Annotated in this window: 208 protein-coding genes and 7 pseudogenes (1 of these 215 running past the window's edge); 130 read left to right on the top strand and 85 right to left on the bottom strand. The window is 65.3% G+C overall.

The window, feature by feature from the left end:
* Together AC3G88_RS14420 and AC3G88_RS14415 are read left to right on the top strand one after the other, a co-directional pair.
* A protein-coding gene (locus AC3G88_RS14420; protein WP_488772067.1) for a flagellar hook-length control protein FliK crosses the window boundary here: on the top strand, window positions 1-1,129 show its 3' portion. 371 nt of this gene lie to the left of the window's left edge; 1,129 of the gene's 1,500 nt are visible here — the last part of the coding sequence; its start codon lies beyond the left edge, outside the window; the stop codon is at window positions 1,127-1,129.
* Window positions 1,130-1,299: 170 nt separating this feature from the next.
* Window positions 1,300-2,364 (top strand): alpha/beta fold hydrolase, encoded by a 1,065-nt coding sequence (locus AC3G88_RS14415; protein ID WP_488772068.1) that lies wholly within the window; start codon window positions 1,300-1,302, stop codon window positions 2,362-2,364.
* Window positions 2,365-2,513: 149 nt separating this feature from the next.
* Here AC3G88_RS14415 and AC3G88_RS14410 read toward each other — a convergent pair whose 3' ends face one another.
* The gene (locus tag AC3G88_RS14410; RefSeq protein ID WP_153945871.1) at window positions 2,514-2,978 is read right to left on the bottom strand and encodes a helix-turn-helix domain-containing protein; all 465 of its coding nucleotides are present in this window, start codon (window positions 2,976-2,978) and stop codon (window positions 2,514-2,516) included.
* A gap of 120 nt (window positions 2,979-3,098) precedes the next feature.
* Between AC3G88_RS14410 and alkB the strand changes: the two genes are divergently transcribed.
* Both alkB and AC3G88_RS14400 read left to right on the top strand, forming a co-directional pair.
* Entirely contained in the window at window positions 3,099-3,761 is a 663-nt protein-coding gene (gene alkB / locus AC3G88_RS14405) for a DNA oxidative demethylase AlkB (protein WP_488772069.1), read from the top strand.
* A 119-nt stretch (window positions 3,762-3,880) separates the two neighbouring features.
* Window positions 3,881-5,350 (top strand): SLC13 family permease, encoded by a 1,470-nt coding sequence (locus tag AC3G88_RS14400; RefSeq protein ID WP_488772070.1) that lies wholly within the window; start codon window positions 3,881-3,883, stop codon window positions 5,348-5,350.
* 34 nt (window positions 5,351-5,384) lie between these two features.
* Here the strand turns inward: AC3G88_RS14400 and AC3G88_RS14395 are convergent, their stop codons facing one another.
* Together AC3G88_RS14395 and AC3G88_RS14390 are read right to left on the bottom strand one after the other, a co-directional pair.
* Window positions 5,385-5,642, bottom strand: coding sequence for a helix-turn-helix domain-containing protein (locus tag AC3G88_RS14395; protein WP_092599362.1), 258 nt, complete (start codon window positions 5,640-5,642; stop codon window positions 5,385-5,387).
* 177 nt (window positions 5,643-5,819) lie between these two features.
* Entirely contained in the window at window positions 5,820-6,521 is a 702-nt protein-coding gene (locus tag AC3G88_RS14390; RefSeq protein WP_488772071.1) for a GntR family transcriptional regulator, read from the bottom strand.
* 152 nt (window positions 6,522-6,673) lie between these two features.
* Between AC3G88_RS14390 and araD the strand changes: the two genes are divergently transcribed.
* The 5 genes from araD (at window position 6,674) to AC3G88_RS14365 (ending at window position 13,259) form a co-directional block, all read left to right on the top strand.
* Window positions 6,674-8,413: an L-arabinonate dehydratase gene (gene araD / locus AC3G88_RS14385; RefSeq protein WP_488772073.1), complete on the top strand. Its 1,740-nt coding sequence runs from the start codon at window positions 6,674-6,676 to the stop codon at window positions 8,411-8,413.
* Between the two features lie 9 nt (window positions 8,414-8,422).
* Window positions 8,423-9,142, top strand: a complete 720-nt coding sequence (locus AC3G88_RS14380; protein ID WP_488772074.1) for a ribonuclease activity regulator RraA — start codon at window positions 8,423-8,425, stop codon at window positions 9,140-9,142.
* 48 nt (window positions 9,143-9,190) lie between these two features.
* Window positions 9,191-10,162 carry a Bug family tripartite tricarboxylate transporter substrate binding protein gene (locus AC3G88_RS14375; protein WP_488893458.1) on the top strand — a complete coding sequence of 324 codons (972 nt, stop codon included), beginning with the start codon at window positions 9,191-9,193 and terminating at the stop codon, window positions 10,160-10,162.
* 43 nt (window positions 10,163-10,205) lie between these two features.
* Entirely contained in the window at window positions 10,206-11,144 is a 939-nt protein-coding gene (locus AC3G88_RS14370; RefSeq protein ID WP_488772076.1) for a 2-hydroxyacid dehydrogenase, read from the top strand.
* A 525-nt stretch (window positions 11,145-11,669) separates the two neighbouring features.
* Window positions 11,670-13,259, top strand: a complete 1,590-nt coding sequence (locus AC3G88_RS14365; RefSeq protein WP_488772077.1) for an EAL domain-containing protein — start codon at window positions 11,670-11,672, stop codon at window positions 13,257-13,259.
* Between the two features lie 6 nt (window positions 13,260-13,265).
* Here the strand turns inward: AC3G88_RS14365 and AC3G88_RS14360 are convergent, their stop codons facing one another.
* Complete coding sequence (locus AC3G88_RS14360; protein ID WP_488772078.1) at window positions 13,266-14,267, bottom strand: tripartite tricarboxylate transporter substrate binding protein; 1,002 nt, start codon at window positions 14,265-14,267, stop codon at window positions 13,266-13,268.
* A 94-nt stretch (window positions 14,268-14,361) separates the two neighbouring features.
* Window positions 14,362-15,288 (bottom strand): LysR family transcriptional regulator, encoded by a 927-nt coding sequence (locus AC3G88_RS14355; protein ID WP_488772079.1) that lies wholly within the window; start codon window positions 15,286-15,288, stop codon window positions 14,362-14,364.
* A 335-nt stretch (window positions 15,289-15,623) separates the two neighbouring features.
* On the opposite strand from AC3G88_RS14355, the gene AC3G88_RS14350 reads away from it, so the two are divergent.
* Window positions 15,624-16,097 (top strand): polyhydroxyalkanoate granule-associated phasin, encoded by a 474-nt coding sequence (locus AC3G88_RS14350; RefSeq protein ID WP_488772080.1) that lies wholly within the window; start codon window positions 15,624-15,626, stop codon window positions 16,095-16,097.
* A gap of 169 nt (window positions 16,098-16,266) precedes the next feature.
* Entirely contained in the window at window positions 16,267-16,662 is a 396-nt protein-coding gene (locus tag AC3G88_RS14345; protein ID WP_488772081.1) for a hypothetical protein, read from the top strand.
* A 185-nt stretch (window positions 16,663-16,847) separates the two neighbouring features.
* Here AC3G88_RS14345 and acnB read toward each other — a convergent pair whose 3' ends face one another.
* Window positions 16,848-19,439, bottom strand: coding sequence for a bifunctional aconitate hydratase 2/2-methylisocitrate dehydratase (acnB, locus tag AC3G88_RS14340; protein ID WP_488772082.1), 2,592 nt, complete (start codon window positions 19,437-19,439; stop codon window positions 16,848-16,850).
* A 486-nt stretch (window positions 19,440-19,925) separates the two neighbouring features.
* Here acnB and fliL point away from each other — a divergent pair, with 486 nt between their 5' ends.
* The 7 genes from fliL to fliR all read left to right on the top strand — a co-directional run bounded on the left by fliL (window position 19,926) and on the right by fliR (window position 24,471).
* Entirely contained in the window at window positions 19,926-20,414 is a 489-nt protein-coding gene (gene fliL / locus AC3G88_RS14335) for a flagellar basal body-associated protein FliL (RefSeq protein ID WP_488772083.1), read from the top strand.
* Between the two features lie 149 nt (window positions 20,415-20,563).
* Window positions 20,564-21,574 carry a flagellar motor switch protein FliM gene (gene fliM, locus AC3G88_RS14330; protein ID WP_153945858.1) on the top strand — a complete coding sequence of 337 codons (1,011 nt, stop codon included), beginning with the start codon at window positions 20,564-20,566 and terminating at the stop codon, window positions 21,572-21,574.
* On the top strand, window positions 21,567-22,034 hold the full coding sequence (gene fliN / locus AC3G88_RS14325; RefSeq protein WP_488893457.1) for a flagellar motor switch protein FliN: 468 nt from the start codon (window positions 21,567-21,569) through the stop codon (window positions 22,032-22,034). Before fliM ends, fliN begins: the two co-directional genes overlap by 8 nt.
* A complete protein-coding gene (gene fliO, locus AC3G88_RS14320) occupies window positions 22,031-22,564 on the top strand; it encodes a flagellar biosynthetic protein FliO (protein ID WP_488772086.1) in 534 nt (177 codons plus the stop codon). Before fliN ends, fliO begins: the two co-directional genes overlap by 4 nt.
* Complete coding sequence (fliP, locus tag AC3G88_RS14315; RefSeq protein ID WP_488772087.1) at window positions 22,561-23,370, top strand: flagellar type III secretion system pore protein FliP; 810 nt, start codon at window positions 22,561-22,563, stop codon at window positions 23,368-23,370. Before fliO ends, fliP begins: the two co-directional genes overlap by 4 nt.
* A gap of 12 nt (window positions 23,371-23,382) precedes the next feature.
* Window positions 23,383-23,652 carry a flagellar biosynthesis protein FliQ gene (gene fliQ / locus AC3G88_RS14310; protein WP_061958832.1) on the top strand — a complete coding sequence of 90 codons (270 nt, stop codon included), beginning with the start codon at window positions 23,383-23,385 and terminating at the stop codon, window positions 23,650-23,652.
* A gap of 33 nt (window positions 23,653-23,685) precedes the next feature.
* On the top strand, window positions 23,686-24,471 hold the full coding sequence (gene fliR, locus AC3G88_RS14305) for a flagellar biosynthetic protein FliR (protein ID WP_488772088.1): 786 nt from the start codon (window positions 23,686-23,688) through the stop codon (window positions 24,469-24,471).
* A 21-nt stretch (window positions 24,472-24,492) separates the two neighbouring features.
* Here fliR and blaOXA read toward each other — a convergent pair whose 3' ends face one another.
* On the bottom strand, window positions 24,493-25,317 hold the full coding sequence (blaOXA, locus tag AC3G88_RS14300; protein WP_488772090.1) for an OXA-1206 family carbapenem-hydrolyzing class D beta-lactamase: 825 nt from the start codon (window positions 25,315-25,317) through the stop codon (window positions 24,493-24,495).
* A gap of 144 nt (window positions 25,318-25,461) precedes the next feature.
* Here blaOXA and AC3G88_RS14295 point away from each other — a divergent pair, with 144 nt between their 5' ends.
* The 3 genes from AC3G88_RS14295 (at window position 25,462) to AC3G88_RS14285 (ending at window position 30,057) form a co-directional block, all read left to right on the top strand.
* Window positions 25,462-27,147, top strand: coding sequence for a hypothetical protein (locus AC3G88_RS14295; RefSeq protein ID WP_488772091.1), 1,686 nt, complete (start codon window positions 25,462-25,464; stop codon window positions 27,145-27,147).
* 82 nt (window positions 27,148-27,229) lie between these two features.
* On the top strand, window positions 27,230-28,738 hold the full coding sequence (locus tag AC3G88_RS14290; protein WP_488772092.1) for a metallophosphoesterase family protein: 1,509 nt from the start codon (window positions 27,230-27,232) through the stop codon (window positions 28,736-28,738).
* A gap of 44 nt (window positions 28,739-28,782) precedes the next feature.
* Window positions 28,783-30,057 carry a cytochrome-c peroxidase gene (locus AC3G88_RS14285; protein ID WP_488772375.1) on the top strand — a complete coding sequence of 425 codons (1,275 nt, stop codon included), beginning with the start codon at window positions 28,783-28,785 and terminating at the stop codon, window positions 30,055-30,057.
* On the opposite strand, the gene AC3G88_RS14280 is transcribed toward AC3G88_RS14285, so the two are convergent.
* Window positions 30,018-31,652 carry a methyl-accepting chemotaxis protein gene (locus tag AC3G88_RS14280; protein ID WP_488772093.1) on the bottom strand — a complete coding sequence of 545 codons (1,635 nt, stop codon included), beginning with the start codon at window positions 31,650-31,652 and terminating at the stop codon, window positions 30,018-30,020. The two genes, AC3G88_RS14285 and AC3G88_RS14280, sit on opposite strands and share 40 nt — an antisense overlap.
* A gap of 355 nt (window positions 31,653-32,007) precedes the next feature.
* Between AC3G88_RS14280 and AC3G88_RS14275 the strand changes: the two genes are divergently transcribed.
* The 4 genes from AC3G88_RS14275 to AC3G88_RS14260 all read left to right on the top strand — a co-directional run bounded on the left by AC3G88_RS14275 (window position 32,008) and on the right by AC3G88_RS14260 (window position 35,905).
* Complete coding sequence (locus tag AC3G88_RS14275; protein ID WP_488772095.1) at window positions 32,008-33,210, top strand: NnrS family protein; 1,203 nt, start codon at window positions 32,008-32,010, stop codon at window positions 33,208-33,210.
* A gap of 139 nt (window positions 33,211-33,349) precedes the next feature.
* Window positions 33,350-33,790: a nuclear transport factor 2 family protein gene (locus AC3G88_RS14270; protein WP_488772096.1), complete on the top strand. Its 441-nt coding sequence runs from the start codon at window positions 33,350-33,352 to the stop codon at window positions 33,788-33,790.
* Window positions 33,791-34,051: 261 nt separating this feature from the next.
* Window positions 34,052-34,249, top strand: coding sequence for a hypothetical protein (locus AC3G88_RS14265; protein ID WP_488772097.1), 198 nt, complete (start codon window positions 34,052-34,054; stop codon window positions 34,247-34,249).
* A 15-nt stretch (window positions 34,250-34,264) separates the two neighbouring features.
* Complete coding sequence (locus AC3G88_RS14260; RefSeq protein WP_488772099.1) at window positions 34,265-35,905, top strand: sensor histidine kinase; 1,641 nt, start codon at window positions 34,265-34,267, stop codon at window positions 35,903-35,905.
* A gap of 11 nt (window positions 35,906-35,916) precedes the next feature.
* Here AC3G88_RS14260 and AC3G88_RS14255 read toward each other — a convergent pair whose 3' ends face one another.
* Together AC3G88_RS14255 and AC3G88_RS14250 are read right to left on the bottom strand one after the other, a co-directional pair.
* The gene (locus AC3G88_RS14255; RefSeq protein WP_400395617.1) at window positions 35,917-36,354 is read right to left on the bottom strand and encodes a response regulator; all 438 of its coding nucleotides are present in this window, start codon (window positions 36,352-36,354) and stop codon (window positions 35,917-35,919) included.
* Window positions 36,317-38,776, bottom strand: coding sequence for an ATP-binding protein (locus tag AC3G88_RS14250; RefSeq protein WP_488772100.1), 2,460 nt, complete (start codon window positions 38,774-38,776; stop codon window positions 36,317-36,319). Before AC3G88_RS14250 ends, AC3G88_RS14255 begins: the two co-directional genes overlap by 38 nt.
* A 295-nt stretch (window positions 38,777-39,071) precedes the next feature.
* Between AC3G88_RS14250 and AC3G88_RS14245 the strand changes: the two genes are divergently transcribed.
* The 9 genes from AC3G88_RS14245 (at window position 39,072) to AC3G88_RS14205 (ending at window position 48,939) form a co-directional block, all read left to right on the top strand.
* The gene (locus tag AC3G88_RS14245; RefSeq protein WP_488772102.1) at window positions 39,072-40,580 is read left to right on the top strand and encodes an NCS1 family nucleobase:cation symporter-1; all 1,509 of its coding nucleotides are present in this window, start codon (window positions 39,072-39,074) and stop codon (window positions 40,578-40,580) included.
* Window positions 40,581-40,599: 19 nt separating this feature from the next.
* Window positions 40,600-41,337 (top strand): aspartate/glutamate racemase family protein, encoded by a 738-nt coding sequence (locus AC3G88_RS14240; protein WP_488772103.1) that lies wholly within the window; start codon window positions 40,600-40,602, stop codon window positions 41,335-41,337.
* Window positions 41,338-41,449: 112 nt separating this feature from the next.
* Complete coding sequence (locus AC3G88_RS14235; protein WP_488772104.1) at window positions 41,450-42,205, top strand: GntR family transcriptional regulator; 756 nt, start codon at window positions 41,450-41,452, stop codon at window positions 42,203-42,205.
* Window positions 42,206-42,224: 19 nt separating this feature from the next.
* On the top strand, window positions 42,225-43,151 hold the full coding sequence (locus tag AC3G88_RS14230; protein ID WP_488772105.1) for a LysR family transcriptional regulator: 927 nt from the start codon (window positions 42,225-42,227) through the stop codon (window positions 43,149-43,151).
* 130 nt (window positions 43,152-43,281) lie between these two features.
* Entirely contained in the window at window positions 43,282-44,478 is a 1,197-nt protein-coding gene (locus AC3G88_RS14225; RefSeq protein WP_488772106.1) for an MFS transporter, read from the top strand.
* A 194-nt stretch (window positions 44,479-44,672) separates the two neighbouring features.
* The gene (locus tag AC3G88_RS14220) at window positions 44,673-45,416 is read left to right on the top strand and encodes a hypothetical protein (RefSeq protein ID WP_488772107.1); all 744 of its coding nucleotides are present in this window, start codon (window positions 44,673-44,675) and stop codon (window positions 45,414-45,416) included.
* Between the two features lie 266 nt (window positions 45,417-45,682).
* A complete protein-coding gene (locus AC3G88_RS14215) occupies window positions 45,683-47,005 on the top strand; it encodes an MFS transporter (protein WP_488772108.1) in 1,323 nt (440 codons plus the stop codon).
* Window positions 47,006-47,038: 33 nt separating this feature from the next.
* Entirely contained in the window at window positions 47,039-47,629 is a 591-nt protein-coding gene (locus AC3G88_RS14210) for an RBBP9/YdeN family alpha/beta hydrolase (RefSeq protein ID WP_488772109.1), read from the top strand.
* A gap of 119 nt (window positions 47,630-47,748) precedes the next feature.
* Window positions 47,749-48,939, top strand: coding sequence for a porin (locus AC3G88_RS14205; RefSeq protein WP_487522365.1), 1,191 nt, complete (start codon window positions 47,749-47,751; stop codon window positions 48,937-48,939).
* A gap of 106 nt (window positions 48,940-49,045) precedes the next feature.
* Here the strand turns inward: AC3G88_RS14205 and AC3G88_RS14200 are convergent, their stop codons facing one another.
* Complete coding sequence (locus tag AC3G88_RS14200; RefSeq protein WP_488772110.1) at window positions 49,046-50,068, bottom strand: AraC family transcriptional regulator; 1,023 nt, start codon at window positions 50,066-50,068, stop codon at window positions 49,046-49,048.
* Window positions 50,069-50,184: 116 nt separating this feature from the next.
* Here AC3G88_RS14200 and AC3G88_RS14195 point away from each other — a divergent pair, with 116 nt between their 5' ends.
* The 5 genes from AC3G88_RS14195 to AC3G88_RS14175 all read left to right on the top strand — a co-directional run bounded on the left by AC3G88_RS14195 (window position 50,185) and on the right by AC3G88_RS14175 (window position 53,496).
* The gene (locus tag AC3G88_RS14195; protein ID WP_092599243.1) at window positions 50,185-51,243 is read left to right on the top strand and encodes a beta-keto acid cleavage family enzyme; all 1,059 of its coding nucleotides are present in this window, start codon (window positions 50,185-50,187) and stop codon (window positions 51,241-51,243) included.
* Between the two features lie 24 nt (window positions 51,244-51,267).
* Window positions 51,268-51,468, top strand: coding sequence for a DUF1289 domain-containing protein (locus AC3G88_RS14190; protein WP_488772111.1), 201 nt, complete (start codon window positions 51,268-51,270; stop codon window positions 51,466-51,468).
* Window positions 51,469-51,628: 160 nt separating this feature from the next.
* Window positions 51,629-52,606: a Bug family tripartite tricarboxylate transporter substrate binding protein gene (locus AC3G88_RS14185; RefSeq protein ID WP_488772112.1), complete on the top strand. Its 978-nt coding sequence runs from the start codon at window positions 51,629-51,631 to the stop codon at window positions 52,604-52,606.
* Between the two features lie 73 nt (window positions 52,607-52,679).
* The gene (locus tag AC3G88_RS14180) at window positions 52,680-53,039 is read left to right on the top strand and encodes an ArsR/SmtB family transcription factor (RefSeq protein ID WP_488772113.1); all 360 of its coding nucleotides are present in this window, start codon (window positions 52,680-52,682) and stop codon (window positions 53,037-53,039) included.
* On the top strand, window positions 53,020-53,496 hold the full coding sequence (locus AC3G88_RS14175) for an SRPBCC family protein (RefSeq protein WP_488772114.1): 477 nt from the start codon (window positions 53,020-53,022) through the stop codon (window positions 53,494-53,496). The genes AC3G88_RS14180 and AC3G88_RS14175 overlap by 20 nt, the downstream gene beginning before the upstream one ends.
* Before the next feature lie 41 nt (window positions 53,497-53,537).
* Here AC3G88_RS14175 and AC3G88_RS14170 read toward each other — a convergent pair whose 3' ends face one another.
* Window positions 53,538-54,434, bottom strand: coding sequence for a LysR family transcriptional regulator ArgP (locus AC3G88_RS14170; protein ID WP_488772115.1), 897 nt, complete (start codon window positions 54,432-54,434; stop codon window positions 53,538-53,540).
* Between the two features lie 73 nt (window positions 54,435-54,507).
* Between AC3G88_RS14170 and AC3G88_RS14165 the strand changes: the two genes are divergently transcribed.
* A complete protein-coding gene (locus AC3G88_RS14165; protein ID WP_488772116.1) occupies window positions 54,508-55,206 on the top strand; it encodes a LysE/ArgO family amino acid transporter in 699 nt (232 codons plus the stop codon).
* Window positions 55,207-55,264: 58 nt separating this feature from the next.
* Here AC3G88_RS14165 and AC3G88_RS14160 read toward each other — a convergent pair whose 3' ends face one another.
* From AC3G88_RS14160 to AC3G88_RS14150, 3 genes are read right to left on the bottom strand one after another with little or no spacing between them, the layout of a single operon-like run.
* The gene (locus AC3G88_RS14160; RefSeq protein WP_488772376.1) at window positions 55,265-56,914 is read right to left on the bottom strand and encodes a fatty acid--CoA ligase; all 1,650 of its coding nucleotides are present in this window, start codon (window positions 56,912-56,914) and stop codon (window positions 55,265-55,267) included.
* Window positions 56,915-56,973: 59 nt separating this feature from the next.
* The gene (locus tag AC3G88_RS14155) at window positions 56,974-57,822 is read right to left on the bottom strand and encodes a TauD/TfdA dioxygenase family protein (RefSeq protein ID WP_153945833.1); all 849 of its coding nucleotides are present in this window, start codon (window positions 57,820-57,822) and stop codon (window positions 56,974-56,976) included.
* A 19-nt stretch (window positions 57,823-57,841) separates the two neighbouring features.
* Window positions 57,842-58,822: a quinone oxidoreductase family protein gene (locus AC3G88_RS14150; RefSeq protein ID WP_488772118.1), complete on the bottom strand. Its 981-nt coding sequence runs from the start codon at window positions 58,820-58,822 to the stop codon at window positions 57,842-57,844.
* Between the two features lie 192 nt (window positions 58,823-59,014).
* Between AC3G88_RS14150 and AC3G88_RS14145 the strand changes: the two genes are divergently transcribed.
* A complete protein-coding gene (locus AC3G88_RS14145; RefSeq protein WP_488772119.1) occupies window positions 59,015-60,016 on the top strand; it encodes an AraC family transcriptional regulator in 1,002 nt (333 codons plus the stop codon).
* Window positions 60,017-60,167: 151 nt separating this feature from the next.
* A complete protein-coding gene (locus AC3G88_RS14140) occupies window positions 60,168-60,533 on the top strand; it encodes a hypothetical protein (RefSeq protein WP_488772121.1) in 366 nt (121 codons plus the stop codon).
* Window positions 60,534-60,561: 28 nt separating this feature from the next.
* On the opposite strand, the gene AC3G88_RS14135 is transcribed toward AC3G88_RS14140, so the two are convergent.
* From AC3G88_RS14135 to AC3G88_RS14110, 6 genes are read right to left on the bottom strand one after another with little or no spacing between them, the layout of a single operon-like run.
* Window positions 60,562-61,011: an ion channel gene (locus AC3G88_RS14135; RefSeq protein WP_488772122.1), complete on the bottom strand. Its 450-nt coding sequence runs from the start codon at window positions 61,009-61,011 to the stop codon at window positions 60,562-60,564.
* A 16-nt stretch (window positions 61,012-61,027) separates the two neighbouring features.
* Window positions 61,028-62,062: a DUF2955 domain-containing protein gene (locus tag AC3G88_RS14130; RefSeq protein WP_488772124.1), complete on the bottom strand. Its 1,035-nt coding sequence runs from the start codon at window positions 62,060-62,062 to the stop codon at window positions 61,028-61,030.
* The gene (locus tag AC3G88_RS14125; RefSeq protein WP_488772125.1) at window positions 62,052-63,212 is read right to left on the bottom strand and encodes an HlyD family secretion protein; all 1,161 of its coding nucleotides are present in this window, start codon (window positions 63,210-63,212) and stop codon (window positions 62,052-62,054) included. Before AC3G88_RS14125 ends, AC3G88_RS14130 begins: the two co-directional genes overlap by 11 nt.
* Window positions 63,209-64,750, bottom strand: coding sequence for an efflux transporter outer membrane subunit (locus tag AC3G88_RS14120; protein ID WP_488772126.1), 1,542 nt, complete (start codon window positions 64,748-64,750; stop codon window positions 63,209-63,211). Before AC3G88_RS14120 ends, AC3G88_RS14125 begins: the two co-directional genes overlap by 4 nt.
* Window positions 64,751-64,753: 3 nt before the next feature.
* A complete protein-coding gene (locus AC3G88_RS14115; RefSeq protein ID WP_488772127.1) occupies window positions 64,754-65,896 on the bottom strand; it encodes an AI-2E family transporter in 1,143 nt (380 codons plus the stop codon).
* 51 nt (window positions 65,897-65,947) lie between these two features.
* Complete coding sequence (locus tag AC3G88_RS14110; RefSeq protein ID WP_488772128.1) at window positions 65,948-66,220, bottom strand: hypothetical protein; 273 nt, start codon at window positions 66,218-66,220, stop codon at window positions 65,948-65,950.
* Between the two features lie 163 nt (window positions 66,221-66,383).
* Here AC3G88_RS14110 and ppk2 point away from each other — a divergent pair, with 163 nt between their 5' ends.
* A complete protein-coding gene (gene ppk2, locus AC3G88_RS14105; protein ID WP_488772129.1) occupies window positions 66,384-67,202 on the top strand; it encodes a polyphosphate kinase 2 in 819 nt (272 codons plus the stop codon).
* A 47-nt stretch (window positions 67,203-67,249) separates the two neighbouring features.
* Here ppk2 and AC3G88_RS14100 read toward each other — a convergent pair whose 3' ends face one another.
* From AC3G88_RS14100 to AC3G88_RS14040, 13 genes are all read right to left on the bottom strand, one after another.
* Window positions 67,250-67,645: a hypothetical protein gene (locus AC3G88_RS14100; protein WP_488772131.1), complete on the bottom strand. Its 396-nt coding sequence runs from the start codon at window positions 67,643-67,645 to the stop codon at window positions 67,250-67,252.
* A 46-nt stretch (window positions 67,646-67,691) separates the two neighbouring features.
* Window positions 67,692-68,279 carry a hypothetical protein gene (locus tag AC3G88_RS14095; protein WP_488772132.1) on the bottom strand — a complete coding sequence of 196 codons (588 nt, stop codon included), beginning with the start codon at window positions 68,277-68,279 and terminating at the stop codon, window positions 67,692-67,694.
* Between the two features lie 16 nt (window positions 68,280-68,295).
* Entirely contained in the window at window positions 68,296-68,733 is a 438-nt protein-coding gene (locus AC3G88_RS14090) for a glycine zipper domain-containing protein (RefSeq protein WP_400396926.1), read from the bottom strand.
* A 48-nt stretch (window positions 68,734-68,781) separates the two neighbouring features.
* A complete protein-coding gene (locus tag AC3G88_RS14085; protein WP_488772134.1) occupies window positions 68,782-70,248 on the bottom strand; it encodes an efflux transporter outer membrane subunit in 1,467 nt (488 codons plus the stop codon).
* A complete protein-coding gene (locus AC3G88_RS14080) occupies window positions 70,245-73,418 on the bottom strand; it encodes an efflux RND transporter permease subunit (protein ID WP_488772135.1) in 3,174 nt (1,057 codons plus the stop codon). The genes AC3G88_RS14085 and AC3G88_RS14080 overlap by 4 nt, the downstream gene beginning before the upstream one ends.
* Window positions 73,415-74,665 carry an efflux RND transporter periplasmic adaptor subunit gene (locus AC3G88_RS14075; RefSeq protein ID WP_488772137.1) on the bottom strand — a complete coding sequence of 417 codons (1,251 nt, stop codon included), beginning with the start codon at window positions 74,663-74,665 and terminating at the stop codon, window positions 73,415-73,417. The genes AC3G88_RS14080 and AC3G88_RS14075 overlap by 4 nt, the downstream gene beginning before the upstream one ends.
* Before the next feature lie 50 nt (window positions 74,666-74,715).
* The gene (locus AC3G88_RS14070; RefSeq protein WP_488772138.1) at window positions 74,716-74,970 is read right to left on the bottom strand and encodes an RNA recognition motif domain-containing protein; all 255 of its coding nucleotides are present in this window, start codon (window positions 74,968-74,970) and stop codon (window positions 74,716-74,718) included.
* Between the two features lie 122 nt (window positions 74,971-75,092).
* Entirely contained in the window at window positions 75,093-75,464 is a 372-nt protein-coding gene (locus AC3G88_RS14065; RefSeq protein WP_487522382.1) for a response regulator transcription factor, read from the bottom strand.
* Between the two features lie 129 nt (window positions 75,465-75,593).
* Window positions 75,594-76,217, bottom strand: coding sequence for a response regulator transcription factor (locus tag AC3G88_RS14060; RefSeq protein ID WP_487522383.1), 624 nt, complete (start codon window positions 76,215-76,217; stop codon window positions 75,594-75,596).
* A 6-nt stretch (window positions 76,218-76,223) separates the two neighbouring features.
* Window positions 76,224-77,120, bottom strand: coding sequence for a sensor histidine kinase (locus AC3G88_RS14055; protein ID WP_488772140.1), 897 nt, complete (start codon window positions 77,118-77,120; stop codon window positions 76,224-76,226).
* Between the two features lie 16 nt (window positions 77,121-77,136).
* Window positions 77,137-77,703, bottom strand: coding sequence for a BPSL1445 family SYLF domain-containing lipoprotein (locus AC3G88_RS14050; protein WP_488772141.1), 567 nt, complete (start codon window positions 77,701-77,703; stop codon window positions 77,137-77,139).
* A 534-nt stretch (window positions 77,704-78,237) separates the two neighbouring features.
* Entirely contained in the window at window positions 78,238-79,185 is a 948-nt protein-coding gene (locus tag AC3G88_RS14045) for a DUF2950 domain-containing protein (protein WP_488772142.1), read from the bottom strand.
* A 35-nt stretch (window positions 79,186-79,220) separates the two neighbouring features.
* Complete coding sequence (locus tag AC3G88_RS14040) at window positions 79,221-80,720, bottom strand: DUF3300 domain-containing protein (protein WP_488772143.1); 1,500 nt, start codon at window positions 80,718-80,720, stop codon at window positions 79,221-79,223.
* Window positions 80,721-80,978: 258 nt separating this feature from the next.
* Here AC3G88_RS14040 and AC3G88_RS14035 point away from each other — a divergent pair, with 258 nt between their 5' ends.
* The 6 genes and pseudogenes from AC3G88_RS14035 to AC3G88_RS14010 all read left to right on the top strand — a co-directional run bounded on the left by AC3G88_RS14035 (window position 80,979) and on the right by AC3G88_RS14010 (window position 87,105).
* Window positions 80,979-81,977, top strand: a complete 999-nt coding sequence (locus AC3G88_RS14035; RefSeq protein ID WP_488772144.1) for a hypothetical protein — start codon at window positions 80,979-80,981, stop codon at window positions 81,975-81,977.
* A gap of 367 nt (window positions 81,978-82,344) precedes the next feature.
* A complete protein-coding gene (locus AC3G88_RS14030; RefSeq protein ID WP_488893456.1) occupies window positions 82,345-84,582 on the top strand; it encodes a TonB-dependent receptor in 2,238 nt (745 codons plus the stop codon).
* Between the two features lie 69 nt (window positions 84,583-84,651).
* Window positions 84,652-85,338 carry a Fe2+-dependent dioxygenase gene (locus tag AC3G88_RS14025; RefSeq protein ID WP_488772146.1) on the top strand — a complete coding sequence of 229 codons (687 nt, stop codon included), beginning with the start codon at window positions 84,652-84,654 and terminating at the stop codon, window positions 85,336-85,338.
* 2 nt (window positions 85,339-85,340) lie between these two features.
* A complete protein-coding gene (locus tag AC3G88_RS14020; RefSeq protein WP_488893455.1) occupies window positions 85,341-86,417 on the top strand; it encodes an alpha-hydroxy acid oxidase in 1,077 nt (358 codons plus the stop codon).
* Window positions 86,418-86,441: 24 nt separating this feature from the next.
* Window positions 86,442-86,528: pseudogene (locus tag AC3G88_RS14015) on the top strand (VOC family protein); the annotation flags it as partial.
* A 130-nt stretch (window positions 86,529-86,658) separates the two neighbouring features.
* Window positions 86,659-87,105, top strand: a complete 447-nt coding sequence (locus AC3G88_RS14010; protein WP_488772148.1) for a CBS domain-containing protein — start codon at window positions 86,659-86,661, stop codon at window positions 87,103-87,105.
* A 25-nt stretch (window positions 87,106-87,130) separates the two neighbouring features.
* Here the strand turns inward: AC3G88_RS14010 and AC3G88_RS14005 are convergent, their stop codons facing one another.
* On the bottom strand, window positions 87,131-88,024 hold the full coding sequence (locus AC3G88_RS14005; protein ID WP_488772149.1) for a sensor histidine kinase: 894 nt from the start codon (window positions 88,022-88,024) through the stop codon (window positions 87,131-87,133).
* A gap of 237 nt (window positions 88,025-88,261) precedes the next feature.
* A complete protein-coding gene (locus tag AC3G88_RS14000) occupies window positions 88,262-89,176 on the bottom strand; it encodes an AraC family transcriptional regulator (RefSeq protein WP_488772150.1) in 915 nt (304 codons plus the stop codon).
* A gap of 240 nt (window positions 89,177-89,416) precedes the next feature.
* Between AC3G88_RS14000 and mnmH the strand changes: the two genes are divergently transcribed.
* From mnmH to AC3G88_RS13975, 5 genes are all read left to right on the top strand, one after another.
* Complete coding sequence (gene mnmH, locus AC3G88_RS13995; protein ID WP_488772378.1) at window positions 89,417-90,478, top strand: tRNA 2-selenouridine(34) synthase MnmH; 1,062 nt, start codon at window positions 89,417-89,419, stop codon at window positions 90,476-90,478.
* Between the two features lie 89 nt (window positions 90,479-90,567).
* Complete coding sequence (locus AC3G88_RS13990; protein ID WP_488772151.1) at window positions 90,568-90,834, top strand: hypothetical protein; 267 nt, start codon at window positions 90,568-90,570, stop codon at window positions 90,832-90,834.
* Between the two features lie 182 nt (window positions 90,835-91,016).
* Window positions 91,017-92,090: an acyl-CoA dehydrogenase gene (locus tag AC3G88_RS13985; protein ID WP_488772152.1), complete on the top strand. Its 1,074-nt coding sequence runs from the start codon at window positions 91,017-91,019 to the stop codon at window positions 92,088-92,090.
* On the top strand, window positions 92,087-92,689 hold the full coding sequence (locus AC3G88_RS13980; protein ID WP_488772153.1) for a class I SAM-dependent methyltransferase: 603 nt from the start codon (window positions 92,087-92,089) through the stop codon (window positions 92,687-92,689). Before AC3G88_RS13985 ends, AC3G88_RS13980 begins: the two co-directional genes overlap by 4 nt.
* Window positions 92,686-93,372: a glycosyltransferase family 2 protein gene (locus tag AC3G88_RS13975; RefSeq protein WP_488772154.1), complete on the top strand. Its 687-nt coding sequence runs from the start codon at window positions 92,686-92,688 to the stop codon at window positions 93,370-93,372. Before AC3G88_RS13980 ends, AC3G88_RS13975 begins: the two co-directional genes overlap by 4 nt.
* Here the strand turns inward: AC3G88_RS13975 and AC3G88_RS13970 are convergent.
* The 8 genes from AC3G88_RS13970 to AC3G88_RS13935 all read right to left on the bottom strand — a co-directional run bounded on the left by AC3G88_RS13970 (window position 93,362) and on the right by AC3G88_RS13935 (window position 101,230).
* A complete protein-coding gene (locus tag AC3G88_RS13970) occupies window positions 93,362-94,309 on the bottom strand; it encodes a glycosyltransferase (RefSeq protein WP_488772155.1) in 948 nt (315 codons plus the stop codon). The two genes, AC3G88_RS13975 and AC3G88_RS13970, sit on opposite strands and share 11 nt — an antisense overlap.
* Window positions 94,302-95,357, bottom strand: coding sequence for a glycosyltransferase family 9 protein (locus AC3G88_RS13965; RefSeq protein WP_488772156.1), 1,056 nt, complete (start codon window positions 95,355-95,357; stop codon window positions 94,302-94,304). The genes AC3G88_RS13970 and AC3G88_RS13965 overlap by 8 nt, the downstream gene beginning before the upstream one ends.
* The gene (locus AC3G88_RS13960) at window positions 95,357-96,343 is read right to left on the bottom strand and encodes a glycosyltransferase family 2 protein (protein ID WP_488772158.1); all 987 of its coding nucleotides are present in this window, start codon (window positions 96,341-96,343) and stop codon (window positions 95,357-95,359) included. The genes AC3G88_RS13965 and AC3G88_RS13960 overlap by 1 nt, the downstream gene beginning before the upstream one ends.
* Window positions 96,330-98,117: a carbamoyltransferase family protein gene (locus AC3G88_RS13955; protein WP_488893454.1), complete on the bottom strand. Its 1,788-nt coding sequence runs from the start codon at window positions 98,115-98,117 to the stop codon at window positions 96,330-96,332. Before AC3G88_RS13955 ends, AC3G88_RS13960 begins: the two co-directional genes overlap by 14 nt.
* On the bottom strand, window positions 98,098-99,318 hold the full coding sequence (locus AC3G88_RS13950) for a glycosyltransferase family 9 protein (RefSeq protein WP_488772160.1): 1,221 nt from the start codon (window positions 99,316-99,318) through the stop codon (window positions 98,098-98,100). The genes AC3G88_RS13955 and AC3G88_RS13950 overlap by 20 nt, the downstream gene beginning before the upstream one ends.
* The gene (locus AC3G88_RS13945; protein WP_488772162.1) at window positions 99,312-99,926 is read right to left on the bottom strand and encodes a D-glycero-alpha-D-manno-heptose-1,7-bisphosphate 7-phosphatase; all 615 of its coding nucleotides are present in this window, start codon (window positions 99,924-99,926) and stop codon (window positions 99,312-99,314) included. The genes AC3G88_RS13950 and AC3G88_RS13945 overlap by 7 nt, the downstream gene beginning before the upstream one ends.
* Window positions 99,917-100,666: an SDR family oxidoreductase gene (locus AC3G88_RS13940; RefSeq protein WP_488772163.1), complete on the bottom strand. Its 750-nt coding sequence runs from the start codon at window positions 100,664-100,666 to the stop codon at window positions 99,917-99,919. Before AC3G88_RS13940 ends, AC3G88_RS13945 begins: the two co-directional genes overlap by 10 nt.
* Before the next feature lie 75 nt (window positions 100,667-100,741).
* Window positions 100,742-101,230, bottom strand: coding sequence for a hypothetical protein (locus AC3G88_RS13935; RefSeq protein WP_487522404.1), 489 nt, complete (start codon window positions 101,228-101,230; stop codon window positions 100,742-100,744).
* A gap of 317 nt (window positions 101,231-101,547) precedes the next feature.
* On the opposite strand from AC3G88_RS13935, the gene AC3G88_RS13930 reads away from it, so the two are divergent.
* The 4 genes from AC3G88_RS13930 to AC3G88_RS13915 are packed head-to-tail and all read left to right on the top strand — an operon-like array spanning window position 101,548 to window position 105,550.
* Window positions 101,548-102,807, top strand: a complete 1,260-nt coding sequence (locus AC3G88_RS13930) for a glycosyltransferase family 4 protein (RefSeq protein WP_488772164.1) — start codon at window positions 101,548-101,550, stop codon at window positions 102,805-102,807.
* Window positions 102,808-102,817: 10 nt separating this feature from the next.
* Entirely contained in the window at window positions 102,818-103,867 is a 1,050-nt protein-coding gene (locus tag AC3G88_RS13925) for a UDP-glucuronic acid decarboxylase family protein (protein WP_488772165.1), read from the top strand.
* Window positions 103,868-103,882: 15 nt separating this feature from the next.
* A complete protein-coding gene (locus AC3G88_RS13920; RefSeq protein WP_488772166.1) occupies window positions 103,883-104,623 on the top strand; it encodes a PIG-L deacetylase family protein in 741 nt (246 codons plus the stop codon).
* Window positions 104,624-104,665: 42 nt separating this feature from the next.
* Window positions 104,666-105,550: a glycosyltransferase family 2 protein gene (locus tag AC3G88_RS13915; RefSeq protein ID WP_488772167.1), complete on the top strand. Its 885-nt coding sequence runs from the start codon at window positions 104,666-104,668 to the stop codon at window positions 105,548-105,550.
* Between the two features lie 11 nt (window positions 105,551-105,561).
* Here AC3G88_RS13915 and AC3G88_RS13910 read toward each other — a convergent pair whose 3' ends face one another.
* The gene (locus AC3G88_RS13910; protein WP_488772168.1) at window positions 105,562-108,354 is read right to left on the bottom strand and encodes an ABC transporter transmembrane domain-containing protein; all 2,793 of its coding nucleotides are present in this window, start codon (window positions 108,352-108,354) and stop codon (window positions 105,562-105,564) included.
* A 157-nt stretch (window positions 108,355-108,511) separates the two neighbouring features.
* Window positions 108,512-109,090, bottom strand: coding sequence for a serine integrase family protein (locus AC3G88_RS13905; RefSeq protein ID WP_488772169.1), 579 nt, complete (start codon window positions 109,088-109,090; stop codon window positions 108,512-108,514).
* 157 nt (window positions 109,091-109,247) lie between these two features.
* Between AC3G88_RS13905 and AC3G88_RS13900 the strand changes: the two genes are divergently transcribed.
* Entirely contained in the window at window positions 109,248-109,802 is a 555-nt protein-coding gene (locus AC3G88_RS13900; protein WP_488893453.1) for a hypothetical protein, read from the top strand.
* On the opposite strand, the gene AC3G88_RS13895 is transcribed toward AC3G88_RS13900, so the two are convergent.
* On the bottom strand, window positions 109,780-113,841 hold the full coding sequence (locus AC3G88_RS13895) for a CheR family methyltransferase (RefSeq protein ID WP_488772171.1): 4,062 nt from the start codon (window positions 113,839-113,841) through the stop codon (window positions 109,780-109,782). The genes AC3G88_RS13900 and AC3G88_RS13895 overlap by 23 nt on opposite strands.
* Before the next feature lie 331 nt (window positions 113,842-114,172).
* Between AC3G88_RS13895 and AC3G88_RS13890 the strand changes: the two genes are divergently transcribed.
* Window positions 114,173-114,382: a hypothetical protein gene (locus AC3G88_RS13890; protein ID WP_488772172.1), complete on the top strand. Its 210-nt coding sequence runs from the start codon at window positions 114,173-114,175 to the stop codon at window positions 114,380-114,382.
* Window positions 114,383-114,431: 49 nt separating this feature from the next.
* On the opposite strand, the gene AC3G88_RS13885 is transcribed toward AC3G88_RS13890, so the two are convergent.
* Together AC3G88_RS13885 and AC3G88_RS13880 are read right to left on the bottom strand one after the other, a co-directional pair.
* A complete protein-coding gene (locus AC3G88_RS13885; protein ID WP_488772173.1) occupies window positions 114,432-114,965 on the bottom strand; it encodes a cytochrome P460 family protein in 534 nt (177 codons plus the stop codon).
* 178 nt (window positions 114,966-115,143) lie between these two features.
* Window positions 115,144-115,527, bottom strand: coding sequence for an EF-hand domain-containing protein (locus tag AC3G88_RS13880; RefSeq protein WP_488893452.1), 384 nt, complete (start codon window positions 115,525-115,527; stop codon window positions 115,144-115,146).
* A gap of 293 nt (window positions 115,528-115,820) precedes the next feature.
* On the opposite strand from AC3G88_RS13880, the gene AC3G88_RS13875 reads away from it, so the two are divergent.
* The 5 genes from AC3G88_RS13875 to AC3G88_RS13855 all read left to right on the top strand — a co-directional run bounded on the left by AC3G88_RS13875 (window position 115,821) and on the right by AC3G88_RS13855 (window position 119,532).
* Window positions 115,821-116,306, top strand: coding sequence for a hypothetical protein (locus tag AC3G88_RS13875; protein WP_488772174.1), 486 nt, complete (start codon window positions 115,821-115,823; stop codon window positions 116,304-116,306).
* Between the two features lie 215 nt (window positions 116,307-116,521).
* The gene (locus tag AC3G88_RS13870) at window positions 116,522-117,703 is read left to right on the top strand and encodes a porin (RefSeq protein ID WP_488772175.1); all 1,182 of its coding nucleotides are present in this window, start codon (window positions 116,522-116,524) and stop codon (window positions 117,701-117,703) included.
* Between the two features lie 102 nt (window positions 117,704-117,805).
* Complete coding sequence (locus tag AC3G88_RS13865) at window positions 117,806-118,186, top strand: hypothetical protein (RefSeq protein ID WP_194946441.1); 381 nt, start codon at window positions 117,806-117,808, stop codon at window positions 118,184-118,186.
* Window positions 118,187-118,195: 9 nt separating this feature from the next.
* Entirely contained in the window at window positions 118,196-118,426 is a 231-nt protein-coding gene (locus tag AC3G88_RS13860; RefSeq protein WP_153945784.1) for a YMGG-like glycine zipper-containing protein, read from the top strand.
* A 296-nt stretch (window positions 118,427-118,722) separates the two neighbouring features.
* Window positions 118,723-119,532, top strand: a complete 810-nt coding sequence (locus tag AC3G88_RS13855) for a hypothetical protein (RefSeq protein ID WP_488893451.1) — start codon at window positions 118,723-118,725, stop codon at window positions 119,530-119,532.
* A gap of 22 nt (window positions 119,533-119,554) precedes the next feature.
* On the opposite strand, the gene AC3G88_RS13850 is transcribed toward AC3G88_RS13855, so the two are convergent.
* Window positions 119,555-121,060: an aminotransferase class V-fold PLP-dependent enzyme gene (locus AC3G88_RS13850; protein WP_488772177.1), complete on the bottom strand. Its 1,506-nt coding sequence runs from the start codon at window positions 121,058-121,060 to the stop codon at window positions 119,555-119,557.
* Window positions 121,061-121,166: 106 nt separating this feature from the next.
* Between AC3G88_RS13850 and AC3G88_RS13845 the strand changes: the two genes are divergently transcribed.
* From AC3G88_RS13845 to AC3G88_RS13830, 4 genes are all read left to right on the top strand, one after another.
* Entirely contained in the window at window positions 121,167-121,367 is a 201-nt protein-coding gene (locus AC3G88_RS13845; protein WP_488893450.1) for a hypothetical protein, read from the top strand.
* A gap of 14 nt (window positions 121,368-121,381) precedes the next feature.
* A complete protein-coding gene (locus tag AC3G88_RS13840; RefSeq protein ID WP_488772178.1) occupies window positions 121,382-122,047 on the top strand; it encodes a response regulator transcription factor in 666 nt (221 codons plus the stop codon).
* A 224-nt stretch (window positions 122,048-122,271) separates the two neighbouring features.
* A complete protein-coding gene (locus AC3G88_RS13835; RefSeq protein ID WP_488893449.1) occupies window positions 122,272-122,568 on the top strand; it encodes a hypothetical protein in 297 nt (98 codons plus the stop codon).
* A 180-nt stretch (window positions 122,569-122,748) separates the two neighbouring features.
* Window positions 122,749-124,005, top strand: coding sequence for an acyl-CoA dehydrogenase family protein (locus AC3G88_RS13830; protein ID WP_488772180.1), 1,257 nt, complete (start codon window positions 122,749-122,751; stop codon window positions 124,003-124,005).
* A 38-nt stretch (window positions 124,006-124,043) separates the two neighbouring features.
* On the opposite strand, the gene AC3G88_RS13825 is transcribed toward AC3G88_RS13830, so the two are convergent.
* The 4 genes and pseudogenes from AC3G88_RS13825 to AC3G88_RS13810 all read right to left on the bottom strand — a co-directional run bounded on the left by AC3G88_RS13825 (window position 124,044) and on the right by AC3G88_RS13810 (window position 127,783).
* Window positions 124,044-124,688, bottom strand: coding sequence for a methionine ABC transporter permease (locus tag AC3G88_RS13825; RefSeq protein ID WP_153946078.1), 645 nt, complete (start codon window positions 124,686-124,688; stop codon window positions 124,044-124,046).
* Between the two features lie 31 nt (window positions 124,689-124,719).
* Window positions 124,720-125,505, bottom strand: a pseudogene (locus AC3G88_RS13820) (methionine ABC transporter ATP-binding protein); the annotation flags it as partial.
* 25 nt (window positions 125,506-125,530) lie between these two features.
* A complete protein-coding gene (locus AC3G88_RS13815) occupies window positions 125,531-126,355 on the bottom strand; it encodes a MetQ/NlpA family ABC transporter substrate-binding protein (RefSeq protein ID WP_400394969.1) in 825 nt (274 codons plus the stop codon).
* A gap of 87 nt (window positions 126,356-126,442) precedes the next feature.
* Window positions 126,443-127,783: an LLM class flavin-dependent oxidoreductase gene (locus tag AC3G88_RS13810; protein ID WP_488772181.1), complete on the bottom strand. Its 1,341-nt coding sequence runs from the start codon at window positions 127,781-127,783 to the stop codon at window positions 126,443-126,445.
* Window positions 127,784-127,999: 216 nt separating this feature from the next.
* On the opposite strand from AC3G88_RS13810, the gene tauA reads away from it, so the two are divergent.
* The 15 genes from tauA (at window position 128,000) to AC3G88_RS13735 (ending at window position 142,367) form a co-directional block, all read left to right on the top strand.
* Window positions 128,000-128,995 carry a taurine ABC transporter substrate-binding protein gene (gene tauA, locus AC3G88_RS13805; RefSeq protein ID WP_488893448.1) on the top strand — a complete coding sequence of 332 codons (996 nt, stop codon included), beginning with the start codon at window positions 128,000-128,002 and terminating at the stop codon, window positions 128,993-128,995.
* Window positions 128,971-129,798: a taurine ABC transporter ATP-binding protein gene (locus tag AC3G88_RS13800; protein WP_488772184.1), complete on the top strand. Its 828-nt coding sequence runs from the start codon at window positions 128,971-128,973 to the stop codon at window positions 129,796-129,798. Before tauA ends, AC3G88_RS13800 begins: the two co-directional genes overlap by 25 nt.
* Window positions 129,795-130,682, top strand: coding sequence for an ABC transporter permease subunit (locus AC3G88_RS13795; protein ID WP_488893447.1), 888 nt, complete (start codon window positions 129,795-129,797; stop codon window positions 130,680-130,682). Before AC3G88_RS13800 ends, AC3G88_RS13795 begins: the two co-directional genes overlap by 4 nt.
* Window positions 130,683-130,781: 99 nt before the next feature.
* Window positions 130,782-131,615, top strand: a complete 834-nt coding sequence (locus AC3G88_RS13790; RefSeq protein ID WP_488772186.1) for a class II aldolase/adducin family protein — start codon at window positions 130,782-130,784, stop codon at window positions 131,613-131,615.
* A gap of 322 nt (window positions 131,616-131,937) precedes the next feature.
* Window positions 131,938-132,663, top strand: coding sequence for a GntR family transcriptional regulator (locus AC3G88_RS13785; protein ID WP_488772187.1), 726 nt, complete (start codon window positions 131,938-131,940; stop codon window positions 132,661-132,663).
* The gene (locus AC3G88_RS13780; protein ID WP_488772188.1) at window positions 132,660-133,400 is read left to right on the top strand and encodes an ABC transporter ATP-binding protein; all 741 of its coding nucleotides are present in this window, start codon (window positions 132,660-132,662) and stop codon (window positions 133,398-133,400) included. Before AC3G88_RS13785 ends, AC3G88_RS13780 begins: the two co-directional genes overlap by 4 nt.
* A gap of 11 nt (window positions 133,401-133,411) precedes the next feature.
* Window positions 133,412-134,221 (top strand): ABC transporter permease, encoded by an 810-nt coding sequence (locus AC3G88_RS13775; RefSeq protein ID WP_488772190.1) that lies wholly within the window; start codon window positions 133,412-133,414, stop codon window positions 134,219-134,221.
* 10 nt (window positions 134,222-134,231) lie between these two features.
* On the top strand, window positions 134,232-135,251 hold the full coding sequence (locus tag AC3G88_RS13770) for an ABC transporter substrate-binding protein (RefSeq protein WP_488893446.1): 1,020 nt from the start codon (window positions 134,232-134,234) through the stop codon (window positions 135,249-135,251).
* A 72-nt stretch (window positions 135,252-135,323) separates the two neighbouring features.
* Complete coding sequence (locus AC3G88_RS13765; RefSeq protein ID WP_488772379.1) at window positions 135,324-136,331, top strand: zinc-binding dehydrogenase; 1,008 nt, start codon at window positions 135,324-135,326, stop codon at window positions 136,329-136,331.
* Window positions 136,332-136,396: 65 nt separating this feature from the next.
* Window positions 136,397-136,819, top strand: a complete 423-nt coding sequence (locus AC3G88_RS13760; protein ID WP_488772192.1) for a PaaI family thioesterase — start codon at window positions 136,397-136,399, stop codon at window positions 136,817-136,819.
* A 6-nt stretch (window positions 136,820-136,825) separates the two neighbouring features.
* Complete coding sequence (locus AC3G88_RS13755) at window positions 136,826-138,364, top strand: class I adenylate-forming enzyme family protein (RefSeq protein WP_488772193.1); 1,539 nt, start codon at window positions 136,826-136,828, stop codon at window positions 138,362-138,364.
* A gap of 44 nt (window positions 138,365-138,408) precedes the next feature.
* On the top strand, window positions 138,409-139,497 hold the full coding sequence (locus tag AC3G88_RS13750; protein WP_488772194.1) for an ABC transporter substrate-binding protein: 1,089 nt from the start codon (window positions 138,409-138,411) through the stop codon (window positions 139,495-139,497).
* Window positions 139,494-140,837 (top strand): acyl-CoA thioester hydrolase/BAAT C-terminal domain-containing protein, encoded by a 1,344-nt coding sequence (locus tag AC3G88_RS13745; protein ID WP_488772195.1) that lies wholly within the window; start codon window positions 139,494-139,496, stop codon window positions 140,835-140,837. Before AC3G88_RS13750 ends, AC3G88_RS13745 begins: the two co-directional genes overlap by 4 nt.
* The gene (locus AC3G88_RS13740) at window positions 140,834-141,592 is read left to right on the top strand and encodes an ABC transporter ATP-binding protein (protein ID WP_488772196.1); all 759 of its coding nucleotides are present in this window, start codon (window positions 140,834-140,836) and stop codon (window positions 141,590-141,592) included. The genes AC3G88_RS13745 and AC3G88_RS13740 overlap by 4 nt, the downstream gene beginning before the upstream one ends.
* Window positions 141,582-142,367 (top strand): ABC transporter permease, encoded by a 786-nt coding sequence (locus AC3G88_RS13735; RefSeq protein ID WP_488772197.1) that lies wholly within the window; start codon window positions 141,582-141,584, stop codon window positions 142,365-142,367. Before AC3G88_RS13740 ends, AC3G88_RS13735 begins: the two co-directional genes overlap by 11 nt.
* A gap of 37 nt (window positions 142,368-142,404) precedes the next feature.
* On the opposite strand, the gene AC3G88_RS13730 is transcribed toward AC3G88_RS13735, so the two are convergent.
* On the bottom strand, window positions 142,405-143,232 hold the full coding sequence (locus tag AC3G88_RS13730; RefSeq protein ID WP_488893445.1) for a phosphate/phosphite/phosphonate ABC transporter substrate-binding protein: 828 nt from the start codon (window positions 143,230-143,232) through the stop codon (window positions 142,405-142,407).
* The gene (locus AC3G88_RS13725) at window positions 143,219-144,208 is read right to left on the bottom strand and encodes a fatty acid desaturase (protein WP_488772200.1); all 990 of its coding nucleotides are present in this window, start codon (window positions 144,206-144,208) and stop codon (window positions 143,219-143,221) included. Before AC3G88_RS13725 ends, AC3G88_RS13730 begins: the two co-directional genes overlap by 14 nt.
* 225 nt (window positions 144,209-144,433) lie before the next feature.
* Between AC3G88_RS13725 and AC3G88_RS13720 the strand changes: the two genes are divergently transcribed.
* From AC3G88_RS13720 to AC3G88_RS13675, 10 genes are all read left to right on the top strand, one after another.
* Entirely contained in the window at window positions 144,434-144,559 is a 126-nt protein-coding gene (locus AC3G88_RS13720) for a hypothetical protein (protein WP_488772201.1), read from the top strand.
* A 147-nt stretch (window positions 144,560-144,706) separates the two neighbouring features.
* On the top strand, window positions 144,707-145,702 hold the full coding sequence (locus tag AC3G88_RS13715; RefSeq protein ID WP_488772202.1) for a tripartite tricarboxylate transporter substrate binding protein: 996 nt from the start codon (window positions 144,707-144,709) through the stop codon (window positions 145,700-145,702).
* A 103-nt stretch (window positions 145,703-145,805) separates the two neighbouring features.
* Complete coding sequence (locus AC3G88_RS13710; protein WP_488772203.1) at window positions 145,806-146,630, top strand: transporter substrate-binding domain-containing protein; 825 nt, start codon at window positions 145,806-145,808, stop codon at window positions 146,628-146,630.
* A gap of 13 nt (window positions 146,631-146,643) precedes the next feature.
* Window positions 146,644-147,522 carry a transporter substrate-binding domain-containing protein gene (locus AC3G88_RS13705; RefSeq protein WP_488772204.1) on the top strand — a complete coding sequence of 293 codons (879 nt, stop codon included), beginning with the start codon at window positions 146,644-146,646 and terminating at the stop codon, window positions 147,520-147,522.
* Window positions 147,519-148,757, top strand: coding sequence for an aminotransferase class I/II-fold pyridoxal phosphate-dependent enzyme (locus AC3G88_RS13700; protein ID WP_488893444.1), 1,239 nt, complete (start codon window positions 147,519-147,521; stop codon window positions 148,755-148,757). Before AC3G88_RS13705 ends, AC3G88_RS13700 begins: the two co-directional genes overlap by 4 nt.
* Window positions 148,754-149,500 (top strand): amino acid ABC transporter permease, encoded by a 747-nt coding sequence (locus AC3G88_RS13695; protein WP_488772207.1) that lies wholly within the window; start codon window positions 148,754-148,756, stop codon window positions 149,498-149,500. Before AC3G88_RS13700 ends, AC3G88_RS13695 begins: the two co-directional genes overlap by 4 nt.
* Window positions 149,490-150,302 carry an amino acid ABC transporter permease gene (locus AC3G88_RS13690; protein WP_488772208.1) on the top strand — a complete coding sequence of 271 codons (813 nt, stop codon included), beginning with the start codon at window positions 149,490-149,492 and terminating at the stop codon, window positions 150,300-150,302. The genes AC3G88_RS13695 and AC3G88_RS13690 overlap by 11 nt, the downstream gene beginning before the upstream one ends.
* Window positions 150,289-151,155, top strand: coding sequence for an amino acid ABC transporter ATP-binding protein (locus tag AC3G88_RS13685; RefSeq protein ID WP_488772209.1), 867 nt, complete (start codon window positions 150,289-150,291; stop codon window positions 151,153-151,155). The genes AC3G88_RS13690 and AC3G88_RS13685 overlap by 14 nt, the downstream gene beginning before the upstream one ends.
* Window positions 151,156-151,168: 13 nt before the next feature.
* Window positions 151,169-152,368: a cystathionine beta-lyase gene (gene metC, locus AC3G88_RS13680; RefSeq protein ID WP_488772211.1), complete on the top strand. Its 1,200-nt coding sequence runs from the start codon at window positions 151,169-151,171 to the stop codon at window positions 152,366-152,368.
* Between the two features lie 7 nt (window positions 152,369-152,375).
* A complete protein-coding gene (locus AC3G88_RS13675) occupies window positions 152,376-153,800 on the top strand; it encodes an FAD-dependent oxidoreductase (protein ID WP_488772212.1) in 1,425 nt (474 codons plus the stop codon).
* Between the two features lie 55 nt (window positions 153,801-153,855).
* Here AC3G88_RS13675 and AC3G88_RS13670 read toward each other — a convergent pair whose 3' ends face one another.
* Both AC3G88_RS13670 and AC3G88_RS13665 read right to left on the bottom strand, forming a co-directional pair.
* The gene (locus tag AC3G88_RS13670) at window positions 153,856-156,114 is read right to left on the bottom strand and encodes a rhodanese-like domain-containing protein (RefSeq protein ID WP_488893443.1); all 2,259 of its coding nucleotides are present in this window, start codon (window positions 156,112-156,114) and stop codon (window positions 153,856-153,858) included.
* A 190-nt stretch (window positions 156,115-156,304) separates the two neighbouring features.
* Window positions 156,305-158,083, bottom strand: coding sequence for a tannase/feruloyl esterase family alpha/beta hydrolase (locus AC3G88_RS13665; protein ID WP_488893442.1), 1,779 nt, complete (start codon window positions 158,081-158,083; stop codon window positions 156,305-156,307).
* A gap of 341 nt (window positions 158,084-158,424) precedes the next feature.
* On the opposite strand from AC3G88_RS13665, the gene AC3G88_RS13660 reads away from it, so the two are divergent.
* Complete coding sequence (locus AC3G88_RS13660; RefSeq protein ID WP_488772216.1) at window positions 158,425-158,937, top strand: MarR family winged helix-turn-helix transcriptional regulator; 513 nt, start codon at window positions 158,425-158,427, stop codon at window positions 158,935-158,937.
* 151 nt (window positions 158,938-159,088) lie between these two features.
* Here AC3G88_RS13660 and AC3G88_RS13655 read toward each other — a convergent pair whose 3' ends face one another.
* Window positions 159,089-159,313 carry a DUF2188 domain-containing protein gene (locus tag AC3G88_RS13655; protein WP_488772217.1) on the bottom strand — a complete coding sequence of 75 codons (225 nt, stop codon included), beginning with the start codon at window positions 159,311-159,313 and terminating at the stop codon, window positions 159,089-159,091.
* Window positions 159,314-160,317: 1,004 nt separating this feature from the next.
* Between AC3G88_RS13655 and wecB the strand changes: the two genes are divergently transcribed.
* The 8 genes from wecB (at window position 160,318) to AC3G88_RS13615 (ending at window position 169,390) form a co-directional block, all read left to right on the top strand.
* Window positions 160,318-161,625: a non-hydrolyzing UDP-N-acetylglucosamine 2-epimerase gene (wecB, locus tag AC3G88_RS13650; RefSeq protein WP_488772218.1), complete on the top strand. Its 1,308-nt coding sequence runs from the start codon at window positions 160,318-160,320 to the stop codon at window positions 161,623-161,625.
* A complete protein-coding gene (locus tag AC3G88_RS13645; protein WP_488772219.1) occupies window positions 161,622-161,966 on the top strand; it encodes a hypothetical protein in 345 nt (114 codons plus the stop codon). Before wecB ends, AC3G88_RS13645 begins: the two co-directional genes overlap by 4 nt.
* A gap of 165 nt (window positions 161,967-162,131) precedes the next feature.
* A complete protein-coding gene (locus tag AC3G88_RS13640) occupies window positions 162,132-163,907 on the top strand; it encodes a polysaccharide deacetylase family protein (protein WP_488893441.1) in 1,776 nt (591 codons plus the stop codon).
* A 123-nt stretch (window positions 163,908-164,030) separates the two neighbouring features.
* Complete coding sequence (locus AC3G88_RS13635) at window positions 164,031-165,590, top strand: glycosyltransferase family 2 protein (RefSeq protein WP_488772220.1); 1,560 nt, start codon at window positions 164,031-164,033, stop codon at window positions 165,588-165,590.
* Window positions 165,591-165,592: 2 nt separating this feature from the next.
* Complete coding sequence (locus AC3G88_RS13630; protein WP_488893440.1) at window positions 165,593-166,690, top strand: bactofilin family protein; 1,098 nt, start codon at window positions 165,593-165,595, stop codon at window positions 166,688-166,690.
* A 15-nt stretch (window positions 166,691-166,705) separates the two neighbouring features.
* Complete coding sequence (locus tag AC3G88_RS13625) at window positions 166,706-167,710, top strand: hypothetical protein (RefSeq protein WP_488772222.1); 1,005 nt, start codon at window positions 166,706-166,708, stop codon at window positions 167,708-167,710.
* Between the two features lie 21 nt (window positions 167,711-167,731).
* The gene (locus AC3G88_RS13620; RefSeq protein ID WP_488772223.1) at window positions 167,732-168,580 is read left to right on the top strand and encodes a YaiO family outer membrane beta-barrel protein; all 849 of its coding nucleotides are present in this window, start codon (window positions 167,732-167,734) and stop codon (window positions 168,578-168,580) included.
* 3 nt (window positions 168,581-168,583) lie between these two features.
* Window positions 168,584-169,390, top strand: coding sequence for a hypothetical protein (locus tag AC3G88_RS13615; RefSeq protein WP_488772225.1), 807 nt, complete (start codon window positions 168,584-168,586; stop codon window positions 169,388-169,390).
* Window positions 169,391-169,409: 19 nt separating this feature from the next.
* Here the strand turns inward: AC3G88_RS13615 and AC3G88_RS13610 are convergent, their stop codons facing one another.
* Genes AC3G88_RS13610 through AC3G88_RS13600 form a run of 3 tightly spaced genes read right to left on the bottom strand, consistent with a single transcriptional unit; the run spans window position 169,410 to window position 174,942 of the window.
* On the bottom strand, window positions 169,410-170,765 hold the full coding sequence (locus AC3G88_RS13610) for a TolC family outer membrane protein (protein WP_488772226.1): 1,356 nt from the start codon (window positions 170,763-170,765) through the stop codon (window positions 169,410-169,412).
* A gap of 29 nt (window positions 170,766-170,794) precedes the next feature.
* Complete coding sequence (locus AC3G88_RS13605) at window positions 170,795-173,848, bottom strand: efflux RND transporter permease subunit (RefSeq protein ID WP_488893439.1); 3,054 nt, start codon at window positions 173,846-173,848, stop codon at window positions 170,795-170,797.
* Complete coding sequence (locus tag AC3G88_RS13600; RefSeq protein ID WP_488772228.1) at window positions 173,845-174,942, bottom strand: efflux RND transporter periplasmic adaptor subunit; 1,098 nt, start codon at window positions 174,940-174,942, stop codon at window positions 173,845-173,847. Before AC3G88_RS13600 ends, AC3G88_RS13605 begins: the two co-directional genes overlap by 4 nt.
* A 304-nt stretch (window positions 174,943-175,246) precedes the next feature.
* Between AC3G88_RS13600 and AC3G88_RS13595 the strand changes: the two genes are divergently transcribed.
* Complete coding sequence (locus tag AC3G88_RS13595; protein ID WP_488772229.1) at window positions 175,247-175,975, top strand: TetR/AcrR family transcriptional regulator; 729 nt, start codon at window positions 175,247-175,249, stop codon at window positions 175,973-175,975.
* Here the strand turns inward: AC3G88_RS13595 and AC3G88_RS13590 are convergent.
* The gene (locus tag AC3G88_RS13590; protein WP_488772230.1) at window positions 175,972-176,742 is read right to left on the bottom strand and encodes a TetR/AcrR family transcriptional regulator; all 771 of its coding nucleotides are present in this window, start codon (window positions 176,740-176,742) and stop codon (window positions 175,972-175,974) included. The two genes, AC3G88_RS13595 and AC3G88_RS13590, sit on opposite strands and share 4 nt — an antisense overlap.
* Window positions 176,743-176,847: 105 nt before the next feature.
* Between AC3G88_RS13590 and AC3G88_RS13585 the strand changes: the two genes are divergently transcribed.
* From AC3G88_RS13585 to AC3G88_RS13570, 4 genes are read left to right on the top strand one after another with little or no spacing between them, the layout of a single operon-like run.
* Window positions 176,848-177,528: a paraquat-inducible protein A gene (locus AC3G88_RS13585; protein WP_488772231.1), complete on the top strand. Its 681-nt coding sequence runs from the start codon at window positions 176,848-176,850 to the stop codon at window positions 177,526-177,528.
* On the top strand, window positions 177,525-178,199 hold the full coding sequence (locus tag AC3G88_RS13580; RefSeq protein WP_488772232.1) for a paraquat-inducible protein A: 675 nt from the start codon (window positions 177,525-177,527) through the stop codon (window positions 178,197-178,199). The genes AC3G88_RS13585 and AC3G88_RS13580 overlap by 4 nt, the downstream gene beginning before the upstream one ends.
* Window positions 178,183-179,817: a PqiB family protein gene (locus AC3G88_RS13575; protein ID WP_488772233.1), complete on the top strand. Its 1,635-nt coding sequence runs from the start codon at window positions 178,183-178,185 to the stop codon at window positions 179,815-179,817. The genes AC3G88_RS13580 and AC3G88_RS13575 overlap by 17 nt, the downstream gene beginning before the upstream one ends.
* On the top strand, window positions 179,814-180,419 hold the full coding sequence (locus tag AC3G88_RS13570) for a PqiC family protein (RefSeq protein ID WP_488772234.1): 606 nt from the start codon (window positions 179,814-179,816) through the stop codon (window positions 180,417-180,419). Before AC3G88_RS13575 ends, AC3G88_RS13570 begins: the two co-directional genes overlap by 4 nt.
* Before the next feature lie 93 nt (window positions 180,420-180,512).
* Here the strand turns inward: AC3G88_RS13570 and AC3G88_RS13565 are convergent.
* From AC3G88_RS13565 to AC3G88_RS13555, 3 genes and pseudogenes are all read right to left on the bottom strand, one after another.
* Window positions 180,513-180,622, bottom strand: a pseudogene (locus tag AC3G88_RS13565) (ATP-binding protein); the annotation flags it as partial.
* Between the two features lie 72 nt (window positions 180,623-180,694).
* Window positions 180,695-182,395, bottom strand: coding sequence for an arylsulfatase (locus AC3G88_RS13560; RefSeq protein ID WP_488772235.1), 1,701 nt, complete (start codon window positions 182,393-182,395; stop codon window positions 180,695-180,697).
* A 449-nt stretch (window positions 182,396-182,844) separates the two neighbouring features.
* Window positions 182,845-183,138, bottom strand: coding sequence for a 3-phosphoglycerate dehydrogenase (locus AC3G88_RS13555; RefSeq protein ID WP_488772236.1), 294 nt, complete (start codon window positions 183,136-183,138; stop codon window positions 182,845-182,847).
* An 887-nt stretch (window positions 183,139-184,025) separates the two neighbouring features.
* Here AC3G88_RS13555 and AC3G88_RS13550 point away from each other — a divergent pair.
* Together AC3G88_RS13550 and AC3G88_RS13545 are read left to right on the top strand one after the other, a co-directional pair.
* Window positions 184,026-185,696 (top strand): MASE1 domain-containing protein, encoded by a 1,671-nt coding sequence (locus AC3G88_RS13550; protein ID WP_488772237.1) that lies wholly within the window; start codon window positions 184,026-184,028, stop codon window positions 185,694-185,696.
* A 28-nt stretch (window positions 185,697-185,724) separates the two neighbouring features.
* Window positions 185,725-186,342 (top strand): response regulator, encoded by a 618-nt coding sequence (locus AC3G88_RS13545; protein ID WP_488772238.1) that lies wholly within the window; start codon window positions 185,725-185,727, stop codon window positions 186,340-186,342.
* Here the strand turns inward: AC3G88_RS13545 and AC3G88_RS13540 are convergent.
* A complete protein-coding gene (locus tag AC3G88_RS13540) occupies window positions 186,321-187,337 on the bottom strand; it encodes an NAD-dependent epimerase/dehydratase family protein (protein WP_488772239.1) in 1,017 nt (338 codons plus the stop codon). The genes AC3G88_RS13545 and AC3G88_RS13540 overlap by 22 nt on opposite strands.
* 92 nt (window positions 187,338-187,429) lie before the next feature.
* Between AC3G88_RS13540 and AC3G88_RS13535 the strand changes: the two genes are divergently transcribed.
* Window positions 187,430-188,314, top strand: a complete 885-nt coding sequence (locus AC3G88_RS13535; protein WP_488772382.1) for a LysR family transcriptional regulator — start codon at window positions 187,430-187,432, stop codon at window positions 188,312-188,314.
* A gap of 18 nt (window positions 188,315-188,332) precedes the next feature.
* On the opposite strand, the gene AC3G88_RS13530 is transcribed toward AC3G88_RS13535, so the two are convergent.
* Window positions 188,333-189,259 carry a LysR family transcriptional regulator gene (locus AC3G88_RS13530; protein WP_488772240.1) on the bottom strand — a complete coding sequence of 309 codons (927 nt, stop codon included), beginning with the start codon at window positions 189,257-189,259 and terminating at the stop codon, window positions 188,333-188,335.
* Window positions 189,260-189,376: 117 nt separating this feature from the next.
* Between AC3G88_RS13530 and AC3G88_RS13525 the strand changes: the two genes are divergently transcribed.
* A complete protein-coding gene (locus tag AC3G88_RS13525) occupies window positions 189,377-190,045 on the top strand; it encodes an HAD family hydrolase (RefSeq protein WP_488772241.1) in 669 nt (222 codons plus the stop codon).
* Window positions 190,046-190,167: 122 nt separating this feature from the next.
* Entirely contained in the window at window positions 190,168-191,313 is a 1,146-nt protein-coding gene (locus AC3G88_RS13520; RefSeq protein ID WP_488772383.1) for a DSD1 family PLP-dependent enzyme, read from the top strand.
* Window positions 191,314-191,363: 50 nt separating this feature from the next.
* Here AC3G88_RS13520 and AC3G88_RS13515 read toward each other — a convergent pair whose 3' ends face one another.
* From AC3G88_RS13515 to AC3G88_RS13505, 3 genes are read right to left on the bottom strand one after another with little or no spacing between them, the layout of a single operon-like run.
* The gene (locus tag AC3G88_RS13515) at window positions 191,364-192,335 is read right to left on the bottom strand and encodes a tripartite tricarboxylate transporter substrate binding protein (protein ID WP_488893438.1); all 972 of its coding nucleotides are present in this window, start codon (window positions 192,333-192,335) and stop codon (window positions 191,364-191,366) included.
* A 54-nt stretch (window positions 192,336-192,389) separates the two neighbouring features.
* The gene (locus AC3G88_RS13510) at window positions 192,390-193,541 is read right to left on the bottom strand and encodes a CaiB/BaiF CoA transferase family protein (protein ID WP_488772243.1); all 1,152 of its coding nucleotides are present in this window, start codon (window positions 193,539-193,541) and stop codon (window positions 192,390-192,392) included.
* Between the two features lie 20 nt (window positions 193,542-193,561).
* Window positions 193,562-194,533, bottom strand: coding sequence for a hydroxymethylglutaryl-CoA lyase (locus AC3G88_RS13505; protein WP_488772244.1), 972 nt, complete (start codon window positions 194,531-194,533; stop codon window positions 193,562-193,564).
* Window positions 194,534-194,662: 129 nt separating this feature from the next.
* On the opposite strand from AC3G88_RS13505, the gene AC3G88_RS13500 reads away from it, so the two are divergent.
* Entirely contained in the window at window positions 194,663-195,595 is a 933-nt protein-coding gene (locus AC3G88_RS13500; RefSeq protein ID WP_488772245.1) for a LysR family transcriptional regulator, read from the top strand.
* 66 nt (window positions 195,596-195,661) lie between these two features.
* Here AC3G88_RS13500 and mqo read toward each other — a convergent pair whose 3' ends face one another.
* The 5 genes and pseudogenes from mqo to AC3G88_RS13475 form a co-directional block, all read right to left on the bottom strand.
* Window positions 195,662-197,377, bottom strand: a complete 1,716-nt coding sequence (mqo, locus tag AC3G88_RS13495; protein WP_488772246.1) for a malate dehydrogenase (quinone) — start codon at window positions 197,375-197,377, stop codon at window positions 195,662-195,664.
* 309 nt (window positions 197,378-197,686) lie between these two features.
* A pseudogene (locus AC3G88_RS13490) lies at window positions 197,687-197,917 on the bottom strand (transposase); the annotation flags it as partial.
* A gap of 255 nt (window positions 197,918-198,172) precedes the next feature.
* Window positions 198,173-199,264, bottom strand: coding sequence for a porin (locus tag AC3G88_RS13485; RefSeq protein ID WP_488772247.1), 1,092 nt, complete (start codon window positions 199,262-199,264; stop codon window positions 198,173-198,175).
* Window positions 199,265-199,319: 55 nt separating this feature from the next.
* Entirely contained in the window at window positions 199,320-200,345 is a 1,026-nt protein-coding gene (locus AC3G88_RS13480; protein WP_488772248.1) for an amidohydrolase family protein, read from the bottom strand.
* 11 nt (window positions 200,346-200,356) lie between these two features.
* Window positions 200,357-201,490, bottom strand: coding sequence for a 4-oxalomesaconate tautomerase (locus tag AC3G88_RS13475; protein WP_488772249.1), 1,134 nt, complete (start codon window positions 201,488-201,490; stop codon window positions 200,357-200,359).
* Window positions 201,491-201,641: 151 nt separating this feature from the next.
* Between AC3G88_RS13475 and AC3G88_RS13470 the strand changes: the two genes are divergently transcribed.
* The 3 genes from AC3G88_RS13470 to AC3G88_RS13460 all read left to right on the top strand — a co-directional run bounded on the left by AC3G88_RS13470 (window position 201,642) and on the right by AC3G88_RS13460 (window position 205,670).
* On the top strand, window positions 201,642-202,859 hold the full coding sequence (locus AC3G88_RS13470; protein WP_488772250.1) for a LysR family transcriptional regulator: 1,218 nt from the start codon (window positions 201,642-201,644) through the stop codon (window positions 202,857-202,859).
* A 172-nt stretch (window positions 202,860-203,031) separates the two neighbouring features.
* Window positions 203,032-204,360, top strand: coding sequence for an MFS transporter (locus tag AC3G88_RS13465; protein ID WP_488772251.1), 1,329 nt, complete (start codon window positions 203,032-203,034; stop codon window positions 204,358-204,360).
* A gap of 11 nt (window positions 204,361-204,371) precedes the next feature.
* Window positions 204,372-205,670, top strand: coding sequence for a gallate dioxygenase (locus AC3G88_RS13460; RefSeq protein WP_488772252.1), 1,299 nt, complete (start codon window positions 204,372-204,374; stop codon window positions 205,668-205,670).
* A gap of 84 nt (window positions 205,671-205,754) precedes the next feature.
* On the opposite strand, the gene AC3G88_RS13455 is transcribed toward AC3G88_RS13460, so the two are convergent.
* The gene (locus tag AC3G88_RS13455) at window positions 205,755-206,636 is read right to left on the bottom strand and encodes a LysR substrate-binding domain-containing protein (protein ID WP_488772253.1); all 882 of its coding nucleotides are present in this window, start codon (window positions 206,634-206,636) and stop codon (window positions 205,755-205,757) included.
* Between the two features lie 101 nt (window positions 206,637-206,737).
* Between AC3G88_RS13455 and AC3G88_RS13450 the strand changes: the two genes are divergently transcribed.
* The 3 genes from AC3G88_RS13450 to AC3G88_RS13440 are packed head-to-tail and all read left to right on the top strand — an operon-like array spanning window position 206,738 to window position 209,229.
* Window positions 206,738-207,754 (top strand): Bug family tripartite tricarboxylate transporter substrate binding protein, encoded by a 1,017-nt coding sequence (locus AC3G88_RS13450; protein ID WP_488772255.1) that lies wholly within the window; start codon window positions 206,738-206,740, stop codon window positions 207,752-207,754.
* Window positions 207,755-207,787: 33 nt separating this feature from the next.
* The gene (locus AC3G88_RS13445; RefSeq protein ID WP_488772256.1) at window positions 207,788-208,519 is read left to right on the top strand and encodes a PIG-L deacetylase family protein; all 732 of its coding nucleotides are present in this window, start codon (window positions 207,788-207,790) and stop codon (window positions 208,517-208,519) included.
* Window positions 208,516-209,229 (top strand): 4-carboxy-4-hydroxy-2-oxoadipate aldolase/oxaloacetate decarboxylase, encoded by a 714-nt coding sequence (locus AC3G88_RS13440; protein WP_488772257.1) that lies wholly within the window; start codon window positions 208,516-208,518, stop codon window positions 209,227-209,229. Before AC3G88_RS13445 ends, AC3G88_RS13440 begins: the two co-directional genes overlap by 4 nt.
* Before the next feature lie 145 nt (window positions 209,230-209,374).
* On the opposite strand, the gene AC3G88_RS13435 is transcribed toward AC3G88_RS13440, so the two are convergent.
* Window positions 209,375-209,863, bottom strand: coding sequence for a tannase/feruloyl esterase family alpha/beta hydrolase (locus AC3G88_RS13435; protein ID WP_488772258.1), 489 nt, complete (start codon window positions 209,861-209,863; stop codon window positions 209,375-209,377).
* 240 nt (window positions 209,864-210,103) lie between these two features.
* Here AC3G88_RS13435 and AC3G88_RS13430 point away from each other — a divergent pair, with 240 nt between their 5' ends.
* The 4 genes from AC3G88_RS13430 to AC3G88_RS13415 all read left to right on the top strand — a co-directional run bounded on the left by AC3G88_RS13430 (window position 210,104) and on the right by AC3G88_RS13415 (window position 215,756).
* Complete coding sequence (locus AC3G88_RS13430; protein WP_488772259.1) at window positions 210,104-211,828, top strand: response regulator; 1,725 nt, start codon at window positions 210,104-210,106, stop codon at window positions 211,826-211,828.
* A 159-nt stretch (window positions 211,829-211,987) separates the two neighbouring features.
* The gene (locus AC3G88_RS13425) at window positions 211,988-214,108 is read left to right on the top strand and encodes a YadA-like family protein (RefSeq protein ID WP_488772261.1); all 2,121 of its coding nucleotides are present in this window, start codon (window positions 211,988-211,990) and stop codon (window positions 214,106-214,108) included.
* 80 nt (window positions 214,109-214,188) lie between these two features.
* A complete protein-coding gene (locus AC3G88_RS13420; RefSeq protein ID WP_488772262.1) occupies window positions 214,189-214,860 on the top strand; it encodes an HD-GYP domain-containing protein in 672 nt (223 codons plus the stop codon).
* A gap of 539 nt (window positions 214,861-215,399) precedes the next feature.
* Window positions 215,400-215,756: a hypothetical protein gene (locus AC3G88_RS13415; protein WP_488893437.1), complete on the top strand. Its 357-nt coding sequence runs from the start codon at window positions 215,400-215,402 to the stop codon at window positions 215,754-215,756.
* Window positions 215,757-216,043: 287 nt separating this feature from the next.
* Here AC3G88_RS13415 and AC3G88_RS13410 read toward each other — a convergent pair whose 3' ends face one another.
* Window positions 216,044-216,226: a hypothetical protein gene (locus AC3G88_RS13410; RefSeq protein WP_488893436.1), complete on the bottom strand. Its 183-nt coding sequence runs from the start codon at window positions 216,224-216,226 to the stop codon at window positions 216,044-216,046.
* A gap of 334 nt (window positions 216,227-216,560) precedes the next feature.
* On the opposite strand from AC3G88_RS13410, the pseudogene AC3G88_RS13405 reads away from it, so the two are divergent.
* Window positions 216,561-217,040, top strand: a pseudogene (locus tag AC3G88_RS13405) (tyrosine-type recombinase/integrase); the annotation flags it as partial.
* An 879-nt stretch (window positions 217,041-217,919) separates the two neighbouring features.
* Here the strand turns inward: AC3G88_RS13405 and AC3G88_RS13400 are convergent.
* Window positions 217,920-218,123: a cold-shock protein gene (locus AC3G88_RS13400; protein ID WP_027693588.1), complete on the bottom strand. Its 204-nt coding sequence runs from the start codon at window positions 218,121-218,123 to the stop codon at window positions 217,920-217,922.
* A gap of 661 nt (window positions 218,124-218,784) precedes the next feature.
* Here AC3G88_RS13400 and AC3G88_RS13395 point away from each other — a divergent pair.
* On the top strand, window positions 218,785-219,048 hold the full coding sequence (locus AC3G88_RS13395; protein ID WP_488893435.1) for an isochorismatase: 264 nt from the start codon (window positions 218,785-218,787) through the stop codon (window positions 219,046-219,048).
* A 27-nt stretch (window positions 219,049-219,075) separates the two neighbouring features.
* Window positions 219,076-219,305: pseudogene (gene infA, locus AC3G88_RS13390) on the top strand (translation initiation factor IF-1).
* A gap of 918 nt (window positions 219,306-220,223) precedes the next feature.
* On the opposite strand, the gene AC3G88_RS13385 reads toward infA, so the two are convergent.
* Together AC3G88_RS13385 and AC3G88_RS13380 are read right to left on the bottom strand one after the other, a co-directional pair.
* On the bottom strand, window positions 220,224-220,508 hold the full coding sequence (locus AC3G88_RS13385) for a hypothetical protein (RefSeq protein ID WP_488893434.1): 285 nt from the start codon (window positions 220,506-220,508) through the stop codon (window positions 220,224-220,226).
* 73 nt (window positions 220,509-220,581) lie between these two features.
* Window positions 220,582-220,797 (bottom strand): annotated as a pseudogene (locus AC3G88_RS13380) (Tn3 family transposase); the annotation flags it as partial.
* A 40-nt stretch (window positions 220,798-220,837) separates the two neighbouring features.
* Between AC3G88_RS13380 and AC3G88_RS13375 the strand changes: the two are divergent.
* On the top strand, window positions 220,838-221,041 hold the full coding sequence (locus AC3G88_RS13375; protein ID WP_488893473.1) for a hypothetical protein: 204 nt from the start codon (window positions 220,838-220,840) through the stop codon (window positions 221,039-221,041).
* 592 nt (window positions 221,042-221,633) lie between these two features.
* Here the strand turns inward: AC3G88_RS13375 and AC3G88_RS13370 are convergent.
* Window positions 221,634-221,870, bottom strand: coding sequence for a hypothetical protein (locus AC3G88_RS13370; RefSeq protein WP_029051576.1), 237 nt, complete (start codon window positions 221,868-221,870; stop codon window positions 221,634-221,636).
* 456 nt (window positions 221,871-222,326) lie between these two features.
* On the opposite strand from AC3G88_RS13370, the gene AC3G88_RS13365 reads away from it, so the two are divergent.
* Window positions 222,327-223,184, top strand: coding sequence for a transglutaminase-like domain-containing protein (locus AC3G88_RS13365; protein ID WP_488893433.1), 858 nt, complete (start codon window positions 222,327-222,329; stop codon window positions 223,182-223,184).
* Between the two features lie 6 nt (window positions 223,185-223,190).
* On the opposite strand, the gene AC3G88_RS13360 is transcribed toward AC3G88_RS13365, so the two are convergent.
* Window positions 223,191-223,508 (bottom strand): hypothetical protein, encoded by a 318-nt coding sequence (locus tag AC3G88_RS13360; protein WP_029051574.1) that lies wholly within the window; start codon window positions 223,506-223,508, stop codon window positions 223,191-223,193.
* 2,026 nt (window positions 223,509-225,534) lie between these two features.
* Between AC3G88_RS13360 and AC3G88_RS13355 the strand changes: the two genes are divergently transcribed.
* Entirely contained in the window at window positions 225,535-225,939 is a 405-nt protein-coding gene (locus AC3G88_RS13355) for a hypothetical protein (RefSeq protein ID WP_488893432.1), read from the top strand.
* 103 nt (window positions 225,940-226,042) lie between these two features.
* Here the strand turns inward: AC3G88_RS13355 and AC3G88_RS13350 are convergent.
* Window positions 226,043-226,775: hemerythrin domain-containing protein (locus AC3G88_RS13350; RefSeq protein ID WP_488893431.1), on the bottom strand; the 733-nt coding region annotated here is incomplete at its 5' end.

The following is a 226,775-nucleotide window of genomic DNA, read 5'->3' as shown; positions in this document are numbered from 1 at the left end:
AGCCGCGCTGCTGACGCAGCCCCCGGTCCCGCAGGCCCCTGCCGCCGCCAGCACGGCCGGCGTCGACACCAGTGCGATCAATGGCCTGCCGACGCTGCCGTCGGCACAGGGCACGGCCCAGGGTGCCAGCGCATCCGCTGCCGCCGCCGCGGCCTCCGCATCCACCGCAGCCGCCGCCGCTGCCGATCCGGCCACCGATGCCGCGGCCTTGCAGGCAGAGGCCGAAGCCAGGCTGCCTGCCGCCACCGTGGACACGGCCGCCAAGGGCACCACCGCCAGTCCGGCCGATACGCTGGCGCTGATCGCCCAGCAACGCGCCACGCTGCAGAACACCGCACCGACGACTGCGGACAAGATCGCCGCCACCGCCACCGCGCCGGCCCAGGCCGCCGCCCAGGACGCCCGCGGCCAGGGCGCCGGCCAGCAGCATGCGAACCTGGGCCATCAGAACCAGCCGGCCCTGACGCCGGCCGGCGACGCCCCGGCCAGCCAGCCGGCGCAGGCACCGGTCACGCCGTTCGCCGTCGCACAGGCGAGCGCACGTATCGGTGAAGGCGTGGACACGGGCGCGACGAATGCCAGCAGCGCCGCCACCATCGCATCGGCCCTTGCCGCGCAGACGCCGGCCCAGGCCGCCCAGGCCAACGCCACCGCCGTTGCCGCGCGCCCGGTCATCGCCCCGAACGTCGGGGACAGCCAGTGGTCGCAGGCACTGGGCCAGCAGATGGTGCGCCTGTCCACCCAGGGCAACCAGACCGCCGAACTCGATCTGAACCCGCCCAACCTGGGCCCGCTGAAGGTGGTGCTGAACGTGGTCAACGACCAGGCCCAGGCGCAGTTCGTATCGCCGCACCAGACCGTGCGCGCCGCCGTGGAGGCCGCATTGCCGCACCTGCGCACGTCGATGGCCGAAGCGGGCATCCAGCTTGGCCAGACATCGGTGGGCGCCGACAGCTTTGCGCAAGCCAACTCGGGTGGTCAGCAACAGCAGCCGCAACGCCAGGCCGGCAACGGCGGCAGCTTCGGCCAGGCCATGGGCTTCGGCAACGACACGGCGGCGCCTGCCGCCCCCGCCACACCGCGCGCCCCGCGCACGCTGGCACGTGGCGAGGTCGATACGTTCGCCTGACGCACAGGGTCGTCCCGACCCCGCAAAGCCCGCCCTTTCCCCCGCCTTGCGGGAAGGAAGGCGGGCTTTTTTCATGCTGGCAACCCGGAACTTAAGCGCGCACGGGGCGGTCATTTGAGCGACCATATCCACACCCGTCCCCTCGCTCCCTCGCCCCCTGGCCAATGACCATGCCCAGCCTTCGCCCGCCCCTCGTTCGTCCGACCCAGCTTGCCGCGCTCGCGCTGGCGACCGCCTTCGCAACCCTCACCACCCTCGCCCCGCCCGTCCACGCGGCCGGCGCAACCGATGGCGGCCCCGCCTACGGCCCCGAGCTGGAAGGCTTCGACTACCCCTATCCGGTCCAACGCTACAAGTTCCCGTCGCAGGGACAGCCCCTGGAGATGGCGTTCATGGACGTCAAACCCGAAAAACCGAACGGCCGCGCAGTGGTGCTGCTGCACGGCAAGAACTTCTGCGGCGCCACGTGGCAGGAGACCATCCGCCAGCTCAGCAGCGCCGGCTACCGGGTGGTGGCACCCGATCAGGTGGGCTTCTGCAAGTCGACCAAACCGGCGCACTACCAGTACACGTTCCAGCAACTGGCGCGTAACACGCATGACCTGCTGGCATCGATCGGCATTCGCGACGTCACCGTGATCGGGCACTCCACGGGCGGCATGCTGGGCATGCGCTATGCGCTGATGTATCCGCAGGAAACGAAGCAGCTGGTGCTGGTGAACCCGATCGGGCTGGAGGACTGGAAGGCCAAAGGTGTGCCTTCGCTATCGGTGGACCAGTGGTACGCCCGCGAGCTGAACACCACGGCAGATCGCATCCGCAACTACGAGAAATCCACGTACTACGTGAACCAGTGGAAGCCGGAATACGAGCCGTGGGTGCAGATGCTGGCTGGCATGTATCGCGGCCCGGGCAAGCAGATCGTGGCATGGAACTCCGCCCTGCTCTACGACATGATCTACACCCAGCCCGTTGTCTACGAAATGGGCGCCATCCAGGCTCCCACGCTGCTGATGATCGGCGACAAGGACACCACGGCCATCGGCAAGGACGCCGCCCCGGCCGACGTGCAGCCAAAGCTGGGCCGCTACCCGGAGCTGGCCCAGACCACGGCCAAGGCCATCCCGAACACGACGCTGGTGGAATTCCCGGAACTGGGCCACGCCCCGCAGATGCAGGATGCGGCGGCGTTTCACAAGGCCTTGCTGGAGGGGATGGGGAAGGTGTCGCGATAGGTTGTCGCCGACGGCTATATCACCGACCTGAATGCGGACAGCGACTTCACTGTCCGCGTCAGGCCCAATCTCGTGAAATTGGCCAGAAAGCGATCCACTCCCATGATAGAGGACGCACGCATCATAAAGCGCAGTAAAGGTCGAACATCTCATTCGTAGCCCATGCCCAGGGCCTGTGCTTCACGAACCAACTCATCCATCAGCCTCTCGCTCTCCGCGTCCCGTGCGGCCTTGTAGGCCATGAGGTCCGAGAAACGGATACGGCGGTGCTTGCCGGTCTTGTGGAACGGCAGCTCGCCAGCTTCGAGCAGGCTGACCAGATAGGGTCGGGACACGTTCAGCAAGTCCGCAGCTTCCTGGGTCGTCAGTTCGGCATGTACCGGAACGACTTGCACCGCATTGCCAGCCGCCAGTTCCGCCAGGATATCGAGCAGCAAGCGTAGGGCTGTGGTTGGCAACTCAATTTGATGCGCCTCATCCTTCTCATCGAAAATCTGGATGCGCTGTGTGTCAATGTGTGTCCGAAGGTAGGCCGCAAGCTCGCGCTGGCCGCGCAGGGCAATTTCGACTTCCTTGTCGGCGGGGAGCGTGGTGCGAGGGTCGAGGATGGTCATATGTCACTCCTTGCTGCATTGCCCGACCATAATCGAAATAAACGAAACGGGCAATCCACGTCGTCAACGAAACGACACGACGGCGGCCACCCGGTATGATCGGCCTGCACCCTGACTGCCATGACCTTCGACCTCTTCGACGCCCTTCCTGCCGATCCCGATACGCCGCCAGCCGTTGAGCCATTGGGTCCCGGTGCCGTTGTCCTGCGGGGCTTTGCGCGTGACATCGGGCCTGCGCTGCTGCAGGCGGTGGGCGAAGTCAGCGCCGGCTCACCGTTTCGGCACCTGATCACGCCGGGCGGGCTGCGGATGTCGGTGGCGATGACCAATTGTGGCGAGCGCGGCTGGGTGTCCGACCGTACCGGGTATCGCTATGACCCGATCGATCCCGATACCGGGCGGCCCTGGCCGGACATGCCGGGGGCGTTCCGGCGCCTGGCGCTCGATGCCGCCGAGGCGGCCGGGTATCCCGGTTTTGTGCCCGATGCGTGCCTGATCAACCGCTATCTGCCCGGTACACGGCTTTCTTTGCATCAGGACCGCGATGAACTCGACTTGCGGGCGCCCATCGTGTCGGTGTCGCTGGGCTTGCCGGCCATCTTTCTGTGGGGCGGCCAGCGCCGGGCCGACCGCCCGTCGCGGGTGCGGCTGGCGCATGGCGACGTAGTGGTCTGGGGCGGCCCCTCGCGGCTGGTGTTCCACGGCATCGCGCCGCTGGCTGCGGGGGACCACGCACTGACCGGCAGCGCGCGTATCAACCTGACGTTCCGCAAAACACGCTGACCCGCGCGCGGCAGTTGCCCGCTTCATCAGACAACCATACGATAGCGGCTCAGCACTTTTGCTCATAAAACAAGACCGGCGTCCCAGGCGACCGGCCCCGCTCGCGAGACAGATCCCAGATGTCAGCCACACCCGGCAGCGCCCAAGCACGCCCCGAAGCCACACCCCCGACGCCCCCTTCCGCTCCCAAGCCCGCGCCACTGGCCGGCCGCCCTGCCGATTCGATCCGTGCCGCGCTGCTGATTGGCGCCTGCATCAGCGCCGTCTGGATTGCGGGCAGCGCCCTGCATGCCCCGCCGGCGCTGATCTGGGCCGGCGCGCTGGTGCTGTCGACCGTATCCTGCTGGGCCGTTGGCGTGCTGCCGGAACCCACGGCCACGCTGCTGTTCTTCCTGTCAGCGGTGGTATTCCATATCGCACCGCCCACCGTGGTGTTTTCGGGATTCACCTCGACGGCATGGTGGCTGATGTTCGGTGGCGCCGTGACCGGCGTGGCGCTGCGCAGTACCGGGCTGGCGCTACGGCTGGCGGACATCATCTTCCACAAGCGGGTGGGCACTTACCCTCAGGTGATCACCACGGTGGCGCTGAGCGCGGTCGGGCTGGCGTTCCTGATGCCCTCCACCACCGGCCGCGTGCTGCTGCTGATGCCGATCGTGCTCGCACTGGCCGACCGGCTGGGCTTCGCCGCCGGGTCGAACGGCCGCATCGGCATGGTAATGACCGTCGCGGCGGCCAGCTACATGCCACCCACCACCATCCTGCCGGCCAACATCCCGAACAGCGTGCTGCTGGGCGCGGCCAGCTCGCTCTATCACATCAACCTCAGCTACGGCAGCTACCTGCTGCTGCATTTCCCGGTGCTGGGCGCGCTGAAGACCGTGGTGCTCATCTGGCTAATCTGCAAGCTGTTCCCGGAAAACGGTCCGATGCCGGCGCAGGCGCCTGTCACGCAGACCGCGATGGGGGCCCAGGAGCGCGCGCTGGCCGTCATCCTTGCGCTGGCGGTGGCCGGGTTCGCCACCGACGCGTGGCATGGCATCTCGCCAGCCTGGATTTCGCTGGCGGCGTGCATCGTCTGCCTGCTCCCCGGCATCGGCCTGGTATCGCCCAAGGCGCTGACCGAGCAGGTGCATCTGGTACCGCTGATCTATGTGGCCGGCTTTCTGGGGCTCGGGGCCGTGGTGGAATCCACCGGACTGGGCAGCGCCATCAGTGCCGGCCTGCTGCAGGTGCTGCCGCTGACACCCGGCCATACGGCGGCCAACGTGGGCACCATCGGCGCCATGGGTGCGGTACTGGGCCTGATGTCGACGCTACCCGCGCTGCCGGCCGTGCTCACGCCGCTGGCGCGCGACCTGGCCAATGCCACGGGGCTGCCGCTGGAATCGGTGCTGATGCTGCAGGTGCCGGTGTTCTCGACGGTGTTCTTCCCGTACCAGTCGCCGCCGATCGTGATTGCGATGCAACTTGGGGGCGTAGGCTTGCGGCACGGCACGCGGCTTTGCCTGACCATGGCCGCCATCACGCTGGTGGTGTTGCTGCCGCTCGATTACCTCTGGTGGAAGCTGCTGGGCTATCTGCCCTGACGGGCCGGGCGCGGCGCACGCAGGCCCGCGCCGGCTACCATTCGAGCTTCTCCAGCAACGCATCGCGCACGGCGCGGGGCTCGACGATCAGATCCATGCCGTAGGCCCCCAGCAGCGCCAGCAACTGGGCGACGCTGATGGTCTCCGGATTCAGCTCCATATGGGAAATGCGGCTCTGGCTGATGGCCAGCCGTGCGGCGGCGTCGGCCTGGGTCAGGCCTGCGATCTTGCGCGCGCCCTGGAGCACCTGCCCCAGTTGATCGCTGCTGGTAATGGTGACTCTGGCGGACATCTTGGTCTACCCGGCAATAAATACCTCCGAAATCTATCAATTTCCGCCAGCAATCGACAAATCCTTCGTGATTGACGAATGCATTGAAGCTGTCATTACCCATGTAGTGGGTAGATGGCGGGCGAGCCGTTGCCAAAAACAAACGCCCTGACCCGATTCGGGCCGGCGGGCGCGGCTTTAGCGCAGGTAGTCGCGGAAGCGCGAGCGGATGTCCTCGACGTTGGCCAGGGTGCCGGTCAGGTGGTCGCGCAGCGCGGTCTCGGCGGCAGCCACGTCACCGGCGGCGATGGCGTCGATGATCGCGGTATGGTCGCGCAGCACTGCATTGGCCTTGCCCGGAATCGGCAGGTGCAGCCGGCGCAGGCGGTCCAGATGGCCGCTCTGGCGGCGCACCAGCCCGAACAGGTCCGGCACGGCGGCGGCCTCGTAGAGCTGGCGATGGAAATACTGGTCGTTCGCGGTGAATTCGGCCAGGTCGTCGAGTTCCAGCATGCGCTGCTGGCGTGCCACCGTGGCGCGCAGCCGTTCCACCAGGGCCTCATCGGGCGCGCCGGCCAGGGTCCGGACGATCTCCACCTCCACCGAGCGGCGCAGAAAGTGCGCCTGCCGCGCCAGTGCCACGTCGATGCGGCTGACGCGTGTGGCGTGCTGGGGAAACACATCGACCAGCCCTTCTTCGGCCAGCCGCATCAGCGCATCGCGCACCGGCGTCTGGCTGATGCCGTATTGCAGCGCCAGTTCGGGGCGCGACAGCACCGTGCCGGGCGGCAGCGCCATCGAGATGATCTGGTCGCGCATATGCTCGAACACCTGCGGCGCCGCCTGGCGCGTGCGGTCGAACTGAAACTGCGTGGACGGATTGGGGAGCGTGGCGGCCATGCGTAAATGACTGGAATGTTGCGCGCGATTCTAGCCGAACCGGCTGCGGAAATCCCTGCGTTGACGTACTAATATATTAGTGCTTTAATTCCCGAAACCCCAGTCGTCGTACAACTACGCGACCGGCAGGATTCCAGGTGGAAGAGACAACGATGACGGCACATAAGAAAACGCCGGACCAGCTGCGCAGCGCGCGCTGGTTCGCGCCCGACGACTTGCGCTCGTCCGGGCATCGCTCGCGGATCATGCAGATGGGCTACGCGCCCGATGAATGGATGGGCAAGCCGCTCATCGCCATCATCAACACATGGTCCGATATCAACCCCTGCCACGCGCACTTCAAGCAGCGCGTGGACGACGTGAAGCGCGGCATCCTGCAGGCCGGTGGTTTCCCCGTGGAACTACCGGCCATTTCCTTGTCCGAGAGCTCGGTCAAGCCGACCACCATGCTCTACCGCAACCTGCTTGCCATCGAGACCGAAGAGCTGATCCGCTCGCATCCGATCGACGGCGCGGTGCTGATGGGCGGATGCGACAAGACCACCCCGGGCCTGCTGATGGGCGCCACCAGCGCCGGTGTGCCGGCCATCTACGTGCCCGCCGGCCCCATGCTGCGCGGCAACTACAAGGGCCAGGTGCTGGGATCGGGCTCCGACGCCTGGAAGTTCTGGGACGAGCGCCGCGCCGGCAATATCAGCAAGACGGAGTGGATCGGCATCGAGGGCGGCATCGCGCGCAGCCACGGCACGTGCATGACGATGGGCACGGCCAGCACGATGACCGCGATTGCCGAGACCATCGGCATGACGCTGCCCGGCGCATCGTCGATTCCGGCGGCCGACGCCAACCACATCCGCATGTGCTCCGAGGCCGGCCGGCGCATCGTCGGCATGGTCTGGGAAGACCTGACGCCGCAGCGCATCCAGACACATGCATCGTTCCAGAACGCGATTGCCGTGGCCATGGCGATGGGCTGCTCCACCAACGCCATCATCCACGTGATTGCCATGGCGCGTCGCGCCGGCCACGACATCGGCCTGGACGACTTCGACCGCGCCAGCCGCCATGTGCCGGTGATCGCCAACATCCGGCCCAGCGGCGACACCTACCTGATGGAGGACTTCTTCTACGCGGGCGGATTGCCGGCACTGATGAACCGCATCCGCGACAAGCTTCACCTCGACGCCCCCACGGTCACCGGCCGCACGCTGGGCGAGAACATTGCGGGCGCCGAGGTCCACAACGACGACGTGATCCGGACCTGCGAGAACGCGCTGTACCAGGAAGGCGCGCTGGCCGTGCTGCGCGGCAATATCGCGCCCGACGGCTGCGTGATCAAGCCCAGCGCGTGCGAGAAGCGATTCTTCAAACATACGGGCCCGGCGCTGGTGTTCGACGACTACCCGTCGATGAAGGCCGCTGTCGAGAACGAGGACCTCGACGTCACGGCCGACCACATCCTGATCCTGCGCAACGCCGGCCCGCAGGGCGGCCCCGGCATGCCCGAGTGGGGCATGCTGCCGATCCCGAAAAAGCTCGTGAAGCAGGGCGTGCGCGACATGCTGCGGATGTCCGATGCGCGCATGAGCGGCACCAGCTACGGCGCCTGCATCCTGCACGTGGCCCCCGAGGCCTACATCGGGGGTCCGTTCGCCCTGGTGAAGACGGGCGACCTGATCTCGGTCGACATCGACCGGCGCAGCATCCATCTGGAAGTGTCCGACGAGGAACTGGCCGCGCGCCGCGCCGCATGGACCCCGCTGCCGCCGCGCTATATGCGCGGCTACGGCTACATGTTCTCGCGCCATGTGCGCCAGGCCAACGACGGCTGCGATTTCGACTTCCTGCAAACCGATTTCGGCGAGCCCGTGGGCGAACCGAGCATCTACTGAGGCCACCCCATGACCCCGCTCGGTTCCGGTCTGCGCGACGCGCTGAAGACCGTCAGCACCGCCACGCTCTGCACCGCGCTGTTCAAGCGCGGCCTGCGCAACCAGTTCATCCAGGACGTACGCCCGCTCAACCCCGACGCCGGCACGATGGTCGGCGAAGCGTTCACGCTGCGCTATATCCCGGCGCGCGAGGACCTGAATCCCATCACCGTGTTCCAGGACCCGAACCATCCGCAGCGCCAGGCCATCGAGCAGTGCCCACCCGGCGCCGTGCTGGTGATCGACAGCCGCAAGGACGCGCGCGCCGCCTCGGCCGGTTCGATCCTGGTCACGCGGCTGATGCAGCGCGGCGGCGCGGGCATCGTCACCGACGGTGGCTTCCGCGATTCGCCCGAGATCGCGCAGATGGCCATGCCCGCCTACCACCATCGTCCGTCGGCGCCCACCAACCTGACGCTGCACCAGGCGCTGGAATTCAACGTGCCGATCGGCTGCGGCGACGTGGCGGTGTTCCCCGGCGATGTGATCGTGGGCGATGCCGAAGGCGTGGTCGTCATTCCGTGGCACATCGCCGAGGAGATCGCCGCCGAGGCCGTGGAAATGACCGCGTTCGAGGACTTCGTGACCGAGGAAGTGCGCAACGGGCGCTCGATCATCGGGCTCTATCCGCCGACCACCGAACAGGCACGCAACGATTTCGCGGCCTGGCGCAACGCCCGCGGCCGCTGACGCGCAATCCCAGACATAGAAACCTAAAACAATTCCGGAGACAAACCCATGTTGAAGACTGCCCGCATTGCCGCCGCCGCGGCCCTGGCCGTCACGGCTGCCTTTGGCGCCCACGCGCAGGGCGACTGGCCGACCCGGCCCGTCACCATCATCGTGCCGTTCACGCCCGGCGGCGGCACCGACATCGGCACGCGGCTCGTCGCACAGCGGCTGTCGCAGATCTGGAGCCAGCCCGTGGTGGTGGACAACCGCCCCGGCGCCGCGGGCAACGTCGGCCTGGAACTGACCGCGCGCGCCAAACCCGATGGCTACACGCTGGTGGCCGGCAACGTCGGCACGCAGTCGATCAACCCGTTCCTGTACAAGAAGCTCAACTACAAGCCCGACAGCTTCGTGCCGGTGACGATGATGGCCGAACTGCCGTTCGCGCTGGTGGTCACGCCGGGCCTGCCCGCGAAAACGCCGAAGGAACTGGTGGCGCTGGCCAAGGCCAGGCCCGGCACGCTGACGTTCGCCAGCTCCGGCACGGGGGGTTCGCCGCACCTGTCCGGCGAGATCTTCAAGGCCGCCACCGGCACCGACATGCTGCACGTGCCCTACAAGGGCGGCGGCGCGGCCATGACCGACCTGATGGCCGGCAACGTGGACATGCTGTTCGCGTCGATCCTGGAAACCACCGGCCACGTGAAGGCCGGCAAGCTGCGTGCGCTGGCCGTGACCGGCCATGTGCGTTCGCCGTCGATGCCCGACGTGCCCACGCTGGCCGAGGTCGGCATCCAGAACGCCGAGTCGGGTTCCTGGGTGGGCCTGCTGGCGCCCGCCGGCACGCCGAAGGACATCGTCGACAAGATCGCCGCCGACGTGAAGAAGGTGGTGGCCATGCCGGAGGTGAAGAAACAGCTGATCGAACAGGGTGCGATTCCCGTCGGCAGCACCCCGCAGCAGTTTGCCGAGACCATCGCCAACGACCGCAAGCGTTACGCAAGGATCATCGCCGATAATCACCTGAGCGCCGACTGACCCGCGCGCCCGGACACTTCCATCAGAAAAGGACTCTTCTCGCATGAAACCCCGCCTCCTGCAGCACGGCCGGCTCCCGGAACAGACCGAAGCCCGTCTGGCCGAGCATTTCGACGTGCATCCGCTCTGGGCCGAAAGCGATCCTGCCGCCTACCTGGCGCAGCACGGTAGCCAGTTCGTGGCAATGACCACGCGCGCCGCCACCGGCGTGGACGCCGCGATGCTGGCCACGCTGCCGAACCTGCGCGTGATTTCCAGCTTCGGCGTGGGCCTGGACAAGCTGGACCTGGACACCGCCCGCGCACGCGGCATTGCCGTCGGCTACACGCCCGACGTGCTCAACGACTGCGTGGCCGACACCGCGTTCGCGCTGCTGATGGACGCCGCGCGCCAGGTCAGCGCCGCCGACCGCTACGTGCGCCGTGGCGACTGGCTCAAGGGCCCGTATCCGCTGACCACACGCGTCAGCGGAAAGCGGCTGGGCATCGTCGGCATGGGCCGCATCGGCCGCGTCATCGCCAAACGGTCGAGCGGCTTCGACATGGCGGTGCGCTACTTCGGCCGCAAGGCGCAGGAAGGGGTGCCCTATGGCTTCGAGCCGTCGCTCCAGGCGCTGGCCGAGTGGGCCGATTTTCTGGTGATCGCCGCTTCGGGCGGGCCCGAGACGCGCCATCTGGTGTCCGCTGACGTACTGAAGGCGCTGGGTCCGAAGGGCTATCTGATCAATATCGCCCGTGGCACGGTGGTGGATGAAGCGGCGCTGGTCGATGCCCTGACGCACAAGCGCATTGCCGGCGCCGGGCTGGACGTGTTCGAGCACGAGCCCAGGGTGCCCGAAGCCCTGTTCGCGCTGGACAACGTGGTGCTGTTGCCGCACGTGGCCAGCGGCACGCACGAGACCCGGGCGGCAATGGCCGGGCTGGTGTTCGACAACCTGCAGAGCTTCTTCGCCACTGGCGCGGTCCTGAAGTCGGCCATCTGAGCGCCGTCCAACGGCCGGCCGCCGTCGAAAAGCGTAGCCGGGGCGACACAGCGCGGACTTGCTGCGCCCGCGCCCAGGCGTTACCTGCCTCCATCTGCCCTGATCCGCCCCCCCTCTGCCGCTTGGCCGCTTCGGCGGCCCGCCTGTCTGGCCTCCTGGCGATCCCTCGCATATGATGCCTTCGCCACAGCCAGGCCTGCCACCACCCCGCCATCGGGATGAATCCGGGCGTAGACAAATATCCCTTACCCTGTGGTCACGGCTGTGCCGCCTGTCGGGCGACGGCCCGCGTGTCGCGCGTCGGCATGGCAAAAACAGGCGCAAAGTATCAAACGTGCGCGGTGATTGTTAGCTATGCTCCCCAGAGCAGGCAGGCGATTTGTGGTGCAGCAACGCAAGACTTCCCCGCTCCAGATATCAGGCAACACTGACAAGACTGTCGAATCCGGTTTGTGTGTTTGTGAATGGGACGGCGCGCACCGCGCCGTGGGCGCCCTCCGTGGCGCACTCTCCTGAGGGCTCCCGATGCAGCGCAGCTGGTTCCTGGTGGTGACGATCGTGCTGGCGACGATGGCCACGCTGTTCCCGGTGGGGATCGGCGTATTCATGGCCCAGCTCGAAGCCAGCCGGCGCGAATCGGAGCAGCTGAGCGTGTTCGCCGATGCGGCTGTCACGCGCGCCGAGACGGTCATGACCCAGGCACTCAATGCACTGCAGGACCTGGAATCGCTGCGCGAGGACCCCTGCGCGGCGTCGCACCTGGTGGAGATGCGGCGCATCACCTATACCTATCGGCATATCCAGGATGCGGGCGCCTACCGGGGCGGCAAGCGGCTGTGCTCGGCCCTGCTGGGCGCGGTGCAGGCCGACCAGTTCATCCTGCCGCCGCCGGACTGGCGCACGCCAGACGGCCTGGATTACTGGTTCGACCAGCCCAACCCGTTTGCCGCGCCGCGCCGGTCGATGCTGCTGGGCCGCAACGGCAGCTATGTCGGGCTCGACCCGCAGACCTTCGTCGACGTGGTGGACCGCGAATCGCGCATGCTGGCCGCCGTGCAGACCGATGCCGGGCGCATCTTCGCCGCGTCGCAGGGCGCCAACCTGCCGCGGCTGCAACGCGCCTACGCCGACCACGCCTATGGATCGGGCGGCGACGCGGCCAACGACGACGATGCGTCGATCGTCCTGCGCAAGTCGCGCACGATGCCGCTGGCGGTGGTGGTGCTGGCGCCGCGCGCCGCGCTGCTGGCCAACTGGAAGGCGCTGCTGGTGGGCGGGCTGGTCGTCGGGCTGGCCGCCGGGGTGCCGCTGGGCATCCTGGTCTGGCGCCGTGCCACCCGCCGCTTCAGCCTGGAGGGCGAGTTGCGCGGGGCGGTGCGGCGCCACGAGATGGCGGTGCACTACCAGCCCATCGTGTCGCTGTCGGACAACCAGTGCGTGGGCGTCGAAGCGCTGGTGCGCTGGCGCCGCCACGGCCGGCTGGTACGCCCCAACCTGTTCATCCCGATGGCGGAGAACGCTGGCCTGATCCAGCAGATCACCGACCAGGTGCTCGACATCGTGCTGGCCGAACTGGGCACGCTGCTGCGCCGGCATCCATCGTTCTACGTATCGATCAACGTCGGCACGGAAGACCTGAAGAGCCGCCGCTTCCTGGGCGTACTGACCGCGCGCCTGCGCGGCACCGGCATCTCGCCGGAACAGATCCGCATCGAGGCCACCGAGCGCGGCTTCCTGGAACCGGACGTGGCGCGCGACACGATCCAGGCGTTCCGCGACGCGGGCCACCCGGTCTATATCGACGACTTCGGCACGGGCTACTCCAGCCTGTCTTACCTGCAGAGCTTCAAGGTGGATGCGCTGAAGATCGACAAGTCCTTTGTCGACACGATCGGGCAGGAGGCGGCGTCGAGCACCGTGGCGCCGCACATCATCGCCATGGCCCAGTCGCTGGGCCTGCAGGTGGTGGCCGAAGGCATCGAGGACCGCGCCCAGGCCGATTTCCTGCGCGCGCAGGGCGTGGACTACGGCCAGGGCTGGCTGTTCGGCCGGCCGGTGCCGGCCGTGGAACTGGCGCAGATGCTGGCGCGCGGGGTGGCCCCGGCGGCCGCCTGAGCGCGCTTATTCGGCCTTCGCGCCCGAATCCCTGGCCACCTTGGTCCACTTGGTGGTTTCGGTCTTGATGAAGCCGGCCAGCTGCTGCGGCGTCATGTCGCCGGCGGTCACGCCCTGTTCGTCGAATCGCTTCTGCACGTCGGGCTGCTTCAGCACCTTGGCCAGCTCCGCGCTCACGCGCTGGCGCACCGCCTCGGGCGTGCCATGCGGCGCCATCAGCGCATACCAGGTGGTGACCTCATAGCCGGGCACGCCGCTTTCGGCCACCGTCGGCACGCCGGGATAGGCGGCCGAACGCCTGGCCGACGTCACGGCCAGCGCCTTGACCTTGCCGCTCTTGATATGCGGATTGGCCGACGGGCTGGTCTCGATCGCCATCTGGATCTGGCCCGCGATCAGGTCGGTCATCATCGGCGCGCCACCCTTGTACGGCACATGCGAGATATCGGTGCCCGTGGACGCACGGAACAGCTCGCCAGACAGGTGCTCGGTGCTGCCGATGCCGGCCGATCCATAGTTGACCTTGCCCGGATTGGCCTTGATGTAGGCCACCAGTTCCTGAACCGTCCTGGCCGGAATCGACGGATTGACGATCAGCACGTTCGGCGTCAGCGCCACCATGCCGATCGGTTCCAGGTCCTTCTGGAAATCGTACGGCAGCGTCTTGTAGATGCCGGGGGCCATTGTATGGGCCACGGTAGCCAGCAGGAACGTGTAGCCGTCCGGGTTGGCGCGCGCCACCAGCGCCCCGCCGATGGTGCCGCCGGCGCCGGGCCGGTTATCGACCACCACGGGCTGGCCCAGTGCCTCGCCCAGCCGCTGGCCCACCGCACGGCCGATGATGTCGGTGGTGCCACCCGACGCAAACGGCACGACCAGCGTGATTGGCTTGGACGGCCAGGCATCGGCGGCGAACGCAGCGGTGGTGAAAGGGGCCGGGATGGCGGCAGCCAGGGCCAGGGCGCCGAGCGCCTTCAGCGCGATGCGGCGCGGCATGCGTGGGGTCATGCGAGTCTCCTGCAGGAATCGTTGGAATCGTTCGAATGCCACGACTCTACGGACCGTGCACCGTGTGCACCAGCCCCCACGCAGCAGACGGTGTTCAGGATTTGTGAAGGGTGGCACCCGGCCAGCGCCCGGCCGTCACCAGTTCGCGCGCCACCTGCTCCAGCACGCTTCGCGCGGCAAGACCGGCGGGCGACAGTTCATCGTCCGACAGGCTCACCAGCATGTTGGGCCGGCTCACCCCCGCGTCGACGATTTCGATCAGCCTCAGCGGGTCGCCCAGATGGCGGGCCACGGCCGCGCCGGGCTGGATGGTGGCACCAATGCCGGCGCGCACGGCATCCATCAGCATCGCCAGGCCATCGATCTCCGCCACCACATTCAGCGGGCGCGGGTTACGCGCCGATGCGGCGTTGAGCACCGCGCGCAGCCCGTGGGCGCCGCTTGGCAGGATCAGCGGCAGGTCGCCGATGGCCCTCAGCGGCATGGTCTCGGCGGCCGGCAGGCCAGGCTGGTCGGGCCGTGCGATCACGAACAGCCGTTCTTCCAGCAACGGCATGCTGCTCCAGCGTTGTCCCGGCTCGAGCTGGAACAGTACGGCCAGGTCGAGCTGGCGCGCGCCGATCATCGCGGCCAGGCCGCCCGACAGGCTTTCGACCAGGTGCAGGCGGATATCGGGATACCGGTCGCGCATGGCCAGCATGAACGACGGCCCCAGCACGGCAAGCGTGCTTGGCGCCATGCCTACGCTGACATGGCCCGACAGCCGCGCCGTACGCGCCGCATGTGCGGCGTCGTCGGCATGACGCAGCGCCAGTTGCGCCTGGCGCCAGAACGCCAGCCCGGCATCGGTGGGCACCACGCCACTGGACGTACGCTGCAGCAGCCGCGTGGACAGTTCGCTCTCCAGGCGGCTGATCTGCTGGCTCAACGCAGACGTGACCACGCCCAGCCGTTGGGCTGCCTGCCCCATGCTGCCCAGCTCCACCACGTGCACGAAGTAGCGCAGTTGCCGCAGTTCCATTTCCTCTCCTGGTGGCGATCCGCCTGAATGTCCGGCCCCGTATTGTGCCTGCGGCACGACGGCGGGCGCCAGTTGTGACCGGGCCGGCTTACGCGACCTGTCTGGCCCGTGCATCGCGAATCGCGAAGGGGAACCGGGATATCCGCCGTTGACCCGTGGTCTGTCATGGATAACGATGTGGTGGTCGGCCCAAGGGATGCCACGATGGCCTGCCGTAGAGCCGGCATCACCCCGAACGGTCACACTGTTCCATCGACTTGTACATGCGGCGCTTGCTGCACCGCCCGCGATGTACCACGCGTTTTTCACCGGTTTCCAACCTGGAGTTTTCCAGCATGCAAAGCCAACCTACGAACCCCTGGGCCAACTGGCCGTTCCAGCCGTTCGCTTTTCCGCCTGCCTTCCAGCCGTTTGCGATGTTCGACAACAAGCTGCTGGAAAACTGGCAAAAGATGATGGGCCTGAATGCCGACTTCTCGCGGTCGATCGTGGAGGAAACCCAGTTCGACTGGGCCTCATGCTTCATGCCGCAAGATCCCGAGGAACTCTACGCGCGGCAGTGGACCAGCCAGATGCCGCTGATGTCGATCCCGCTGCACTACGCCAACGCCATGCTGGAGCTGGGCGCGGCCACCCAGCGTGCCTGGATGGATGCCTTGGGCCACTGGCTCGGCGTTCCGGTGCTGCTGCCGGCCATCCCGGTGATGCCCGACATCGCGGCCGTGGCCACCGCCAAGGGGGACGTGGTCGATGTGCCGGCCGTGCATGTGCGCGAGACGGCGCGCGAGCGCAAGGGCAATTCCCACTGACGAACACCGTGCCGGCGCTGGCATGGCCTGCCGTCGGCATGTTCCAGCGGCAAGGTCTATCCTTGCAAATGACAGCAATCTCAGACTTGCGTCATGCCGCCTGCCCGATGGCTTGATGGGCGCACTCGGGCGGGCCCTTGAATCGCGCCCCCAATCTGGCGAGGCTCCCATGAGCAAGACACTTCTTTCCAGCCTGATCGTCGCCGCGGCAGCCGTGGCCATGGCTCCACTTGCGCACGCGCAGACCAAGCAGTTCGATCCGTATTCGCAGGGCGCCAAGGCCGGCAAGGCCGACCCGTACACCGACGGCGCCAAGGGCAAGCCCGATCCCTACACCGATGGCGCCAAGGCCGGCAAGTTCGACCCCTATACCGAAGGCGCGAACAAGTCGACCCGCAGCGACCTGGCCCCGTCGGCCAAGGCCGATCCGTACACTGACGGCGCCAAGTCGGACAAGTACAACCCGTACACCGACGGCGCGCGCGTAGGCAAACCCGATCCGTACACCGACGGCGCCAAGACCGGCAATCCAGACCCCTATACCGACGGGGCGAAGTCCAAGTAACGCTGGTCCAGCACGGTCGATCCCGCCCATTCACCCGCTGCGGCCGCAGGGCCGTGCCGGACGTTCGGCTTTCCGGTCGGCAATAAAAAACCCCGCACGCGCTTGCACGCGGGCGGGGTTCATCAATCATCAGGCCGTTTCGCCGCCAGGCTGCCACTGCAACTGCCGTGGCGGAGAAACGTGCGTCAGATTGTCACGGTATCGGCCACTTCCTTGAAGTCTTCGATCTGGTCGAAGTTCATGTACTTGTAGATCTTGTCGCCATTGGCGTTCAGCACGCCCATGTCGGCCATGTACTCTTCCTTGTTCGGGATACGGCCAAGGCGCGAGCAGATGGCGGCCAGTTCGGCGGAGCCAAGGTACACGTTGGTGTTCTTGCCCAGACGGTTCGGGAAGTTACGCGTCGAGGTCGACATCACCGTGGCGCCTTCGCGCACCTGTGCCTGGTTGCCCATGCACAGCGAGCAGCCCGGCATTTCGGTACGCGCACCGGCCGTGCCGAACACGCCGTAGTGGCCTTCCTCGGTCAGCTGCTTCTGATCCATCTTGGTCGGCGGGGCGACCCACAGCTTCACGGGGATGTCGCGCTTGCCTTCCAGCAGCTTCGACGCGGCACGGAAGTGGCCGATGTTGGTCATGCACGAACCGATGAACACTTCGTCGATCTTGGCGCCAGCCACGTCCGACAGCGTCTTCACGTCGTCCGGATCGTTCGGGCAGGCCACGATCGGCTCGTGCACGTCGGCCAGGTCGATTTCGATCACGGCAGCGTACTCGGCGTCGGCGTCCGGAGCCAGCAGCTTCGGATCGGCCAGCCATGCTTCCATGGCCTTGATACGGCGCTGCAGGCTGCGCGGGTCCTGGTAGCCTTCGGCGATCATCCACTTCAGCAGCGTGATGTTGCTGTTGATGTATTCGATGATCGGTTCCTTGTTCAGGCGCACGGTGCAGCCGGCTGCCGAACGCTCTGCCGAGGCGTCCGACAGTTCGAAGGCCTGTTCCACCTTCAGGTCGGGCAGACCTTCGATTTCGAGGATACGGCCCGAGAAAATGTTCTGCTTGCCTTGCTTGGCCACGGTCAGCAGGCCCTGCTTGATCGCGTACAGCGGAATGGCGTTGACCAGGTCGCGCAGCGTCACGCCGGGCTGCATCTTGCCCTTGAAGCGGACCAGCACCGATTCCGGCATGTCCAGCGGCATCACGCCGGTGGCGGCGGCAAAGGCCACCAGACCCGAACCGGCCGGGAAGCTGATGCCGATCGGGAAGCGGGTGTGCGAATCGCCGCCAGTGCCGACGGTGTCGGGCAGCAGCATGCGGTTCAGCCACGAGTGGATCACGCCGTCGCCCGGGCGCAGCGAGATGCCGCCACGGGTGCTGATGAATTGCGGCAGCGTGTGGTGCGTCTTCACGTCAACCGGCTTCGGATACGCGGCGGTGTGGCAGAACGACTGCATCACCAGGTCGGCCGAGAAGCCCAGGCAGGCCAGATCCTTCAGCTCGTCGCGCGTCATCGGGCCGGTGGTGTCCTGCGAGCCCACCGAAGTCATCTTCGGTTCGCAGTACGTGCCCGGGCGGATGCCCTTGCCTTCGGCCAGGCCACAGGCGCGGCCAACCATCTTCTGGGCCAGCGTGAAACCGCGGCCAGTGTCGACCGGGTTCTGCGGCAGGCGGAACAGCGTCGACGGGGCCAGGCCCAGCGCCTCGCGGGCCTTGGCGGTCAGGCCACGGCCGATGATCAGCGGAATGCGGCCGCCGGCGCGCACTTCGTCGAACAGCACATCCGACTTGACCTTGAATTCGGCGATCACGGCGCCGTTCTTCAGGGCCTTGCCTTCGTACGGGCGCAGTTCCACGACGTCGCCCATTTCCATCTGCGACACGTCGAGTTCGATCGGCAGCGCGCCGGCATCTTCCATCGTGTTGTAGAAGATCGGGGCGATCTTGCTGCCCAGGCACACGCCGCCGAAACGCTTGTTCGGCACGAAGGGGATGTCTTCGCCCGTGAACCACAGCACCGAGTTGGTGGCCGACTTGCGGCTGGAACCCGTACCGACCACGTCACCGACGTAGGCCACCAGGTTGCCCTTGTCCTTGAGCGATTCGATGAATGCCACCGGGCCGCGCTTGCCGTCTTCTTCCGGCTGGAACGCTGCGCCTTCGCGCTTGTTCTTCAGCATGGCCAGCGCGTGCATCGGGATGTCCGGGCGCGTGGTGGCATCGGGGGCCGGCGACAGGTCGTCGGTGTTGGTCTCGCCCGGCACCTTGAACACGGTGATCGTCAGCGATTGCGGCAGTTCCGGGCGGCTCGTGAACCACTCGGCGTCGGCCCAGCTCTGCAGCACGGCCTTTGCGTGGGCGTTGCCCTTGTCGGCCTTTTCCTTCACGTCGTGGAAGGCGTCGAACATCAGCAGCGTCTTCTTCAGCGCGTCGGCGGCCACGGCGCCCACTTCGGCGTCGTCCAGCAGTTCGATCAGCGGCGAGATGTTGTAGCCGCCCAGCATCGTGCCGAGCAGTTCGGTGGCGCGGGCGCGCGAGATCAGTGCGGTCTTTTCCGAACCCAGGGCCACGGCGGCCAGGTACGAAGCCTTGACCTTGGCAGCGTCGTCCACGCCAGCCGGCACGCGGTACGTAATCAGGTCCACCAGGGTCTGCTCTTCACCCGCCGGCGGGTTCTTGATCAGTTCGATCAGCTCGGCCGTCTGCTTGGCGGTCAGCGGCAGAGGAGGAATGCCAAGCGCAGCGCGTTCGGCGACATGGGCGCGATAGGTATCAAGCATGGGAACCTGCTGTTAATAGGGTTGTAACGGGTACTGCCTTGTCTCTTGTGGGCCGGCGGCGCAATACCGCCAGCGGCCGCGTGATTGTAATCCGAAGTCCGCCGGAGATCAAATGTCTTATATCTTATATAAGAGTTAAATTGGCGGAAACACGATACGACAAGGCTTCGCGGGCGAAGGAATGTTGCAAAGCTGCAGATGAGAACGGTTCCGGCAGCAGGCAAGGCCGCAGGGCAGCGTCGGACCAAAAGCGGCTCATGGATTACTTTTACATCACGATTCGCGGGATTCCCGACATGCACGTCTTAAGTTCCGCGCCCCGTTATCGTTAACCAGCGTAGCAGGCGCAAATGGCGCGCCAATGCGCCCCTGCGCCCGATGCCCGCTGGCTCAAACGGCCAAGCTAAGCGGGTTTCCCCCTTTTTATCGGCCCTTTGCTTACCTGCGATTCAGGAAGAATGGCAGGCATTCCGACACAGGCATCTCATGGCGAACACGCTTTCCCCCTCCCAGACTGGCGGCACTTCGAGCAAGCGCGGCCGACTGCTGCTGATTGGCGGCGGCGTGCTGGTAGTGGTGCTGGCTGCTGGCGGCTTTTTCCTTGGCAGCATCCTCAGCAGCAATCACCAGCCGGCAGCTCCGGCTGCCCCGGTGGTGCCGCCGCCGATCTTCGTGCCGCTGGATGCGTTCACCGTCAACCTCAAGAGCGATGACGGCGACCGCTTCCTGCACACCGGCCTGTCGCTGAAGGTGGCGGATGCCGACACCCAGGGACGTCTGGCGCAGTATCAGCCGGAAGCACGCAGCCGCATCCTGCTGCTGCTCTCGGCACGCCAGCCGGCCGATCTGGCCACGGTGGAAGGCAAGCGCAAGCTGGCCCAGGACATCCAGGCGGCGATCAGCCAGCCGTTTGCCCCGGGTCTGCCGCCGCAGAAGATCCTGGATGTCTTGTTTACTTCGTTCGTGGTGCAGTAACACTGCTGTCCGCACCGCGAACCCTGAGCCAAACCGATAGATATGAAACTGCCCGCCGAACTTCTTTCCTGCCGTCGCGTGACGCGCGACGTCTGAAGCCGGACATGGACCGTTTCATCCTCACAGCCGTTCACGGGGCAGGACACTAGATGGCCTACGACAAGTTCCTCTCGCAGGACGAGGTAGACGAACTACTGAAAGGCGTATCCGGCGAAGCCGATACGCCAGCGGCCAGCGCACCGGTCGTCGAAGAAGGCGGTGTGCGGCCGTACAACCTGGCCAACCAGGAACGTATCGTCCGCGGCCGCCTGCACACGCTCGAAATCATCAACGAGCGTTTTGCCCGGGCACTGCGTACCGCGCTGTTCAACTTCATCCGCCGCGGCGCCGACATCTCGGTCGGCACGGTCAGGATCGAGAAGTACGGCGATTTCGTGCGCAACCTGCCGGTGCCGACCAACCTGAACCTGGTTCACATGAAGCCGCTGCGGGGCACCGCACTGTTCGTGTACGACCCGAACCTGGTGTTCCTGGTGGTCGACAACCTGTTCGGCGGCGACGGACGCTTCCACACCCGCGTGGAAGGCCGCGACTTTACCCAGACCGAGCAGCGCATCATCCGCCGTATGCTGGACCTGACGCTGAACAGCTACAGCCAGGCCTGGCGCACCGTGCATCCGATCGAGTTCGACTATGTCCGCTCCGAGATGCACACCAAGTTCGCCAACGTGGCCGGCCCGAACGATGCCGTGGTCACCACGGCGTTCCACATCGAACTGGGCGCCGTGGGCGGGCAACTGCATATCTGTATCCCCTTCTCGATGATCGAGCCGCTGCGCGATCTGCTGATGAATCCGCTGCAGGACGAAGTCGAGGTGGACAAACGCTGGCTGGGCCAGCTTTCCAACCAGCTGCGTGCCGCCGAAGTGGAACTGGTGGCCGAATTCGCGCACCTGCGCAGCACCGTGGCCGAGGTTCTGGCCATGCGTGAAGGCGACGTGCTGCCGATCGAATTGCCGGAGAAGATCTTCGGCAAGGTTGACGGCGTGCCCGTCATGCAGTGCGGTTTCGGCACGATGAACGGCCAGTACGCACTGCGCGTGGAACGAATGATCAATTACCAAGACAGCGATCCCAACAAGGAAACCGATCATGACTGACGGCACTCAGGACAAGCCGGTCGATCCGATGGACGATTGGGCCAGCGCCCTGGCGGAGCAGACCAGCGTCGAACAGGCTGCGCCCGCTGCCGAAGCGGCCACTACCACGGCACCGGCGGCCTCGGCCATGGCGACCGCCACGCCCGCGGCTTCCACCGTATTCCCGCCCCTGGCACAGGAGGCACCGAGCGGCTTCCACAACGATATCGGGATGATCCTCGATATCCCCGTGCAACTGACCGTGGAACTGGGCCGCACCAAGGTGCCCATCAAGAACCTGCTGCAACTGGCGCAGGGCTCGGTGGTGGAACTCGACGGCCTGGCCGGCGAACCGATGGACGTACTCGTGAACGGCTACCTGATCGCCCAGGGCGAAGTGGTGGTGGTGAACGACAAGTTCGGCATTCGCCTGACGGACATCATCACGCCGTCCGAACGTATCCGGAAGCTCAACAAATGACAGCCGCCTCGCGCCGGTCCGCAGTTGCCGCGCGCATTGCCTCGGGCATCGTCCTCACGGGCCTTGCCGCGACCGGCGCGCAGGCCGCTGATGCCGTGCGCGGCACCGCCCCGGCGGGCTACCCCGCCAGCAGTGCCGCCGCCAGCCACGCGTTCGCCAGCAACGCGCCGGCGATCAGCAGCAGCGGCAGCCTGGCCCAGGCGGGCCTGGGCCTCTTCGCGGTCATCGCGCTGATCCTGGGCATGGCCTGGGTCGCGCGCCGCACCGGCCTGGTGCGCCACGGCGCCGGCAACGCATCGATCAAGGTCGTGAACAGCCTGGCGCTGGGCACGCGCCAGAAGGTTGTGACCGTGGAAGTGGGCGATACCTGGCTCGTGCTCGGTGTCTCGCCCAACGAAATCCGCCCGCTCCATACGCTTCCGGCACAGCCGGACAGCGGCGCGCCCACCGGCTCGCCGCCGACCCCGCCCATGCAGGGCGGCTTCGGCGAACGCCTGATGCGCGCCATGCAGGAAAACCTCAAGAAATGAAATCGCCGCGTGCCGCCGCTGTCCAGCGGCTACCCGTGAAGCCCTTCGTGCGTCCGTCGCGCGTGGCGGCCGCCCTGCTGGCCCTGCTGCCGCTGGCGCTGTGGCTCGCACCCGACGCCGCGCTGGCGCAGTCGCTGCCGGGCGTCACCAGCCGCGCCGCCGCCGGTGGCGGCCAGGTCTGGTCGCTGTCGATCCAGACGCTGGTCCTGCTCACGTCGCTGTCGTTCCTGCCGGCGGCCATGCTGATGATGACGGGCTTCACGCGCATCATCATCGTGCTGGGCCTGCTGCGCAACGCGCTGGGCACGGCGTCGTCGCCGCCCAACCAGGTGCTGGTGGGCCTGTCGCTGTTCCTGACGTTCTTCGTCATGTCGCCGGTGCTCGACAAGGTCTACGCCGACGCCTACAAGCCGCTGTCCGAAAACCGCATCAGCCTGGAGGCCGCCGCGGAGCGCGCCGCGGTGCCGGTACGTGCCTTCATGCTGCGCCAGACGCGCGAGAAAGACCTGGCGCTGTTCGCCCAGATGGCCAAGACGCCCGAAATGCAGAGCCCGGACGACGTGCCGTTCTCGGTGCTGGTGCCGGCCTTCGTCACAAGCGAGCTGAAGACCGCGTTCCAGATCGGCTTCACGATCTTCATTCCGTTCCTGATCATCGACCTCGTCGTGGCCAGCGTGCTGATGGCGATGGGGATGATGATGGTGCCACCCGCCACCATTTCGCTGCCGTTCAAGCTGATGCTGTTCGTGCTGGTCGATGGCTGGCAACTGCTGCTGGGGTCCCTGGCGCAGAGCTTCATGAATTGACGGGAGCTTGAGATGACACCCGAGATGGTCATGACGATCGCCACGCAGGCGATGAAGATGACGCTGATGCTGTCCGCCCCGCTGCTGCTGGTGGCGCTGGCCGCCGGTCTGGTGGTGAGCCTGTTCCAGGCCGCCACGCAGATCAATGAAATGACGCTGACGTTCATTCCGAAGCTGGTCGCGCTGTTCGTGACGATGGTGCTGGTCGGCCCGTGGATGATCAACACGTTCGTCGACTACATGCGCGAAGTGTTCCAGGGCATCCCCGCCCTGGCGCACTGATCCTCCCCCGCTTCCCCGCAGGACCCAGGCACCGTGTTCGAGGTCACCACCGACCAGATGTACGGGTGGATCGCCGCCTTTCTCTGGCCGATGTTCCGGCTGATGGCGTTGATCTCGACCGCGCCCCTGTTCAGCGAGTCCACCATTCCGCGCCGCGCGAAGATCCTGCTGGCGGCCGCGCTGGCCACGATCGTGTCGCCCACGATCGGGCACATTCCCACGGCACCGATCTATTCGTACGAAGGCCTGCTGGTCGTCATGAACGAGGTGGGCATTGGCGTGGCCATGGGCTTCTCGATGCGGCTGATCTTTGCCGCCGTGCAGATGGCCGGTGAAATCATCGGCCTGCAGATGGGCCTGTCGTTCGCGGCGTTCTACGACCGGTCGTCGGGCGGGCAGACGATGGTGCTGTCGCGCTTTCTCAATATCGTGGCCACGCTGATGTTCCTGTCGCTGGACGGCCACCTGATGATGCTGGCCGCCCTGGTGGACAGCTTCCAGGGCGTGCCGATTGCCGGCGTGCCGCTGTCCGGGCACGGGTGGGGCGTGGTGGCGCGTGCAGGATCGATGGTCTTTTCCTCCAGCATGCTGCTGGCGCTGCCGATGATTGCCGCGCTGCTGACGCTGAACCTGGCCATGGGTATCCTGAACCGCGCGTCGCCGCAGCTGTCGATCTTCGCGGTCGGCTTCCCGGTGACCCTGCTCGGCGGCATGCTGGTGATGTCGCTGTGCATGCCGGAGATGGGCGTCTACATGCAGCACCTGGTCGACACCGGCCTGCAGACCGCTGCCCAGGTACTCGATCAGCTGGCGCCCTGATCCCCGGCCGGCGCTACGCCGTCAAGGCAGCGCGCCCACCTGCTTGAGCACCGCGCGGGCAATCTCCTGCCGCTTTGCGCCCACCTCGGGGCGCGGCATGTCCAGGTTCATCGCGAACACATAGGTATCGTCGCCGCGCGTGACCCAGCCGACCCACCAGCCCACATCGACCTTGCCCGATGTGGCCCAGCCGGTCTTGGCGCGCAGCGTGTAGGCCGGCGTGCTTTCGATGGTCAGGATATCGTCGAGCGCCGCGAAGCTGTGCTCCGAGATCAGCGGCACCTTGTGCGCGGCGGCGTTGCCAAGGAAATCGATCTGCTGGTACGTAGTGATCTGCAGGCGGCCGTTAAGCCAGAAGCGGTCCACCGGGCCATCGACATCGGCGTTGCCGAATTTGGCGGCGCGCAGGTACTTGCGGTACTGCGCGGCCCCCACCCGGCGCGCGAGCGCCTGGTAGGCCGGCACGCAGGAGTTCTTCAGTGCCACGCGCAGCGCCACGTCGCCATTGCAGACTTCCGGCAGGATCGGCTTGCCATGGTGCATCCACACCTTGCCGTCCCACGGCAGCTTGTCGTTGTCGACGTCGGCCACGGCGCCGGTCTCCAGGCCGATCAGCGAATTGAAGATCTTGAAGGTCGATGCCGGCGAATACGGGGTGGCCGCGCGCCTGGGGTTGTAGGTCAGCATGCGCTGCTGGCGCACGTCGTAGACCACCATGGTGCCATCCACGCCGGCGGCATCGAACAGCGGCTTGGCATCGAGGGGGACTTCGGCGGCCTGCACGGTCATGGCTGCGCAGGCCAGCCAGAGGGGCATCATTAAAAATCGGGCAAGTCTGTTTCGCATATCAACACGCTATAAGTTTTGTGGTTATCGGGGTTGTCGTCATGCAGACGGTTGGCAATCCAGGCCCGGATCGTGCTGCGGAGCATAGGCGCAGTCCTGCAGGCCGCCAACCGGCGCAGCTGTAACACGCGTAACATGGCGGCCATGCCCGCCCCCGCACCCTCCCGCTCCATCGTCGCCATCGATCTTTCCGGTCCTTACCGGGTGGGTGAACACGCCGCGCGCTACCAGTCGGTCTGGTTGCTCGCGCGAATCTGGCTGGCCGCCTCGCGCGATCGCGAAGACCTGGGCGCGGCCACCGTGCGCGCCCGCTTTGCCGATGCCGCCAACGTGCGCATGATCGTCTCGCGCGCGTTCGGGGACTTCGCCCTGTGGGGTGTGCCGGTGGGCTGGGGCCACGACAAGGCCATCGGCATTTCCGCATTGCGCACCGACGGCCGCAGCCGGGGGCCGTTCTGGATGTCCGCCGCCACGGCGGAACGGCTGCGCTTCACGGCGCACGGCAAGCCGCTGGGCACCGCAGGCGTGGCGCGCTGGCTGGGGCAGTCACCGGCCGGCGATACCACGCCGGCCGCCGAGGCCAGCGGCGAAGGGCTGCAATACGTGATGCGCGACATGGCGTTCTGGCGCCATCTGACGCAGGCGATGCGCGGCGCGCAGGATGGCTTCGCGGGCGTGCTCGACCACGGCGTGGCCGAGTCGTTCCGGGCCGCGCAGCGCACCGCGGCCGACGACTTCCAGCAGGCGCTGTCGCTACTCAAGGAAAGCCTGGCCTGGCGCCGCAGCGATCGGCTGGACAAGAGCCGCGCGGCATTGCGCCGCTTCGAGCGGATCGTGGTGGCCGGCGGCGTCAACGCGGCGCTGCCCACGTTCGCGGCCATGGCGCATGTGGTGCGTGCCTGGGAACACTACGCGCGGGGCGAACTCGACGCGGCGCAGCGCGAACTGGCGCGGCTGTCGGGCGATGCCGAGCTGCGTCCCGTCGTCCGCTATAACCCGCGCATCCGGTTCGAGACGCTGAACCTGGAAGCCCTCATTCACAAGAGCATCGCGCTGCGGCCGGAAGCACCCAGTGGACCCGCCAGGCCGGATCGGGCCGGGCCAGCAACGGCACAGGCCGGTGCGTCGCAGCGCCAGGACGCCGCCCGTCAGGCGCTCGACGCCTTCGCCGGCGCATTGCAGGCGGCCTACGAGGCCGACTCGGTCGATGCGGTACAGCATGCGGCAGCCAATATCGGCTGGTCGCTATGGCTGTTCTGGCGCTATCGGCTGGTCGATGTGGCGCGCGAGATGGCGCCGGAGGATGTCCAGCGGCAGGCCATGCGCTGGCTGGGCCTGTCGGAATGGATCTGCGACCGTTTCGGGGTCGGCGGTGGGTCCGCGTGGAACACGATCTTCCTGCTACGCGTGGCGCGGGGCAGTGTCAGTGACGGCGCGCCGGCGTCGCTGGCCGCGTTCCGCGCCTTGCAGCCTCTGACGATGGCGGCGGCCATCGACGCCCTGCGACCGTTTCACGCGCCGTTTGCGCCAGCCAAGGGCTTTGTGCGCTGGTCGTCCGTGGCGGCGTTCGCGCTGGAGGAACACGACACCGGCCACGTCTGCTACAACGCGCTGCAGCTGGCTAACCTCCTGCTGGAACTGGCCTGGTACCTGACCCACGAGCAGGGCGCCTCCGCGCAGGCGTACGGCGCCATCGAGCGGCTGGCCACGCAACTCGGTGCACTGCGTGCGGCCGAGCGCGGCTTCTTCCATTCGGAGATACGCGGCTTCCCGCCCGAACTGCGCGCGGCTGCCGCAGAGGCCGCCGCGCGCGCCAGGCGCTCGCACTGAGCGTCCGGGCCGGCGGCGCGGGCGTCATATTTCTTTCACACCACGCAGGTACGGTGTCGCCCCACACAGGGGAGAAACCAGAATGCGCGCACAAAAGACCTTCGGCTTCGTGGCCGGCGTGGCGGCGCTCGCTACCGTGGCGGCTTTGCACGGCTGCGGCAGCGACGACAACAACAGCAATGGCGGCACCAACAATCCGCCGGCGGCCACACCCACGCCCGATGCGGCCACGGTCACCGCCAACATCCAGGCCGCGTGGGTCGAGATCGGCGACGGCAACCAGGCCATTGCCCGCGTGGTGACCAGCTATACGGCGCCGAGCGGCGCCGCCGCGAATGCGCAGTGCCCGCTGCTGACCGTCGATGGCACCGCGGCACGCATGGCGTTGCGCGTGGGCCCGGCCACCGTGCCGCTGCGCACCACGGCCAGCGCGGCAGCCGACTCGAAGCCGTCCGAATTCCCCGTTTCCGTCTGCGAAGCCACGCTGCCAGCCACCGCCACCAGCGCCGCCATCGGCACGCAGGCGCTGCCGCTGCCGAAGGCCACGCCGCAACGTATCGTGGTGCTGGCCGACACCGGCTGCCGCCTGAAGAAGGCCGACAACGCCTGGCAGGCCTGTACCGACACCGAAGCGTGGCCGCTGGCGTCGCTGGCTGCGACGGCGGCGGGGTTCAATCCTGACCTCGTGCTGCACATCGGCGACTACCACTACCGCGAGAACGCCTGCCCGCCCGACATCGCCGGCTGCCAGGGCAGCCCATGGGGCTATGGCTGGGACACGTGGCAGGCCGACCTGTTCAAGCCCGCCGCGCCGTTGCTGGCCAAGGCACCCTGGGTGGTCGTGCGCGGCAACCACGAGGAATGCGCGCGCGCCGGCCAGGGCTGGGCCCGCTTTCTGGATACCCGCCCCTACGATGCAACGCGCTCGTGCGACGATCCGGCCAATGACGCCATCGCCAACTACGCCGACCCGTATGCGGTGTCGCTGGGCGGTGGCTCGCAGGTAATCGTGTTCGACTCGGCCAAGGCCGGCAAGACCGCACTGGCAACCAGCGATCCGCAGTTCATTGCCTACCAGAAACAGTTCCAGACCGTGGCGACACTGGCCGCGAAGACGGGCATGACCACCACGATCTTCACCAACCACCACCCGATCCTGGGCTTCGCCCCGGTTGCCGGCGCAAATCCGGCGCCAGGCAACCTGGCGCTGCAATCGGTGATGTCGAACCTGAATGCGCAGGCGTACTACCCGCCCGGTATCCAGCTGGCGTTGCATGGCCACGTGCATGACTTCCAGGCCATCAACTTCGCGTCGGCGCATCCGGCGACGATCGTCTCGGGCAACGGCGGCGACAACCTGGATGTGGCCCTGCCCGATCCGCTGCCCGCCGGCAGTGTCCCCGCACCCGGCACGACGATCGACCGCATCACCCATCACGCAAGCTTCGGCTTCCTGGTGATGGACCGTCATGCATCGCCGGCCACGGGCTGGCAGTTCAAGGCCTACACCAAGGCCGGCAAGCTGCTGGCCACCTGCGACCAGACCGGCAGCACGCTTGCCTGCGACAAGACCGGCTTCCTGACGCCCTGATGCGGCATCCGTTTCGCAGAAATGGCGTGCCCGCCGCCCGTGCGATGCTGCTGGCATGGGCGCTGGCATCGCCCGTGCTGGCCGCGGAAACGGTGCTGCTGCCGGGTGCGCCTCCCGCCACGGTGGTGGCCACCATCGGCAGCGGCACACCCAAGGTCGCCGCCAAGGTGGACGCCACCGTTGCCGTGTTCCGTCCGGACCCGGCACTGGTGACGCTGGGCCGCCGCGCGTTCTTCGATGCGCGCCTGTCAATGCCGCGCGGCCAGTCGTGCGCCAGTTGCCATGATCCCGCCCGCGCGTTCTCGGCCACGCTGCCCGCCAATACGCCGGGCGTGACGCAAGGCAGCCGCCCCGGTCATTTCAGCCTGCGCAACCCGCCTTCGCTGCTGTACGTCCGCTACGTGCCACGCCGGCATTTCTACCAGGACGACGATGCTCCCGCCGCCTCGCCGTTCGGCGGGCTGTTCGCCGATGGCCGCGCCGATACCCTTGCCGAGCAGGTGCGCGGGCCGTTGCTGGACCCCAACGAGATGAACAACGGCACGCCTGCCGGCCTGCTTCGCAATGTCAACGGCACCGACCTCGCACCCGCCCTCGCCGCACAGTTCGGCCCCGATGTGCGCCGCGACCCGGAGGCGCTGCTGCGCGCGCTGGGCGCCGCGCTGCAGGCCTACATGCAGAGCGACGAGATGGCGCCGTTCACGTCGCGCTTCGATGACTACCTGCGCCGCCGCACGCCACTCACCGTTCAGGAAACCCGTGGGCTGGCGCTGTTCAAGAATCCTGACAAGGGCAATTGCATGAGCTGCCACACGCTGTCCGATACGGCGAGCCGCCCCGAACGTTCGCTGTTCACCGACTTCGGCTACGACGCGATTGCCGTGCCACGCAATCGCGCGCTGCCCGCCAACCGCGATCCAAAGCATTTCGACAACGGCCTGTGCGACACCGCGCGGCGCCTGCGCTGGCCCGAGCCCACGCAGTGGTGTGGCTATCTGCGTACGCCGGGCCTGCGCAACGTGGCGGTGCGCCAGCGTTTCATGCACAACGGCGTGTTCACCACGCTGCGCGACGCCGTGGCGTTCTACAACACACGCTCGATCGATCCGGGCAAGTGGTACCGCGGCGGCAAGGTCTTCGACGACGTTCCCGCCGCCTACCGCGACAACATCAACGTGAACTCGCCGCCGATGAACCGCAAGCCGGGCATGCCGGCCGCACTCACCGACGGCGAGATCGATGACATCGTGGCGTTCCTGCGCACCCTGACCGATGCCGCTTACGTGAACGCGATGCCGCCCGTCGAGGCCAGGCGCTGACCTGCCGCCTGGGCTGCCTGGCCGCGCTGACCGCCGTTGCCCGGCAGCTTGAAGAAGGCCACGGCATCGGTCAGCATCTTGCCCTGCTCTTCGAGGGATTTCGACGCAACGGCCGCTTCATGCACCAGCGACGCGTTCTGCTGCGTCACCTGATCGATCTGCACGATGGCCTGGTTCACCTGCTCGATGCCACGGTTCTGCTCGGCCGACGCCGCCGCGATTTCGCCGACGATATGGGTCACGCTCGCCACGGCCTGGGTGACTTCGACCATGGTCTGGCCGGCCTCGCTGGCCAGCGTCGAACCGGCCCGCACCTGCGCCACCGAGGCGTCGATCAGTTCCTTGATCTCCTTGGCGGCGTTCGATGAGCGCTGCGCCAGACTGCGCACCTCGCTGGCCACCACCGCGAAGCCACGACCCTGTTCGCCCGCGCGCGCAGCCTCCACCGCCGCGTTCAGCGCCAGGATATTGGTCTGGAACGCGATGCTCTCGATGATGCCGGTGATGTCAGCGATCTTCGACGAACTGGCGCTGATGCCCTCCATCGTATCGACCACGAGCCCCACCCTGCCGCTGCCCTGCTGCGCCACTGCGGCGGCATTGCGCGCCAGTTCGCTGGCCTGCCGGGCGTTGTCGGTGTTGTGGCGTACCGTGGCGGTCAGTTCTTCGATGCTTGCCGCCGTTTCCTCCAGCGACGCCGCCTGCTGTTCGGTACGGCTGGACAGGTCCATGTTGCCGCTGGCGATCTCGCCGGTGGCAATCGCGATACTGCCGCTGCTTTCGCGCACGCGCACGACCGTTTCGGCCAGCCGGTCGTTCATGTCGCGCAGCGCGGCCAGCAGGCGGCCCGGCTCGTCCTGGGAATCCACCTCGATCCGCATGCCGACCTCGCCCCGGGCCACCGTGCGCGCCACCTCGACCGCGCGCTGGATCGGGCCGGTAATGGCCCGCGTCAGCAGCAGCCCGCCGAAGATGCCGAACGCCACGGCGGCAATCGCCACCACGATCAGGAACGCGCGTTGCCGCGCGTAGTCGTCGTCGAGGTTGCGGATCATCTCCTCCTGGCGCTCGCGCGTGAAATCCGCGTAGTCGCGCGTGGCCTTGACCAGCGCGGCCAGCAGCGGCCGGCATTCAGCGTTCATCTTGGCAATCGCGGCGTCCTTCTTGCCGTCTAGCGCCAGTCCGACGATGTCGGTCGCCACGGGACCGTAGCGCGATTCGATGCGGTCGATCTCGGACACCAGGCTGCGCGCGCCTTCGCTGACCCCCTCGGCCATGACCATCTGCTTGAGCTTTCCAAGGCGCGCACCCACATCGTCGTGGGCCTTGAGCACCTCGGCCTTTTCGGTGTCCAGAGCGGCCTGCGTGGTCACCAGCACCAGGTTACGCGCGGCAATGGCCCGACGGTCCACGGCGGTGCGCACCTGGGAGGCCACTTCGGCCCGGGCATTGAGCCCGTTGATATAGGCGGCAAAGCTCTCGGTAGACCGGCTCAGCGCACGGAGCGACAACCCGGACACCACCAGCACGACGAGCGCCAGCGTGCCAAACCCCGCCAGGAGCTTGGTCTTGATCGAAAGATCCCTGAATTTCACGGTGCTTCTCCCTCTTTTCCCGATTCAGCGGCCCAACGTCAGGCCAAAACACGATTGGAGCCACGGCGTGCGCCATGACCGACATCGCTGAGAGAACCCGTTCTAGTGGTATTGGCGGGCGTCGTTGCGCGCCGCTCTGATCAATGTCTGCTTTGTGTGGCTAACGGGTAGACATGGCTTCGATTTACCCCTACGCGAGGAGGGGTTGAGGGTAAATCGCCTCGGTGTTTTCACTTACGCAACGGATTTCATGCAGCGCCGCCTCAATAAATTGCATTTCATATGCATCTTTCCTAGAATCGATTCCGTCACACCGCACGTTCCTGCACGTCATCATCCCTTCGCGCTTCTCACCATGTCCGTCCTGCTGCAGATCTCCCCACCTTCGCGCGCGCCCGCCTATCGCGGCCTGCCCATCCTGGCGCTCGGCTTCCGTCCCTTCTACCTGCTGGCCGCGGCATTCGGCGCGATGGCCATGGCGGCCTGGGTGGCGATGTATCTGGGCTGGTGGATACCAGCCACGCAGCCGTGGCTGGGCAGCATGGCGTGGCACGCCCACGAGATGGTGTTCGGGTTCTCGGGCGCCGTCGTCGTGGGCTTTCTCTTTACGGCGGGCAAGAACTGGACTGGCCTGCAAACCCCGCAGGGCGCCTGGCTCGGTGCGCTGGCCGGCGTATGGCTGCTGGCCCGCGTGCTGATGTGGACCGGGCCGGCCTGGGCGGCCATTGCGGCCGATGTGGCCTTCCTTCCCCTATGCAGCCTGAGCTTCTACAGCATCCTGCGCCGGGCCAGGAGCCAGCGAAACTACGGGCTGGCGATCGCGCTGGGCATCATGGGCGCGCTCAATATCGGGTTTCACGGCGCCCTTCAGGCAGGCCGCATCGACTGGGCACTGCATGCGGCCGAAGCGGCCACCGGTCTGGTGGCGATTTTCGTGACCGTGATCGGCGGGCGCGTGATTCCGATGTTCACCGCCAATGCGATTCCCGGCGTGCGCATCCGCCGCTGGCAGACGGTGGAACGCGGCGTGGTCGCGCTGACCCTGCTGGCCACGGTTGCCGCCACACTGCAGGCGCCCGCGTGGCTGACCGGCATGCTGGCACTGGCAGCGGCGGTTGCCCATGGCGTCCGCCTGCATGGCTGGGATTCGCATCGCACACTTCGCAGGCCCATTGTCAGCATCCTGCACGTCGCCTACGCGTTCCTGCCGATCGGCTTCGTCCTGATCGCCGCTGCCGCCGCCGGCTGGCTCGACCGCTCCACGGCGCTGCATGCCCTGACCGTCGGCGTGATCGGCTGCGCCATCATCGCGATGGTCACGCGCACCGCCCTTGGCCATACCGGCCGCCGGCTTGAAACTGGCCGCATGGAACACCTTGCCTATCTGTTTATGGTGCTGGCTGCCGTGATACGGGCGGCTGGCCCGCTTTGGCTGCCAGAACTGAAGCCACAGGCCATCGCGCTATCCGGCGCGCTGTGGGTGCTGTCCCTGGTCCTGTACCTCGTGAAATACACCCCCTTCCTGGCCCGTCCGCGCCTGGATGGCAAGGAGGGCTGACCCGCTGTCTCCCGGCCGCATGTCACGCGTTGCGGTTCTGCCCCGCTGTGATACGATGACGTACAACTGCTCGCGACGACATTCCACGCGGCGGTTGCCATCGACCCACCCAGGCACAACAGAACAAATGGGAGACATCATGCGTAGATTCACCGCGGCGCTCGGCGCCGCCATCTTGCTGGGCATCGCCGCCACGCCGGCCGTGGCGCAATCGTCCGACCAGGCCGTCACCGCCGCCGCCGAAAAGCTGCGCGTGGCCATGGTTGATCCGGACCAGGCCACCCTGTCAGGCCTGGTGGCCGATTCGCTGAGCTACGGCCACTCCGGCGGCCGCATCGACACCAAGACCAGCTTTATCGGCGACCTGCTCGACAAGAAGTCGGACTTCGTCAGCATCACCATTACCGACCAGACCGTGCATGTGTCAGGCGACGTCGCGGTAATCCGCCATACGCTGTCCGGCGAGACGCTCGACAGCGGCAAGCAGGGAACCGTGCTGCTCAAGGTGCTACAGGTATGGCAAAAGCAAGGCGGGCAGTGGAAGCTGATTGCGCGCCAGGCGGTGAAGGCGGCTGCCTGAGCGACGCTACCTGTCTGGAAGTCCGGGCATTGATAGGATGTCTGACATCCTCCGATAGAGTTTAGATAGCAGGGAAAGGGGCGCACCCGGCAAGGGGTAGCGCCCTTTTTCCGTCCGCGCCGGCGTGCAAATGCGCACAACGCCGCAGCATCCGTGCGTCAGAGGACTTCCTGTACCATGTGGGCACGCATCCTTATGCATCGCTGCCACGCCGGGCGGTGCGCTCGCCGCACACTTCGGGACCATCGGATCATCACCCGCGTGACTGAACACTCGACCCCATCCAGCCCTGCCTCACCATCGCCCACTTTGCGTGACGTGCTGGCCGCACTGCGCGCCGCCACGTCGGCCAGCGTGCGCGAGCCGGCAGAGATCGCGCACGCTGGCGCGGGGGCGCAGCGGGCGTTCAACGATCTGCTGGCTCGTGTTGCCGCGCACGCCGAATCCGGCGCGTGGTAGCCGCGCGATACGCTGATGCCCGACGCTCTCGAACAACAGCCACCGCTCCAACGTGCGTTTGATACGGGGGCGCTGTTCGACGCCCTGCCCGAGTCCTATCTGGTGCTAAATGCGGCGTTCGAAGTCGTGGCCGCCAATGCCCGTTACCTGGCCATGGCCGGCCGCTCGCGCAACGATGTCATGGGCAAGTCGGTCTTCGACATCAATCCCTCGCTGTCCGAATCCCAGATGGCGGCACGCCGGGATTGGCTTGCCAGCACGCTCGACGACCTGCTGGAAGGCGAATCGCGCCTGTCGCCGCTGATCCGCTACGACGGCCACCCCGCCGGCACCGGCAATACCGAACGATACTGGCAGGCGAAGGCGACGCGGCTGGATGGCGTATCGGACGCGGCATTCGTGCTCCAGGTCATGGACGTGACCGATCACATCGTCAAGACCGAACAGACCCGCCGCGAGCACGCCAAGCTGCGGTCGCAGGCGCGGCTGCGCCAGGTGCTGGTGGAAGAAGCCAATGCGGCGCTGCAAACGCACCGCAAACAGCTTGAGGAGCTGCTCGCGTTTGCCAAGGTTGGCGCGTGGGAACTCGACGTCGCCACCGGGTTCATGGCCTGTACCGACCAGTGCAAGGCCAACATGGGGCTGCAGCCGGACGACGCCATCAATGAGGCGCGGGTCTTTGGCGAACTGATGCACGTGGACGACCGCGAGATGGTGCGTACCGCCATGACAGCGGCCATCGCCAGCCGCGCGCATTTCGAGGTGGAGTACCGCGTGCTCTGGCAGGACGGCGCCATGCGCTGGCTGATGTCGCGCGGCGCCGCACGCTATCTCGAGGACGGCTCGGCCCAGTCGTTGATCGGCTTCACGATCGACATCACGGCGCGCAAGGCGTCGGAACTGCACTACCAGGCAGTGGCCGAGGAAGAGCAGCGCGCCCGCGAAGTGAGCGAGCGCGGTGCCCGCGCCATGGACCATTTCGTGGCAGCGGTCAGCCACGAACTACGCTCGCCGCTGCACGCCATCCTGTGGTGGACCACGCTGCTGGAGCGCGGCACCGACCCGGCCCACGTGCGGCGTGCCGGGGAGGTCATCGAACGCAATACCCGCCAGCTGGCCCGCATGGTGGACGATCTGCTCGACAGCGGTGCCATTGCCACCGGCAAGCTGTCGGTGGATCTGCGCCTGCTGGACATGGCGGCCCTGGCGGCCACGGTGGCCGAAGATCTGCGTCTGGATGCGGAGTCGAGGAACGTGACGCTGATCGTCGCGCCGGCGCTGCCCTGCCTGGTGATGGCCGACGAGCATCGGATCAAGCAGGTGGTGCTGAACCTGCTGACCAATGCGCTGAAGTTCGCGGAGCGCGGCACCGTGGAACTGGCCGTCGCGTCGGACGGCGCGCACGTCGTGCTATCCGTGCGGGATTCCGGCGTGGGCATCGCGCCCGAAGCACTCGAGCGCATCTTCGAGCGGTTCGAACAGGCCCACCGCGAACACGCCAATCGCGCGCCGGGCCTGGGCCTGGGGCTGTGGATGGTCAAGAATCTGGTGCTGATGCACAACGGCAGCGTGAGCGCGCACAGCGACGGACTGGGCAAGGGATCGATGTTCCGCGTGCAACTGCCTCGGGCGCAACTGGCGGGCGGCGCGCGCTAGCGCCGCGCAGGCTAGCGCGAGTACGGCGGCGGCTCGTTCAGCACGGCCCAGAATACGCCCAGGTCGTTGATGGCGGCCATGAAATCGTCAAACTCGACCGGCTTCACCACATAGGCATTGACGCCCAGGTCATAGCTCCTGAGCAGGTCGCGTTCCTCGCGCGACGATGTCAGCATCACGACCGGCACGCGGCGCAGCCGATCGTCCGCGCGCACCTCGCGCAGCACCTCGTGGCCGTCCACCTTCGGCAGCTTCTTGTCCAGCAGGATCACCGCCGGATTCTCTTCCGGGCGATCGGCATAGGCGCCTTCGCGGCGCAGGAAATCGAGCGCCTCCGCACCGTCGCGCACCGACACCACCGGGTTGGCAAGGCGGGTTTTCTGCAGCGCGATCAACGTCAGCTCGATGTCGTCAGGATTGTCTTCCACCAGCAGGATCGGCCTCAGCACGCTCGTTCTCCGGGTTTCTTGCATCTTTCAACACGGGCCGGTACGGCTGGCCCGACGACACCGCTGCCAGCCGGGCCGCGGCCTCGGCGGCCGTTTCATTGACACCGGCGGTGCCCTCCGGCACGAAATCACGCGGCAACGAAAACCAGATCGTGGCCCCGCGATCGACCTCGCCTTCGGCCCACGCCTTGCCGCCATGACGCTCGACAATACGCCGCACGCTGGCCAGTCCGATGCCGGTACCGGGGAATTCCTCCACGCGGTGCAGTCGCTGGAACACGCCAAACAGCTTGTCGGCGTAGCGCATGTCGAAGCCCACGCCGTTGTCGCGCACGAAGAACAGGTCCTGGCCTTCGAAGGCTGCCTCGCCGGGCATCGTGCCCACCTCGACCATGCCGGCAGGGCCCTCGGCATCGGCGCCGCGCGTGCCGGTGAATTTTATCGCGTTGGCGATCAGGTTCCGCAGCACCACGTCCATCAGCACCGGATCTGCCGTCACCTGACCCAGCGCGCCGACCTTGTATTGCAGGCGCCGCGTGCCAAGCCCCTTGGTTTCCTCGGCCAGCAGGCGCTCGGCCAGCGCCCGCAGGTCCACGCGCTGCGGACGCAGGGCGGCGCGCCCCATCTGCGAGAACGCCAGCAGGTCGTCCACGAGCTTGCCGCCGAAACGTGCCTGCGCAATGATGCGCTCGACAAAATGCCGGCCGCGCTCCGACAGCCGGTCCTGGTCCATCTCGCGCAGCAGATCGGCAAACCCGACGATATGACGCAGCGGCGCGCGCAGGTCATGCGACACCGAATACGAGAACCCTTCGAGTTCGCGGTTCACGCGGCCAAGCTCCAGCGCCAAATGGGCCAGTTCCTCGGCTCGCCGCAGCACGATGCCCAGCAACGCACCGCGAAACTCGGTGGCCATTTCCAGTTCCGCCGCCCGCCACGGTTCGCTCCGGCCGCGCACCGTCTGCGTCCAGACATCGAAGCTCTCGCGCGGCGACAGCGACGCCGACAGGTCCGCCAGCCTGGCGCGCGGGTCGCCCGCCCAGCGGATGGTGCGCACCACCTCGGCCCGGAACCAGATCACGTAGTTGCGGAACATGCGCGACAGCGGCACCACCAGCATGCCGGCTGCCTCGGGGCCCATGCCTTGCGCGGCGGCATCGGTCCATTCGGTCGCGAGCTGGTCGGTGGCATAGACGTCCTCGCCGCGCGTGTCCAGCCACGCCAGCAAGCCTTCGATGGCCGCGTCGGACGGGGCCTCGCCGATCCGGACGATACGGCCCTCGAACACCGCCGCCGCGCCCGTGGCACCCACCAGCGCCAGCAGGTCGTCGGCATCGCCCGAGATGGCCTCGATGAAGTCGTCGGTATTGGCCATGGACGCCAGCAGCCCGGTCTGCCGCCGGCGCAGCGCCAGGCGGTAGCTGGCCTCGTCGTGATCCTCCTTGGCCTCCACCTGCAGCGACAGCACCTGCGCGATGTGCTCGCACGCCGTGCGCACTTCGAACGACGCCACGCGCGCCGTGGCGTGATGGCAGGAGATCAGGCCCCATAACCGCCCGCGCACGACGATCGACATCGACATCGACGCGCAGGTGCCCATGTTCTTCATGTACTGCACGTGCACGGGCGAAATGCTGCGCAGCGATGCATAGGTCAGGTCGGTGGGCTGGCCCGTGGCGGGATGCAGCGCCGGCATCAGCGGGACCGCCACGTAGTCGGCATCGGCAATCAGGCGAATGCGGTTGCGCACGTACAGCGCGCGCGCCTGCGGCGGGATATCAGACGCCGGAAACCGCTGCCCCAGGTAACTGGTGTAGCCGGCATCCGTCGACTCGGCCAGCACGTGGCCGTGCCCTTCGTCGTCGAACGCGTACACCATGGTGCGGCCGAAACCCGTGATGCGATGCACTTCGTCTGCCGCCAGGCGCGCCAGCTCCTGGACGCTGTCCACGTCCTGCAGGCTGTTGATAAAGGTCCGGACCAGCGGATAGATCGATGCGAAGACGTCGGCGGTGCCGCGCGCGGGCTCGAATTCGACGATGCGCGCGCCCTGCCAAATGTGGACGACGATGGCCAGCGGCGAATACAAGCCAGCCGCCGCGCCGTCGCGCAGGCCGCGCGGGTCCGCCACCGATCCGGCATAGAGCGGAATGCCTTCGGCTTTCAGGGTCGCCAGCGCGTCGAGCGCCAGCGCGGCACCGTCACCGACCAGCGCCGCCAGCGGCTGGCCCAGCAACGGATCGATCTCGCCGGACGCCCTGCCGGCCAGCAGTGCCGTGTTGGCGCTGGCCTGCACGACGTTGCCGGCATCGTCGACGCTGACCAGAAAGCCATGCGGCTGAATGCCGCCAGGAATATGAATCGGTTCTTTGGCGCAATCCCCGGCCGCTGCCGCCGCCGTGGATGTGGGGTGGTGAACCATGCTTGCTCCGCCTTGAGGCATGGCGCCGATTTTGGCACAGCCACGCGGCCAGCGCCCGCTTTGTGCGGAATCGACAGCATTAGCGGGCCCCCGGGTAAAAACTGCAAGCGCCACGCCCCGACGGCCGCCCCGCATCGGGTCTACCCGCATTCGTCCCACGTTATGTTGACAATCAAAACTCTGTGACCTACAACTTCGTAAACAAATGAAAACGATTTTGTAGACAATTTTGTAGTCACATCGAAATCAACGATGACCTGCGCAAGGTACGCAAGGCCACCAACGGAGACCCGAAATGCCAGTGACCGCTTCGCCCGCCGTCGATACCCTCGGCACGGACGCCCCCGATAGCAACGCCGTGATCAAGCCAGGCTACGACGAGCGGCTGACCAATGAGGATCTTGCCCCGCTGCGCAAGCAGACCTGGGGCACCTACAACATTTTTGCGTTCTGGATGTCCGACGTGCACAGCGTGGGCGGCTACATCACCGCCGGCAGCCTGTTCGCGCTGGGGCTGTCCAGCTGGCAGGTGCTGCTGGCACTGCTGATCGGCATCGTGATCGTGCAGTGCTTCTGCAACCTGGTGGCCAAACCCAGCCAGGTCACCGGCACGCCCTACCCCGTCATCTGCCGCGCATCGTTCGGCGTGCTGGGCGCCAATATCCCCGCCATCATCCGCGGCCTGATCGCCGTGGCCTGGTATGGCATCCAGACCTACCTGGCCTCCAGCGCGTTCCTGGTGCTGGCGCTGCATTTCTTCCCGCAGCTGACGCCGTACGCCGACCTGAAGCAGCATGGCTTTGCCGGGCTGTCCTCGCTGGGCTGGGCCGCCTTCATGACACTCTGGGTGCTGCAGGCGCTGGTGTTCTGGACCGGCATGGAGACCATCCGCAAGTTCATCGACTGGGCCGGCCCCGCCGTGTACGTGGTGATGATTGCGCTGGCCATCTGGCTGGTCAACAAGGCCGGCATCGAGAACGTCAACTTCACGCTGAGCTTCCTGAAGTACCAGGGCTGGGATTCAGTGCCCGTGATGCTCAGCGCCATCGCGCTGGTGGTGTCGTACTTCTCGGGCCCGATGCTGAACTTCGGCGACTTCTCGCGCTACGCCAAGGACTTCCGGTCCGTGAAGCGCGGCAACTTCTGGGGCCTGCCGGTCAACTTCCTGGGGTTCTCGCTGCTGGTGGTGGTGACCACGTCGGCCACGCTGCCCGTGTTCGGCAAGCTGATCACCGACCCCGTGGAGACCGTCAGCCATATCGACAGCACCTTTGCGATGCTGCTGGGCGCGTTCACGTTCATGACCGCCACCATCGGTATCAACATCGTGGCCAACTTCGTGTCCCCGGCCTTCGACTTCTCGAACGTCTCGCCCAGGTACATCAGCTGGCGCACGGGCGGCATGATCGCGGCGGTGGCATCGATCTTCATCACGCCGTGGAACCTGTATAACCACCCGACGATGATCCACTACACGCTCGACGTGCTGGGTGCGTTCATCGGCCCGCTGTTCGGCATCCTGATCTCCGACTTCTTCCTTGTGCGCCGCCAGCGCGTGGTGGTGGACGACCTCTACACGCTGCGCAAGACCGGCACCTACTGGTACCGCCGCGGCTACAACCCCACCGCCGTGGCCACCATGATCCCCTCGGCCATCGTCCCCGTGCTGTGCGTGGTGATTCCGTCGTGGCAGTGGCTGGCCAGCTACAGCTGGTTCATTGGCATGGGCATTGCTCTGGTGCTGTACCGCGCGCTCGCGCCGCGGCTGATGCCGGCCCACATTGCCGATGCCCGCCAGGCCTGATTTCCCCGTGAACGACACCATGAAAATCAAGATCATCAATCCGAACACCACGCAGAGCATGACCGACAAGATCGGCCAGTGCGCCCGGGCCGTGGCCCACGGCGACACCCGCATCGTGGCCGTCAGTCCCCGCATGGGGCCGGCCTCGATCGAGAGCCACTACGACGAGGCGCTGAGCGTGCCGGGTATCCTGGACGAGATCCTGGCCGGCGAGCGCGAAGGCATCGACGGCTACGTGATCGCCTGCTTCGGCGACCCTGGCCTGTTCGCCGCGCGCGAACTGGCACGCGGGCCCGTGATCGGGGTAGCCGAGGCGGCCATGCATGCGGCCAGCTTCATCGGCACCAGCTTCAGCGTGGTCACCACGCTGTCGCGTACCTGCAATATCGCCTGGCACCTGGCCGAACGCTACGGCATGGCGCGTTTCTGCCGCAACGTGCGCGCCAGCGACCTGCCCGTGCTGGACCTGGAAAGGCCGGGCTCCGACGCACGCCGCATCATCACCGAAGCCTGCCGCCAGGCGCTGGCCGAAGACCGCAGCGACTGCATCGTGCTGGGCTGCGCCGGCATGACCGACCTCTGCGACGAGATTGCCGACGCGATCGGCGCGCCCGTCATCGACGGCGTCACCTGCGCCGTGAAGATGGCCGAGGCGCTGGTCTCGGTACGTCTGGCCACCAGCAAGCTGGGGGATTGGGCGCGCCCGCTGCCCAAGCCTTACGCCGGCATGTTGTCGCATTACGCCCTGAACGCGTGACGCCGGCGCACCGGTCCGGTGCCATCCGGCCCGGCGCAGTGCCATTTTTGTGTACGATACGCGTAACTTTTGTCTTCACTCGCTGCGCCCGCAGCGGGATATCGTCCACGACATGGCAACCCGACGCAAAAAATCCGCGGATTCCGAGCCGCCCGCCGCGCAGGACGGCGGCGAGCCCGCGGCATCCGAGGCCGCCGAATCCTCCGTCAATGCAGGCATCTACCAGGATCTGCTGAACGCGATCATGGAGCATCGGCTGCTGGCCGGCACCAAGCTCGTGGAAGAGCGGCTGTGCGAGGTCACCGGCGCCAGCCGCGCCCGGATCCGCCAGGTATTCGCCCGGCTGGCGCATGAAAAGCTGGTCACGCTGGTACCGAATCGCGGCGCATTCATCTCCAGCCCCAGCATCGAGGAAGCGCGCCAGGTCTTCCAGGCCCGGCGACTGGTGGAACCGGAACTTGCCGGCCTGCTTGCCACCACGGCCAACGCCACGCAGATCCGCAGCCTGCGCCGGCATATCCGCCAGGAAGACGACGCCCGCACGCGCGGCGACCGCGCCGCCGTGATCCGGCTGTCGGGCGAGTTCCACATCGTATTGGCCGAGATGGCCGGCAATGCCATCCTGGAAAAGCTGATTCGCGAAATGGTGTCGCTGACGTGCCTGATCATCACGCTCTACGACCGCCCCGGCGCACCGGCCTGCCCCGAGGACGAGCATCGCGTGCTGGTGGACGCCATCGAGCAGCGCAATGCCGCGCAGGCGCAGGCCGTGATGGCCGAACACCTGGCCCACATCGAAAGCTCGCTGGACCTGACCGTGCGCGAAACCGGCGCACCTGACTTCTACAGCATCTTCAGCAAGGGCTGACCGCCCGCACCGCCCGCCCATGGACAAGCTGCTCGCCCTGAAGATGTATGTCGAGACCGTCGATGCGAAAGGCTTCTCGGCCGCCGCGCGACGCATGAACCTGGCCACGTCGTCGGTCACGCGGATGCTGGACGGCCTGGAGGCCTCGCTGGGCACGGTGCTGCTCAACCGTTCCACGCGGCAGGTCACGGTGACCGAGGCCGGCGCCAGCTACTACCAGCAGGCGCGCCAGATCCTCGAAGCCGTGGCCGAAGCCGATGCCTCGATTGCCGATCACGGCGACCAGCCGGTGGGACAGTTGCGGGTATCGCTGCCGGTCGCGTTCGGGCGCTGCTGCATTTCGCCCCATCTGGGCGCCTGGCTGGCGCGCTATCCGCAGCTCGAACTCGATGTCGAATTGACCGACAGCATCGTTGACCTGCTTGGCGCCCGCGTGGATGTCTCCGTGCGGCTGGGCAGCGCGGCGGCCTATGACAACGTGATCGCCCGCGAGATGGGCCGGTTCCGCCGCCTGGTGGTGGCCAGCCCCGCCTGTCTCGACCAGCACGGCTGGCCTGCCGAGCCCGCCGACCTGGTCAACCACCGCTGCCTGCGCTTCAGCTTTGGCGCCCGCGACCAGGTCTGGCGGTTCCAACCCGGAACCAGTGTCGGCGGCGACCCGATCAGCGTGCCCATCGGCGGGCCGTTCCGCAGCAACAATATCGAAGTGTTGCGGGACATGGCGCTGGCCGGCAACGGCATCGCCCTGCTGCCGGACTGGCTCGTCGATGCCGATATTGCGGCGGGCCGGCTGACCGTGCTGTTCGACGACTGGTCGGTCACGCCGAACCAGTCCAGTTCGGTGGTCACCGCGCTTTACCTGCCGAGCCAGCGCGGCTCGCGGCGCATCGCGGCCTTCCTGGACTTCCTGGCCTCGCTGCCGGGGCCGACCGGCCAGCGCGACTGAATTCGCAGACGGATTTCGGTTTGGCCCGCTTTGCTTGTGGCGCAACGCTGAGTTGCGCCACATTGTGATTCCCGCAACGCCCCCGGGCGCCTACGCTCTGGACATCGCAACCCGATCTCCATCCAGAGCCATGCAAGCCCAAACCTCTCCCATTGCCGGCGCGTCCAGCGCCGCCCCCATGTCCGGCACGCTGGTCGCGCTGTTCTCGCTATGCGCCGGTGTGCTGGTGGCCAACCTGTACTACGCCCAGCCGATCATCGAACTGATCGCGCCTGCCGTGGGCCTGTCCGCGCAGAGCGCCAGCGTGATTGTGTCGCTGACCCAGATCGGCTATGCCATTGGCCTGTTCTTCCTGGTGCCGCTGGCCGACCTGCTCGAAAACCGCCGGCTGCTGATGGTCAGCGGCGTGGCCGCGGCGGCCAGCCTGGTAGGCGCGGCGCTGTCTTCGCAACCGGGCGTGTTCCTGCTGGTGTCGCTACTGCTGGGCCTGAGCTCGGTCAGCGTGCAGATACTGATTCCGCTCGCGGCGCACCTGGCGCCCGAGGCGCTGCGCGGCCGTACCGTCGGCACCATCATGGGCGGCCTGCTGTCGGGCATCCTGCTGTCGCGGCCACTGTCGAGCATGGCGGCGCAGTGGTTCGGCTGGCGCGCGGTATTCTTCATCGCCGCCGCCATGACGCTGGCCACCGTGGCCATCATCGCGATGACGCTGCCGCGCCGCGTCCCCCAGCACCGTGCCAGCTACGGCAGCCTGCTGGCCTCGCTGTGGCACCTGTTCACGCGCTTCGCGGTGCTGCGTCAGCGCGCGCTGCTGCAAGCCCTGCTGTTTGCCGCGTTCAGCCTGTTCTGGACCGCCGCGCCGCTGGAACTGGCCGCGCGCTACGGGCTGTCGCAATCGCAGATCGGCCTGTTCGCGCTGGTCGGCGCGCTCGGCGCCGTGGCCGCACCCATTGCCGGCCGCCTGGCCGATGCCGGCCACACCCGCGTGGCATCGTTCGCGGCGCTGATCGTCGCCGCGCTGGCGTTCATCCCCGGCCTGATCCACGGCCACGCCGGCCTGTACGGCCTGGCACTGACCGGCATCGTGCTCGACTTCGCGGTGCAGATGAACATGGTGCTGGGCCAGCGTGCGGTCTACGCGCTCGACGCCCATAGCCGGGCGCGCCTGAACGCGCTGTACATGACCGCGATCTTTGCCGGCGGTGCGGCGGGTTCGGCCATCGCCAGCGCGCTGTACACGCAAGCGGGGTGGCAAGGCGTGGTGGCGGCAGGCAGCGGGCTGGCACTCGTGGCGCTGGGCGTACTGGCCCTCACCGCCCGCCGCTGAGCACGGTATTCCCTCTGCGCCCCTGGCCCACGTCCGCGCAGAGGGGCGCTGAGCCGTCAGCACCTGCGCAGACAGTGGCTTTGCAGTGCATCAGGCCTCAATTGAACTTTGCGCGGCCGTTTCATAGAATCCAGCGCGATGCTGGTCCGGCCTGTTCGACGCGCACCAGCGCCTCCTCGCGCGGAGAATTGCCGATGAAAGCCGTGCTTGCCCACATCATGCGCAGAAAACTGGCGTATGCGGAACTGCCGCTGTTCGTGCATATGCGCGACGAAAGCCTGCCCCCGCAGATTCGGCTCAGCTTCATGCGCGGCTTCGCATTTTTCGTCATGGCCTTCGGCGACCTCAACCGCCACGTGCTGCGCCGGACGCCGCCCTGCGACACCTGGCAGGAACAGGTCAACCTTCATACCTTCGAAGACGACCATCACTGGCCGTGGTACCTGGAGGATTTCGAGACGCTGGGCTGGGACCGCGTCACCACCACCACCGACGCGATGCGCGAGCTCTGGCGCGACGATACCTGCCGCTGCCGCGTCCTGATGTACGACCTGTGCGCGATCGTGGCCGATGCCCACGGCCCCGAGCGCCTGGCCGTGATCGAAGCCATCGAGGAAACCGGCCATGTGCTGTTCTCGCTTACCACGCCGCTCGCGGACGCGCTCCAGGCGCGCCTGGGCGCCGAGCTGCGCTACCTGGGCGCTTACCATCTCGCGCTCGAATCCGGCCATATGCAGCACGCCGACCATTGGGCGCTGGCAGCCATCACGCTGTCAGACGCGCAGCGGCAGCACTGCGTGGCGCTCGTGGACCGCGTGTTCGACGCCTTCACCCTGTGGACGCACGAGGCCGACGACCAGATCCACCGCGCGGCCGCCCTTGCCGCCTGGCCGTACCCGGCGACGATCCGATCGGTGAGCGCGGGCAGTTCATCGTGATTTCCATGGCCCGCCGCCCACGCTGGCCAGCAAGGTGACGATCGCGTAACCGGGCACGGTGCGCGCGCGGTGCGGGCAAGCCGCGGCTCCGCAGCAACCCGAAGCGGGTTTTCCCGCACTGTCCCGTCAAGCAAAACGGATGTCCCGATAAGTCAAACCGTCAACCGTCATTCCCCGATACTTCGCTGGGTCGCGGCCACTCCGCGACTCGCCAGCAGGCCCCCGGCATTGTGCGGGGCGCCGCTGAGAATATCAGGAGACGGTTCATGTCGGGACTTCGTATTTCACGTCCTCAAGTTTTTGCCAGCGCCCCGAGCGCCCGGGCTTCACGTTATTACCCATGGCTGGTCTTTGCGCTGAGCTTCGGCCTGCTGCTGTCCGACTACATGTCGCGGCAGGTACTCAACGCACTGTTTCCGCTGCTGAAGGCGGAATGGGCGCTCACCGACGCCAATCTTGGCGCGCTGGGCGGCGTGGTGGCGCTGATGGTGGGCGTGCTCACACTGCCGCTTTCGATCCTGGCTGACCGCTGGGGCCGCGTGCGCAGCCTGACGCTGATGGCCGCGCTCTGGAGCCTGGCCACGCTGGGCTGCGCCATCGCCAACTCGTTCGGCGAAATGTTCGTCGCACGGCTCTTCGTGGGCATCGGCGAGGCCGCCTACGGCAGCGTCGGCATCGCACTGGTGCTGTCGGTCTTTCCGCGCCATCTGCGCGCCAGCCTCAGCGCAGCGTTCATTGCCGGCGGCGCATTCGGCTCGGTGCTTGGCATGGCGCTGGGCGGCGTGATATCGGCACATTTCGGCTGGCGTATCGCGTTTGTCAGCATGGCCCTGTTCGGCCTGGTGATGGTGGGCTTCTACCGCCTGCTGGTCACCGAGGAGCGCCTGAAGCTCCAACGCGAGGCGCTCAATGAACAGGCTGCCGAGGAACCCCGCCTGGGTCCGATGCCGCTGCGCGCACTGTGCAGCGCCCTGGTCGCTTCGCGCTCGATCATCTGTGCCTACGTCGGCAGCGCCCTGCAGCTGTTCGTGATGGGTTCGCTGCTGGCCTGGATGCCCAGCTTCCTGGGCCGCTACTACGGCCTGGCCACTGCGCAGGCCGGCCTGGGCGCCGCGTGCTTCGTCCTGGTGGGTGGTGCCGGCATGATCGTGTGCGGCGCGCTGACCGACCGTGTGGCACGCCACGCCCCGGCACGCAAATGGCTGATGGCCGTCACGTACAGCGTGCTGTGCTGCGCATTGCTCGGGACCGCGTTCCATCTGCAGGCAGGCACCGCACAGCTGGCCCTGATCGCCGGCGGCATGATGCTCGCAGGCGGCAGCGCCGGCCCGGCCAGCGCCGCCGTGGCCAACCTGACCGATCCCCGCATCCATGCCAGCGCGTTCGCCACGCTGACCCTGGTGAACAACCTGCTCGGCCTGGCGCCGGGGCCCTTCTTCACCGGCCTGATGGCTGACCACATCGGTCTGGCAGGCGCGCTGCAGTGGATGCCCGTTGCCGGCCTGATTGCCGCGATCTGCTTCCTGCTAGGCCGCCGCACCTATAGCGCGGACCTGCAACGCCTGGCGCAACGCCGCACCGCAGCCTGACCGCGCATCCTCCAACCCGCAAGCGATTCAAAGATGTTCTTGTCCCCCGAAATCACCGTACTGCTGGTGCCAGGGCTGCGCGACCACGTGGCAGACCACTGGCAGACCCTGCTGCAAGCCGAACTGGCGGCCCAAGGCCAGAAAGTGGCATCCGTGCCGCCGCTGGAACACCACAAGCTCAGCTGCGCCGCGCGCATGGTCGCCCTCGACCAGGCCATCGCCGCCATCGACGGACCGGTCGTGCTGGGCGCCCACAGCGCCGGTGTGATGATCACCGTGCACTGGGCCCGGCACCTGCACGGCCGCGTGCCGGCCGGCAAGATCCTTGGCGCGCTGCTAGCCACGCCTGCCGACCTGGAAACGCCGATGCCCCCGGGCTATCCGGAAGTGGCCACGCTGGACCAGAACGGCTGGCTGCCGGTGCCACGTCAGGCGCTGCCGTTTCCGTCGTTGCTCGCGGCCAGCCGCAACGATCCGCTGGCCTCGTTCGAGCGCACCACCGCGATGGCCCGGGACTGGGGCAGCGAACTGGTCGATCTCGGCCACGTGGGCCACCTGAACCCCGCGGCCGGCTTCGGGCCATGGCCGGAAGCCATGGCGCTGCTGGCACGGCTGGCCCGCTGAAACGCGGCACCACGGCAGGAAGCGGCCCAGGCCGCGACACAACAACATTTTCACAACACCGTAGTACCCATTCCGACGGGAACCCCCACTACACAAGACGTAAAAAAGGAGACTGTTTCATGAAGCTCAAGGGCATGGCCGTAGCCGCATTGTTCGCCTGTACCGGCAGCGCATTCGCGCAATCCACCGTCACGCTGTACGGCGTGATAGACGCCAGCGTGGAATACGCGAACCACGTTGCCCCGTACTCGGCGGCAGGCTTTACCCCCAATCCGGGCGCCGGCGATACGGTGTATCGCATGAACTCGGGCGGCCTGTCCGGTTCGCGCTGGGGTCTGCGCGGCACCGAGGATCTGGGCAATGGCCTGAAGAGCCTGTTCGTACTGGAAAGCGGCTTCAGCGGCGACAACGGCACCATGCAGCAGAGCGGCCGCCTGTTCGGCCGCCAGGCATTCGTTGGCCTGCAGCACCAGACGTTCGGCCAGATCACGCTGGGCCGTCAGTACACGTCGCTGTTCGCGGCGATGGCCAACTTCATGCCGACGGCCTACGCCACGCAGTACGAGCCGGCGGCCTTCATGGCCGGCAACAACTTCCGCGAGGACAACGTGCTGGCCTACAACGGCACGTTCGGCCCGCTGACCGCCATGGCGCACTTTTCGTTCGGCGCGGGCGTCCCCAACCTGCCGGCCGGCACAATCGCGTTCGGCGGCAACGGCGAGGTGCCGGGTGCCTTCCGTCGCGACAATGCCTTCGGTGCGGCCGCCGTGTACGCGGCCGGCCCGTTCGGCGCGGCGATTGCCTATGACCAGTGGAATCCGTCGATCAACAACGTGGCCGGCGTCTACCAGGGCAACACCGCCACGCTGAAGAAGGCTTCGGTGGCGGCCAGCTACACGATTGGCGCGGTCGCCAAGATCATGGGCGGCTACCGCTGGGGCAAGGCCGAGAACAACGCCACGAACGCGCAGATCCAGCGTGACGACTACTACTGGATCGGTGTGAACTACCAGGTGACGCCGGCCATTGGCCTGACGCTGGAATACGACTACGACGACCTCAAGCGCGACTACTTCAACCGGACCAATGCGCCGAATCCGTGGCAGGTTGCCTTTGTGGCCAACTACGCGTTCTCGAAGCGCACGGATCTGTACCTGAGCACGGCCTACGCCAAGCATGCCGGCCTGACCCTCGATGGCGCCAACACGAACCAGCTGGCATCGACCGGTGCCACGGGCAACAGCTACATCCTGGGCAACGGCCAGAGCAGCATGGTCGGGGTCAGCCTCGGCATCCGCCACAAGTTCTGATCATGTAGGGATCGGCACAGCTGGACGGGATACTCCTGCACCCCGCCGTCCAGCCGTGTCGAGCTTCGTTTGGCCGCCCCGGCGTGCGCGCTGGCGTGGCCATTTTTTATGGCGCCGGCGCCTTGTCCGCCTGTGCCTGCCGCGCCCGCCACTTCGATACGCTGCAGCCGTACTGCGCGCCGAACCAGCGCGAGAACGCGCTCAGCGACGAGAAGCCCAGCAGCGTGGCCACCTCGGACAGCGGCCGTGCGCGGTTCTCGATATAGCGCGTGGCCAGGCTGGCCCGTGCGTCGTTGAGGATGTCCGAATAGGTGACGCCGTCCTGTGCCAGCCAGCGATGCACGGTGCGCCGGTCCACGTTGAGCTGCTGGGCCACACGATCGACCGAGCACATGCCGCTGGGCAGCAGCGCATGCACGAGCTTGCGCACCTTGTCGGTCATGCTGGTGTCCGACTGCGCCAGCAGCGTGCCCAGGTAGAGCTTGACCTGCTGCGCCATGACCGGATCGTAGGACGGCAACGGCGCTTCCAGGTCCTTGGCCACGCAGACAATGCCGTCGAAGTCCTGCCCGTAAAGCGCCGGCATGCCGAACACGCGCATGCAGGCGGCCTGGCTGTCGGGTGCCCCATGCGTGAAGCAGATGCTGCGCGGACGCCAGGCCGGACCCAGGAACAGCGTCAGCATGCGGAACATCACGCCCGCCGCCAGTTCGGTGGCCTGACGCAGGCTGCCCGGGGTGTCGCTCAGGATATGCAGGCGGATCAGCACCACGTCGTCCACATCTTCCACCCGCATGACCAGCGCCTCGTTCTGCAGGCCCATGTAGCGGACCATCGACTCCAGCGCGCGGCGCAGCGTGGGTTCCTCGCGCACCACGAAGGCCAGGGGGCCGAGGTTCGCGAACGGGCGCAGTTCGGCCATGCGCAGGCCGAAATCGTCCACTTGCGCGGCGCTGGCCGAGGCCTCCAGCAGCTTGCCCACCAGCGCGGCGGGGATGCGGATGTCGGGGTCCAGCAACGCATTGCGGCTGATGCGTGCGGCACGCAGCATCTGGTGGGGATCGAGCCCGACGGCCCGTGCCACATCCACGTAGTTGGTAAGGCTGGCACTGCGCAGAAAGTAGGACATCGCGTTTTCCCTGACTGTCCCCAAATGTAAATCGAGCGTCCCCGATCGTCAAATTGCAGCGCACCGTTCGCCGATACTTCCATCACCGCAGCACGCACCCTACATAGGAGACCAACATGCAATTCCTCGACGATTCCCTGCATCCGGAAAACATGGACAAGGTGGTCATCACCGTGGCCCCGTACGGCCCCGAGTGGATGCCCGAAGATTTCCCGGAAGACATTCCGGTCACCATGGAAGAACAGATCCAGAAGGCCGTCGACTGCTACAACGCCGGCGCCACCGTGCTGCACCTGCACGTGCGCGAACTGGACGGCAAGGGCTCCAAGCGCCTGTCCAAGTTCAACGAACTGATCGCCGGCGTGCGCGCCGCGGTGCCCGACATGATCATCCAGGTGGGCGGCTCGATCTCGTTCGCCCCGGAAGACGAAGGGCAGGCCGCCGTGTGGCTTTCGGACGATACGCGCCACATGCTGGCCGATCTGACGCCCGCCCCCGACCAGGTCACCGTGGCGATCAACACCACGCAGATGAACATCATGGAACTGCTGTACCCCGAGTACCTGGCCGGCACGTCGCTGTCGAACCCCGCGTACATCGAGGCGTACCGCGAGATGACCGTGCCGGCCGGCCCGGGCTGGGTGGAAGAGCACCTGCGCCGCCTGTCGAACGCGGGCATCCAGCCGCACTTCCAGCTGACCGGCATGCACGCCCTGGAAACGCTCGAACGCATGGTGCGTGCCGGCGCCTACAAGGGCCCGCTGAACCTGACCTGGATCGGCATCGGCGGCGGTTTCGACGGCCCGAACCCGTTCAACTTCTTCAACTTCATCCACCGCGCGCCGGACGGCTGCACGCTGACCGCCGAATCGCTGCTCAAGAACGTGCTGCCGTTCAACATGATGGCGATGGCGATGGGCCTGCACCCGCGCTGTGGCATCGAGGACACCATCATCGACCAGCACGGCAACCGCATGACGTCGGTGCAGCAGATCGAGCAGTGCGTGCGCGTGGCGCACGAGCTGGGCCGCGAGATTGCCACGGGCAAGGAAGCGCGCGAGATCTATCGCATCGGCACCTGGTACGACAGCGTGGATGAAACGCTGGCGGCCCACGGCATGCTGCCGAACCGCCAGTCCGGCCAGAAGAACCTGCCGCTGCGCCGCGCGGCCTGACCCACCCCCTAGCCCACGACCGCCATGTCGCTCACCACCGATACCCGGCCCGCCAACCCCTGCATCAACATCTGCCGCATGGACAGCGCGCGCCGGTATTGCCAGGGATGCGGCCGGACCTCGACCGAAATCGGCCTGTGGGACGGCATGACCGACGCGCAGCGCGCCTTCATCATCGAGGCGCTGCCTGCGCGGCGCGGCCGACGGGCGGCAGGCCAGTCCTGATCGCCCCAGCATTCCCGGCGACGCGCGGCACAATGTATGCGGTGCGCGCCGGCTGTTTCACCGGGTCTGCCGATTCCAACGCGACGACACGTTCCTCTACAGCCCAATGCGCGGGCAGGTCCGGCTTTCTATACCTACAAGACCTATCATGGAGACAAAGATGCCGAACCAACCTGCCCCCCTTCGCATGCGCCGCGCGATCCTGGCGGCCATCCTGACGCTGGCGATGCCGGCCGCCATGGCCTGGACCAGCAAGCCCGTGCGCGTGCTCGTGCCCGCGCCTGCCGGCGGCACCATGGATGTCATGGCGCGCGTGCTGGCCGAACAGCTGGCTGCCGACCTTGGGCAGCCCGTGGTGGTCGACAACAAGCCGGGCGGCGGCGGTGCCATCGCCATCAACACGATGCTGGCCGCGCCCGCCGATGGCCAGACCATCATGGTGACAGCCACCAATGTGCTGACCGAAGTGCCGCAGGTGCAGAAGACGCCGTACGACACCATGAAGGATGTTCGTCCGCTGGCCGCGGTTGGCCGCTCGCGCATGGTGCTGGTCGGCGCGCCGAACCTGCCGGCCAAGGACCTCAAGAGCCTGATCGCGTACGCCAAGGCCAATCCGGGCAAGCTCAGCTTTGCCTCGTACAGTGCGGGCACCGCATCGCACTACGCCGGCGCCATCATGAACCAGGAAGCCGGCATGGACCTGCAGCACGTGCCGTTCGCGGGCTCCGGCCCCGCACTGGCCCAGGTGATGGGCGGCCAGATCCCGTTGATGTATGACGGCATGGTGACCTCGCTGCCGATGATCCGCGCCGGCAAGCTGCAGCCCTACGCAGTGGCGTCCCGGACGCGGTCGCCGCTGCTGCCGCAGGTGCCGACGTTTGCCGAGCAAGGCTACCCCGATATCGACTTCAGCAACTGGGTGGGCGTGATCGCGTCCGCGCAGATGCCGGCCGACGTGGCGCAGAAGATCCAGAGCGCGGTGTACAAGGCCGCGGCCAACCCCAAGGTGCGCGAGCGCCTGGAGGCGCTGGGCTACGAGCCGATGCCGGCCCAGTCGCTACAGGACCTGAACCAGTCGCTGCACGCGGAATACGACCGCAACGCAGGCATCGTCAAGACGTTCAACATCAAGCCCTGAGCGCATCTCCCCATCGTTTCTCAACCACAGGCCGTCATTGCCACGGCCTGCCTCTTGTCCTATAGTTAGCTGCATGGCTAACTATCAAGTCTCGGTAAGCGACGTATTCCACGCGCTTGCCGATCCCACCCGCTGCGCCATCGTCTGCGCGTTGGTCGGCGGCGCGCAAACCGTGTCGTCGCTGGCGGCGCCGTTCGACATGGCGCTGCCGTCGTTCATGAAGCACGTGACGGTGCTGGAACGCAGCGGCCTGATCCGCACCTGCAAGGCCGGGCGCACCCGCACCTGCGAACTGGTGCCGGAAACGCTCTCGCTAGCCGAGCAATGGCTGGCCGAGCAGCGCGCCGTATGGGAAGCCAGGTCCGACCGCATGGTCGATTTCGTCGAGCGACTGCATCAAGAGGAGCAAACCCATGCCGGAAAACGCCGCTGAATCCCGCGATCTCGTGATTTCCCGCGTACTGCGCGCGCCACGGTCCGCGCTCTGGCGCGCCTGGTCGGACCCCGCCCTGCTCAAGGAATGGTGGTGCCCCAAGCCGTGGACCACGCAGGTGCGCGACTTCGACCTGCGGCCGGGCGGCAACTTCCATACCTTCATGCAGGGGCCGGACGGGGGCACCAGCGACAACCCCGGCTGCTTTCTCGAAGTCGTGCCGCAGTCTCGGCTGGTATTCACGTCGATGCTGACCGGCGGCTGGCGCCCGCACAAGCCGTGGCTCGGCTTCACCGCCATCATCACGATGGAAGACGACCCCAACGGTAGCCGCTATGTCGCCCGGGTCATGCACCCCGACGACGCCACGCGCGACCAGCACGAGAAGATGGGCTTCTTCGAGGGCTGGAACACCGCCATCACACAGCTCGACGACTTCGCCGCGACCCTGCGCTGAGGCCGACGCACCCGCACCGGCCCCGCAGGTGGCTCGGTTGTTCAGGGCGGCAGCAGCGCCGTCCGCGCAGCGGCCAGCACTTCGGCGGTCAATCCTTCCAGCAGGCCCAATGCCGCGCGCGCATGCTGCCAGTGCAGCGGCACATCGAGCGGCGTGCCGGGCACCAGTTCCACCAGTGTGCCGGCCTGCAGATGGCCATCGATCATCGACTGCGGATGCATGCCCCAACCCATGCCCGCCAGCGCCGCCGTGACAAACGCATACGACGACGGCAGCGTGTGACGGGGCAACTGCACCTGCCGGTGGCATAGCCGGTTCACCCAGCGGGCCTGCAGTTCGTCCTTGGCGTTGAACACCAGACTCGGCGCCTGCGCGAGACTGCCGGCCCCCACGCCGGCCGCGAAATGGCGCGCCACGAACGCCGGGCTGGCCGCCGCCACATAGCGCATGGCCCCGAGCGGCCGGCTGTTGCATCCGGCCGCCGGTCGTGCGGTGGCCGTGACGGCCGCCAGCACCGCGCCGCTGCGCAGCCATTCCGTCGTATGGTCCTGGTCGTCGACCGCCACTTCCATCAGCACCGGATGCCGCGCGGCAAACGCGGCAAGCGGCTGCGCCAGCCAGGTGGCCAGGCTGTCGGCGTTTACGGCCACCGGCAGCGGCACGCGCGCCTCGCCCTGCGGCGCCAGTGCGGGCAAGGCACCGTGCAACTCCTGTTCGAGCAACCGCACGTGATCGACGTGCTGGCACAGCCGGCGGCCGGTGTCGGTGGCCCGGCAGGGCGTGTCGCGGATCACCAGCGCACAGCCGGCGCGTTCCTCCAGCATCCGGATGCGCTGCGAAATGGCCGATGGCGTGACGTGCAGCGCGCGGGCGGCCCGCTCGAAACTCCCCTCGCGCACAACGGCGGCCAGCGCGGAAAGCGCCGCGTAATCGAGCATGATTAAGTTTGGCTAATGTCAGTGAAGATGATTTAGTTTGGCTTCACCGCCCGCCGATGGCAAGCTTGGCTCCATGTATTCGACTGACTTCCTGACTTCGGGCATGCCGCCCGGTATCGCCGTCCTGCTGCAGGGCCTGGCCCTGAGCCTGGGCCTGATCGTTGCCATTGGCGCCCAGAACGCGTTCGTGCTGCGCCAGGGCCTGCGCCGCGACCACGTGGGCAGCGTGGTGGTGCTGTGTGCGCTGGCCGACGCGCTGCTGATCGCCGCCGGCGTCATGGGCATGGCCCGCGCCCTGGGCGACCGGCCCGCGCTGGCGGCCACGCTGGCATTGGCCGGCGCGGTCTTCCTGGCCTGCTACGGCTGGCGGGCGTGGCGGCGCGCTCAAGGGCAGCAGGCGCTGCTGGCTGCCGATGGCCAGGCCAGCACCACGCGTGGCGCCGTGCTGGCGCAGGCCCTGGCCTTCACGTTGCTCAATCCCCATGTCTACCTGGACACCGTACTGCTGGTGGGCAGCATCGGCGCGCAACAGCCGGCCGCCATGCGCGGCTGGTTCGTGGCCGGCGCCAGCATTGGCAGCCTGGCCTGGTTCGGCGCCGTGGGCTTCGGCGCGCGATGGCTCGCGCCATGGTTTGCCAATCCGCGCGCCTGGCAGATGCTGGACCGCCTGGTCGGCGTGACCATGCTGGTGCTTTCGGCGCTGCTGGCCCGGCATGCCATCGGCGGATTCCGGGAACTGGACTGGCTGCAGGGTGTGCTGCCGGCGGCGTAAACGCAAAAAAGCCGCCCTCCGAGCCGGGGAGGGGCGGCCATCAATTTTCCCTTTCGCCTCAGGCTGCCTTTTTTTCCCGCAGCAGCTTCTTGTCAATCTTGCCCACGCTCGTCTTCGGAATCGCCGTGACGAACGCGATCCGGTCGCTCTCGGGCACCGCGAACTTGCTCAGGCGCTGGGCTTCGACATGGCCCAACAGCACCGCGCGGATCTGCTGGGCGTCCACCTCGATGCCAGCCTTGCGCACCACGTAGGCCATCGGCCTTTCGCCCCAACGCGCATCGGGCACGCCCACCACCGCGCATTCCTGCACGCCGGGTACCTGCGTGACCAGGTTCTCGATCTCGATCGACGACACCCATTCGCCGCCGGTCTTGATCACGTCCTTGAGCCGGTCCACGATCTGCACGAACCCATCCTCGCCCATCACCGCCACGTCCTGCGTGTGCAGGTAGCCATCGGCCCACAGGTCCTCCGACGCGGACGGCTTGCGGAAGTACGACTTGGTCAGATACGGCGCGCGCAGCACGATCTCGCCCTGCGCCTTGCCGTCGTGCGGCACTTCGCGCATATCGGGGCCGACGATGCGGAAATCGGCCAGCGGCACGGGACGCCCCGTGGCGCAGCGCATGCGCACTTCCTCCTCGCGGGTCAGCGGCACATGGCCCGGCGGCAGCTGGGCCAGCGCGACGATCGGGCCCGTTTCCGACATGCCGTAGCCGGCAAAGATGTCGATGCCGCGCGCCAGCGCCGCCTCGCACAGCACCGGCGGCAAGGCCGAGCCGCCGATGATCATCTTCCAGCCCCACAGGTTGCAATCGCCTTCGTCCGCCGCCTGCAGCAACATCTGCAGGATGGTCGGCACGCAGTGCGAGAAGGTGACCTTCTCTGTCTTGCGCAGCTGCAGCAGCGTGGCCGGCACGTAGCGGCCCGGCAGCACAGTGCGCAGGCCCAGCATGATCGCCACGAACGGCATGCCCCAGGCCATCACGTGGAACATCGGCGTAATCGGCATGTACACGTCTTCACGGTGCATGCGCTGGCCTTCACGCGGCGAGCACAGGCTGGTGGCCGTGGTCAGCGTGTGCAGCACGATGTCGCGATGGCTGTAGCACACGCCCTTGGGATCTCCCGTGGTGCCCGTGGTGTAGAACGTGGTGGCCTTGGTGCGCTCGTCGAAGTCCGGAAAATCGAACCCGGCCGGGGCGGCATCCAGCAGGGCCTCGTATTCGCCATCGAACGGCACGGTGCCAGCGGGCACGTCCTGCCCGTCGGCCATCAGCACGAAGCGCGGTTGACGCACCAGGCTGTCGCGGATCTGTTCGAGCACCGGCAGAAAGTCCGGATGCACCAGCACCACGTCGGCGCCGGCATCGTTCAGCGTGTAGAGAATCTGCTGCGGCGACAGGCGCACGTTCACCGTGAACAGCGTGGCGCCCATCATCGGCACACCGAAGTAGCACTCCAGGTAGCGATGGCTGTCCCAGTCCATCACGGCCACGGTGCTGCCGTGACGCACGCCCAGGGCCCCCAGCGCGTTGGCGAGCTTTCCCAGACGCTGGTGGAAATCGCGATACGTGTAGCGCATTTCGCCGCGATAGCTGATCTCCTGATCGCCATACAGGCTCATCGCGTTGGTCAGCAGCTGCTTGACCAGCAGCGGGTAGGCGTATGCCGAGGGGGTGGTAACGACGAGGTTGTCCTTCATGCCTGCTCTGTCCTTCATGTCCATCATGTCTTGCGGGTTCTGCCCGATCCGCATGCGGATCAGTACGGCACGCTGCCGACGATGCCGGCGCGTTCCATCTTGCGGTGGCACGGCGCGTAGTCCATGACCGCGTAGTGCTGGGTGGCCGTGTTGTCCCAGATCGCCACGCTGTTCGGTTCCCAGCGCCAGCGCACCTGGAACTCCGGGATGTACGCCTGCGACACCAGGTAGCGCAGCAGGTCGGCCGCGCCCGGGTTGGCATCCTGGCCGTAGCGCACGCGCGCCGGGGTATGGAAGTTGGTGAAGTGCGTGGTGAAGCCGTTCACGTACAGCACCTTTTCGCCGGTATCGGGATGCGTGCGCACCACCGGATGCTCCGCGTCGGGGAACTGGGCCTTGAGCGCCAGCCGCTTTTCGATCGGCATGGCCGCGCCGAAGCTGGCCTCGATGCTGTGGCGGGCGCGCAGGTCGGCAATCTGCGCCTTGACCGTATCGGGCAGCCGCTCATAGGCCAGCGCCATGTTGGCCCACATCGTGTCGCCGCCCACGGGCGGGCATTCGATGCAGCGCAGCACCGCGCCGAACTGCGGCGCCTCGCGCCAGGTGGTGTCCGAGTGCCAGCAGTTCTCGTAGCGGTCGTTGGGCTGGTCCGGGCGCTTGTAGATGCGCACCAGGCCGGGATGCTCCGGATCGCTGCCCGCCACCGGGTGGTCTTCCAGCGCGCCGAAGCGGCTGGCAAAGGCCACGTGCTCGGCCCGGCTGAACTGCTGGTTGCGCAGGAACAGCACGCGGTGCTTCAGCAGTTGCGCACGGATCTCGCCAAACAGATCGTCGTTGCGCACGGCTTCGCCCAGATCCACGCCCACCAGCTCGGCGCCCAGCGCACAGCTCAGTTGTTGTACTTTCATGACTGTCTCCTCAAGCGCTTCAGACGACGAAGATCGACGAACCCGTGGTCTTGCGCGACTCCAGGTCGCGATGGGCCTGCACCGCGTCTTCCAGCGCATAACGCTGGTTGATCTCGATGCGGATACGGCCCGATCCCACGTGGTCGAACAGCTCGCCTGCCAGTTCGGCCTTCTCGGCCGGGTCGGCAATGTAGTCGGCCAGCGCCGGGCGCGTCACGTAGACCGAGCCCTTCATCGCCAGCAGCACCGGATCGAACGGCGGGATCGGGCCCGAGGCCGTCCCCACGCACACCAGCAGGCCACGGCGCTTGAGCGAATCCAGCGATGCCATGAAGGTGCTCTTGCCCACGCTGTCGAACACCACGTTGGCGCCCACGCCATCGGTCAGTTCGCGTACGCGCGCCGCCACGTCCTCGTGGCTGTAGTTGATGATGTGCTGGCAGCCATGGGCCTGCGCAATCTCGCCCTTCTCTTCGGTCGATACCGTGCCGATCACGTTCAGCCCCAGCAGGCGCGCCCACTGCGAGACGATCAGCCCCACCCCGCCGGCCGCCGCGTGCAACAGGATCGTGTCGCCCTTGCGGAAGGTGTGGATGCGGCGCATCAGGTAGGCCGACGTCAGGCCGCGCATGGTCATGGCGGCGGCCGTCTCGAAGCCGATGCTTTCCGGCAGGCGGATCAGCGGCGCGGCGGGCACGAGCCGCTCGGTGCTGTAGGCACCCAGCGTGTTCACGAAGCCGGTGTACGTCACGCGGTCGCCCACGGCCACATTGGCCACGCCGGCGCCCACGGCCTGCACCACGCCCGACGCTTCCACGCCCATGCCCGCGGGCAGCGGCACCGGGTAGGTGCCATTGCGGAAGTACGTGTCGGCATAGTTGAGGCCCACCGCCACGTGGCGGATGCGGACCTGACCCGGACCCGGGTCGCCCACCTCGGCGTCTTCGTAGCGAAGCACCTCGGGTCCGCCGGTTTCATACATACGCACTGCCTTGGCCATGGAAATCGTCTCCTGATTGGGGGCGGCACCACTTGCGCCGCCATGACCTCAATGTAGGAGCCGCAGGCCTGCGCTGCTTTGCAGCGCAATCCGGACACTTTGCATTTCATGCCATCGCCGCCTATCATCGCGCCAACGACGCGTCATGGCCCCAGGCATGTGACGCGCGAAAAACAACATCGGGAGACTCGCTTGAAAACCCTGGTACGCGCTGCGGTGATGACCAATTTCTTCGACGTCGCGAATGGCCTGGGCGCCAATCCGCTGCCCCTGCTGCGCACGGCTCGCCTGAGCCAGGCGCTGCTGGCTGATCCGGAGCAGCGCATTCCGGTGCAGGCCTGCGCCACACTGCTCGAAGCCGCTGCGCAAGCCACCGGCTGCCCCACGTTCGGCCTGCGCATGGCGGAGTCGCGGCAGCTGTCGGACTTCGGGCTGATGAGCCTGCTGATCAGCCAGCAACCCACGTTGCGCGACGCGCTGGAAACCATCATCCGCTACCGGCATCTGGTCAATGAATCGGTGGCCATTCTGCTGGAAGCGTCCGACAAGATCGTGCTGATCCGGCAGGAAGTGGTGCTTGATACGCCCTCGCGCCAGGCCACGGAACTGGCGCTGGGCGTGGTGTTCCGGCTGTGCCGCGCACTGCTGGGGCCGCAATGGCATCCGCAAAGCGTGAATTTCACGCACGCGGCGCCGCCGGACCTGGATGTGCATCGGCGCCTGTTCGGCTGCCCGCTGGAGTTCGGCAGCGAGTTCAACGGCATCGTCTGCCTGGCCGCCGACCTGGACACGCCGAACCCGACCGGCAATCCCGCCATGGCGCGCCACGCCGAGCGGGTGGTGGAATCGCTGCCGCGCGTGAATGACGCATCCGTCGGGCGCGAGGTACGCAATGCCGTCTACCTGATGTTGCCGATGGGGCGCGCCACCAGCGAGGCCGTGGCGCAGGGGCTGGGCATGAGCCTGCGCACCATGCAACGCCAGCTTGACGCCTCCGGCGAGACCTTCTCGGACATCGTCAATGGCGTGCGGCGGGACCTGGCGCAACGATACGTCGCCAATCCCGACTATTCCCTGCTGCGGGTGTCGGAACTGCTGGGCTACGGGTCGGCCGCGGCGTTCACGCGCTGGTTCTCGGCGCAGTTCGGCGAGGCGCCGATCGTCTGGCGGCGACGGCACACCAGCCCGCGCTGAACGGCCCGCAAGGTCGATCCTGCTGCCCTTGCGGCACGGGACGCCTGCGTCTAGGCTAGGAAAACGTACTACGCGTCACTACGCATCCCGACGCGCCCTGACGCATCAGCGACGTTTGCCACCCCACCCTGAACCCGAACGCGGAGCCCGCATGCCGAACGCCATGAAGCCGTTGCAGTGCCTGATCGTCGCCACCGGCGCGCTGAGCCTCAGTCTGGGCGCGATGCCCGCGCAGGCGCAGCAAATGCCGAGCTCGGGTGCCGCGGCCATCTCCGATGCGGTACGCGAAGGCGGCAACCCCTACCGCCCCCCGTCGGCACCGTCCGCAAGTCCGGCCGACGCCAAACGCGAACGCTGCGACGCGCTGCTGCAGGAGCTGAACGGTACGTCGAAGCAGCGCGCCTACACGTCGCCCGGCACTGCCACGCAAAGTGCGCAGGGCCGTGCCGTTCCCAAGCTGGAACGCGACAATTCGCGCAAGCAGCTGGAAGAGACGTACCGCGCCAACTGCACCTGACCACAGACCACGGGCGATGGCCCGTGCGTCATGACGGCCCGGCCTCGCGCAGCCGGGCCATCTGGCTCTTGACCACGTCAAGGACTGCAGCCGTCATCAGCGCCGTGGACAGGCCGAACATCAGGATGCCCAGCGCCGATTCGATCGGCCCGAGCATGCGCCAGCGGGGCGACATCACGATATCGCCGTAGCCCAGCGTGGCGAAGTTCACCGCCGAGTGATACAGCGCCGGGCCAAGCGTGTCGAATTCGCCCAGCACCATGAACAGCCCCGCCCACACCACCATCTGCGCGAAGTTGCAGAACAGCGTCAGCAGCATCACGGACGTCAGCAGCACGGCGTCCATCCACAGCGGTTCAAGCCCCTGCCACTTGTTCTGGAACCGCGCATAGCGCCGCAGGCACAGCGCCACGGCCCCGCATTGCAGCAGCAGGCACAGCAGCATTACGGGGGCGGCAACCAGCAGGTGCAAATGCATGACGGTCTCCCTCAGCCTACGCCGGCACCGGCGCGGCACGCCGGTCCAGCAGCGCCATCATCAGCCACGCGTACAGCGACACGCCGACAAACAGCCCCATGCGCACCATGAACGCCTGGTAGACGTCCTTGCCCGCCGCGCTGTCCGCCACGGACTGCCCCAGCAGGATGATCATCGTGACGAGGCTGTTCAGCCAGAAACCGGGCGACATGCGTCCCGGCCGCAGCCGGAACAGCCGGCGCGCCACCCAGAGCCCGAACAGCAGCATCCAGAGGAAGAACATCCAGATGTGGACGAACAGCCCCAGCGCCAGCCAGCACAGGATGGCCAGCGCGCCGCCCATCAGCGTGGAGCCCACCAGTTCCAGCGCCGCACCCCGCGCCGTCGTGCTGCAGCTCTGCCGCCCCAGGCTGACCGCCTTCATGATGATGGGCAGGTACGCGGCCGGGTCCGCCATTGCCAGCAGGAACGGCGGCATCACCACCAGCGTGGCGCGCAGGGCCATGACATCCGCATCCCCGGGGGCGGCGCCTGGCTTCTGCGGCATGCGCGGCCCATCCGGTTCGGGAATCAGCAGGTAGCAGATGCCCAGCATCAGCACCGCGCACAGCAGCCCGCGCACCAGCGCGCCAATCACGGTCAGCGCCAGCGCGCTGTTGGCGGTGCCCGCCGCCGAAATCAGCGTGACGCCCGCTACCAGGAACGTCGACACGAGGTTGTTGCCGCCGCGCAGCCCATGGCGGAACGCCAGAAACAGGCACAGACCCGCCATCAGGACGCCGGTCAGCGGCGCATGGCGCAAGAACGGCACCAGCAGCATGCCGCTGCCGGTCGTCAGCATGACCACCAGCGCCAGGCCCACGCCTGCCTTGAACGGCAACGGCCGGTCCAACGTCGCAAACAGGAAGACCGCAAGCACCGGCGCCATCACGGGCACCGCCCACTGCATGCCGAAACTCACGGCCAGGCAGGCCGCCGTGCCCAGCGCCAGCCGCAACGCACGGCGCGCCAGCATCGCGCGCATGGCCAACGCGGCGGCGTCAGTAGACATACGACACCCAGCTCATGACGCGCAGGAACGCGCGGCCCAGCAGGTTCAGCGGATTCCCTTCGGTCGGAAATGCCATCACCTCGGCCTGCCCGCCCACGCGCACGCCCCGCAACGTGGGCAGCTGCCCGGGGTCGATGTCAACGATCACCGGGAATCGCTGCGCGGGCCGCAGCCAGTCGCGGCTGTTCTGGATCGTCGGCAGGGTGCCCGGCGGCGTACTCTGGCCCGCGCTGACGCCATAGCCAATGCTGCGCACCTTGCCGGTGAGCACGGTGCCCGGCAGCGCGTCCAGCACGATCCGCACCGGCGAGCCGGGCACCAGATGGCCAAGGTTATTCTCGGTCATGTCGGCGCTGATCCAGACATCGTGGATGGCAATCAACGTCATCAATGGCGCGCCCGCTGCCGCGTACTGGCCCGTTTCCGTGCGCAGGTCCGTAATCAGGCCGGCCGTACGCGCCCGTACCTGCGCGTTGGCCAGGTCCAGCTCGGCCTTGTCCACGGCGGCGGCGGCACTGCGCAGCTTGGCATTGTCGTCGTCGCTGCCGCCCTGCTGCTCGCGCGCACGCTCCACCTCGGCCCGCGCCGCGGCTACCTGGCTGATGGCCTGCGTGTGCGTGGCCCGTGCCACCTCCAGACGACGGACCGACACGGTGCCCGGGTCCTCGCGATACAGCCGCTCCAGCCGCTCGCTGTCCTGCTGCGCCTTCAGTTCATTGGCCTGCGCGGCGCGCAGCGACGCCCGGGCCGAATCGATGCCGGCGGTATTGGCGCCGATGCCGCGCCGCGTGGTTTCCAGGTCGGCCCGTGCGCGGTCCAGCGCGATCCTGTAGTGCTGCGGATCGACATCGAACAGCACGGTACCGGCCGTCACGTTCTGGTTGTTCTGCACGTACACGCGCGTCACGCGGCCCGGCACCTCGGAGGCCACCGGAATCACGAACGCCTGCACGCGTGCCTGCTGCGTGTAAGGCGTGAACCGGTCGGCCAGCAGATACCACGCCAGGCTAAGCACGATCAGCACCACCACCCAGCGCAGCGCCTTGTGCGACGGATCGGCCGCGGCTTCCTTGCCGGACGGCGCGGGGGTGCCGCCGCCCGCGGCCGGCTTGTCGTCGATGGCGGCGTTGCCAGTACGCGTGTCGTTCATGGGCGTGCACTCCCCGTCTGCGCCGGAAGGCTGGCCGCCGGCTGCGGCGACACTTCGTCGCTCAGCCCGCCCCAGTTGGTGCGCTGCTGCATCTGGGTCCGCGTGCCGGCGTCGAGCAGCGGCGCCGTGGTGTCCCAGCCGCCCCCAAGTGCCTTGTACAGCCCGATCAGGTAATTCACGGCGTTGCCTCGATTGACCAGATACGCATCCTGCTGCGCGAACAGCGCGCGCTGTGCGTCAAGCACACGTTGGAAATCCGAGTACCCTTCGCGGAATACCGTGTTCGCCAGCGACAGCGACCGCTCCGCCGACTGGGCCGCCTGGCCCAGGATGCGCTCGCGCTGCAGCGCCTTGTCCAGCCCGCTGGCCGCATCGTCGGCTTCGCGCGCGGCCTGCCGCACGGCAGCCTGGTAGTCGACGATCAGCTGCTGCAGCCGCGCGTCCTGCACGCGCACGTTGTTGACGATGCGCCCGTAGTCAAAGATGTTCCAGCGCACGCTGGGCCCGCCAACCAGCAGCAGGCCGTTCTGGGTACCGGGCAGCGATGCCGCCGTCCAGCCGATGCTGCCCATCAGCGTGACGGCCGGATACAGGTCGGCCTTGGCCACGCCGATCAGCGCGGACTGGGCCGCGATGCGGAATTCGGCCGCACGGATGTCGGCGCGGCGCAACAGCAGGTTGGCCGGTACATCCTGCAGCACGGCGCGATCGATCAATGGCAGCACGCCCTCGCGGTCGGCAGCGTCCGCCAGTTCTGGCAGCGGACCCGGCGGCCGGCCCAGCAGCACCACCAGCGCGTTGCGCGCCTGCCCGATCTGGTTTTCCAGTTCCGGAATGCTGCTCAACGTGCCAAGGTACTGGGTACGCGCCTGCTGAAAGTCGAGTTCGTCGCTCTCGCCGCCCTTGAACAGCCGTTCCGTGATCTCGAAGCTGCGCTTCTGCAGCCGCGCATTGTCGCGCGCGATGCGCAGCCGGGCCTCGGCCGTGCGTACGGCAAAGTAAGTCGTGGCCAGCTGGGCATGCAGCAGCACCAGCACCGACTCGCGATTGGCCTGGGCGGCAAAATAAGCGGCATCGGCCGATTCGATGGCGCGCGCAAACCGACCCCAGAAATCAAGCTCCCAGCCGACGTCCACGCCCGCGCTGTATTCCCAGAGCCGCGCGCTCTGCGCGGTAGGACCGGACTGGCGGCTATGGACATACATGGCCGAGGCGCTGGCCTGCTGCATCTGCGGATAGCGGCCCGCGAGCGCTATGCCCAACTGGGCGCGCGCTTCCATCACGCGCAAGCCGGCAATCCGCACGTCGGCATTGCCGGCGTCGGCTGCCGTCATCAGCGTTTCGAGTACCGGGTCGCCAAACACCTGCCACCATTGGCGCAGGTCTGGCGTCGCCTGCTGGACGCTGGCCTGCTCGACGGCATCGCTGCGCCACGTGCCGGTCCACGGCTCGGGCTGCGGCTGGAAATCGGGCCCCACCCGTGCGCATCCGCCAAGCACGGCGGCCAGGGCCAGCCAGGCGCGGGCGGATGCGGCCACGGTTTATCCCCTGGTGATGTCTGCCCCGGTGATGTCGGGCACACTGTGCGGCGCTTCGGCTTCCAGCTCGATACGCGGCGGCGGATCTTCCACCCATTGCCAGAACAGCTGATAGCCCACCGCCAGCACGATCGGGCCGATGAACAGGCCGATCACACCCCCGGTGACCATGCCGCCCAGCGCGCCGATCAGGATGACCGGCATGGGCACGTCCACGCCGCGCCCCAGCAGCAGCGGCTTGAGCACATTGTCCGACAGCCCCGCGATGAACACATAGATCGCAAACACGACGTTGGCGCCGGAAGCGCCCTCGGACGCGAACACCAGCACGATCACCGGCACCGTGATCAGCGTGGCAGGCAGCTGCATGATGCCCAGCAGCAGCACCGCCAGCGCCAGCAGCCCCGCACCCGGCACGCCCTTGATGATGAAGGCGACGCCGATCAGCAGCATCTGGATGAAGGCGATGCCCACCACGCCCTGGGCCACCGCGCGCACGGTCGCCGTGCACAGCGCCGTGATACGCGGCCCGCGTTCCGGGTTGGTGAGACGCGACGCGATCCGCTCCGCGCTACGGGTGCCCAGTTCGCCATAGGCCATGATGATCCCGGCGATGATCAGCGCACCGACGAAGACCAGCAGCCCCACCCCCACGCCACCGATCGCCCCCAGCAAGCCAAGGCTGGCCGTCTTGATCTGCGGACCGAGCTTCTGGATCAGCCCGCCGGCATCGGTGGAGGCCATCAGCCAGGCGTCATGGAGCCGCCGTCCGATGACAGGCCAGCCGGCCACCGCCTCGGGGGGCGGCGGGATCGTGAATTCGCCGGTCTTGGCGATCGCCATGGCATGCTCGACCGATTCGATCAGCGCAATGCCCAGCAGGTAGGTCGGAACCATGACCACGGCAATCACCACCACGATGATCAGCGTGGCGGTGCGGCCTTCGCCGTCAAAGACCTTGCCACGCAGCCACACCTGCAGCGGATACATCGTGATGGCCAGGATTACCGACCACAGCAGCAGGTTCATGAACGGCTTGAAGATCTGGAAGCAGAAGACCGACAGCAGCGCGATCAGGCCGAAGCGGATCAGCGAATCGATCAGCGTGCGCGACGCCGTCGCGCTGGAATACGGGGCTTGCAGCATGGGATGACCTCCCTTGTGCGGCGGATTGCGAGCGGGGCAGCGGGCACGCCATCAGGCGACCTGGCGCCGGCGCGCGATCAGGAACACGACGGCGCCGGCGACGAACAGCACCACGCAACCGATCAGCCAGTCGCGTGCGAGCACATTGACCAGATAGCGCGGCGGGTCGCTGCCGGTCCGGAACATCTGCACCTCCAGGCCGCGCATTGCCAGCCTGAACAGGTTCAGCTTGTCCGGCGTCTGCCCGCTGGGATCGCTGAAGAAGATGCCCAGCACGGCCAGCCACAGCGCCCCCGCCATCATCACGACACCGCATTTATGCATGATGGCAAACTCGAACAGGTTCTCCAGTTAGAGTCAGCCAAGCCCAGGCGCAAAGCAATTGGTCCTTGGGCCAAGCATTGGACCAAGGTCCATTGCCAAAGCCCGACCCAGTGTCCAGATTGATACTCGGGGAAAGTGTCCCATCCACACTCTGGGAGCTGACATGGCAAAACAGGCACGGCGCGCCGAAAGCGAGGCGGAGGCCGGCACCGCATTGGGCCGCAAGGACTATGAGGAGGCGCTGGCCGGGCTGCATGTGGAACTGGTGCACATGCAGAACTGGATCAAGGCCAGCGGCACCAAGGTGTGCATCGTCTTCGAGGGGCGGGACGGCGCCGGCAAGGGCGGCACCATCAAGGCCATCACCGAGCGGGTCAGCCCGCGCGTGTTCCGTGTGGTGGCTCTGCCCGCACCCACCGAGCGCGAGAAGAGCCAGATGTACATGCAACGGTACATCCCCCATCTGCCCGCCGCGGGCGAAGTGGTGATCTTCGACCGCAGCTGGTACAACCGGGCCGGCGTGGAACGCGTGATGGGCTTTGCCAGCGAAGAACAGGTGGACGTGTTCCTGCGTGCCGTGCCGCTGATGGAACGCGCCATCGTCGGGTCCAACGTGCTGCTGCTGAAATACTGGCTCGAAGTCACGCCGGAAGAGCAGACACGCCGGCTGCAGTCGCGCATCGAGGACGGGCGCAAGACCTGGAAGCTGACGGACATGGACCTGAAGTCGTACAGCCGCTGGTACGACTACTCGCGCGCCCGCGACGCGATGTTCGAAGCCTCGGATACCGACTTTGCCCCGTGGCACGTGGTGCGCTCCGACAACAAGCGGCGCGCCCGGCTGAACATCATCAGCCACCTGCTCGACTCCGTGCCGTACGAACGCATCAAGAGCAAGAAGGTCACGCTGCCGGCGCGCCAGAAGTCGGGCCACTACAAGGCGCCTGACTATCCGTACCGCTACATCCCCGAGAAGTTCTGAACCCGCCGCCCGGCGGCCGGGGCAAGCCCCCCGCCGCCGGGCGTCGGTCAGTCCTTGATCATCGTCTTCTTCCAGTCGCCGTCCGATTGCTGGCAATACCAGCCTGTCCAGCGTTCCGGCTGCCGGCCCGGCTGACGCAGTTCGCTGCGCACCTTGCGGCAACGCTGGCCATTTTCCGTACGCGTCTTGAGCGGCGTGAACGTGCCGTCCGTGGCCTTGCTCTTGGCGTTGCTGGTGCTGGCGTCCAGGTGGAACGGCACGCTGGCACCGTCATCGGAGTCCGTCAGCGTCTTCCCGAATGCGGTGCGCAGCGCCGCCACCTGGTCCTTGTCCAGCGTGCCGATGATGGTGCCGCTGAGGAAGTGATCGTAATACGCATGCGCTGGCCAGGCCAGGCCCAGCAGCGCGGCCGCGCACAGGCCATGCCATTTTGCACTGAACATCAAGGCTGCCTCCTTCTCTCCTGGCCAGACTGGATCGGGAACGCCGTTATTTCGCCGTACCCGGTGTGACAGACACCGCGACTGCCTCAGTATAGACAGCCTGCACGCGGTCGCCCTTCTTCACGGCCTTCATCTGCTCCGGGTCTTCCACCAGCAGATCCACCGTGTGGCCACGCGGCCCCTTGACCGTGACGATGTTCTTTTCCTTGTCGACCTTGACGACCTGTGCCACCACGGTCACCTCGCGCCCCAGCCGTCCACCCGGCTTGGCGCCCGGTTCGGAACGCTCGGAAATCTCGCGTTCCTGCATGGTCGCTGCCCCGCTGCCCTTCTTCAGGCTCACGGTCAGGGCCTCCGTGTACTCGACGGCAACCTTGTCGCCCACGCGCAGCTGGTCGAAGTTGCGCGCCTCTTCGCCCACCGTCATATCCACGACCTTGCCGGCCTGGGTCTTGAGCGTGACTTTGCGCGACGCGGGGTCGATGGCGGTGATGGTGGCGTTGACCTTGGCCGTGCCGGTGGCCGTGGTCTGCCCGGGCGACCGTTGCACGTCGGTCTTCACGTCCGGCTGGGCGTATGACACTGCTGACAGGCTCAGCAGCACTGCAGCGGTAATGGCGACTCGCTTGAACATATGACGTCCTCCCTGGTTATTGGATCGTGTAGCCGCGCCCCTGCATGCAGGCCGAATACGCGCGGTAATAGGTATTCATGGCGCCGGACTGCTGCGATTGCGCGTTGGCCTGCGCATTGCGCTGGTTCTGCCGTGCACGGTGGCCACCCGCCATCGTGCCCACGGCCGCGCCGGCTGCGGCGCCCTTGCCGGCATCGCCCGCAATGGCGCCGATGACCGCACCGCCCGCCGCGCCGCGCGCCGCACCGCCCACCCGCTCGCCGCCGCCCACGGCCGGGCCGCTGGGTGCAGGCGGCGGCGCGGCGGCTACCTGCGCCGGATCGATGCCGGTGTTCGACTTGGCCCACGAGTAGCAGTAGCCGTCATCCTCCTGCTGCGTGGCCTGGCTTTGTCCCTTGGCCGGATAGGCGATGGGTTTCGACTGCGCGAGGGCGCCGGCGCTCAGGCCAACCATAACGGTGGCGGCGAGCAACGCGGCCGGAATGCTGGATCTGGACATGAATCACTCCTTGGCGGGGCTGGCCGGCTGGTTCACGCTGGCCTGAGTTGCGCTGTCGACGGGCCACCCGCCGCCCAGCGCCTTGTAGAGCTGGACCAACTGGCCAAACTCCGTGCCACGCAACGTCGACTGTTCGAGTTGCGCAGAAAACAGCGAACGTTCGGAATCGAGTACCTCCAGGTAGCTGGTGTAGCCGCCTTCGTACCGGTCGCGCGCCAGCAGCGCGTAGCGCGACAGCGCATCCACCTGGTCGTTCTTAGCCAGGAGCTGGCTGCGCGTGTACTGCACGCCGGCCAGCGCATCGGCCACCTCGCGGAATGCGGTCTGCACCGCCTGCTGGTAGCCGTAGAGCGCCTGCTTCTGGCGTGCCTCGGCCTGCTTCACGTCACCGGCAATCGCACCGGCAGTGAAGATCGGCACGCTGATCAGGCCACCGTACGACCACGCCCGGGACGAACCCACCCACAGCCCGGACAGCGCGGTGCTGGCCGCGCCGAACATGCCGGTCAGCGAAATCGTCGGGAAATACTGCGCGCGGGCGGCGCCGATCTGCGCGTTGGCCGCAACCAGCGATTGTTCGGCCTGCAGCAGGTCCGGGCGCTGTTCCAGCAGCGAAGACGGCAGGCCCACCGGCACCACCGGGAGAATCAATTCGTCGATCGACTTGCCGCGCGGCATGGCGCGCGGGTTGTCGCCAACCAGCACGGCCAGCAGGTCTTCCTGCTGCGCCACCAGCTGCCGGAACTGCTCGACCGACGCCTGGGCCGACGCATACTCGGAGCGCGACTGCGCATACTCGACCTCCGACACCACGCCGCCCTGGAACCGTTCGCGGAACACCTGCAGCGCGCCCTCACGGCTGGTCAGCGTGTCCTGCGCGATGCGCAGGCGGTTGTCGAGGTCGCGCAGCGTGATGTAGCCGCTGGCCACCGCCGCCACCACGCTGATCTCCGTGCTGCGGCGCGCCTGTTCGGAAGCCGCCCATTCCGCCCGGGCCGCTTCGGTCATGCGCCGGATGCGCCCGAACAGGTCGAGCTCCCACGACGCGTAGACGTCGGCCTTGACCGAGTTGAACGGGTTGTCGATGGGCAGCAAGGTGCCGCTGCTGGTGCTGATGCGCTGCCGGCTGCCGCCGGCCTCTGCTCCCACCTGCGGGAACAGCCCGGCCCGCGTGGTCATCACGCGTCCGTAGTACTCCTCCACGCGTGCCGTGGCAATCAGCACGTCGTAGTTGTGCGCGCGCGCCGTGGCGATCAGGTCGTCGAGCACCGGATCCCCGATCTGCGACCACCAGTATTGCGTGGTGACCACGTCGGCCGCCTGCGGCGTTTCGGGCGCGAAGCGGTAGGTCTCCGGCACCGCCACGTCCGGCCGCACGTAGTCCGGCCCCACGGTGCAGCCGCCGGCCAGCAGCGTCATCGCCGCCAGCCCCGGCACCAGGGCTCGCGCCCGCAAGCCGCGCTGGCTCATAGCGTGCCTCCGGAGGGTGCTGCGGGATCGGTGCCAGGCCCGGCATCCTTCCCGGCCTGCCTGGCGAGCTTCTTCTTGCTCTCGCGCTCCAGCCCCCAGAAGAACATCGGGATAAAGAAGATGGCGATCACCGTGGCGCCAAGCATGCCGCCGATCACGCCCGTGCCCAGCGACTGGCGGCTGGCCGCCGACGCGCCGCTTGCGATGGCCAGCGGGATACAGCCGAGGATGAACGCCAGTGACGTCATGATGATCGGGCGCAGCCGCATCTTGGACGCCTTGACCGCCGCGTCATACGGGCTCAGCCCTTCCTTGACGCGCATCTCCACCGCGAATTCGAAGATCAGGATGGCATTCTTGGCGGCCAGGGCGATCAGCACCGTCAGGCCGATCTGGAAGTACACGTCATTCTCCATGCCCCGCACCAGGATGCCCACCAGCGCACCGAACAGCGCGAACGGCACGGCCAGCAGCACCCCGATCGGCAACGACCATTTCTCGTACTGCGCCGCCAGGATCAGGAACACCATCAGCAAGGCGAACGCGAACACCATCGCCGCCGTGGACCCGGCCTTCTTTTCCTCATAGGCCTGCCCGCTCCACGCATAGCTGTAGCCCGGGCCCAGCACCTCGGTGGCCACTTCCTCCATGGCCTGCAGCGCCTGGCCCGAGCTGTACCCCGGCGCGGCGTCGCCCGTGATCTTGGCCGCCGGGAAGTTGTTGAAGCGCGTGACCAGATCGGCCCCGGCCACATAACGCGCCGTGGTCACGGCCTTGATCGGCACCATCTCGTTGCGCGAATTGCGCACGTAGACCTTGTCGATATCCTCGGGCTTCGACCGGTACTCCGGCTCGGCCTGCAGGATCACCTGGAACAGCCGGCTGTTCTTCGGGAACTGGCTCACGTACAACGATCCGAACATCGTCTGCAGCGCGGAGTACACCTGCTCCACGGGTACGCCCTGCGTCTCGGCCCGCTCGCGGTCGAGGTCAACCAGCAGCTGTCGCGACCGCGTGTTGATCGTCGTGCTCACGCCGCGCAGCTCCGGGCGCTGCCGGGCCTTGGCGATGAACGCGCGCGTGCGTTCCTCCAGCTGCTGGTAGGTGCCGTCGCCGGTGCTCTGCAGCCAGAATTCGAAGCCGCCCGTGGTGCCCAGCCCCGGGATCGACGGCGGATTCACCGGAATCACCAGCCCTTCGCGATAGGTCGAGAACTCCTTGTTGGCCTGCGCGATCAGGTCAGCCGCGCTTTCGCCCTTGCCGCGCTCGTGGAAGCCCTTCAGCGTGATGAACAGCGTGCCGGCATTCGACTTGTTCTGCGAATCGATCAGGCTGTAGCCGTCCGGCACCGCCACCGATTTCACGGCTGGCTGCTTCTCGAACCATTCGGCGGCCCGTTTCGATACCGCGCCGGTGCGGTCCAGGCTGGCAGCGTCGGGCATGATGACCGCGCCGAGCAGATAGCCCTGGTCCTCCACCGGCAGGAACGATGACGGAATGCGCATGAACATCAGCACGGCGGCCACGATCAGCGCGATGACGATGCCCACCGAGATCGCCGTGCGCCGGATCACGGCCTGGACCGTCGCGCCATAGCCTTCCACCAGCCGGTCGAAACTGCGGTTGAACCAGCGGAAGAAGCGGTTCTTCTCGTGGCTGCCCGGCTTGAGCAGGATGGCCGCCAGCGCCGGCGACAGCGTCAGCGCCACCACCCCGGACAGCAGCACCGATACCGCCAGCGTGATGGCGAACTGCTTGTATAGCTGGCCCGTGATGCCCGACAGGAACGCCACCGGGATGAACACCGCCAGCAGCACCAGCACGATGGCGATCACCGGCCCGCCCACTTCGTCCATGGCGGCCTTGGCGGCCTCCTTGGGCGGCATGTGGAACTCCATCATGTTGCGCTCGACGTTCTCGATCACCACGATGGCGTCGTCCACCACGATGCCGATGGCCAGCACCATGCCGAACAGGGTGAGCATGTTCACCGAGAAGCCGAACGCGGCCATGGCGGTGAACGTGCCGATGATCGACACCGGCACCGCCAGGATCGGCACCAGCGTGGCGCGGAAACTCTGCAGGAACAGGTACACCACCAGAATCACCAGGATCACCGCGTCGCGCAAGGTGTGGACCACCTCGTTGATCGACTCATGCACGAACTCGGTGGTGTCGAGCGCGATTTCGTACTCCAGGCCCGGCGGGAACGTCTTCTTGGCTTCCTCCAGCGCCTTGCGCACCTGGCCGGCCACGGCCAGCGCATTGGCGCCCGGCTGCTGGTACACGGCCAGCAGCGTGGCCGTCTTGCCCTTGTAGCGGCTGCGCAGCGAGTAGTCCTTCGAACCCAGTTCGGCGCGGCCGATATCCTTGAGCCGCACCAGCGCGGCGTCGCCCGAGGCCGCGCGCAGGATGATGTTCTCGAACTCGGCCGGCTCGGTCATGCGGCCCTTGGTGGTCACCGGGAACGTCTGCTTGACCGGCTCCGACGTGGGCGAACTGCCGATGCGCCCGGCCGAGAACTGCTCGTTCTGGTTGGCCACCGCGCTCTTGACGTCCTCGGCCGTGATGCCAAGCTGCGCCATGCGGTCCGGCTTGAGCCAGATGCGCATGGCGTAGTCCGGCGTGCCGAAGATGGACGACTGGTTGGCACCCGGGATGCGCTTGAGCGAATCGAGGATGTAGATGCTGGTGTAGTTGTCGACGAAGGTCTGCGGGTAGCTGTTGTCGGGCGAATAGACGGCAATCACCATCATGAACGCCTGCGACCGCTTTTCCACGGTCACGCCCTGCTTGGTCACGGCGTCGGGCAGGGTCGGCAGGGCCAGGTTGACGCGGTTCTGCACATCGACCTGCGCCAGTGCCGGGTCGGTACCGATCTCGAAGTACGTGGTCAGCGTGATATTGCCGGTGGACGAACTGGTGGACGACATGTACAGCATGTTGTCCGCGCCGTTCACCTGCTGCTCGATCGGGGCCGCCACGTTCTGCGCCACCACTTCCGAGCTGGCGCCCGGATACGTGGTCGACACCGTGATGCTGGGTGGCGTGATGTCCGGAAACTGGGCGATCGGCAGGTTGAACAGCGCCACCATCCCGCCCACCACGATGATGATCGACAGCACCGACGCAAAGATCGGGCGGTCGATGAAGAAGTGGGACAGTTTCATGACGCCGCACCCTTGCCGGCTTCGGCCGCACCCGTGGCGCCCGGCGCCGCTGGCCGCGCGGGCGGCGCCGACGGCGGCACCGGCGATGGCCCGTCGCTGGCCTGGCGCGGTGCCGCCGCCACCGGCTTGACCGGCGCGCCCGGCGCGAGGCGAATCGCACCATCGACGATCACGGTATCGCCCTCACGCAGGCCCGAACGCACCACCCAGTTTCCCTGCGACCATTCGCCCACGTCGATCACGCGCGACTCGGCCTTGTTCTCCTTGCCCACCAGCCAGACGGACTGGCCGCGCTGGCCCTGCACCACGGCTTCCTGCGGCACGGTGATGGCCTTGGTGCGCACCGCGCCGATCAGCCGCACGCGCACGAACTGGCCCGGGCGCAGCATGCCCTTGTTGTTCGGCATTTCGGCGCGGATCAGGTAGGTGCCGGTCTCGGAGTTGAACGACGCATCGGCGAAGGCGATACGCCCGCGCTGCGGATACGTGGTGCCGTCGGCCAGTACGATCTCCACCTCCATCGCGCCGCGCTCTGGCATGCGGATCGTGCCGGACGCTGTCTGCGACTGGTATTGCAGCACTTCGTTCTCGGACAGGCTGAAGTTGATCCAGATGGGATCGAGCTTGGCCACATAGGTGAGCAGGCTGTTGGTGGCATCGATATACGATCCCACCTGCTTCTTGGCGTAGCTGGACAGGCCATTCACCGGCGACGTGATCGTCGTGTAGCCGAGATTCAGCTTCGCGTTGGTGACGTTGGCCCTGGCCGCTTCCACGGCGGCGGCGGCGGCCTGTTCCTGGCCGGTGGCTTCATCGAGGTCCTTCTGGCTCAACGCGTTCTTGGCCGCCAGCGGCTTGACGCGTGCCAGGTTGGATCGCGCGGTGGTCAGCCGGGCCTGCTGCTGGGCCAGTTCGGCCTGCGCGGCATCGAGCGCGGCCTGGAACGGCTTCTGGTCCATGCGGAACATGACCTGGCCGGCCTTGACCATCGCGCCTTCGGTGTAGAGGCGCTGCTCCAGGAAGCCGCTCACGCGGGCCCGGATCTCCACCTGCTGGGAACTCTGCGTTTCGCCCACGAATTCATAGGTCAGCGGCACGTCGTGCAGCGTCACCTTGACCACGCCCACTTCGGCCGCTGGTGGTGCGGCCGGCGCCTTGGCCTCCTGCTTGTGGCAGCCGGTCACCGCCAGTGCGGCCAGGACCGGCAATGCCCACCGACCGCGCTTGGATACCAGACCGCTTGCCATCGTCGTATCTCCTGCCCGCGCCGGCCCAGGGCCACGCGAGACTTGTGCGATTACCTGAAGTGTTCGCGCAGGATCAGCGCATTGATCTTGTGGCCATTCCAGAACACGCCATGGATGCGTGGGACGAGCTGCTGCAGCGCGCCGATGTCCACCGACCGGAACGTCAGCGTCATCGACGGCCGCGTGCCGTCGCCCTCCTGCCGCTCGATCTCGTCGGGCGCCGGAAAGCCGTAGCGGCCAAGGAACTCCTTGAGCTGCTCCTCCGTGGTGTCCGGGTGGAGGTTGGAAATCATCAGTAGCGACATTTGCCGGTCCTCCTGTTCGACCCGCGATACACGCGTATGGCAGGGTGACTGCCGCGCGCCTTGATAAGAGTGTGCCCGCTGCGGCCTGAATGACAATTGGACCAAGGACCAAAGGCATGGGGCTAAGGCATCACGCTACGTACCAGATCCACCAGCTGTGCAGCGTCGAAAGGTTTGCGCAGATAGCCGACGGCGCCCGCCGCCAGGGCCTTGTCGCGTGCCTCGGGCACCTCGTGGGCGGTGATGAAGATCAGCGGCAAGGCCAGGCCGGCCAGCTGCTGCTGCACTTCCAGCCCGTCGATCCCGGGCATGCAGACATCGAGAATCACGCAGAACGGCCGATAGACCGGCCTGCCGTGGATGCGGGAAAGGAAATCGGCGCCGCTGGTAAAGGTGTCGACCGTGATGCCCGCGGCACGCAACAGCCGCGACGTGGAGCGCGCCACTGACGCGTCGTCGTCGACAACCACCACGAAGTTTCCCGTAGCACCCATTTGCACGTTGCGCAGCCGATCGTAAGCACGTACTGATTAGGCTACGAGACAGGCGCGGCGGGCGATATTGGCCCATGGTCCAGCGAGTGCGCGGGATCTTGCGCCAAACCGGCGCAGGAAAGGCCGTGCTCAGGCGGCCGGATCGGCCACCATGCCCATGCGGTCGGCAATGCGGACGAGTGCCGGCAGGGAATCCACTTCGAGCTTCTGCATCACGTGGGCGCGATGCACCTTGATGGTTTTTTCGACCGTGCCCAGCCGGTTGGCCACCTGCTTGTTCCGGAATCCCGTCACGATCCACGCCAGCACCTCGCGCTCGCGCGGCGTCAGGCGGTCGATCTTCTTCTTCAGGTCGCGCAATTCGCTGGCCTGCGCAAACAGGCGCGCGGCGCAGTCGCAGCCCTTGCTGACCGCGGCCAGCAGTTGCACGTCGGATACCGGCTTTTGCAGGAAGTCGATGGCGCCCGCCTGCATCGTCAGCACCGCGCTGGCCACGTCGGCATGCCCGGTCAGGATGATGACCGGAATCCGGCTGCACAGCGCCTGCTGCAGGTCGATGCCGCTGATGTCTGGCAGCTGCAGGTCCAGCAGCATGCAGCCGGGTGCGTTGTCCAGATCGGCTTCTTCCAGGAACTGGCTGGCTGACGCAAACCCGGCGCTCAGGTAGCCATGCGCGCCCAGCACACGGCCCAGCGCGCGCCGCACGCTATCGTCATCGTCAACGATGTAGATGGTGATCCTGGTTGCGAGCATGGAGTCCTACCTCCGGGAAAATGCAGTCCTGAACCGGGCCGCAACGACCGCATGTCCGCGATGATGCGTCGTGGCCGAGGCCGGAAGCTCGGTGCGCAGCAGGCACTCGAACGTCATGCCCCGGTCGCTGTTCCGGATGGCGCGCAGCCGGCCGCCATTGCGTTCCATGAGCGCGCGGCTGAACGACAGGCCCAGGCCCATGCCCTTGGGCTTCGAGGAAAAGAACGGGCGGAAAATCTTGTCGAGGTCGCCCTCGGCCACGCCGCAGCCGTTGTCGCGCACGGTCAGCTTCAGCAGGCCGTCCTGCGCGGACGCGCCGACCGATACCTTGCGCGCACCACGTGCGTGCGCTGCCTCCACGGCATCCAGCGCATTGACCAGCAGGTTCAGCAGCACCAGCTGGATTTCCATCGGGTCGCCCACGGCGCGCGGCAACGCTTCATCCGCCGTGCCATCCACGGTCACCTCGCGCGTCCGCGCTTCGTCGCGCACCAGGTCCAGCGCACGCGCGATTACGTCGCCAATCTGGAATGGCACCAGGTGAGGGGCCTCGCCACGGATCAGCGCCCGCACACCCTTGACGATGTCGCTGGCGCGCGAGGCGTCGCTGACGATGTCATCGAGGATGTCCCGGATCTCGCCCTGATCCGGCGTGCCCGACATCAGGTACTCGCGCGCGGCCTGGGCGTTGCTGGTGATGGCAGTCAGCGGCTGATTCAGTTCATGCGCCAGCGACCCGGCCAGTTCGACCATGCCGGGGCGGCTGGCGATGTCGGAGAAGGGACTGGTATCGATCACGCGCAGGGTATCGCCCCGGCGCCGCGGTGCGGCGCGCGGTCGCGGCAGCACGCCCGTCGCCAGCGCGACGGACGCCCCCAGCAGCAAGATCGTGACCCATCTCATGGTCGGACACGCACGCTCAGATATCGAGCTTGCTGATCTTGGTGCCTTCCAGCGACAGATTGGCCATCAGCCCCGCGTTGGTCAGCACGAATCCGACGATGGGCGCGCGGGCCGTGTTGGTGTCGACCTGCCCGTTTGCGCCGATGGTCGCCAGCGCCACCGATCCGTCCACGCCGGCCGTCCAGCCCTTGCTGGCCTCGAACGCCTTCAGCGCGTCGTCGGTCATGAACATCAGGATGAGCGCCTTGGACTGTGCGCCGGCCAGGAAGCCGAACGATGCGGTCGTGGTGCGGTAATAGCCCACCGGCGCATTGTTCACCCGCAGCGACCCTTCGCCATACTCGGCACCGACGATGAAGCCCGCGGCCAGGATCTTCGGAAAGACGAGTATGCCCTTGGCCTCCTGCGACAGCGCCTGCGCAGAACTGGCAGACGAGAACAGCTTGCTCATGGTGCCGTCCACCCCAGCATCGATCTCGCGTCGCTTGGCCGCCGCATCGCTGCCGGACATGTTGGTGGTACAGGCAAACAAAGCCGGCGCCAATGCCAGTGAAGGCAGGCTCATGAACAACCGTCGATTCATTATGGTCTCCCAAACAGAACGGGGAGCCAGCCAGGGCGAGCGGGCCCTACGACGGGCAGCGGCCAACTGCGGGCCGCTGCGCCCAGATCCATGGAACGTCCCTGTGCGTGACTACCCCACGCCAAACACGATTGATGCTTATTGCTTTTTCTGGATATTCCGTTAGTGCCCTATCAAAGTAGGTCGATGGCTTCACGATTGCAATCTTTACTTCTCTTCATCCGTAAAGATGAAACACGGCAGAAAAAAATATCAGCACACGCGGTGCCTGACATTAATCTGGCGTTCATATTGAAGCGCCCGCCGCGATACCCGATACTGCCCGGCAGGACGCGCAATCCATACTTTTCGCGACAACTCACCGGAATTTAAAAGCCTGCTTAGCATCCGCCGGCATGCCAGGGACAATTGGCACGCCGGGGTCCGCGCCAATAGCCAAATAAGGAAAGCCGGAAGAAAAAATGCCCTGGCCCGGTGTTCCCACCGGCCAGGGCATTGTGCGGGTCGGACGCGCAGCCGGCGCGGGCCTCCTGCCTAGTCGGCGTTGCCCGATGTCACGGGCTGCAGCAGTTCGGGCGCCACCTTGCTCCATCCCGAGCCGGGATCGAAAGTATCGATGGCGGCAGCCCGCTTGCCGGTGTCACGTCCAAGGTCGCGCTCGTAGACCTGGCCGTCGTGGCTGACCATGAAGCTTTTGATGCCGGTATCGCCATAACGGGCGGGCCACGCCAGCACCGCAAACCCGCCGAACAGCTTGCCGTTGACCAGATACGTGTACTTGCCGCCGGGGGCGGTCGGGCCCTGCCCGTTGAGCAGCTTGAAGCGATAGCCGTTATAGCCGTCCGATGCACTGCGATGGCTCGACACGGCATCGATGAACGCCGGCCCCAGCGGGCTCTCCGGTTCGCCCGCGCGGGTGGGCCAGTAGAGTCCGTCCTTCTTGCCCGGCGAACTGACCAGCTTGCGCGCATAGACCGTCAGGCCATTGCCCTCGTGGTTGCCCAGCGCGTAGTCGTGCTGGGCGTCGTAGATCGCCAGCATGGTCTGGATGGTAGACAGTTCGTTCCGCCCGATGCGCCGCAAGCGGATCTCGTCGATGCCCTGCTTCGCATCGAAATGCCAGCGCCCGTTGGCTGCCTTGACCAGCGGTATCGGCAGCGTCCAGCCATTGTTGCCCACCACCACGCGCGCAGTGCCGTCTTCGCCACCCTCGATGCGGTGCGACTGGCTCCACGCCGACAGGAAGCGATATCGCTGCTCCGCGCCCACCGGCGGGATCAGGCGGCGGGACGCCGGGCCCAGCAGCGCCGTCATGGCCGCGTCATTGCTCGTGGCCACGGCCTCACCAAACGCATTCATGGCGGCCTCCGGCGTATCGAACGGTTTCTGGGCCTGCGCAGCCGACATCAGCGCCGCGCCCAGCACCAGCGGCAGGACGTTACGCGCGATGCGCGACGGCAGGATTGCTTTCATTTCACGCATGCCTGACACCTCGTGGTTGTCATCGCCATTTCCCGCTACCGACGGCCGCCGCCACCGCCGCGCCCGCCGCCGCCGCCAAATCCGCCGCCTCCACCGCCCCGGCCGCCGCCACTCTGGAAGCCACCGCCACCGCCGCGGCTGGCACCGCCGCCCTGGAAGCCGCTACCTCCGGCACTGCGCTGGGCTGCGCCCTGTCCGCCGCCGTAGCTACCGCCCGAGCTGGCACGCCCGCGATCGAAGTCGCGCTGCGATGTTGCGCCGCTGCCGCCCACGCCCTGGAACGCGCTGTCCCGGCCGCCGCCACTGTAGCTGGTGCGATTCGCGCCAGCGCCGCCGCGATCGCCGGCGCCCCCGCGATCCGTTGACATCCTGTCGCCAGTACTGGCGCGGTCGCCGCCCACACCCTGACCCCGGTCGCCCGCGCGGTCGCTGCCACGGTTGCCGCCCCGGTCGGCCGAGCGGTCGCCGGCCCGGTCACCAGCGCGATCGCCCGCGCGATCCGCACTGCGGTCGCCGGCCCGGTTGCCGGAGCGATCTCCCGCGCGATCCCCGCCCCGGTCTCCCTCGCGGCCCCGGAAGTCGTTGCGCCGGTCCGCGCCCCCGACGTTGTTGCCGAATTTCTCGCGCGTGGCGTTGTCGCGATAGGCCACGCCCTTGCGGTGGCTGGCATCGTGCTTCCACTTGCCGCCTTCGACGCTGTTGCGGTTGAAGTTGCGGTCGATGTTGGTGGCACGGTTCACGTTGATGTTCACGTCGCCGCCGCCCCAGTTGCAGTTGCCGAAGATCGCGCCGGCGGCCGCCAGGCCCACGCCCCAGGCAAACCCGGTGGCCAGCGCGGCGCCCGGATAGTAGGCCGGATACGGCGGCCAGTAGTACGGCGGATAACTCGGATAGCCCCAGCTGCCGTAGGCCGTCGCCGGGTTGTACGCCGGCACGTAGATGACCTGCGGATTGGCGGGCTCGATGACGATCGTCTGCTGCGAGCCGCTGCTTTGCGTGGCCGGCTGGACCGTCACGTTCTGCTGCTCGTTCGACTTCAGGTTGCCGGACTGCTGGGCCTTGTTGCGCAGCCGCTGCACGGCCGCCAGCACGTCCTTTTCCTGGGCCAGGAAGGCATCGCCAAGCTTCTGCGTCCAGTCGAGCTTGTCGTTCATCGGCTCCAGCACCTGCGGAAACGCCACCAGCGACTTCACGCTGACGTCCCACGGCTGGTCCTGCACGGCCTTCACGGCGGCGTCGCCCTTCAGGCTCGAATTCGATTTCTGCCAGCGCGCGGCCTGCACGATTTCCAGCGGATAGGTCGAAGCCATCAGCACCTGCGACAGCACCGAATCCGGATATAGCGCGATGGGCGCCACCAGGGCCTCGATTTCCTCGGGCTTGAAGGTCTGCTGCCCCGCTGTCGCCTGCGCGCCCTGCGCGGGCGCCTGTGCTGGCGCCGGCTGCTGCCCGGGCGCTGGCTGCGCCAGGGCGCTGCCCGTGGAGACCAACAGGCCGGCAAGCATCCAGTGGCCGATGCATCGCATGCGCCGCATTTGTTGCCCGCTGCCACCCCTCATGGCATCCCTCCGCAAAATGGTGCCGACGTCCCCTTCTCCGGCTGTCAGCACAACATATAGATGGCCGCCAGACGCGCCGCAATGGAACCTTGGGCCAATAGGCCGCTCGCCGGACCCGGTATCGCGTTGTCCATACGGCTTTGGTCCAATTCGCAAGCCGGCCCGCGCTGGCGTACGCTTTGCAGCATTGCCGAACGCCGCCGGGCCTATCCGGCCGACCCCCCAATGGGCCGCATGACGCTTCCAGGATCCGGTTTCGTCCGTCGGCGCTGCCTGACTGCGCTGGCGGTCGTCGTGCTCGCCGTGCTGCTGTGGGGCGGCGCGGGGCCCGCGTATGCGCAGCAATCTCCCGATTTCCAGGTGGTGTTCGGTCCGGCCGTGCAGCGGCAGGCCAACGCGGTGCTGACCCTGATGAGCTTTTCGGTGGTGCCCGACCTGGCGTCGAGTTCGCTGTCGATCTCCAACGGGCAGACCGCCAACCCCGGCATCATCATGTCGCAGCTGGGCGGCGGCTTCACCCTCAGCAAGTCCACGCCGATCTATCTGGAAGGGTCGATCGCCTACAGCCGCTACGACCCCACGTTCGTGGCCTCGAACGGCACGGAGTCGCGCGAGCTGCCCACCCGCTGGAACACGGTAGCCGGCACCGTCGGTATCGGCTGGGACTTCCCGTTGACCGAGAGCAAGGAACTGGTGTTCCGTCCGATCTTCAATGCCTCGCTGGGCAATGTGTCCAGCGACCTGCGGCTGGCGCAAGGCTTCGTGAACCGCAAGACCGATCGCACCATCAACTTCCTCGACGGCGGATCGCTCAATGCCTATGGGCTGGGCGGCTCGGTGATGATCGACTGGGAACACTACCGGCCCGAGCACGACATTGACGTCGAACTGCGCTACACCAATATCCACCTGAAGAGCTTCGGCGGCTCGTCCGATGCCGTGCAAGGCTCGGCCATCGCCCAGACCGCCAACCTGTACGCGCGCTGGCGCGCCCCGACCGGCTATTTCGCAATGGATCGGCCCGTGCGCTATGTGATGGAGCTGTCGCACTCCCACTACCTCGGCGCGCAGGCCGGGGCGCTGGGATTCAACTACCTGACCACGCTCGGCCTGGGCCTGGAACTGGACACCACGGCGCACGAAGTCTTCGTCACGCGCGTGCGGGCCGTGGTGCGCTACGTGTTCGGCAACAACGTGTCCGGGGTGTCGCTGGGCCTGGCCGCCAGCTTCTGATCCCGCTCACCCCTCACGTCGCCCGCACACTCTGACTGGCTCGGAAACCTCCGAGTCAGTCATTCTTTGTGAAATTTTCGAAGTTCTCCGAAATATCTCTTCCGTCCCGATCTTCGATTGACCCACCGTAGCCGAATGGCTTACGTTGGCGCCCGTTGTTGAAGAAACACAGGCGCCGGGTCGGGTCATGTCGATGCCGAACACGCATCCGCCCGCCCATAGCCAGCCGTCGCCCCCAGCGACCAGCAAGCCTCCGCGTCACACCTACTCCGCCCCCCTTCGACCGCGCCCGCGCGCCTGTCGCCTGACAGGCGCAATGGATGCCCGCATCCGCCCCGATTGTTGTCGTCAACGCTGGAGTTCAGTTGTGCAGCAGAAAATCCTTTCGTCTTCGATCCGCGTACTGGTGTCCGGCGCGGCAAGCACCGGCACCGTCCTTACGATCACGGCGCTCCCACAGATCGCCCATGCCCAGCCCGCCGCGGTGCTGCCGGCGGTCACGGTGACCGGCAAGGGCATCGAGAACACCAACGAAGCGCCCACCGGCATCGCGCGGCTGCCCGATACCGTGAAGGAGACGCCCAAGACCATCTTTGTCCTGCCGCGCGACGTGCTGGAGCAGCAGCAGGTGAGCTCGCTGGAACAGGCGCTGAAGAACGTGCCCGGCATCACGGTGTCGACCGGTGAAGGCAATGGCGGCCAGAATGGCGACCAGTTCCGCATTCGCGGCCTGTCGGCCAAGGGCGATGTCTATATCGACGGCCTGCGCGACTTTGGCGCCTACCGGCGCGACATCTTCAACACCGAAAGCGTCGAAGTCATCAAGGGCCCTGCCGGCGAGAGCTTCGGCGTGGGCAATCTGGGCGGCCTGATCAACCAGACCTCGAAGAAGGCTGGCAAGGGCACGCGCACCAGCATCGACCAGAACTTCGGCGCCGGCCCCACGTACCGCACCATGCTGGATGGCAACTACCAGCTCGGCACGACCACGGCCGTGCGCGTCAACGCCATGTTCCAGGACGGCAGGACCCCTGACCGCGACCACGTGGACGACGACCGGCGCGGCCTGGCCGTGGACTTCGGCACCGGCCTGGGCACGCCGACCGAATGGCACCTGAACTACGCCTACCTGCACCGCAGCGGACCGCCCGACTACGGCGTGCCGATGGCACAGGGCACCGACGGCGTGTACCGGCCGATCACCGAGTACGACGTGCCGGGCCTGTCGCGGTCCACTTCGTACGTGCGCAACACCGATCGTGACACGAGTGATGCCCATGTGGTGACTTCCCTCTTGCAGACGGCACTCGGACATGGCATCACACTGAACAACGACACGCGCTTCAGCTACTACGACCGCGACTTCTCTGGCACCAACCCCGCGGGGGTCAACCAGGCCACCCTGCAGAAGCTGCTGGCTGGCGGCAACGCGCGGCTGCGGTACGGTGCGCGCGGCGGCATGACCTACATGCAGCGCGGCTGGGGCCTGCAGAACGTGCTGAGCGCCAGGGGCGAGTTCCATACCGGCAGCATCCGCCACCGGGCCATGGCCGGGCTCGACGCGAATTACCAGCGCGATCATCGCGACATCGGCAGCTGGACCGGCCGCCTGAACAACCAGACCATCGTCGATCCGGTCTTCGACGCCAGCAAGAATGCCAGCGTCAACTACGTGGCCACGCGCGACGCCAATTCCACCAACGTCGGCGTGTTCGTGAACGACCGCGTCTGGCTGACTGACCAGGTCTCGCTGCTCGGCAGCCTGCGCTGGGACTACTTCCGCAGCGAATACGAGACCAGCGCCTCGGCGGCGGGCGGCACGGCGGACTCGAAAAAGCTCAGTCCGGCCATCAGCGCGATCTGGGAACCGACGAAGAACGCCATGTTCTACGCGATGTTCTCGCGCTCGTACCGGCCGGTGGGAACCGACATCGCACTGGCCGTGGGCGGCGTGCAGACCGAGGAGCCCAAGGCCGGCGTCGCCAGCGAACCGGAGCGGTCCGACACTGTGGAAGTGGGGACCAAGCTCGACTTCCTCGACAAGCGCCTGGGTGTGACGGGGTCGCTGTTCCAGATCCGCAAGTCCAACGCCTACACGGTGGACCCGGTGACGGGCGCAGTCGCCAACGGCTTCTCCGACAGCGGCGAGGGGCGGCGCATACGCGGCGCGGAGGTGGGGCTGACCGGCAGGATCACCACGAACTGGTCGGCCAATCTGGCCTATGCCTACCTGGATGGCGAAGTGACATCGGCCTCCATCCCGACGCTGGTCGGCAACGTAGCACCCGGCGTGCCGCACCACAACCTGACGCTGTGGACGGCATATGACATTCCGCACGCGCTCGTGCCATTGCCGGGCAAGCTGACGGTGGGCGGCGGGGTGCAGTACGCGTCCGGCTACTGGGCGAATTCGGAAAACACGGGCCGCGTGCCCGACACCTTCTCGCTCGACGCCATGCTGGCCTACCGGCAGGGCAAGTTCCGGGCATCGCTCAACGGCTACAACCTGACCAACAGCCTGAACTATGCGTCGGCATTCCAGGCGACGCGGGCCGTGCCGGCTTCCGGCCGTACCGTGCTGCTCAACGTTGGCGTGACGTTCTGATCCCGCCGACACCGGCCGGCTCCCTCACTGTGGGTGGGAACCGGCCGTCCTCCCTGAGGAATCGCCACCATGCTGATCCGTATCCCCGATGTCCTGACCCCTGACGAAGTGCGCACGCTCAGGCGTCGCCTGGAGGCGTCGTCGTGGGTCGATGGCCGCATCACGGCCGGCGACCTGGCCGCGCAGTCCAAGGCCAACCTGCAGCTGCCGACGCACACCGCCGAAGCCCTGGAACTGGCCGACTTCGTCCTGCAGGCGCTGGGCCGCAGCGCCGCCTACCACTCGGCCGCGCTGCCGCTGCGCGTGCTGCCGCCGATGTTCAACCGCTACGAAGCCGGCATGACGTTCGGCACGCACGTCGACAACGCCATCCGCACCATGCCGGGTACCGGCGGGCTGCGCATGCGCGCCGACGTGTCCAGCACGCTGTTCCTGTCCGATCCCGACGAGTACGACGGCGGCGAACTGGTTATCGAAGACCTGTTCGGCACCCACGCCGTCAAGCTGCCGGCCGGACATATGGTGGTGTATCCTGCCTCGTCGCTGCATCGCGTCACGCCCGTCACGCGCGGATGCCGCTGGGCCTCGTTCTTCTGGGCCCAGTCGATGGTCAAGGACGACGGCATGCGCACGACGCTGCACGAACTCGACATGACGATCATCGGCATCCGCACCCGGCTCGGCGACGGCGACGAAGCGGTGCTGTCACTGGTCAACCACTATCACAACCTGCTGCGGCGCTGGGCCGAGCTTTGACGATGATTCCTGCCGATACCGTTTCCGCGCGCGACTATGAACGCCGCTTCCACGAACGCGTGCATCCGGCCATTGCCGCGTATATCGCCGGGTACTCGGCCGACGGTATCACCCAGCGCGACAACCTGGCAGCCTTCGAGCGCATCCGCCTGATGCCGCGCGCCCTGGTCGACATGTCCCAGGCGTCGGCGCGATCGGAACTGTTCGGCCGGCCGCTCGACTATCCGGTGCTGATCGCCCCCACCGCCTATCACAAGCTGGCGCATCCCGATGGCGAGCTGGCCACGGTGCATGCGGCGTCGCTGACGCGCACCTGGATGACGGTCAGCACGCAGGCCAGCGTCACGCTCGAAGACATCGCCCGCACCGCCACCACCACGTTGTGGTTCCAGCTTTACCTGCAGCCGCGCCGGGAAGACACGCTGACGCTGGTGCGCCGCGCTGAACAGGCCGGCTACCAGGCCATCGTGCTGACCATCGATGCGGTGGTCAATGGCATCCGCAATGTCGAGCAGCGCGCGGGGTTCCGCCTGCCCGACGGCATCGGCGCAGTCAACCTGGCTGACTTTCCGCCGCCGGAGGCCCACGACGCCAGCCACGGGAGCCCGGTGTTCCGCAGCATGCTGCGCCATGCGCCGACCTGGCAGGACGTGGCATGGCTGTGCCGCCAGACGGCACTGCCTGTCCTGGTCAAGGGACTGCTCAATCCGGCCGATGTCCGGCCCGCCCTCGATGCCGGCGTCGCAGGCATCATCGTCTCGAACCACGGCGGCCGCACGCTGGATACGGTGCCGGCCACCATCGACGCGCTGCCCGCCGTGGCGCAGGCCGTGAACGGTGCGGTGCCGATCCTGCTCGACGGCGGCATCCGGCGCGGCACCGATATCGCCAAGGCGCTCGCATTGGGCGCCAGGGCCGTGCTGGTCGGCCAGCCCGTGCTGCATGCGCTGGCCGTGGGCGGCATGCCCGGCGTGGCACACCTGCTGACGATGCTGCAGACCGAGCTGGAAGTGGCGATGGCCCAGTTGGGCTGTCCGCGCCTCGATGCGCTGGACGGTGCCGCCATTCAGCCGCGATAGACCAGGTTGCCACCCCCCAATCTCTTCTGCCGCGCACCGGATGGCGTGATGTTCGAGCTCAATACGCGCTCGGACGCCGCCCCCGAGTATCAGGGGACGTTCGACGACTGACTCCGCAAGCGGGATGCCCGCTTCAGTTCCCGACGGGCGCTGCCGTTATACCTACCGGGCATTTATCCCCGCGCATCCGCGCCGACCCCGTGCGGCGATGCGCGCCCGATCTAGCTGAACGGAGCCAGCAGTGAGTATTGACAGCATCATGTCGAAACAGGTGGCCACCGTGGTCTTCGATGACACGTTGGCAACGGTGAAGGACATCTTTGACGCCGCGAGCTTCCACCATCTGCTGGTGGTGGAAGACGGCAGGCTGCACGGCGTGGTGTCGGATCGCGACCTGCTGCGGGCCATGAGCCCGTTCATCGGCAGCAATGTGGAATCGGCAAGGGATCTCAATACCCTGAACCGGCGCGTCCATCAGATCATGTCCCGCCAGCCGATCACGCTGCGCCCGGAAGCCGCTATCGCCGACGCGATCGACCTGTTCCTGACGCACCAGGTGTCCTGCATTCCGATCGTGGACCCGCAGTTCCGGCCGGTCGGCATCGTGAGCTGGCGCGACATTCTGCGCGCGCTGCGCCCCGAGACACCGCAGCCAGCAGACGGCACGGCAGCCGCCGGCACTGCCTGATCGGTGTGAAAGCGCCCCGGCCGGCCTAGGCGGCGGCGCAGGCGGCGGCGTACAGCGGCAGGGCGACCGTCACCGTGGTCTGTCCATCGCCCGAGGCAGCGGCAATGGTGCCGCCGTGCAGTTCCACGATCGAGCGGCAGATGGCGAGCCCGATCCCCATGCCGTCGTCCTTCGTGCTGAAGAACGGTTCGAAGATCCTGGCCAGTTGCTCCGGTTCGATGCCACGGCCGTTGTCGATGACTTCGACCACGGCCATGCCGGCGGCACCGTGCCGCGTGCGCAGCGTCACCCGGGCAGTGCCCGGCGAGCCATCGCGCCTGGCCTCCACCGCATTGAGCAACAGATTGAGCATGACCTGCTGGATCTGCACGCGGTCGCCATGTACCGGCGGCAACGTTGTATCGAGATCGAGCCGCAGATCGACGCAGGCGACGCTGATCCGGCAATCGGCCAGCGGCAGCACCTCGCGCAGCGCGTCGTCCAGCCGGAAGGGCTGGGGCGGCAACGGTTCGCGGCGCATCAACGCGCGCAGGCTGCGGATCACGCGCTCGGCGCGTTCGGATTGCTCCTGGATGCGGCGGATTCCTTCGCTGACTTCCCCGGCCATCGGGGCGTCACGCTTCATCCAGCGTTCGATGGTGCCGGCTTCGATGCGGATGGCGGTCAGCGGCTGGCGGATTTCGTGCGCGATGGACGCCGCCAGCGTGCCCAGCGTGGCTACGCGCGACAGATGCACCATCTGCTCCTGCAGGCACTGGATGATGGCCGTGTCGCTGCGGCATGCGCCAGCGTCCGCGCCGGCACCGCTCAGGTTTTCCTGGATACGCCGCTCGATGGCCTGTGCGACGTCACGCACCATGCGGATGGCGTCCAACTGGAATGCGGCGGCGTCCGAGGGCGGGTCGCTTTGCGGTGTCACGGCGGCATCTCCAGTTGGCAACAATCCAGCGCCGCCGGCGGCCGGGGCAGAAAGCTCGTGGCTTCCGGCGGCGCGCCATGCGGCAGTCAGACGCAATCTACGACACGCCTCAGGAATTGACTTGTCGATTTGTGCCGCGCCTTGTACGTCTGTGCCGCATTGCCGCGCTATACGTGCCTGAAATGCCACCGAGGCGACCCCGCTGCTTCGGCGGCCCTTGGGCAGCCCCGCCTTCTGTCAGCCGAGATAGCGGCGGCGCCAGAGGCCGGGCGCCATGCCCGTGTGCCGCGTAAAGACGCGCGTGAAATGGCTCTGGTCGGAAAAGCCGCAGGCCACGGCGACCTCGGCCAGTGGCACGGCGGCGTCCCGCAGCAGCGCGCAAGCGTGTTCCACCCGCTGGGACTGGAGCCACTGATAAGGCGTCTGCCCGGTGGTATCGCGAAAGGCGCGCGTGAAATGGCTGCGTGACAGCTGGCAGGCGTCGGCCACGTCGGCAATCGACAGGTCGCCGTCGAGCTTGGCGGCCAGCAGTTCCTTGGCGCGGGCCACGCTGCGTGGCGACAGCAGGCGGTTGACCCTGCGCGATGCCACCGGCTCGTCGCCATACTGGCTGACCAAATGTACGCCGATGGTCAGGCTCAACTGGTCGATGAACAGCCGGCACGCATGTTCGGGATGGCTCAGCGCCGGCACCATCGCCTGGGCAAGGTGCGCCAGCACGGGGTCGGGCTGACCGGCGGTCTCTCGCAGGGCGCGTTGACGCACACGGCCCATCTCGCTGCTGGTGCGCTCGATGAAGCTGCGCGGCAGCTCCATCAGGATGAAATCGAAACGGGTCTGGTAATCGGCTTTGTAGTCCTCGGACAGGCTGCGGACGTAGATGTCACCGGCCGCGAAATCGTGCGTGCGCGCGTGGCGCCCGGCAATGATGCGGCGGCGGTGGCCGGCCCCGAGGGCGATGCCCGCCACAAAGCCGCGCTCGGCCGCCGGCATGGCGATCTGGCCCGACTGCAGGCGCGCGCTCTTGCGATAGAACTGGATGTCACTGCCCGCAAGGGCCTGGTCGGCGCCGAGCTTGTCTGCGGAGCAGCCGAACGTATCGACCGGACCCGGCGGGACCATCGGGACGGAGGTGGTTTGGGTTGTCGACATGGCGAAAGTCCGCGATGAATCACGATGATGCCGCCTGATTCTTACCAGATCCTTGCAGAAGCAGGCCGGCGCAGCATAGCACGCAGGCTGCGCCCACTGCCTGGCGTCCCCGCCGGCTATCGCACCATTCCGGGGCGGCGTCCGGCAGCCAGATCTTCTGATCTTCTGTCATCCCGGGCGGCCCCGGTTGGAGTAGGCTTCATGCTTGAGCCATTTCCCAGCCCGCACTGCCCGTCCTTCATGAAGCCCTTTGTGCGCGTGGATGACCGCCACGCCTTCGACACCATCATCGACGCGCGCTCGCCGGCCGAATTCGAGATCGACCATATGCCGGGCGCGATCAACTGCCCCGTGCTCGACAACGAGGAGCGGCGCATCGTCGGTACGCTGTACAAGCAGGCCGGCGCCTTCGAGGCCCGCAGGCTGGGCGGCGCCCTGGTGGCCGCCAACCTGGCCCGCCACCTGCGCGGCCAGTTTGCCGAGCGCCCGCCTGACTGGCGGCCGCTGGTCTACTGCTGGCGCGGCGGGCTGCGCAGCGGTGCGATGACCACCTGGATGCGCATGGTCGGCTGGGACGCCCAGCAGCTCGGCGGCGGTTACAAGTCGTGGCGGCGGCATGTCATCGCCACCCTGGACACCCTGGCGCCGCAACTGCCGCTGGTGGTGATCTGTGGGGCTACGGGAAGCGGCAAGACCCGCGTGTTACAGGCCCTGGCAGCCCACGGCCAACAGGTGGTCGATATCGAAGGGCTGGCGCGGCACAAGGGATCGCTGCTGGGCGCGCTGCCGGGCGTGCCGCAGCCCTCGCAGACCCGTTTCGAGACGACACTGGCCGACGCCATCGAACACATCGACCTGTCCCGTCCGCTGTTTGTGGAAGGCGAAGGCGCGCGCATCGGCCAGCTCAACCTGCCGGTGCCACTGGTGGCGCGCATGCGCGACAGCCTGTGCCTGGAGATCGACGTGCCGTTGCCCGCCCGGCTGGCCTTCCTGCTGCGTGACTACGCCTACCTGGGCGACCGTCCGGAATGGCTGGCCGGGCAGCTCGGACGGCTCAAGGCGCTGCATGGCAAGACCACCGTCGATGCCTGGCAGGCCATGGCGCGGGCCGGCAACCTGCCGGACCTGTTCGCCGAACTGGCCACCCGGCATTACGACCCGTCGTACGCGCGTTCGCAGCGCAGGCATTTTCATCGCTGGGACGATCGCATGACCATCGCGGCGGACACCCTGTCGGCCGACGGCATCGACGCGCTGGCGGCCGCCATTGCAGAGCAGGTCGGCGCGCGCTGGCCGGGGTAGATACCGCCTGCATCACACCGCGCCGCCGCCCCGCGCCCGGAACGAAAGATGCGAGACCTCGCGCATAACGGATCAACCGGAAGGCTGCAATGGATCGCATGCGGTATAGCGATGACGACCTGGAGGCGCAACGGCAACAGGCCCTGATCGAACGAGACATATTCCCGGTGGACCACCGGATACAACGCCTGCGCCGCGAGATTCGCGCACGGCTGCGACATTTGCGCCTGCTGAAGCGGAAAGGGTATCCGGTGGCGCATTCCGAGCGGCTGCTTGGACTGATGTGCCGGACGCTGGCCGTGGACCGCGCCTATCGGCGCGCGATGATGAAGGCGATCCGGGGCCGCCTCCGATAATTCACGGTCGCCCCGGCCACGCGGCGCTTCCATGTAAGCCCTACAACCGACCGGCAAATATGGGGGCCGGCGCCACACCGGCCGGCGGCCTGTCTGCCCCGCGCCGCTCTGCGAATCCCGTGCCAGGAGGGCTGCCAGGGCCCCCGGGTGCTTTGGCAGGAATCTTGCGGCGCGCCGTGCATGTGAACGCACCGCCCGCCGCCATGGTCCCCGACGACACGCTCGGATCGCTGATCGCCCGTTATGACACGCCAGACGGCATGCCGCCGCCCGGCCACGGCCAGACGCTGGCCCGCTGGCGATGCTTCGCGGACGTTGCCGCCACGCACGGCGCCGTCGCCATCAAGCTGTTCGAGGCGCATGCCGATGCGCTGGCCATTCTGCTGGAGGTCGCGCAAGCGCGCCCCCCACGCGGTACGCGCTGGGCGGTGTGGGCGGCCGAGCCCCCCGATGCCCGCGTGCACGCGCGGGCCGCCATGGACACCGACATCCGCCCGCTGGCGGCGCGCACCGGCCTGGCTGGCGGCAGGCCGCTCCGGCTCGATGGCCGCAAGGCATGGTGCTCCGGCGCGCAAGCCGTGTCGCATGCACTGGTCACCTGCCACGACGGCAACGGCGGCGCGCTGATGGCGGCCATCGATCTGCACGGCGCCGGCGTGCGCATCACCAGCGAGGGATGGCATGCCGTGGGCATGCGCGACACAGGCAGTGGCGACGTCATGCTGGATAACTGCCCCGCGCTGCAAATCGGCCCGGCAGGCGCCTATCTGGACCGCCCCGGCTTCTGGCATGGCGGCGCGGGCATTGCCGCCTGCTGGTACGGAGCCGTCCTGCCGTTCGAGCAGACCGTGCGGCGCGCGGTTAGCCGCCATGGCGACCCCCATGCTGCCGCCCACCTGGGCGCCATCGACAGCGACCTGCGCGCGACAGCCGCATTGCTGCGCGAAACGGCCGCCTGGATCGACGCACACCCCAAGGACGACGCCTACGTGCCGGCCATGCGAGTGCGCGCCACGGTCGAGGCCACCGTCCAGCGCGTGATGCAGCGCGCCGGCAACGTGCTGGGCGCCGGCCCGCTGTGTCGCGACGCGCGGCTGGCCGCCCTGTTCGCGGACCTGCCCGTACTCGTACGGCAAAGCCACGCGGAACGCGACCTGGCGTTGCTGGGGGACAGGCTGAGCCAGCGCACTGGCGGCGCCCAAGCAGGCGATGCCAGCAAAGCCACCGATGCCGGCGAGCAGGGCCATCGGCTATGACGCCCCCGGACGCCACCACCGACTTCCATGCCATCTTCGAGCAGGACGACCCCTGGGGCCTGGCTTCGCTCTGGTACGAGGCGCGCAAGCGCGATCTGCTGATGGCTGCGCTGCCTGAGCCGCGCTATGCCCGGGCGCTGGAAGCGGGCTGCGCCACGGGCCTGCTGACCGAGCGGCTGGCCGCGCGCTGCGACGCGCTGCTTGCCATCGACATGATGCCGCGCGCTATCGAACGAACCCGTGCGCGCGTGGCAGGCCTGCCGCAGGTCGAGACGCGCGTGGCGGCCCTGCCCGATGCGTGGCCAGCCGGCCGCTTCGACCTGATCGTGCTGAGCGAACTTGGCTACTACTTTGATCGCGAGCCGTGGATGCGGACCGTGGCGCAAGCCGCCCAGGCGCTCGCGCCTTACGGCACCATCGTGGCCTGTCATTGGCTGCGCCCGTTCGCGGAGCGCGCCCAATCCACCCGCCACGTGCACGCCGCGATTGCGCGCTGCCCGGGCCTGCATCGGCATGTTCGGCATATCGAGCCGGACTTCCTGCTCGATGTCTGGTCGCGCAACCCCGAACCGCTGCGCCGCCGGGAGCCCATGCGATGATCGGCGTCGTGGTGCCCGTCCACAACGAGGAAGCCAGTCTGGAGGCGTGCCTGCTCGCGCTGCGCGCCGCCGCGCTGCACCCCGGCCTGCAGGGCGAGCCGGTGATGCTGGTCGTGGTATTGGACGACTGCAGCGACCATTCGCTTGCCATCGCGAGCCGCCATGGGCCGGCCCACGTCACCTGCCTGACCATCGCCGTGCGCAATGTCGGCATCGCGCGGCACACCGGCGCCGAACTGCTGCTGGCGCTGGGCGCACGCTGGCTGGCCTTCACCGATGCCGACAGCCGCGTGGCACCGGACTGGCTGGTGGCGCAACTGGCGCTCGCCGCCGATGCCGTGTGCGGGCTCGTCACCGTCGACGACTGGAGCGGGCATCCCCCGCATGTCCCCGTACGATTCGCCACACGGTACCAGCGCGCCGACGATCATCGTCATGTTCACGGCGCCAATCTGGGCGTCTGCTCGCGGGCCTATCGCCGTGCGGGCGGATTTCCGCCCCACGCCAGCAGCGAGGATGTGGCACTGGTGCAGCGCCTGATCGCGCTGAACGCGCAGATTGCCTGGAGCGCGCTGCCGCGCGTGGTGACCAGCGCGCGCATCAAGGGCCGTGCACCAGGCGGATTCGCCGATCACCTGGCGATGCTGGCCGGCCTTTGCAACGACGCCAAGCCTAGCGCGTGACGTCGCGAAAGGCGGCCTGCCAGTCGGCAACAAAGCGTTCGATGCCAAAACGCTCGCGCGCCGTGCGGGCGGCCGCCTGGCCCCAGCGCGCCGCCATCCCGGGGTCTTCCAGCAATGCGCGCATGACATCGACCAAGCCCTCGACGCGCGTATCGACATGGCCGTTGACACCGTTGCGGATCACCGTCGCCAGTTCGGTCGTGGCCAGGCCGACGACGGGCATGCCGATGGTCATGGCTTCCACCACCGCGAGCCCCAGGCTCGTATAGCGGATCGGGTGAAAGAAGAAGCGGTAGCGCGCCATGAAGGCGGCAAGCTCGGTGTTGGCAACTTCGCCGATGCCGCCTGCCGCCTGTGCGTCCATCCCCACCAGGTCCACCGGCACGCGCCGGCTGACGTCGGCAAAGATATCCGCGCCCAGCCGCCGGCCGCGCCTGGCCAGGTGATTGACCACGCTGATGCCGCGCGCGCGATGGCCGGTGTAGCGTACCGCCGGATCGACCACCACGCCGTGGTCGATGACACGCGTCGGCGTGATACCGCTGTCCCACATCAGCGCGTTGAACGGCGTGACATGCACCAGCAGCATCTTCGGGTCCTGCACCGGGTGCCGCGTGTTGGTGGGATGCGCCTGCGGCGGGTCGTGCTCGAGATAGATGGCCGGCAGCCCGCGCTGGGCGGCGGTCAGCAGGATTTCCCTGTCGTTGGCGTAGTGGTCGTGGTGCTGGTAAAGCACGCAGTCGAACGCCGTGCGGGGCACCGCGTCATACGGCACTTCGCTCACGTTCCCGCCCCATGGCAGCTGCCCGCCCACGCCAGCGTAGCCGGGCGGATAGCCGGGCCGGGTCACCAGCAGGAAGTCGTGCGGCACCTGCGACAGGTAGTACAAGTAGTTGCCATGGACGTGCCACGTCAGGATGCGTAATCGCCTAGACATATACGGTCTCCCGATCCGCAAGGCGCCGTGCGGCGGCGGCCACGCTGTCCACGTCGATGTGCATCGCACATTCATGTCCATACGGGCACGCCTGCCAGGCGCAGGGGCGGCATGGCGGATAGTCGGCCAGCACGTGGTGCAGCGTGCGGTCCAGCGGCGCCCATCGCTCGCTGTCACTGCCGCACGACACCACCACGCTGGGCGTGTCCATGGCCGCGGCGATATGCGATGCCCCGGTGTCATTGCAAACCAGCAACCTGGCATGGGCGATCAACGCGGCCATCGCGCCCAACGACGTCTGGCCGCACAGGTTTACCACCGGCACCCCGGTCAAGGTGCAAAGCCGGGCAGCCAGTGCGCGCTCGTCGGGCGCACCCGTTACCACGATCCGCCATGGATTGCCCAGGCGTTGCGCCACCTCGGCAAAGCGTTCCACCGGCCAGCGCCGCGACAGCATGCGCGCGCCGGGGTGAATGCAGACATAGCCGCCCGGCTCCAGCCCATGGGCATCGGCCAGCTTGCGCCAGTCGCGCAGGTCGTCCGCGTGGAGCGGAAAGGAAAGATGCGTGTCCGCGTGCGGATAGCCCAGTGCGTGCATCAGGCCGAGCAGTCGTTCGATCTCGTTGCCGTCAGGCCAGGCGATCCATAACTCGCCCGGCGCGGCGGGCCGTGCGCCGTCGGACCTGTCGCAAAACCCGGCCACGCGCCGCGCGCCAAGCTGGCGCACCAGCGGATTTGTGATTGCCCCGCTTCCATGCAGCTGAATGGCAAGATCGAATCGCCGGCGCCGCGCGTCGGCGAGGAAGCGATCCAGCGCCTGCGCATCGGTGCCCTGCTCGGGCATGCCTGGCGCGCCGGGGAAAGCCATGAAGTCGTCGATCAGCGCGCAGTAGCGCGCGGCGAAATCACGTGCCCACGGCAAGCCGACAAGCGTGATGTGCGCATCGGGCTCCGCCGCGCGCAATGCCCTGAGCGCGGGCACGGCGCAGAGCATGTCGCCCAGTTGCAGCGCGCGAAAGACGGCGATCTTGCGCGTGTCGGCCGGCATCACAGAAAACCCGTGCGGAATGCCAGCGCCCCGCGCAGGCGCCAATAGAGCGACAACGGCGGGATGACGATCGACGTCACCACCATCTCGCAGACATGGCGCGGCCGCCACGACGCACCGCGCAGCCGGCGCGCACAGAATGCCGCCGTCAGCAACACCCAGCCGGCTGCCGCGACCGCCGCCACCTGCGCGGCGCCGGCAAGCACGCCGGCCAGCGCCACACCGGCACACGCCACGATCGCGTAGTAGTGCCAGGGCGGCACACGCCGGATACGCTGGCGATACAGCCGCGGATGCTTCTTGTACAGCAGGGCATCGAAGAAGACCTTGGCCTGTGCCCGCGCGCTGGCACCCCATTCGGCGGGGCGTACGGGATGCTCGACCACCGCATCGGTCGCGCGGCCCACCGGGCCGACCTGCCCTTCGAGACGGAACTGCAGGTCGGAGTCCTCCCGCCATGCGCGCGTGAAGCGTTCGTCAAAGCCACCGACCCGTTCGAATGCCGTGCGTCGCACAAAACAATTGGCGGTAACGAATTCCGCGCTGGCCAGCCCGGCCGTATCGCGCTCGTGGTCGGTTGGCCGTGCCGGCGTGGGCACCACGACCCGGCCCGCCGCCGCGCACCATCCGGGCGTGCTGGCCAGGGCCAGATAACCGTTGCAGACCCAGTCCGGCGACGGGATCGTATCGTCGTCGGTGAAGGCCAGGATCTCTCCCCGCGCCAGACGCGCGCCAGCATTGCGGGCCCCGGCCGGCCCCTGCGTGGCCGGCACCGCCGTGTAATGGAACGCCACGGCACGATACCGGGCCGCCAGCGCTGCCACCAATGCCGCGATGGCCGGCTCGCAACCATCATCGGCCACGATGATTTCGAACGCGCGCGTATCCATCTGCTGATGGCACAGCGCCTGCAGACAGCGTTTGAGCAGCGCCTCGCGCCGATAGGTGGCAATGACAACCGAGACCAGCGGTTCAGATGCTTGCATCGGCGGTCTCCTTGTGGCCGGCCTTCATCGCTGGCGCGGCGCCTGGCTTCTCCACCAGGAACGAACCGATCACCAGCGCGTCCAGCGGAGACGTCCAGAAGCACTCCACGGCATCGCGCGGCGTGCACACAATCGGCTCGCCACGCGTGTTGAACGACGTGTTGACCAGCACCGGCACGCCCGTCAGCCGCTCGAAGGCCGCCAGCACATCGTAGTAGATGGCGTTCTGGTCGCGACGGATCGTCTGCACCCGTGCCGTGCCATCCACGTGCGTCACCGCCGGAATGCGCTTCGCCTGCTCAGGAATCACGTCATAGACGAACAGCATGAACGGGGCGGCACCGTCGCCGGGCTTCTTCGCGCGGAACCATTCGCCCAGGCGCTCCTGCATCACGACCGGCGCCACCGGCCGGAAGTCCTCCCGATCCTTGATGTCGTTGAGCCGCTGCTGCATGCCCGGATCGATCGGCGACGCCAGAATCGAACGCGCTCCGAGCGCACGCGGGCCGAATTCCATGCGTCCCTGGAACCAGCCGATGATGCGGTTCTGCGCCAGCAGCTCTGCGGCGCGTGCCGCCACGTCATCGAGCCGGCGATAGGGCAGCTTGGCCCAGTCCAGGAACGCCGCGATCTCGTCGTCGCCGAACGCCGGCCCCAGGTAGGCGTGTTCCATCGTCCAGTGCCGCGACGGCCGGCCGCGTTCCGTGAAGTCCACCCACAAGGCCGCGCCCAGCGCCGTGCCGGCGTCGCCAGCGGCCGGCTGCACCCATACCGCGTCGAACGGCGCCTGGTCGCGCACCCGCGCATTCATCACGCAGTTGAGCGCGACACCGCCGGCCATCGCAAGGTTGGCTTCGCCGGTGGTTTCCGCGAGCCACGCCGCCATGCCGACCACGGTCTCTTCGAGCACCTGCTGCAGCGAGCGCGCGATGTCGAAGTGCCGCGCGTCGAAGGTATCGCCGCGCAGGCGCGCGGGGCCCAGCACCGTTTCGAGATCGACATCGGCCACGCGGTAGCCGCCTTCGCCATCGCTGGTCACCATCCGGCGGAACACATCGAGATGGGTTGGCTTGCCGAACGACGCCAGCGCCATGACCTTGTACTCGTCCGACGAATGCAGGAAGCCCAGATGACGGGTGACCTTCTCGTACAGCAGCCCCAGCGAATCGGGCAGGTCGATCTGCTTGATCCGCCGGTACTCGCGCCCATCGAACATGCCGTAGCTGGTGGTGGCCGATTCGCCGCGGCCGTCCATCGTCAGCACGGCGCATCGCTCGAACGGCGCCGCCAGGAACGCGCTGGCCTCATGCGCCATATGGTGCTCGATGAAATGCCAGCGGAACGGCCCGTCGTGACGGATCTCGCGGAAGCGGGCCGACAGGTGATGCGGGGCGCCCGAAGCCAGTTGCCGTGGCGCATTGACCACGTACGACAGGAACAGCGGATCCCATGGCGATGTGCGGGCATCGGGTTGCCGGTCGCGCGACGGCTCCAGCGGCAGCACCACCGATTCCTGGCCATGCAGCGCGCCAAGCAGCAGCGCCGGATCATAGGAATACGCCACATGGTCGACGTCCGCCAGCGTGATACCGGCTTCGCGCAGGCAGTAGTCGATGGCATGCCACGGCAGTTCCCACGCGCTGAACGGCACCGGCCGCTTGCCGTGCTTGATATGCGTGAAGCGTTCGTCTTCCGCGGCCGCCACCACCACCCCGTCATGCACCAGACAAGCGGCGGAGTCGTGATAGGCGGCGTTAATGCCGAGCGTGTACATGGACATCCTCCTTGGCGATGGCTTGCACGGGCATGTCCTGCCCGATGGAAACGTGCTGCGGCATAAGCACCTGCCGGGCCTGGCAAGCCCACGGCATCGTCGTCCGTGCGCCGGCCTCGCCGCCGAGGAGCGCCATCGATGCCTCCACTACCTGCAGCACCGACACTTCGCGCAGGCAGCGATGATGGCCTTGCGGGCATGCACTCTTGTAGCAATAGCGGCACGGCACGTCCTGGAACAGCACGCGGTGCGGCACCATCCATGGCGTGTGCTGCGGATTGGTCAGCGCGTACAGATCCACGACCGGCGTGCCGAGCGCGGCCGCCATATGCACCGGGCCACTGTTGTTCGACACCAGCAGATCGCTCGCCGACAGCAGCGCACCCATTTCGCCGATCGACAACCGGTCGGCCATCGGCACCACCGCCGGATGGCCGGCCAGCTTGCAGACTTCCTCCACCAGGCGGCTTTCGCCACCATTGCCCGTGACGACGACAAGCGCCCCGACACCAACGGCCAGTTCCCGCGCCACATCGGCGAAGCGCTCCGCAGGCCAGCGCCGCGATGCGGCCGTGGCACCGGGATGCACCACCACGCGCACGGTGGCGCGATGCATGCCAGCCAGGTCTGTCAGCAGACCGTCCGCCATCGCGCGGTCCGCGTCGGTCAGTGCAAACCGCAGGCGCGGGTCGCCAGTGACGGCGCCCACGTGCGCCACAAGGTCCAGCTGGCGCTGCGCTTCGTGCCGTGGCGGCGCATCGCTCTTCGTGTCGGGCTCGGTGTCGGGCACCCAGTCGGTCAGCAAGGCATAAGGGTTCTCGCGGCAATGGGCCAGCCGCAGCGGAATGCCCGCCATGCCGCAAAGCATGGCCGCTGGCAGCGCGCTCTGGCTGTAAACGGTGAAGATCACCGCCGCGTCGAAAGACTGCGCTGCGAGCTGCACGACCCCGTCGCCGATGGCGGCAGCCATGCCGTCTGCATCGTGCGCATGCCGGACCCACGGCGCATCCCACGCCATCACGTCGTCGATCATCGTCAGATGCGGCGCCAGCATGGCCGACGCGCGCGACGTCAGCAGCGTCAGGCTGCGCCCCGGTACGCTTTCCGCAAGCGCCTGCATCGCCGGGGTGGTCATCAGCACATCGCCCATGTTGTCCAGCCGGACGCACAGCACGCGCCGGGCTTGCTGCCATGTCAGCATGGCCGCTCCGTCATCATCGGGGGCGATGGCGAAATCGGCAGACCGGCCGCAATGACCTGGGCCGCGCGGTCGAGCGTCGGGACGATAAAGTCCGGCGTACGCAGGGCACCGCCAATCCATTCGGTTTCGTTGCCGCAATCGACAAGTACCGTGCCGCAGCCGGCACGGCGTCCAGCTTCCACGTCGTCGAGGATGTCGCCCACCATCCATGATTTGCCCGGATCGCAGCCCAGCGCCGTGCAGGCCTGCCGCAGCAGGCCGGGCGCGGGCTTGCGGCACAGGCAATGCACGGCGTAGGGCCTGACCTGGCCGTCCGGATGATGCGGGCAATAGAAGAAGCCCGAGAGCCTGGCGCCATGCAGGGCAAACAGATCGCTCAGGCGCTGGCGGACGGCGTCGAGCGCCTCCGCGTCGAACCGGCCCAGCGCGATGCCCGGCTGGTTGCTGACCACGGCAAGCGGCAATCCCAGCCGCGAGAGCCGGCGCAGCGCGTCGCCGACCGTATCGGCCAGGCGAATCTTCGCGGGGTCCACGTTGTAGGGCACGTTCTCGAGCAGCGTGCCGTCCTTGTCCAGCAGTACCGCGCCGCCACGCTCGACTATGGCCATGAGGTCTCCTTCATCGGCAGCACCATGACTTCCGGGATCACGGTTTCTTCGGGCTGCGTCAGCACGAAGCGGACGGCGCGCGCCACGTTTGCGGGGTCCTGCAGGTTCGAGGTGTCGATATCGGGAAACCTGTCGAGCAGGAAGGGCGTGCGCATGCCGCCTGCCACCACGGCCGATACCTTGATGCGATGCGCGCGCAGTTCGGCATGCAGCGCATGCGACAGGCCCAGCAGGCCCCACTTTGTCGCGTGGTACGCCGACGCGTTCGGCCAGGCCCGCTTGGACGCCGTGGAGGCGATATTGACGATATGCCCGCCGCCCTGGGCCTTCATCAGCGGCACCGCGGCATGCGTCAGCAGATACGGACCATACAGGTTGACCATCAGCACGCGCCGCCACTGCTCGGTATCCACTTCCTCGACGGGCAGCGTGATGTCGATGGCCGCGTTGTTGATCAGCCCGTCAAGCCGCGCCCCGCCATCCGCAATGTCGGCGAACAGCCGCTGTACGGCGGCCGGGTCCGAGACATCGGCGCAACACACCGTGGCCTCGGCGCCCGCTTCGCGCAATGAGGCCGCGCACCGTTCGCCAAGCGCCTCGTTGACATCGGCAACGATCACATGCGCGCCGGCTTGCGCGAGCATGCGGCAAATCTCGGCGCCCAGACCGCCCCCTCCGCCAGTCACCAGATACCGTTTGCCTTCCAGCTGCGGATGCCTGTCTTGCTCGAAGTCCCGCATGTTGCCCTCCCCTTGCGTCGTCAATGAATGGAGCCCTCGCAGCGAATTGCGTGCCATGCATGTCGTCGCCCAGCATCAGCCCTGCATGTTGCCGTGCAGCCGTTCCCGCACCACGGCACGCAGCAGGCTGGCAATACAGCGCGAAAATGCCTCGTCATACCATCCGTTTGCACCGCTGGCGGCCACGACGATGCCGTCCAGCACGATGGCGCCGGCCAGCACCGTGTCGCCCGTGCAAAGCAGGTGTGGCGCGCGATCCATCAGCTGGCCGCTGTCGATGGCCGTGCGCCACGTGATGCGCGCCTTCTCGCGGGCGTAATACGCATAGTCGGCATCCCAGCGGTCGCGCGACGGCAGCGAGTGCTCGTACAGGATCGCCTGTTCGAACGCGCAGGCACCGTAGGGCTTGCCCGGATCCATGATGACGATGTGCAGGCAGTGGCTCTCGCCGACGCCCTTGTCGTCGAGACTGGCCTCGAGCATGGGCAACGCGAGCGCGATGGCACGGCGCGCGGCCTCTGTATCGGCCAGCGGCAGGCGGCCGGCTTCGGTATGGGCTGACATGGGGTTCCCCGACAGGTATGGGTGCGTCTGCCATGCAAGCTTTGCGCCGAGCCGTGCCCCCGCCGCCGCCGCAGCCATGTCCGTGGCAATCGCCTTCCGTACATCGGCTGCGGACCAACGCTTCTACACGGCGGCAGTAGAAACGGCTCTCGCGAACTGCAAATGCGGCGCGCCCGCCCCCCGGCTTGGCGGGCGGCGCGGCGTGACGCGGAGAACCGTTATAACGGTTCTCCGTACGGGCGACGTCTCCTTTCCGCCGATTGGCATGCATGCTGCAGACGGCCGGTTTGAACAACGACCACAACGCGGAGTCCGCCATGCGAAGAATTGCCCTGATCAGCGAACATGCCTCGCCGCTTGCCAGCATCGGCAGCGTCGACAGCGGTGGACAGAACGTCTATGTGGCTCACCTGGCCCGGCAGCTCGGCAAGAGCGGCTACCCGGTGGACGTCTTCACGCGGCGTGACAAGGCGCTGCTGCCGGACGTCGTCGCCTTCGCGCCGAACGTCCGGGTCATCCATGTGCCGGCGGGGCCCGCCGTCCAGGTGCCTAAGGAATCGCTGCTGCCACATATGCCGGCGTTTGGCGACTACATGGTGGAGTTCATGCGCCATGACGCCATCGGCTACGACATCCTGCACGCCAACTTCTTCATGTCTGGCGTGGCGGCGCTACGCGCCAGGCAGGCGCTGGGCATCCCGCTGGTCATGACGTTCCACGCGCTGGGCAAGGTACGACGGCTGCACCAGGGCAGCGCGGACGGCTTTCCTGACGCGCGCTTCGATATCGAGGACGCGCTGGCACGCGAGTCCGATTGCGTGATCGCCGAATGCCCGCAGGACGCCGAAGACCTCGTTACCCTGTGCGGGGCGCAGCGGTCACGCATCGAAACGGTGCCGTGCGGCTTCGACGACGAGGAGTTCGCGCCGGTGGAGCGCACGCACGCCCGCGCCGCACTGGGCTGGGACGGCAGCGAGTTCACAGTGCTGCAACTGGGCCGCCTGGTGCCGCGCAAGGGCATCGACAACGTGATTCGGGCCATCGGGCATCTGCGCCACACGTTGGGCATACGTGCCCGGCTGTACGTGGTCGGCGGCAACGCGGAATCGCCGAGTGTTGCGGCCACACCCGAGATCGGACACCTGCAACAAGTGGCCGACGCGGCCGGCGTGGCCGACAGCGTCACCTTCGTCGGCCGGCGTGGCCGGGAACAGCTGCGCCAGTTCTATGGCGCATCGGACGTCTTCGTCACCACGCCGTGGTATGAGCCATTCGGCATCACGCCGGTGGAAGCCATGGCCTGCGGGGTGCCGGTGGTGGGCGCCAACGTCGGCGGTATCCGCTCCACGGTGCTCGACGGCGAAACGGGCTTTCTGGTGCCGCCCAATGCACCGGAACCGCTTGCAGAGCGGCTTGCGCAGCTTTGCGCCGACCCGGCCCTGATGCAACGCATGGGCGAGGCCGGCCGCCAGCGGGCTCAGGCCCTGTTCACGTGGGCGGGCGTGGCGCGGCAGATGGAACAGGTCTACGCCCGGCTGGTGCATGGCGCCGCTGGCGCCGGCCGCGTGGCGGCATAGGGGACACACCATGAAGGATCCTCATCAGAAGCGCATCCTGGTAACGGGCGGCGCCGGCTTCCTCGGTTCGCACCTGTGCGACCGCCTGGTCGAAGCCGGCCATGATGTACTTTGCGTCGATAACTTCTACACGGGCGGCAAGGAAAATATCGCTCACCTGCTGCCACGGCCCAATTTCGAATTGCTGCGTCACGACGTGACGTTCCCACTCTATGTGGAGGTCGACGAGATCTACAACCTGGCCTGTCCGGCGTCGCCCGTGCATTACCAGAGCGATCCGGTGCAGACGACCAAGACCAGCGTGCATGGCGCCATCAACCTGCTGGGCCTGGCCAAGCGTGTCAAGGCGCGCATCCTGCAGGCTTCCACCAGCGAAGTCTACGGCGACCCGGACCACCATCCGCAACAGGAAAGCTACTGGGGACACGTGAATCCCGTCGGCCGGCGGGCGTGCTACGACGAAGGCAAGCGGTGTGCGGAAACGCTGTTCATGGACTATCACCGCCAGCACGGCGTGGACGTGCGGATCGCCCGGATTTTCAATACCTACGGGCCTCGCATGCATCCGGCCGACGGCCGCGTGGTGTCCAATTTCATCTCGCAGGCGCTGGCCGGCGAGCCGCTTACGCTCTATGGCGACGGGTCACAGACGCGCTCGTTCTGCTACGTGGACGATCTGGTCGAAGGGCTGATCCGCCTGATGGCATCGAATGCAGCCGGCACGCCGGTCAACCTGGGCAATCCATGCGAGACCACGATGCGCGACATCGCCACCGAGATCCTCCACGCCACCGGCTCGGCCTCGACGCTCGAACATCGGCCGCTGCCGGAGGACGATCCGCGCCAGCGGTGCCCCGACATCACCCTGGCCCGCACGCTGCTGCAGTGGCAGCCGGCCGTGCCGCTGGCACAGGGATTGCGATTGACCGTGGCTGCGTTCGTATCCCGCCGGGCGGTGCAGCAACGCGCGCGCGCGTGCGCGACCCTGTGGCAGCCGCCCGTGGGCGAGGCACGCGACGAGGCGCCCGCGCCTGACTGGCACCCGACCGACTTCCGCTGACTTCCGCTGATATCGATGACGTTTCTTGAGATTCCCAAGCCGCTGACCGTCATCTCTCCCCACCTGGACGACGCCGTCTTCAGTTGCGGCACGCTGCTTGCCGCCGCGCAGGATGCCGTTGTCGTCACCGTGCTCGCGGGCGTGCCGGACGCCGGCACCGAGGTGCCGGACTGGGATCGGGCCGCAGGCTTCGGCAGCGTGACGCAGGCCGTTTCGCAACGGCGCCGCGAGGATGCACGCGGCCTGAACATGCTCGGCGCGCGACCCGAGTGGCTCGGCTTTCTCGATGGGCAATACGGCCGGCAGCACAGCGCAGAAGAGATCATGGCCGGGTTGGCCGCTTCGCCCTCGATGCAGCGCGGTGGCACCGTGATTGCGCCGATGGGGCTGTTCCATAGCGATCACATCCTGGTCAGCCGGGCCTGCATGCTTCTGCGTGCGACGGTATCGAGCATGCAGACCGCCGATACGGCGGAAGGCGGCACGCCAGTGCCGCCGGTGCAATGGCTGTTCTATGAAGACGCGATCTACCGGCGGCTGCCCGGCATGGTGCAAAGCCGCCTGATGGGCTGGTGGCAGGCCGGGCTGATCGCCGCGCCGGTGCACTTTCCGCTTGCACCCTGGCAAAACATGAAGATGGCAGCCGTGGAGGCCTACGAGAGTCAGCTGCCGCTGTTCAACGCGGGGCAGCTCGCGGACCTTGGCGCGCCCGAGCGGTACTGGGCGCTCGACATCGTGCCGGCCAAAGGCACCTGATCCGGCGCACGAGCCGGCACACTGACGGTCGCGCAAACGACAATGGACGCTATCCCCTGGCACGCCGGCATCAGCGTGGTCGTGCTGACCCACAACCGCCGCGACACCCTGTGCTGGACGCTGCGCCATCTGCAGGGCTTGCCCGAACGGCCCCGTATCGCAGTGGTGGACAATGGGTCCACCGACGGCACGGCGGCCATGGTGCGCGATGTCTTTCCGCAGGTCGTCTGCCTGCGCAGCGACACCAACCTGGGCGCGGCGGGCCGGAACCTTGGCGCGCAATGGGCGGCCCAGGTGGCCGGCACCCCGTACGTGGCGTTCTGCGATGACGACTGCTGGTGGCAGCCCGGATCGCTCGCCCGGGCCTGCGCACTGCTCGACGCGTATCCCGCCGTGGCCTCGTTGACCGCGCGCATCCTGGTGGGCGCTTCCGGCAAGGAAGACCCCACCAGCACGCTGATGTCGCGCAGCCCGCTGCCCTCCGCGGACCTGCCGGGTCGCGCCATTCTGGGCTTCATGGCCGGCGCGACGGCATTCCGCACGGATGCCTTCCTGGCCGCCGGCGGTTACGACGAACGGTTTTTCATCGGTGGAGAAGAAACCGTGCTCGCCTGGAAGCTTGCCGCGCACGGCTGGCGGATGGTCTACGCCCCGGAACTGGTGGTTCATCATCATCCCAGCCCGTTGCGCGACAGCCGCGCCCGCCGCGCGCTGCTGGCACGCAACGCCGTGTGGGCGGCGTGGCTGCACCTGCCAGCCACCATGGCGATTGGCGATACCGTGCGCGCCATGCCGTCCCTCGCCATGCATCTGGGCGTGGCAGGATGGCGCGAACTGGCGCACGGCATGCAGTGGGTGCTGCGTGAGCGGGCCGTGGTGGGCGACCACGTGGTGGCGGCGCTGCGGCTCACGCGTCGGCAACGCTGACGCCCGGCCAGTCAGGACGACTCATTGCGCGAGCCACGCAGCGCGCCGGAAGACCCTGCTGGAAGCGGGTCGCCCGATGGGGCCGACGGTCCGGCCGCGGCATGCCGGTAGTGGGCCGATATCGCCGCGATCAGCTCCGCCATCTGCACGGGCTTCGACAGATGCAGCTGGAAACCCGCCATCATCGCGCGGATGCGGTCCTGCGGCTGCGCGTGACCGGACAGCGCAATGGCGGTGACGCGGCGCACCAGCGACACTTCGCGCTCGGATTCCAGGCGCCGCACGTCGCGCAGCACGGTGTAGCCATCCTCCTCGTCCAGCGCGATATCGCAGAGCAGCACCTGGGGCCACTGGGCCGGCGCGGTCTCCGACAGGTGCTGCAACAGGTCGCGCCCGTGCGCGAATGCCAGCGCCTCGGCACCCAGGTCTTCAAGCGCATCGACCAGCACGTCGCGCGTGGGCGCATCGTCGTCCAGCACCAGCACGCAGCAGCCGCGCAACGTTTGCGGACCCAGCACAAGCGGCGGCGCGTCTGTCAGTGACAGTTGGGGCGTCGCCAGCGGCTCGCCTAACGGGCGCATCGGCATGCGCAGCTGCCACATCTGCTGGGCCGTATCGGCCTTCAACGTGATGCCCGCCTCGGCCAGCTCCGCCTGCAGCCGCTGGATCTCGGCGGCCGACACCGGATGCCCCTGCGCCGACGCCGTGGCCGACAGGGTCAACGCCGCGTCGCCGTTGCTGCGCTCCAGGCGCAGCTCGATGCGGCCACCCGCTTCCACCGCCTCGACGATGCGCTCGCAAAGCTCCCATATCACCTTCTGCAGCAATCCCGGATCGCCGGTCACGCGCAGCTCGGCCTCGCCCACGACCGTGAACAGGTGGATATGGCGGGACGCGATGCGCTCGCGCAGGCCGTCCACCACGCCGGCGACAATCGTTTCGAGCCGGATGGGCTGCAGCGCCAGCCGCTCTTCGGTGCGCTCCAGTTCGCGCTGCTGCTGCTGCAGCCGCCACATCTGCGCGTAGACGCCGCCGCGCGCCAGCAGCGCCTGGTGCGTGCCGGCCTCCACCACCCGGCCATGTTCCATGACCAGGATATGGTCTGCATCGGTGATGGTCGATAGCCGGTGCGCGATGATGAATGCGGTACGGCCCTTCGCCACACGCGTCAGTTCCACCTGGATGGCGCGCTCGGTACGCGTGTCGAGCGCCGACGTGGCTTCGTCGAACACCACGATCGGCGGCCGCTTGAGCATGGCGCGCGCGATGGCCACGCGCTGGCGCTCGCCGCCGGACAGGCGCACCCCGCGCTCGCCGACCATGGTTTCGTAGCCGTCCGGCAGACGATCGACGAACGCATCGAGCTGGGCCGCGCGCGCGGCTTCCACCACATCGGATCGCGACGCACCCTCCAGGCCATAGGCGATGTTGTAGGCAATCGTGTCGTTAAAGAGAATGGTGTCCTGCGGCACGATGCCCACCGCCTCGCGCAGGCTGCGCTGGGTGACCAGCCGCAGGTCCTGCCCGTCGATCAGCACGCGACCCGAGTCCGGTTGATAAAGCCGGAACAGCAGGCGCGCCAGTGTCGACTTGCCGGAGCCGCTGCCGCCCACCACCGCCACGGTCTGCCCCGCGCCCACGCGAAAGCTCACGTCCCACAGCGTCTGGCGGCTGGGGTCGTAGCTGAAATTCACGTGCTCGAACGCAATCTCGCCCTGCCTGACCACCAGCGGCCGCGCGCCGGGCGCATCGTCGTCCTCGCCGGCGCGGCCCTTCGCGTCTAGCAGCGCGAACAGGCGTTCCACGTTGGTCATTGCGTCGTTCGACTCGCGAAATATGAAACCGAGCGTATTCAGCGGCAACACCACTTGGATGATGTACGCGTTGATCAGCACGAGGTCCCCGACCGTCAGCGTGCCCTGCGCCACCCGCTGCACGCCCAGCAGCATGACGCTGGCCACCCCGATGGCAATGCACCCGCTCTGCGCGATATGCAGCGCCGACAGCGCGTGCTGGTTTTCCACGCTGGCCTCGACCCAGCGGTCCAGCAGGCGGCCAAGGCGGCGCGACTCGAACGATTCGCGGGCGAAGTACTTGACGGTGTCGTAGTTCAGCAGGCTGTCCACCACCTTGCTGTTGGTCTGCGCCTCCACGGCGTTGACGCGGCGCTGCACCCGCATGCGGCGGCGGGTCAGCAGCGCCGTACAGGCCGAATAGAGCACGAAGACGACCAGGATGATCGCCGCGAACTGTCCGCCGTAGCCCGCCACCATGATCACCAGCACGGCCGTGATCTCCAGCAGCGTGGGCACGATGGTGAAGACGGCAACACCAAGCAGGAAGCCGATGGCGGCCGTGCCCTTGTCCATGTCACGAATGATGCCGCCGGTCTCGCGCTGCGAATGGAATCGCGCACCCAAGCCGTGCAGGTGCGAAAACGCGCGGGCCGTGAAGGTGGCCACGGTGCTCTGCGCCACTTGCGCGAACACCACGTCACGCAGTTCGTTGAACGCGTTGCCGAGCAGCCGCAGGACGGCGTAGGCCAGCACCAGGAAGACCGGGATCGTGACGATCAGGCGCACCAGCGGCCCCATGCTGGCGGCGCCGGCGGGGTTGGCCAGCGTCTGCGCGGACGCCGCCTCGTCCACGATCAGCTTCAGGATCAGCGGAACCGATACCGTGGCGGCCTTGGCCAGGAGCAGCAGGACGATGGCCACCACGACACGGACGCGATGGCGCCAGATGGCCGTCCAGAGTTCGCCGGCAATGCGCCGGCGCGATACTGGCATCGCGGTTTGTGGCATGCGCTTGGCCTCCGCAACCGGGAAAGTTCGGGAACGGTATCGCCAGGCGCAAGGAGTATGCCCATCGCCACGTCAGCGTTCACGCACGGTCGGCGGCGGCGCACGGGCAAGAATTGCATCGCGCCACGCCGATCGTACATGGTGCGGGGGCGCCGCGTCACTCCGGGTGGACGTCCCGGATCCGCATGATGGTCTGGCGTGACACCTTGAAAGTGCGGGCCAGTTCGCTGACCGACGTGCCCCGGCGCAGCGCCGCCCGGATTTCATCATGCATGTTGGTGGCCAGCGCCGGGCGCCTGCCCAGGCGGCTGCCGCGCTCGACGGCCTGCTCGGCGCTGGCCTTCATCCGGGCGCTGCGCGTGTCGCGTTCCAGGCCCTCCACGGCCTGCAGTGTCCGGAATGCCGTGGATGCGGCGTCGGTCAGCATCCCTTCGCCGGTTTCGAGGCAGTGAAGTTTCACGCCAAGCGCCCGGAACCGCTCCACCGTGGCGACCACGTCGCGCACGGAACTGCCAAGACTGCACAGGCGCAGCGTGGCTACCACATCCCCGGCGCGCAGACGCCGCAGAAGTTGCTGCATGCGCGGACGTTCCAGCGCAGCGATTGACGTCGGGGTGCATTCCCACCAGGCCTGTCCGAAATCCACGACATAACCGGCGGCGTCAAAGCTGACGCATTCCTTTTCGAACTCGCGAAGGGTGGAAGCCTGATTGGTGTAGACGTGGATCGAGGGCATGTGGCGGTGCGTGACCGATAGTGAGTGCAAGCATATCAGGATGTCCTGAACCTGGACATTCCGGACAACGCTGCCATGTATCGCCACGGGGGCGACCTTCTTACAATTTTTCCACAGGCAATCGATATGCCTGGTATCTGGAAGCAAGGAGACCGCCATGGCAATGCAACAGTATTATGGGCATACCGTCGAAGGCGCCGCGCTGTTTCTGGGCGAAAACAACTGGCAGGCATCGGGGCGCGTGGCGCAAGGCGGCGCGGTCCTGGTGCAGTCATTGGTGTTTTCCGGACATGCGAACGGGCCATGGCCGAAGGGCTGGCCTGGGCCAAGGACTGGATCGACCGCAACCAGTGTCCTGGCTACGTCCAGCCGCTTCCTCCTGCGGCGGGACATCCCGAGCCGCTCCATGCATGATCCGTCCCGTACCGGGGAACGTCGGTGCTTCGACCCTGCAGCGGCGCTGGCCCAGGTAGACCGACACATCGCCGAAGGCCGGACGATTATCCGCCGCCAGATTGCCGTGCTGCGCCAGATGCAGCAGGACGGCCTGCCCACCCGCAATGGGCTGGAACTGCTGGCGGCGCTGCGCGCTACCGTCGAGGCATTACGCCGGCATCGCCGGTTCGTACTCGAAGCCATGCCGCCCGGGCCGGCGGACCATGCGCCGCGCCCGGATTGTTCGCCGGATGTCAGGCAAGCCGAAGGCGCATGAGCGTGGAAAGCAGGTCATCCAGCATGACCGGCTTGGGCAGATGCGCATCGAATCCCGCCTGCAGCGCCGCGTCGACGTCACTGTGGCGGCCATAGCCGCTGAGCGCGATAGCGGGCACTTCCTTCAGCGCGTCCTGCCCGCGTACCCGGTGGACCAGCTGATAGCCGTCCATGCCGGGCATCCCGATATCCGACAGTAGCAGGTCGGGCTTGCGCAACTGCATGGAAGCCAGCGCCGACTCGCCATCGCTGGCCACGTCGACCAGGGCGCCCTCGGCCTCGAGCAGCATGCGGAAGGTTTCCACGGTCTGCTGGTCATCGTCGACCAGCATCACATGCATACCGCGCAGCAACGATGCCGGCAGCACACCGGCGTCGTCTTCGGCCATCGCCGGCGTGCCGACCGGCAGCGTCACGGTGAAGGTACTGCCCTGACCGGGGCCGGCCGATGCGGCCTCCGCGGTGCCGCCGTGCAGTGTCGTGATTTCCTTGACCAGGTTCAGGCCGATGCCCAGCCCGCGCGACCGCGCCCGCATGGCGCCGCCCTGTCGGAACATGTCGAAGATATGGGGCAGCGTCTGCGCATCGATGCCCATGCCGGTATCTTCCACGGTCAATCGCGCAACGCTGGCATCGCTTTCCAGCACCACCTTGATGCGGTCGCCTGACTCCGTGAATTTCAGCGCATTGCTGAGCAGGTTCCAGACCACCTGCTCGATGCGCGTCACGTCGGCATGAATCCACACGGGCTGGTCCGGCAATGCCGCCTCGAGCGTCGTCCCCCGCTGGCCCGCCTCTTCTCGCACCGCATCGCTGACGTGCCGCACAACCTCTGCGAAATCGATCGTGGTGCGCGCGACCGACAGCTTGCCGGTGCGCACGCGGGACATGTCCAGCAGGTCGTCGATGATCTGTGCCTGGCCAAGCACCGTGCGCCGGATCGTTTCCGTGGCACGGGCGATCATGGGATTGCGGCGCGCCTCCGCGGAACGCGCGATCAGTTCGCTGCTGGCACTGATCAGGTTCAGCGGATGCTTCAGTTCGTGCGACGCCACGGCCAGGAACTCGTCACGATGATCCTGGACGGGCGTGGCGCGGAACCCGCCATCAAGACGCAGCGCGCCGGCCGGCACCGCCTCGTTCATGTCGCGGCAGATCTTGGCATAGCCGCTGACGCCGGACTGTTCCAGCCGGGACAGCACGCCCGTGGAGCGGAAGCGCGTGCCGTCCTTGCGCAGGTGCCAGCGGTCTTCCTCCACCCGCCCGAACTTGCGTGCCTGCGCTCTTTCCTCCGCCGGCACACCGCGGTCGCGATCCTGCGGCAGATAAAGCACATCGGCCGGCTCGCCCAGCAGTTCCGCTTCGGTGTAGCCGAAAATGCGTTGGGCGCCCATGTTCCAGCTGGTAATGCAGCCGTCGTCGTCGAAGGTGATGATCGCGTAGTCGCGTGTGCTTTCGGCCACGATGCGCATGCGCCGTTCGCCCTCGCGCAACTGGGCCTCCGCCGCCTTGCGCGACGTGATGTCGATAAACGACAGCACAGCGCCGTCGATGCGGTCTTCGGTCGTGCGATAGGGCAGAAAGCGCGCCAGATACCAGCGGCCATCGCTGCTTTGCACCTCGCGCTCGATCAGCCGCAGCGAATCGAAGGCCTCGGCCGCATCGTCGGACAGCTTGTCGTAGTCGAGCCGGTGCGTGATGTCCAGCAGCGAGCGGCCAATGTCGGACGGGATGATGCTGAACACATCGGTGGCACGCGGCGTGTAACGCTTGATACGGATGTTCCGGTCGACGAAGATCGTGCCAATGTCGTTGGCCATGATCAGGTTCTGCAGATCGTCGTTGATCTTGCTGGTTTCCTCGACCTTCGACTTCAGTTCGGCATTGACCGTGGTGAGTTCCTCGTTGATCGACTGCAGCTCTTCCTTGCTGGTCTCGAGTTCCTCGGTGGCCGAGCGCAGTTCCTCGTTGATGGCCTGCAGTTCCTCGTTGGACGCCTTCAGTTCCTCGGTGGACGTCTCCGACTGCTCGATCGTGGCCTGCAGTTGTTCCTTGGTGCGATGCAGTTCGCGTTCGAGCTGGCTGACGATCGGGTCGGGCTGGCGCTTCTGCGGGGCGTCGGACGACTCGCTCATGCTGTCCTCCACCTCATGGAACAGGATCAGGACGAAGTCCGCATTGGCCTCGGCGTCATGCACCGGCCGCGCAATCATGTTGACGAAGTAGTTGCGCCCGTCGCGCGTCAGCTGCACGCGTCGCGCCTCCACGCTATGGTTGGTCTGCAGGGCCTGGAAGATGGCGGTGCGCAGTTCCAGGCGCAACTCGGGCCGTACGGCCGCAATCACGTTGTGGGACGGCTCGCCGCCTGCATATTCGAGGAAGCGCCCCGCGCGATCCGACAGGTGAACGATGTCCGACTCGCGGCTGACCAGCACGCTGGGCGGAGCATGCTGCTCCACCAGACGCTGGTGCAGGTCACCGAACGAGAACTTGCGGCGCCCAGGCGGCTGCATGATCGCAATCGGCATGCGCATGTTCTGCATGGCCGCCGACATCGGCACGGGCGCATCGCCGCGTACCGCGACATTGGCCCGGTAGATGCGCGCCTTCTTGTCCACCACCGAGAACAGCGAGCTGACGCTGTCCGCCGCCTCGGAACTACCGAGGAACAGATAGCCGCCGGGACGCAGCGCAAAGTGGAACGTGCGCAGGACGTCGAGCTGCGCTTCGCGATCCAGGTAGATCAGCAGGTTGCGGCAGCAGATCATGTCCAGCCGCGAGAACGGCGGGTCGCGCAGCACGTTGTGCAGGGCAAACAGCACGTGTTCGCGCAGTTCCTTCTTGACGCGGTAGTGCGCGGCGTCCTTCACCAGGAACTGGCGCACCCGGCCAGCATCGACATCGGCCAGGATCGATTCCGGATACAGCCCGGTGCGCGCGTAGGAGATGGCCCGCTCGTCGATATCGGTGGCAAACACCTGGAACGGCACGGCTTCCGCGTTCCGCGACGAGGCCTCCGCCAGCAGCATTGCCAGCGAGTAGGCCTCCTCGCCCGTGGCACAGCCGGCAGACCAGACGCGAATCGGCTCGTTTTCGAGGCGATGTTCCAGCAGTTGCGGCACGACATCGTTCTGCAACAGGTCGTAGGCGTCCTTGTCGCGGAAGAAGTTGGTCACGCTGATCAGCATGTCCTGCAGCAGGTGCGGCGTCTCGTCGGGGTGGTCGTGCAGGAAGTCGCGATACTCCTGCAGTTCCGACAGCCCGCTGACCTGCATGCGGCGCTCGATGCGGCGCAGCACCGTGGCGCGCTTGTACTGGCGGAAGTCATGGCCGGTGCGCGTACGCAGGATGACCATGATCTCGCGCAGAATCCGCTCGTTGTCCGTGGCCACGACGTCGTCCGCATCCGACTCGGCCTCCACGGTGGCGCGAATGCGGCGCTTGTTGGACCACATCTCCAACAGACGCTGGGGCATGTCCGCCACGGGCAGCACGAAATCGACCTGACCGGTACCGATGGCGGCGCGCGGCATGCTGGAGAACGCCGCGTCATCGGGTTGCTGGGCCACCACGATGCCGCCCAGTTCCTTCACCCGTGTGATCCCGACGGCGCCGTCGGCACCAGCGCCCGACAGTACGATACCAACCGCCCGGTCACGGTGGGCTTCCGCCAACGAGCGCAGAAACAGGTCGATGGCCATGCGCCGGTCATCATGTGACGCAGCCGCCTGTACCCGCAGGTATCCATCCACCATCGTCAGCACCATCGACGGGGCAATCAGATAGACGTGATTGGGCTCGATGGCGGTGGCTTCATTGACCTGTTGCACCGGCATCGAAGTGACCCCGGACAGGATGCCCGGCAGCGAAGTGGCGTGGTCCGGCGACAGGTGCAGGACAATGACGTATGCAGCACCCGTGCGCGCCGGAATGGCTTCGAAGAATGACCGCAGGGCCTCGATTCCGCCCGCGGATGCGCCGATTCCCACCACAGGAAAGTGAAGTTGACTGGGAATGGATTTCACCTTGGACGGAGCCATGAACGTAGATGCGCCGATGCTGGATAGAGACCGCAATCATACTACGCAGGAAGTTCGCCACCGCTGGTGTCAGGCTTCCCCGGCCTTCCTTGCGGAACCCCCAAAAAAGAAGGCCGCTCCCAAGGAGCGGCCCGAATACGAACTGACTCTCTTGCGTGGCGCGAATCGTGCAAGAGCCTCCCGAATATATGTCCAGCCGTGATGCTATCGTACGTCCGAAATGCATGCTATACGGACACTCCATAAAAGGGATTTTCCGCCGAGTTTGGCGACATGCGCGCCGGTCGTGCCGATATATTGAAGTGAGTCATTCCTCAATCCCTTGACAGCCATGCAAAAAGGAAAAGCACTGCGGGATCTGGTGATTCTTGACCGCTATATCGCCGAGCGCGAGGCGGAATTGCGGCGTGCGGAAGTGGCAGCCCGGCTGGCCTCCGCCAGCGGCGACGCCCAATCGGCAGGAACGCTCGCCGTCCTGCGCCAATCGATCCACGTCCTGCGGACGCGCCGCGAGGTCCTCGGCGGCAACGGGCGCGGGTAACACCCGAACGGTGCGCGCCCGCTGGCGGTGACGCGCGATCAGGTAGCCATCACGGCGCAAGTCGCGTGAATACGTAGTCGCGGTTCTTCACGAGCGCGTTGTGGCACGCAAAACACGTCTGATGCTGTGCCAGGTCGGCTGGCTTGCCGTCGATAAAGCGCCCGTAGCCCCAACCACCCGACGCGGCGTACTTTTTCGAATCCTTGACCATCACCTGCACGGTGGTGGCGTGTCCGGGCACCAGGGCCGACTTGAACTCGGGCGATTGCGTGTACTTCCATGCCAGCTTGACCAGTACCGCGCCATCCGGGAACGGTAGCTCGCCGCGCTTGTACGCATCGATGGCGATCTTGTTGCCCACGACGGTGCGCAGTTCGTTCAGCGGCTCGCCCTCCAGGGCAGGGGCCACCAACTGCCAGTTGCGGTAGCCCTCTGGCAGGGTCACGCCGTAGATGGGCGATGCGTGGGGATTGCCAGTGGGGCCGGCATTGGAAGGTGCAGCGGACTGTGCGGTGGCGACAGTGGCGCCAGTGAGCACGACAGTGGCGACCGCGGTCAGGGCTACGACAGACATCAGCTTCATGGTGGCTCCGCGAAATCGGTAATCGGGATTCCATTAGGCGGCGAGGACGTACCCCGGATGTTTCACCGGACCACGTCCTCGTATCAGCGTGTGTCTGTCGTCTGGCTCGATACGTCGTGATACAAAACCCCGCGCCTTGTCGCGGGGCCCTGACCGGCCAAAAGCCGGGACCTCGCCTTCAGTTGATGATCGGATTCTTCTTCTGCATATCGTCCTGGATCATCTTTGACCAGGCCGCCCCCACTTGCCGCTCGGTCACGTAGCCGTGCTTCCGGGTATCGATCTTGTCGAATCGTTTGTAAACCTCGGGCATGCCAACGCGTGCTTCTTCACGGGTCAGCTTGCCGTCGTGATCGGTGTCGGCCGCCTTGAACCGTTCCATGAACCACTTCTTGCGCTCGGCCGGCGTCATGCCTTGCGGAGGCTGCGGGACTTCGTTGACATCGGTGGTGGCGGGCGGCGCCGCCGGTGCCGCAGGTTGCGAGGCCTGCGCGCTGGCGACACCGCTCGTGATGCTGATCGACAAGGCCAGGGCAGCCGCAAGGCAGTGGATACGGTCCATTTTTTCTCCTCGATTCTCGTTGTGTGACGATGCCCCGGGCCGGGAGACGCCGCCATTCCGGAATGGCGGCATTCCACGCGGGTATCCGTCCCAGTATTGGCGAAATTTCAGCCGAGCATTTGACATTTTGGGACCGTCGTTTGATGCCCGGGGACATCGTTCCGGAATCTCGAGGCGCTCCAAGGCCTTGTTGCGCTGCAGCGTCCCATCCTCGACATATGATGGAACAAACCCGATCGCTCCTAGGATTCAGGAGGTAGTGGCGGGCCTAGCCAGCCAAGCGAGGACAAATCATGAACGGGCGCAGGTACTGCAAGATCGCCCTGGCACTGGTGGCGGGCGTAGCAATGGCCGTCTGCGGCGCGTCCCTGGCCGGTGGTCGAGGCGCCGTCGGGGGCGGCGGCATGCGCGGCGGGATCATGCAAGGCGGCGGCTTTCATGGGGGCGGCTTTCATGGCGGCGGCTTTCAAGGCCACGCCGGCTTTCGGCATGGCGGGTTTCGCCGCAGTCATGGGCACGTGGTCTATTTCGCGGTAGGCACTGCCTGGCCCGGCTGGTGGGAATATTCATACGACGGCGGGCCGTACTACCGGGCGGACTACACCGGGTCCGGCTACGACACGCCTTCGGCGCCCCCTGCCAGCCGGAAATCCGCCAGGACTGACCGTTCGTCAGAAAACGGGTGGTCGTATTACTGCGACCAGCCCGGCGGGTATTACCCCCAGGTCAAGCACTGCCCGGGCGGCTGGCAAATGGAGCCCGCCCGGCCGCGCCCCTAGCAACAAGGCGTGACGGCGCAACCACGGACCGTCGCCTGCGTAGCCGTTGCCTCGTCAATCATCACCGCCTCGGCAGCGACCGCCGATGCGCTGCACGTGCGTGCGCCAGCAGACAGATCGAACCGCCAGGGTGGCATTCCATGCAAGCGACAAGCGTGAACCCGCAACGCCAGCAGCCATGACTCACCCATAACAACATCGAGGAGGCGGCAGACATGAGATTGACACTTCTTGCACTTGTGGCGTTGCCGACCCTTGCCTGGCAGGCGCACGCGCAATCGAACGTGACGCTCTATGGCGTCGTCGACGTCAACGTCGAATATGCCAATCACCTTGGCGCGGTACCCACGTCCGCAAATGGCTTCAGCCCCGGCCCCTCGCACAGTGTGGTGCGGATGGATTCCGGCGGCGTATCCGGGTCGCGCTGGGGGCTGCGCGGCACGGAGGCCCTGGGCATGGGCCTCAAGGCGGTCTTCGTGCTGGAAAGCGGCTTCAATGCGGACAGCGGCACCTCGCAGCAAGGCGGCCGGCTGTTTGGCCGGCAAGCATTCGTCGGGCTGCAAAGCGAGTATGGCCAGTTGTCGCTCGGCCGCCAGTACACGTCGATGTTCGAGGCGCTGGCGAACTTCGTCCCGGCTGCCTATGCCACGCAGTACGAGCCTGCCGTGGTGCTGGCCGGGGCCAATTTCCGCGAGGACAACACCATCAAGTACACCGGCAGTTTCGGTCCCGTCACGACACTGGCCCACTTTTCGTTCGGCACCGGCCTGGCGCTACCGCCGACGGTCGGCGCACCGTTCATTCTTGGCGGCAACGGCGAAGTACCGGGCCAGTTCCGGCGCGATACCGCCTATGGTGCGTCGGTGGTCTATACCGCCGGGCCAGTAGGTCTGGTCGTGACCTATGACCAGTTCAATCCGACCATCGCACCCGCCGCCAACCCGGCCAATGCGGGCAGCGGCACGTTCAAGAAGGCTGGCGCGGGCGCCAGCTATGCATTCGGTGCCGCCAAGATCATGGGCGGCTACCGCTGGGGCCAGAACAAGAATCAGGTAGGTGCCGAGTTCTTTCGCGACCATTTCTACTGGATCGGCGGGACTTATCAGCTGACGCCCTCGGTCGGCCTGATGCTCGAGTACAACTACGACGACGTCAGGAACCAGTTCGGCAATGCCAGCCAGCCCAATCCCTGGCAGATCGCGTTTATTTCCAACTACGCATTCTCCAAGCGCACCGATGTCTATATCAGTGCTGCCTATGCTAAAAATGCCGGCCTTGGTCTGGAATCCGCCGCCATCTTCTATGCCAACAGCCTGTCGCTTGGCAACAGCTATGCCCTGGCGAACGGGCAGAGTTCCATGCTGGGCATCGCCCTGGGGCTGCGCCACAAGTTCTGAGCGCAGGGTGCGGGTTTAGCCGCCTGCCGGACGCTGGAATAGCGACTAATATGAACGAGCGCATGGCTGCGTGGAGTAATGGCAACACTGAGGGAGACCGCAATGGCGAATAGACTGAGCCGGCTCGCAGTGACGGCTGGGGCACTCGTGACACTGGTATTGGCGACCGGCGCCCGGGCCGACGAAATTCCACTGGTGACCGGCAAGCAATGGACAGCTTCCACCGAGCAGACCAAGAAGGCCTACCTGGTAGGCATCGCCAATATGGTCCAGGTGGATATCGCCTATCACGAAGGCAAGCCGCCTCCCGACGCGCAGAGTATTCTTCCGCGCTTTGCCAAAGGGCTCAAAAGCCATTCGCTCGATTCGGTGAGCCAGGGACTGGATCGCTGGTACGCGGCCCATCCCGACCGATTACAACGGCCGGTCATTGAAACCATCTGGTTCGAAATGGTTCTTCCTGGCCTGAATGCCGGCAAGTGAGGTGACGCCATGAAACGACTCCATCTGGCTGGCGCGATCCTGATCGTCGCCGGCGTCGCGGGATGCACGAACATGACCCCGCAGCAGCAAGGCACCGTGACCGGCGCCGGCCTCGGTGCCGCGGCCGGTGCCGGCATCGCCGCCATTGCCGGCGGCAGTGGCTGGACCGGCGCGGCGATTGGCGCCGTGGCTGGCGGCGTGGCGGGCAACATCAAGGGCAAGCAACAGCAGCAGTGGTAGCCCCCGGGCGCCGTGCCGGAAAGCCCCTCGGAAACTGACGGCGAGCCCCAGCGAAACGCCTGGCAAGTCATTGCCGAAGACGTAGCGGAAGACCGCGCGCGCGACAGAAAGACCTCGTTTTCATTAGCCCTTTGGGCCAATTGAGCGGCCCGGCAAGACCGGCTAGCGTGGCAACTGCAACGTGGCGTGACCGACAACCGCACGGCAGAGCGAAGGCGCGAACAATGACGGCGATGCAAGAAGGTAGTCGCTCTGGTGGGGGCGATCTTAAGCTGCTACTTCCAAGGCTTGGCAGGATGCGGCTCGGCATTGCGCTTTGCCTGGCCATGGCCGCGGGGGCCGGACATGCCGAATCGCCGCCCGCAAACGGCTGGACGTTTGCGGTCGCGCCGTACCTGTGGCTGCCGAACGTGAGCGGGGCGTTCAGCTTCTCCGGGAATTCATCCACAGGCGGCGGCAGGCTCGACATGGGCACCGGTCCGGACAGCTATCTCTCGAACCTGAAGTTCCTCTTCATGATGCAGGCCGAAGCCAGCAAGGGGGACTGGACGGTCATCGCCGACGCAGCCTACCTTGACTTCAGTAACCACCAGACCACGCTCAATACCGTCGGCTCGGTTGTCATCCCCCGGGAACTGGCGACCAACACAGGCAGCAGCCTCAGCGGCGGACTGCTCGGGCTCTACGCCGCCTACACGGCAGTGCGCGCGCCATGGGGAACCGTCGAGCCGCTCGGCGGGCTTCGTTACCTGAACCTGAGCGCCAGTGCCAACTGGACGCTATCCACCACGTTCACGCAACAGGGCGCCACGCTTGCGACGCAGGGAAGCGTGTCGCAGACCGAGAACATCGTCGATGCGATCATTGGCGTGCGCGGGCGAATCCGTCTTGGCAACAGCGACAGATGGTATCTGCCGTACTACCTCGACGCCGGCACCGGCGCTTCCAGATACACGGTGCAAGCGTCCGGCGGCGCCGCCTATGCGGCCAGGTGGGGCGACATTCAACTGACCTATCGCTACCTGACCTACCAGCTGGGCAGCGGCGAACTGGTTCAAAGGCTGACGCTGAAGGGCCCCATGGTCAGCGTGATGTTCCGCTTCTGAGCGCAATGCTGCCCGCCCGCAGTCAGCCTGACGTGGTTGCCGCCAGACGCCATAGCGTCGCCGAGCGGGTACCCGTACGGCAGTACGCGAGCACGGGCTTTGGCAGGTCTGCCACCAGCGAACCAAAGGCGGCGGCATCCTCGGCCGTGACACCGTCCGATTTCACCGGCAGGTAGCGTGCGGCCATGCCAAGCGAATCCGCCACCTCAGCGATATTTGCAAACCGGGCCTGACCGTCAGCCTCGCCATCGTGCCGATTGCAGACGATGGCGCGGAACCCAAGTGCATGCGCCGTCCGCACGTCGGCATCGCTCAACTGCGCCGCAACGCTGACGTCGTCCGAAAGATGCTGGATCAGCATTTCCCGTCGCCCCGCACGCACTTGCTGGCACCGGGCAAGGACGTTCTGGAAGCAGTCAACCGCAAAGTCGACATCTGCCTCCGTTGTGAACCGTCCAAGGCTCAGCCGCACCGTGCGTTGCGCGGCATCTTCATCCAGCCCGATGCATGTCAGCACGTGAGAGGCCTTGCCAGCCGCCGAATTGCACGCCGACGTGGATGACACGGCCAAGCCATCGGCCAGCATAAGCGGCAAGAACTCGGGCAGATTCACCGTCAGACTGAGTGTGTGTGGGATGCGGGTCGCGTTGGCGACGTTCTGCATGACAACACCCGATGCGCGCACACCATTCAGCAGGCGTTCGCTCAGTTGCACGATTCGCTGATTGTCAGATGCCATTTGCAGGCGCGCCAGTTCGCACGCGGTGCCCATGCCCACGATCTGATGCGTAGCAAGCGTTCCAGATCGTAGTCCTTGTTCGTGCCCTCCACCGTGCATCTGACAGGCAATACGAGGCGCCACCTCGCGGCTGACATAGAGCGCACCGATGCCTTTCGGCCCATAGAGCTTATGTGCCGACATCGACAGCAGGTCGATGCCCATTGCCTTGACGTCTATTTCAGTCTTGCCCGCAGCCTGCGCTGCGTCCACGTGAAGTAGCGCGCCAGCAGCGTGAACGACCCGCGAGATATCGGCGATATTGGTCAGGGTGCCGATTTCGTTGTTCACCATCATCAACGACACGAGGCCCGTGCGATGGCCGCAAGCCGCTTCCACCGCGGCCAGCGAAATTTCGCCCGACGCATCGGGAGCCAGGTAGGTGACCGATACATCCAGCCGCTCCAGATACGCCGCCGTATCGAGTATGGCCTTGTGCTCCAGCTTGCTGGTAATCAGATGGCGCCGTCCCTGCTCGTAGTCGAAGAAACCCTTGAGAGCCAGGTTGTTCGACTCCGTTGCACCGGACGTCCACACGATCTCGCACGGCTCGGCGCCAATGAGACCGGCGACCTGCGCGCGAGCCTGCTCGACCAGGTTCTTTGCCACGAGCCCCGCGGCGTGAGAATTCGACGCAGGGTTTCCGAAGACGCCGTCGGCCCCCAGACAGCCGAACATCGCCTCCATCACGCGAGGGTCCGCTGGTGTCGTTGCAGCGTAATCGAAGTACCGCAGGGTGTCCGCACTCATTTCCAGTCATCCTTGAATCGGAAGGCCATGCTACGACGAACCCCCTGAAAAGTACTTCTAAATTCCCACATTAGCCGCTGCCTGCTTAGCATTCCATGCTACAGACATGCAATTCTTCGGAAAATTTTTTCTGACAGGCCATGCGGGAGCGACAGCGGTTGTAAAAAATCCCATCGCCCTCCGCCCCGACGTCTATGTGTTGAAAGTCATTTCAGAAGTCGGTATGAAACTTTTCGCTCCAACCGAAGACCGGTTGTGGACGGCCGCGACGGTCGGTAATGTGGCCGGGAGTCAACCCCATTTCTAAAGAGGGTACGCGCGATGACCGGGACCGTGATTGTTGTGGACGACGATGAAAGCATTCGCAAGGCCTTGGGACGGCTGCTGCTTGCAAAAGGATTCTCATCAAGGACGTTCGGTTCGGCCGAAGAGTGTCGGGTTGCCCTTGACGGCATCCGCGGCCCTGCCTGCGTGGTGGCAGAGTTGATCCTGCCTGGCATCAGTGGTCACGAACTGCTGAAGCTCTTGCCGTCGCATGTGCCCTTCATCATGTTGACAGGCTGTGCGGACGTGAAGCAAACCGTGGAGACGATGATGGCCGGCGCCATCGATCTTCTTGAGAAACCGGTGGCCGAGGATCGTCTGGTCACGGCGGTGAGTCGTGCGCTGGCGTTGGCCGCGCAACGCGGTATGGAGCGGACCATCAAGGCGGCCCTCGATGCAAAGATGCAGCGGCTGACCAATCGCGAGCGAGAGGTCATGGCAATGGTCACGACCGGACTCCGGAACAAGGAGGTCGCCAACTTCCTCGGCATCGTCGAGAAAACCGTGAAGGTCCATCGCGCCCACATCATGGACAAGCTGGAGATCGACTCGCTCGCAGAGCTGGTGCGCTGCGCCGACAAGCTGGGAATGACATACATTCCACCCGCGACAAGTCGGCATGCGAGTGCACGGAGCACCCTGGAAGTTGGCTCCGTCAATTGACGGGCAGGTCGGCATGGCTTCCCCAACACGGCGGGTGTCATCGACGCTGCGGCCACCCGTGCCACCGAAGCGCGATCTTTGCCGACTTCCCCGAATTTCTCATCGTACCGACCTGTCATACCTGCCAAGGAGCCGCTTTGAGGTCCACCAAATCCGATCAGGAGTGCGCGGAATCGTTGTATGCCTTGCTCAGAGGCGGAGAGTGTCTCACCCGCAAGGAAATCGTGGAACGCGACCTGCTGTCCAACCACGATTTCGGAAGAGCCCGCAAGGTTCTGGCAGGGGCGGGAGTGCTTCAGCATGTCCATAAATCGGGATATACCTTGTCCATCCATGTATTGGGCGGTCCGCCTGAAGCGTTCCTGCGTGGCGTATCGCCTGTGGAGGACGAGTTCGACGCGCTGTTGTCTGTATGGAAAATCGAGCCGCTCAAATCCGCTGTCGGGACCAGCAGCCGCGTCAATCGAAGATTCGCGCGGGACGAGCAGGCAGATGCCTGCGAACCGCTATCCGCGGCCTGAGAAAGGGGTCGTGGCCAGAAGGCAGGGAAAGCCTTGTGATAGCCGCCGGCTCAGCGCAGGAAATCGGGGGCGCCACGCACAGGCCGCATAAGGGCATGCGGAATCGGTCGTTACCCGTCGAGAAAATTGCTGCACGATGTCTTTCGTGCTCATTCGACGAGAAACCCGAAGGACAACCGCATGCCATTTCAAGAATCCCTTGCCCCTGCAAACGCGATCGACACGGCCACCGCATCGCCAACATCGACACCGCAACCGCTGCCTCCGGCCGGCGATGTCGCGGTACTTCGCCAGCGCGCCCAGGCCCTGCTGCCCGAGATCGCGCGGGATGCCGCAAAGCGGGAGAGCCGCCGCGAACTGCCCTTTGATTTTGTGCGTCAGGTGGCCAATGCCGGCCTGCTGACGTTCCGCATCCCGAAGGCGTATGGCGGCCCCGGCGGCAGCGTGCGCGATGCCATCCGCTTCGTTCAGGAACTGGCCGCCGTCGATGCCAACCTCGCCCAGGCATTGCGACCCAACTTCGGACTCATCGAAGGCCTGCTCGCGGGCCAGGACAATGAAGCCGACCGCCGGCGCTGGTTCGACCGGCTGCTGGGCGGCCAGATCGTCGGCAATGGCGGCGTGGAGCGCGGCGGCAAGCATGGCGCCATCCAGGCCACCATCGTCCGCGAGGGCGATCACTATACCGTCAACGGCACCAAGTACTACAGCACCGGCGCGCTCTACGCCGACTGGATCAGCTCCATCGCCGTGGACGAGGCTGGCAAGGAAACGCACTTCACGGTGCCACGCGAGCGAGCCGGCATGACGCTGGTCGATGACTTCGACACCATCGGCCAGCGGTTGACCGCGAGCGGCACCACGCGATTCACGAACATGCGCGTCGCGCCGGATGAACTGCGCGCCAGCCACCTGCCACGTGACCGCCGCAACCCGGTCTCGCCGGTCTTCCAGCTCTTTCTGGCCGCCACCGAAGCCGGCATCGCCCGCAACGCGCTGGACGACGCGGTCTGGTTTGCGCGCCACAAGGCCCGGCCGATCAAGCACAGTTCGGCCGAGCGGTCGGTGGACGATCCCTATGTGCAGGAAACGATTGGCCAGATTGCCGCGCAAGTGTTTGCGGCCGAAGCCGCCACGCTGCGCGCCGCTGACGCCATTGATGCCGCCTGGGCGGACAACCTCAGCAATGCGTCACTGACGCAGGCGTCGATCGACGTCGCCCAGGCGCAATACTTCGCCGTGGCGGCCGCGCTGAAGAGTGCGGAGCTGGCGTTCGATGTCGGCGGGGCATCCGCCTGCGATCGCCAGTACAACCTGGATCGCCACTGGCGCAATGCGCGCACCGTGGCCAATCACAACCCCCGCCAATGGAAGGCGGCCGCCGTGGGCGCATGGCTGCTGAAGGACGATCCGCCGCCCACGACCGGCCTCTTCTGACAAGACGCCGCCACTCCGAAAAGGAGACGGCGGCGGGGCTATCGCCGGTGATCGAAACGGCGAGCCAGCCGCTCGCCCGTGAATTGCACCACCGTTACCAGCACCACCAGGATGGCGATCACATTGAACATGACGGCCGTTTCATAGCGTTCGTAGCCATAGCGGATCGCCAGGTCGCCGAGGCCACCCGCCCCCACGGCACCTGCCATGGCCGACGACCCGATCATCGCAATCACGGTGACGGTGGCCCCGCCGATCAGCGCCGGCAGCGCCTCGGGCAACAACACATGCCGCACAATGTGCCAGCGCCGGCAGCCCATGGCCCGCGCCGCCTCGATCAGCCCCGCATCGGTTTCATTGAGTGCCACCTGGGACACCCGCGCAAAGAATGGAATCAGATGCGCGCTTAGCGGCACCACCGCAGCCCATGTGCCCATCGTCGTGCCGACGATCAGCCGCGTAACGGGCAACATGGCCACCAGCAGGATGATGAAAGGGATCGATCGGAACATGTTGACCAGCACCGACAGCACGCGGTTCGTTCGCGGCCTCGGGGCCAGGCCGCCGGGCGCGGTCACGGTCAGCACGATGGCCAGCGCCATGCCGACGACAAACACCACCAGGCAGGCGCTGCCGGTCATCAGCAGCGTTTCGCCGAACGCCTTCAGGTACTTCTCAGCCATTGGCAACACGATGGGCGTCCTCCGCAGGATGTACGTTCGCAGGCAGACGCTTGCGCAGCGGGCGCAGCAGCGACAGCGTGGCTTCGGCCTGCGGGTCGGCAAATATGCGCCATACCGGCCCCTGCTCTTTCACCTGGCCGTGATCCAGCACCAGCACCCGGTCGCAGGCCTCCTCGATCACAGCCATGTCGTGCGTGATCAGCACCACGGTGAGGCCGAACTGCTTGTTGATGTCCCGCAGCAACGCCAGGATCTGCTCGGTCGTTTCCGGATCGAGCGCCGAAGTCGCTTCGTCGCACAACAGGATTTCCGGGCGGTGTACCAGCGCACGCGCAATACCCACGCGCTGCTTCTGACCGCCCGACAGCATCGCCGGGTAGGCCTGGGCCTTGTCCGCGAGCCCCACTGTCGCCAGCAGGTCGTTGACACGGGTTTCGATCTCCGCGCGCCGCACGCCCGCCACGCGCAGCGGCAGCGCCACGTTGTCGAAGACGTTCTTCGCCGACATCAGGTTGAAGTGCTGGAAGATCATGCCGATGCGCCTGCGTAGCCTGACCAGACCATCCTCGTCGAGCTTGCCGATGTCGGTGTCGTCGATCCATACGTGACCACGGTCAGGCCGCTCCAGCATGTTGATGCTCCGCAGCAGCGTCGACTTTCCCGCGCCACTGCGGCCGATGATGCCGAATACCTCGCCGCGTTCGATCGTGAACGAGACATCCGCCAGCGCAGGCGCGGCGGCGCCCGCATAGGTCTTGCCAACCTGCTCGAACACGATGTGCGGGTCGCGCGCCGGCAATTGCGAAATCGTGCGCATGCAATCGTCCCTTTTCTTCGGCACTTCAGAACGCCGGAATGACCGACCCCTGATACTTGGTCAGGATGAACTTGCGCACCGCCTCGGACTGGTAGGACTTGACCAGTTGCTGCACCCACGGTGCGGCCCGGTCCTTCTCACGCACGGCAATGACGTTGACGTAGGGATTGTTCTCGCGCTTTTCCACCGCGATGCCATCGCGCGTGGCAATCAGGCCGGCCTGGTACGCGAACGTGTTGACGATGGCGGCGGCGTCCACGTCGGGCAGCGCACGCGGCAGCACCACCGACGCACTTTCGATGAACTCGAGCTTGCGCGGATTGGCCGTGATATCGGCCAGCGAGACGGTCCCCGTGTACGGATCGAAGCCGTCCTTCAGCTTGATCAGGCCGTGGTCGCGCAAGATGACCAACGCCCGGGTCTGGTTGCTGGGATCGTTCGGGATGCCGATGCGGGCGCCATTCGGCAGCGCCTCCAGCGACTTCACCTTGCGCGAATAGAACGCGATAGGCGAGATCAGCGTGTCGCCCACGTTGGTGATCTTGTAGCCGCGCTGCTTGATCTGGTCACGCAGAAATGGAATGTGCTGGAACGAATTGGCGTCGAGGTCACCGTTGTTCAGCGCCTCGTTCGGGCTCGCGGTGCCGGTGATGATCACTGTCTCGACCTTCAGGCCGTTCCTGGCCGCCTCCCGGGTAACAACCTCCCAGATCTCCTCGTCCACGCCGCCGCGCACGCCAACCTTCAGCGGCTTGCCGCCCGATGACTGGGCGTAGGCCGATGCAATCGGCAAGGCGGCCAGCACCAGAGCCAGCGTAGCGATGACACCAAGGGCGGAGCGTCGTTTCATGATGAAAGGTGCGAGAGTTTGGGAAGCACCAGTCTATGAAACCCTCCTGCCCGGGTCCACGAAGTAATCCGATATAGCAAATGCGGACTACGCCGCCGCGCGCGAGGCCGTCCTCCCGGCCGGCCGGGCCAGCCCCATGTGCTCGCGCAAGGTGCTGCCCTCGTAGTCCTTGCGGAAAAGGCCGCGGCGCTGCAGGATCGGCACCACCCCTTCCACAAAGTCCTGCACCCCATCGGGCAACGCATCGGGCATCAGGTTGAACCCATCGGCCGCGCCGCTGCGGAACCAGTGCTCGATGTCATCGGCGATCTGTTCGGGGGTGCCGACGATGACGCGATGCCCACCGCCACCCGCAAGCTCGCGGATCAGCCCCCGTACCGTCAGGTTCTGGCGCTGCGCAAGCGCAATCGTCGCGCGAAAGAACGTGTGATTGCCATTGGCCGGCAGCGCGAGCCCGTCCGGCAACGGCGCATCGAGCGACAGCCGGTCGGCGGTAATGCCAAGCGTGCCGGCCAGCCGGTTCAGGCTGTAGTCCCACGGAATCAGGTCGACCAGCGCATCGCGTCGTTGGCGCGCCTGCGCCTCGGTTGCACCGACGATCGTCGTCAGCCCCGGCAGGACCTTGATCGCGCCTGGCCCGCGACCGAGGGCTTCGGCACGCTGATTCAGCGCCCGGCGGTATTCGCGCGACTCCTCCAGCGATTGCGAGGCCGAAAACACGGCTTCGGCATGACGGGCCGCCAGTTCGCGGCCATCGTTCGACCCACCAGCCTGGAACAGCACCGGATGCCCCTGGGGCGGCCGTGGCAGGTTCAGCGGCCCTTGCACATCGAAGAACGGGCCATGATGGGCAATGGGCTGCAGGCGGGCCGTGTCCACGAAGCTGCCCGACTGACGGTCCCCCACGAACGCGCTGTCTTCCCAGCTATCCCATAGCGCCTTGACCACGCTCGTGAACTCGTCGGCGCGCGCGTAGCGTTGTGCATGATCGGGCGGCCCCGCCCGACCGAAGTTGCGCGCGGACCCGGCATCGGCCGTCGTTACGACGTTCCATCCCGCGCGCCCGCCACTGACGTGATCGAGCGTGGCAAAGCGCCGCGCGATGTTGTACGGCTCGTTGTAGCTGGTCGAGGCAGTTGCCACCAGCCCGATATGGCGCGTGGCCGCTGCAACGCAGGCAAGGAGCACGGTGGGCTCCAGCGCGGTAATGGGCCGAAAGTTGATCTGGTCGGCGATGGACGCGTTATCGGCCAGAAAGATGGCATCGAGCTTGCCCGCTTCGGCGATCTGCGCCAGCCGGACATAGTGCTGCACATCGACAAAGGCACGCGGATCGCTGCCGGGCAGGCGCCATGCCGACGGCACGAAACCTGAATGCAGCGCGTTGAGATTCAGGTGAAGCTGGGGGGGCGGCGAGGCAGCGGGCATGCGGGGAACGGGCGAGCGTTTGCAATGGTGTCTGGCACACGAGCATAAGGAAGCCCTTCACGGACGGGAACGAACGAAAGCCGATATCGATATGCCGTGCGTCGTCGGCGGTGGGACGCGTATCGCGAAAACCGGATAAGCATTGGCCGAAACCTTCCTTCTCGCCGCTGGCGCCGTTTCCTATACTGGCCGTCTTTCCTGCCATGACCAACGCCCATGAAAAGCTTGCTGAAGACGATGATGGCCTGCGCCGCGCTGCTGATTGCCGGCACCGCCATCGCCCAATCGAAGGAAGTCGTGATTGCGTACCAGGACATGGTGGTGCCATGGCGCTATGCGCAGGATGCCCAGACCATCGAGAAGCAAACCGGCTACAAGGTCACGTTCCGCAAGCTGGCCAGCGGTGCGGATGTCATTCGCGCGCTGGCGTCGGGTTCGGTGCAGATTGGCGAAGCGGGCTCCGCGCCGATTGCCGCGGGCCTGTCGCAGGGCCTCGGTATCGAGCTGTTCTGGATTCTCGACAATATCAACGACGCCGAAGCGTTGGTCACGCGCCACGGCAGCGATGTGAAGTCGCTGGCCGATCTCAAGGGCAAGCGCCTGGCGGTGCCGTTCGTCTCCACATCGCACTTCCACACCTTGCTGGCCCTCGAGACGGCCAAGGTCGATCCGCGCAGCGTGAAGATCGTCAACATGCGCCCGCCCGAGATTGCCGCCGCGTGGGAACGGGGCGACATCGACGCGACGTTCATCTGGGACCCCGTGCTGGCAAAGGCCAAGAAGAACGGCCATGTCCTGACCACGTCAGGCAGGATCGCACAGGAAACCGGCAAGGCGACCTTTGACGGCATCGTCGTCAACAAGGCGTTCGCCCGGGACAATGACGCGTTCCTGACGTCTTTCGTCAGGATTCTGGCCGATACCGATGCGGCGTACCGCGCCAACAAGGCGGCGTGGACGCCGGAATCGCCGCAGGTCAAGGCGGTGGCGAAGTGGTCGGGCGCAGAGGCCGCCGACGTGCCGGCCAGCCTGGCCCTGTATGACTTCCCCACGCCCCAGCAGCAGGCCTCGGCGGCCTGGCTTGGCGGTGGCGCGGCGAAGTCGCTGGCGGCTACCGCGGCATTCCTGAAGAGCCAGGGCACCATCCAGACTGTCTTGCCCGACTATGCCACCGGCGTCAACGCGACATGGGTACGCAAGCTCGCGCAATAACGGACAAGGCCAGCCCGGGAACGGGCGGCCGCATCGAAGCGCACCGCGTGGCAGTGCGCTTTGCTTCGTCTGGCGATCATGCCCCGCTGGCGCTGTCCGGCGTTGACCTGACCATCGCCCCGGGCGAGTTCGTGGTGGCTCTTGGGCCTTCCGGTTGTGGCAAGACCACGCTGCTGAACTGTCTGGCCGGATTTGTCCGGCCGTCCGCCGGACGCATCCTGCTGGACGGCGAACCGGTCACTGGCCCCGGTCCGGGGCTGGGTGTCGTCTTCCAGAAGCATGCGCTGATGCCATGGCTCAATGTGCAGGACAATGTCGCGCTCGGGCTGAGGTTTCGGGGTATCCCCCGCGCCGAACGCATCGCGCTCGCGCAGCATCAACTCCGTCTGGTGGGCCTTGAGCGCCACGGCACCGCGCCCGTCTACCAATTGTCTGGCGGCATGCAGCAGCGCGTTGGCATTGCACGCGCGCTGGCCAACGATCCCCGCGTGCTGCTGATGGACGAACCGATGGGCGCGCTCGATGCGTTATCGCGCGAATCGGTCCAGGAGGTGCTGGCCAAGGTCTGGGCAGCGACCGGAAAGACTGTGTTCTTCATCACCCACAGCGTCGAAGAAGCCCTGTTTCTGGGCACCCGGGTCATCGTGATGTCGGCCGGCCCAGGACGCATCGCGCACGAATTTCCGCTGCCATTCGTTCAACGATATATCGAGACCGGCGATGCCCGGGCCGTGAAAGCGTCGCCCGAATTCATCGCCTGGCGCGAGCGCCTTCTCCACCTGATACACGGGCAACCCGCATGAGCCCCGCTGACGAGACCGTCGCCGCTGTGCCGCTGCAGCAGCATGCCAACGTTGCGTCGCCCGACGCCGCCACCGAAGCCATCATCCCCGTAGCGCAGGTGCTGCCACGTCTGGGCAGCGGCCGGACCGGCACCATCACGGCCGCTACCATCCTCGCGCTGCTTGGCCTCTGGCTGGCAATCACCCGTGCGGGCTGGATTCCACCATTGTTCCTGCCGCCGCCTTCGGCCCTCTGGCATGCCGCCGTTCAGGCCTGGGACGGCAACGTGCAAGGCGGCCTGCTGTTGTGGCAGCACGTGGCATGGAGCCTGGCCCGTGTGTTCGGCGCTTTCCTGTTAGCGGCCATCACGGCAGTGCCGGTGGGGTTGTTGATGGGCACGAGCCGTGTGGCACGGGGCATCGCCGACCCCATGCTCGAGTTCTACCGGCCGCTGCCGCCGTTGGCGTATCTGCCCCTGATCGTGATCTGGTTCGGCATCGACGAGACGGCCAAGCTGCTGCTCATCTACCTGGCTTGCTTTGCGCCGATCGCGCTCGCCACACGCGCCGGGGTGGCTGGCGTACCGACGGAGCAGTTGCACGCCGCCCAATCGATGGGCGCCACGCGATGGCAACTGGTCCGCCACGTGGTGCTGCCAGCGGCCTTGCCGGAGATCCTCATCGGCCTGCGCATTGCCATCGGCTTCGGCTGGACAACACTGGTGGCTGCCGAGATGGTGGCTGCCACCGCCGGCCTGGGTCAGCTTGTGCTCAATGCGTCGAACTTCCTGCGGACCGATGTGGTGGTGATGGGCATCGTACTGATCGGCGCCATTGCGTGGCTGTTCGACCTCGCCATGCGCCGGCTCTCGCAATGGCTCGTGCCCTGGCACACGCATCGGTAGCCCCCGCCATTCGTGTCATATCCTCGTGCCGAATGCTTCGTTCCATTTCGCGGCAGGCCGGCGTAGGTTCATGCGGTGTTCCCCACCGAAAGGCCCGACATGAGCAGCGTATTGCCAATCGAACGCCGTGGCGCGTTCGTTCCCAACCCCAAACCACAGCAGAAGTTCTGGTTTGATCCGGTCCCCGCACGGCCAACGATCGAGGCGGAGCGACGCCATCGGCAGGAACGGTTGGCTGGCGCATTCCGGATCTTCGCGCGCCAGGGATTCGCCCTCGGCCTGGCCGGCCATATCACCGCGCGCGATCCCGAGTTTCCCGACCACTTCTGGGTCAACCCGCTGGGGGTCCATTTCTCGCGTATTCGTGTTTCCGACCTGCTGCTTGTCAATGCGCAAGGCGAGACGGTGGTGGGCGACCGACCGCTGAACAAGGCAGCGTTCGCGATCCACGCGGCGATTCATGAAGCACATCCCCATATCGTCGCGGCCGCGCACACCCATTCCACTTACGGCAAGGCGTGGTCCACGCTCGGACGCCAGCTCGATCCGCTGACGCAGGACGCATGCTCGTTCTTCGAAGATCATGTGCTGTTCGACGACTTCACGGGGATGGTGGTCGACACCTCCGAAGGCCACCGGATCGCCCAGGCGCTGGACAAGGGCAATGGCCAGACCCACAAGGGCGCGATCCTCAAGAACCACGGCATCCTCACCGCCGGCCCGACCGTCGAAGCCACAGCCTGGTGGTACATCGCACTGGAAAACGCCGCCCATACGCAGCTGCTGGCCGAGGCCGCTGGCACGCCGCAGCCCATCGACGAAGCGACGGCCCGGCATACGCATGGACAGGTCGGTGGCAACGAAGGATCGCTGCACGCATTCGAAAGCCTCTACGCCGGACTGGTGAAAGCCGAGCCCGACCTGCTGGACTGACCGCGCTTCTTCCCTCTCTCTCGCCCCCGGCCGGCCCTGGCCCGGGGGCGCAGTCTTCTCCCCCTTCCGTTGCACCGATCCCTGAGCACTGCCGGCATTGGCGTGTATCGGCCACGTCTTCTTGCATGCTCCTGTGCGCGCTGCGGTGCCCACGGCGTTCCTGTGAGCGGCTCACAGTACTGGGCTGCCCAGTCACAGCAGCGTCTTCATATGCTTCCGTAAAACCGTTCGTTTGCTTCCCAATGCCTCGGCTCTAAGCTACGCCCATGTATTTCAAGGCGGACATGCGTACCGCCCGACAATCGCGAAGGAGCAAGGGACGATGTTCGTGCAGGCCGGCATTGCAGAGGACGCCCAGGACACCAGTCTGGGCCTTGCCGCATACGCGGCGCTGCGCCGCGACATCCTGTCCTGCAAGCTGGTGCCGGGCGCGCTGGTCACCGAAGGCGAGTTGATGACGGCCTACGGCTTCGGCAAGAACAGCTGCCGCATCGCGCTCACGCGATTGGCGCACGACCGGCTGATCTTTGCTCGTCCGCGTCGTGGATATCAGGTGGCGCCCATCACGCTCAAGGACGTCGAGGAAGTTTTCGCGCTGCGCGTGCAGCTGGAGCCGATGGCTGCCCGGCTGGCCGTCGGACGCGTCGACACGGCGCTGCTGCACGGGCTGGAGGCGGCGTGCCGTGATGAATACGCGATTCCGGCGCCGCGCCGCATCGACAAGTTCATGGACGCGAACAAGCAGTTCCACCTTGCCATCGTCCACGCCACCGGCAACGAGCGCCTGACGCGCACGCTGTCGGCGCTGATGGATGAAATGTCGCGCCTTGTCGCGCTGGGCTTCAACGTTCAGCGCGTGCGTCCCGAAATCCGCCACGACCACAACTCGCTGATCAAGGCCTTCGAGGATCGCGACGAGAAGGCTGCCGAAACGATCGCGCGCCGCCACATCGAGGCATTCCGCACGCAAACCATGGAAAAGGTTTATGCCAGCCTGTCGCAGGCCGGTACCTACCTGCCGATGCGCGTGGGCGGAGGTGCCGCATGAGTCCGCCCGTTCTGTCTGCGCAGGGCATCGTCAAGCGATTTGGTGCCGCCACGATCCTCGATGGGGTCGACGTCAGCGTGCGCCGTGGCGAGGTACTGGCGCTGGTCGGTCCGTCCGGTTGCGGCAAGAGCACCTTGCTGAACATCCTTTCCGGGCTTGTGCTCCCGGACGCCGGGCAGCTTGCGGTGGACGGCGTGCCCGCCCCAAAGGTGTCCGACTGGCGCCGAATCGCCTATATGTTCCAGGAAGACCGCTTGCTGCCGTGGCGTACCGTGCGCGATAACGTCGCGTTCGGCCTCGAAGCCAGCAACCTGTCGCGCGCCGATCGTCGCCGCCGCGCCGACGACATGCTGGAACTCGTAGGCCTGCACGCACGCGGCGACGCCTGGCCGCACGCGCTATCGGGCGGCATGCGCAGCCGCGTGGCGCTGGCCCGCAGCCTGGCCGTGCAGCCCGAAGTCCTGCTGATGGACGAGCCGTTTTCGAAGCTCGATCCCCAGACGCGGAGCCAGATGCACGACGAACTGCTGCGCATTCAGGCCGGCAATGGCATGACCGTGGTGTTCGTGACGCACGATATGGAAGAAGCGGTGGTGCTGGCAGACCGCGTGGTCCGGCTGGCGGCCCGGCCGGGGCGTGTGGCCGACGTGGTCAACCTGGCGGATCTGGTGCGACCGCGCGTGCCCACCGAGCCCATCGTGGCGGAACAGGTGCGCGTACTGCGCGCCGCGGCATGAGGAGCGCCACCGTGACAGTGACTGCTGCTCGCCAATTCGCCACGCTGGTGCTGCAACGCCTGCTGCTGGTTGCCCTGCTGCTGGGGCTCTGGTGGTGGGGCGCCGCGCGCGTGCCATCGTTCGTGCTGCCCGGCCCCGAAAAGGTGGGCCTGGCCCTGATCTCGCTGTGGCACAGCGACACCTTCGCCGCCGACGTGGCGGCCACGTGCCAACGGGTGCTGTCAGGCTTCGTGCTGGCCACCATCGTGGGCAGCGGCCTGGGACTGACACTGGGTGCAAGCCGCGTTCTGGCCCGCTTCTTCGAGCCGGTCCTGACGGTCTTGAACACCGTGTCGTCGGCCATCTGGGCCATTTTCGCGATCATCTGGTTCGGCATATCCGATGCCACGACGGTCTTTGTCGTGTTCATGACGGCCATGCCGCTGATCCTGACCAATGTCTGGGAAGGCACCAAGACCGTCGATCCGCACTATGTCGACCTGGCACGCAGCTTTCGCATGTCCCGCGTGCAGGTGCTGCGCAAGATCTATGTGCCGACCATCCTGCCGCATTTCTTTGCCGGCGCACGACTGGCGTTCGGCTTCGGCTGGCGGGTGTCACTGGTGGCGGAGACCATTGGGTCGTCCAGCGGCATCGGCTATCGGCTGCGGCAGGCCGCCGACCTCGTCCAGACCGATCAGGTCTTCGCATGGACCGTGCTGCTGGTCGGGCTGATGCTGCTGCTCGAAGGCAGCTTGCTCAAGCCCGCCGAGCGCCGGCTGTTCCGCTGGAAAGCCGCCGCGCAGCAACCGTCCACCCCATCCGTTTCCTTCCAAGCCTGAGGATTTCATCGTGCGCAAGCTACTGTCGGCGGCCGCCGCCGCGTTTTCCGCCTATTCCGCATTTATCGCGCTGTCCTACGCGGCGATCACCCCGGCCACCGCCGCCGAGCCGGCTCCCGTTGTCAAGATCGGCTACTGGACCAGCGGCGTGAGCCTGGGCTACGGCTCGGTCCTGGAAACCAGGGATTTCCTTGCCAAGCGTGGTGTGCGCGCCGAGTTCGTTCACTTTCCCGACGTCAACGCGCCGCTGCGGGCGCTGGCTTCCGGCTCGATCGATCTCGCGTTCGGCGCACCCGTAGCCGGCGTGTTCGGCACCGCGGCGTCGGGCGTGCCCATCCGCATCTTTGCCGCGACGCAACCCGCCGATGTGCAGTTCGTCGTGCCAAAGGACTCACCGATCCAGTCCATCCGTGACCTCAAGGGCAAGAAGGTGGGCATGTCCCCCGCCGGTTCCTCGGTCGCGGTCATCGCGGGCGCCGTGCTGGCCGGAAACTACCAGATCAAGAGCGGCGATTTCGCGCTGGTTGGCGGCAACGAATCGCGCCTGGCGCAGTTCCTGGTGCAGAAGCAGGTGGATGCGGCGGCGCTGCGCTCGGTCACCGTGGAGCAACTTGGCGACGAACTGCCGGTGCGCAAGCTGGGCACGTTCGCCAGCGAGTGGAAAACGCTGACCCAGTCCGACGCCGTGCCCTACATCGGCGTGGGCGCCGCGCGGTCCGACCTGGTCGACAACCATCCCGAGGTCGTGGCGCGCGTGATTGCCGCATTGCGCGACACCCTGGCCTGGGGCAACGCCAATCGCGACGAAGTCGTCCAGATCCTGCAGAAGAAGGCCAACCTGCCGGCCGACGATGCCAAGGTCTATGTCAGCCACTGGAACGACATGAACCGCGCGGCGTTCGAGCCGGCGGACATCGCCACGCTGCGCCGCCAGCACGCCGTGTTCGTCGAATCCGGCCTGGTCAAGGGCGAGCTCAAGGACGATCTGTTTGCCCGCAAGCCCTATGAGCAGGCCAAGGCGCTCAAGTAGGCCAGCTCGTCCCATTTTCCGCCTGATGTCTTTTCGCTTCCCTCCCCCAAGGAACCCATCGTGACTCAATCCATGCAAGCGCTGGTGCTCGACGCACACGGCACCCTCGAAGACCAGCTGCGCGTCGTCGCTGACAAACCCGTACCGAAGGCCGACGAAGGCCACGTCGTGATCCGGGTGGGCGCGTCGTCCTTCAACTACCACGACGTCTTCACCGTGCATGGCATGCCCGGCATCAAGGTGCCGTTCCCCGTCGTGATCGGCCTGGACCTGGCCGGCACCATCACAGAACTGGGTGCCGGCGTGACGTGCTGGAAGATCGGCGACCGCGTACTGGTGAACCCGCTCAAGCCCGGCGTGGGCCTGATGGGCGAAATGACCGATGGCGGCATGGCCGAATTCGCGCGGGTGGATGCGCGCCAGCTGATTGCCCTTCCCGACAACGTCACGTTCGCCCAGGCGGCCGCGCTGCCGGTGGCCTATGGCACGGCACACCGGATGTTGATCACCCACCAGACCGTCAAGCCCGGTGACAAGGTGCTGGTGCTTGGCGCCAGCGGCGGCGTGGGAACCGCCACGGTACTGCTGGCAAAAATGCTGGGCGCCGAAGTCATTGCCGCGGCGGGTTCCGACGAGAAGGGCGAACGGCTCAAGGCGCTCGGTGCTGACCACATCATCAACTATCGCGAAGTCGACTTCGGCAAGTGGGTGATCGAGCGTTACGGCAAGCCGCAGCGCCGCACGCACGAGGGCGGCGTGGATGTCATCGTCAATTTTACGGGCGGCGATACGTGGCTGCCCTCCATCAAGAGCCTGAAGCGCGGCGGCACGCTGCTGGTGTGCGGCGCCACGGCCGGCCATGACCCCAAGGAAGACCTGCGCTACGTCTGGAGTTTCGAGCTCAACATCAAGGGCTCGAACAGCTTCTACGACGACAACCTCAAGGCCCTGCTGGCCCTGGTTGCCGAAGGCAAGCTCGATCCGGTGATCGACAGCGTATTGACGCTCGACCAGGCCGCCAAAGGCCTGGCGCTGATCCGGGATCGCGCCGTGCTGGGAAAGGTTGTGGTGACGCCGTAAGCCATCGCCCCTTTGCCCTACCCCGCACCCCGCCCACCGTTTCATACCGACACCGAAGACCGAACATGACCCAGACCACTACCCCGCCTTCCGCCGCCGACGTACAGGCACGACTGCTTCGCGGCCCCTATCATCAATGGCTCGGCCTGCAGGTCGTATCCGTCGCCGAAGGCGAGATCACGCTGACGGCGAAGTTCCGCGACGAATGGATCGTCAACCCCGACGGCGGCTATATCCACGGCGGTATCCTGGCCGCGCTGGTTGACCTTGGCGCCGACTGGGCGCTGGTATCGCACACCGGCAGGGGTGTGCCGACGGTGGACCTGCGCGTGGACTACCATCGCCCGGCGCGCGGCGATCTTCGGGTCGTAGGCACCGTCATCAAGACCGGGCGCCTGGTGAGCGTGGCCCAGGCCAACGTATATGACGCCGAAGACCGCCTGGTAGCCAGCGGCCGCGGCGTCTACGCCACCCCCGCGCAGGCCTGACGCATCATGGCAGCGGAAGCACACGCAGCAAGTGGCCACAGTCCGGGCCGCAACCTCGGTAGCGTCATTGCGCGCGACGCCGATCCCAGCGCGCTGGCCATCGTTGGCGTCGGCGCCAACGGCGAGGCGATCCGGCGTACGTTTGGCGACATCGACATCGCCGCCGACGCCGTTGCACGGGGCCTGCTCGGGCGTGGCCTGGCGCAAGGCGACCGCATCGCGCTGCTTGGCGTGAATTCGGTCGACTACGTCGTGTCGCTGCTCGGCATCATGCGCGCCGGGCTGGTCGCGGTGCCGGTGAACTTCAAGCTGCCACAGCCACTGGTCGACTACATCGTTGCCGATAGCGGCGCACGGCTTTTGCTGTGCGATGGGGCACACCGGGCGGCGGTGCCGGCGGCCACGCCGGCCATCGTATTCGGGTCGCCCGAACATGCGGCCCTGAGCGCGCCGGACGGCGATCCCGCCGCCTTCACGGCATACGCACCCGCTGACGACGACCTGGCGCTGCTGCTTTACACCTCCGGCTCGACGGGGCGGCCCAAGGGTGTACGCCTGAGCCATGCCAGCCATCTCTGGGTCGTGCAGGCACGCCAGGCCAGCACACCGCTGGCCGGCGAGCGCGTGCTGATTGCGGCGCCGCTGTACCACATGAACGCGCTGGCGCTGATCCTGCTGGCACTTGCCTGCCATGCGCCATCGGTACTGCTGCCCCAGTTCCAGGCCGCCGCCTATATCGATGCCATCGGACGCTATCAGTGCACGTGGTTGACGGCCGTGCCGCCGATGATTGCCATGATGCTGCGCGAGCGCGCATTGCTGGATCGCACCGACCTGGGCAGCGTCCGGGCAGTGCGCATGGGGTCCGCGCCGGTCAGCCCCGCGCTGAAGGCGCAGATCCATCAGCTATTGCCCAATGCACGCGTCATCAACGCCTACGGCACCACCGAAGGCGGGCCCGTCGTGTTTGGCCCGCATCCGGACGGACTGCCCACGCCAGCGCAATCGGTCGGCTATCCGCACCCCGCCGTGGCGGTGCGGCTGATCGATGAGCAGGGTCAGGCTGCCGACGAAGGCGTGCTCGCGCTGCGCAGCCCCGGGCTGATGCTCGGTTACCACAACCGCCCGGAACTGCAGCCATTCACCGATGACGGTTACTACATCACCGGTGACGTGTTCCGCCGCGATGCGGACGGCTTTTACACCTTCGTGGGCCGGCGCGACGACATGTTCGTCAGCGGCGGCGAAAACCTCTACCCCGGCGAGATCGAAAAGGCGCTGGAGCGGCACGAGGCCGTGCAGCAGGCCAGCGTCGTACCGGTGCCTGACGAGATCAAGGGCACCAAGCCGGTGGCCTTCGTGGTGCTGCGCCCGGGCATCGCCCCACCCACCGAACATGCGTTGCGCGAATGGTCGCTGACGCAGTTGGCCGCCTACCAGCATCCGCGCCGGATCTGGTACGTCGATGCGCTGCCACTGGCCGCCACGCAGAAGATCGATCGCCGCGCGCTCGCCGATCAGGCGGTGCGCCTGCTGGTTCCGTGATAGCGCAGCCTGACCCAACCGATTGCAATCCGCAGGAGTCAATGATGTTGTTCCGCAAGCCGGCGCGCGCCGGCGCCACCCTTGCCGCGCTAGGCACCGCCGCGCTATTCGCCACCTCGGCCCATGCGGTCGATGAAGTCACTGTCGCGCTGGCCATTCCGCCCGCGGTCCACGACGGCGCGCCTTATGCAGCCGCCGAGGCGCTGGGCCTGTTCAGGGAAGCCAACCTCAGCGTCAAGACCATCGTCTTTCAGGGCGCTGGCGCCCTGCTGCCGCAGGTGGCGGGCAAGCGCGTGACGTTTGGCTATCCCACATCGGAGCCCGTCATTGCGAGCCACTTTTCGGGCAAGGACCCGCTGCCGCTGCGCTATTTCTATAACGGTGTGCCTGGCAACACGATGGAGTTCGCCGTGCTGGCCGATTCGCCGATCCGCTCGCTGGCGGATCTCAAGGGCAAGCAGATTGGCGTGGGCGCCTTGACCTGGGGAACGATCCCCGGCGGGCGTGCCGCGCTGCGCCTCGCGGGGCTGGAACCGGGCAAGAACGTCGAGTACGTCGCGGTCGGGGCGCTGGGCGCGGGGTTCCAGGCGCTGCGCACCCATCGCGTCGATGCGCTGAACTTCAACAGCAGTTGGGACGACCAGCTCGAACTGTCCGGCACCCGCATCCGGCGCATTGCCTATCCGGCTGTGTTCCAGGAGACGGCAGGCAACGGCTTCATCGCCCACGTCGACACCCTGCGCGACCAGCCCGACCTGGTGCGCCGCTTCGGCCGCGCCTACACCCAGGCCCAGATCGTTTGCGAGGCGAACCCGGCATTCTGCGTCAAGGCATTCTGGCGCCAGCACCCGGAATCCAGGCCGGCAGGCGACGAAGCCAAGTCACTCGCCGAGGCGTCCGAACTGCTGACGCGCCGTCTGAAGCGCGTGCTGCACACCCCGTCCGGCGCGCCGCGCGTACCGGGGCAGTATGATCTGTCAGCCATCCAGCGCGGCATCGAAGCCATGGCCCAGGCCGGGGAGTATCCCAGCGCCGACGTGCCGCTGCAGAAGATTTTCTCGAACGACTTCGTCCCGGCCTTCAACGACTTCGACCGCGCCGCACTGGTGCGACGCGCAAAGGCGGCCCAATGAGCCGGCCATTGCACGCACGCATCGATATCGCCCCGGCCGACGCACTGGTGGATGTCCCGCGCGACATCACCCTGCGCGGATTCAACGGCGAGGAACACGTCACCCTGACCGCGACCCTGAACCATCCGGACGGCAGCCTGTGGGAAAGCCATGCGGTGCTGACTGCCGATGCCGAAGGCACGGTCACCGTCGGCGATACCACACCGGTCAGCGGCGGCTGGATGGTTGCCGACGCGACCGCACCGGTCTGGGCCATGCAGAGAGTGCGCGCCCCGACGCGCCCGGCATGGAGCGAAGGCGTGGCGCCGCTCGACATCATGCTCACGGCAACCGGTCAGTACGGCGCACAGGCAAGAGCGCAGTACACCCTGCGATTCCTGGCGCCTGGCGTCACGCACCGCCCGGTACGCGAGGCCGGCCTCAGCGGCACGCTCTACACCCCGGCGGGTCCCGGCCCCCACCCGGCCGTACTGGTGCTCGCAGGCTCCGGCGGCGGCACGCACGATCAACGTGCCGCGCTATACGCCGCGCACGGCTACTCGGCGCTGGCCCTGGGCTATTTCAAGGCGCCGGGCCGGCCCGACCATATTGACGATACGCCGCTCGAATACTTCGAAACCGCGCTGCGCTGGATGCACGAACGTCTGGCACCGCAGCACGGCTTCGTCGCGGTATCGGGCGTGTCGCGCGGCGGCGAACTGGTGTTGTTGCTGGCGTCGCAATTTCCGGCGCTCGTGTCTGCCGTCGTGGCGTATGTGCCCAGCGCCGTGGTCCATGGGACCCTGCGCGCGGGCCACCCGGACAAGCCGCGCGATGCCACCGCATGGACCTGGCGTGGCCAGCCGCTGCCCAATGTCTGGCGCGATAATCCGGACGCCGACTGGCACGCGTTCGACCATCCCCCCGAGCCGGGCCAGCCAATACGCCAGGCGCCCGCCTTTCATACGCCGCTGCGCAATGCCCAGGCCGTGGCGCTCGCCCGCATCCCGGTGGAGCAGATCCCGGCGCCGGTGCTGCTGATTTCCGGCACCGACGACGGCTTCTGGCCATCGACGCTCTACAGCGACCAGGTGGCCGCCACACTGCGCGAGCGTGGCAACGGCGCGATCGTCGAGCACTTTCGCGGCGAAGGCGCCGGCCACGCGATCGGCTTGCCGCAATTGCCAGCGACACTGATCGCAAAGCCGCACCCCGTAGCCGGACAGCTGCTCGATGGCGGGGGCACCGCGCTGGCCAATGCCCGGGCCAGCGCCGCCTCGTGGACACGCGTGGTCGATTTCCTTGCCGGTGCCGTGCAGCGATCCGCCGGCAACAATGCCGGGCGGGCTACCGCATCATGAGCCCCGCCCTGTCGATACGCGGGGTGGGCCTGACCTATCCCACGCGCTCCGGGCAGACCGAGGCATTGGCCGACGTCGATGTGGACATTGGCGAAGGCGAGTTCGTGGCGCTGCTCGGCCCTTCGGGCTGCGGGAAATCCACCCTGTTGCGTCTTGCCGCCGGCCTGCTTTCACCGACGCGTGGGCGAATCACACTGAATGGGCACCCGGTCGATGGGCCCAGCCGCGGCACGGGCGTGGTGTTCCAGAAGCCAAGCCTGCTGCCGTGGAAGACCGTACGCGAAAACGTGCTGCTGCCGGCGCGCACCCAGGGCCTGGACCTGTGCCGTGCGAAGGCCCGTGCCGATCAATTGCTGGAATTGGTGGGCCTGACGACATTTGCGGGCAACTATCCGTTCGAGTTGTCGGGCGGCATGCAGCAACGGGTCGGCATCGCCCGCATGCTGCTGCCGGACCCCGCCCTGCTGCTGATGGACGAACCCTTCGCGGCACTGGACGCGTTGTCGCGCGAGACCTTGACCTTCGCCCTGCAGGATATCTGGAGCGTCCAGCGCAAATCCGTGCTGTTCATCACGCACAGCATTCCCGAGGCCGTGTTCCTGGCGGACCGGATTCTGGTCATGTCGCCGCGCCCTGGCCGCATCGTGGAGTCGCTGCAAAACCCGTTGGCGCGCCCGCGCAGCGTCGACACATTCGACCATCCGGAATTCACCGCCCTGACCCAGCACTTGCGGAGACACTTCAATGCCCACTGACATCGTCGTCCGGCGCCTGCCCGCACCGCTCTATCCCGCTATCAGCATCGGCCTGCTGTTGCTCGCCTGGGACCAGGCGGTGCGATGGCTGCAGATTCCCGACTACCTGCTGCCCCCGCCAGAAGCGGTCTTCCAGTCGCTGGCGGAGGGATTTGTCACCGGCACGCTGTGGCCGCATATCGGCGCCACGCTGCTCAACACCGTTGCCGGCTTTGCGGTGGGCAGCGTCCTGGCCGTGGCGCTTGGCGCTTTGCTGGCGGAATCCGAAACCTTCGAGCGCTTTGTCTACCCGCTTCTGGTGGGACTGCAGGCCACGCCCAAGGTGGCGCTGGGGCCCATCCTGCTGGTCTGGTTTGGCTTTGGTGCGGCATCGAAGATCGTGCTGGTAGCCCTGGTCTGCTTCTTTCCGCTGTTCGTCAACACGATCAACGGCATCCGGCGCACCGACCCCGAACTGCTGGAAGCATGCCGCGCGTTCAGCGCATCGCGCGGCTTCCTGCTGTGGCACGTCAAGCTGCCGGCCGCGCTGGTCGACATCTTCTCGGGCCTGCAGATCGGCGTATCGCTGGCCCTGATCGGCGCCGTGGTGGGCGAATTCCTGTCGGCCCAGCGCGGGCTCGGCTACCTGATTGCCTCGTCGTCGGTCAGCATGAGTCTTGCCACGATGTTTGCTGGCGTGCTGCTGCTCGCGGTGACCGGCCTGATCGGCGTGGAAGCCGCGCGCGGCATCCATCGGCGCGTCGTCTTCTGGCATCCCGCGGCGCGCGGCCGGTAAGTGACTGCGCCGGTATCGATGGCTTGGCGTTCCGACGCTATCCCAGTTCGCCGTACCCCAGCCGCTGCGCGTCCAGCGCCATCGCGGCGATCGGCAGGTACGCCGCCGCGGTCGTCCGCACGACGTCGTCCATATGAAGCCGCGTCCGCAGGTCGGCGTCATCGCGCAGCGCCTCGCGCAAGGCGACGCGCACCTGCCTGACAAGGGAAGTGCGGGCGCGCCGCGAGGCAATGAAGGGCAGCCCGGGCACCGCCCGCGTCACGCCGATCTGGCGGATGCCCGCCACCAGCGCTGGATGATGCTCGGACGCAAATGCCAGGGTCACGCAGTCGATCGCCGCGACATCGGCCCGGCCTTCTCCGACCGCGGCCAGCGATGCGAGATGCGAACCCGTGTGCACCACGTCGCCGAAGAATCGCCCATCCCTGGCCAGCGGCGCAACGACGTGACGCAGCGCGTTCATGCCGCTGTGCGAGTCAGGGCCGTTGCACGCGGCGCGTGCGCCCCGGCAGGCTTCGATCGTCGCAGGCCCACCATCGGCACGCACTACGATGACACTGCGGTAGGCCTGCCGATGGCAGCCGGACACCGCAAAGCGCGGCGTGCCGATCAGCCGGACATAAGGGGCCAGCCCGTGGACCAGCGGATAGCCGCAGGTCTGCGACAGCAGCAGGTCGTCGCGGCGCCAGAAGGCGTGCAGCGCGTCGGCGCCTTCGCCAGGGTCTACCGCCGCGAGCGTCACAGGCGCCCGCGCGCGCCCCAGCAACTGGCCAACCCGGTCGATCAGCAGTAGCCAATCGTCGCGCAACGGTGCCGCGACGTTGTACATGGGCAGCGCCGCCACCCAGCGTTCAGGCCTTGCCATGATCACCCGATGTCTCGATATGAAGCGCCAGCATCCCGTCGAACCGTGGATGCACGACAGGCGCCACCGTGCGCCATGCATAACGCACGAGCCATTCGCGGTAGCCCTGGACGAAGAAGCCATCGTCGCGCGCCAGGTAGTCATGCGCCCGTCGTCGATAGACCCAGGCCAGCGCAAACCACGGCACACCTGGCAGATCGTGATGCACAAGGTGAAAGTTGTTGTTCAGGAACAGCAGGCGCCAGCCCAGGCCGGCTTCGTTGATGACACTGCGCGACGCATGGGCTTCGGTGGCGCGATGTTCCTGAAAGGACCGGATCGCCGCCAGGGACAGCGCGGGATACGCGACGCCCGCCAGCATCAGCCAGGCCGGCATGCCGCATTCGCGCTGCAGCCACGCCAGCAAAACCGTCAGGGCGGCAAGATGCGCCGCCCACACGGGGAGATCGCGCGAGTCTCCGGACCGCACCCGGCCGATCGCGTCGCCGACGATCGACGCGATGGAGAACGCCGGCTGCAGCACGATGCGGCCGGCCATCGTGTTGCGTGCCGCATAGAGGCGACGCAAGACACGCGGGGCGGACTGCCATGCACCAACGTCGAGGAAGTAGCTTTCCGGATCGGTATGCGGATGCGTGAGTTCGGCCTCATGGTGCTGCAGATGCGCCCGACGGTACAGCGCATAAGGCAGCCACACCGCCAGTGGCGCCGCGCCAAGCAGCGCATTCAGCCATGGCAGACGCGTCGGATGCCCGTGCAGCAACTCGTGCTGCAGCGACAGGTACCACGTGGTGCACAACGTCAGCAGTACGCAGGCCAGCGGCAGGCCGAGCTGCCTGGCATGGGTCGCCACGCCAAACCAGGCGCCATACACGGCCAGGATCAGCATCCAGGTGGGCAGCTCGGTGCGCCACAGCCAATGCCGCGCCGCCTGCGCAAGTTCCATGCGCTGCTGATCGTCGAGGTAAGTGGTCATCCGCGCGGGTCTATGAAAGAGAGACAACGACACCGCAGCATACGGGCGCCAGTGCACGCTCAGGAACGAACGATTGCCGATAACGATATGTGCCGCGCCCGCTTCGCGTCACATGCGCTCGGCGCCGGCGACACTCACCGGATTTGCATAGTCGGATTCCTTCGTTGACGTACCGGACGTCTGCGTCCACAACATGGCTGGTCGACCATCACGGAGAGCCTTGCCATGACCGATCTGCTCGACTGGTTCACGGCCATCTGCGCTGTGGTTCTGGTCTACGCCGCGCTGCGCCATCCGCTGTACCCGCCCCATAAGGACAGCGAACCCTCGAAGCGTCCGCCACCCCGTTGATCGCGCAAGTCTGTCGCGCATATCGAAGTACGAAAAGATTTGTTCGTATCGGGCGCTGCACTCCATAAGCTGACTGATCCGCGACATTGCGCGATTCCTGCCGACATCGTGTCGGCAGGCGTGTCCGGACTCATACCTGCATCCATCATGCTGCGCCGCAGACTGCTCGACTCGTTGAAACTCGCCCTGGCCGCCTTTGCCTACGCCACCTGCGCCACGCCGTCCATCGCCAACACGCCGGTCGATGGATTCCCGAACCGGACCGTGCGCATCATCGTGCCGGTGGCCGCCGGCGGCAGCGCGGACAAGCTGGCCCGCACGCTGGCCCAGAAGCTCAGCGAGCGGTGGCACCAAAGCGTGGTCGTCGAGAACGTGTCGGGCGCAAGCGGCACGATTGGCGCAGGCCAGGTGGCCCGCGCCACGCCGGATGGCTATACGCTGCTGCTCGGCGGCGAAGGCGTGACGCTGAATGCGTCGCTGTTCAAGCGACTGCCCTACGATACGCGCCATGCATTCCGTGGGGTAACCAAGGCCGTGGTCAGTCCACAGGTGCTGGTGGTCAGGCCCGATCTGGGCGTGAAGACCTTTGGCGAATACCTGGCCCTCGCAAAGCGCAAGCCAGGCGAGATTGCGCTGGGACTGCCCGGCAATGGCGGTATCGCCCATGTCGCGCATGAAATGCTGTCGCGTCAGCTCGGCATCGAGGTCAACTACATTCCCTATCCCGGCGGTGGTCCCGCGACGCTTGACCTGCTGGGCGGCCATATCGATGGCACGCTGATCACGCTGGCCGCAGTCACCGACTATGTGCGCAACGGCCGCCTGACTGCACTGGCCGTCACCACGCCCTATCGTTCGAAGGCGCTGCCGCAAGTGCCGACCATGGCCGAGTCCGGCGCGTCCGGCTTCGCCGTCGAAAGCTGGCAGGGCCTGCTGGCCCCGGCCGGTACGCCAACCGACGTGGTGGAGCGTATCAGCCGCGATGCCACGGCCGTGCTGGCGCAGCCGGGCACCCGACAGCAACTCGAAGACGCCGGCTTCGTCGTGGTGGCGTCATCGGCGCAGGCACTCGACGACACCCTATCGAAAGACCTGCCGCGTTACGCGGCGGTCATCGCCTCGGCGGGCATCAAGCTGAACTAGCTGCAGCGAGACGCCCCCAACTCTTTCCACGGCAAAACTGCCCTTGCCGTGCAGCCATACCCTTTCAGGGCATCGGCTGCCTGGCGCCAACTTCACCTGCCCCATGACATCCGCCTACACCCTGCGCGCCATTGCCGCGCTCGCACTCACACTCATCGCCACGCAGCCGGCACGCGCCGACGCCACGCTCGACAAGATCAAGCAGCGCGGCAAGGTTGCCATCGGCGTGCTGGTCAACGGCGGCCCATTTGGATCGATCGATCCGGCCACCCAGCAACTGGTCGGCTGGAACCCCGAACTCGCCCGTGACCTCGCCAAACGCCTCGGAGTGGAAGCCGAACTCGTCCAGGTCAACCCCTCCAACCGCGTGCAGTTCCTGCAAGCTGGCAAGGTGGACCTGCTGATTGCCTCGATGGAATACAACCCCGATCGTGGCGAACTGCTGTCCTACGCACCCACGCCGTTCTACCGCGTCGGCGGCACCGCGGCAGTGCTCAAGACCAGCGGCATCCATCAGTGGGAAGACCTGCGCGGCAAGACCGTATGCGCGTCGCAGGGCAGCAGCTTCGTGAAGCCTCTGCAGGAGCAGTATGGCGCGCAGGTGCGTGGCTTCAAGACGGCATCCGAATCCCTGCTGGCATTGCGCGGCGGCCAATGCGTGGCGGCCGTGCATGACGCCACGTTGATCCATCCGCTGCTGCGCTCCAATGCCGAGTGGGCCACCTATGCCGCTCCGATCACAACCGAGATCCTGCCAGCGCCGTCGGTGGTCTGGGCCCGCAAGGGTGAAACGGATACGGTGGCCGCCGTGGACAAGGTGGTGCAGGAATGGCACCGCACCGGCTGGTTGATCGGCACCGAAAAGCGGCTGGGCATCACGCCGCCACAGCCGGTGCTGCCCGAACTGCAGGCAAAATTCAAGGGCTGAGGGCCGGCGCGCGATGAACAAGTACCTCGTATCGGCCGCCCTGCTGCTGGCCGGGTTCGCCACGGCCCATACGGCCTGGGCCGACGCCACGCTCGACAAGATTCGCCAGCGCGGCAAGCTGTCGGTTGGCATCGACGGCCCCAGCCCGCCGTTCGGCATCCTCGATACCGCTACCGGAAAGACTGGCGGCTACCAGACGGAACTGGCGGCCGACCTGGCGCGCCGCCTTGGCGTGCAACTGGAAACCGTGCCGGTGACGGCTTCCACGCGTGTGCAGTTCCTGCAGGCGGGCAAGGTCGACCTGCTGGTGGCAAACATTCAATGGACGCAGGAGCGCAGCGAGATCCTGAGCTTCGCCCCGACGCCTTACGACCTGGTCGGCGGCGCTGCCATGGTGTCCAGGCAAAGCGGCATCCAACGCTGGGAAGACCTGCGCGGCAAGGTGGCCTGCGTCTCCCAGGGCAGCAACTTCGCCAAGCCGCTGGCCGAGCGGTACGGCGCCATCGTCAAGGGCCTGCGTGGCATCCCGGAATCGTTGCTGGCGCTCAAGGGCGGCACGTGCGCGGCATCGGTGCATATCCAGCCGGCGCTGTACCAGACGCTGAACGGACCGAACAAGGCTGAATGGACCGCGTTCACGCTGGCCACCGACGACCAGTTGATCCCGTCGCCAACCGTCGTATGGACGCGTCGCGGCGAGCAGGACACGGTGGCATTCGTCGACACGGCGATCCGCGACTGGCATCGCACGGGCTTCCTGCTCAGCCAGGCCAGCAAGTTCGGCGTGCCGGACGGGGCCTACATCCGGCCCGCACGCGATCGCGCCAAACAGGGCAAGTTCGACGTGGCACCACAGGACTTCGCCGTCTTCACGGAGAGCCGGAAGCCATGACCACACCATCCATCACGCTGTCCCAGCGTGCCCGCCGCGTGCGCTTGTCGCCGATTGCCGCCGCCGGGCAGCGTGCCGCCGCGCTGATCCGCCAAGGTCGTGACGTGCTGACGCTCACCGCCGGCGAACCCGAATTCGACACGCCGCCTGCCATCCAGGAGGCGGCCATCGCGGCCATGGCGCGCGGGGAAACACGCTATACACCGACGCCGGGCACCGAAGTGCTGCGTCGCGCGGTAGCCGAACGCTTCAACGCGGACCATGCCATCGGCGTCGCGCCGGCCGAAGTGTTTATCGGCAGCGGCGGCAAGCAGGTGATCTTCAACGCATTCGCGGCCACGCTCGATGCCGGCGACGAAGTCATTGTGCCCGCACCCTACTGGTCTTCGTTTCCGGACATCGTGCGCGTCAACGACGGCAGTCCCGTCATCGTGCCGTGCGACCAGCAGAGCGGTTTCAAACTGACGGCCGGCGCACTGGCGTCCGCGATCACGCCGCGTACGCGCTGGGTCATCCTGAACTCGCCGTCCAATCCCACCGGCGCGGTGTACACGCAGGACGAACTGCTGTCGCTGGCCAAGGTACTGCGCGCGCATCCGCAGGTACTGGTCCTGCTCGACGAGATCTACGACCAGATCCGCTTCGTCCCGCCGGCGCGGCACTGGCTGGCGCTGGCACCGGACCTGCGCGGCAGATCGCTGATCCTCAACGGCGCATCGAAGACCTATGCAATGACCGGCTGGCGCATCGGCTGGGGCATCGCACCGGCCGAACTGGTGCAGGCGATGACAGCAATCCAGTCGCAGGTCTCGTCAGGTGCCAATTCGATCGGGCAGGCCGCCGCCGCAGCGGCGCTGCTGGCCAACGACCGGGCTTTCGTCGATCAGGCCCGCGACGCCTATGCGCGCCGGGCCACGTTGACCGTCGCGGCGATCAACCGCGTTCCCGGGCTGCGCCTGCTACCGCCCGACGGGTCCTTCTTCGCCTACATCCACTGCGGCGGACTGATCGGACTGGTACGGCCCGACGGCCAGGTGCTGGCAACCGACAGCGATGTGGTGGACTGGCTGCTGGACAGCGCGGGCGTTGCGGTGGTGGAAGGCGCCGCCTACGGGCTGTCACCGTACTTCCGCCTGTCGTTCGCCGCTGCGGACAACGTGCTTGAAGCGGCGTTGCAGCGCATTGCGCAGGCCGTCGCCACACTCAGCCCCGCGTCGGCGGAGGCGCACCCATGATCGACGCCTGGATCGTTTCCGGAATCGCCGCGCTGAAGCCGCTGGGCCTGAACTACGCCTTCGTTCTGGACACTACCGAGCGCACTGCGTTCCTGCATGGACTGGTCGTCACGCTGCAACTGTGCGTGCTGACGATTACTTGCAGCCTGCTGGCCGGCGCCGCGCTGGCGGCCATGCTCACCTCCGGCAACAAGGCGCTGGCTACGCCAGCACGCGCATTCGTCGAGCTGACCCGCAACACGCCCACGCTGGTGCAGCTCTATTGCGGCTTTCTCGTGCTGAACATGCTGATCACCCAGCATCTGAGCAGCCTGGGCAGCAGCAACCCGCTGACGCCATTCTTCTGGGTGGTGGCCGTCGTGTCGCTGCACAAGGCGGTGTTTCATGCCGAGGCCCTGCGCGCCGGCATCGAGGCCGTCCCGCGCGTCACGCTGGAGGCCGCACGCTCGCTGGGATTCTCGCGGCGGCAACTGCTGCTGCAGGTGGAACTGCCGCTGGCCGTCCGTTTCGCGCTGCCGGCGCTGGTCAACAACCTCGTCGATCTTGTCAAGATGACGGCCGTCGCGTCGGCCATCGCCGTGGGCGATGTCACGTATGAATCGATCATGATCTGGACCCAGCGCGACAACGTGCTGGAATTGCTCTTGTTGATCCTGGCGTTTTTCGGCGCGCTGACCTGGCTGGTCAGCCGCACGGGCCGCTGGCTGGAACTGCGTTTGAGGATGCCCGGCTATGGCCAGTAACCCGCTTGCCCTGCCCTCGCGCGCCGCGCCGCCCTCCGTCAGGCATGTCCTTGCCAGCCCCTGGGTGCTGGCTGCGTTGTGCGTGCTGGCCGTCGTCGGCTTCTGGAACGCCACAGGCAGCACGCCGGCCGCGTTCCGCAACCTGTGGACGTGGTCGCCGGCGCTGCTGCGTGGCATGTGGGCAAACATCGAAATCAGCGTCCTGGCGATGGCGCTTGGCACATTCGCCGGCCTGGTGATCGGCGCGCTGTCCCTGTCCACCCATCGCGGGATACGCCACCTGGCACGACTATGGGTGCAGGCGTTCCGCAACGCCCCGATCCTGGTGCTGGTGTACTTCACCACCTATGTGTTTCCGTTCGAGCTTCACATTGGCCAGTGGACGGTGCCGTTTCCCGACTGGATCAAGGTCGTACTGGGGCTTGCCCTGCCAGCCAGCGCCAACGTGGCAGAGATATTCCGGGGCGCGATCCAGTCGATTCCAAGCGCGCAATGGGAAGCTGCCCAGTCGCTGGCGTTCCGGCGCAGCCAGATTTTCCGGCTGATCGTGCTCCCGCAGTGTGTGCGGCGCATGTTGCCGCCGTGGATGAACCTTTACGCCAGCATCACCATGAGCACGTCGCTGGCCTCGCTGGTTGGCGTGCACGACGTGGTCGATACCGCCCAGGTGGCCAGCAATACCGTGGCCCGCACCGACTTCACGGTGCTGGTCTATTTCACGCTGCTGGCCCTGTTCTTTGCCTATTGCTATCCGATCGCGCGCGCCACGCGTGCGCTGGAGCGTCGTCATGACCGCCACTGATTCCTTTCTGCGCAACCACCAGCCGCAGGCGTCCGTCGACTCGCCCGCCAGACCGCTCGTCGCACTGCACGACGTGCACCTGACCTTCGGCGACAACACCGTGCTCAAGGGTATCGATGTCGAGGTGCGGCGCGGCGAGGCCGTGACCATCATCGGGCCATCCGGTTCTGGCAAGAGCACGATCCTGCGCTGCATCACCGGGCTGCTCCGACCGCAACAGGGGCAGATCCGCGTTGGCGACACCGCCGTGGAAGCGCTACGCACCGAAGACGAACTGATTGCCCTGCGCAAGCGCGTGGGCTTTGTCTTCCAGCAGTACAACCTGTTTCCGCACCTGACCGTACTGGAGAACCTGGTGATCGCCCCCACCCGGGTAATCGGCCGCAGCCGGCGTGAGGCCGAGCAGGAAGCGCATGCGCTGCTGGGCAAAGTGCGGCTGGCCGACAAGGCGCACGCGTATCCGGGCGAACTGTCGGGCGGTCAGCAGCAACGCGTGGCGATTGCCCGGGCCCTGGCGATGCGGCCCGAGCTGATCCTGTTCGACGAGGTGACGTCGGCGCTCGATCCCGAAACCGTCGGCGAAGTGCTGACCGTGATCCGCGAACTCGTGGAAGACGGCATGACCTGCGTGCTGGTGACCCACGAGATGCGCTTTGCCGCCGAGATCAGCGATCACATCTACTTCACCGAAGCCGGCCGAATCGTCGAGCATGGGCCGCCCGAGCAGATCTTCGGCAACCCCAGCCACGAGCGCACGCGCGCCTTCCTGCGCCGGGCGCTGGGCGCCATTCCGCGCCTGCCCGCCGAATTCAACGCCGCGTTCGCACCGGCACCCGCACCCACCCAAGGCTGACCAGGACCATTCCATGAGCGAGAATCCCACGGACGGCATCCACACACGGCTGCTGCATGCCGGCGCGCCACGACTGCACGATGGCGCCGGCCCCGTCAACGTTCCCGTGGTGCGCACCAGCACCGTCCGTTTCGAGAACGTCGAGACGCTGGCCGACCGCCATCACCGCCGCTCGCATGGCGAGCGGATTGCCACGTATGGGCGTCACGGCCTCGACACCCATGAGGCGCTGGAAGACGCGTTATGCACCCTGGAAGGCGGGCATCGTGCCTTTCTGGCGCCCTCCGGGCTGTCGGCCATCACACTGGTGCTGCTGGCGCTGCTCGGCCCCGGCGACCACGCGCTGGTTTCCGACACGGTCTATGCGCCGCTTCGCCGGGTCGACCAGACGCTGTTGCAGCGGCTTGGCGTGGAAATCCAGTATTTCTCGCCCGCACATGACGACCTCGATGCGCTGATTCGCTCCACCACACGGCTCGTGTATCTGGAGTCGCCGGGCTCCCTGCTGTTCGATGTTCTCGACTTGCCCGCGCTGACGGCCATTGCACGCGCCAAAGGCGTGCCGGTCGCCATCGACAACACATGGAGCGGCGGCTGGTTCCTGCAGCCTTTGCGCCTCGGCGCCAATCTTTCGATCCAGGCGGCGACCAAGTACATCGCAGGCCATTCCGACGTCATGCAGGGCGCCGTCGTGGTGGACAGCCCGGCGCTGGCGGAGCGCATCGCGACCGCACACGAGGCGCTGGGCCTCACCGTCGGTGCCGACGACGCCTATCTGGCGCTGCGCGGGCTCCGCACGCTGCCCGTACGGCTGGCGCAGCACCAGCGCAACGCGACGGAGGTGGCGCAATGGCTGCAGCAGCAGCCGCTGGTGTCCCGCACCTTCTATCCCGCGCTGCCCGACGACCCCGGTCACACGCTGTGGAAGCGCGATTTCACGGGTGCCAGCGGGCTGGTGTCATTTGCCCTGCGCACCCGCGACCACACCGCAGCCGGCCGGCTGGTCAACACCCTGCGGCTATTTTCGATCGGCGCCTCGTGGGGCGGCTACGAGAGCCTGGCGCTGGTGGCGCCCCCCGAACGGCTCAATGCGTCCCGTAGCTGGCAGGAACATGGGGACGACGCGCCGGTCATCCGCCTGCATGTCGGCCTGGAGGACCCACGCGACCTGATCGCGGATCTGCACCAAGCCTTCCAACGGACCATTGCCTAGGATTGACATGAGCGACATCGACCAATTCGCGCGGGACACGCTGCGGCTACTGGGCCCGGCTCCCGACAACTGGGTGCCCCAACGCGACGGCATCGACCATAACGTCGTGGTCGTCGGGGGCGGCCAGGGCGGCACTGCCATCGCCCATGCACTGCGGCGGGCGGGCATCGGCCGGGTTTCCGTGATCGACGCTGCGGCAGACGCTTCCGGCACCGGCGTCTGGCTTACCCGCGCACGCATGCACAAGCTGCGCACGCTGAAATCGCTGGTAGGACCGGAACTCGGCATCACCGCGCTGGGCTTCCAGCAATGGTTCGAGGCCCGCCACGGCCGCGAGGCCTTCGCGGCACTAGACCGCATTGCGCGCGCCGACTGGGCTGCCTATCTCGACTGGTTCCGCGACTTCCTCGATATCGAGGTTCGCCACGGCACGCGCCTCGTCGATATCGCACCGTTCGAGGACGCCGGCGTACAGGCGCTGCGGCTGACGCTGGAAGTCGGCGGTGCGAGGCACGTCGAGACGACGCGCAAGCTTGTCCTGGCCAACGGCGTAGCCGGCAACGGTGCGCCATCCGTGCCCGGCTACCTGCAGGCGGCGGTACAGGCGGGGCTCGCCGCGCATACGGCCGATGCCATCGACTTTGCGGCGTTACGCGGCAAGACCGTGGCGGTGATCGGTGCGGCCGCCTCGGCCTTCGACGCGGCGGCAGTGGCGCTGGAAGCTGGCGCGCAGGCGGTACGGCTGTTCTCCCGGCGCGATCACATTGCGGCCCGGGCCGTGGCCAAGCCGCGCATGTACCCCGGCTTTTTCGAGAACTACGCCAGCCTGTCCGATGCGCAGCGTTGGCAGCACGCGGTACGCTACCGCCGCGCGGGCTCGACGCCTCCGGCAGATGCCGTGAAGCGCGCCACCGCCCATGCGAACTTCCATCTGCACCTATCCTCGCCGTGGCAGGCTGCCACGCTGCGCGACGGCAGCGTCGAAGCCCATGTGGCAGACCGGACATTCGTGTTTGACTTCGTGATCGCCGGCACGGGATACACCACCGACCCTGCCGACCGCGCCGAACTGGCCAGCATCGCCCCATGGATGGCTCGCTGGCGCGACCGGTACGAGCCGCTGCCCGGCGAGCGCGATGACGCGCTTGGCGCTTCGCCCTATCTGGGCTCCGGCCTTGAATACACCGAAAAGCACCGCGGTGCCGCGCCATGGCTCGGGGCAATCCACGTGTTCAATCCGGCCGGCTATGCCAGCACGGGCGTTCCGTTGGGCGATATCCCGAGCATGCGGCGTGATATCCCGCGGATCGTATCGCGCGTGAGCCAGGATCTGTTCACCGCCGACCTTGCATTGCACCAGGCCCGCGCGCTTGCCGAGGTGTCGCCTGATTTCGGGCCGGACTTGTACGCACATGCCGTCTGGCACGGCTGAACGAAACAGGGGGCCGTGACGCCCCCTGTCGTACCGGTTGTCGCGACCGTTCCGCTCAGCCTGCCGCCCCGGCGGCCCCGATCAACCGGAAGCCGATATCGCCCTCGCGCCCGAGCTGCTCCACCAGGTTGACCTCCCAGTCGAGATACGCCTGAAAGCCGGCATTGCGCTGGCCCACGTCGGCATGCTGATACGGGCTGAACCAGTAATCGTCGTCATCGGTCAGCACCCGCTCGGCACCCGTGCCCACCGGTAGACCCGCAGCCGCCCAGGCCTGCGTGCCGCCAGTCACGTAGCGGACATCGCGGCCCGTACGCGCGGCCAATTCCGAAGCCACCACGCGTGCGAGCACGCCATCGGAAGAGATGATCAGAATGGCGTGCTGGGCCGGAATATCGGCGATCAGCCCTTCCAGCCGGTCAGGGACGGCGAAGTAGGCTCCCGCCGCGTGACGCTTCTCGTAGGCTGACCTTCGCTCCACGTCGAACAGCCTTGCCGTGCCGGAGCCCAGCTGCTGTGCTGCCTGCTGTGATGACACCGACGCAGCGGACGGACGCGATGCCAGCACACGGACGGGCTCCGGGCCGGTCACGAGCGCCGCATCGGCGGACGGTGCGTAGACGAACACCTCATGCCCGCCAAGCTGCGCCAGCCAGGCGGCCGTCGTCAGCGCGCGCACGCCGTCGAAGTCCGCCAGCACGATGCGGGCACGACGCGTGGCCAGATACTCGTCGGTGGCCTGTACCAGTTGGCCGCCGGGCGCCCAGCGCCAGCCGGGCAGATGGCCCGATTCATACTCGCTGCGCGTGCGCACATCGAAACGGTAGAGGGTATGCGTCGGCGATGCAGCCTCCAATTGCTGCAGGCCAGCGGCATCGATCCGGCGCACCCCCGCCTGCGCTGCCACATTCTCCGCGCGGTTTCGTACCACATCGAGCGTGGCAGCCGACGGTTCCGGCAGCGGTGTCACGCGCCCGTGCGCCAGCGTCCGGCCTGACAGCAGCCAGGCCATGGTGCCGTCCTTCAGCGACGCCACCGGGTTGGGAATGCCCGCATCGATCAGCGTCTGCGCGCCCACGATGCTGCGGGTGCGGCCTGCGCAATTGACCACCACCAGCGTGCCAGGGTTCGGCGCCAGTTCGCCAATCCGGTAGACCAGTTCGGCGCCCGGCAAGCTGTGCGCGAACGGCAGGCTGAAATCTGCGAACTCTTCCGGGGTGCGGCTATCCACCACGACAATGTCTTCGCCCTTTTCAATACGGCGATGCAGTTCGTCGGCATCGATCCACGGTGTGTGTTTCTCGTGTTCGATGATCTCGCCAAAGGCCTTGCTCGGTACGTTACTGCCGGTGAACAGTTCGTTGCCGGACGCCACCCAGGCCGCCACGCCGCCCTGCAGCACCGACACATTGCCCCAGCCAAGCCGCACCAGCTTTGCCGCGGCCTGGTGCGCCAGCGCATCGGCATCGTCGCCGCTGTCGAGCAGGACGATGCGCGTATCGGGCCTCGGGACCAGCCGATGGATCAGCAGTTCCAGCCGCCACAGTGGCGCGGAAGCCGCCAGCAACGGATGGCCTTTCGCATGGACGCCTGTCTCGCGCACGTCGAGCAGCGCGATTTCCTCTCCATCCGCCAGCGCAGCCTTCAGCGTGGCGACGTCCGTTACCGGCGCCGCCAGCCGGCGCGGCGGCCCGAAGTGGCGATAGCTGCCACCTGCCTTGCTCTCGAACACCACGCGGCCCGCAAGCCGATCCAGTGCGAGGCCATAAAAATGCAAATGCAGCCCGTTCTCCTCACCAAGGAGCTCGATGGTATGCACATCGTCGGGCAACAGCGTGACCGAGGAGCCCGCCACGACATCGGATTCCCCGATGTCGACCAGCTTGTCGCGCGCCGGGTCGTCCGTCGCCTGCCGCACATAGAAGTTGTTGCGCTCCCGGCCGGTGATACCGGCAATGATCGCCCACGTGGTGTGGTCGTGCGGCGGCTGTGCCTTGCCTGGGAGGCCGGCCGAGACATACAGCGCAAACCGGCCGTCGAGATCCTCGGCCAGCCTGTATACCTGCGCGGGGTTCGTGGCCGACACCGGAAAGTGGGCGTCAGGAAATAACTCCCGCTGCTGGCCCAGCGCTTCCAGCGCCTTCGCCACCGGCTCCAGCAAGGACTTGTCAGTCACGTCGGCATTGCCGAGCAATTGGCGCGTCTCGGCGATAAACTGGGCCACCGCCCGGTGGCGGCGGCTGGCGATGTCGGTTCCTGAGGCGGCAGCGTGAAGTAACTCGGATGCGGTCATGGCGAAGGCCCAATGGGTCATGAGTCGGATGGGAACAAGCTACCGACTCTAGGGGCTACCGCTCATCCCAGGAACGAACAAACTCGCACATTGTTATGCGCGAATGGCGTATATCCGCGACGGATTCGACCGGCACTCGCGAAACAGGCAGATGGCGCCGTGGTACACGCTCAGCCCGGAGGCCGAGCGTGTACCACAGCGGCCGTTGCCGTCAGCTGCAGCGGAAGCTGGCTGCGTCGTTGATGTCGCCCGTGCCGTTGTATCGGGCCGTCTTCGGATACGGGCAGAGCGGGCGAGTCCGGTCAACGGTGCCTGTGGTCCAAGCTGCCGGAACGTCGCTGTTAGGTGCTGCGTTCGAACTGCCACGCGCCGTGGCAATGACACTCTCCGGTGCCTTGCCTTGCTCGACCCAGGTCACAAGCGGCGTCAGGATGTCAAACTGATCGGCAGTGGGACCGCCGGAGCAGTGGTTCATGCCGGCAATTGGGAAATAGCGTGCGAAATCGCCCGCGTCACCGCTGTTGGCTGCCATCAGCCGCTCATACCAGTCAGTGGTGTCATTCGAAGAAAACACCGGGTCGCTGGTGCCGTGGTACACGATCAGCTTAGCGCCGCGATTCTTCAGCACTGACAAGTTGGTCTCATCGGGTGGCGTCATGAATGACCAGGCCGATTCCGTGTACGTACCGTCGCTGGCAAAGATCTTCGGCGCGTCGGTGTCCATGCTGAAGTTCAGCGCAAACGCCTTGAGCGCGCTGGCGGTCGACGCTGGCTGCGGCGGCGTCGTGAAAACGAACGCCAAGGCCGCTGGGTCGAGCGAGACCGATGCGCTTTGCTTCCACTGGGCCCAGCCTGCGCTGCCGATACCCGCATCAAACGGGAAGCTGGCGTACAGCGCCTGGCCCGCGCTGTTGCGTGCGCCGGCGAACAAGTTGCTCAGTGCCGTCTTCTGCGAAGCGGTCAGGCAGGTTCCATCACGGGTCGTACCCGCGCAGGTCGGCACGTCGTTGCTCAGGCTGAACTGCGACTGGCATGCCTTGAGGTTCTGCACCATACCGTCTGTCGCGCCGTCCAGCGCATCGCACTTCGCCAGTACGCGACTGGAGATCAAAGCGCGCTCCGCGGCCGACAGCGCCGTGGTGATATCGGGTAGACCATCGGTGCCCGTCGTGGAAACCGTCGCCAATTGCTGCGCGCCGTAGACCTCGCCAATGGCGGCCTTCGGCAGATGGAAGCCGGGGTCGCCCGCCACGATGCCGTCGTACTCCTTGGCCATGCGTGCCGCGGCGACCATCGCATGGCGTCCGCCATTGGAGCATCCGCCAAAGTAGCTGCGATCTGGACCCTTGCCGTAGGACTGTGAGATCAACGCCTTGGCCATCGGTGTCAGTGTTGCGACGGTGTTATAGCCATAGTCCAGCCGGGCTTGTGGATCGATCCCAAACAGGGGATTCTGGCTACCGTTGTGCCCGGCATCGGAGCTGATGACGGCAAAGCCCATCGCAAGCGCGCCGGTCTGGGGCCCGCCGCCCAGTGCACCTTGCGCCTGGTTGACGCTGCCATCCAGGCCACCGTTGGCCTGGTAGTAGAACCTGCCGTTCCAGACTTTGGGCAGACGCATTTCGAAGCCCATGGCGTAGGCCTTACCATCGACAGGACTCGTGCGTGCCTTCATATTGCCCACAATCAGGCAATGCTCTGCCACGCCAGTGGCCCCTGTCTTGATCGCGCCTGCGGCAACTGTCGTGACCGCTGTAATGGACGTGTCCTGGAATGCCAGCTTGCTGGCAAGGCTTTCACACGTGGCGGACAACGTCATGCCCACCGCCGGGCCGAGCACCGGTAATCCCGATACCGGTGCCGGAGTCGAAGCGGCGGGTGGCGTCGATGCAGTGTGGGTGCCGGCGTCGTCGCTGCCACCGCATCCCGCCAAAGGGACGAGCGCGATCGCGGTGGCCAGCAAGGCGCCACCGGTAAGTGGTTGAGGCATGGTGTCTCCCGTTTAGTTTTATGTCATGGCCCAGGGGCCAGGTGCTGGCAACGACGGCTTGGCCGTCGTCGCTGTAAAGTGCTTCCACTGCTGCAAGGAGATGAGCAAGCGCCGTGCGTACGGCCGGTCCGCCCAGGACCGCGCGATCACGCGACCCGGCGGCCGGTCCGGCTAATCGCCTGCGTTCGGCTTCCATCCCTCCCTGTTCATGCTGCGCCAGCCCTACGGAAATCGTGCAATCAATATAATTTCAGGTAGCCTGATATAGCAAGTAGATTATCATTGGTGCGCGTAAACCCCTAACAAGCAACATTCACTTTGCCAAGACCCCCGGCAGGACGATGGCTACCAAGACAAAAGAGATAACGAAAACCAGGTCGGCGAGACAAGCCGCTGCGGCATCGGCGCAAACTCGTGAGCCTGCAGCGGCACCGCCATTGGCGCCCACGCGGTTGCCTTATCTGATCGGGCGCACGGACCGCATCGTCAAACGCCGTCTCACCGAAGCGTTGGCACCGCACGGCATCACGCTTCCGCTATTCACTGCCATGTCCGTGCTACAGGCGAGAGGCAGCCTTTCGAATGCGCAGCTGGCTGAGCGATCGTTTATGTCGCCGCAGTCCGCCAACGAGATCGTGAAAACGATGGAGGCAAAAGGGTGGGTGGTGCGCGAGCCCGATCCCGCGCATGGACGTATCGTGAACTTGAGCCTCACGGCAAGCGCACAAAAGCTCCTGGTCCGCTGCGACGATTCAGTGAAGAAGCTGGAAGCCGAGATGCTGGAAGGTATCGACGCGGAAAACGTCGCCCTGTTGCAGACCTTGCTGGTGACTTGCGCACGAAACTTGCGCTAGACAAAACACCTCGCCGGTGGCGTCCCGCCTGCCGTTCCTGCGGCAGATGCCACTGTTTGACGGCGGTGTCCGGCCGAATGCGAGCACTCGATCAGTAGCATCGGGGAATGCTGAACGTGCGTCGGCGCGGGCGCCGCGCGCAGCATGGCGCTTAGCCTTTGATGTTGCGCGGATCGTGGCCGAAGGAATTTCGCTCACGGATCTGGCCGTCGCGGCCGTGTATCAGCAGCTCGACCTTGTCCCGCCTTGCACGCTCAGTGCCGACCTTGATGGCTTCCTCCTGGGTTTCAAAAAGCTCCGCCGGGCCAGCCGAACCTTCGACTTCGACTGCCCAGCCATCCGCCTGTGTGGGCACGACATGAATGTCAGCGGCCATGGTGGTCTCCTGAATAGTTGGGTGACAGTCTGAATACGGCGATCCGCCGCGGGTACGCGGCGCATCGGGTCACCATTCTCTTCAGCGTAGGAGATCGTGTCGCCCCTACCCAGGGATGGGAATACCTTAACTAGAGATTAATTTCGGCATGGCGTTATACCGGGCTCGCGCTTGCCGAAAAAGTGAACCACTGAGCCGCATATTGTCATTCATCGCATATTTATCGAAGTGATACGCGACCAAAGTTGATGATTATTGAAAATCGATATCGTTTTCAATATTTATAGGGAGCCACGGAAAGACTCTTGGAATATTAGGATGCAATAGATTCCGATATCAATATTGAAACATATTTGCGCCGCTGGTTCCGTCTCAACCACATGGTTGAGAACCTCATCCAAAATAACGGCTGACGGTAAAAATAACTGCCTCGTCAGCGACACTAGTGAAGCTGCAGTATCAATTTGTGGATACGCGCGCCAAACTCAATTGCGGGCGCCTCACGTAGATTGTGCAACGGGTGCTATCGGCCAGACATATTTGCGGGAAGTGGCCAGCTTCTTCGGTACATATCCAGATCGATGTGACGCATAACCGACATACAGTCTTTATTGTCACGCCCCTGTCACATGTGGATGCCCTACCGAGCACATTAACGAGGAAAAGTGCAAGTTGGCCGTGTGGCATTTGTCAGTTTTCGAGAATCGTCTGTGGACCCCATTCGCCGCTGTTTCAAAGTTGCAACCATTCAAGGCAACGGCATACGTCGTGTGGCGGGGTGGTTTGCTGGAATCCCAAATAATCTCTGCGATCCTCGGTGGCTGGCATAACCATCGCTCTGTCTTTTACTCCAAATCGCTACCGCCGCCAAAAGCCGAACCGGGCGAGAAGAAAAGCGACATGCAGCGTGGAAAGCGGTCGCAGACGGTCCTAAAAGCAAGTCGTCGTAGGGGCGTCCCGCCTCCCCAATGGGAACGCCCGCTTTGCACTCAGGAGAGACCGGCATGGCTCAGAAAGTGCTCGCCGTTTTCGGCACGAGGCCGGAAGCCATCAAGATGGCGCCATTAATTCATCGGCTGCGGGAGGCGGCGAACATCGACTTGCGCGTGTGCGTCACAGGCCAACATCGCCAGATGCTCGACCAGGTATTGCGACTTTTCGAGATCGTTCCGGACTTCGACCTGAACATCATTAGCCAGGGCCAGACTCTGTCCGACATCACGACGCGTGTGCTGACGGGCGTGCATGCGGTATTGGACCGCTTTGTCCCTGACGCGATGCTCGTGCATGGTGACACCACCACCACGCTTGCCGCCACCCTGGCGGCGTTCTATCGCAATGTCGCGGTGGGACACGTCGAAGCGGGCCTGCGCACCGGCAATCTCAGCGCGCCGTGGCCTGAAGAAATGAATCGGCGCGTGACCGATGTGATGGCCTGTTGGCTGTTCGCACCCACGCTGCAGGCGCAGGAAACGCTGCTGCGCGAAGGCGTCGATCGCGATCGGATCAGCCTCACCGGCAACACGGGCATTGACGCCCTGCTGCAAATCAAGAAACGCCTCGATAGCGATGCCGCTATGCGCAACCGGCTGGCCGCGCAATATGGCTTCCTGGATAAATCGCGGCGGCTGATCCTGGTCACCGGCCATCGGCGCGAGAACTTCGGTACGCCGTTCGAGCGCCTGTTCGTCGCACTGCGCACGCTCGCCGATCGCAATCCCGATATCCAGATCGTTTATCCGGTGCATCTGAACCCGCGCGTGCAGGCGCCTGTCAAGGCAATCCTTAGCGGGCACCCGAACATCCACCTGATCGAGCCCCAGGAATACCTGCCGTTTGTCTTCCTGATGTCTTCCGCGCATCTGATCATCACTGACTCGGGCGGCATTCAGGAGGAGGCCCCCGCGCTGGGCAAGCCGGTGCTCGTGACGCGTGATTCCACGGAACGGCCTGAAGCGGTAGCCGCCGGCACAGCGCGGCTGGTGGGCACGGATCCGGAACGCCTGATCACCGTTACGGAGCAATTGCTTAACGATACCGAGGAATATGCGCGCATGGCACGCGCCCATAACCCATTCGGTGATGGCCGCGCCAGCGAGCGCATCGTCGTTGCGTTACAGGCGCCGCTCCAGGGCCCCGACCGGCACTGTGGCAACGCCCCGGGCCACGCAGCCCTTGGCGGCCTGAATGGCCGCGCGCCGGCCATGTACGCGGCGACATCCATGACATCGATCACATCGGCGACATCGACCACATTGGCCAATGAGTCGTCCAGGGGCCAACGGCCCGCGCCAGAAGGAGCCATTCCATGAAGCGCTCACGCATGACCCGGTTTGTTGCGTGGGGGACAGCAGTGCTATTTGCCAGTTCCCCGGTCTCGATGCCCGCCCACGCCGCACTGACTGAAGAGGCCGCCGCGGTGGCGGCACAGCCGCCGCTATATCTGCCGGCAAGTCCGGCGGACCCCGGCGGATTGAAGGGGTATGACCATAGCGTACAGACCGACTTTGTCTATGAAGCCGATGCCGTTGGCACGAACAAGGAAAAGAAGGACAAGATCAAGGCGAAAATGCCCAAAAAGCTCAAGGCCGGGCCAAAGGTGAAGGCAGGCACCTACACACTGGCGCCGGCTCCCGAAGCGGAGCCGGATTGAGGTGCGATCCGGCACCGAACATTCTGCATCATGCCTGGCGGCGGGCTGGCGCTTTTCGCATCTCCGCCAAGGCGAGGCACATTGACATCGCGCTGGGAGAAGATCGTGCTTAACAACTCTCACTCATTCATGCTGAGATGCGGCCGCCTGGTGCTGCAGGCAGTCATGGCGCTGCTTGCCCTCGGCGTGCTCGTGCCGGCAATCACGCATGCGGCCACCAATCAGATTGCGCTGCTGGTGCCAGATGGCTTTGCGCTGCCGGACGCGCGCGTCTCCTCGTGGCTCGATGCCGCCCAGGAAGAAGGCCTGAAGATCACGGTCATCAATGACAGCCAGTTCCAGCAGGGCACGACGCCGGCGCAGTTCTCCGGCGTCATCCTGCCGGACCAGGTACACGCGAACGCGAGCGATGCGCTGATCTCGTCGCTCGAGACGTACGCAAATCAGGGCGGACAGCTGATGCTCGTCTACGACTTCGGCGCGCTGACCACCACAGGATTCTATGCACCGCAGAAAAGCCGTCTGAGCAACCTGGCTGGCGTCGACTACGTGCTCTATGACCAGCTGCTCGGCAATATGATCGGCGTAGGACCGGTCACGGGCCTGGGCACTACCCTCAGGACCTTGCAAGTGCCACCCGGCAAGTCGATGGTATGGGACGCCACCGCCACCAATCCCGTGGAAGGTATCTCTGGCTACGTCTACGGCTTCCTGATTTACCCGAGCTTCGTGACCCAAGGCACCTACAGTGGGTCCGCTCTGCTGACGTCCCCCAATTTCGGGCTCGTCGCGGGGCTGCGCAATTTCGGAAACGGGCGCGTGTTGTTCGTGAACATGCCGCTGTCTTACTTGAAGGGCCAAACCGACGGCATGTTGATGCACGGAATGCTGCGCTACTTCGGCACCAACATGATGAAGATGCCGCGACTGTCCGCGCAACCCAAGGCGCTGGGCGGATTGGTACTGAACTGGCACTTCTGTGCCGGTGACCAGATTGCGCCGGCAAACCAGCTCAAGGGCTGGGGCATCTTCCAGAGGGGAACCTTCTCGATGTCCATCACGGCCGGGCCAGACCAGATCAATGTGGGAGACGGCAAGGGCATCAACCTGTCGCAGAACACCACCGCCCAACAACTGGTGGCATACCTGCTGAGCCAGGGCCACAACATCGGTAGCCACGGCGGATGGATTCACGATTTTTGGGGCGCGAACGCCAGCGAGACGAATCAATCGACCTTTGAGCAGTACCTTGTGCTGAACAAGCAAAGCGTGGAGGGCGTGACGGGTCGCCCGGCAGTCGAATACGCGGCGCCGGAGGGCAACACGCCGCAATGGTCGGTCAACTGGCTCGAAGCCAACGGCAACAGCGCCTATTACTTCCTGGGGCACACCGGTATGGCGCCAACCCGGAGCTACCGCAACGGCGCCCTGACCAACCAAACGATCCGCGCGTTCCCTGTCATGCCGTTCGGGCAGTACGCGACCTTCGAGGAGTTCGAAGAGTTCAACGTTCCGGCTGCCAGCATTACGGCCTGGTACAAGCAGCTTATCGATTTTGTGGCGAAGAACCGCACCAGCCGGCTGATCTACATGCATCCGCTGGGAGCCGTCGACTACCAGTCGGTGCTCAACAGCCTTTTCAACAAGGCGGCGACTGTCAAGGCGAGCGGGCAGTTCAACTGGTTCACGATGGACACGCTGGCGAAGTTCGGCCAACGGCGCCAGCAAGTCAGCTGGCAGGCGACTGACGGCGGGAATTCCTGGACCTTTCAGGCTACCCACCCCAGCGACCTGACCGACATGGCATGGGTACTGCCAAAGTCGGCTTACAACCAGCCGGTTGTGACACAGGGACTCGGGCTCGTGACCTGGGATGGCACCAACTGGATCGTGACGGCACTAGGAGGCACCACGCTGGCCTTTGTCAGCAGCAAGCGGTAAAGGACAAGCGCCCGTCCTCGCGCGCTCGCAATGGAAGCGGGGACGCGGCGCTGCAGAAGAACAGCACTACATGGGCCTTCGAGCATGCACCCTGGATATCGCCTGTTTTTGTCGATTGGCGTGATGCTGGTCATCACCGTTCCCATCCCCGGGGCGTTCGCAGCCGCCCCCAACAGCTACATCACAACGTTATCCATCCCCCCGGGCACTGCCGAGGGCGGCGTCCAGGGTGTCAGCGATTCGCCTGCGCAACCTGCCGCCCGGGCCGCGTCAGCAGACGCCGCGCTGAATGTCGCAGTGGTGCTGCCGGACACGCTCGACAACGATGACATGAACGGCTCGACCAAACGCACGTGGTCAAGCCCGCTGCCAAAAAGCCCCGCGCGCGAGGCCTCCGCAACAGCTGAAAAGCCGCGCGCGCAGGCGATTGTGCCACCGCTGACGGTGCTGCTGATGGCGGTCATTGCCTTGGTGCTGTTCTACGCCGTAAGACACTACCTCTTCACCCTGAACCGGCTCTTCGGCTTTCAGCGACACCCGTACCTCGACATCGATATTGCGCAGTGGCCTACGTTGACCGTCATGGTCGCCGCGCACAATGAAGAGGCCGTGATAGCCGGTTCGCTGGCCTGCCTGCTGCATGCGGACTATCCCGCCGACAGGCTCGTCATCATGCCGGTCAACGATCGGTCCACCGATGGCACGCGCGAGATCATCGATGATCTGGTGGCGAAGCACCCCGGGCGCATCACACCGTTTCACCGCGCCGCCGGAAAGCCGGGCAAGGCTGCCGCGCTCAAGGATGCCAGCGAGGCGGTGACGAGCGACATCGTCGTGGTCTTCGATGCAGACTATCTGCCGCCGGTAGGGCTGCTAAAGCAGCTGGTGGCCCCTTTCTTCGATCCAGAGGTGGGTGCCACCATGGGCCGCGTGGTGCCGTTGAATGTGGGCGTGAACCTGCTGACGCGCCTGCTCGATCTGGAACGCTCGGGTGGCTATCAGGTCGACCAGCAAGCCCGCATGAACCTGCAGTTGGTCCCCCAGTACGGCGGCACCGTGGGCGGCGTGAGGATGCGGGCATTGCGCGCTGTCGGTGGCTGGCATGACGATGTACTCGCGGAAGACACCGACATCACCTATCGTCTGCTGCTGGCCAACTGGAAGACGGTCTACCAGAACTGGTCGGAATGTTATGAGGAGGTGCCGGAGACCTGGCCGGTCCGCGTGCGGCAAATCCGGCGCTGGACCAAGGGCCACAATCAAGCGCTGTACCGCCACGGCGTCAGGATGGCGGCTTGCCGGCATCACGGCCTGTTCGAGAAGATCGATGGCGTGGCGCTGCTTGGCATCTACATGATGGCGCCGATCATGCTGTTTGGCTGGCTGCTGGCGATCCTGTTGTTCTATGCCGGCGGCTTGCCACTATTCGGCGAGGCGTTGATCCTCTTCGCGCTGATGTCCTATGGCACCTTGGGCAATTTTGCAGCGTTTTTCGAGATCGCCGCCGCGGTGCATCTGGACGGCACCCGCGAACGCATCCGGCTGTTGCCTCTGAACTATTTCGGCTTCCTCGTCAGCATGCTCGCCGTGTCGCGAGCGATTCTGGGTCAAATCGTCTTCGATCAGCTGTTACGTCGGGAACTGCGCTGGGACAAGACGTCCCGTTATCGCCCGAGGAACTGACTATGTGGCCTCTGTTGCTCGGTACGCTCACCATGCTCGTGTTCGCCCTGCCGCTCGTCCCGGCGGCGCTGGAATGGCGGCGGGCGCGTGACGTCCGGCCGCTGATGATCGACGGGGAACACACCCTCGATGTGACGAAAGTGGCAGCGAATTTTCGCGCTCTGGTGGCGCGGCATGAGGCGGGTGACCGGCTGCACAAGCTCACGCGCACGGCAATGGCGCTACGGCCGGTCGTTCACGTCACCGGTAGTTTCGTTCCGGCACGGGCGGAGACGAATCTGGGCGTCTGCACGCGCACTGTCGTGACTGGCGGAACGCTGACGCTGCCTGACGGTTTCACCTTCTCGCGCGATATCTATGGGCGACGCGGCATTCATACAGGCCGGGAGAACCATCTCCAGGTTCTGCTTTCCGAGGGCGAGGTCGTGATACGCGATGGCAGCGAACTGCAGCGCTGGGCCCATGCGCGCAACATCCACGTCGAGCCGAACTGCCGGCTGCGCGGACCTTTGTCGGCGCACTATGCAATCCGCCTGGAAGAAGCCTGTGAGTTCACGTCAGTGAGCGCGGCGGTGGTCAGCTTCGGGCAGCGGCGTGCCGGGACGCCGCCCGATATCGACGATGCGACTGACGATGCCCGTGCCCGGGCGGCGCCCCCCCTGGAGGCCATTCCCGATGCTGATGACGCGGAGCATGCGGATGGTCGCTGGCTGGTACCCCATGCCCTGACGCTTTCTGCCAACACTGTGCATCGTGGTGACCTGATCGTACACGGCGAGCTTTGGATCGGTGCCGGCTCCTGCATCATGGGCAGCGTGAAATCAACCGGTGGCATCTGGCTGGGACCGGGCGTACGCATCCATGGCGCGCTAATCGCTGCCGGTGCGATCTTGTTGGAGCGCGAGTGTGTCATCGCCGGGCCGTTGGTCTCGGAGCAGGAAATCGATGTGGGCAGGCGCTGTGTGATTGGCGCCGCCGGCCGGCGCACGACCGTCGTCGCGCCGTTGTTGCACATGCACGCGGGCTCGGTGGTCTATGGCGCGGCATCTGCGTTGGAGGAAGGCCGCGTCGTGCCAGAAGCCTCGGCTGGCGACGCGTGAACGACTGCAAAAACCATGAAAACATTGATGGCTTTCATGTTGTTGATCGCCACGCTGGCGCATGCGCCAGCGGATGCGGGTGAACTCTCGCTCCAGGGGTACCAGCGTCCCGATGGCGCTATTACCACCTACTTTGGCGGCGACTCGATCGATCCCTATTTCGCGGCCAAGGCGCTGCTCGCCGCACAGGACGCCGGGGGGGCGATGTCGGCTGCGGCCAAACGCTGGATCGCCTGGCAGTTGCCGCGCCAGCACGCTGACGGCCGCTTCGACCGCTACTGCCTGAAGGCCGAGCGTTTTGTCGCGTGCCAGCCAGCCGATGCGGACGATGCCCTGATGGCAGTCTGGATGGAACTACTGGTCCGTCAAGCGCCATCCGAAGGCATGCCGCCAGCGTGGCAGGCCAGCTTCGACAAGGCTAGCGCGCATATCGACACCCTGCGGGATGCGCAGTCCGGGGTGTACTACATTTCCTCCAGCCTGCATGTCGCCTTGCTGATGGACAACGCGGAGATCTCCAGCGCCTTCAAGGCGACCAGCGCCTATCGGCGGCGCCTGGGTGACGCCGCGGGCGCCACGGAGTGGATGCGCAAGGCCGAGCAACTCGACAAGGACATCCTGCGTGTGTTCTGGCGGCCTGGGCAGGGTTATCTGGTAAGCACCCAGCCACGCGAACAGTATGAGTTTTATCCGGACGCTGTCGCACAGATCTTTCCTATTCTGTCTGATATTCGTCCGCCTAATCGACCGGATGCCTTGACGTATCGCCTCTGGATGAAAGAGCACCGGATGACCTGGCTGCAGATGTCCGAGGCGGATTTCCCCTGGGGGCTGGTGGCACTGGTCGCCGACAAGATGGAAGACAAGGAAGCGATTTCGTGCTGGCGCATCCGTTCCATCCAGTTCCGTCATGGCAAACACTGGAATGTTCTGGAAGAGGCGTTGTACCTGGCGTTCGTGGCGCGCTTGACCCCCGAACAGGCGCTGGCACCGCCTCCGGCCGGGTTGCGCTGTCGTTGAGGCAAGATCGAAAGGATACGCATGGCAAAGCTCTCGCATACCCGAATCCGGTTCTACGGCAGGCTTGTCCTGTCATGCCTGCTGGGCATGGCGATGCTGGTCGCCACCACGGAATCGCGCGCCCAGGCGGAAGCCAGCCCGCCCCGAACCTTCGTGCCGTTACTCACGGGATTCATAGAAGGCGGACTAGGCCATGCCAACCTGACCAACAATAATTCGAGCTGGAACGACCAGTACGTGCGCGGCGGCGTCCACCTGACGCCGAAGGACTATGTGACCGGCGAAATCAGTCACCAGAACCATTTCGGCGACGCAGGCACGTTCTTCGGACTGGGCTATACGCGAATTTTCGATGACGACTGGTACGGCTTTCTAAGCGCCGGCACCAGCGCGGGCGGCTTCTTCCTGCCCCAGGTCCGCGTCGATGGCATGCTGTTCCGCAAACTGCTGGAAAAAAAGAACCTGGTCGCCAGTGCAGGCTTCACCTACTACCGCGCCAAGGAGGTCTATAACGACAAGACCTTGCTTCTCGGGCTGACCTACTACTTCGACGCCCCGTGGATCATCCAGCTCGGGGGGCGGCTGAACCGAAGCGACCCCGGCAACGTCCGTTCCAACCGGGGATCGATCGCTGTCACCTATGGCCGCGACAAGGACCAGTACATCACCTTGCGATACGACGGCGGGACCGAGGCCTACCAGATCACCGGCGCGCAGCAACTGCTCAGCGATTTCACCAGCCATGAAGTCTCCCTGAACTGGCGCAAATGGATCACCAAACGCTACGGCATCAACTTGCGCGCGGTCTATTACGAAAATCCGTCCTACAAACGCAAACAAGCAGAGATAGGTGTTTTCGCGGAGTTCTAGACCATGGCCCATCCTGCTGGACACACTCCCGCCACCCGCGATGCAAGCGACGCACTTGGCCTGACGATCCTGAGCCTGGCCAGGCATCGGTCACTGGACCGGCTAAGTCTGTCGGCGTGGACGATGGCCGGCATTTTCCTATTGCCGGTGCTGTTCAATTCTGCCGAGTGGCTGCTGCGCGCCAAAATCAGCGTGATATGGACCGCAGTGCTCGCGTTCTGGATCGACAAGCTTGGCATGGACGGCGTCGTGATCGAACGCTTGACACGGGTGGCCTGGTTCGACTTCGACTTGCCCTATCTGAATGTCACGGCGACACCGCCCGACGTGGCCATGTGGTCCGCAAACTTGCTGGCCACGCTCATCGTGTGCATATTCGCGCTTCGCATGCATGACCGGTTCCTGCCGCTACGCTACTTCCTTCTGTTCGCCGTCTTCATTCAATGCACGGCGCTGCTGTTCTTCGCAGTGGCACCGACGGATTTCCCCTACTCGGTCAGCGAATATGCCAACAACATGCTGAAGACCTCTGCCAGCTTCCTGTTCCTGCTGCCATGGGGGCATGCGCTCGTCTACTACATCTTCGACTTTTCCTGGCCGAAGAAGATATTCCTGACGCTGCTTACGCTTGTGTTTGTCATCGTGGCTGTGCCTATGCAGCTGGCACTGCATGTCTATGTGATGAAAACCGGGTCGCTGCTAATGATGCCGCTATTGTCGTTCGTGTTCGGGCCGACGATGATCGTACTTGGATGCATGGCGTTGTATGGATGGGCAATGAGCTGGGATCGGGAGACGCCCCGGGCATAGACGGGGCGTGGAGGCCCTGTCACGAAGCGAGCCAGCCGTTGAGCGAACGCAGGGTATCCTCGCTCAATTCTCCCGTCGCGGCGGCAAGGCGGAGGCGACCCAGCAGGTAGTCCAGCCGAGCCTGCACCACGTCCAGCTCCGCGGCGAACACGCGCTGCTGCGCGTCGAGCACGTCGGGTTCGGTGCGTGTGCCGACGTCCCGGCCAAGGATCGTCGCCGCCAGCGCACTACGCGCCGACGTCAACGACTGCTCGAGGGCGGCGATACGCGACACGCCAGTCTTCACCGACAGGAACCCGTCCTGTACGTTCAGGCGCACATCGCGCCGGGCCGCGGCAAGCTCCTGTTCCGCCTGGCTCCTCTTTGCAACGGACTCCCGCTCGCGCGAGTCCAGACTCCCACCCGCGTACAGCGGAATGTTGACCTGCAACCCCACGGTCGCGGAACGCGTATTGGCAGCAACCCAGGGCGCCAGATTACCGGTCTGCCCTTGCGTGTTGTAGCCCGCCACGAGCGAGACGGTCGGGCGGCTGGCAAGCCGGTACTTGTCGATCTCCGCGCCGGCAATGTCAAGTTCCGACTGCCGGGTCTTGACCAGGAAGCTCTGTTCCTCCCCCTTGGCCTGCCACGCCGCAAGATTGTCCGGCTCCGGCGGCCTGGGCGCAAACCGGGCGGCAAGCCCGCTCAGTTGATCGGGCGACGTGCCAACGATCTCCTGGAAGCGCGTGCGACGCTGCTCCAGTGCAGATTGCGCCGTCACTTCGCGGCTCTCCACACCGTCCAGGCGCGCCTGGGCTTCATGCAGATCGGTGATCTTGCCCTGCCCGATGTCGAAGCGCGCCTTGGCGCGATCGCGCTGCTGCCGCAAGGCGGCCTTCTCGGCCTGTACCACGCGCAGCGTCTCCTCGCCCAGGACGACGCCGAAGTACGCTTCTGCTACCCGCAGGGCAAGATCCTGGCGCGACTGGCCGAACTGTGTTTGCGCCAGGTTCGTCTGCTCCCGCAATTGCTTCTTCGTCGCCACCGCACCCCGGTCGTAGATCGGCTGCACCAGCACCACGCCGGCCTGCCGCACAGTGCCCGACGTATTGGACGGGATCAGCGACGCCCCATCGTCAGTGGCCGAAGAATGGACGACAGTACGGCCCACGCCACCTTGCAGCCTCAGGCTGGGCAGCAGCAGGGCCCTGCCCTGCACGGCCTTCTCTTGCCCCGCCGTGAGCGCATCGTTCGCGGCAAGGGTCGACGGATCATGCGCCAATGCCTGCTCGTAGGCGCCCACGAGGTCGATCGCGCCCGACTCACCGGCGCTCAGGAACAGCATGCAGCCCAGCGCCACCTGCCCGGCCCGCAGGGCCATATTGAATCGCTTCATCACAATCACTCTCAACGTCAGATTCGCGATCAGACGGTCGCGGGGCGCTTTGCCCGGTACCACGTCGCGTACAGGGCAGGCAGGAACACGAGCGTCAGCACCGTGGCCACGGCGAGGCCGCCCATGATTGCCCACGCCATGGGGCCCCAGAACACCGAATGGGTCAGCGGCACCATCGCCAGGATGGCCGCCAGTGCCGTCAGCACGATCGGACGCAACCGCCGCACCGCCGACTCGACGATGGCCGTCCACAACGGCACGCCTGCGCGCACGTCCTCGTCGATCTGCACGACCAGGATCACCGAGTTGCGGATGATCATGCCGGCCAGCGCGATGACACCGAGCATTGCAACGAAGCCGAACGGAATCCGGAAGGTGGCCAGCACCACGCTCACACCGATCAGGCCGAGCGGCGCGGTCATCAGGACAATTGCCATCTTCTTCATGTCCTGCAGTTGGATCATCAGCAGCACCAGCACGGCGATGATGGTCCACGGCATCACCGCAAACACTGAACGCTGGGCTTTCGCGCTCGATTCCGATGCACCGCCGATGTCGATGCCATAGCCGAGCGGCAGGTCCTTCTGGAGCGCCTCGATCCGGGGCAGCAGCGCGCCGGTGACGTCGGGTGCCTGCGCGCCCGCGATGTCAGCACGGACCGTCATCGTCGGCACGCGATTGCGTCGCCACAGTTCCCCATCTTCACTGGCAAGGGTCAGACGGGCCACCTGCGATACCGGCACGAACTTCCCGTCGCGAACATAGATCCTGGCGTCCTTCAGGTTGTTCAGGTCCGTACGCTCGGCCGCAATGAGGCGCGACACGATGTCGATACCCTGGTCTTCTTCCCGGAACTGTGTGATCGGCGTACCGGAAATCGACGCCTCGAGTGCCTGCTTGATCTGGGCGGACGTAATGCCAAGTGCACGCGCCTTGTCCTGATCGACGTCTACCTGGACGCGCTTGATGCGCTCGCTCCAGTCCTGGTTCACCTGACGCACATGCGGCTCCTCGCGCATGATCGCTGCTACCTTGTCGCCGATAGTCCGGACCTTGTCGTTGTCCTGGCCATAGACCCGGAATTGCACTGGATAACCAACGGGCGGACCATTCTCCAGGCGGTTGACCCGCCCACGTACGTTTGGAAACTTCTCCGCGAACAACTTCTCGAGCTTTTCCTTCGCGCGCTCACGCGCCTCGCCGCCCTTGGTCATCACCATCATTTCGCCAAGGTTCAGGTTCGGGGTCTGCGCATCGAGCGGCAGGTAGAAGCGCGGCGCGCCATTGCCCACGAAGCTCGTCACCGCGGCAATGTCCGGATCGCCCTTGAGCATCGCTTCGAGCTTCTGCACCTCGCGCTGGCTCGCTTCGAACGTCGAAGCCTCCGGCATCCACATGTCCACGATCAGCTCGGCACGGTCCGACGCCGGAAAGAACTGCTGGGGCACTGCCTTGAACAACATGAGCGCGCCGACGAACGCCGCAAGCGTGATGCCGAGCACCCAGACGCGTTGCCGCAAGCAGAAATCCATGAAGCGGCGGAATTTGACATAGAAGCCGCGCTGGTAGACCGCTTCCTCGTCATGCGAAGCGTGCGCATGCTCCTTCAACAGCTTGAAACCGATATACGGGGTAAACAGCACGGCCACCAGCCAGGACAACAGCAGCGAGATTCCGACCACCTGAAACAGCGAATACACATACTCGCCGGTGCCGGACTTTGCAAAGCCGACCGGAAGGAAGCCCGCCGCCGTGATCAGCGTGCCGGTGAGCATCGGGAACGCAGTGGCCGTGTAGGCGTAGGTGGCCGCGCGGAACTTGTCCCAGCCCTGCTCAAGCTTCAGCGCCATCATTTCGACGGCAATGATGGCGTCGTCCACCAGCAGACCCAGCGCGATAATCAGCGCACCGAGCGAGATGCGTTGCAGGTCGATCCCCATCACGTACATGGCCAGGAACGTCATGGCCAGCACGAGCGGTATGCTCAGCGCAACCACCAGCCCGGTCCGCAGGCCCAGCGACAGGAAACTCACGACGAGCACGATGACCACTGCCTCCGCGAGGCTCTTCTTGAATTCGAAGACGGAATGCTCGACGATGCGTGGCTGGTCACTGACTGCATGAATCTGCACGCCGACAGGCAGGGTGGCCTCGATACGCTTGACCGTTTCATCGAGCTTCGCGCCAAGTCGGATCACGTCACCGCCCTTGCGCATGCTCACGGCAAGGCCGATGGCCTCGTTGCCGTTGAAGCGCATCCGCGAAGTGGCCGGCTCGACAAAACCGCGACGGACATCGGCGATATCACCCAGCCGGAAAGTGCGCTGGCCGGCACGGATGCCGATGGCGCGAATGCCCTCTACAGAATCGAACTCGCCGCTCACATCCAGCCGCACCCGTTCGGCACCGGTTTGCACCGTACCGCCCGACGACACTACATTGGTCTGCGCGAGTGTCTGGGCAATCAGGGCCGGATCGATCCCCAGAGACGCAAGCTTGGCAGTAGAAACTTCCACATAGATCTTCTGCTCCTGCTTGCCCACGAGATCGACCTTGTTGACATCGTCAACACGAAGGAACTCGTTGCGCGCCGCATCGGCGATCCGCCTCAGGTCGTCGTAGCTGAATCCGTCGCCAGTGATGGCATACAGATTGCCGAACGTGTCTCCGAACTCGTCATTGAAGAACGGCCCTTGCGTGCCCTGCGGCAGGGTATGGTGGATGTCACCCAGCTTCTTGCGAACCTGATACCACACATCCGGCACGGCGGATCGCGGAACGTCTTCGCGCAGGTTGACCTTGATCTGCGCCTCACCCGGCTTGACGTAGGTGGACGTATAGTCGATCTCCGCGACCTCCTGCAACTTGCGCTCGAGCTTGTCGGCCACCTGGTCGGCCATCTGCTGCGCGGAGCCTCCCGGCCAGTAGGCCTGCACCACCATGGTCTTGATCGTAAACTCGGGGTCTTCCTTCTGGCCGAGGCTGCCGTATGCCAGCACGCCGGCCACGGACAACAGCAACAGCAGGAACGCGATCATCTGCGGGTGTTTAAGCGCCCATTCGGACAGATTGACACCTTTCACTTCGAACCTCCCGCCTGGGCGACGGTCGTCGCCTCCGCCACCTTCACCTGCTGGCCGGGCTGCAGCATGTGCACGCCGGCGGTCACTACCGTCTCGCCACCCCCCAGGCCCGCCGCCACAATGACGCTGTCGTTCTGAGCCGCACCGAGCTTCACTTCACGGGACATCACGCGCGACGTCTTGAGGTCCACCACCCACACGTGCCGGCTGCGCTCGTGATCGACGATGGCGGTCAGCGGCACGCGAACCGCGCCACTGCCGTCCACGTCGGGAACCATGACGGATGCGGTCATGCCCAGCCGCAGGAGGCTGGGGTCGGCGTCCGCTTCCTGGATAGAAATGCGCGCCGAGTAAGTGCGCGTGACACTGTCAGCGTCCGGCGCCAGCTCGCGAAGCTTGCCGCTCCAGGACTTTTCAGGATGCGCCCACACCGTGATCGCGAGCTTCTGGGCCTTGCGTAGTTCGTCGACGCGAGACTCGGGAATGCTGATCGACACTTCGCGCTCGCCGTCGGCCGCAACGGTGACGATCGACTGGCCGGCCGACACGACCTGGCCGGCTTCCGCGTTGATGGCGCTGACCACCCCGTCGCGGTCAGCCACGAGCGTCGTGAATCCGCGCATGTTGGCGTTCAATTGCTGGCGCGCCTGCGCCGAGCGAAGCTGGGCTTCCGCCTGGCTCAACGCCAGGCGCTGCTGGTCCAGTTCGGCCTGCGAAGCAAAGTTCTGTGCCAGCAGTTGTTCGGTGCGCTTTACGTCCACCCGGGCCTGGGCTACCCGGCTTCTCGCAGCGTCCGCATCCGCGCCGGCTGCGGCAACCTGCAAGGCTTCCTGGGTGGGATCGAGCTGCAGCAACGGCTGCCCGCGCTTGACATGGCTGCCCACTTCCACCATCCGGGCAACGATCTTGCCCGCCGTCCGGAAGCCCAACTGGCTTTCGTAACGCGCACGGATTTCTCCCGAATAGTTGGCGCCGATGGTGCCGCTGCTACGCCCGACGACCACGGTCCGCACCGGCCGCACGTCCGACTGTTCGGACGCAGGTTTCTCTGTGCACGCCGCCAGCAGGCTCGCCGCCGCGATGATGGTGAGCATTGCTGCTCGATGCTTCCTGTTCAATTTCTACGCTCCAGTAGGTCCGTCACTCGCCTGCGAGTCATCAGCGTTTTGCGCCACCGAGCCGATACAACGGACTCGTTCGGGGCGTCAGTGTCAGCAGGCCTGGGCATCCGCCCTTCCCAAGAGCCCGAAATATACATCATAATGACGCCGTAGTCAGATTGACGTTTAATTTATTTTGTATGTGCGGCCGGAGCAACCTCGTTGGGCACAAGCCTATGCGGCGGAGAAGGCGCATGGCCATGCGTGCCCGATTCCCCTGAAAGGAGAGAACCGATCCATGAGTGCGATAGAGCAGGGATTTGCCGCAGCGGGCGAGATGTGGGAGGCGACCGATCATCGTCAGCGCGTTGCGGCCAAACGGAGGCAGCGCATGCGCGCGCTGCTATTGAGCAGTACGTTGCGGTTGCTGGTGGAGAACCGCGACCCTTCGCCTTCGATCGACGACATCATCTGCGCGGCGCAGGTGTCGCGTGGAACGTTCTACAAGTACTTTCCGTCGTCCGAAGCGATCATGCGTGAACTGATAGGGAGGGTGGCCGAGCAGTGGGTACGAGAGGCAGACCCCATCGTCAGGCGCGATGACGATCCTGCCGAACACATCTCCCGCGGCATACGGCTGGCATCGATGCTGGCAGTACACCAGCCGGGTGTGGCAAGCATCCTGGGACGCTTCGGATGGTCGGGTTACCAGGCGCCGAGCATGCTGGAATTCGTGCGCCGGGACCTGGAGGATGGCGTGCGCCGCAATCGTTTCACGCCCATGCCGCTCACGCTGGCGTTCAATATCGTTACCGGCGCCGCAATGAGCGCGATGCACCGCATGCTGGAGAGCGGGTGCAAGGATGATTTTTCCGAACTGGCGGCTGCCGTGGCTTTGCGCGCCCTGGGCGTGGAGAGTACTACGGCCGACGCCATATCCAGTTCGCCGCTCAACGCCAACATCGTGCTTTTCGAGGACATGCTCGAAGCCGCGATCCTCGACCCGTCACAGGCGCGGCATGGCTAGCTGGAGGATTCGGCGAGGGCGGCGAGCTTCTGCTGCGCCGTCTTGAGCAGCGATTCCGGCGGCGCCACGAGCTTGGGAAGGGGCGCCGCGATCAACTTCGCGGCGCCGGCCGCCGATACACCGAGCGATCTCAACACCGCACGAACGATGCGTTCCGGGTAGTCCTTGGCCGTTCTGCCATTTGCAATACGCTGGACGGCGATGAGCGCCGCGCCCGTCGCCATGTCCACCCCCACGTCGGCGGCCTCCTCGTCGAACGTGCCGCGCTTCACGCCCTCCTTGATATCGGCTGGCAGATGTTCGTATATCGCGCTTTTCTTTCCGACGAGACTGAAACCCGTAGCGGCAAGGAAGCGGGCGACAACGGGATAGGCTCGCACCAGGTGCAGATACATCCGGCCGGCGGTAGCGAATCGCAGCGCTGGATCGTCGACGTCCGCCAAGACGCCCTCGATCATGTGCACCATGTCGTGACTGAGTGCGTCGCTGACGGCCGCCAGCAGATCATCGTTGGTGCGGAAGTAATTATAGAAGGAGCCCTGCGAGACACCGGCCGCCGCGATCACCTCCGGGATCACGCTGGAACCCATGCCCCGCTGCGCAAAAACGATCATCGCGCTTTCGATGAGCCGCCTGCGCATGCGCGCACGCCGTTCAGCGGCAACACGTGGACGATGGTCTTGGAATTCGGGATCGGCGGGCATCTTCAACAAGAGAAGCTTAAGTGACGGGCGATTATGGCACAGCGCAAGACGGGCATCCTGCACGCCAACCGCCCACCACCATGATTTGTAAAATAATGACCGTCATCATGACATCTTAGTCATTCTGTAGCAGAATGCCGGACTTCATCAGCTGCTCCGGGACCCGCCGTGCGTCACCCTCATTTGCCTCCGCTGCCTGCGCATCAGGATCCGGCTCGGCTGATCGCGTGCGAGCATTGCGACGCACTTCATGTCCGCACGGCACTGGGCGACGCTGAACGGGCCGTTTGCCTGCGGTGCGGTGCGGAGCTGTACCGCAACAGCACGGGGGCCTACCGCCGCCTGCTGCCGCTCGTCGTGACCGCGGTGATTCTGTTTCTGATCTCAAACATGTACCCGATCGTCGCTATGGACCTCAAGGGCACGCGCATGGAGACCACGCTATGGGGCGCGATACAAGCCCTCTACGCCGACAATATGCCGCTGGTGGCCGTGCTCGTGTTCGTCACGACGCTCCTCGTGCCTCTGGGCGAGCTGCTCATGATGGGCTTTGTGCTCCAGCCGATGGCCCGGCGCCGCATGCCTCGTGCGTTCCACCACATCGCACGCGCCATTCTGCTGACCCGCCCATGGGGCATGATCGAGGTGTTCATGATCGGCGTGCTGGTCACGCTGGTGAAGCTATCGACCGTCGCACAGGTAATGCCGGGCGTTTCGCTCTGGTCGTTCGGCGCGCTGGTGGTAGTGCTTGCCGCCATCCTGTCGTTCCCTCCGCGCGACCTCTGGCACCAGTTCGATGCGCGAAGTACGAACGGCGTGCCGGCCGTCCCTCCGGATACTGCGTCATGAGCGCAGACCGCTTGTGTTACCCCACGGCGACCGGGCAGGGCCTGCTGGCTTGTCATGCCTGCGACCTCGTCAGCCCGCTGACGCTGGAAGGTGCGCCCTGCCCGCGCTGCGGCGCCACGTTGCATCGTCGCAAGCCAGCCAGCATGGCGCGTGCCTGGGCCTTCCTGCTCTCCGCCTACCTGCTCTATATCCCGGCCAATCTGCTACCGATCATGGTGACGCAGTCGATCTTTGGCACCCAGCACGACACGATCCTGTCGGGCGTGATCTACCTGTGGCTTTCGGGCTCACACATGCTCTCTTTGGTCGTGCTGATCGCCAGCGTTGTCGTGCCGCTGCTCAAGATGATGATCCTGACGCTGCTGTTGCTGACGGTGCGCCGCCGCTCGACCTGGCGTCTTCGTGAACAGACCCGCCTCTATACGGTGGTCGAAGTCATTGGCCGATGGTCCATGCTCGATGTCTTCGTCGTCGCGTTGCTCGCCTCGCTGGTGCGCGCCGGGTCGCTGGCCACCATCACACCAGGTGCCGGAGCCCTGGCGTTTGCCTCGGTCGTCGTGCTCACCATGCTCGCCTCACTATGCTTCGATCCCCGGCTGCTGTGGGACAGCCTCGATGCGCCGCCTCTCCCACTCGATTTCTCGGTAGTCAATCATGACCGAACACTTTGATCCCGCCGCGCCATCAGCCATACCGGAGCCGGTCCGCAAGCCGCCCGCGCGCTGGCTGCCCTCGCTGGTCTGGCTGATACCCATCGTGGCCGCGGTGGTCGGCCTCTCGCTGCTCATCAGCACACTTGCATCGCGCGGGCCGGAGATCACGGTCACCTTTCGTACCGCAGAAGGCCTGACGCCCGGCAAAACCCCAGTTCGATACAAGGACGTCGATATCGGCCTGGTCAAAACGGCCCGGTTGGCGGCGGACCGCTCTCACGTGATCGCGACGATTGCTCTGACAAAGGATGCAAGGAGCTTCGCCGTGGCCGATTCGCGTTTCTGGGTGGTACGGCCACGATTTGCCATCAGCGGCGTGTCTGGGCTCGAGACGCTGCTATCCGGCGCCTATATCGGGGTCGATGCAGGCAAATCTGCCGACACCATGCACAGCTTCACCGGACTCGAAGTGCCGCCCGTGGTCACCACCGATGCCTCGGGCAGGCAGTTCGTGTTGCACGCACAAGACCTCGGCTCGCTCGATGTTGGGTCTCCTGTCTACTATCGTCGCGTCCCTGTCGGCCATGTCGTGTCCTACCAGCTCGACCCGAACGGTCACGACATCACATTGCGAGTATTTGTCGACAAGCCCTACGAGAAGCTTGTCTCCGCCGATACGCGCTTCTGGCACGCCAGCGGCGTCGACCTCAAGCTCGACGCGAACGGGTTGAAGCTGTCCACGCAGTCTCTGGTCACCGTGATGCTCGGCGGCGTGGCCTTCCAGGCGCCGGAGCACTCCACTGCGCACTCGGCGGCCGCGGAGAACACCGAATTCCTGCTGGCTGCTGACCAGTCCGAAGCCATGAAGGAGCCGGAGGAGCTTGCTCCCGCGCTGGCAGTCCTCAATTTCGACCAGTCGGTGCGTGGCCTGTCGCCGGGAGCGCCCATCGATTTCCGAGGCGTGACTGTCGGGCAGGTGCGTTCGATCGGCATCGAATACCAGCGCGACAAGAAGGCCTTCCGGATGCCGGTGGTCGTGGAACTCTATCCTTCCCGCATGGGTCTGCGCGATCAGGACGTGGCCGACGATACGCGCAAGCTCGCCATCGTGCATAGCCTGGTACAGCGCGGCATGCGTGCGCAACTGCGCACCGGAAACCTGCTGACCGGACAGCTATACGTCGCCCTCGACTTCTTTCCGAAGGCGCCTCTACCGGATGAGCTGGACCTGAACGCGTCGCCGCCGCAACTCCCCACCACGCCAGGGACCTTCGACGAGTTGCAAGCCAAGCTTGGTGACATCGTGACCAGGATCGGCAAAGTCCCGTTCGATCAGATCGGACAGGACGCGCGCACGGCGATGGTGTCGATGAACAAGATGCTGGTCAACGCAGACAAGCTCGTGGCGCAGGTCAACGGCGACGTGGCCCCGCAGGTGCTTGCGGCGCTGCAGGACGCGCGCCGCACGCTAGCAACGGCCAATGGCGCGCTGGCGCCCGACGCGTCACTGCAGCAGGACACCCGCCGGATGATGCAGGAACTCACGCGGGCCGCCGCTTCGTTGCGCACGCTCACAGACTATCTCGAGCGGCATCCGGAAGCGCTCTTGCAGGGAAAGAGGGAAGAGAAACAATGACACGTTCCAGCATACTAATTCCGCTGGTCATCGCGGCTACAGTCATGATCAACGGCTGCGCGTCGCCCGAGCCACGCTATTACACATTGGCAGCACGTTCATCCGACACAGCAAGGGCCGCACCGGGAAGCGCGGGCCGTACACCCGAGCCGCGATGGATCGAGGTCAGGCCAGTGCGTGTCCCCGAGCGCCTGAATCGCGCGCAGTTGGTAGTGAGCGACGGCGCTGACGGTGGTGTGAAGTTGCTTGACACATCTCGCTGGATGTCTCCATTACCGGACGAGCTTCGCGATGCACTGTCGCAGCGTTTGCAGTCTAGTCTTGACGCGGTCGATATCTACCAGCACGGCCTGCCGGCCACCCAGCCAGCCGTTCGCGTGACCGCCGAGGTAGTCATCCTCGACGCCGACCTGGGAAAGCGGGCCGCAGCAACCATCGCCTGGACCGTGAAGCGCCTGCCAGACGGCAAGACCCTGAGTGGCCGTACCGAAGCCGAGGTGCCTGCACCCGGGCAAGTGGATGGCGTGGTGAATGCTTATCGGCAAATCCTGGCCGCAACGGCAGCCGACATAACAACCAGCGTGCTGGCCCTTGAGCGATAGACAAGAAGCATCGGGCGCGTTGGATAAGATGAACCGGACGCTTCGGGTGGTTGCGCCACAGGTCTCTGCCCGCTTCCGGCGTCGGTCGCACTGTATGGTGAACGTGCTTCCTTGTCCGGGTCCAGCGCTGGTGGCGCTAATTGATCCAGCATGCTTTTCGATGATCGATTTGCAAGAGACAGGCCGATCCCCAGGCCGCCGGTTGCGCTATAACCGGGTTCGTCGACTTGAGTGGTTGCCCGGAGGGTGTCCGGCCAACCACGCCACGGCAACTATTACCTGGCTCCTGCCTTGTTGATGGACTGCATCACCGCTTCCGTCATCTGGTCGATCGTGAAGCTGGCTGGCCTCTGGCTTGGCGGATAGTCCTTGAACGTTTGGAGGAATGGCCCCACGCGCGACGATGCATAACTGATCATGTACGCGTTCTTTGCCGTCCAGTCGTAATATTGGTCGGAAACGATGTCCGCCCGCTCGTAGGGGTCCATGCGCAGGTTGAACGCCTTCGGCACGCGCAAGCACGTGAACGGGTTGGCCCACACTTCGAAGCCGCCAGGATGCCGCTGCTCACAGAAAACGAACTTCCAGTCGTTGTGCCGCATCGCCACTAATACGCCATCGTCGTTGAAGTAGAAGAAATCCTGGCGAGGGCCGGTGTTCGTCTGTCCGGTCAAGTATGGCAGGAAGTTATAGCCGTCCAGATGCACCTTGAAGGTCTTTCCGCCAATGCTCGCACCCTTTAGCAAGCGATCCTTGATGTCGGTATCGCCGGCAGCCGCAAGCAAGGTCGGGAACCAGTCGAGCCCCGAGATCATGGTCGTCGACACGGTGCCGGGCTTGATCCGGCCCGGCCACCGGATCAGTGCCGGAACGCGGAACGCACCTTCCCAGTTGGTATCCTTCTCGCTTCTGAACGGCGTGGTCGCGGCGTCCGGCCACGACCACTGATTGGGGCCATTGTCGGTTGTGTAGATCACGATCGTATTGTCCGCAACCTTCAGATCGTCGAGCGATTTGAGAAGCTTGCCGACATCTCCATCGTGCTCAAGCATGCCATCGGCGTATTCATTACCGGGCATGCCACTCTGGCCTTGCATGGAGTCGCGGACATGCGTGAAGGCATGCATGCGTGTCGTGTTCATCCACACGAAAAACGGTTTATCGGCCTTGACCTGCTTTTCCATAAAGCCGATCGCAGCCGCGGTGGTTTCGTCGTCGATCGTCTCCATGCGCTTGCGGTTAAGGGGGCCGGTGTCGTCAATCTTGCCGTCCGCGAAGGAATGGAGAACGCCGCGCGGGGCGTTTGCCTTGACCCAGGCCGTGTCGTTCTTCGGGTAGTAGGGGCGCTCAGGCTCCTCTTCCGCGTTCAGGTGGTAGAGGTTGCCAAAGAATTCGTCGAAGCCGTGTGCGGTAGGCAAGTACTCGTTCCTGTCGCCCAGGTGGTTCTTGCCGAATTGACCCGTTGCATAGCCAAGCGGCTTCAGTGCCTGGGCGATGGTCACGTTCTGCGCCTGCAAGCCGATCGGCGAGCCAGGGATGCCGACCTTCAGCAAGCCCGTGCGCAAGCCACTTTCGCCAGTAATGAAAGTAGAGCGCCCCGCTGTACAGCTGTTCTCGCCGTAGTAGTCCGTCAGCATCATCCCTTCGGCGGCAATGCGGTCGATATTGGGAGTTCGGTAGCCAACCACGCCGTGGCTGTAGGCGCTGATGTTGGCCTGACCGATGTCATCCCCGAAAATGACCAGTATGTTTGGCTTCTTGCCAGACGGCGAGGTGGCTGCCAACGCGGGCGCGGAAGCGGCAGGCACCGGCACGTTGGCCGCCACGGGCGGATTCTCCCTGGCTGGCACAGGCGCAGCCGCGCTGGACTCCGGCGCCGGAGCGGGCGCTTGTGCCGCCGGCTGCTGTGTCTTTGGGGACTCGTCCTTCTTGCCACACCCCGTGATCGCGAGGACCGCTGCCAGCGTGGCCAGCATCAACAAGCTGCAGCCCGTCTGTGTCGCCCTCCCTTCCTTGCCTCGATGCATTTCCCGCCTCCCTTCGTTGTCCACCGTCGGTTTGTTACTGCTTTCATCGCCTGTTGCACAACAGCATTGCGGTCATTGCGCCGCACACGAATGCGGCGCGGGCAAAGCACAGTGAAAGTGCCCTCCCGGGCCACGTCGAGGACTGAAAGCCGGCGCCCCGCGCGTGACTTTCCCTCCGCAAAACAAGAATCTCGCGCGGAATGCACCTTGAGGCTATCGTTGCAGAAGACAACGCCAAGCGGAATTCAGAATTTTCTGACCGAGATCTTAGTGATCTTTGAATGCGACACGTGCCGCGGGCGAAGCGATGGGCACAGCGCGAACGGCCGCAGCCATCATCGGCGAGGAGTATCGCGCGTTGGCGGCGAGGAATTTTCTGCCATCTTGGGCGATGACATTCAAGCGGCTGCTTGCGGACTCCCCGTTGGCCTGCCCCGACTGGTTCGCAAATAGGCGGCACCCGCCTCGCTGACTTTCACTTCAGCGCCGCCGGGTGAATGGATGCGTGTCAGATAACCTCGCGCGTTGGCTTCTTCCCAAACCGGCAGACGGGGGCACGAGGTACGCCAGGCTTCGATGACCTCGATGTAAGGTCGTGCATCGGGTCCGATCCATTCCAGAAGATCAAGGACCAGAGACTCGACGGTATCGTATGAGTCCGTTTCGGCGTGACGGAATGGAAGATCGGTCATGGCAGCGCTCCGGTTCCAACTCAGGCGCTACCAGTATAGGTTTAGGAAGAGGGCATCCTGATTCGGCGCTATCCCCCCATTATCTGGGGCGTCCCCAGATGTCGGGGCGTCCGCCTAATCAAGTGTTGGCACGGGGGTGCCTTTTGTGCTGAGGGCGCGGCTTGAGCCGCGCCGGTAGCAGCACGAACCCCGGAGCGACATGCTGAACGATGGCCTGAGACGGCCGTCTGGGGATTCACCATGCTCGTACGTCATGCTCCATCGGTGAACGCATCTCTCCTGTCCGTGACGCGCGCGCCATCGGAGAACACATCGAACTTTGACGTCAGCCCGCCATCGCTATAGGGATCCCGCGGGCCCACCGTGTTGGCGCCGTCGGTGTAGACATCCCGCGACCCCACCCCCGCATAGGCCACACCAGCGGTGAGTGCCGCGCTCGCCGCTGCGAGCAAGAAGATTGTTCTTACCATTTTTCACCCCCATTAACGTGGTTGGAAGAACGCCCGAAGCTCAGTTTGTGCCGCTCAACTTCGTACCCGTCAATGTAGGCGTCAACCACGCGTACGCGTATGGGGAACTTGTCCGAAAAGCTCCTAGGGGAACGCCCTATTCGTGGAGTTCCGCGCCACATCCGTGCGAACAGGAATCGAATCGGGGGGGCAGCACGGGAAAATCCGCCATGAGAATCCGGTTTGCCGCCAAATCTGCATGACACGTTGAATCGATCCTTACCCCCATTGGGAATCTGGCATAAATTCTAAGGAGTTTTTTTGCTGCGCCCGTGCCAGCGTGCTTGGCAAAGGCGTAATACCGCGCACAACCGCCGTCATTGTGGCCGAGAAGAAGCCTGAAGTTCCGAAGGTCTGCCACATGATTGGAAGCAAGCCATGCAGAACATCACGCAATCCGCGCGGTCCCATCCCTTTATTAGTACTGCACTTGTCGCCCTGGCGTACTTCGCCGGTGCAAAGGTCGGACTTTCCTATGCGATGGTGGGAGGCGCCGTGTCTCTCGTCTGGCCCTCCAGCGGGATCGCTCTGGCTGCCCTGCTCGTTCTGGGTATCCAGGGGGCTCCCGGAATCGCGATCGGCTCGGTTGCAGCCAACATGTCGGTGGGCGTGCCAACTCGGGTGGCGCTGGTCATCGGGCTTGGCGCGATGACCGCGTCCCTGCTGGGGTGGCTTTCATTGACGCAGTTTGTGCGATTCCGGTGCACCATGGATCGCAGCAAGGACGTCATCGCCTTTATCGTCCTGGGTGCGACGACCAGTACGACAGTGAGCGCGCTCATCGGCGCCAGTGCGCTCGTTGCAGCGGGGCTCGCGCATCCCGGCGAATTCGCCCCTGCCCTTCTGCAGTGGTGGCTCGGGGACATGATGGGCGTTCTGGTCGTGGCTCCTGCGCTCCTGACATCGATCTCGTATCCAAACCCCATTCACTCCGCCAAACTGGCCTCGGAAGCGTGTGCACTTGCCCTTGCGACGGCGTGGATCAGCTATCTCATCTTCGGCTCCGGCGAACTCGCAGGGCATGGGTACTATCCTGCTGCCCTGGCGGTGTTCCCGTTCACCATCTGGGCAGCATTGCGCTTCGACCACTGGGGCACATGCCTCTCGACATTGCTTGTTTCGATCATCGCCATCTGGGGCACCACACGTGGCACCGGTCCCTTTGCAGCCGCAACGTCGGTGGACAGCCTGGTCAGATGGTGCGCATTTGCCAACGTCGTGGCCCTTACCGGGCTGCTGCTCGTGGCAGCACATGCCCAGGAAAAGCGAATCCAGTGGCTCCTGCTCGCCTCCCACGTCATGCTGGAGACGCGCGTACAAGAACGAACCCATGAACTCGAGCGCGCGAACCAGGAGTTGAGGAAGGAGATCGCGCGACGCCGCCTGCTCGAGGCCGAACTGATCCAGAGCGGCGATCTGCAGCAGAGGCTCATCGGCCAGGAGTTGCACGATGGCCTTGGCCAGCATCTCACCAGCCTGGACTTCTACTGTGTGGCGCTGAGCGAGGAATTGCAGAAGCATCGCCATCCCGCAGCCCCCAGCGCAGAGAAGATCGTCGAACTGGTCAAGCAGGCCGCTCTGATGACCCGCAAGGTCGCGCACGGCCTGGATCCTGTCGCAATGGAAGCAGGTGGCTTGACCGCTGCCCTGCAAGCCCTGGTCACGACAACGCGTTCGGTCAACGGCATCGACTGCGCGCTCCAGGTCAAGTCAGCGGCGGACTTCCTGGCGCCGCCGATGCAAAACCATCTCTTCCGCGCGGCACAGGAAGCGGTCAACAATGCGCTCAAATACAGCCACGGCAGCCACATATGGATCGAGCTCGATCGCGACAGCGGTTTCCAGCAACTCTCTATCAGTGATGATGGCGTCGGTCTCGCCGAGGACCAGCTGGCACATGGCACAGGGCTGGGACTGCACAACCTGCGCCATCGGGCGAGTCTGCTTGGGGGCTCGTGCACGGTCTCCTGCAATAGCTGGGGCGGCACCACGGTCGCAATCCGCTTCCCGATACCGGAGAGCCCGGACGATGCAAGGAACATCATATAGCCCGCATCGTGCGGTCCAGATCCTTATCGTGGATGACCATCCTATTATCCGGGAAGGGCTGACCCACTTGCTGCATTCACATGAGAACCTGCACGTTTGCTGCGTGGCCGGCAGTGCCGAAGAAGCATTGACGGCTGTCGCCTGCAAGCCCGACCTGGCCATCGTGGATCTCAGCCTGCAGTCGAACTCCGGCCTGGACCTCGTCAGGCATTTCAGGCAGCACCATCCGACGCTGGCGATCCTCGTTCTCAGCATGCACGACGAAGCCCTGTTCGCCGAGCGTGCATTGCGGGCCGGCGCCAACGGGTATCTCATGAAGCTCGGGGCCACGGAACACATCCTGAACGCCATCCGAGAGGTACTCGCCGGAAACGTCTACTTGAGCGCAGCGATGCATGAGAAGCTCGCGCGCACGCTGACAACGCCGACCAAAGCGCCCACGAGCGCCATCGCCCACCTGTCAGAGCGGGAATTCGAGGTCCTGCACCTGATCGGACTTGGCTTCAGTACACGTGAAATTGCCGAGAAAATGAGTCGCAGTATCAAGACCATCGAAGCTCACCAAGCCAACATCAAGCAGAAGCTGGGCATCCGAAGTGGCAAGGAACTGATGCGCTTCGCAATTCAGTGGCTCGAAGGCCAGTAGGCCGAGGCGGCCTGAACGACTGCGCTCGACGGATCGATGCACCCCATGCCGTGCAACGTCGCCTCAATGGCACGATCGAGCGGCGTGTGTGGTTCCTGTCCGAGCACGGATAGCAGCTTGTCGTTTGTCATGCGCACCGGCTTCTGCCATAGGTAACGCATCTCGCGCATCTCGCGGAAAGTGGTGACGAAGGGCGAGGCGACACTGAGCAGCCACCACGGGAACGGGCGCAGTATTGGCACACGGCCGCCACGACGAACCACGACGCGGCGAATGGCTTCGGCCATCTGCATGCCGTCCTCATCCCAATGCCCTGCCATGTGGAACGCCGCAAACGGTTCCAGCGATTCTCGCCGCGCGAGCAGTTCCACCATCGTGCGCGCCACGTCGGGCAGATACGACCACTGATGCCCAATGCCCTTTCGGCCGGGAAGATTGATGACGGTAACGGCCCGGCCCGGTTTGACCATTGCCTGGGAGAACCAGCTATTGCCAGGTTTCGGGCCAAAGAAGTCACCCGCACGAACCACTATCGTACGCACGCCGCTGGCCGTGGCCAAACGCAGACGCCGTTCCAGTTCGACGCGGATGCCTCCCTTGCGCGTGAGCGGATGCTGGGGCGAGCCTTCATGCGGGTCCGGGAAGGCGTCCGGACCGAAGTTATAGACGGTACCGGGCAGCAAGATGGTGGCGCCTTGTGTTGTCGCCGCGGCGATCGTATTGTCGAGCATGGGCAGCACCAGTTCTGCCCAGCGGCGGTAACCCTGCGGATTCACCGCATGCACGATCACCGAGCACCCCTGCGCGGCCGCCATGACATCCTCTCGGCGCATTGCATCACCGGCGATCCAGGTGATGCCATCATCAGTCGCCGGGACGTGTTGGCTTCGCGTGAGCCCGCGCACACTCCAGCCCGCGTCCCGAAGCTGCCGGGCGACCTCACTACCGATGCCGCCTGTAGCGCCAAGAACCAATGCTGTCTTGTCGGTTTGCATATCGAATCTCCCCTTGAACATGGGGAGCATTTTCAATGCACCGTCGTTATAATAAAATTGTCGAACATCGTATATCTGATATACATTTTTGTATGGGAACGGAACCTAGCTGGGAACTCTATCGCTCTTACCTCTGTGTGCTGCAGGAAGGCTCGCTGTCTGGCGCCGCACGCGCTCTGGGGCTCGCCCAACCGACAGTGGGTCGCCATGTCGAAGCACTGGAGAAGTCCCTGGGGCTCACCCTCTTCACCCGCTCGCAGACGGGGCTGCTCCCAACTCCGGCCGCGCTCGAACTCAAGCCCTACGCCGAGGCCATGAGCACTTCCGCAGCCGCACTGATGCGCGCCGCGGAAAGCCAGGGCGACGTCAAGGGAACCGTGCGCATCAGCGCGAGCGAAGTCATGGGCGCCGAGGTTCTGCCTCCTATCGTGGCGCAACTACAGGCGGCGCACCCGGGACTCAAGGTCGAACTCGCGCTGACGAACCGTGTCCAGGACCTGCTGCTGCGCGAAGCCGACATTGCCGTTCGCATGACGCGCCCGAACCAGGACGCCTTGCTTGCCCGGCGCATTGGCGTCGTCCAACTGGGCCTGCATGCGCACCGACACTATTTGAGCAAACGGGGAATCCCCGAGAAGCCGGCCGAGCTGGCAATGCATGCGTTGATCGGTTTCGACGAGGAGACGCCGTTCCTGCGAGCGGGAAGCAAGACGCTCCCGGGCTGGCGCCGGGATGCCTTTACGGTGCGCACGGACAGCGACCTCGCTCAATTCGCACTGATCCGCGCAGGCGCAGGCATTGGCGTCTGTCAGGTTGCACTGGCTCGGCGCTATCCTGACCTTGTGCGCGTGATGCCCGACGACTTCACGTTTCCACTCGAAATGTGGGTCGCGATGCATGAGGACCTGCGCCACAGCGCGCGCTGCAAGGTTCCGTTCGACGCCCTGTGTGCGGGCCTGGAACACCACGCCGCCTGAAGGCGCTCCGCGCGCACCTCACTGCATTTCCGCCCTGTCGCCGCCCAAGGCCTCTTCCAGGAATTGCATCACTGCTTGTACACGGGCCGTACGTCCGCGACGCGTCGGCACCAGCAATGTCACCGGCGCGCTGTCGAACTCCCAGTCAGCCAGCACCCGCACCAGTCTGCCGCGCGCGACAGCGTCGGCCACGTCCCATTCCGAACGGAGCACCAGTCCCAGGCCCTGCTCTGCCCACTGGCGCGCAATACTGCCGTCATTGCTGGTGTAGGCCGCCACGACACGCACGGTCTCTCGTGCCCGGGATCGCCGCCCTGCGCTGGCGTCCGGCCAACGGAAGCGCCACAGCGTCGCGTCCTCGTCGTTCTCCCGGATGCAGATGCAGGCGTGCGAGAGCAAGTCGCGGGGCTCCGCGGGCGTGCCGTGCTGGCTCAAGTAGGCCGGGCTGGCGCACAGCCAGCGCGCATTGGGTGCCAGTGTGCGGGCGATCCAGGATGAATCGCGTACCGCGCCGATGTGGACCACGGCATCCGAGTCGTGGCGGTCTGGCCAGGGAGTCTCATGCAAATCGAGCTGCAAGCGCAAGCCCGGATGGGCCAGCGCAAAACGCCCCAGCAGGGGGGCGATATGGTGCCGTCCGTAGCCAAAGGGAGCGGCAATACGGAGCGTTCCCGTGAGTCGGCTGTCCTCCCTCCTGAAAGACTCGGGAAGCTCATGGAGCTGAGCCAGCAGCGCCGCACTCTCACGGGCGAAGCGTTCGCCTTCGGGCGTCAGGCTCAACCGCCTGGCAGTGCGGGTGGCAAGCGCAAGGCCCAGGATGGACTCCAGCTTGCGCAGGCGCGCAGACAATGCCGGCGGCGTCACATTCAGCGCGCGCGCCGCTGCGCTAAGCGAGGGCGACTGTGCCAGCGCCTCGACCAGGCGCAGGTCCTCGATCTGGATCATTCACTTCAGCTTAACGATTGATGTTCCGGGATTTAACCACGAGCCACACTATCGTTTCTACACTGGGAACCTCTGACGACAGTGCGCCGCTGCGCAAACCTCTCGTAAAAGGATCTCATGGACAAAGTCGCTCCCCGCCTTTCGCCGGCCTGGCCGCGTGCCGTGCTTTTCGACCCGCTCACCGCATTGCTGGACTCCTGGACCCTCTGGAATTCGGCGGCCGGGTCCGAGGCCGCGGGCCGCGCCTGGCGGGCCGAATACCTGCGGAGGACCTACGGCTGCGGCGCCTACGTGAGTTATGAACGACTGGTGCAGGAAGCGGCCGAACACGTCGGCTTGCCCTGGACGGCCCCGCAGGCGCTGGAAGCGCACTGGGACGAATTACCACCGTGGGACGGCGCGCGCGAGTTGCTGCAGGCACTGCGGCCGCATTGCAAACTGGCAGTCGTGACGAACTGCTCCGAGCGCCTGGGGCAGCGCGCTGCCGCCCTGTTGGGAGTCGACTGGGATGCCGTGGTCACTTCCGAGACGGCCGGCTACTACAAGCCCGATCCGCGCCCGTACCAGCTTGCCCTGGAGGCACTCCGCGTGCAGGCACCCGATGCCGCCTTCGTGGCCGGTTCCGGCTATGACATGTTCGGTACCTCACCGGTGGGATTGCGCACGTATTGGCATAACCGCATCGGCCTCGCGCTGCCTGCCGGTGCGCCCGCGCCGGAAGTCGAGTATTCGACCCTGCCTTCGGCACTGCCGTGGTTGCGGTCCTTTCGTGCTGCAAGCCGCTAAGACGCTCCGCTATGGCCCCTCGCACTCTGCGGCGTCGGGCCTCATCTCGCGTGGCCTGCGCAAAGACGTACCGGCACTAAAGGCCAAGCGCCAATACATGGACTGACAAGATCATGGACGACATGAACACTTCCTCCACGTCGCTAATGAAGTTGGAAACTCCCGCAGCAGTCATCGACACCTCGCGCATGCATCGGAACATACAACGGATGCAGGCACGCATGGACGCGCTTGGCGTGCGCTTCCGTCCCCACGCCAAGACCAGCAAGTGCTCGCAGGTCGTACGCGCGCAGATCGCAGCAGGGGCCAGCGGCATCACCGTCTCCACACTGAAGGAAGCGGCCCATTTCTTTGACGACGGCATCACCGACATCCTCTACGGCGTGGGCATGGTGGCCAACAAGCTGCCCCAAGCGTTGGCGCTCCGCCGCCGGGGCTGCGACCTGAAGATCGTGACCGACAGCGTGGATTCTGCGCGCGCCATCGTTGCCTTCGGCGCGGAAAACGGCGAGGTCTTCGAAGTCTGGATCGAGATCGATACCGACGGCCATCGCTCCGGCATCCGCCCGGATGAACCAGCACTCCTCGATGTCGCGACCGTGCTGCACGAAGGCGGCGCGCGTCTTGGTGGCGTGATGACGCACGCGGGTTCCAGTTATGAACTCGATACGCCGGAGGCACTTGCCGCGATGGCGGAGCAGGAGCGGGCCGGCTGCGTTCACGCCGCCGATCGACTGCGCGAAGCCGGCCTGCCCTGCCCGGTGGTCAGCGTCGGCTCCACGCCGACGGCGCTCTCCGCGAACCACTTGCAAGGCGTGACCGAAGTACGCGCCGGCGTTTACGTCTTCTTCGACCTCGTCATGCACAACGTGGGCGTTTGTTCGACCGAAGACATCGCACTGAGCGTGATCACCACCGTGATCGGACACCAAGCCGACAAAGGCTGGGCCATCGTCGATGCGGGTTGGATGGCCATGAGCCGCGATCGCGGCACGCAGAACCAGAAACGCGACTTCGGCTATGGCCAGGTGTGCGGAGTCGATGGTGCAGTCATTCCGGGCTACATCCTCCGTGGCGCAAATCAGGAACATGGCATCCTGTCGCGCGCGGATGCGACGGATACCGACATCGCCAGGCGTTTCCCGATCGGCACACGGCTGCGCATCCTGCCAAACCACGCATGTGCCACGGGCGCGCAGTTTCCCTCGTACCAGGCTCTCGCCGACGAGGGCGAGATCGCTGAATGGCACCGCTTGCATGGCTGGTAATCAAACCAGGCGCGAAAGCCGGTAGATGGACATGTTCTCGGTGGGATGGATTATTCGACTTTGACGTTGGCCTTCTTCACCAGGCCGGCGTAACGGTCGGCTTCAGTACGGAAGAACTGGGCGGCCGCCTCGGGAGATCCGGGCTTGATGGCGGTGGCCTGCTTCTTCAGGGCTTCGACCACCTCGGGGCTGGAGAGCGCCGTGGCAAAGGCATCATGTATCCGCTTCACATCGGCGGGCTTCATGTTGGCGGGGCCCACGACGGCGAACCAGCCTTCGACGTGGTAATCGGGCAGGCCCTGCTCCGCGATGGTCGGCACATCGGGGGCAACGGGCGAACGCGCATCGCCACACACGCCAATGGCACGCAAGGTGCCGGCCTTCAGGTAAGGCAACGCGGCATTGAGTGCCACCACACCCATGTCCACCTGCCCGCCAAGCAGGTCGGTCACCATCGGGCCAGTGCCCTTGTAGGGGATGTGATTGGCCTTGGCGCCGGCTTCGCTCAGGAACATCTCGCCGGCAAGATGGATGATCGTGCCGTTCCCCGACGACGCATAGTTGTAGGCATCGGGCTTCGCCTTGAGCAGCGCCACCAGTTCCTTGACGTTCTTCGCGGGGACTTTCGGATTGACCACCAGCACGAGCTGGGTGGCGCCGATTACGCTGATCGGCGTCACGTCCTTGATCGGGTCGAAGGGCATCGACTTGAATACGCTCGGATTGATCACGTGATTGTTCGACACCAGTCCCAGCGTCAGGCCGTCGGGTTGCGCCTTGACCACGGCGGCCGCACCGGTGATGCCACCTGCTCCGGGCAGGTTCTCGATCACCACGGGTTGCCCCATGGCCTTGCCCAGCGCAGGGCCAGCGGTACGGGCGATGGCATCGACGCCGGAACCCGCGCTGATCGGCAGGATCAGCCGCACCGGCTTGCCGCCTTGAGCCAGCGCGGGCAACGCGGTGCAGAGCAGAAAGCCTGTGGCAGCCGCCACGGCCCTCCAGTGGGGGCGTGAAATCATGGTTGTCTCCGTCTTTTTTATGGGAACAGCGGTAAGGCAATTTCGGGGCCTGGCTCAGTCACCTGGCCTTGTCATGCGTCCCAACACTTCGTCGTTGTGCTCGCCGGGCCTGGGCAACGGATGCCTGACTCCCGGGCGCCTGCCGCCCATCAACAGCGGCAACAGGACCGTGGGCGCCATCGAGCCGTCGTCCATCTGCATCGGCACCAGCCCGCCACTTTCCTTCAGGTGTGGATCGTCGAGCAACTGGTCAGGGCGGACGATCGGCGCATAAGGGATGCCTGCGGCCTCGAGTTTGGGCATCAATGCTTCGGGGCGATGGTGCTGAAGAATGATGCCCAGTTCTTCCAGCAACTGGGGCCGCACTGCCACACGGGACGCGTTATCGCGGTACTCGGGCCGGTGGACCAGTTCTGCATGCCCTAGCACGTTGCAGAGCGTAACGAACTGCTTGTCGCTGACCGCACCGATGAAGAGTTGCTCGCCGTTGGCCAGCGTGAACACGTCATAGACGCTCCACGCCGACACGCGCGACGGCATCGGCGGCGGTGCCTCGCCCGTCATCGCAAACTGCTGCATATGCTGCGACGCCAGGAACACGCAGTTTTCGAACAGCGCGCTCTGGATCTCCTGTCCTCGGCCGGTACGATCACGTTCGCGCAGCGCGGCCAGCACGCCGATGGCGCCGAACATGCCGCCCATGATGTCGTTGACCGACGTCCCCGCGCGCAGCGGCCTGCCCTTCGGCCCGGTCATGTAGGACAGGCCGCCCATCATCTGCACGACTTCATCCAGCGCCAGCCGTTTTTCGTACGGTCCGGGCAGGAAGCCCTTGTGGGAAACGTAGATCAGGTGCGGGTACCTTGCCGACAGCGTTGCGTAGTCGAGACCGAGCTTTTCCATCAGGCCGGGCCGGAAATTTTCCAGCAGCACATCGCTCTGCCCGGCCAGTTCGGCCGCGGCCGCGCGCCCTTCTTCGGTCGTGATGTCCAGCACCACGCTCTTCTTGTTGCGGTTGAAGGCGCGAAAGAAGCCGATGCCCAGCCCCGGAAGGTTGCGGGTCTTGTCACCACCGGGCGGCTCCACCTTGATGACCTCGGCGCCCAGGTCGGCCAGGATCATGCCGCAGGTGGGCCCCATCACCATGTGGGTAAATTCGACGACACGGATGCCGGCCAACGGCAGCGATGTGTTCTCTTGTTGCATGGTACGGTCCAGGATGTCGATCAAGCCACCGCGCGATGGGCGCCGGCAGCAAAGGTTTTGGGCAATCCGGCGCGCCAGAGCGTGCCGTGCAGCGTTTCCCCGGCAAGCCAGCCTTTCACCTGCTGTCGCAATGCCAGCAGTGCATCGATATCGACGCCCGTCTCGATGCCCATGCTGCCGAGCATGTACGCCAGGTCTTCGGTCGTCACGTTGCCGCTGGCGCCGGGCGCGTGCGGGCAGCCGCCGATGCCGGCCAGGCAGGCATCGAAGCGCGTGACGCCGGTTTGCATGGCCGCCAGCACATTGGCCAGGCCCAGTCCGCGCGTATCGTGGAAATGGCCGCACCAGAAGCGGTCGCCGGCCATCGCGACGGCCCGCTCGAACAGTTCACGCACCATGCGCGGATCGGCGTAGCCAACCGTGTCGGCCAGGCTCACGCGATCGGCGCCCGCGTCGAGCAACGCCTGCATCAGCCGCAGCACCTCATCGGGCGCCACGCGACCCTGTAGCGTGCAGCCAAAGGCCGTGCCCACGCCACCTTCGATCAGCGTCCTCGACCCCGCGGCGTCGCGCGCCGCGCGGATACGTGCCACCTCGGCCACCACTTCGTTGGGGGTCTTACGCAGATTGGCAAGGCTATGCGCGTGGCTGGCGGACAACGGCACGATCATCAGGTCGGCACCGCTGGCGATGGCATCCTGGGCGCCGCGCAGGTTGGGCACGAGCACCGAGACGAACAGCCCCGGCAGCGTGCGGGCGAACGCCACCAGCTCGGCGGTATCGGCCAATTGCGGCAACAGTCGTGCGGGGACGAACGAGCCCACCTCGATCTCGCGCTGGCCTGCGGCGTGGGCAGCACGAATCCAGGTCTTCTTGTGTTCGGTGGGGACGATGGTCCGGATACTTTGGAGCCCGTCACGCAATCCGACCTCACGGATTACGGCGTGCAGCGGCCAGGCGGCCAGTTTCTGGTGTTGCGATGCAGGGGTCATGGCTTGCGGCGAGACGCCGGGAAGAGACAGGCGATACCTGCCACTCTATGCCGTTCCAAAAACAATCGGAAGCGATCTTCTGCCATCGCTATCGTTCCATATCGGAACGTCTGAGCCTACAATCCAGGCATGCGAGATCTCGACCTGACCACCCTCCGGCTATTCGTCGCCGTGTGCGAAACCCAGAACATCGCACGCGCTGGCGAGCAGCAACATATCGTGGCATCCGCCATCAGCAAGCGGCTGGCGCAGCTTGAGGAGACGGTCGGCACAAGCCTGCTGGACCGCCGCCGCCGTGGCGTGGTGCCTACCGCCGCCGGCGAAATTGTGCTGACTCATGCACGCGCAATGCTGGCCGCAGCCGACCGCGTGGCGCGGGACATGGCTGACTTTGGCTCGGGCATTCGGGGTCAGGTGCGCCTGCTGGCGACCGTATCGTCGATGGCAGAATCGCTGCCGGACGACATCGCCGCCTTCCTGCAGATCCCGGGTCATCAGGATGTTGGCATCACGATCGAGGAAAGCCTGAGCATCGACGTTGTGCGGTCGCTGCGCGAAGGCTCGGCACCACTGGCGATTTGCTGGGATGCGGCCGACCTCGAAGGATTTCAGACCCGCCCGTATCGGACAGACCATCTGGCAGCGATCGTGCATGGTTCGCATCCGCTCGCCCGGGCTGACAATTGCGCATTCGCGCAGACGCTGGATCATCGGCATATCGGCATGCCGGCGCAAACAGCCGTCCAGACCATGCTGAATCGACATGCCGCAATTCTCGGCCGACGTATCGACTACCGGGCAGTCGTATCCACATTCGATGCCGCGCTGCGCTGCGTTCGCGCAAATCTGGGATTGGCCATCCTCCCGCAGGAAATTGCGGAACCCGTTGCGCAGGCACTCGGTATTCGCGCAATCCCCTTGCGCGACGACTGGGCCCGCCGCCGGTTTGCCATTTGCTCGCGCGACTTCGATACGCTGTCGCCGGTCGCAAAGATGCTGGTGGATTTTCTGGAGGCTCGGGCAAATCCACAGACCGGCGTTACGCGACGTGGAGATTCGTGAGGCGCCGTTCGTGGCATTGATCCAGTCGAACGACTGCGATCGGCCAGTTCTTCCCGTGCCCGTGCCTTACAAGGCCATATCCGGCACCTTCTTCACCACGCCCGGGTTCGTCATGGTGCCGGTGGCCGGGATGACGCCGTCAAGGCTTGGCGGCGCGATGGCCAGTTGCAGCGTTTCGGCCGTGGTCGCCCATTCCTTTGCCAGAAGCTGCGGATTGTCATTGAGCTTCTTGCCGTAGCTGGGCACGATCTCGCGAATCTTCTGCTGCCAGGCCGGCGTTTTCATCTGCTCGGGGAACACGCGCTCGAGCAGCGACAGCATGATCGCCGGCGACGTCGAGCCACCCGGTGAAGCGCCCAACAGCGCAGATACCGAACGGTCGCCAGACACCACAACCTCGGTGCCAAGCTTCAGTACCCCGCCTTTCTGCGGGTCGTTCTTGATGATCTGCACGCGTTGTCCAGCCTCCCACAGACGCCAGTCCTCGTCCTTCGCCTCGGGCATGTAGTGGCGCAGCGCCGCCATCTTTTCTTCGCGGGACAGCGTCAATTGCTGCGCAAGGTACTTTACGAGTGCAAATTCGTGAGCGCCGACCTGCAACTGAGGAATGACGTTCGACGGGGTCGTCGCCTTGACCAGGTCGAAATACGAGCCGTTCTTGAGGAATTTGCTCGACCACGTGGCAAACGGCCCGAAGAGGATCACCTTCTTGCCATCGAGCACGCGGGTATCCAGATGGGGCACCGACATGGGGGGCGAACCGGTATCCGCCAGGCCATAGACCTTTGCCAGATGGCGCGAGGCAATCTCGGGCTTGTCCGTAACGAGGAATTCGCCGCCCACCGGGAAGCCGCCGTATTGCTCCGCCTCGGGGATACCGGACAGTTGCAGCAGCGGCAATGCCGCGCCGCCCGCGCCAATGAACACGTTTCGGGCATCTACCGTCTGAATCCGGGAGCCATCCTTCGTGTCGAACGCGGACACGCGCCAGGTGCCGTCCTCGTTGCGGGTAATGGAACGCACCTCGTAGCCGGTGGAGACTTTCACGCCTGCATGGCCGGTCAGGTGCTTGTAGAACTGACGCGTGATTTCGCCCAGATTCACGTCCGTACCGAGTGGCGAACGCGTGGCGGTGACCACCTCATCGGCCTTGCGGCCTTCCATCATGATGGGAATCCACTCCGCAATCTTCGCCGGGTCGGTGGTCATTTCCATGCCCGCGAACAGCGGCGAAGCCTTGAGCGCCTCGACGCGCTTACGCATGAACTCACGGTTTTCCTCTCCGAAGACCAGATTCATGTGCGGTGTCGAGTTGATGAACCCTCGCGGGTTGCCCAAAACACCCTTGCGCACCTGATGCGCCCAGAACTGGCGCGAGATCTGGAAGTTCTCGTTGATGTCGATGGCCTTGTCGATATGGATATTGCCCTTGTCGTCCATCGGCGTGTAGTTCAGCTCGCAGAGTGCCGAGTGTCCGGTGCCGGCGTTGTTCCAGCCGTTCGAGCTCTCTTCCGCGACCTTGTCCAGGCGCTCGAACACCTCGCACGTCCAGTCCGGCTGCAGCTCTTTCAGATAAACGCCGAGCGTGGCGCTCATGATGCCGCCGCCAATCAGCAGCACATCGACCTTGCGATCCGCCCTGGCAGCGCGGTACTGACTGCCGAAAAAGTACGAATAGCCGCCCCATGCGGCTGCAGCGCCGACAGCGGTTGCAATGAATTTACGACGGGTGAAAGGCTTGCCGCCGCGGCGTGCGGCGGTCTTCTTGTCCGATTGAGTCATGGGAGTCACTTCAAATTAGCGTGCAGCGTCGACAGACTGATCAAGCCGAGGCAATACCAACGTTGATTCAGACTGCGGGGGGCGCCGTCGTTTTCTGCGCGGCGGGTTGGAAGTGAACCCACATGCCGGCGATACAGGCGGCGATTCTAACGCACGTCGAGCGCCAATGTAGGGGAAAACCCTGATATATCAAGCAAGACTCGCTCGCCTGATATGCCGAATGAGGCTTCCAGCGACCCGGATTTGCCGTATCTGGACCGCGCACATTGGCCTTGACGGGTGCTTTGCCAGACGGCACAAAAAAACGGTTCATCGGAGAATTCCGGGGAAGGCAGCGCGGATTTTGAGGAAGAAGTATTCCTCGTCGCGGTAGCCGTAGGCGCGGCGCTTGATGACCTTGATGGTGTTGTCGATCCCCTCAACGACGCTGGTGTTCAAAGGATGCCGGCATCGGGCAATGATGCCGTGCCAGTAGCCACTAAGGCGTTGGGCGAACAGTTGGAGAGCAGGAATGCCGCTCTGGCGCGCCTGTTCACACCAGTTTACAGCGCCAGCGTACGGCTCTCCCCTTCAGGCCATACCACTCGATCCAGATTTGTAGCCATCCCAGCAGCCCAAGGCCTGCAGCGTCTTCCTATCCAACATCCCGTCCCTCAACGGCAGTCTTAACAGCCATTAGGATACGGAATGTGGCAATTCAGTCCCCGGAATTCTCCGATGAACCAAAAAAAATCCCACACCCGTCAGCACTAACGGAGTGTGGGCAGTTGGAGCTCCCCGTGTGTCGCGACGAGGTCAGAAGACGTGCTTGACACCTAGCATCGCGCCAAGCTGGGTGCCGCCCGCTACCGGGCTGGCACCGGTCGACGCGCTATCTACCGAGAGCGCGAGCTTGCCACCATTGTCGATGTAGCCGAATGTTGAGTACACCGAGGTCCGCTTCGAGAATGCGTAGCTGGCGCGTACGGCGCCGAGCCATGCGCGGTCGGAGCTGTGGCGGTAGTCAAGGTGGAACGCTTCGCCTGACAGCGTTACCTGTGGCGTGATGTCGTAGGCGACGCCTGCGTAGTACATGTTGCTGCGCGGCGTGGCCAGTGCCCCGTTGCGGCGCGCCAGCCAGCCGGCGCCGATCTTGGCGTGGCCTACGAGCGCATAGCCGCCCACCGTGGCACGGTCGTCCTTGAGCTCGCTTGATGTCAGGCCGGCGAACGCGCCAGGGCCGCCGCGCAGCGAGTCATAGGCAGCAAGCACGCCCCACCAGTTGGTCTCGTAGCCGAGCATGGCCGACCATTCGCGGCAGGTGGTCATGTTGCCGGCGGTTTCGCCCGCGCAGTTGGTGCCAGATGGGCTGGGTCCCGCATTGACCGAATCGCGGCCGAAGCTGTACGTCGCCCCGACCGTGAACCCGCCGAACTTGCCTTTGTAGGCGATGGCGTTGTCCGCGCGTGCGTTGGGCAGGTAATTGTCGAGCGAACTGGAACCATAGGCGTTGGGCCCGAGAATGTCGGTGTCGAGCATGGCCCAGAACAGCATCGTGTACTGCCGGCCCAGGCTGACCTGGCCCCAGTTGCCGCTCAGGCCCACCCACGCTTGCCGCCCGAACAAGCGGCCGCCCTGGTTGGTGACGCCGCTATCGGGAGCAAATCCGGATTCCAGCACGAAGTTGGCCTTCATGCCCCCGCCAAGGTCCTCGGTGCCGCGCAGGCCCCAGCGCGACGGCACGGTGCCGCTCAGGTTGGCCATCTTCACCACCGAATTCCCGGCGGTGCCGACGTGGTTCAGGTACTCGATGCCCGTGTCGATGACGCCGTAGAGCGTCACGGATTGAGCCTGCGCCAGGGCTGGCAGCCCGAGCGCGATCGAAAACGCCAGGTGGCGCAGTTTCATCGTTTTCTCCTCCGTTGATATTCTTGTTCGGTCTGTGCCGCGTGATTACGTCCGCCTACATGCCGCGCGCCTTCAGCCGCGCGTCCAGGCGCGTGTACACGCGACGTGCGTTGCCTTCGTAGATCAGGTGCCGTTCCTGGGCCGACAACGCAGCCTCGTCGATATAGCGGCGGGTGTCGTCGTAGTAGTGTCCGGTCTCGGGGTCGATGCCACGTACCGCGCCGATCATTTCCGAGGCAAACAGCACGTTTTCCACGGGAATTACGCGGGTCAGCAGGTCGATGCCGGGCTGGTGATAGACGCAGGTATCGAAGAACACGTTGTTCAGCAGATGCTCCTGCAACGGCGGCAGCTTCATTTCCTGTGCCAGGCCACGGAACCGGCCCCAGTGGTAAGGCACGGCGCCGCCGCCATGGGGAATCACGAACTTCAGCGTCGGAAAGCGCCGGAACAGGTCGCTGGTCAGCACCTGCATAAATGCTGTGGTGTCGGCGTTCAGGTAGTGAGCACCGGTGGTGTGGAAGCAGGCGTTGCAACTGGTGCTGACGTGGATCATCGCCGGCACGTCGAGCTCCACCATCTTTTCGTAGATCGGGAACCAGTACGGGTCGGACAGCGGCGGCGACGTCCAGTGGCCGCCAGAGGGATCGGGATTCAGGTTCACACCGACAAAGCCGTACTCGAGCACGCAGCGTTCCAGCTCGGCCACGCAACTCCGCGTATCCACGCCCGGCGTCTGGGGCAGCATGGCGGCACCCACGAAGTGATCGGGGAACAGTTCGCTGACGCGATGGCAAAGCGTGTTGCAAATCGCAGCCCACGTGGCGCTGGTCTCGAAGTTGCCGATGTGGTGTGCCATGAAGGAGGCGCGCGGCGAGAAAATCGTCAGGTCGGCACCGCGCTCGCGCATCAGGCGCAACTGGTTGCCTTCGATGGCTTCTCGCAGTTCGTCGTCGCTGATGTGCAGGTCGCTGATGGACGGCGCCTGCTCTGGTGCGGTGAGCGCGGCAATCTGGCGCTTGCGCCAAGCTTCCAGTGCGTTCGGGGCGGTGGTGAAATGCCCGTGGCAATCAATGATCATAGACAGAGAGCTCAAAGTGGCCAGGCGCTGGCCGGAACCAGCACCTCGCCGCGCATGATTGGACGCGCCGTACGGATCAGCGCGCTGCGGAGTATCGTGCCGGGATCGGCGAGATCGGTTTCAAGTTCCACTGCGAAGTCGCCGGTGGGATGTTCGACGTTGATGGCGTGGACCGGTCCTGCGTCGACGACCGCCACGCCCTCTGCCACCGTGCCGGGAAGCACGCACGCCGTGCCCACCGTGATGGCAGCCAGTACGCCAATGGCGTCGTGACAGACGCGCGGGATGAAGCACCGCGTGGCAATGCTTCCGCCGGTGCGCGGCGCTGCGATCAGGCACATCTTGGGATAGTTTTTCTGCGCCACATTGCCCAGACCCATCATCTCGCCGGCAACCAGCCGCAAGGCTTCGATGCGCTGCTTGAGCGGGGTGTCGGCATTCAGATCTGCGACGGATTCTTTGGCCGTGCGATCCAGATCTGCCGCGCGCATCAGCACCATGGGCATGCCGTTGTCGATCAGCGTGGCTTCGATGGCGAGAGGCTGCCCGGTGACGGGGTCGATGATCGTCAGGCGGTCGACAGCGTTGCCTGTCGGCAGGAGCGCATGGCACACCGAGCCGGCCGTGTCGAGAAAGTTGATCACGATGGGCGATGCAGTGCCCGGCACGCCATCAATGCGAGCATCGCCATGGAAGCGCGGCACTCCTTGCGGAGTCTGCATCGTGACGTCGCACAGCATGCCCGTGTTGCGTGTCAGCACGCGGGCACGGGTGAAATCTCCCTGCGGTGCCACCAGCCCGCGCTCGATGGCGTACGGCAGTACCGCGGCCAGCATGTTGCCGCAGTTTGGCGTAGTGTCCACGGTGTCCGCATTGGGTTGCAATTGCGCGAACGTGAAGTCGAGATCGGCCTGCCCCGGCGTGCCGGGCGCCACAATGCCGACTTTGCTGGTTAGCGGGTGCGCGCCGCCCAGTCCGTCAATCTGGCGCGGGTCGGGGCTGCCCATGGCCGCCAGCAGCACGCGGTCGCGTGCGGCAGTGTCCGCGGGAAGGTCGCTGGCCAGGAAGAACGGTCCGCGCGACGTACCGCCCCGCATCAGGGTGCAAGGAATGCCGCGCAGATCAGAGTCAAGGCATGGCGTCATGGCGGGTTTAGCGTGGGCAGGCTCGGCATTTGTCGGGTGCCCGCAGTATCCGCGCCCGGTACAAGTCCTTGGTTGCGATCTCGCACGACAATTGTTCTAATCTGCTTATCGCCCGTAGGCGCGCTGCCCAGACCGACACGACAATAGCGATATGGAGACCGTCAGCCTGCATCACCTGCACGTATTTGCCGGCGTGGCCGCGGCCGGGGGCGTGCGTCGGTCGTCCGAAACGCTGCACCGCGCTTCGTCGGCCATTGCGCGCTCGGTGGCGGCGCTGGAACAGACGCTCGGTGTGGCGTTGTTCGAACGCAAGGGGCGCGGCATGCTGCTGACGCGTGCTGGCGAACTCGTGCTGGAGCGAGCCCGCCACATCGAGGCGGCGTTGCGCGAGGTGCGCGACGAAGCGGTGCGCCTGCGCACCCGGCCCGGCGTCACCGTAGCCAGCCTCGAAGCCCTGCACAACGAGCGCCGCCTGGAGGTGGCCGTGATGCTGGCCGAGGTACACCATATGCCCAGCGTGGCGGCGTCGGTGGGTGTATCGCAATCGGCGGTGAGCCAAGCCATCGCCCGGCTGGAGGATGCGTTGGGCCAGCCCGTCTTTACGCGGACGGCACGCGGCATGGTGCCCACCGATGCCGGTAGCCGGTGGGTAGTGCGCTTTGAGCGCGCGCTGGCCGAACTGCGCCACATCCGGGCCGATATTGCCGCGCTGCAAGGCGTGCTGGAAGGCGCCGTGACCATCGGCGCACTGCCGCTGGGCCGCACGCTGCTGATGCCCATGGCCATCGCCGATGTCCACCGCCGGCACCCGCGACTGCGTTTCCGCTCGCTGGAGAGCCCTTACGAGGAACTCACCGGGGGCCTGCTAAGCGGGCGCATCGATTTCATCCTGGGCGCATTGCGACCGCATCCTTCGCAAGGACTTGCCACGGAAGTCCTGTTCACCGACCGTATCGCGCTGATCGCGCGGGCTTCGCATCCGCTGGCCCACGGCAAGCGCATCACGCTTGCCGACCTGGAGCCCTATCCCTGGGTGCTGTCGCGCGCCGCATCGCCGTCGCGGCAGGCGTTGGATGGCGTATTCGCATCGCGCGGGCTGGCGCTGCCGCAACCGCTGGTGGAAACGGGTGACCTGGCTCTGGTGCGCGGCTTGCTGCTGCAGGGCGATCTGGTCACCGCACTGTCGGCGCACCAGTTGCACCACGAGATCGAGGCCGGCTGGCTGGTCGAACTGGACCTGCCGCTGTCCGACACCACTCGCAGTATCGGCATCACCACGCGCGCAGGGGCACGCCTCTCTCCGGGCGCCGATGCCCTGATCGCCGCGCTGCGGCAGGCCAGCCAATCCATGGAAACCCGGGGCCGATAAGTAAACGGCAACGCGGGCCGCCCCACAAAGCAATACTGCAGACCCGGCTCGAACGTAGACTGCCGTTGCCGTACACAGGGGGTGCGCGGCCATCCGCCCATGCGGCGATTAGCTTACCGATAACAAGATTCCGCCGTAGCACGCTCGGCGGGACTATGCCCGGAGACGGCACATGACCATCCAACGGCTCGATATCCGGGCCCATATCAACGAACGAAAGATGTCAGGCTACCAGTGGCTGCTGCTGGTACTGTGTTTCATGATCGTCGCCACCGATGGCATCGATGTCGCTATCATGGGCTTCCTGGCGCCGGGCATCACCAAGGAGTGGGGTGTTTCCAAGGCCGCCTTCGGCGTGGTGATGAGCGCCGCCCCGATTGGATTGGCCATCGGGGCGCTCTTGGTAGGGCCGATGTCCGACCGTTTCGGCCGCAAGAAGCTGTTGATCGGCTCGGTCTTCCTCTTCGGCGTCTTCAACCTGCTGTGCGCGTTCGCGGAGAACACCACGCAGTTGTCGCTGCTGCGCTTTCTGACCGGCCTGGGATTAGGTGCGGCAATGCCCAGCACCACCACGCTATTGTCGGAGTACGTACCGGAGCGTTCGCGAAGCATGCTGCTTGCCACGATGTTCACGGGCTTCAACCTCGGCTCGGCGTTGGTCGGCTTCGGTGCCGCCGCCATCCTGCCCGAGCACGGATGGCGCGCCGTGCTGATCGTCGGCGGAGCGATCCCTCTGGTCTGCCTGCCGCTGTACATCTTGCTGATTCCGGAATCGGCCCGCTTCCTGGTGGCGCGCAATGCTTCGCCCGAACGCATCGCTCGTACGCTGCGGCGCGTGGTGGGCAGCGAGATTGCCGCCGGCACGACCTTCACGATCAGCGAGCCGGCCGTGCCGGGCAAGCAGCCAGTGCGTACCCTGTTGTCCCCGGGCTATCGCGGCATGACGCTGGCGCTGTGGGTGACCTATTTCATGGGCCTGCTCGTGATTTACCTGCTCAGCGGCTGGCTGCCCACGCTGATCAAGGACGCCGGCCTGCCTATCGAACGCGCAGCCAACCTGACTGCACTGTTCCAGCTCGGCGGCACCGTTGGCGCGCTGGTGGTGGGATACTGCATGGACCGCTTTGCGCCGCATCGCGTAATCGGTGTGGCGTATGTGACGGGCGCGGTTTTTATCCTGCTGTTGGCTTCAGGCAGCGTGATGTCGTCGATGTTCGCGGCCTATGTGCTGTTGGCGGGCTTCTGCATGAGCGGTGCGCAGACCGGCCTGAACGCCTTCGCACCGCAGTGCTACCCGACGCTGGTGCGAGCCACCGGCGTGAGCTGGATGCTTGGCATCGGCCGATTCGGCAGCATCACGGGCTCGATGGCCGGTGGTCTTCTGCTTTCGATGGGCTGGAGCTTCAGCGCGGTGATCGCCATCCTGGCCATCCCCGCCACCGTGGCAGCGATTTCCATTGTTTCGACCAAGCGGGCACAGCTTCGCGCGGTCACAGCCTGACGTACTGACTTATGGCCACCATCATCGGCGCAATCGCCTCATCCCATACGCCCACCATCGGCTTCGCGCTGGACGCGGGCAAGCAGCAGGACCCCGCATGGGCCCCGATCTTCGCGGCCTACGCGCCGGTGAGCGAGTGGCTGCAACAAAAGAAGCCAGACGTGCTGCTGGTGATCTACAACGACCACGTCACGTCGTTCTTTTTCGATCACTACTCGGCCTTCGCACTGGGCATCGGCGAGAAATACGAGGCCGCTGACGAAGGGGGCGGCCCGCGCAACCTGCCGCCGGCATATGGGCACGTCGAACTGGCCCGGCACGTTGGCGCGTCTCTGGTGGCCGATGAGTTCGACATGTCATTCTTCCAGGACAAGCCGCTCGATCACGGCTGTTTTTCGCCGATGTCGGTGATGTTGCCGCACGATGGCGCATGGCCGGTGAAGATCCTGCCGCTGCAAGTGGGGGTGTTGCAGTTCCCGGCACCATCCGCGCGCCGCTGCTTCAAGCTTGGCCAGGCGATTCGCCGTGCCGTGGAAAGTTATCCCGAGGATCTCAAGGTAGCGATCGTTGCCACCGGCGGACTGTCTCACCAGGTGCATGGGGAGCGCGCGGGCTTCAACAACACGGCATGGGACCACGAATTCCTGGATCTGTTCGAGCGCGAGCCGCAAAAGTTGCTGGACATCACGCATGCCGAGTTCGCAAAGCGTGGCGGCTTTGAGAGCGCCGAGGTAGTGATGTGGATGGTCATGCGAGGCGCGATGGGCGACGTGCGCTGCCTGCATCGCGATTATTATCTGCCGTCGATGACCGGCATCGCCGTGGCGGTGTACGAGAACGTCGCCACTGAGGATGCTGACGTGGTGGCCACGCGCGCCGCCCATCAGCGGCAACATATCGGCCACCAACTCGAGGGGATCGAGGAACTCGAAGGCACGTACCCGTTCACGCTCGAACGCAGCGTGCGCGCGTATCGGATCAACCGCTATCTGCACCAGCTCATCGACCCGGACTTCCGCAAACGTTTCCGGAGCGATCCGGTTGCCACCTATGATGCGGCCGGCCTGACCGACGAAGAGCGCGACCTCATCACGCGGCGCGACTGGCGCGGCATGATTCACTACGGTGTGATCTTCTTCCTGCTGGAAAAGCTCGGTGCAGTGAGCGGGGTGTCCAACCTGCACATCTACGCGGCCATGCGCGGACAGTCGCTGGAAGAGTTTCAGAAGACGCGCAATGCGCCGGGCGCACTCTATTCCGTGGCTGGCGGAACAAGCAGCGGCACGCAGTGGACAAGCAGCAAGTCGTAACGGTCCAGGGGTGATCGAGCCAACGTCAAGGATCCTGGTCAAGCCGAGCGTGGCAGGATCGGCAGGTCGGAAGCGGGCCGCCTTTCAGAAATACCCCACGAACCGCTTCATGATCGGCGACAACGCTTCGGCGCGATGCGCCATCAGGATGCGGCTGGCGGCGTCCGGGCCGGCGATGGGCAAGTAGGCCACGCCCGGAATGCCCGTCCGAGCATAGATCTGCGGCAATACCGAAATCCCCGCGCCGCTGGCCACCAGGCCGATGATCGTGGTGGCCTCCCGCGCCTCCTGTGCGACGTTCGGCGCGAACCCCGCGCGGTTGCACAGCGTGGTAGCGTGATCGAACAGGCCGCAGCCCAGGCCGCGCGGGAACAGCAGGAAGCGTTCGCCAGACAGCGCGCCGATGTCGATCTCGTGCTGGCCCGACGCCAACGGATGAGCCACCGGCACCACCGCCACCAGCCGGTCAGCCAGTACCTCGCGCACGGCAATGCTGGCCGGCGGCCGGAATTGCGGCGATGGGCGCAGGAACGCGATATCGATCTCGCCGTTCTCCAATTGCTGCAGTTGCTGTCCCGTGGACATGTGGACCAGTTCCAGCTTCGCATTGCGATGCGCCTCTCGGAACGCATGCACGGCACGCGGAAAGATGTCCTGCATCGGCACCGACGCGGTGAACCCGACCCGAATCTCTCCGGCCTCGCCCGAAGCCACCTGCCTTACCACTTCGCGAGCTTGGTCGAGGTTTGCCAGCGCCGCGCGTGCCTTGTCCAGAAACAGCTCGCCAGCGGGTGTCAGGGCCACATGATGCCGCGACCGCTCCAGCAACGCACTGCCCAATTCTTCTTCCAGCGCCTTGATCTGCACACTGAGCGGAGGCTGGCTCACATGCAGTCGCCGTGCGGCTTCACTGAAGCTGAGTGCCTCGGCCACGGCCACGAAATAGCGAAGTTGGCGAAAGTCCATTGATAGGGTTTCGGAATAACAAGCAATCTGAAAACGTATTGGACAGTATCACGGGGGCCACCCAGAATGCGAGCACATCCTTAAAACATATGGAGACTTGCATGCTGCGCGGCCTCGTTCGTATTCGTAATCTGCAGGGCGGGAGCCGCCCGGTACTGGCATCGCTGATGGCCGCCACGGTGGCAGCCCTGTCCCTGGGCGCCACGGTGGCGCTGGCCGACAGCTATCCGGACAAGCCGATCCGCCTGGTGGTGCCGTACGCGGCCGGCGGCGCTGTCGACATCGTGGCCCGCTCGGTAGGCCAGCGCATGAGTCAACTGCTCAAGCAGCCGATCATCGTCGACAACCGGCCCGGCGCAAGCACCAATATCGGCATGGATTACGTCGCCAAGGCTCCGGCCGATGGCTACACGATCATGATGGCGTCGAACAGCCTGGCTACCAACGCGGCACTGTTCAACAAGCTCAGTTTCAATCCAACCACCGATTTCGCGCCCATCGCGCGCATCGGCGAAGCTTCGCTGGTGGTGGTGGTGCCGGCCAAGTCGCCCTTCAAGTCGTTGAAGGACCTGGTGGCACAGGCCAAGGCGCAGCCGGGCAAGCTCAACTACGCATCGGCCGGCAATGGCAGCTCGGGCCATCTGGCCGGCGAGATGCTCAAGGACACGGCCGGCATCGACGTGCTCCACGTGCCCTACAAAGGCGGCGCGCCCGCAATTACCGACCTGATCGGCGAGCGCATCACGTTCATGCCGATCAATCCGCTCGAAGTGGTTTCGCATATCAAGGCCGGCACGCTGCGTCCGCTGGCGGTGGCCAGTGCCCAGCATTCGGCGCAACTGCCGAACGTGCCGACGGCCAAGGAAGAGGGCCTGCCGAACTTCACCGCGTCGGTGTGGTGGGGCCTGGTGGCGCCGGCCAAGACGCCCGCGCCGGTCATCAAACAACTCAACACCGCCGCCAACACCGCGCTGGCCGACTCCGAGGTCAAGAAGCAACTGGGCCAGCTTGGCGTGACGATCGTAGCGGGCACGCCGGAACAGTTCGGCCAGTTCGTGAAGTCGGAAACCACGACGTGGAACAACGTGATCCGCAAGGCCGGCATCACCGCGGACTGACGTTCCTACAGTTACAGATTTAAGGAAGTTACGATGTCCCAACCCCAAGCAACCCAGCCGTCGATCCTGGTGGTGAGCGCCCATGCGGCCGACTTTGTCTGGCGTGCAGGTGGCGCGATCGCGCTGTACGCAGAGCGCGGCTACCACGTGCGCATCGTGTGCCTGTCGTTCGGCGAGCGTGGCGAATCGGCCAAGATGTGGCGCCAGCCGGGCATGACGATGGAGCGCGTCAAGGCTGCACGTCTCGAAGAGGCGCAGCGCGCCGCCGACATCCTGGGCGGCACGCTGGAATGCTTCGACCTGGGCGACTATCCGCTGCGCGTGCCCGACCAGGCGCTACTGCGCCTGGCCGACATCTACCGCGAGATCCGCCCGGAACTGGTGCTCAGCCATTCGCGGGAGGACATCTACAACTTCGACCATCCGCTGGCCACGCACGTGGCGCAGGAAGCGCGGGTCATCGCCCAGGCCCACGGCTACAAGCCCGAAGTGCCGGTGATTGGCGCGCCGCCGGTGTTCCTCTTCGAGCCGCATCAGCCCGAACAGTGCAACTGGAAGCCTGACGTGCTGCTGGACATTTCATCCGTCTGGGAGAAGAAGCAGCGGGCTTTCACGACCATGGCCGCGCAGGAGCATCTGTGGGAGTACTACACCCGCGTGGCGCTGCAGCGCGGCGCGCAGGCCACGCGCAATTCGGACCGCAAGATTCAATACGGCGAGGGCTATGCCCGCGTGTTTCCGCAAGTATCGGAGGTTCTGGCATGAGAAACGTTGCCTACCGCAACATCCTGCGCGCCGAGGCGCGCGACATCGATTCGCTGGGCAAGTCCGGCGTGGCGACAGTGCACGAGGCCCAGCGCCGCACTGGCCTGATGAAGCCGTACCTGCGCCCGATCCAGTCGGGCACGGCCATCGCCGGCAGCGCCGTCACGGCCCTGATGCATCCAGGCGACAACTGGATGATCCACGTGGCCGTGGAGATGATCCAGCCGGGCGACGTCCTGGTGGTGGCGCTGACCAGCGACTGCACCGACGGCGTGTTCGGCGACCTGCTGGCCACGTCGCTGAAGGCACGAGGCGCTCGGGGCCTGATCCTCGACGCGGGCTGCCGTGACGTATCGACGCTCAATGCGATGGGCTTTCCGGTGTGGTCCCGCGCGGTGTCGTCACAAGGCGCGGTCAAAGAAACCTTGGGCGCAGTCAATGTGCCGGTGGTATGCGCCGGTGCGCAGGTGCGCCCGGGCGACGTGATCGTGGCGGACGACGACGGCGTGGTCGTGGTGGCTCGTCCGCACGCCGCCGACATCGCCCGCAAGGCGGCCGAGCGCGAAGCCCTGGAGGCGGCCAAGCGGGACAAGCTGGCATCGGGCGTGCTGGGGGTGGACATGTACAACATGCGCCCCGGCCTGGCCGACAAGGGCCTGGTCTATTTGGACCAGACAGTCGACTGGTACAGCGGCGCCGACGAGGCGTGACGCACTGACACGCCGGCCTAGTCGGGACGCCGGCTTGTCAGCCAGCCTGGCACACGGACTGGGATGCCGGCGTATCCGGTACAAGACGCCCTACCCCCTCTACCATGCGGTACGTGTACAGCCCTGGAGAGGGGGAAAAGACAGGTCAAGGCGCGAACGCCCCTAGAACCTGGGCCGCGTGCGGCGTGTAGAAGCTGGAGCCGACCCACGGGGCTGTGGCGACGTTGTACAACGCAGCGCCTTGCGTGTAGTTGCCGCCGTCGCGCCAGTCGCCCGAGCCCTCGTATTTGGCAATCGCCGGGTACGGATACACGGGGCGCGACGCGGTCACCGTGCTCGTCGTCGCATCGGTCTGGTAAGTCATCACGTCGTTAGGCGCCGTGCCATGCTCCGCCCAGGCGGTCACGCGCGACACCAGGTTGATATTGGGATTTCCCTCGCCACCGCCGCAGTGGCTCACGCCAGGAACCAGGTACATGCGCGCAAATCCGTCAACGGTGGAGGCCCCCATCGTGTCCTGCATCGCCTCGTAGTAGGCGATGGTGAACAGCGGCCGTCGGCGGCTATGGGTCGGACAGAGACGGTTGAGCTCGACAGCGCCTGGCCGGTTGAATCCACAGCCATCAGCGGACATTGCCAGGCTCGGGCAGCGACAACCAACCCTACCCGAAAACAAAGGGTCTTTCGTTTGACCGCACTATTCGTTGCGGGATGTGTATTGCATAGCGCGGATCATTCACCCCGGCGTGGCGCATTCTCCACTGTCCCCGAAAGAGCGATCAGGACGTTTAATTGAGCGCGCAGAAAAGCTAACTTCACCAGACCGGACTGCGCTGGCAAACTCGCAGGGTGCGGGCAAACACGTGAGGTATCGATGAGCACCGTCCTCATTGCGGAGAGCGAGAGCCTATCCCGGCATGCCCTACGTCAGTTGCTCGAAGCCGAAGGCCATACGATTGTCGCCGAGGCGACTGATGGACTTCAGACGGTCCGCCTGGCCATCGACACCTCGCCAGACCTTCTCGTAGTGGCTCTGCGGCTCGATGGCCTGAGTGGGTTGGAAGTCGTCAAACGCCTGCGCGCCCGGAAATGTCCCGCAAAAATCCTCGTCGTCTCCTCTCAGGACGATAACCACTCCATTGGCTTATGCATTGCCGCCGGAGCGAACGGGTTCGTCAGCAAACTGGATGATATTGCCGACTTCAAGCTCGCCGTTGACGCGGTCAAACGGGGACGCATGTACTTTCCCGTTACAGGCGAGGAGCAAGCAGGCGCGCATCATGACGAAGCCAGTCAACTGGCCAGTCTTTCTGACCGTGAGCGATCGGTGCTCATGTATCTGGCACGTGGCTACCGCCTCACCAAGATCGCTCAACTTCTCGTGGTTAGCGAGAGCACGGTGAGTACGTACAAGACCCGCTTGCTTCGGAAGCTGAATGCCGCCTCTGTGGTCGAACTCGCCGACATCGCCCGACGGAACCATTTGACTGGGGACGCTGAGGGGGATGGAAACACGCGCCCAAAGCCGAGTTGGATGATGGATGAATCCTCCGTGGTCAGCAACCTGCTTGATGCCATCCCTTCCGCAGTGAGCATCCGGGACACCCGTGGCAGCATTCTCTTCGCCAACGCTTATATGCGTGAACAGTTGGGATCGCTGTTTGACCAGATGGCTCAACGAGGGTCGGAATCCCTTGAGCGCGTGCTAGGTATGTCCGAGCATCAGGCGACCGAGCTTGAAAACGCCTTCGAGCAGTCCTCGAAAACTGGCAAGCCCTTCACCAAGGAATACGCGCTTATGCTGAATGGTCACCCACGTAGCGCCGTCATATGGAGCACCCCTCTTCTTGATGACCAGGGCCAAGTACTGGCAATGGTGAGCGGTAGTCAGGACATCACCAGCATCGATCTCACTATCGCCGAGCTACGGCAGTCGCGTGAGGAGCTCGGCAGACTCGCCAGGCTGAGACGCCTGTTGCTGGAGGATCTTGAGCGCGACTTGACCGAACCCTTGCGCGACGCCCTTAACTGCATCGCAAGCGCAAGATCAGCGCGCGCAGAGGGTGCCGCGCTGGAACAATACCTCGCCAATACTGAGTCTGCCTTGCGAAACCTTGAACGCCGACTCGCCAGCATGCAGGTGTTAGTTGAGGACGCAGCGGAATCCGCGCGGCCACTACGCGATCGCTGCAACCTCAATGCCCTGTTCGGTGCCGCAACTGCGCCGGTCGTAGCCGCGGCCAACCGCGATGCGCGACCCATTACCCTTCAATTCGTCGGGCCTGAGGACCTTTGTATCTGGGCAGACCCAGTGAGAATTCGTCACGTGATCTTTGCGGAAATCGACATCGCGTATCGCGCCTCTGCTCACGGACCGATTACCGTCCGCCTGGTTGCCGACAGGACAACTCGTGGCTTGGCTGAGGTAAGCCTCGACATTCTCGCGCCCACCACGCACACCCTTCTTGAGATGTTCGCGCCAGAGCTGGCCCGCCTCAATGACATCCTTGGCGCGTGGAACGGCTCTCTTCAGTACGACAATGACGCCCGACACACCCATGTCTCTTCCATTGCACTTCTCCAAGCTGCGGAATCCTGACTACCTCAGTCCGAAAGCGGGCCAAGCCCCGCTGTAGCGGAAACGCGACGAGAGCTTCGCCCTTCCTTTATATGTCATGAGCACCCTCCAATCCAATACTTCATTGCGTGATTAGCGCGATCTGCGCACATCAAATGAAGCATTGGTCAGGAGGGCATCATGAACACGATCTTCCGCTCGATATGGAATGCGACCACACGAACGTGGGTGGCTGCGGCCGAAAACACCAAGGGACGCCGGAAGGGCGCGGCCCTTATCGCTGTTGCGCTCGCGCTTGCCACAGCAATTCACCCGGCAATTGGTAGCAGCGCGTCGCCGACCGCAACGCTCGACGGCCCCGCAATTGCCGGTCAGGTATTCAGCGCGCCGTCTGCAACAGACCCGTCTGCGCCCGATACTCCCGACAAGGAAACGCTTCCGGATAAGGACGCAGGTGTTTCCCCCGCGCCAGCGTCATCAACCAGTGAAAGCGGTGAATCGCCTGATTCCATGACGCCGGTATTTGAGACGTTTGGCCAGCCGCTCCTGCTTGCAGCCAACACCGGCGTAAAGCTTGGCCAGGATGCGGAGGCGCACGGTGATGACGCGGTAGCAGTCGGCAAGTCCGCGACCGCAGATAGTGCGCGCGCCTCAGCAATTGGCGGGTACTCACGAGCGGCCGAAAGCGCCTCGGCATTCGGCCATAGCGCCGCAGCCAACGGCACCAGCTCGACAGCACTTGGTACCGGCTCACAGGCGAACGCAGACAACTCCGTCGCGCTTGGCTCAGGATCCGTCGCCAATCGCGCCAACACCGTGTCCGTGGGCTCGGCGGGAAGTGAACGCGTTATCTCGAACGTCAAGGACGGCGTACTGGCGACCGATGCCTCGACAGTCGGACAGGTCACCCGCGCTGCCGACTCGTTCGCTGAGGCTCTCGGCGGCGGCGCCAGGTACGACCCTGACACCGGTGCGCTGATCATGCCTTCGTACAACTTGACCGACGGCACTTTCAACAATGTCGGCGACGCGCTCACCAGTATTGATCGGCGCACCTACATCAACCATCAAGCCATCACAGACCTGAGCACAAGTATTGTGAACGGGACCGTCGGCCTGGTGCAGCAAGATCCTGCAACCGGCGTAATTACGGTCGGTGGGCAAACTGGCGGCTCACTCGTCGACATGAGCAACGCCCGGGACGAGTCGCGTCAGGTGCAAGGTGTCGCTGCCGGTGCCATTACCTCTGACAGCACGTTTGCCGTCAATGGCGGCCAAATCCACGCGGTCGGATCCTCGATATCATCGGCGCTTGGCGGCGGATCTCAGGTGCTCTTCGACGGTACGGTGTCCGTCCCGGTCTACTCGGTCGGCGGACAACAGGTGCATGGTGTCCAAGGCGCAGTGGATGCGTTGGATTCTCGTGTCACAAACGTGGAAGGACAGGTCACCACCGTCACCCAGCAGATCAACAACGGCGAAATCGGGCTCGTCCGCCAGAGCGCCGACGGCACCGTCACGGTTGCCGCAGAAAAGGCCGGCACCACCGTGGATGTGTCCGGCACCGATGGAACTCGGGCTGTCACCGGCGTGAGCGACGGCACGATCGCCGCTGGCAGCACTGACGCTGTCACGGGCAATCAACACTATGAGACCAACACTCGTGTAAGTGGGCTGGAGCAAAGCGTTGGCCAACAGATCGGGCAGCTAGCGGCCGGTAATGCCTATTTCAAAGCGGACGGTGCCAATGACACGTCAGACCGCGCATCGGCAGCAGCGGGCTCGAAGGGTGTCGCAGCCGGTGCAAACGCTACCGCACAAGGTACGAACAGCGTGGCCATCGGCGCTGGCTCTGCGGCACAGGCCGGCAACAGCGTCGCCCTCGGCGCTAACTCTGTTGCCGACCGTGCGAACACAGTTTCTGTGGGCTCGGCGGGCAATGAACGAGTCATCGCCAACGTAGCCGATGGCGTGCAGCCGACTGATGCCGTGAATCGTCGCCAACTCGATTACTCATACGGCCAACTCGGCAGCCGTATCGATCAGGTGACGGGGATGATTGGCGACGTCGCGTCGAAGGCATACAGCGGTATCGCTAGCGCCTCCGCCCTGTCGATGCTTCCTGATGTCGACCCTGGCAAGACCATTTCGATCGGCGTGGCCGGCGCCTCGTACCAAGGGTATGGCGCTGGCGCGATCGGTATCTCGGCCCGGATCAATCAGAACATCAAGTTGCGGGCTGGCGCAGGCGTTTCGTCCGGTGGCACAACAGTGGGCGGTGGTATTGCGTACCAATGGTGATGAAGCATTTTGCTGGAGCAGTGCGTCACGGCCTGACACTCAGGAACTTCCTGGCCGACCAGTCGACGCACTGAGGAATCATGACTACAAACGAGTTTCCGTCCTCGGCGCATACGGCGCTCGGGGTAACAATTGCCGCGGCTGTAGAGCAAGTATCCAAGGAACCCGGCTTTGACGGTGCGCAATGGCTCCAGGCGGCACAGGAGATGTTCGACCACGGCAATCGATGTGCGAATCTTATGGCAATCCTTGCGCAAGAGTACGCCGAACGTGTTCCAAACCTGGAATTCAATGCGAATCTGCTGGCCTTTGGTGCGTACTTTCATGACGTAGGAAAGCTGCGTGTTCCGGCCCATCTGCTGCTGGCACCGCGCGGCCTGGCCGCAGGCGAGTATCGGATTGTGCAAGCGCACGTGCAACATGGGCGGCGCATCGTCGAAGCCGCCTTGTCACTACTCCCAGAGAGCAGCCAGACTCTGGCGTGCCTCCATCAGATGGCGGCTTGCCATCACGAGCATTGGGACGGCAGCGGTTACCCGAATGCGCTCGCGGGGGACTCAATCCCCATCCCGGCCCGTCTGATGGCGATCGTAGACGCATACGACGCCATTCGATCCCGGCGCCCTTACAAGCCGGCCATGGCGCATGAGGAGGCCTGCGCCGCTATTCGAGAGGGATCAGGTACTACCTTCGACCCTGAGATGACGAAGCTCTTCGTGGCGCTTGCCGGCAACTTCGTAGGCTACATGTGACAGTTTAGCCACTGTATTGCGAAGAGTTGAGCATCTAAATTGCGGTGCGGGACAGGTGCGTCTGTGCAACATAGTGAGTCACGGATTGAGTGTCAAATCCGCTCTCCCGCTACCATGGGTCGTTGTGTGACAGCCCCATGCCGTATTTATCCCTCCATGAGCATACGGTGCCTAGCCTAGATGGCTCATTGCGACTCTCCTGATCGTCGACATCGAAGTGTGTCAAAACGGCCATCGTTTTGGTCTGTGTGGGCAACAGCAATCGCTGGCTCAAATCTGTTGGGCACTCCAGGACGATAGCGTCGACAGCGTTGGCTCGCGATAGGCCAACATTGGCAAACTGGTGCATGCCCGTCGGCACTGGCTTTTACACCAGAAGGCTCGGCTAGGAAGGGCAGAGATCGGCCAGAAACGGTCGTTCGACTTACCTGCGCAAATCATCGACAATCGGGTGAAGAACTTTCATTGCGACGGAAAACGAGCGAATGGAACCTTGCAGGATCCAATATACGGTCGATAACCTTTCCCATTGGGCAGGCATGGGCGACTACGTGTTGATTCCGCCTGATCGCAGCTATGAGATCACACTGCGATATGAAGGCGAACCTCCGCACGGAGACTCATTTCACGTTGTTGAGATCGCCGGACGCCGGTTTCCCGGCTATGCATGGGGCAGCATGTTCGCAATGTCCGAATGCTCGAACTTCATTGCCTTCAGTTGGATGGAAAAGAAATTCGAAAGGCAGACGACAGTCATCGACGTGAGGCATTCCAGATACTTCGTTTTGCCGCGATACATCTACCATCCCCGCATCGATTGGCCCTCAATTTCAGATGTGATGCACGAACAAGAAGGGTGCGCGTTCGACGGCTCGGAGACTTGGACAGAATTTTGACGATGCAAAGCATGATCACCGGTTCAAGCGCCCGGTCGGGAGGCGGCCAAGCGAACCTCGCAACTGTCCGCTAACGAGAAAACTGAAGGTCTCTTGAGGGTCGCGAGCCACCGATTGCGCGCGGCCGGCCTGTGCATTGGGGCCGACGACCGGGTTCGGCCAGACTCGGACATTGCTATATCTCTCACGAGCGTCCGTAGTGCACCTACGAACTGACGCTACCCGAACAGCAAATGGCTCTGCTAAAGCGGTTCGATTTGGAGGGAGCCAACAAGCAGGTCCGACCTTTATCCGCGCGAAATTAGGTGAACGTCCTCTTCAACTTCGTCTTCATAGTGGATCAAGCCGTAGAGGGGAAAATCAATCATCACGCCCTTCTTGAGATACCCCCATTGGGCCTCCGGATGCTCCAGGGTAAATATGCCGGATCCAATATCACATACAACGACGCCTCCCTTGTCGTCGCCCATGCCAACGATGTCGCCAACCCGAACATCTTATTCATCGAAATACTTCATCGAATTCCCCTTAATATCAGTCCACGAATTGCTCAATAAGCATCGCACCTACAGGCAATTCGGCAGGTCTGACCGCCCCTATCGGTTTCCAAAAACACTTACACGGACGTGGAGTGCCTCTAGGAGCCTGACGAGCCTGAGTTGGCGCCACTCGACGCACCAGCTCCATAATTCTGTACTGCATCACAGGCCGGCTCCGCCTACCGCCATCAAGACGGTGGAGACCCGGCGCTTACACTAAACCTACCTTGGTTCGAAAGGAGATGCTGCGTTACGCAATCTCGACGTACACCTGGTCGGCAAAGGCGGCAAGCCCCATAGAGTCACATTGACCCCCTTGGCGCTTGCGGCGCGGGAACTCAATTTGTTGGAGCGCGGGCTTCGTGCCATCCACGCTCGGTGGAATCCCGCTACGCCCTATATTCGGTAGCCTGGACGGCGGCGAAACCGGTATCACGCGACTGCGCCTATGGGAAGTCATGCGCTCCGACTCTTCAGGCTCGCAGCGGACATCATTGAAGGCGTTCGTCCTGGGTTGACGGAGAAGCTCCGACGGGCAACACCACACTGGATGCGGCACACCGACGCGACCCACGCGCTGGCGAAGGGCGTTGGACTGAGCGCCGTGCGCGACAACCTGCGCCACGCCTCAATATCGACCACGTCCATCTACTTGCTGCCACCATCGCCCTGGGAATTCACAGACGGCATCATGCCTCTCGCGAAGCTCGCAGGTATCCCTTCTCTTGTATTTCTGTACTGGTAGCGCCGAACGTGGTGAGCACTCGCTCGGAGGAACGTCCGAGAAAGCTACACGTCCTGCATGTGCCGCCAAATGGGCAAACGTGGGACACTTTTGAACTAACTTGTAAGTGACCTGTGACGCAGAGCCACGGCCACCTACAATTCGAGGATATGCAGCCCCGTGGCATCTAGACTCTGACTGCCGGCTTTGTGGGCCGGCAGTAGTTCAATGTCTTTCTCTCCGCCGGGTTCCAGGCTGTGCGATCACGACTCATACGGTTCCCCTGAGCCATGGAGTTTGAACGCTTACGCCAGCGGCAAATCTCTGCCACGCTGTACCCGTTCCAGCAGCCGTCTTCGACAAGCCGTGAGACGGTCGGATCCGATAGAACGACCGAATCATGCGACCTCGTCACTGAGAATCGGCGCACCCACCATAAAGGACTTACGATGCCCAGCCGTGCCACTTTTTTCAATTATCAACGCGTAACATCTGTGCCACTGGTGCGACACGGCCTAGGCCGCCTGTCGTTTAAGAAGCCTGCAGGAAATGGATTGACCCTCATCCGTCTTGCGGCAACTTACCTTCACAGTGCTGTGACTACGCTCTTCGACTCGCATAGCGCCGTCAATGTGGACTGGCCTGAGCTTCAGTCGCCATCCATTCCAATGGCCAATCAATTTCGGCGATCAAAGGGAAGGCGGCGTGCCGGATTTCCGCGCCTTCAACGGGTGCCTGCCTGATGCAACCATCGTTAGTCTTTCTGCGGACTAAAAAATTTAGTCGGTCCCACGCGGTGCAAGAGAGCCGTTCACTTAACCGTTGTTTGCACTCGGGACAATAGAAATAAAAAACCCCGTCATTGCTGACGGGGTTTCTTCATCAAGCTAGGAAACCTGATTAGACTGGCTCGATCTTCGTTGCTGCGGGACCCTTCTGGCCCTTGCCTGCTACGAAACGAACCTTCTGTCCTTCCTGGAGGCTCTTGAAACCACCGCCCTGAATTTCAGAAAAATGCGCGAAGAGATCTTCGCCCCCTGCATCGGGGGAAATAAAGCCGAAGCCTTTCGAATCGTTGAACCACTTTACAGTACCGGTTTCCATGTGAGGACTCCTTAGAGATTCTCGCCAACGAAGGATGCTGACGAGGCACGACGATCAAGGAAGATACATGGAGAGAAAGTGGCCCTAACGGGGTGCAACTGACGCTGCGAGACTAGCTTGAAGATCCTGCCAGGTCGGTTATACAGGTGCAGTCGTACGCGGTCAATCAAAAGCTTCAGGGGTATCTCTCGTTCCGGCTGCCCCTCGGTGCTTGCAGTGGGGCGCTAGTCTCGATCATGCCGTCGTCCAAAGCTCGACATGCTCTCACATCGGAAGGCATCGATCGCCGCCGCAGCGGATTTCGATCAAAGGTGTTAGGATGCGACCGTTGTCGACAGAATTCGATAGCCGCGCGCCGAAGCGACATCATGACTAGAAGAGCGTTATCGGCCACTCCGGGGTACACCGGATTCTGTGGGTAGCCTCTTGCCCTAACCTATCCGACGGCGGCAGAGCCGCACCGGAGCCAGCGTATGTACAGAAAGCGTTGACTTGCGGAAGTACGTTCTCGATTGCGTCTTTGCCCCTCTTTGCTTCCGCGAAAACGAAGCTTCGGCGGCGCCATCCGTTTTTTTCACTACAAGCACCACGGCACCAGTGGCGGTCAACATGACTCGACACTTTTGGTACACGTTCGCCGTGCTGCATAACTGAGAACAATTTGAGTCACGAATACACCCCCTTCACCGTTTCCGTCTTCCCAATTCAGCAAGAACCCGGTCTCTGGTTCGAGAACTACATGATCTCCGAGTATCGAGACGGCGCTGAACGCGTCGTCGCAAACGTTTCGATGCGCCATACCACCTATGGCTCGGAGTCAAAGGCCAAGCAGGCGGCTCGCTACGCCGGCAACCGCGCGGTCGCGCATTTGCAACCGCAATCTTATGGGCTGCGCCGCGCGTACCTCTCTACACCACTCGCGTGAAAAAACGTAGCATTTATCGAGGCGTACATGGCTAAAGAAGAACTGGTGGAGTTTGGTGGCAGGGTCTCGGAAGTGCTTCCGGACAACCGCTTTCGCGTCATACTGGAAAACGGCTTCACGGTCTGGGCCTACTCCTCAGGCCGGCTAAAAAAGAACCGCATACGCGTACTCGCGGGAGATCGTGTCACACGCCATATGACCTGACAAAGGGTCGCATCAACTATCGCCACAAGTCTTATTTAATAAGACAGACATAAGATGCCTATCGACGACGAGTGGGAAGAGACGCATCTCACACCCGCCAGTTGGACTACGGGCAGCTACCGCCACGCCATGGCCTGCAGTCGACGTGCCATTACCTGATGTTGTCGTCATGACCGTGCGACGAGCTGTCACTGCAATGTACGGACGTCCTTCGCGAGTTGTAGAGGAACGCAATCCGCTAGCCTCTGCTGATAAAGCATGGCGATCCGGATTTCGGAATCTAACCGCACGCACGGTGGTCACTTGCTACCGGCACCGATTTCCAATGCGACTAGGCATCGCGCGCGGGCATGTAACGCCTGAGTGTACATATTGAGTGTGAGGAGCGCTGCCAACGAGTAGCCCGCACAGTTATGCCAACCCATACACTATATCGATAGCGAGTCTTCCGTAATGAAGCGCCGCTTGTGATGCTGCGGCTTCCGTGAAATAGTCGTCTTCATCCGCAGCACAGTCACAATACATCCGTTCGTCGACTACCGAGTTGTAACGGATCGCCATCATATACTGCCATTTCGGACCAGGGACGTTGCTGCTTGCCGCTGCCGTAGAGACCTCAAACACCGCAGTGTGCACGAACATCCCACGGTATGCGTCGCACGTCTTATTTACTCTTGCTTTCAAGTAGATTTCTCCCGGCTACAAGAATCGAAGTCGAGTGGCTGAATCTGCTCCACCAGAATAGCCGCACAACCCCGCCGTCTCCTCTGCTAATTTGTCGATCAAGTATTAATGAGATCACGAACAAAAAACTCGCAGAAAGCAACAATGAGATTGAGATAGCCCTGGATCGCGTTGGAGGGAGACCCGGGGCTGCCGCACGTGAGCGAGCGGCCGACACTGGGTTTCTATGAGACAACGACAGTCTGCATTGTAGCTATCGTATGCACTTCGGAGAACGTTCGACGAGGTCAGATACCGGCAAGCGATGCGTCAGGTACGAGGCCCGCGATGATGTCTTCGCCTCGGCGCACTGAAGCGCGCTTGGCGGCCCCCATTTCTGTCCAGTTCTCGTCGGGCACACGGAACACTCTGCTAACGAGGTCAGTCGGCTTCTCCCCCTCTCGACAAATCACTACGGAAGCGCCGTAGGCGCGATCGGGTCGACGTTGATGCCACACGCGACGGTGCTGCATGTTGTAGACCAAGGGGTAAATGTCGAAGCCCCTACTGCTTGCCGCCGGATTGTCGTCCACTTCCTACTCCCACGAGTTAGCTTCCCACTCTACGCTTGTTGGACACTAAATAGTCAGTTATTTCCAATGCCCGGTCCACATCCGACGCGGCGGCTCGCTTTGGGGCATCCAGGGCATGCTGCATATGCAGCGTGTTCCAAGCCATCATGGCATCGGTCAGCAGCGTCAACGAGGACGAGACCGCTGCCAGCGAGGCATCGTGTCGAGCCAACTCCAAGGGAATCTTTCCATAATGGATGATGGCCCGCTGCACGGTGTGCACAGCCTCACCGCCATTCATGGCATGCTGCTTTGTGAAGCAGCGGCCCAACGACGAGAGGAAACGATCGATGGAACACAGCAAGGAGTACTCGCAGGCATTCCGCGAGGTGGTGGAGGCCATGGACGGTGTCCGGGAGGAGTTGCGCCGTATGCGGAACGGCGTGGTGGACGATGCGTGTGTGGCGGCGGTGGAACGCGCGCTCCACGCGCGTGAGCGTCTGCGACGTCAGGTTCACACACGTCTGGTCTTTGAGGCCAGTTCGCCGCATTGACATGGAGAGGGGGTTGGCTCCTTCTCATCGAACAGAGCTATGGCCTGGCCTGCGGGACTACCTCCTCTTGACGAAGGTGGATATTCCGTCGATTGCGTCCCGCGCCGATGACAAGGCCAGCGCTATAGCAGCATGCGGCCCGCTGGCGAAATGCTGGACCATGGAGGGAAGCAGTCGGCGGGAGCCCAGGCCTGTACTGACTGGTGTTATGGTTACGGTCGCGAGAAAGCGAGGTTGAACCAGGTGACCGCCGGGGACTGCACCGGGTGCGTGACCCACCTTCGCCGATACCCTGAATCCCTTGTAGATTGCGTTGTTCTGATACATGTCTGTTCCTTTGATGACCAAGCATACGTAGATATTCCGGGATGTGTCTGATTTGCTTCTTGCGACAAGATAGCAACGTCATTGCGAGCGTTTGCCTCTCCGTAGACAAGCGCCGCATCGAAAGTAGTGGGTGCCGCCCATGAGATCGCAGGATTGCACGCTAAAAAATCGTCTTGATGGGTCCTGCATTAGGACGAGTCATCGAGTACGTACTACATAGCTAAACGCTCCGGCCAAGTGAGTGAAACCAAATGCGCGCCCCTGGTCATTCATCCGGCCCAAGAATAAGGTCCACGGCGGCCCGCCCCGCTAGTTCCGCCACGAGGTAAGCCCAACGCCTAGAGTACGGCCCGCCAAAGACTTTGATTCTCTTGCCAATCGCTGCAACACCCGGTGGCCTCATTGGCCCCTCAACTTGGAACCAGACGTCGAACATGTCCTTGGACGCCAGACTGAGATCGACATGGATATCGAACCCCCGGTACTCTGCGACGCGATCCATCACAGAACTCCCCTACAAGGGTGGCAACGAACGTAGAAACCACTTTGGGGTTGGAAGAAGTGTCTCTCCCACCGATCTTCGACTCTATCGGTCCTGGAGAAGAATTGGCTTGTTTCGGCGCCGGATTGAGCGAAGGAAAATCGTCGCGGGGCGTCGAGCATGAATTTTTCCAGGAATCCCCGCGAGTGACTTCAGGAAGTCATCGGTCCTAAGACGAATCGAGGGGGAAAGTCCCGAAAAACGAGTGATAGACGAGCCAGAAAGGGGAGCAGCGCGAAGCGATACCGCTACCAGTATAGGGAGGTGACGCGTATTGTCCTACTCACCTTACAAATTGGCCCCTGCCCCACAGATTACAGCGCCGCTTACGTGGCACGCGACCACCACCTCTCGCGGTACACTGAATTCAATTGGTAGAGCCCCTTACCACCATCCCACGTCGACACAAGGTGCGAAATGAACCGCCTTCGGTACTCCGTGAATCTGTCCTATGAGGTCCTGGACGCCACGGCAGACTTTCTCTTGATCGTCGAAGCCGCAAAGACTGCAAGACAGTCCATCGTCTCCGAGCATCTGGCACTCACGCCAACGGTTGATGCCGCTCACCACACGGATTCACTCTGTAACCGCCTGCTCAGGATACACGCGTGCAAGGGCCCATTGGCCGTCCGCTATGAGGCTGTCGTGGACATCGACCACCGTTTTGAGGACGTTACGTCGTTGACAGAGGTGCCGGTCGCCCGACTTCCTGTCGATGTACTTTCGTACCTGGCGCCTAGCCGGTATTGCGAGTCCGACCGCACGATGGAGTTCGCCATGCGGGAGTTTGGCGGCATGCGCCCCGGTTATTCGCGCGTGTATGCGATTCGGGAGTGGGTGCGCAACCATGTGCGCTTTCTTTCGCGATCCACTAATGAGCGGACCTCAGCAATCGATACGCTCGTGGAGCGCACCGGCGTATGCAGGGACTTTTCCCACCTGATGATCGCAGTTTGCCGTGCACTGAGTATTCCCGCCCGTATGTCCAGCAGCGTGGACTATGGCGCTGATCCTGCATTGGGCGCGCCAGACTTTCACGCAGTGGTCGAAGTGTTCCTGTCAGGTGGATGGTACCTGCTCGATCCTTCGGGGGTGTCCATTCCCGCTGGCCTGCTGCGCATTGGCACCGGCCGGGATGCTGCGGACATTCCGTTTGCCGCCATATTCGGCAAGGTCGAGTCGATGCGGCCCTTTATCGAAATCCAGCCAATATCCGACCCGGCTGCCGGGATCGACTTGCCGCTCGCAACAACGAGCGCCATCTCCACCTGGTAACCGGCATTAGCGCCCTCCGCCTTTCATCCCCTCGATTTCCATGGCGGCATTCCAATCCTCGTATGCTGCAATCGGCTCCATGGCGTCGCCAACGAACGATGCCGCACGTTCCGCGGCAGCCGCTGGCCCCAGAAGAACATCTTCCGTGCCGCCGTCCTCGGTCGTCGGAGGCACCAGCATGTCTTCGAGCATCCCGCGTAGTTCCGGGGTATCCCATGGCTTGCCAAGCCTCGTTTTTCTGTTCTGATAATGGCGAACCTCCGAGTCCTGCTCGGCGGTAAGTGGTAGGCCTCGAAATGTAGGGCCTGTGTCAGGATGGATCATGGTGTGCCTCCCGCATCGGTCGGCTTCGTTGAGTTAAGAGGCATCGCCCTGCGCCTTGCCGGGCAATTTCCTCGGCTTACGACTTCCTCTTGGCAAGACCGTCGCTCCGAACCCGCGACTGAACCGTGCTAAGTGGGGTTGCCGGGATGGAAGGTTTCTTCGGTTGCTTGGGCTTTTTTGCTTCACGGTTACCGCGTAGTTGGCTTTTTGCCATGGGAACTCCTATTGCATTGCTTGCCGGCTGGGCAACCCCAGCATACGCGCTTAATCTTCGGCATAGGGAATTAATCCGTCCTATCCATGACTTCGTATGGCACCAGCGGTGAGAGTCCCGGTCGCTGGCATTGCGACTGAGCTATTCCGCCTCGCACCCGAACGCCTCAGCGCGGACGCGCTGGCGTTCGCCGAACTTCCGCGCTCGGCTTTTGCTGTCGCTCGACATCCAGTTTCTGCAATCGGCACTATTGCGTTCATCAGCCATTCATGGCTTCGACCGGCTTGCGGAGCGTAGGACAGCGTCGGACATCAGCTTTGAGTTGCAGCGCGCACGATGTCATGAAAGGGAGCGATCTGCGCTGCTACAAGTGTGTCGGTGGGCGTGCCTCCTAAGGACATTTGCTATCGGGAGCCTTCATCATGGACACGCTCAACATACGAAGAGTAGAGCAGTATCGGGGTCTAATACTGCATATGGCGGTGTTTCAGATTGATGTCGATGATGAGCTGCCCGGGCACCATAGTTGGGGGTACTGCGTGGCAGTCGGAGAGCCGGCGAATTCAGAGAGTCCGTCTTTATGTGGGCCGTACTATCACTCATCTCCATACCCGTCCTCCGCGGAGGCCGATACAGCTCGCATGCAGCGAGGACACCTTGCCGTTGACCTGCTACTTGGCACTATCTGAGCCTCTCATGTCGCAGGCGACGGAGTTCTCCATAGCCCAGGCGTAGACACCGCAGGGTTCGCATGGCCAGCTTGACGTCGCCGCCATCGCTGAGCATCGCCCGGACTCTGCCAATCTGGGCACAGACGCGCTCCCGCGCCCGCCACACTTCATCATCCAGCTCACTAGTGCTCCGCCCATATCTCGCTCGGTATCTTGCCTCGTACATGATCCGTGCCAATCCGTGCCTATCCCATCGCCACCTTACGGAAAGTCCGGCTGTCGGGCGCTGTCCACAATGCTTAGCTTATAGACATCGCACCCTGTATAGGGCCTGCCGGCCGGTGACCTCGGCGGCGGGACCGCTACGCCGTCAGAGCTTGCGATGCAAATGGGCGATGAGATCCTCCATCCCACGCCTATTACTAAGTTTCGCTCAGATAATGTGAACCCAACGGCAGAGAAGCGAACGTCCGTTCCTGGAATGCGCTCGGTCATTCAGCGGCCCAGGTACCGTAGGCCGCTATGGGTCGTTCAGAGACCGCCGGCCATGCCGACGGAGAACCGGCAGGGCGAGGTCGGCCATAAGGGGACATTGCTATCGCAGTCTGCCAGCGGCTCTTGCCAAGACGTTACCCGACATATACGTTGGTCAACACAAAGACTACGTCGCAGCGACGTGGCGGTGAGTTTTAGTATCGAGTTCGTCGCCTCCTCCGAGTCAAACGGCCCTCTTTCAGCGATCGAAGGTCGGCAAGAAGCATTTCCAAGACTCGCGCGCCAAAGGTGCCGGTGCCGTTGGCGACGGTCTTCACTGACCGGGGCGCCCATCGCCTTGCGCTGTATCAACGGCGAACTCGCATCCAGACAAAAGATTTCGAGCAGAAAAATCGGAAACCGCTTCTGGGGGAAAGCAGCTCTTACTAGGCGAAGACAAATCTCAACCGCGGCCTGCGCTCAGTTCGAATGCCATGGCAAGGAGCTGGCGTTCTATGTTGAGAAGGCCCGCACTTTCCGTTCCGGCACTAACAATGGACAGAGTTAGCTGTACAGACTCTGTGCTGAATCAAGTCGAAGGTAGGTCCAATGTTTAAGGTTTGTAAAGGGGTCAGGCTGTGCCCCAAAGGGAGAAAGGAGGTAACCTATGTTGGCAACCATACTTTCGCTGGTGTTTGTCGCATCTGTCTTTGCTACAGCGATTTCGCTCGATTCGCATGAGCAGAATGGAAACGATGCGCCGAGACTGACCGATGAGCGAGGCTATGTCGCTTCCGCGACGTGCCAACAGAACTTGGATCCCATTGAGTTTGCTCGTTTCACATGTGGCCCAGTGCCGCTCGAACATCCCGTCATGGTCGATCCACTAGTCAAGCGTCAAAAGAGTGGCGAAGGCTGCGATGCATTCTTCAACGACAAGCGGATGGAAGTCGGGAGCCGCGACGTGGCCGTATCGACGGCCGCCGATACGGGCGTCATCGGTTGTGAGGCAACAGCCACCCCACGCGAGAGATACAGCGTTCCGCCCCCTGACGGGGCATCGTCGCAATGAATGCCAAACCAGAAATCGCGTCCCCGGAGGTGCTTCGCCCAAATCGATGCGCCGCAGTTCGGGCGCCGCATCGCCCGATGCTCAAAGCAATACCAGCGGGATCTCATGCCTGCTTTGGCTCAATTTTCTCGAGTGCGTGATACAGCTCGTCTTCCTGCGCGCAATGCAGGCGGACGACCGCCTCAAGAGCGTACAAGGAACGCTGTATATGCCGCACGGCCTCGCTGCTCGGACCATCTGGCGGCACTGCGGCGATGGCGTTGTCCAGTCCCGATGTCAGTCGAAATATCTCGCGGTGCATGCCACTCATCGCTGCCATCGGGTCCTCACCGCCGAGCAACTGCGCGACATCCGGGTAGAGGCAAAGATCGTCCTTGCGTTCGTGCGGCACCAGCACCTCGCTCAGAGACCGGTTCAGCTCGCGCAATTCGGAGCGTGCCGTCTCGCCGCTCAAAGTCGGTAAGGTGTCGGCCAACACGCGAATCCTGTCCATGATTGGCTCCAGCAACGCATGCTCCGCCCTCAGATGGCCCACAACTTCGGGGGCCAATGTCGCTTTTCGCTCCTGGCGCGCGGGTACTGCGGCGCGTAGGGCCATCAGGATGGCCAACACATCGATCGCCTCCTGAAGAATCGCGCCTTCCAGCGGCGGCAACACACCAAGGCCCGCCGCGACCATCGCGCCCACGGAAAGCACCATGCCCAATATTGCGCTCTGCTTGGCGAGCCGCAGCGTGCGGCGTGCGATCCGCACCCCGTCAGCCAGATGATCCGTAACGGCCCGGCGAGCACCGTCTTCTGCAATTGAGGCGGTGTAGGCAAGATCTGGTGTCTTC

Source organism: Cupriavidus sp. 86D6 (assembly GCF_057815095.1).
This window is presented reverse-complemented; position numbering and strand designations above follow the sequence as displayed.

Coding starts and splice junctions, on each gene's coding strand:
- AC3G88_RS14235 (WP_488772104.1), top strand. CDS start 41,450: ATGGCAACCCGACGCAAAAAATCCGCGGATTCCGAGCCGCCCGCCGCG.
- AC3G88_RS13455 (WP_488772253.1), bottom strand. CDS start 206,636: ATGGACTTTCGCCAACTTCGCTATTTCGTGGCCGTGGCCGAGGCACTC.
- AC3G88_RS13645 (WP_488772219.1), top strand. CDS start 161,622: ATGAAGCGCTCACGCATGACCCGGTTTGTTGCGTGGGGGACAGCAGTG.
- AC3G88_RS14270 (WP_488772096.1), top strand. CDS start 33,350: ATGCGTAGATTCACCGCGGCGCTCGGCGCCGCCATCTTGCTGGGCATC.
- AC3G88_RS13425 (WP_488772261.1), top strand. CDS start 211,988: ATGAACACGATCTTCCGCTCGATATGGAATGCGACCACACGAACGTGG.
- AC3G88_RS14075 (WP_488772137.1), bottom strand. CDS start 74,665: ATGGCAAGCGGTCTGGTATCCAAGCGCGGTCGGTGGGCATTGCCGGTC.
- AC3G88_RS13355 (WP_488893432.1), top strand. CDS start 225,535: ATGTTGGCAACCATACTTTCGCTGGTGTTTGTCGCATCTGTCTTTGCT.
- AC3G88_RS13925 (WP_488772165.1), top strand. CDS start 102,818: ATGAAGGATCCTCATCAGAAGCGCATCCTGGTAACGGGCGGCGCCGGC.
- AC3G88_RS14295 (WP_488772091.1), top strand. CDS start 25,462: ATGCCCGCCCCCGCACCCTCCCGCTCCATCGTCGCCATCGATCTTTCC.
- AC3G88_RS13530 (WP_488772240.1), bottom strand. CDS start 189,259: ATGATCCAGATCGAGGACCTGCGCCTGGTCGAGGCGCTGGCACAGTCG.
- AC3G88_RS13910 (WP_488772168.1), bottom strand. CDS start 108,354: ATGCCACAAACCGCGATGCCAGTATCGCGCCGGCGCATTGCCGGCGAA.
- AC3G88_RS13630 (WP_488893440.1), top strand. CDS start 165,593: ATGTGGCCTCTGTTGCTCGGTACGCTCACCATGCTCGTGTTCGCCCTG.
- AC3G88_RS13780 (WP_488772188.1), top strand. CDS start 132,660: ATGAGTCCGCCCGTTCTGTCTGCGCAGGGCATCGTCAAGCGATTTGGT.
- AC3G88_RS13970 (WP_488772155.1), bottom strand. CDS start 94,309: ATGTCTAGGCGATTACGCATCCTGACGTGGCACGTCCATGGCAACTAC.
- AC3G88_RS13540 (WP_488772239.1), bottom strand. CDS start 187,337: ATGCAAACCGACAAGACAGCATTGGTTCTTGGCGCTACAGGCGGCATC.
- ppk2 (WP_488772129.1), top strand. CDS start 66,384: ATGGCAAAACAGGCACGGCGCGCCGAAAGCGAGGCGGAGGCCGGCACC.
- metC (WP_488772211.1), top strand. CDS start 151,169: ATGAGCGAGAATCCCACGGACGGCATCCACACACGGCTGCTGCATGCC.
- AC3G88_RS13975 (WP_488772154.1), top strand. CDS start 92,686: ATGATCGGCGTCGTGGTGCCCGTCCACAACGAGGAAGCCAGTCTGGAG.
- acnB (WP_488772082.1), bottom strand. CDS start 19,439: ATGCTTGATACCTATCGCGCCCATGTCGCCGAACGCGCTGCGCTTGGC.
- tauA (WP_488893448.1), top strand. CDS start 128,000: ATGAAAAGCTTGCTGAAGACGATGATGGCCTGCGCCGCGCTGCTGATT.
- AC3G88_RS14175 (WP_488772114.1), top strand. CDS start 53,020: ATGCCGGAAAACGCCGCTGAATCCCGCGATCTCGTGATTTCCCGCGTA.
- AC3G88_RS14045 (WP_488772142.1), bottom strand. CDS start 79,185: ATGCGTGAAATGAAAGCAATCCTGCCGTCGCGCATCGCGCGTAACGTC.
- AC3G88_RS14155 (WP_153945833.1), bottom strand. CDS start 57,822: ATGAAAGTACAACAACTGAGCTGTGCGCTGGGCGCCGAGCTGGTGGGC.
- AC3G88_RS13450 (WP_488772255.1), top strand. CDS start 206,738: ATGCTGCGCGGCCTCGTTCGTATTCGTAATCTGCAGGGCGGGAGCCGC.
- mqo (WP_488772246.1), bottom strand. CDS start 197,377: ATGACTCAATCGGACAAGAAGACCGCCGCACGCCGCGGCGGCAAGCCT.
- AC3G88_RS13760 (WP_488772192.1), top strand. CDS start 136,397: ATGACCCAGACCACTACCCCGCCTTCCGCCGCCGACGTACAGGCACGA.
- AC3G88_RS13660 (WP_488772216.1), top strand. CDS start 158,425: ATGGCTACCAAGACAAAAGAGATAACGAAAACCAGGTCGGCGAGACAA.
- AC3G88_RS13370 (WP_029051576.1), bottom strand. CDS start 221,870: ATGGATCGCGTCGCAGAGTACCGGGGGTTCGATATCCATGTCGATCTC.
- AC3G88_RS13465 (WP_488772251.1), top strand. CDS start 203,032: ATGACCATCCAACGGCTCGATATCCGGGCCCATATCAACGAACGAAAG.
- AC3G88_RS13730 (WP_488893445.1), bottom strand. CDS start 143,232: ATGGCAAGGCCTGAACGCTGGGTGGCGGCGCTGCCCATGTACAACGTC.
- AC3G88_RS13560 (WP_488772235.1), bottom strand. CDS start 182,395: ATGCTGGCCACGCTGGCAGCGGTCCTCGCGATCACGGGGTGTGGCAAG.
- AC3G88_RS13840 (WP_488772178.1), top strand. CDS start 121,382: ATGACCGGGACCGTGATTGTTGTGGACGACGATGAAAGCATTCGCAAG.
- AC3G88_RS13765 (WP_488772379.1), top strand. CDS start 135,324: ATGCAAGCGCTGGTGCTCGACGCACACGGCACCCTCGAAGACCAGCTG.
- AC3G88_RS13375 (WP_488893473.1), top strand. CDS start 220,838: ATGGAACACAGCAAGGAGTACTCGCAGGCATTCCGCGAGGTGGTGGAG.
- AC3G88_RS14050 (WP_488772141.1), bottom strand. CDS start 77,703: ATGAATCGACGGTTGTTCATGAGCCTGCCTTCACTGGCATTGGCGCCG.
- AC3G88_RS13960 (WP_488772158.1), bottom strand. CDS start 96,343: ATGCAAGCATCTGAACCGCTGGTCTCGGTTGTCATTGCCACCTATCGG.
- AC3G88_RS13815 (WP_400394969.1), bottom strand. CDS start 126,355: ATGAAACGACGCTCCGCCCTTGGTGTCATCGCTACGCTGGCTCTGGTG.
- AC3G88_RS13400 (WP_027693588.1), bottom strand. CDS start 218,123: ATGGAAACCGGTACTGTAAAGTGGTTCAACGATTCGAAAGGCTTCGGC.
- AC3G88_RS14190 (WP_488772111.1), top strand. CDS start 51,268: ATGTCGCTCACCACCGATACCCGGCCCGCCAACCCCTGCATCAACATC.
- AC3G88_RS13800 (WP_488772184.1), top strand. CDS start 128,971: ATGGGTACGCAAGCTCGCGCAATAACGGACAAGGCCAGCCCGGGAACG.
- AC3G88_RS13755 (WP_488772193.1), top strand. CDS start 136,826: ATGGCAGCGGAAGCACACGCAGCAAGTGGCCACAGTCCGGGCCGCAAC.
- AC3G88_RS14070 (WP_488772138.1), bottom strand. CDS start 74,970: ATGTCGCTACTGATGATTTCCAACCTCCACCCGGACACCACGGAGGAG.
- AC3G88_RS13895 (WP_488772171.1), bottom strand. CDS start 113,841: ATGGCTCCGTCCAAGGTGAAATCCATTCCCAGTCAACTTCACTTTCCT.
- AC3G88_RS14350 (WP_488772080.1), top strand. CDS start 15,624: ATGCAAAGCCAACCTACGAACCCCTGGGCCAACTGGCCGTTCCAGCCG.
- AC3G88_RS14195 (WP_092599243.1), top strand. CDS start 50,185: ATGCAATTCCTCGACGATTCCCTGCATCCGGAAAACATGGACAAGGTG.
- AC3G88_RS13460 (WP_488772252.1), top strand. CDS start 204,372: ATGGCCACCATCATCGGCGCAATCGCCTCATCCCATACGCCCACCATC.
- araD (WP_488772073.1), top strand. CDS start 6,674: ATGACGGCACATAAGAAAACGCCGGACCAGCTGCGCAGCGCGCGCTGG.
- AC3G88_RS14225 (WP_488772106.1), top strand. CDS start 43,282: ATGCAAGCCCAAACCTCTCCCATTGCCGGCGCGTCCAGCGCCGCCCCC.
- AC3G88_RS14390 (WP_488772071.1), bottom strand. CDS start 6,521: ATGGCCGCCACGCTCCCCAATCCGTCCACGCAGTTTCAGTTCGACCGC.
- AC3G88_RS13890 (WP_488772172.1), top strand. CDS start 114,173: ATGCAAAAAGGAAAAGCACTGCGGGATCTGGTGATTCTTGACCGCTAT.
- AC3G88_RS13440 (WP_488772257.1), top strand. CDS start 208,516: ATGAGAAACGTTGCCTACCGCAACATCCTGCGCGCCGAGGCGCGCGAC.
- AC3G88_RS13640 (WP_488893441.1), top strand. CDS start 162,132: ATGGCGCTGCTTGCCCTCGGCGTGCTCGTGCCGGCAATCACGCATGCG.
- wecB (WP_488772218.1), top strand. CDS start 160,318: ATGGCTCAGAAAGTGCTCGCCGTTTTCGGCACGAGGCCGGAAGCCATC.
- AC3G88_RS13965 (WP_488772156.1), bottom strand. CDS start 95,357: ATGCCGGCCGACACGCGCAAGATCGCCGTCTTTCGCGCGCTGCAACTG.
- AC3G88_RS13415 (WP_488893437.1), top strand. CDS start 215,400: ATGGGCGACTACGTGTTGATTCCGCCTGATCGCAGCTATGAGATCACA.
- AC3G88_RS13955 (WP_488893454.1), bottom strand. CDS start 98,117: ATGTACACGCTCGGCATTAACGCCGCCTATCACGACTCCGCCGCTTGT.
- AC3G88_RS13870 (WP_488772175.1), top strand. CDS start 116,522: ATGAGATTGACACTTCTTGCACTTGTGGCGTTGCCGACCCTTGCCTGG.
- AC3G88_RS14055 (WP_488772140.1), bottom strand. CDS start 77,120: ATGAGATGGGTCACGATCTTGCTGCTGGGGGCGTCCGTCGCGCTGGCG.
- AC3G88_RS13720 (WP_488772201.1), top strand. CDS start 144,434: ATGACCGATCTGCTCGACTGGTTCACGGCCATCTGCGCTGTGGTTCTG.
- AC3G88_RS13625 (WP_488772222.1), top strand. CDS start 166,706: ATGAAAACATTGATGGCTTTCATGTTGTTGATCGCCACGCTGGCGCAT.
- AC3G88_RS14025 (WP_488772146.1), top strand. CDS start 84,652: ATGCTGATCCGTATCCCCGATGTCCTGACCCCTGACGAAGTGCGCACG.
- AC3G88_RS13430 (WP_488772259.1), top strand. CDS start 210,104: ATGAGCACCGTCCTCATTGCGGAGAGCGAGAGCCTATCCCGGCATGCC.
- AC3G88_RS14130 (WP_488772124.1), bottom strand. CDS start 62,062: ATGTCTACTGACGCCGCCGCGTTGGCCATGCGCGCGATGCTGGCGCGC.
- AC3G88_RS13795 (WP_488893447.1), top strand. CDS start 129,795: ATGAGCCCCGCTGACGAGACCGTCGCCGCTGTGCCGCTGCAGCAGCAT.
- AC3G88_RS13615 (WP_488772225.1), top strand. CDS start 168,584: ATGGCCCATCCTGCTGGACACACTCCCGCCACCCGCGATGCAAGCGAC.
- AC3G88_RS13865 (WP_194946441.1), top strand. CDS start 117,806: ATGGCGAATAGACTGAGCCGGCTCGCAGTGACGGCTGGGGCACTCGTG.
- AC3G88_RS13525 (WP_488772241.1), top strand. CDS start 189,377: ATGGACAAAGTCGCTCCCCGCCTTTCGCCGGCCTGGCCGCGTGCCGTG.
- AC3G88_RS14125 (WP_488772125.1), bottom strand. CDS start 63,212: ATGAACGACACGCGTACTGGCAACGCCGCCATCGACGACAAGCCGGCC.
- AC3G88_RS13855 (WP_488893451.1), top strand. CDS start 118,723: ATGCGGCTCGGCATTGCGCTTTGCCTGGCCATGGCCGCGGGGGCCGGA.
- AC3G88_RS13740 (WP_488772196.1), top strand. CDS start 140,834: ATGAGCCCCGCCCTGTCGATACGCGGGGTGGGCCTGACCTATCCCACG.
- AC3G88_RS13410 (WP_488893436.1), bottom strand. CDS start 216,226: ATGGGCGACGACAAGGGAGGCGTCGTTGTATGTGATATTGGATCCGGC.
- fliP (WP_488772087.1), top strand. CDS start 22,561: ATGAAATCGCCGCGTGCCGCCGCTGTCCAGCGGCTACCCGTGAAGCCC.
- AC3G88_RS13600 (WP_488772228.1), bottom strand. CDS start 174,942: ATGCTCACCATCATCGCGGCGGCGAGCCTGCTGGCGGCGTGCACAGAG.
- AC3G88_RS14000 (WP_488772150.1), bottom strand. CDS start 89,176: ATGTCGACAACCCAAACCACCTCCGTCCCGATGGTCCCGCCGGGTCCG.
- AC3G88_RS14065 (WP_487522382.1), bottom strand. CDS start 75,464: ATGGGTGCTACGGGAAACTTCGTGGTGGTTGTCGACGACGACGCGTCA.
- AC3G88_RS14020 (WP_488893455.1), top strand. CDS start 85,341: ATGATTCCTGCCGATACCGTTTCCGCGCGCGACTATGAACGCCGCTTC.
- AC3G88_RS14185 (WP_488772112.1), top strand. CDS start 51,629: ATGCCGAACCAACCTGCCCCCCTTCGCATGCGCCGCGCGATCCTGGCG.
- AC3G88_RS13705 (WP_488772204.1), top strand. CDS start 146,644: ATGAACAAGTACCTCGTATCGGCCGCCCTGCTGCTGGCCGGGTTCGCC.
- AC3G88_RS13535 (WP_488772382.1), top strand. CDS start 187,430: ATGGGAACGGAACCTAGCTGGGAACTCTATCGCTCTTACCTCTGTGTG.
- AC3G88_RS14040 (WP_488772143.1), bottom strand. CDS start 80,720: ATGCGGCGCATGCGATGCATCGGCCACTGGATGCTTGCCGGCCTGTTG.
- AC3G88_RS14365 (WP_488772077.1), top strand. CDS start 11,670: ATGCAGCGCAGCTGGTTCCTGGTGGTGACGATCGTGCTGGCGACGATG.
- AC3G88_RS13485 (WP_488772247.1), bottom strand. CDS start 199,264: ATGAAACTGCGCCACCTGGCGTTTTCGATCGCGCTCGGGCTGCCAGCC.
- AC3G88_RS13610 (WP_488772226.1), bottom strand. CDS start 170,765: ATGAAGCGATTCAATATGGCCCTGCGGGCCGGGCAGGTGGCGCTGGGC.
- AC3G88_RS13505 (WP_488772244.1), bottom strand. CDS start 194,533: ATGACCCCTGCATCGCAACACCAGAAACTGGCCGCCTGGCCGCTGCAC.
- AC3G88_RS13550 (WP_488772237.1), top strand. CDS start 184,026: ATGCAGAACATCACGCAATCCGCGCGGTCCCATCCCTTTATTAGTACT.
- AC3G88_RS14080 (WP_488772135.1), bottom strand. CDS start 73,418: ATGAAACTGTCCCACTTCTTCATCGACCGCCCGATCTTTGCGTCGGTG.
- AC3G88_RS13570 (WP_488772234.1), top strand. CDS start 179,814: ATGACACGTTCCAGCATACTAATTCCGCTGGTCATCGCGGCTACAGTC.
- AC3G88_RS14165 (WP_488772116.1), top strand. CDS start 54,508: ATGTATTCGACTGACTTCCTGACTTCGGGCATGCCGCCCGGTATCGCC.
- AC3G88_RS13420 (WP_488772262.1), top strand. CDS start 214,189: ATGACTACAAACGAGTTTCCGTCCTCGGCGCATACGGCGCTCGGGGTA.
- AC3G88_RS13360 (WP_029051574.1), bottom strand. CDS start 223,508: ATGATCCATCCTGACACAGGCCCTACATTTCGAGGCCTACCACTTACC.
- AC3G88_RS14140 (WP_488772121.1), top strand. CDS start 60,168: ATGCCGAACGCCATGAAGCCGTTGCAGTGCCTGATCGTCGCCACCGGC.
- AC3G88_RS14290 (WP_488772092.1), top strand. CDS start 27,230: ATGCGCGCACAAAAGACCTTCGGCTTCGTGGCCGGCGTGGCGGCGCTC.
- AC3G88_RS13365 (WP_488893433.1), top strand. CDS start 222,327: ATGAACCGCCTTCGGTACTCCGTGAATCTGTCCTATGAGGTCCTGGAC.
- AC3G88_RS14200 (WP_488772110.1), bottom strand. CDS start 50,068: ATGTCCTACTTTCTGCGCAGTGCCAGCCTTACCAACTACGTGGATGTG.
- AC3G88_RS13445 (WP_488772256.1), top strand. CDS start 207,788: ATGTCCCAACCCCAAGCAACCCAGCCGTCGATCCTGGTGGTGAGCGCC.
- AC3G88_RS13665 (WP_488893442.1), bottom strand. CDS start 158,083: ATGCCTCAACCACTTACCGGTGGCGCCTTGCTGGCCACCGCGATCGCG.
- AC3G88_RS14210 (WP_488772109.1), top strand. CDS start 47,039: ATGTTCTTGTCCCCCGAAATCACCGTACTGCTGGTGCCAGGGCTGCGC.
- fliM (WP_153945858.1), top strand. CDS start 20,564: ATGGCCTACGACAAGTTCCTCTCGCAGGACGAGGTAGACGAACTACTG.
- AC3G88_RS13785 (WP_488772187.1), top strand. CDS start 131,938: ATGTTCGTGCAGGCCGGCATTGCAGAGGACGCCCAGGACACCAGTCTG.
- AC3G88_RS14170 (WP_488772115.1), bottom strand. CDS start 54,434: ATGCTCGATTACGCGGCGCTTTCCGCGCTGGCCGCCGTTGTGCGCGAG.
- AC3G88_RS13435 (WP_488772258.1), bottom strand. CDS start 209,863: ATGTCCGCTGATGGCTGTGGATTCAACCGGCCAGGCGCTGTCGAGCTC.
- AC3G88_RS14035 (WP_488772144.1), top strand. CDS start 80,979: ATGACGCTTCCAGGATCCGGTTTCGTCCGTCGGCGCTGCCTGACTGCG.
- AC3G88_RS14100 (WP_488772131.1), bottom strand. CDS start 67,645: ATGTTCAGTGCAAAATGGCATGGCCTGTGCGCGGCCGCGCTGCTGGGC.
- AC3G88_RS14275 (WP_488772095.1), top strand. CDS start 32,008: ATGTCCGTCCTGCTGCAGATCTCCCCACCTTCGCGCGCGCCCGCCTAT.
- AC3G88_RS13735 (WP_488772197.1), top strand. CDS start 141,582: ATGCCCACTGACATCGTCGTCCGGCGCCTGCCCGCACCGCTCTATCCC.
- fliQ (WP_061958832.1), top strand. CDS start 23,383: ATGACACCCGAGATGGTCATGACGATCGCCACGCAGGCGATGAAGATG.
- AC3G88_RS13750 (WP_488772194.1), top strand. CDS start 138,409: ATGTTGTTCCGCAAGCCGGCGCGCGCCGGCGCCACCCTTGCCGCGCTA.
- AC3G88_RS14090 (WP_400396926.1), bottom strand. CDS start 68,733: ATGGTTGGCCTGAGCGCCGGCGCCCTCGCGCAGTCGAAACCCATCGCC.
- AC3G88_RS13915 (WP_488772167.1), top strand. CDS start 104,666: ATGGACGCTATCCCCTGGCACGCCGGCATCAGCGTGGTCGTGCTGACC.
- AC3G88_RS14180 (WP_488772113.1), top strand. CDS start 52,680: ATGGCTAACTATCAAGTCTCGGTAAGCGACGTATTCCACGCGCTTGCC.
- AC3G88_RS13940 (WP_488772163.1), bottom strand. CDS start 100,666: ATGCGGGACTTCGAGCAAGACAGGCATCCGCAGCTGGAAGGCAAACGG.
- AC3G88_RS14355 (WP_488772079.1), bottom strand. CDS start 15,288: ATGGAACTGCGGCAACTGCGCTACTTCGTGCACGTGGTGGAGCTGGGC.
- AC3G88_RS14285 (WP_488772375.1), top strand. CDS start 28,783: ATGCTGCTGGCATGGGCGCTGGCATCGCCCGTGCTGGCCGCGGAAACG.
- AC3G88_RS13480 (WP_488772248.1), bottom strand. CDS start 200,345: ATGATCATTGATTGCCACGGGCATTTCACCACCGCCCCGAACGCACTG.
- AC3G88_RS13655 (WP_488772217.1), bottom strand. CDS start 159,313: ATGGCCGCTGACATTCATGTCGTGCCCACACAGGCGGATGGCTGGGCA.
- blaOXA (WP_488772090.1), bottom strand. CDS start 25,317: ATGCGAAACAGACTTGCCCGATTTTTAATGATGCCCCTCTGGCTGGCC.
- AC3G88_RS13875 (WP_488772174.1), top strand. CDS start 115,821: ATGAACGGGCGCAGGTACTGCAAGATCGCCCTGGCACTGGTGGCGGGC.
- AC3G88_RS13790 (WP_488772186.1), top strand. CDS start 130,782: ATGAGCAGCGTATTGCCAATCGAACGCCGTGGCGCGTTCGTTCCCAAC.
- AC3G88_RS13635 (WP_488772220.1), top strand. CDS start 164,031: ATGCTGGTCATCACCGTTCCCATCCCCGGGGCGTTCGCAGCCGCCCCC.
- AC3G88_RS14150 (WP_488772118.1), bottom strand. CDS start 58,822: ATGGCCAAGGCAGTGCGTATGTATGAAACCGGCGGACCCGAGGTGCTT.
- AC3G88_RS13950 (WP_488772160.1), bottom strand. CDS start 99,318: ATGCTGACATGGCAGCAAGCCCGGCGCGTGCTGTGCGTCCGGCTGGAC.
- AC3G88_RS13830 (WP_488772180.1), top strand. CDS start 122,749: ATGCCATTTCAAGAATCCCTTGCCCCTGCAAACGCGATCGACACGGCC.
- AC3G88_RS13930 (WP_488772164.1), top strand. CDS start 101,548: ATGCGAAGAATTGCCCTGATCAGCGAACATGCCTCGCCGCTTGCCAGC.
- AC3G88_RS14205 (WP_487522365.1), top strand. CDS start 47,749: ATGAAGCTCAAGGGCATGGCCGTAGCCGCATTGTTCGCCTGTACCGGC.
- alkB (WP_488772069.1), top strand. CDS start 3,099: ATGACCTTCGACCTCTTCGACGCCCTTCCTGCCGATCCCGATACGCCG.
- AC3G88_RS14115 (WP_488772127.1), bottom strand. CDS start 65,896: ATGCTGCAAGCCCCGTATTCCAGCGCGACGGCGTCGCGCACGCTGATC.
- AC3G88_RS13580 (WP_488772232.1), top strand. CDS start 177,525: ATGAGCGCAGACCGCTTGTGTTACCCCACGGCGACCGGGCAGGGCCTG.
- AC3G88_RS14220 (WP_488772107.1), top strand. CDS start 44,673: ATGAAAGCCGTGCTTGCCCACATCATGCGCAGAAAACTGGCGTATGCG.
- AC3G88_RS13715 (WP_488772202.1), top strand. CDS start 144,707: ATGCTGCGCCGCAGACTGCTCGACTCGTTGAAACTCGCCCTGGCCGCC.
- AC3G88_RS14360 (WP_488772078.1), bottom strand. CDS start 14,267: ATGACCCCACGCATGCCGCGCCGCATCGCGCTGAAGGCGCTCGGCGCC.
- AC3G88_RS13520 (WP_488772383.1), top strand. CDS start 190,168: ATGAACACTTCCTCCACGTCGCTAATGAAGTTGGAAACTCCCGCAGCA.
- AC3G88_RS13825 (WP_153946078.1), bottom strand. CDS start 124,688: ATGGCTGAGAAGTACCTGAAGGCGTTCGGCGAAACGCTGCTGATGACC.
- AC3G88_RS14380 (WP_488772074.1), top strand. CDS start 8,423: ATGACCCCGCTCGGTTCCGGTCTGCGCGACGCGCTGAAGACCGTCAGC.
- AC3G88_RS13860 (WP_153945784.1), top strand. CDS start 118,196: ATGAAACGACTCCATCTGGCTGGCGCGATCCTGATCGTCGCCGGCGTC.
- AC3G88_RS13880 (WP_488893452.1), bottom strand. CDS start 115,527: ATGGACCGTATCCACTGCCTTGCGGCTGCCCTGGCCTTGTCGATCAGC.
- AC3G88_RS13725 (WP_488772200.1), bottom strand. CDS start 144,208: ATGACCACTTACCTCGACGATCAGCAGCGCATGGAACTTGCGCAGGCG.
- AC3G88_RS14370 (WP_488772076.1), top strand. CDS start 10,206: ATGAAACCCCGCCTCCTGCAGCACGGCCGGCTCCCGGAACAGACCGAA.
- AC3G88_RS13745 (WP_488772195.1), top strand. CDS start 139,494: ATGAGCCGGCCATTGCACGCACGCATCGATATCGCCCCGGCCGACGCA.
- fliL (WP_488772083.1), top strand. CDS start 19,926: ATGGCGAACACGCTTTCCCCCTCCCAGACTGGCGGCACTTCGAGCAAG.
- AC3G88_RS13575 (WP_488772233.1), top strand. CDS start 178,183: ATGACCGAACACTTTGATCCCGCCGCGCCATCAGCCATACCGGAGCCG.
- AC3G88_RS13510 (WP_488772243.1), bottom strand. CDS start 193,541: ATGCAACAAGAGAACACATCGCTGCCGTTGGCCGGCATCCGTGTCGTC.
- AC3G88_RS13845 (WP_488893450.1), top strand. CDS start 121,167: ATGCAATTCTTCGGAAAATTTTTTCTGACAGGCCATGCGGGAGCGACA.
- AC3G88_RS14245 (WP_488772102.1), top strand. CDS start 39,072: ATGCCAGTGACCGCTTCGCCCGCCGTCGATACCCTCGGCACGGACGCC.
- AC3G88_RS14060 (WP_487522383.1), bottom strand. CDS start 76,217: ATGCTCGCAACCAGGATCACCATCTACATCGTTGACGATGACGATAGC.
- AC3G88_RS13920 (WP_488772166.1), top strand. CDS start 103,883: ATGACGTTTCTTGAGATTCCCAAGCCGCTGACCGTCATCTCTCCCCAC.
- AC3G88_RS14250 (WP_488772100.1), bottom strand. CDS start 38,776: ATGGTTCACCACCCCACATCCACGGCGGCGGCAGCGGCCGGGGATTGC.
- fliO (WP_488772086.1), top strand. CDS start 22,031: ATGACAGCCGCCTCGCGCCGGTCCGCAGTTGCCGCGCGCATTGCCTCG.
- AC3G88_RS13980 (WP_488772153.1), top strand. CDS start 92,087: ATGACGCCCCCGGACGCCACCACCGACTTCCATGCCATCTTCGAGCAG.
- AC3G88_RS13810 (WP_488772181.1), bottom strand. CDS start 127,783: ATGCCCGCTGCCTCGCCGCCCCCCCAGCTTCACCTGAATCTCAACGCG.
- AC3G88_RS13475 (WP_488772249.1), bottom strand. CDS start 201,490: ATGACGCCATGCCTTGACTCTGATCTGCGCGGCATTCCTTGCACCCTG.
- AC3G88_RS13500 (WP_488772245.1), top strand. CDS start 194,663: ATGCGAGATCTCGACCTGACCACCCTCCGGCTATTCGTCGCCGTGTGC.
- AC3G88_RS14415 (WP_488772068.1), top strand. CDS start 1,300: ATGCCCAGCCTTCGCCCGCCCCTCGTTCGTCCGACCCAGCTTGCCGCG.
- AC3G88_RS14085 (WP_488772134.1), bottom strand. CDS start 70,248: ATGAGCCAGCGCGGCTTGCGGGCGCGAGCCCTGGTGCCGGGGCTGGCG.
- AC3G88_RS13900 (WP_488893453.1), top strand. CDS start 109,248: ATGGCAATGCAACAGTATTATGGGCATACCGTCGAAGGCGCCGCGCTG.
- AC3G88_RS14260 (WP_488772099.1), top strand. CDS start 34,265: ATGCCCGACGCTCTCGAACAACAGCCACCGCTCCAACGTGCGTTTGAT.
- AC3G88_RS14230 (WP_488772105.1), top strand. CDS start 42,225: ATGGACAAGCTGCTCGCCCTGAAGATGTATGTCGAGACCGTCGATGCG.
- AC3G88_RS13700 (WP_488893444.1), top strand. CDS start 147,519: ATGACCACACCATCCATCACGCTGTCCCAGCGTGCCCGCCGCGTGCGC.
- AC3G88_RS13515 (WP_488893438.1), bottom strand. CDS start 192,335: ATGATTTCACGCCCCCACTGGAGGGCCGTGGCGGCTGCCACAGGCTTT.
- AC3G88_RS13710 (WP_488772203.1), top strand. CDS start 145,806: ATGACATCCGCCTACACCCTGCGCGCCATTGCCGCGCTCGCACTCACA.
- AC3G88_RS14395 (WP_092599362.1), bottom strand. CDS start 5,642: ATGTCCGCCAGAGTCACCATTACCAGCAGCGATCAACTGGGGCAGGTG.
- fliN (WP_488893457.1), top strand. CDS start 21,567: ATGACTGACGGCACTCAGGACAAGCCGGTCGATCCGATGGACGATTGG.
- AC3G88_RS13685 (WP_488772209.1), top strand. CDS start 150,289: ATGACCGCCACTGATTCCTTTCTGCGCAACCACCAGCCGCAGGCGTCC.
- AC3G88_RS14410 (WP_153945871.1), bottom strand. CDS start 2,978: ATGACCATCCTCGACCCTCGCACCACGCTCCCCGCCGACAAGGAAGTC.
- AC3G88_RS13670 (WP_488893443.1), bottom strand. CDS start 156,114: ATGACCCATTGGGCCTTCGCCATGACCGCATCCGAGTTACTTCACGCT.
- AC3G88_RS14095 (WP_488772132.1), bottom strand. CDS start 68,279: ATGTTCAAGCGAGTCGCCATTACCGCTGCAGTGCTGCTGAGCCTGTCA.
- AC3G88_RS13555 (WP_488772236.1), bottom strand. CDS start 183,138: ATGACCGATCTTCCATTCCGTCACGCCGAAACGGACTCATACGATACC.
- AC3G88_RS14375 (WP_488893458.1), top strand. CDS start 9,191: ATGTTGAAGACTGCCCGCATTGCCGCCGCCGCGGCCCTGGCCGTCACG.
- AC3G88_RS14345 (WP_488772081.1), top strand. CDS start 16,267: ATGAGCAAGACACTTCTTTCCAGCCTGATCGTCGCCGCGGCAGCCGTG.
- AC3G88_RS13935 (WP_487522404.1), bottom strand. CDS start 101,230: ATGTCAGCCCATACCGAAGCCGGCCGCCTGCCGCTGGCCGATACAGAG.
- AC3G88_RS13905 (WP_488772169.1), bottom strand. CDS start 109,090: ATGCCCTCGATCCACGTCTACACCAATCAGGCTTCCACCCTTCGCGAG.
- AC3G88_RS13690 (WP_488772208.1), top strand. CDS start 149,490: ATGGCCAGTAACCCGCTTGCCCTGCCCTCGCGCGCCGCGCCGCCCTCC.
- AC3G88_RS13470 (WP_488772250.1), top strand. CDS start 201,642: ATGGAGACCGTCAGCCTGCATCACCTGCACGTATTTGCCGGCGTGGCC.
- AC3G88_RS13850 (WP_488772177.1), bottom strand. CDS start 121,060: ATGAGTGCGGACACCCTGCGGTACTTCGATTACGCTGCAACGACACCA.
- AC3G88_RS13885 (WP_488772173.1), bottom strand. CDS start 114,965: ATGAAGCTGATGTCTGTCGTAGCCCTGACCGCGGTCGCCACTGTCGTG.
- AC3G88_RS14240 (WP_488772103.1), top strand. CDS start 40,600: ATGAAAATCAAGATCATCAATCCGAACACCACGCAGAGCATGACCGAC.
- AC3G88_RS14135 (WP_488772122.1), bottom strand. CDS start 61,011: ATGCATTTGCACCTGCTGGTTGCCGCCCCCGTAATGCTGCTGTGCCTG.
- AC3G88_RS13990 (WP_488772151.1), top strand. CDS start 90,568: ATGGATCGCATGCGGTATAGCGATGACGACCTGGAGGCGCAACGGCAA.
- AC3G88_RS14215 (WP_488772108.1), top strand. CDS start 45,683: ATGTCGGGACTTCGTATTTCACGTCCTCAAGTTTTTGCCAGCGCCCCG.
- AC3G88_RS14400 (WP_488772070.1), top strand. CDS start 3,881: ATGTCAGCCACACCCGGCAGCGCCCAAGCACGCCCCGAAGCCACACCC.
- AC3G88_RS13695 (WP_488772207.1), top strand. CDS start 148,754: ATGATCGACGCCTGGATCGTTTCCGGAATCGCCGCGCTGAAGCCGCTG.
- AC3G88_RS13945 (WP_488772162.1), bottom strand. CDS start 99,926: ATGGCCATAGTCGAGCGTGGCGGCGCGGTACTGCTGGACAAGGACGGC.
- AC3G88_RS13595 (WP_488772229.1), top strand. CDS start 175,247: ATGAGTGCGATAGAGCAGGGATTTGCCGCAGCGGGCGAGATGTGGGAG.
- AC3G88_RS14160 (WP_488772376.1), bottom strand. CDS start 56,914: ATGAAGGACAACCTCGTCGTTACCACCCCCTCGGCATACGCCTACCCG.
- AC3G88_RS13620 (WP_488772223.1), top strand. CDS start 167,732: ATGGCAAAGCTCTCGCATACCCGAATCCGGTTCTACGGCAGGCTTGTC.
- AC3G88_RS13675 (WP_488772212.1), top strand. CDS start 152,376: ATGAGCGACATCGACCAATTCGCGCGGGACACGCTGCGGCTACTGGGC.
- mnmH (WP_488772378.1), top strand. CDS start 89,417: ATGAAGCCCTTTGTGCGCGTGGATGACCGCCACGCCTTCGACACCATC.
- AC3G88_RS14110 (WP_488772128.1), bottom strand. CDS start 66,220: ATGCATAAATGCGGTGTCGTGATGATGGCGGGGGCGCTGTGGCTGGCC.